The organism is Paraburkholderia ultramafica (assembly GCF_902859915.1).
GTDB classification, from domain to species: Bacteria; Pseudomonadota; Gammaproteobacteria; order Burkholderiales; family Burkholderiaceae; genus Paraburkholderia; species Paraburkholderia ultramafica.
The window spans coordinates 1-230,380 of record NZ_CADIKK010000007.1 but is presented as its reverse complement, the minus strand read 5'-3'; the positions used below and the strand labels follow the sequence as shown (position 1 = coordinate 230,380).

Below are 230,380 nucleotides of genomic sequence, written 5' to 3'. Positions count from 1 at the left end.
AAGCGCCCGACGGCGCAGCCGCGCTCGCCGCTTGCGGCGCGCCGGCGCCCGCGGCACCCGGCGTCGCGGCAGCGGCGTCGGCGAGCCGCTGGCGATTCTGTTCGACCAGTTTGTCGAGCGGCAGATACAGCACGTTGTTGCCGTTCTTGCTGTCCACAAACACCTTGGTCGTATTCGAATAGATCTGCTGCATGGTTTCCATGTACATGCGCGTGCGAATCACAGCGGGCGCTTTCGAGTACTGTGCGAAGACCTGCTTGAAGCGGTCGGCCTCGCCTTGCGCCTGCGCCACCGTCTTCTCGCTATAGGTTTTCGCCTCTTCGATCTGACGCGCCACGTCGGCTTGCGCACGCGGCAGCAGATCCGCCGCATAGGCCTGCGCATCACGCTTCGCGCGTTCGTTTTCCTGATGCACTTTGGCGGCGTCGTCGAACGCGGCTTGCACCTGGTCGGGCACCTGCACGCTCTGAATCGTCACACCGGTCACGGCGAGGCCGGACTCGTATTGATCGAGGGATTGCTGGATCGCCGCCATCAGTTGCTGGCGCATTGTTTCGCGATCCTGATCGAGGATCTCGTTCGTGCTGGGCGCGCCGACAATGCCGCGCACCGCCGCCTGCGCGGCGTGCATCACGCTCTGATCGGGATCGACGCTGCGAAACAGATAATCGGTGGGTTTGCGCACCTGGAACTGCACCGCGAAGCGCACTTCGACGATGTCACCGTCGTGCGTGAGCATCGACGCGTCCTTCACATTCGCGAGACGCACCACGTTGTTGCGGCCGATCTCGACCTGGCGGATCTGGCCGATATTGACGAACTCATGTGCTTCGAACGGATACGGCAAACGCCAGTGCACACCTTGCCCTGCCGTGTAGCGATACTTGCCGAACTGCATCACGACCGCAGCCTGGCCATCCTGCACGACGAACACGCCGCTGCCGAGATAGATCGCAATCAGCACGCCGATCACGATGCCCACGCCGATGCGCGCACCACGTCCATTGTCCGGACGGCCACCGCCCGCACCGCCGCCCTTGCGTCCGAAGATGCGGCTCAAGCGGCGGTTGAAATCACGCCACATCTCGTCGAGATCGGGCGGACCTTCACCGTCCCTGGTCGGACGCTTGGGATCGTTCGGCCGTTGCCGGTCGCCATTGCCGTCGCCCCGGCCCCAGCGCGGATCGTTCAGTGAAAGCAAGGCTCGCATGCGCAGCCAGATACTCCGCTCGTTGTAATCGTTCACCTGTGTTCGTTCACCAGAGTAGACAGCGGGTCAGTGCAATTGGAACGGGTCAGTGCCCGAGTTCTGGAACCTTGCGGTCGTCGCGCGGTGCTGCCGACCGGCCTTCTTCCGACTGATCGATCAGCGTGTCGGCAAGAGGTACGGAAGTAGCGATTTCAGCGATGGCAGCGCGCAACGTATCCAGCCCTTGCCCGGTGCGCGCGCTCAAAAAGACGCGCGAAATATTACCATACTCATCCCGCTCAACCGCGTCGCCACGGGCCGCCAACTCCGGCACCGCGTCGATCTTGTTGAACACCAGCACCTGCCGGATCGTGTCCGCGCCGATCGCTTGCAATACCTCGTTCACCTGATCGATCTGATCGAGGCGCACCGCGCTCGACGCATCGACCACATGCAGCAGCAGGTCGGCGTGGATGGTTTCTTCGAGCGTGGCGCGAAACGCCGCCACCAGTTGGTGAGGCAACTCGCGGATGAAGCCGACCGTATCGGACACCACCACCTGCCCCGCTTCGTCGCCGAGATAGACGCGCCGCGAGGTCGTGTCCAGCGTCGCGAACAACTGGTCGGCGGCATACGCCTGAGCTTTCGTGAGCGCGTTGAAAAGCGTGGACTTGCCCGCGTTCGTATAGCCGACCAGCGACACCGACATCGTCTGGTTGCGGCTGCGCGCGCGGCGCTGCGTGCCGTGCTGGCGACGCAGTTTTTCAAGCCGTATCTTGAGCGCCTTGATGCGTTCGCCGATCAAACGGCGGTCGGTTTCGAGCTGCGTTTCGCCGGGACCGCGCAAGCCGATACCGCCCTTCTGACGTTCAAGGTGGGTCCACGCGCGAATCAGCCGGGTCGACAGATACTGCAACTGCGCGAGCTCCACCTGCAGCTTGCCTTCGTGGCTGCGGGCGCGTTGCGCAAAAATATCGAGAATGAGACTGGTGCGATCGACCACGCGCCGATTAAGCGCCTGCTCCAGATTGCGCTGCTGCGCAGGTGCCAGCGCATGATTGAAAATCACGAGTTCGATGTCGTTCGCCTCACACGCAAGACGCAATTCTTCGGCCTTGCCGCTGCCGACGAACATCTTCGCGTCGGGGCTGGACCGGCGCCCGGTGAGGGTGACTAAGGGATTCGCGCCCGCGCTTTGCGCGAGCAGGCTGAGTTCTTCGAGACTGGCTTCGAAATCGATCTTTCCGAAGTCGATGCCGACAAGCGCTGCATTGATCAAATTGGAGGGTATCAAAATGAGGCGGCCGGGAGTAATCGCCAACGGGCGACGCTACGCCGGCCGCGACGGGGGTTAGGACTGTTCGGAATCCGGGTGGAAATTCACCGGACGGGCTGGCACGACCGTCGAGATTGCGTGCTTGTAGACCATCTGGGTGACCGTATTCCGGAGCAACACGACGTACTGGTCGAACGATTCGATGTTCCCTTGAAGCTTGATGCCGTTGACCAGGTAGATCGACACCGGCACGTGCTCTTTACGCAGTGCGTTCAAAAACGGGTCTTGTAACAATTGCCCTTTGTTGCTCATAGCAAACTCCGTATTTTTTTGCAGGTTGACTGAATTGACGACGAAGAAAAAGAGATCCGCCGTCAACCGCTACACTATAGCCGATTTTCGTTTTTGCGCGAGGGCTCGGGCCACGCGCCCAAACCCAGCACTCACGCGGGTTTCAGCCTTTGTCCGCGTAAGGGTTCGTCGATGATCTGAACTCTATTCGCAATGGAGTCCCAGTCAGCTTGAAAGTTTCCCGGAAGCGGTTTTCGAGGTAGCGCTTGTACGTTTCGGTGATCGCATCGAGTGCGTTGCCGTGAATCACGATGATCGGCGGATTCTGTCCGCCCTGGTGCGCGTAACGCAGCTTCGGACGCACCGGACCGCGTCGGCGCGGCTGCTGGAATTCGACCGCATCGATCAGCGCACGTGTGAGCTTCGGCGTCGGCAGCTTGGCCATCGCGGCGCTGTACGCGTCGTCGACCGAACGCATCAGCGGACCAATGCCGGTTTTTTCCGCAGCGGAAATGAAATGGAACTTGGCGAAGTCGAGAAATTTTAGTTTGCGCTCGAGGTCCGCCTTGGTGCGCTCGCGTACATGCGGATCGAGACCGTCCCACTTGTTCACGCCCACCACCAGCGCGCGGCCCTGCTCCACCACGAAGCCGGCAATGTGCGCGTCCTGCTCCGAGATGTCCTGGCGCGCGTCGAGCAGCAGGATCACGACGTTCGCGTCCGAGATCGATTGCAGCGTCTTCACCACCGAGAATTTCTCGATCGCTTCGAACACCTTGCCGCGGCGGCGCAGGCCGGCCGTGTCGATCAGTGTGTACGGCTTGCCCCCGCGCTCGAAGTCGACGTAGATCGAATCGCGCGTGGTACCCGGCATGTCGAACGCGATCACGCGCTCTTCGCCCACCAGCGCGTTGATCAGCGTCGACTTGCCGACATTCGGCCGGCCGACGATCGCGATTTTCACGCCGCGCGCTGCTTTCTCGTCTTCGCTTTCTTCCGGTTGGCCGGCATACGCGACGCCGAGCGCCTCGTTGATCATTTCAGTGACGCCGTCGCCGTGCGCCGCGGAAATCGCGCGCGGGTCGCCGAGACCGAGTTCGTAGAAGTCGGCGGCGACGGTGGTGTACTTCATGCCCTCCGCCTTGTTGACGACGAGGAAGATCGGCCGGCCGACCTTGCGCAGGTAGTCGGCGATCGACTTGTCCTGCGGTGCGAGACCGTTGCGGCCGTCGACGATGAACACGACGATGTCCGACTCCTCGACCGCCTGGCGGGTTTGACGCGCCATCTCGTGCAGGATGCCGTCTTTCGCAACCGGCTCGAAACCGCCGGTATCGACGACCAGGTACGGCCGCTCGCCGGTGCGTCCTTCGCCGTAGTGGCGATCGCGTGTGAGACCGGGCAGGTCGGCAACCAGCGCATCACGCGAGCGCGTGAGGCGGTTGAACAGCGTGGATTTCCCCACATTGGGGCGCCCGACGAGGGCAATAACGGGTTTCATCAGATGTTGTTCACGGTGAAACGCGGGATCGAAATCGACCGCCCGCGTCGCGACGCCATGCGGCCGCCACACGGCAGCGCTTGACGAAAATTATCACGAATTCGGCCAGCCCCGGATGTGCTGTCAATATGCGCACCCGGGCGGACGGGGGGTTGGCTGTATGGGCAGCGCCAATGGGCCGCCAGATTCAGTCTTTCTTGCCCGGCGGCTCGCACGCCCGTTCGAGGGCGATGATTTGCGATGCCGCCGAAGGTGGCGCCGTAAGCAGCCACCGATGGCCACGTGGGCCACACGCGCCAATTCTGATCCGACTCGCCGGACCAGCCAGTCCGGCGGAATTCTTCTACTTACTTTGCGATACAGCAAAAATTCAAACCAGACTCGACAGAAGCGCACACGGCCGGCAAAGCCGGCCTGCGCGCGTGACGGCGATCAGCCTGCGCGTCAGCGCGGGCGATAGCCGAACAGGCCGCCGTCGCGCGTCTGCACCACCAGCGTTTCGCCGGCCAGCACCGGCGCCGCGCTAATCGCGCTGCCGTCGGTCTTCACGCGTGCGACCAGCGTGCCGTCGGCGGCCGACAGGAAGTGCACGTAACCCTGAAAGTCGCCCAGCACCGCGGCGCGGCCCAGCAGGAACGGGACGCTGAGCTCGCGATTCTTCAGCGCGTCGTTCTTCCACAGCACCGAACCGCTGTTGGCGTCGAACGCCGACACCACCGACCAGTCGTCGGCCGCCACCACGGTGCGGTCATCCTGCGCCAGACCGCTCGTGCTCGAGAACGCGTGTGCCCACTGCGCACGGCCCGAGTTCGCGTCGAAACAGCCAATCTGGCCCTGGAACGTCACTGCGCAGGTTTGCGAACCGACCAGCGTGGGCGGACCGGTCACGTCGTTGATGCGCTCCACTTCCGTCACGCCCTTCGGATACGACACCGGCGTCTGCCAGTAGTTGTCGCCCGTTTGCAGGTTGATCGCGGCAAACGAGCCGCCCGGGAAGCCAGCCAGCACGGCCGCGTCGCCCGCGAACGTCATGCCCGACGACACCCGCAGATTGAGCGGCACAGCGCGGTTGCGGTAGTTCCACTTCTGCTCGCCGGTTTGCGCGTTGAACGCGACGATCTGACCGTCGACCGTACGCACCACCACGAGGCCGTTGCCGACCAGTGGCGGCGAAATGATTTCGCCCGGCGCCTTGGCGGTCCACAACTGCTTGCCGTCCGCGCCGAGCACGTAGACGTCGCCCTTCAGGCCGCCGACCGCGGTGAGCGTGCCGTCGCTGCCGACGCCCGCCGACAGGTCGTCGCTCAGCTTGACGCGCCAGATGTCCTTACCGGTTTGCGCGTCGATCTTCGCAACCGAGCCGTTCGCGCCAGCCGCGACCACCGCATTGCCGACCGCGACCGGCGAGAACAGGTAACGGCCCGCCTTGCCCACGCTCGCCGTCCAGGCCTGCTGCACGTCGAGCACGGGTTTGAACTCGGTGAGCGGCGTCGGCACACGGCGCTCGTCTTTCGTGGATGAGCAAGCCGCCATGGTGAGGACGGTCATCGCACAGATAACGGGCACGGCGTATCGTTTCAGCAGATTCATCGGTGGACGAAGCATTCAGGAAATTAATTAAAGGAGACGGGTTGATCGCTGCACGCGGCGATCAGCCACCCAGCGCGTCCAGCTTGAATTGAATCAACTGGCGTGCCGAGCTGTCGTTTTTCGACAGTGAGTCGAGCGCGAGCCTGTAGGCGGTGCGCGCATCGTCGCGCTTGCCTTGAGCGGCGAGCAGGTCGCCGCGGCGGTTCGCCACGATGCCCTTGAACGCGTCGGATTGCGGTTCGGCGAGCAACGCGAGACCCTGGTCGTAAGCCTTGTCGTCGAGCAGCAGCGAGGCCATGCGCAGCTTGGCGATCTGCTTGAACTCGTCGTCCTTCGCATGATCGATGGCCCATTGCAACTGGGCCTTCGCGGCCGGTTCGTCGCCTGCGGCATAGAGCGCCCTGGCGGCTCCCAGCGCGGTCATCTGCGCATACGCAGTGCGGCTGAACTTGTCTTCCATGTCGGTGGCGACGCGCGTGATTTTGGCCTTGTCGCCCGATGCCACGGCTTGCTGCACCTGGTCATACAGCACGGCGGCTTCCGCCGCCTGGCGCCGCTGCCAGAAATTCCAGCCGTTCCAGCCGGCTGCCGCAATCAATGCCACCAGCACGATCCATGTGGTTGCATTGCCCCACTGCGCCCACCATGTCTTCAGACTTTCAATCGATTCTTGTTCGTCGTGGTAACTCATTGCCCGGCGCTTTCCTCTTTCTTGATACCTGTGCGTGTCGAGCCAACCGGCCCGACGACATCGCGATCAGTCGTCGCCGTCTTCGGCGGTTGCAACCATCGCATTGATTAGAAATTCGGTCAAGTCTTCGGCGGGCACGTTATGTTGCTCGCTTTTACCGCCGTCAGAACTTGTATCGCGCAGCGGTTTCACACCGACCGTGCCGTTGGCGATTTCGTCTTCGCCGAGCACCACCGCGAAAGCCGCGCCGCTCGCGTCGGCACGCTTCATCTGCGATTTGAAGCTGGCCGTCTGACCGTCGGCGCTGCAATGCAGGATCACGTCGAGGCCCGTATCACGCAGACGTTCCGCGATGATGAAGGCCTGTTCGCGCGCCGCGTCGCCCTGGTGGACCACGTACACGTCGCAGCCTTCGGCTTCGGGCACGAGCTGCTCTTCCTTGAGCAATTCGAGAATCCGCTCGACGCCCATCGCCCAGCCGCATGCGGCCGTCGGCTTGCCGCCGAGCTGCTCGATCAGCGGATCGTAACGGCCGCCCGCCGCAACGGTGCCCTGCGCGCCGAGCTTGTCGGTCACCCACTCGAACACGGTCAGATTGTAATAATCGAGACCGCGCACGAGACGCGGATTGATCGTGAACGGGATGTTGTTCGCCTTCAGGATGCGCTGCAAACCTTCGAAGTGCGCGCGCGATTCGTCGCCGAGAAAATCGATCAGCTTCGGCGCGTTCTGCGCGACTTCCTGCATCGCCGGATTCTTCGTATCCAGCACGCGCAGCGGGTTCGTGTAGAGACGGCGCTTCGCCTCTTCGTCGAGCACGTCCATGTGCTTTTCGAGGTACGCGATCAGTTTGACGCGATGCGCCGCACGCTCTTGCGCGAGACCCAGCGAATTGATTTCGAGCTTGATGCCCATCAGGCCGAGGTCGTCCCACAGCCGCTGGCACATCATGATGATTTCAGCATCGGCGTCCGGGCCCGCAAAGCCCAGCGCTTCCACGCCGACCTGATGGAACTGGCGATAACGGCCACGCTGCGGACGCTCATGACGGAACATCGGACCGATGTACCAGAGGCGCTTCGGGCCGTCGTACAGCATGTTGTGTTCGATCGCCGCGCGCACCACCGCCGCCGTATTTTCGGGGCGCATCGTCAGATTTTCACCGTTCAATGCGTCGGTGAAGCTGTACATCTCTTTCTCGACGATGTCAGTCACTTCACCGATACCGCGCTTGAACAGCAGCGTATGTTCGACGATCGGCGTACGAATATTCTGGTATCCGTACGAACGCAGCATCGACTTGACGGTGGTTTCGAAAAATTCCCAGAGCCCGGCTTCCTGCGGAAGGATGTCATTCATGCCCTTCACGCCGGAGAGCTTTTCGAGCTTTTTCTTCTGTTCAGTCATCTGTCTTCGATAGCCGATGTTTAGTTGAGCGCTTCGGCGCGGCCATAGCGGCGCTCGACGTAGTCACTCACGATTTGCTGGAATTCTTGCGCGATGTTCTCGCCGCGCAGCGTCTTGACCTTCTCGCCGTCGATGAACACCGGCGCGGCCGGGTTCTCGCCCGAGCCCGGCAGGCTGATGCCGATGTTGGCCTGCTTCGACTCGCCCGGGCCGTTGACGATGCAGCCCATCACCGCGACGTGCATCTTCTCGACGCCAGGATACTGGTCGCGCCACACCGGCATCTGCGTGCGCAGATAGGTCTGGATTTGCGACGCCAATTCCTGGAACAGCGTGCTGGTAGTGCGGCCGCAACCCGGGCACGCGATCACCATCGGCGTGAACGAGCGCAGACCCATGGTCTGCAGGATTTCCTGGCCGACGATCACCTCGCCGGTGCGCGAAGCACCCGGTTCCGGCGTGAGCGAGATGCGGATCGTGTCGCCGATGCCCTGTTGCAGCAGAACGGACAATGCCGCGGTCGACGCGACGATCCCCTTCGAACCCATGCCCGCTTCGGTCAAACCGAGATGCAGCGCGAATTCGCAACGGCGCGCGAGTTCGCGGTACACGGCGATCAGATCCTGCACACCGCTGACCTTGCACGACAGAATGATCTTGTCGCGCGCGAGACCGAGTTCGACCGCCCGTTCCGCCGAGCCGATCGCCGACTGGATCAACGCTTCGTACATCACGCTTTGCGCTTCCCACGGCGTGGAGCGCACGGCGTTTTCGTCCATCATCTTCGCGAGCAGGTCCTGATCGAGACTGCCCCAGTTGACGCCGATACGCACCGGCTTGTCGTACTTCACCGCGGCTTCGATCATCTGCGCGAACTGCGTGTCACGCTTCGCGCCGTGGCCGACGTTGCCCGGATTGATCCGGTACTTGGACAGCGATTCCGCGCACGCGGGGTAGTCGCGCAACAGCAAATGGCCGTTGTAGTGGAAATCGCCGACCAGCGGCACCGACACGCCCATGCGGTCGAGCTGCTCGCGTACGGCCGGCACGGCCGCAGCAGCTTCCGGCGTGTTCACCGTAATGCGCACCAGTTCCGAACCGGCTTGCGCCAGTTCCTTGATCTGGATGGCGGTGCCGATCGCGTCCGCCGTGTCCGTGTTGGTCATCGACTGCACGCGCACCGGCGCGTCGCCGCCGATGGTGACGAGCTGGCCGCCCCACCGGACGTCGACCGCGTGCGACTTGCGCCGCGCAGCCTGCCCGCCGAACACCGGCTCGTTAGAAACGATCTTGCTACTGGATTGGGATTGAGCTTCGGATTGCATCGAAAAACCCATTTACGCCGCATGCGCTACACAAAAACCGTAGCGCCTGAATTGAAAAAGCGCCGCGGACCGGTTGGCCGCGGCGCATACCGTATCTGTCAAGGCAACGCAAAGCGCGCCACGTTACCTTTGGCTGCCGAATATTTCGCCGGATCGACCGGCTGGCCATCGAGTGTCAGCGACTCGAGACCGGCCCGGTTGCCGACCGTGATCTTGAACGGCGCCTCACCCGTCACTTCCTTCGTATCGCCGGCGTGCACGAGGCCGGAGAACACTTCCTTGCCATCTTTGCCGCGCACGCTGAACCAGCTGTCTTGCGTCACGCGCAGTGCGACGATTGCCTCACCTGCGGCAGGCGCCACCGCTGCCGCCGATGCGCCAGCAACGACAGCGGCCGGCGCGTTCGCGGCGGGCGCAGCAGCCTGCGGCTGCGAGCCGGCCTTCGGAGCGGCCGCCGTTGCCGTGGCCGCGGGTGCCGGCGACGGCGCCGTACCCGTGGCCAGCGGCGCGGGCATCGGCGTAGCCGACGCGGCGTTCTCCGCTGCGGCCGGCGCTTCCGGCGCCGACGCGCCCTCATCGGCGGTTGCACCCGCCGACGGCGCTTGCGCCACCGCGCCCGATGCGCCAGTCGCGCTATCCGCGGCACCGTTCGCGCTCGCTTTCAGACGCGCGAGCCACGCGGTCGAATCGCCGCCATTGGTGTGCCACATAGCAAGCGCAATCACCGCGACGACAACCGCCGCAACGCCCCACAGCCACGAGCGGCTCTTCTGCCCGCTGCCGCCAAGCGTCAGCGACACCCGGCCACGCGGCAAGTCCTTGCCCGAGGACGCCGGCATCGACAGGTCCGGCGCCGGCACACCCTTCTCGCGGCGCAACGCCTGCGTGAACGGGGTGGGATCGGCGCCGAGCATCTTCGCGTAGCTGCGCACCACGCCGAGCGCGAAAGTCGTGTCCGGCAGGTGGCTGATGTCCCCGGACTCGAGCGCGCGCAATTTGGCGACGGACACCTTCAGACGCGCCGACACGTCTTCGATCGACCAGCCTTTCGATTCACGCAATTGGGTCAAGCGCGCGCCAACCGCCGTCAGCGAATCCAGTGCCTGCTGCACAACAGGCTGCACTACCGCCCGTGCGACCGGCGCCGGATGGCCTTCGTTTGTGTCTGTGTCGTGCGGCTGCGGGTGCTGCGGCTCACTCATCCCAAATCCTTTCGCGTCGATTCTTTTTCATTCGTGCAACCCGGACGGGCTAAAACCTCGCGCCCGAATCGCAGACCGTTTATAACAAAATGCGCGGCGTTGTGTGCCGCTTCCGATCGCTTCTGCAAACTTTCTTTTCAATCGACGACGGCATGAAGGACGTTCGCGCGTTCATCGAGCTTTCCGCCGAACGCCGACGCCCTGCCATACCGCGCGATTACACGGCGCGAACCTCGATAACCTTCGCTGCCTTCCCGGTGCGCTCAGCAAGGCGCGTGCGGTCCTGCACCGCACCGGCCAACTGACCGCAGGCAGCGTCGATATCATCGCCGCGTGTTTTGCGCACCGTGGTGACGACGCCCGCGTCCATCAACACTTGTGCAAACCGCTTGATCTGTTCCGGCTTCGAGCGGATGAGGCCCGATTCGGGGAACGGATTGAACGGAATCAGATTGAACTTGCACGGCACGTCGCGCGTGACGGCGAGCAATTCGCGCGCTTGCGCTTCGCTGTCGTTCACACCGTCGAGCATGCAGTATTCAAACGTAATGAAATCGCGCGGCGCGACTTTCAGATAGCGCTGGCAAGCCGCCATCAATTCGCGCAGCGGGTACTTCTTGTTCAGCGGCACCAGCATGTCGCGCAGCGGATCGCCAGGCGCATGCAGCGAGACCGCGAGCGCCACCGGCAGATCGGCGCCGAGCCGGTCCATCATCGGCACCACACCCGAGGTGGACAGCGTGACGCGCCGGCGCGACAAGCCGTACGCGTTGTCGTCGAGCATCAGGCGCATGGCCGGCACGACCGCGTCGTAATTGAGCAGCGGCTCGCCCATGCCCATCATCACGACGTTCGTGACCACCCGCTCGCCCTTGCCGTCGCCACCCGTGGCGCGGCCGCCGGCTATGCCGCGCGACGCACGCAACGCAAACTCGGCCATGCGCAACTGGCCGATGATTTCGCCGGTGGTGAGGTTGCGGGAGAAGCCCTGTTTGCCGGTCGAACAGAAACGGCAGTTGACCGCACAGCCGGCCTGCGACGACACGCACAGCGTGCCGCGCGTTTCCTCGGGGATATACACGGTTTCAACCGCGTTGCTGTTGCCGACGTCGATCAGCCACTTGCGTGTGCCGTCGGCCGAAATATGGTCGCTGACGATGCCGGGCATCGAGATCGTGGCGCGCCCCTTGAGCTTTTCGCGCAAGGACTTCGCGAGATCGGTCATGCCGTCGAAGTCGGCAGCGTTGTACTGGTGAATCCAGCGCTGCAATTGCCTGGCGCGAAACGGCTTCTCGCCCAGGCTGTCGCAGTAGGCGACAAGCCCTTGGGCGTCGAGGTCGAGAAGGTTGACGGTGGGACTGCTCGTCATATCGAATCCTGCCATTTCAGTGCGAGACTACGTTCATGCAGCAACCTGCATGAACGCAATGCCGTTCGCGCCCATTTCTGCTGCTTTACCTTACTACTTTGCCGGGCGATTCGTGCGACTAATCAGATCGGCTACACGAATCGCGCGGGGCAAAGCTCGCTTAGCGCGAGTAGACGTTCACTTGCGGGAAGAAGAACGCAATTTCAACCGCAGCCGTTTCAGCCGCGTCCGAACCGTGCACCGCGTTAGCGTCGATGCTGTCGGCGAAGTCGGCGCGAATCGTGCCCTTTTCTGCCTTCTTCGGGTCCGTTGCGCCCATCAGGTCACGGTGCTTCAGGATCGCGTTTTCGCCTTCCAGCGCTTGCACGACCACCGGGCCCGAGATCATGAATTCGACCAGGTCCTTGAAGAACGGACGTGCAGCGTGCACGGCGTAGAACTTTTCCGCATCGGCGCGCGACAGGTGAACCATGCGCGATGCCACGATCTTCAGACCAGCGTTTTCGAAACGGGTGTAGATCTGGCCGATCACGTTCTTGGCCACTGCGTCCGGCTTGATAATGGACAGGGTGCGTTCGATCGCCATAAAAACTCCAAAAAATTAAGAGGTTACAGATTCAAATGAATCCGCAATTGTAGCATGTTCCCGTGTATCATTGTGATTGAACCCTTACAGCACTGAAAGACTCCCGGCAGGAGTTCCGAAATACTGGTAGCGTAGGCTCTGTGGGCATTTTCAAGGTATTGAAACTCCCCGCTTCCGCGCTCATCTTAGGGATGAACACTTTGCGCCTGGCGGCAACCCGTTGCCGGCCGGCGCTGCAAGCCGCGGTACCACCATCACGAAACACGCTTCTGAGGTAAGGAGAGACCATGAACGAACATCCGTATAGCTTTGGCCGCAATGGCGCCGTCAGCACGGCCGAAACGCGTAACCGCGTGCTACGGAACACCTACTGGCTGCTGGCGCTGTCCATGATTCCGACCGTGCTCGGCGCGTGGGTGGGCCTCGCCACCGGCTTCTCGCTGTTCGCCGCCACCAGCCCGGCGATGAGCATGCTGGCGTTCTTCGCGATCGCCTTCGGCTTTATGTTCGCCATCCAGAAAACCAAAGACAGTTCGGTCGGCGTATTCGTGCTGCTCGGCTTCACGTTCTTCATGGGCCTGATGCTGTCGCGCATCCTGAGCTTCGTGCTCGGTTTTTCGAACGGCCCGTCGCTGATCATGCTCGCCTTCGGTGGCACTGGTGTGATCTTCGCGGCGATGGCAACCATCGCCACGGTCAGCAAGCGCGACTTTTCCGGCCTCGGCAAGTGGCTGTTCATGGGCGTGATCGTGCTGCTGCTGGCTTCGGTCGCCAACGTGTTCCTGCAATTGTCGGCGCTGATGCTGACGGTCTCGGTGATGGCGATCGTGATCTTCTCGGCCTACATGCTGTTCGACGTCCAGCGCGTCGTGAACGGCGGCGAGACGAACTACATCACGGCGACGCTCGCGATCTACCTGGATCTGTACAACGTGTTTGTCAACCTGCTTGCGCTGCTGGGCATCTTCGGCGGCAATCGCAACTAAGTCCGACCCGGGGGCGCGGCGTTCTCGAAACGCCCCGCCTTCAAGAAAGGAGCCCGTAACGAGCAATCGTTATGGGCTTTTCTCTTTGTGCAGCCACATGCTTGGCTTGGCGCGCACCAGTCGCGCCCGCGATCAACTGAGCATCACACGCTTAGCCACGCAAATCCCTCATCCTGCGAAGCGACCACCACTTCGGCAGGCGCCGCGCCCAGCACACCGGCCATCGCGGCCTGTGCCAGCTCCGGCAGGTTGTTCTGCTGACTCAGATGCGCCGCAACCAGATGGCGCAGTCGCGAACGGTCGAGCGAAGCCAGAATTTCAGCCGCCGCGTCGTTGTTCAGATGCCCATGATTGCCGCCGATGCGCGCCTTCAACGACGGCGGATAGCGGCTGCCGGCCAGCATCCGCACATCGTGATTGCATTCGAGCACCAGCGCGTCGCAGCCGCTCAGCACCGCGCTGATATGCGGCGTGGAGGTGCCGACATCGGTCAGCACGCCGAGCCGGCTCGCGCCATTCGAGAACACGTACTGCAGCGGCTCGCGGGCGTCGTGAGGAACAGTGTAAGGGAGGATGCTGAGGTCGCCGATCGCCACCGCTTCGTCGCCCCACAGCACCTGCAGGTCGACATCGGCTGCGTCGGCGCCCACCGCGCGGGCGGTGCCCCAACTCATGTACAACGGAATCGACCACTTGCGCGCCAGCGTCAGCGCGCTGCCGATGTGATCGCCATGCTCATGCGTGATCAGAATAGCGTCGAGACCTGCGACGCTCGCGCCGATCCGCGTCAGACGCCGCTCGACTTCCTTCGCCGAAAAGCCGCAGTCGAGCAGCACGCGCGTGGTGGTCGCGCCGCTTTGCGCTTCCACCAGCATCGCATTGCCTTCACTGCCGCTGCCGAGACTCGCGAACCGCACGGTCCGCCTAGTTCAGTTGCGCGTGTAGCAGCGTGACGATGCGCTGCGCGTCGGACGACGTGTCGATCTGCCCGTTCGCGTCGAGCACCGCCACCTGCGTCACGGCGTCACCCTTCGCGCGCACATTGACGAGGAATTCCTGACCCGGCTTCTTCGACGAATTGCCGCTGTAGAACAGCTTGCCGAACAGCCCTTCGCGCTTCAGTTCCTGCATCGAGTCCGCGTAACGCACGTAGTAGATGCCCTTCGCGCGATCGCGGTTGTCGACCGTGAAATTGGTGCGGTCGAGCGCAAGGCCCACGCGCAGCCATGCCCGGTCGAACGATTCCTGCAAGTCGAGCGTCGACGCGCCCGCGCTCTGGTCGAGCGTCGCCGGCGCGGCTGCCGAGCGCGCGTCGGTCAGCAGTTGCTTCGATTGCGTTTCGGTCAGGCCGAACTTCTCCATCAGCTTGGCGAGGAACAGCGCTTCGAGCGCCGGATCGCGCGGACGCTCTTCCCAGCGCGACGACGTCTTGTCCTGCCCCGTCAGCATTTCTTCCATCGCGCTGTGCGTGATCGAGATGTCGGTGGTGTCGCCCGCGCCGCGCGAAACCAGCGTGCGGAAGCTGTCGCGCGTGCCCGACGAATACGCGAAGTCGATCACCTTGCCCACCGTGCGGCGGAACCAGTCGTCCGGAATATTCGCGCGGTTTTCAGCCCAGTCGGTGGTCATGATGCCGGTCGCCGGCGCGTCCGTTTTCAGAACGAAACCGTTTTCCTGCCAGAACTCCTGCAACTGCGGCCACAGTTGTTCCGGCGAGCGGCCGTCGACCACCAGCCAGCGGCGATCGCCGTCGCGCTCGATGTGCATGCCGAGCGGGTCTTGCGCATTCGGCTTGCCTTCGGTCGCGTTGCCGGCCGCCGTGACGTTGCGCGCGGTCGCGCCGCCCAACGCCAGATTGGCCGGCGGTGCGACGTAGCGCTGATCGGTCGGCGTGGTGCTCAGATCGCCCGGAACGGCGAGCGGCGGTGCGCTGCCCGCGCCCTTGTAGTTGACGCGGTCGGAAGCGAACCAGTCGTTCAGCGTGTCACAGCCGGCGAGCGTCGTCAGGGCAAGCGCCAGCGCCGCCATGCGGGTTGCGTGGAGGGAAAGTGCGGAACGTTTCATGAGGTCCTTCGTGATGCTGGAACGCGGTGCCTGGTTCTGTGTGCCGGGAACGTGGGCTGGATCGACGTCGGTTAAGGGAGTGCCGGTGGCAGTCTTTCGTTGGCGCTGCTGGGTGCCGCGGTCGATCCGCTTAGTCCAGCAGGCCTGCTTCGCGCAGCGCGCCGCGCACCACTTCGTGGTATTGCGGGTCGAGCGGCGTAAGCGGCAGGCGGATTCCGCCCTGCACACGACCCAGTTGCTGCAATGCCCATTTGGCCGGAATCGGATTCGATTCGATGAACAGGTTCTTATGCAGCGACAGGAGTTTCAGATGAATCGCGCGCGCGGTCTTTGCATCCGCCGCCAGCGCGGCCTTGCACAGCTCGCTCATCGCGCGCGGCGCGACGTTGGCGGTAACCGAAATGTTGCCGTGGCCGCCGAGCAGCATCAGCGCGATCGCAGTGGGATCGTCGCCGCTGTAGATGCCGAAGTGCGCGGGCGCGGACTTGATCAGATGCGCGGCGCGGTCGATGTTGCCGGTCGCTTCTTTCACACCGATGATGCCCGGCACCTGCGCGCAGCGCAGAATGGTTTCGTTGCTCATGTCGGCAACGGTGCGGCCCGGCACGTTGTACAGGATCACTGGCAGATCGACGGTTTCGGCGATCTTCGCGAAGTGGCGATAGATGCCTTCCTGAGTCGGCTTGTTGTAGTACGGCACGACCTGCAGCGACGCGTTCGCGCCGACATCTTTCGCCTGTTGCGTGAGTTCGATCGCCTCGGTGGTGGAGTTGCCGCCCGAACCCGCGATCACCGGAATCCGGCCCGCCGTGTGCTCGACCGCGGTCTTGACCATCAGCACGTGCTCTTCGACCGACAGCGTGGCCGACTCGCCGCTCGTGCCGACCACGACGAGGCCGTCCGTGCCTTCAGCGACGTGCCAGTCGATCAGTTTGCGAAACGCCGGCAGATCGAGACTGCCGTCTTCGAACATCGGGGTGATGATGGCAGGAATGCTGCCGCGAATCTGAACGCCGTCGTTGCTGGTGCTGCGATTGCCGCTTTGGTTGCCGTTAGTCATGAAACGCCATGAATTTGATCAGGTAAACCGCGATTGTAGCGGATTAGCCAGCCAACTCGTAACAAGGCGGGGGTGCCGCCTGCGCGGGGTCGTCTGAGCGCTCCGCCTCCAGAATTGCGCAGATCCGCTGGACGTAAGCCGGGCGCGGCTGCGCGAGAAAACCGTCCTGAAACGCGACGACCCGGAGCTGGCCCCGCACCCGGTCGAGAAGCTCGCCGGGCGCCAGCAGAAACGCCGGATTAGAGGGCTTGCCGACGCTTTCGTTTCCTTGCGCGAAGGTCTCGTAAACCAGTACGCCGCCGGGTGCGAGCGAGTGCAGCAGCTGCGGAAACAGCGGGCGGTGCAAATAGTTCGTCACCACGACGGCGGCGAATTTCGCATCGCCGGATAGCGGCCACGCGGCGCCTTCGAGATCGGCCGCAAGCGGGGCGATGAGCGGCTCGTCGCGCAGCGTGCCGAGCGCGGCTGCATCGCGGTCGATCGCGGTCACCGGGTGCCCCAGCGACGCGAAGAAACGCGCATGCCGCCCCGCCCCCGACGCGACGTCGAGGACCGCGCCGCCGGCCGCGACCAGATGTGCCCAATGGCGCACCCAGCGCGACGGCTCACCCAATCCATGGAGGGCGGCAGGCGTGCTCATCGCTTCGGCGTCGCCGCTCAGTTGTACGACAGGCCCATGGCCTCGCGGACGTCGCGCATCGTTTCCGTGGCGAACTTGCGGGCCTTGTCGCAGCCGTCGGCGACGATCGCGCGCAGCAGCGACGGATCGTCCATGTACTTCTGCGCGCGCTCGAGCATTGGCTGCTGTTCGCGCAGGATGCCTTCGATCACCGGCTGCTTGCAGTCGAGGCAACCAATGCCCGCCGAGCGGCAACCCTTCTGCACCCACTCGTGGGTGGCTTCGTCGGTGTAGACCTGGTGCAGCTGCCACACCGGGCACTTGTCCGGATCGCCCGGATCGGTGCGGCGCACGCGGGCCGGATCGGTCGGCATGGTGCGGACTTTCTTCGTGATGGTTGCCGCGTCTTCACGCAGGCCGATCGTGTTGCCGTACGACTTCGACATCTTCTGGCCGTCGAGACCCGGCATGCGCGACGCTTCGGTCAGCATCGCCTGCGGCTCGACCAGAATGATCTTGCGCGAACCTTCGAGGTAGCCGAACAGACGCTCGCGATCGCTCATCGACAGGCTCTGCGATTCCTGCAACATCGCGCGCGCCTGCTCGAGCGCTTCATCGTCGCCTTCCTGCTGATAGGCGTTGCGCAGCTCGTGATACAGCTTGGAGCGCTTGCCGCCAAGCTTCTTCGCGGCTTCGTTGGCCTTCTCTTCGAAGCCCGGTTCGCGGCCATACAGGTAGTTGAAACGGCGCGCGATTTCACGCGTCATTTCGACGTGCGGCACCTGGTCTTCACCGACCGGCACGAGCGAGCCGCGATACAGCAGAATGTCCGCCGCCATCAGCACCGGGTAGCCGAGAAAGCCGTAGGTGGACAGGTCCTTGTCCTTCAGCTTTTCCTGCTGCTCCTTGTAGGTCGGCACGCGCTCGAGCCAGCCGAGCGGCGTGCTCATGCCGAGCAGCAGCGCCAGTTCCGCATGCTCGGGCACCTTGCTCTGGATGAACAGCGTCGCCTGCGCCGGATCGATGCCGGACGCGAGCCAGTCGATCAGCACGTCCCACACGTTCTTTTCGATCACTTCGGGCGTTTCGTAGTGCGTCGTCAGCGCGTGCCAGTCGACCACGCAGAAGAAGCACGGGTATTCGGACTGCAGCCGCACCCAGTTTTTCAGCACGCCGTGATAGTGGCCGAGGTGCAGCGACCCGGTGGGCCGCATGCCGGAGAAGATACGGTCTGGGAACATGATTATTTAGAAAAGCGAAACAAGTGGAGTCAGGATTGCGGTAATCGCACCGTAGCCGAGCGTGACGAGCGGATTCAGCCAGTAGCGCGACAGCGTGCCGGTCATGACCAGCGCCATCACGATGAAAAAGCCGTACGGTTCGAGACGCGACAGCGCAATCGATTGCCGCGGCGGCAGCAGCGCCATCAACACGCGGCCGCCGTCGAGCGGCGGCAACGGAAACAGATTCAGCACGCCGAGCACTAGGTTCACGCCGACGCCCGCGCCCGCCATGCGCGTGAAGAACGGTTCGTCGACATTGAGCACCGCCAGCGCGACGCCGAACACCCCCCAGATCAGCGCCTGGACGAAATTGCACGCGGGGCCCGCCGCCGCGACCCAGAGGCTGCCCCAGCGCGGATTGCGCAGGTTGCCGAAGGCGACCGGCACCGGCTTCGCATAACCGAACATGAACGCGCCGCTGGTGGCGAAGTACAGCAGCAACGGAATCGCGATCGTGCCGAGCGGATCGATGTGCCGCATCGGATTGATCGAAACGCGGCCGAGCACGTAAGCGGTGTTGTCGCCGAGCCAGCGCGCGACGTAGCCATGCGCGGCTTCGTGCAGCGTGATCGCGAAAATGACCGGCAACGCGTATACCGCAATGGTTTGTATCAGGGAAGAATCCATAACTCACTATTGTAACAACGCGATTGCGTGCGTCTGTCCGCTTTCGCTCATGCCGTCTCTTCGAGACCGAAAGGCGCGAGAGAACCGCGCCCTGCCCGCACCAGCACCGGCTCCGCGCCGGTCAGATCGATCACGGTCGACGGCTCGCATACGCAGGCGCCGCCGTCGATCACCAGATCCAGTTGCTTCTCCAGCCGCTCGCGGATTTCTTCCGGGTCGTTCAGCGGCCGGCTTTCGCCCGGCATGATCAGCGTCGAGCCGAGCAGCGGCTGGCCGAGTTCCTCGAGAATCGCCAGCGTGATCGCGTGATCCGGCACCCGCAGACCGATGGTCTTGCGCGACGGATGCGACAGGCGCCGCGGCACTTCCCTGGTGGCCTGCAACACGAAAACATACGGGCCCGGCGTCACCGATTTGATCAATCGATACTGCCGGTTGTCCACCATCGCGAAGTTCGCCAGTTCCGACAGATCGCGCACCAGCAACGACAGCAGCTGCTTGTCGTCGAGGCCGCGAATCCGCCGCAGGCGTTCGGCCGCGTCCTTGTCGTCGAGCTGGCAGGCGAGCGCATAGCTCGAGTCCGTGGGCAGCGCGACCACGCCGCCGTCCTTGATGATCTGCACGGCCTGCTTGACGAGGCGCGGCTGCGGGTTGTCAGGATGAAGCCGAAAGTATTGGGACATGGTGACTAACGATGGCTATCAGTGAGCGGCGAGTGAGCGGCGAATGAGCCGCGAATGAACGGCGGGCGAACTGCGATTGAACAGCGGATGGCCGGCGGCCGGAAGATCGGACGCGAACATGCGCCGCGCCCGGCCCGCTTTCGCGCGTGACGTGCCGTCATGGCACGGCGCGCGATCACAGCCAGCGTTCCCAGACGGGCTTGAGATCGGAGGGCAGCTGCGGTAGCGTGCCGAGGTCGATGCGGCCTTCGCCGGCTGCGTGGAAGTCGGACCCGCGCGATGCCTCGAAACCGAAACGGCGCGCCACATCCGCGTATTCGCGGTATTGATCGGGTGTGTGGCTGCCGGTCACCACTTCGATCGCCTTGCCGCCGAGATCGATGAACTCAGCGAAAAACGCGTCGAACTCGACCGGCGAGTACGCGTAACGGCCCGGATGCGCGATGATCGCCTCACCGCCGGCGGCCTGAATCCAGCCGACCGCGTCGGCCAGTTTGGCCCAGCGGTGCGCTACATAGCCCGGTTTGCCGTCGCCGAGATAGCGATTGAACACGTCTTGTGTGGAACTGGCGTAGCCGTTCTCGACCATGAAGCGCGCGAAATGCGTACGCGAAATCATGTCCGGGTTCGACACGTACTTGAGCGCGCCCTGATACGCGTCCGGCATGCCGAGCGTCGCCAGTTGCTCGCCGATCGCTTCGGCGCGCGCGGCGCGGCCGTCACGGGTGCGCGCGAGACCGTCGATCAGGATCGAACTGGCAGGATCGATGCCGAGCCCGACGATGTGCACGGTGCGCGAAGCCCACGTCACCGAAATTTCGACGCCGCCCACGTAGCCCATGCCGAGCGCCTCGGCGGCGCTGCGCGCCTCCTGCTGACCGCCCACTTCGTCGTGGTCGGTGAGCGCCCATAACGTCACGCCGCCCGCATGCGCGCGGCGCGCGACGTCGGCCGGCGCGAACTGGCCGTCGGAAACGGTGGAGTGACAGTGAAGATCGGCGTTCATCGTAGTCTTGAAAAGGTTCTGCGACCATTTTACTGCAACGCAGTACGCGGCCGCAGAGCTATCTCACGCCAGCGGCCTCATCCTTCCCGATATGTGAAGCGTTCAGGCGCAAAACCCCTCGATCAACGCAGCCACCTGCTCCGGTTGGTCGTGGTGCACCATGTGCCCCGCTTCGTCGATGATCTTCTCGCGCCAGTTCGGGAACGCCTGAAAACGCGCCTTGAATTCGTCGAGCGGAATTTCGCCGGCGATCTGCGCGAGCGTCGGCGAGTTGGCAGCCTCGACGTGCAGCACTTTCGCGCTCGTCTTGCGCCACACCGCCATCACTTCGTCGAGGCGGTACAGCGACGGGCCGCGCAGCTTGTGCGCCGGATCGGCGAGCAGCATGAAGCGCCCTTCGCCGTCCGGCTTCGACCAGTGCTGTGCGAGAAACTGCGCGCGCTGCGGATCGAGGCGCGGATTGGTCTTGATCAGGCGGGCGGCGACGTCGTCGAGCGACGCGTAGCGCTTCAGTTGCGGCGGATCGCGCAACTCGTCGAGCCAGTTGCGCAGGCGTTTGGGTGCCTGCGCCGAGTGCGACGGCGCGAGACCGAAGCCCTCCAGATCGACCACCCGCCGCACCCGCTCCGCCCGTACGCCCGCATACAGGCAGGCGATGTTCGCACCCATGCTGTGACCGACCAGATTCACCTCGCCGGTCGGCGCGTAGTGATCGAGCAGCGCGTCGAGATCGGCCAGATAGTCCTGAATCCAGTAGTTGCCGCCGCCGCGCTCGGCCACCGGCCAGTCCGACAGACCGAAGCCGCGCATGTCCGGCGCGATCACCTGCCAGTCGCCGGCCAACGCATCGACCACGAACTGGAACGACGCGGCCACGTCCATCCAGCCGTGCAGCATGAACAGCATGGACGCATCGGGGTTGCCCCAACGCCGCACGTGCAGGCGGATGCCACGCACGGCAACAAACTCAGACCGGGAAGTATTCATGAACGGCACGCTCAAAAAAAGAATGGTCGTTCGATTATAGGGATAGCTGGGCGATACGGGGGCGGATTATCGAAAAAGCGCTCAGCCGTTCGCAGCCGGCGGGACCGGCGGCTGCGCGTCGAGATTCGCCAGCGCAGCGAGTTCCGCCTCGTCGAAACCGGCGTCGCGGCGCGCCTCGAAATTGAACGGACCACGTAATTTCGGTGCGTGATACTGATCGGCGAGGCGCGTGTAAGTCTCGTGCGGGTCGAGGCCGCTCGCGTCGCACAAATGGCGGAACCAGCGATTGCCGATCAGCACATGGCCGATTTCATCGCGCAGGATAACGTCCAGAATCGCCGCGGACGCGTGGTCGCCCGCCTGTTGCAGGCGCGCGCGGATCGGCGGCGAAGCGTCGAGGCCGCGTGCTTCGAGCGTGCGCGGCACCAGCGCCATGCGCGCCAGCACGTCGCCGCGGGTGCGCTCGCACATGTCCCACAGGCCGTCGTGCGCCGGGAAATCGCCGTACGCATGGCCGTATTGCGCGAGGCGCGCGGCCAGCAGCGAGAAGTGATAGGCCTCTTCGGCGGCGACTTTGAGCCAATCGGTGTAGAACGTGGCGGGCATGCCGGCGAAGCGCCAGACGGCGTCAAGCGCAAGATTGATCGCGTTGAATTCGATGTGCGCGAGCGCGTGCAACAGGACCGCACGGCCTTGCGACGACTGCATGCTGCGCCGCTTCAACTGGCGCGGATCGACCAGTTCGGGTTGCGCCGGACGGCCTGGCAGGTCGTGAGGTTCATCGAGTTCGCGGTCGGCTAAACAGGTGGCGCTGCCGTCGAGCACGGCGGCGTAAAGCGTGCGGGCCGCGGCGGCCTTGGTGGCCGGATCGCTTTCGCACAGTGCGGCGAGCGCCGCGGTTCGCGCACAATCGGGCTGGTCTTTGGGATTCGGTAAGGACGTTGCGGGTAAAGCGGACGGAGCGGCGGACATCATGGCAAGCGGATCGGCAAATGAAGCGGCAAAGTACGGTGCAAAAGGCGCGCTGGCAAACGCGGCAAAAGAAAAGCCCCGCGGCGGGACCAGCAGCATAGCAATGGGGCCGCCAGCTCGAATGACTGCCCGGCGAACTTTCCAGCGGCCGCGCGAGGCGGCCCAACCACACAAGCGTTTACAATACTCGATTCGACCATCCAGCGCGCTCATTGCGCCGGCGACGCGGGACACTCCGGCCAGGCGCGTGTCGGGCGGCTCGCCGCCCCAACCAGCGTGCGCCGCGACCGATCAAGAGGAGACACTGTGACGATCTACAAGCTTGGCGAAGCCGCCCCGACCATCCATGAAAGCGTGTTCGTCGCGGATTCGGCGAACATCATCGGCAATGTGACGCTCGAGGAAAACGCGAGCGTCTGGTTCGGCGCCACGATCCGCGGCGACAACGAGGCGATCACCATCGGCGCCGGCAGCAATGTGCAGGAAAACGCGGTGCTGCACACCGACCCCGGCTTCCCACTGACGATCGAGCCCAATGTGACGATCGGCCACCAGGTCATGCTGCACGGCTGCACGATCAAGGAGGGCTCGCTGATCGGAATTCAGGCCGTGGTCTTGAATGGCGCGGTGATCGGCCGCAACTGTCTGGTCGGAGCGGGCGCCATCGTCACCGAAGGCAAGGTGTTTCCCGACAATTCGCTGATTCTCGGCGCGCCCGCCAAGGTGGTGCGCGAACTGACCGAGACGGATATCGCCAACATGCAGCGCGGCACGGCAAGCTATGCCGAGCGTCGCGAATATTTCAAGGCGCAGCTCGTACGCATCGGCTAACAGCCGGCGCGCGCGGCGCGCACGGCGCGGCATCACGCTGCGTCATTCCACCGAGGAAAAGTTGTGAGCGACCAGTTGCAAAAATTCATGTTCAGCGCGGCGCCGGTGCGCGGCGAGATCGTTTCGCTGCGCAATACGTGGCAGGAAGTGCTGACGCGCCGTGATTATCCGGCGCCCGTGCGGACGATTCTGGGCGAAATGATGGCCGCGTGCGCGCTGCTGTCGGCGAACCTGAAGTTCAACGGCACGCTCGTCATGCAGATTTTCGGCGACGGGCCGATCAAGATGCTGGTGGTCCAGTGCAGCTCCGACCTGTCGATGCGCGCCACCGCCAAGCTGTCCTGCGACGCGGGCATGACGATCGACGACGCGACCTCGATGGTCGAGCTGTTGAACGCCAGCGGCCACGGCCGCTGCGTGATCACGCTCGACCCGGCCGACAAGCAGCCCGGCCAGCAGCCGTATCAAAGTATCGTGCCGCTGTCGGGCGTGAATGGTCCGCTCAAGTCGATGGCCGAAGTGCTTGAGCACTACATGCACCACTCGGAGCAGCTCGACACGCGCCTCTGGCTCGCGGCGAACACCGAGCGCGCGGTCGGCATGCTGCTGCAGAAGCTGCCGGGCGACGGCGGCATCGTCCCGCATCCGGGCGAGCTGGACGCGGATACGTGGGAGCGCGTCTGCACGCTGGGCGGCACCCTGTCGCAAGACGAGTTGCTGAAGGAAGAACCGGAAACGGTTTTCCGCCGCCTGTTCTGGCAGGAAAACGTCCAGCATTTCGAACCGGCCACCGCGCGTTTCGAGTGCACGTGCTCGCGTGAAAAAGTCGGCGGAATGCTGAAGATGCTGGGCCGCGAAGAAGTGGACGGGGTGGTCGAAGAACGCGGTCACGTCGAGATCCATTGCGAATTCTGCAATCAACGGTACGAATTCGATCCGGTCGACGTAGCGCAACTTTTTGTCGCCAGCGCACTCTCACAAGGCGTGACGCCGGCCGCTGACCAGCGGCATTGAAACGGCTGGACAGCGCGGGGCCGATGCAAGCTCCATCCCCGCGCAGCCGCGCTTCATTTCACTCGCACGACGGCAGTTACTACCGCGCTGCCCATTGCCCTCTTTCCGGCTCGGGCGGCGCGGCATCTTTGATCACATTGCGTTGAATCATTGGCGATGCACGCTGCGCATGGTTTGCTTAGGCGTCCGACCGATGGAGATCGAACATGAACTACCCTGTTTCGTTGATGCGTGATGCGCGCACGTTCGTTGTCCTGGCTATCGTCGTGAGCAGCGCAGTACTGACTGGCTGCGCGATGAACCCGCCGGGACCATCGCAGATTTTGAGCCGCCTGCCAGAGGATCAGTCAGGCGCGGTCAATCCCGCCCCGCCGCTTACGCCTGAAGAGCGCGCGCGCTATGACGCGATCGACCGTCAGGTCCTGTTCGAGCAGGATCAGTCGATTGCCGCCGAGAACGCTGCACAGGCATGGTCACGTTACTACTCGCCGCCCGTCAGAGTCTTTGGTGGCTATTCCACCGGTGGCTGGGGACGTGGTTGGGGGACGGGTATCGGCGTCGGTTTCGGCCCGACCTGGGGCTGGTAGGCCAGAGAGAGGATGCAGCTCAAGACGCGCCTTTTCTGCATCCTTCGAATCGAGTCAACGCCAACCGGCAAAGCTCAATGCGTCGTCTTGTTGTCCTTCGCAGCCTTACCGCCGTGCTTGCGATCCGGCTTCGCACGCGACTCCGGATTCGGCACCACATGCAGCGGCGCGGCCGACACCTCACCGCGCGTCGAGGTGGTCACCGAAGGCGCGTTCGCCGTCGGCAACGGTGCATTCGGCGACACGAACTGCACGAACACTTCAGCGTCCTTGACCATGCCCATTTCGTAGCGCGCCCTCTCCTCGACCGCGGCGGTGCCGTTCTGCAAGTCCTGCACTTCGCCCTGAATACGCTCGTTGCGCAACTTCGAATCGGCGTTCTTCTGCACTTGCTGCGCCAGTTGCTGCTGCAACTCGTGCACGCGCAACCAGCCACCATGGCCCCACCAGAGCGGGTACTGGATCAACGCCAGCAGAACGATCAGGACAGCAGTGACAAGCCGCATGAAGTAAGCGCAATAAATACGCGCCGCCCTGCGCTATACGCAGGGCGGCGAGGTCAATCAGAAACGAATGAGAACCGGCTCATCGGTCAGCGCCAGCAACATGGCCACAAATGGCCTTAGCGCAGATTGTAGAACGCCGACTTGCCCGGGTAGCTGGCGATATCACCGAGATCTTCTTCGATGCGCAGCAACTGGTTGTACTTCGAGATGCGGTCCGAACGCGACAGCGAACCCGTCTTGATCTGACCGGCGTTCAGGCCGACCGCGATATCCGCAATCGTCGAGTCTTCGGTTTCGCCCGAACGGTGCGAGATCACAGCCGTGTAGCCAGCGCGCTTGGCCATTTCGATTGCCGCGAAGGTTTCCGTCAGCGTGCCGATCTGGTTGATCTTGATCAGGATCGAGTTCGCGATGCCCTTCTCGATGCCTTCCTTCAGGATGCGCGTGTTGGTGACGAACAGGTCGTCGCCGACCAGCTGGACCTTCTTGCCGAGCTTGTCGGTCAGCGTCTTCCAGCCTGCCCAGTCGCTTTCGTGCATGCCATCTTCGATCGACACGATCGGAAACTTGTCGGCGAGGTTCGCCAGGTAGTCCGCGAATTCCGTCGACGACAGTTGCAGACCTTCGCCCGCCAGCTGGTACTTGCCGTCGTGGTAGAACTCGCTGGCCGCGCAGTCGAGCGCGAGCAGCACGTCTTCACCGGCGCGGTAGCCTGCTTTCTCGATTGCTTGCAGGATGGTCGACAGGCATTCGTCGTTGCTGCCGAAGTTCGGCGCGAAGCCGCCTTCGTCGCCCACTGCCGTGCTCATGCCGCGATCCGACAGGATCTTCTTCAGCGCGTGGAACACTTCGGCGCCGCAGCGCAGCGCTTCGCGGAAGGTCGGCTGGCTGACTGGCACGATCATGAATTCCTGGATGTCCAGGCTGTTGTTCGCATGCGCGCCGCCGTTGACGATGTTCATCATCGGCACCGGCAGTTGCATGGCGCCCGAGCCGCCGAAGTAGCGGTACAGCGGCAGGCCGGCTTCTTCAGCGGCAGCCTTCGCGACGGCCATCGACACGGCCAGCATCGCGTTCGCGCCAAGGCGCGACTTGTTGTCGGTGCCGTCGAGTTCCAGCAGGGTCTTGTCGAGGAAGGCCTGCTCGGAAGCGTCGAGGCCCATGATCGCTTCGGAGATCTCAGTATTGATGTGCTCGACAGCTTTCAGCACACCCTTGCCGCCGTAACGGCCGGTTTCGCCATCGCGCAGTTCGATTGCTTCACGCGAACCCGTCGACGCGCCCGACGGCACCGCCGCGCGGCCCATCGTGCCCGACTCGAGCAGCACGTCGCATTCGACGGTGGGGTTGCCTCGCGAATCGAGAATCTCTCGACCGATGATATCTACGATAGCACTCATGGTTTCCTCAAGAAATGACGTTGAATTCTTTACCGTGACACTGTACCCGGCGTGTCGATCCGGAGTTAGCGCTTTAGCGTTTATTCCGGTCTCATGCAGAGCACCGGCCTCCGCGACAGACAACTTGCGCGCCGATACGTTCGACGACCATTGCGTGCATTCGCCGCGCGCCGATGATTGTGTCCATTATGCAAGCCATTCGTGACACGCGGCGAACGCCTGACTCAGTTGAAATTGCTCTCGAGGAACGGCGCGCGCTTGACGGCCTGGTCTAGCGTCAACAGCGTCTCGAGCAGATCGGCCATGCGGTTGAGCGGCACGGCATTCGGGCCGTCCGATTTGGCCTGCGCCGGATTCGGATGCGTTTCCATGAAAAGGCCGGCGACACCCACCGCCACCGCGGCACGCGCCAGCACCGGCACGAATTCGCGCTGACCGCCCGAGCTCGTGCCCTGGCCGCCCGGCAACTGCACCGAGTGCGTGGCGTCGAACACGACCGGCGCGTTGGTTTCGCGCATGATCGCGAGCGAACGCATGTCCGACACGAGATTGTTATAGCCGAACGACACGCCGCGTTCGCACGCCATGAAGCGATCTTCCGACAGACCCGCTTCACGCGCCGCGTCGCGCGCCTTGTCGATCACGTTCTTCATGTCGTGCGGTGCGAGAAACTGGCCCTTCTTGATGTTGACCGGTTTGCCCGAACGCGCGCACGCATGAATGAAATCGGTTTGACGGCACAGGAAAGCGGGCGTTTGCAGCACGTCGACCACCGACGCGACCTGCTCGATCTCGTGCTCGGCGTGAACGTCGGTCAGCACCGGCAGACCGAGCTGACGCTTCACTTCCGACAGGATGCGCAAGCCTTCGTCCATGCCCAGACCGCGGAACGACTTGCCGCTGCTGCGATTGGCCTTGTCGTACGACGATTTGTAGATGAACGGAATGTTCAGCTTCGCGCAGATTTCCTTCAGGCGGCCGGCCGTGTCGATCGTCATCTGTTCGGATTCGACGACACAGGTGCCTGCGATCAGGAAAAACGGCTTGTCGAGCCCGATTTCGAAATCGCCCAGTTTCATGCTTTCTCCCCGACTTCGCTCGTCGCACGCGACTGCTGATGCGCGAGCGCCGCTTCGACGAACGACTTGAACAGCGGATGGCCGTCACGCGGCGTGGACGTGAATTCCGGGTGGAACTGCACGCCGACGAACCACGGGTGCATGCTGCGCGGCAATTCCATCATTTCCGGCAGATCTTCACTCGGGGTACGGGCGCTGATGATAAGGCCGCCGGCTTCGAGCTGGGGCACGAAGCGGTTATTGACCTCATAACGGTGGCGATGGCGCTCGTTCACATCCTTGCCGTAGATCTCTTCGGCCATCGTGCCGGGCTTGATCGGGCAACGTTGCGAACCGAGGCGCATCGTGCCGCCCAGATCCGATTCTTCCGTACGCTTTTCGACGCGGCCTTCGCGGTCGTACCACTCGGTGATCAGCGCGACCACGCGGTTTTCGGTTTCCTGATCGAACTCGGTGCTGTTCGCGTCCTTCAGGCCCACTACGTCGCGGGCGAATTCGATCACGGCCAGCTGCATGCCGAGGCAGATGCCCAGGTACGGCACCTTCGCTTCACGCGCATAGCGGATCGCGGCAATCTTGCCTTCGGTGCCGCGCCGGCCGAAGCCGCCCGGCACGAGCACGGCATCGAGATGCCGCAGGCTGTCGACGCCGTGCGTCTCGACTTCTTCCGAATCGATGTATTCGATGTTGACGCGGGTGGCCGTATGCATCGACGCATGGCGCAGCGCTTCGATCAGCGACTTGTACGACTCGGTCAGATCGACATACTTGCCGACCATGCCGATCGTCACTTCGTGCTTCGGATGCTGGAGCTTCTCGACGAGGTCGGACCACATCGACAGATCGGCGGGCTTCGGCGTGAGCTTGAGCTCTTCGCAGATGATCGCGTCCAGGTCCTGGTCGTGCAGCATCTGCGGAATCTTGTAGATGCTGTCCACGTCCCACACCGAGATCACGGCGTCTTCGGGCACGTTGGAGAACATCGAGATCTTCGCGCGCTCGTCGTCCGGAATGCGGCGGTCGGCACGGCACAGCAGCACATGCGGCGAGATGCCGATTTCGCGCAGCTTCTGCACGCTGTGCTGCGTCGGCTTGGTTTTGAGTTCGCCGGCGGTGGCGACCCAGGGCACCAGCGTCAGGTGCACGAAGCACGCGCTGTTGCGGCCCATGCGCAGGCTCATCTGACGCGCGGCCTCGAGGAACGGCAGCGATTCGATGTCGCCGACGGTACCACCCACTTCGACGATCGCGACATCCGGCTCGCCGCACGTCGCAGAGGCTGCGCCGCGTTCGATAAACGCCTGGATTTCGTTCGTGATGTGCGGGATGACCTGCACCGTCTTGCCGAGATAATCGCCGCGGCGTTCCTTGCGGATTACCGATTCGTAAATCTGGCCCGTGGTGAAGTTATTGGCCTTGCGCATCTTCGTGCTGATGAAGCGCTCATAGTGGCCGAGGTCGAGGTCAGTCTCTGCTCCATCTTCCGTCACGAACACTTCGCCGTGTTGGAACGGGCTCATCGTGCCGGGGTCGACGTTGATGTATGGATCGAGCTTGAGGAGGGTGACTTTAAGACCGCGCGATTCGAGGATCGCGGCGAGGGAAGCGGCGGCAATACCCTTGCCGAGGGAAGATACTACGCCGCCGGTGACGAAAACATATTTGGTCATCGCTGGATGCTCGCGGGAAAAACGGATTATACCGTAAAGCAGGGTCTCGACCCAGCAAAATCCGAGCGGCAACTGCACGCGCGCATGCCACGGCGGCGGCAATCACCGCGCGGCGCTCTGCCCGATGCACCGCCGCCCAGCGCGGCGTTAAGCGCGCCGCTCCAGCTCGCGCAACATCCGCTGCACCGCGCGCGCGGTTTCGAGCGGCTTTTCCATCGGATAAAGATGGCTGCCCTCGATCCATTCCAGATGCCCGCCGGTTGCGCGGCGGGTGGCGTCGAGACCAGCCTGGCGGATTTCCTTCGAGCGCGTGCCGGCGATGAACCCGACCGGCACCGGTGCGCCACGCGCGAGCCGGGCGCCGAGCGTGTGCGGCAAGGTCCGGTAGATCTGATACTCGGTGCGGCGGTCGAAGGCCAGCGAGCGAGCGCCGTCGGGCGAAGTCTGCGGTATGCCGAAGTCGATGTAGTCGGACAGCATGCGCTCGTCCCAGCGCGCGAACGCCGGCTTCGAATGAAAGTGGCGCCACGCTTCGTCGCGGCTCGCCCAGTGAGTGCGACGCGTGCGCGTGGCGGCCGCGGGCGACAGACGCTCGTCGAGCCCGGTCCATTGCGACACGCGCAGCATGCTGCTGCGCCAGCCGGCGATCACCGGCGAATCGAGCATCACCACGCCCCTCACCCACTGCGGCTTCTTCAGCGCGGCCATCAGCGACAGATAACCGCCGAGCGAATGCCCCACCAGCCACACCGGCTGCTCGTACGAGCGGCCGATGTCGTCGAGCAACTGCTCGACCAGATGCGGCCAGTCCTGCGTTACCGGGAAGCACGCGTCGTGACCGATCCGCTCGATGGAGCGCAGTTCATAGTCGTCGGCGAGTTCGGCGAAGATCGTCCGGTAGGTCGACGCCGGGAAGCCGTTCGCGTGCGAGAAATGAATGATGTTTTTCAACTGCGGCTATCTCCGTTCTGTTTTTGCGTGCGGGCTTTCGCGTGCATTTTTTCGTGAGCGCTGCCTGTATGCCCTCGTGCAGCGACTGTGGCCCGGCGACGCATTTCTTCTAACTGTGCGGCCGGCGGTTCATCGATCCAGCCATCAGCGATCCATCCAGTAGCGCCGCTGCGTTTCGCGATAGCGTTCGAGCGTCAGCGCCGCGCCTTGCGTATCCGGGCTCGCCTCGACGCGCATCGCGCCGTCCGTATCGCTGCGTCCGAGCTCAATATGGCGCGCGTTGTAGCGCTCGAACACCCCCGCATCCGGATGATGAAAGCGGTTGCGATAGCCTACCTGAAATAACGCGATGGACGGATCGATAGAGTCGAGGAACGGCTCGGTCGACGAGCTCTTGCTGCCGTGATGCGGCACGACCAGCACCTGCGCGCGCAACGCGCCGCGATCGCGCGCGAGCAGCACGCGTTCGGTGGGTGCCTCGATGTCCGCGGTCAGCAACGCGGCGACGCGCGGCGGTGCCGTTTGAATGCGTCCCGCAGCGAGGCTCGCGGCGGTTGGCAACGTGCTGACCCGCAACACGCAGCAATGCGCATTCGATTTGCCTTGCAGCGGTCCGGCATCCGGCCACAGCATCGCAAACTCGACGCCGTCCCACTGCCAACGCTGCCCCGCCGCGCATGGCAGCGTAGCCGCGCCGTGTTGCCTCGCGCTCGACCACAGCGCGTTGTCCGGCGCCAGCGCGGCCAGCATCTGATGAACTTCGATCGCTTCGAACACGGCGGGCGCACCGCCCGAATGATCGGAATCGGCATGACTGACAATCAGCGTGTCGAGCGCCGTCACGCCATGCGCCTGTAAGAACGGCACGACCACCCGCTCGCCCGCATGGGTCGATTCCGGTCCCGGCCCGGCATCGAACAGCAATGCGTGATGCGCCGTTTCGACCAGCACCGACGTGCCTTGACCGACATCCAGCGCCGTCAGACGGAAACTGCCGGACGGCGGCCCGGGCGAGGCCGGCATCAGGAGCGGCAACCACGTGAGCGGCGCGGCCCAGCGCAGCGGCCAGCCACGCGGCGCGAGACACCAGAACACGCCGAGCGCCGCCGCTGCCAGCGCCCACGCATCCGGTTGCGGCAGCCACCAGAGCGCCCAGCCAGGCCCGGATAACCTGTGCAAGCCCGCGGCAAGCAGATCGAGCAACGCATGCGCGGTGTGGAATGCCCAGGCATCGAACGGCGCGGGCAATGCGACGCCTGCCAGCACGGCCGGCGTGACCAGCAGGCTCACCCATGGAATCGCGAACGCATTCGCCAGCGGACCGATCAGTGGAATCTGCGCGAACCAGTAGACGGTCAGTGGCGCGAGCGCGAGCGTCACCGCGATCTGCACGTGGGCGGCGCTATGCAGTCGTTCGCCGAATGAGCGCATGCGCCGACCTGGAGCGGCGCGCAGACCCGGAAATTTGCCCGGTGCGTTGCCACCCTTGCTCTTGCTCTCGCCCCCACTGTTACCGTTACCGTTGCCCTCGCCCTCTCCGTTGCCGTCGCTGTTGCCGTCGCTGTCGTCATCGTCATCGCCGGGTTGCCGCCGATCCCGCAATCGGGGCCGCCCCGACACCGCGAACAGAATCGCCGCCACCGCGCAGAACGACAGCCAGAACCCCGCCGACACCACCGCCCACGGATCGATCAGCAGCACGAGTCCCAGCGCCCACGCCAGCACCGCCGAGCGCGCGAGATTGCGCCCGCTGACAAACGCCAGCGCGACGACACCCGCCATCCACAGCGCGCGTTGCGCCGGCACATTGAAGCCGGCCAGCGTGGCATGCAGCGCGGCGAACCCGGCGCCGCCCGTCACCGCGACGATTTGCGCAGGCAGCCGCAGCGGCCAGTTGCGGCCGATCCACGCGGAACGCCGCCACACCGCGCCCGCGAGCCAGCCGGCCAGGCCCGCGACGAAGCCGATATGCAAGCCCGAAATCGCCACCAGATGACTCGTGCCGGTGCCGCGCATCAGCAGCCAGTCGGCAGCGCTGACTTCGTCCTGCGCGCCGATGGCCAACGCCACGACGATCCCGCGATGCGGAGCATCGGCGAGCACCGCATCGATCCGTGCGCGCAGCGCGGCGCGCCAGCGGTCCACGATTACGCTCAGGCCGCGCGCCCGTCCCGGCAAGCGCACGGCGTGGGCAGGCGCACTCACGTAGCCGGTCGCCCGCACGTTGCGCGCCAGCAGGTTCGCTTCGGCATCGCGCACGCCGAAGTTCGCGTTGCCATGCGGCCGTTTGAGCCGCACGGTCAGGCGCCAGCGCTCGCCCGGTTCGAGCGGCGGCGCCGGGGCGTCGTCGGCGATCCACGAAAGTTGAATCACGCACGGGAAATTGGCGACGGGCGCGGCAACCGGCGCGGCAACCGGCGCGTCGGCCGCATCAACTTCGAACAGGAAACGCGTGCCGTTTTCGTCCCGTGACGGCAAGCCCTTGATGCTGCCGACGACATCGAGATCACGGCCTTCCCACGCGTGCGGCAAGCTCGCCGCGAGGCGCATTTCCGCGCGCACCGCCGCATAGCCGAAGCCCACGCACACCGCTGCGCACCACACCGCACTCCAGCCGGCGAACAACCGCAAACGCGGCTTGATCCGTAACTGGCTGAGGCCCGTCCCACCACGCAACCCCCAAACCGCCACAACAACCGCCGCCAACCCAAGCGCCACCAATCCGCACCACCCGACCCACTCCGGCAACGCCGCCTGACTTTGCAGCCAGATCACGCCCAACGCAAACCCGCACCACCCTGCCCGCATTCGCCCTCCGTCCAGCAAGCGCCGAACCACGCAACACCCGGCAAACAGGCGTCAGCAAGCCCGCCGGGCGTGGGTTTCGCCCGGCGCGAACCACTCAGACCAACGAGATCGATTATGCAGAGGAAAGGGCGAGTCGCGGCAGCGCGGCGAGCGCGTTAGCCGTTGTGCCTAGGGCGGTCGCGTCGGCGCTCATGCCGCGCAACTGCGCGAGGCCCGCGCCGATGCCCGGAATCTGCTCCGGCGAGTTGCGCTGCCTGTACATCCACGCAGGCGCGATGTCCGGCGCATCGGTTTCGACGACCAGCGCGTCGAACGGCAACTGCTCGGCAAGACGGCGGATTTGCCGCGCACGCTCGAACGTCAGATTGCCGCCAAAGCCGAGGTGCATGCCCTGGTCGATATAAGCCTGGGCTTGCTGGAAACTGCCGTTGAACGCGTGCGCGATGCCGCGATGGATCTGATGCCGCCGCAGTCCTTTGAGCACCTGATCCTGCGATTTGCGCACGTGGCAAATCACCGGCAGGTCGAATTCGCGCGCGAGTTGCAGTTGACCGTTGTAGAAGAACTGCTGGCGCGCATCGTCGAGGCCGTCGACGAAATAGTCGAGCCCGATCTCGCCAACGCCGACAAACCGCGGATCGCCGAGACTCGCCTCGATCTCCATGCGCAGCAAGTCGAGATCACGCTCGTCGGCGCCCGGCGTGAACAGCGGATGAATGCCGAGCGCATACGCGCCGCCGTCGACCCGATGCGCGAGCTCACGCACCGCCGTGAAATTCTGGCGGCCGATCGCCGGAATCACGATCCGCCCGACGCCCGCGCTGCGCGCCGCCGCCGCGACCGCGTCGCGGTCGGCGTCGAATTCCGAAGCGTCGAGATGACAGTGCGTATCGATCCACATGACGAATCTCGCGAGGCTAGCGGCGCGGCGTCGAGCCGCGTCGGCCGGCCATCAGACCGGCACCGGCGGCTCTTCGTGCAGCACGCCGTCGCGCAGCCGCATGATGCGGTCGCAGCGGCCGGCCAGTTCCGGATCGTGCGTGACGATCACGAAGCTCGTGTCCATCGTTTGCGACAGTTCGAGCATCAGGTTGAATACCGTGTCGGCGGTGCCGCCGTCGAGATTGCCGGTCGGCTCGTCGGCCAGCACGCAGGCGGGCTTCGTGACCAGCGCCCGCGCGATCGCCACGCGCTGACGCTCGCCGCCCGACAACTCGCCCGGCCGATGTTTCGCGCGATGCCCCATGCCGACCCGCTCCAGCACCAGGAGCGCTTCACGGCGCGCGGCTTCGGTCGTCATGCGGCGAATCCGCAACGGCATCGCGACGTTGTCGAGCGCGGTGAACTCCGGCAGCAGATGGTGAAACTGATACACGAAACCCAGCGCGCGATTGCGCAGGTCGTTGCGTTCACGCTCGGAGAGCTGCGTGAACGGCTTGCCCAGCACCGACACATGCCCGGCGCTCGGATCGTCGAGGCCGCCGAGCACGTGCAACAGCGTGCTCTTGCCGGAGCCCGACGCGCCGACGATCGCCAGTTTCTCGCCGCGCCGCACGCTCAGTTGTGTGCTGTTGAGCACCGGCACATTCAGACCGCCTTGCACGAACGATTTGGAAATGCCGGTTGCTTCGAGCACGTACGGATGCTGCTCGGTGTCCTGAGTGGCCATGGATAAATTAGCGGAACGGTCATTCATAACGCAGCGCCTCCGCGGGACGGACTTTCGCACCACGCCAGCTCGGGTAAAGGGTCGCCACCGCCGACATCAGGAACGCGATGACGCCGATCCGCGCGACGTCGCCCGGAACCAGCTCGGACGGCAGTTCGCTGATGAAGTACACCGACGGCGGCAGGAACTGCACGCCGAGCAGATGCTCGATCATCGGCACGAGCCACGGAATGCTCCACGCGATCAGACAGCCGAGCGCGACGCCGGTCGCGGTGCCGATAAAGCCGATCGTCACGCCCTGCACGACGAAGATCTTCATGATCGAGCCGGGCTGCGCGCCGAGCGTGCGCAGAATCGCGATGTCGGCCTGCTTGTTGGTCACCGTCATCACCAGCGACGACACCAGATTGAACGCGGCCACCGCGATGATCAGCGTGAGGATGATGAACATCATGCGTTTTTCGATCTGCACCGCGGAGAACCAGGTCTTGTTCTGCTGCGTCCAGTCGCGGATATACAGGTCGCCCGACAGGCTGCGCGCGAGCTGATGCGCGACTTCCGGCGCGCGCTGCATGTCGGTCAGGCGCAGCCGTACGCCGGTCGGCGCGGGCAGCCGGAACAGCGCCTGCGCGTCCTTGATGTTGATCAGCGCGAGCGTGCTGTCGTACTCGTAATGTCCCGACTCGAAGATGCCCACCACCGTGAACTGCTTCAGGCGCGGCAGCATGCCGGCGGGCGTGATCGTGCCTTCGGGCGCGACCAGCGTGATCTTGTCGTTGAGCTGCACGCCGAGATTGGTGGCGAGGTCCGCGCCGAGCACGATGCCGAAGTCGCCCGGCACGAGGTCGGTCAGCTTGCCGCCTTTCATTTCCTTGCCGATGTCGGACACTTCCGGTTCGAGCGTCGGTTCGACGCCGCGCAGCGCGACGCCGCTCACCGCGTCCTGGCGCGTGAGCAGCGCCTGCGCTTCGACATAGGGCGCCGCGCCGATCACTTCCTTGTTCTGGCGGGCTTCCTTCGCGGTCAGTTGCCAGTCGGGCATCGACCCGGTCGGCGAAAAGATTTCGACGTGCGCGAGCACCGACAGCATCCGGTCGCGCACCTCTTTCTGAAAACCGTTCATCACGGACAGCACGACGATCAGCGCCGCGACGCCGAGCGCGATGCCCGACATCGACACCAGCGCGATGAACGAAATGAAGCCGTTACCGGTCGTGCGTTTGCCGGCGCGCGTGTAGCGCCAGCCAATCTGCCATTCGTAGGGAAATTTCAAGCGAATCCTTTTCTGCGTTCTTCGGCTTTGTGCTGTGCACGAAAAGCGTCCAGCACCTGCCGTGCGGCCCGAGCGTCGTGATCGTTGGTGTCGCGGCGACGCGGATGGTTCCGGTGCCGCGCCGTGTTGCAGCAAGGCGTGCGCCACTTCGATCCGCCATGCGCTGGAACAGCGCCGCCGCCGATCAAGCGCGAAGTTTGCCATACAATGCCGGCGGCTCGCGCAAAGGCCGTATGGACCGGGCCGGCGGCGCCGCTAACGCAGGTTATACCGCCCGCGCAACTCGTTGATAATCGCTGCGGCGGCGCTGCTCGCCACATCGCGCACATCCGCGTCCTTGCGGTCGCGGTGCAGATGGGTGATGTCCCAGTTGCAACCGTCCTCATCCTCGACGGTCTCGTGAAAACCGGTCGGAATCCAGCCGGCCGTGGCCGGGTTCGCATCGAGCGCCTTCACGACCAGTTCGAGCAGTTCCCGCTCGGTTTTGAGTTCACGCGACATGCCGGCCTCCATGGTGATGTGCGCGGTGCCGCCGCGCGCGGCTGCTGCAACGTCCGGACGGCGCGCGGCCAACCGATGGGCCAGGCGCCGCCGCGGTTCGTCGAGCGGGAAGCTGATGGTCGGAATACTCGCACTCTTTGCCCTACAATGCGCAGCATCATGCTCGCCAACCGTCTCCATCTGCTCCTGCCCTTCGCGCTGCCCGCCGCAGCGGACGCCTCCACCGCCCTCCACGACATCCAGAGTCCGGCCCTCGACCGGCTGATCGCGCGCGCGACGCTGGTCGAACGGGTGATCGGCGAGGATTTTCAGCGCACTCTGCCGCACGAGCGCTGGGTGGCCCGGCAGTTCGGCGCGCTGCCGAGCGGCGCGGCGGCCGCCGACGAAGCGCCGCTCGCCCCATACATGCTGCGCGCCGACGGCGGCGAACCCGGCAACGCGACGTGGGCCTGCGTGCAGCCAGTCCACGTGCGTATCGCGCACGATCATCTGGTGCTGATCGATCCCGCGTCGCTCGAACTGTCCGACGACGAAGCCCGCGCGCTGCTTGCGGTCGCCCGCCCGCTGATCGAGGAACTCGGCGTGCGCATCGAGGCACCGAGGCCCACGCGCTGGTATCTGTCGAGCGACGGCTTCGGCACGCTGGCGGGCGCGTCGCCGTTGCGCGCGAGCGGCCGCAACATTGAAATCTGGCTGCCGCATGAAGCGCATTCCGGCGAGCGTTCGCGCGCGTGGATGAAGCTGCAGAACGAAGTGCAGATGGCCTGGTTCGAACATCCGGTCAATGAAGCGCGCGAGGCGCGCGGCCTGCCGGCCGTCAACTCGATCTGGTTTCACGCGCAAGGCGCGGCGCAGCCGGTGCGCAGCCCGTTCGCGCGCGTGTTTTCCGACGCCGCCGCGACGCGTGGGCTCGCGATGACCGCCGGCGTCGAGACTGGCGCGCCGCCGGCATCGTTCGGCGCGCTGTCCAGCGGTGCTGGCGGTGCCGGCGGAAATTCAACCGCGGCGGCACGTGCCAACCCGAACAGCGCCACCAACAGCACGCTGGTCGAACTCGACCCGTTCTCCGCACCCTATATCGAACAGGACTGGGCACGCTGGAACGACGCGTTCGCGGCCGTGCAAACGGACTGGTTCGAGCCCGCGCTGGCGGCGCTGCAATCCGGCCAGTTCGGCGAACTCGGCCTGACCCTTTGCGGCGACACCGGCTTGGTCACACTCACGGTCACGCGCGGCGACCTGCGCAAATTCTGGCGACGGCGCGTGCTCGCCTCGCTCTTCATCGAATGATTTATCGAATGACCCACGGCCTTTCCGAATGACTCGAATCGTTACCCGCGCCTGCTCTCCTGTCGACGCCGAAGTCCTCACCCGCCACGGCCTGCATCCGGTGCTCGCGCGTCTGTATGCGGCACGCGGCGTGTGCCTGCCCGATGAAATCGAAACCGGCCTCGCGCGGCTCGTGCCGCCCGCCGCGCTGAAGGGCTGCGAAGACGCCGCCGTGCTGCTCGCCGATGCGATCCAGCACCAGCGCCGCATGCTGGTGGTCGCCGACTACGACTGCGACGGCGCCACCGCCTGCGCGGTCGCGGTGCGCGGCCTGCGCATGTTCGGCGGCCAGATCGACTACCTGGTGCCGAACCGCTTCGAGTACGGCTACGGGCTGACGCCTGAAATCGTCGCGCTGGCCGCGCGCAGCGCGTCGGGCAAGCCGGATCTGCTGATCACGGTCGACAACGGCATCGCCAGCGTCGACGGCGTGGCGGCGGCCAACGCACTCGGCATCGACGTGCTGGTCACCGACCACCATTTGCCGGGCGACGAGCTGCCCGCCGCGCGCGCGATCGTCAATCCGAATCAGCCGGGCTGCACGTTCCCGAGCAAGTGCATCGCGGGGGTCGGCGTGATGTTTTACGTGCTGCTCGCGTTGCGCGCGGAGTTGCGCCGCCGCAGCGCGTTCGGCGACGCGTTGCCCGAACCGCGTCTCGACGGCCTGCTCGATCTGGTCGCGCTCGGCACGGTCGCCGACGTGGTCAAGCTCGACGGCAATAATCGCGTGCTGGTCGCGCAAGGCTTGCAGCGCATCCGCAAAGGCCGGCTGCAGCCGGGCATCGCCGCCCTCTTTCGCGCCGCCGCGCGCAACGCCCGCAGCGCCTCGGGCTTCGACCTCGGCTTCGCGCTCGGGCCCCGCCTGAACGCGGCGGGACGACTGTCGGACATGTCGCTCGGGATCGAATGCCTGACCACCGACGACGTCGGCCGCGCGTGGGATCTCGCGCAGCAGCTCGACACGATGAACCGCGAGCGCCGCGAGATCGAAGCCGGCATGCAGCAACAGGCGCTCGACGACCTGTCGGCGATCGACCCCGCAGGCGCGACCACCATCACGCTGTTCAATCCGGGCTGGCATCAAGGCGTGATTGGCATTGTCGCCGGGCGGCTGAAGGAGAAATTCCACCGGCCCTCGTTCACCTTCGCGCTCGCCGACGACAGCGGCCAAACCGTCAAAGGCTCGGGCCGCTCGATTGCCGGCTTCCATCTGCGCGACGCGCTCGACCTGATCTCGAAGCGTGAGCCGAACCTGATCGTCAAGTTCGGCGGCCACGCGATGGCCGCGGGCCTGACGCTCGCCGCCGCCGACGTGGCGCGCTTCACCGCCGCGTTCGAAGCGGTCGGCCGCGAGTGGCTGTCCGAGGACGCGCTGTCGCGCACGGTGGAAACCGACGGCGAACTCGAGGACGCGTACTTCACGCCGCAATTCGTCGAGATGCTCGATGCCGCCGTGTGGGGCCAAGGCTTTCCGGCTCCGGTGTTTTCGGGCGAATTCGACATCGCGTCGCAGGCGCTGGTGAAGGACAAGCATCTGAAGCTGCAGCTCGTGCGCGGCCGCCAGCGCTTCAACGCGATCTGGTTCAATCACACCGACACGCTGCCCGCGCGCACCACCGTCGCTTACCGGCTGGCGAGCGACACGTGGAATGGCGTGTCGCGGGTGCAGTTGATCGTCGAACACGCGGCGAGCTGAAGTGTTGAGCGGATGTGGCACGCCGAGGTGCAAAGCTGAAGCGGTGTGCGGCAGCGGCGAGCCGATGTGGTAACCGGCAGCGGCGAGCCGTGCTGACGCACCGAAGCAATGACCCGTAGCGGCCAGCCGGAATGGCAACCCAGACGGCAATCAAAGCCGCGAACTGAAGCACCGGCCCAGCGCCCGCAATTCGTCGAAAATCTCCACAAAATCAACCCCCAACACGCGCCGGATCGCTGAAGAGCCTCCGGCGCGGCGCGCCGATCGGCTATAATTTCCCCTTTTTACGAAGCTATAAAAGATCGACATGGAAGCGGAACGTCTCAACGCGATCGAAGCCTCTCTGGCGGACCTGCGCACGCGCGCGGACTCGCTACGGGGGTATCTTTGACTACGACGACAAAGCACTGCGTCTAATCGAAGTCAACCGGGAACTCGAAGACCCGGACGTCTGGAACGACTCGAAGCACGCCCAGGCCCTCGGCCGGGAAAAGAAGCTGCTCGACGACACCGTCGGCAAGCTCACGTCGCTCGATAACGATCTGCGCGACGCGCAGGACCTGTTCGACATGGCCCGCGACGAAGACGACGAGGAAACCCTGCTCGCCTGCGAATCCGACGCGCAAGGCATTGAACAACGCGTCGCCGACATGGAATTCCGCCGGATGTTCGCGAACCCGGCCGATCCGAACAACGCGTTCCTGGACATCCAGGCCGGCGCCGGCGGCACCGAGGCGTGCGACTGGGCGTCGATGCTGCTGCGCCAGTATCTGCGCTACTGCGAACGCAAGGGCTTCAAGACCGAAGTGCTGGAGCAGACCGACGGCGACGTCGCGGGCATCAAGAACGCGACGATCAAGATCGAAGGCGAATACGCGTACGGCTTCCTGCGCACCGAAACCGGCGTGCACCGCCTCGTGCGCAAATCGCCGTTCGACTCGTCGGGCGGCCGTCATACGTCGTTCTCGTCGGTGTTCGTGTACCCGGAAATCGACGACTCGATCGAAGTGGACATCAACCCGGCCGATCTGCGCATCGACACGTACCGCGCGTCCGGCGCGGGCGGTCAGCACATCAACAAGACCGACTCCGCGGTGCGTATCACGCACATGCCGTCGGGCATCGTCGTGCAGTGCCAGAACGACCGCTCGCAGCACCGCAACCGCGCCGAAGCGATGGCCATGTTGAAGTCGCGCCTGTACGAAGCGGAAATCCGCAAGCGCCAGGAAGAGCAGGACAAGCTCGAAGCCGGCAAGACCGATGTGGGCTGGGGTCATCAGATCCGCTCGTACGTGCTGGACAACAGCCGTATCAAGGATCTGCGCACCAACGTCGAAATCAGCAACACCAAGAGCGTGCTCGACGGCGACCTCGATCCGTTCATCAGCGCAAGCCTGAAGCAGGGCGTGTAGGCACGATTCGAGCGCAACCCGAGCGCAACCGGCGCGGCACACCAGGCCGCGCCGCATCTTTTTACCGCCTGAGGTTTTTACACTGACTGGCCTCCCGTATCCGGAGCACTCCGATGCGGGCCACCGAATACCAAATCATCATGACCGAATCGACCCAGCCTAATGCGGCCCAGCCAAATGTCGTGCCCGAGGTGGACGACAACAAGATCATCGCCGAGCGCCGCGAAAAGCTGCGCGAGTTGCGTGAGCAAGGCGTCGCCTACCCGAACGATTTCCGTCCCACGCACCACGCCGAAGATCTGCAGGCGCAGTACGAGCATGCCGACAAGGAAGCACTCGACGCGAATCCGCTCGAAGTCGCCCTCGCCGGCCGCATGATGCTCAAGCGTGTGATGGGCAAGGCGAGCTTCGCGACCGTGCGCGACGGTTCGGGTCAGATCCAGTTCTTCATCACGCCGGCCGATGTCGGCCAGCAAACGTACGACGCGTTCAAGAAGTGGGACATGGGCGACATCGTCGCGGCGCGCGGCGTGCTGTTCCGCACCAACAAGGGCGAGCTGTCGGTGCGTTGCACCGAACTGCGTCTGCTGTCGAAGTCGCTGCGTCCGCTGCCGGACAAGTTCCATGGTCTGTCGGACCAGGAAATGAAGTATCGCCAGCGCTACGTCGATCTGATCGTCACGCCGGAAACGCGCAAGACTTTCGTCGCGCGCACCAAGGCCATTTCGTCGATCCGCAAGTTCATGGCCGACGCCGACTTCATGGAAGTCGAAACGCCGATGCTGCACCCGATTCCGGGTGGCGCGGCGGCCAAGCCGTTCACCACGCATCACAACGCGCTCGACATGCAGATGTTCCTGCGTATCGCGCCGGAGCTGTATCTGAAGCGGCTGGTGGTCGGCGGCTTCGAGCGTGTGTTCGAGATCAACCGTAACTTCCGCAATGAGGGCGTGTCCGTGCGTCACAATCCGGAATTCACGATGATCGAGTTCTACGCGGCGTACACCGACTACAAGTGGCTGATGGATTTCACCGAGCAGCTGATCCGCCAGGCCGCGATCGACGCATTGGGCACCGCCACGATCACCTATCAGGGCCGCGGGCTGGATCTGGCCAAGCCGTTCCATCGGCTGACGATCACCCAGGCGATCCAGAAGTACGCGCCGCAATACACGCACGAACAACTGGCCGACAGCACGTTTCTGCGCACCGAGCTGCAGAAGTTCGGCGTCGATGCATCGCAGCCGAAGTTCCACAATGCGGGCGTGGGTTCGCTGCAACTGGCGCTGTTCGAAGAGACCGCCGAGTCGCAATTGTGGGAGCCGACCTACATCATCGACTACCCGATCGAAGTGTCGCCGCTCGCGCGCGCGTCGGACAAGGTCGCCGGCATCACCGAGCGTTTCGAGCTGTTCATCACCGGCCGTGAAATCGCCAACGGCTTCTCGGAACTGAACGATCCGGAAGACCAGGCCGCCCGCTTCAAGAAGCAGGTCGACCAGAAAGAAGCCGGCGACGAGGAAGCGATGTTCTACGACGCGGACTACATTCGCGCGCTCGAATATGGCATGCCGCCGGCTGGCGGTTGCGGCATCGGCATCGACCGCCTGGTGATGATGCTCACCGACAGCCCGAGTATCCGCGACGTGATTCTGTTCCCGCATCTGCGCCGCGAAGACTGATCGTTACGCGGTTTGCATGAATGAAAACGCCCGGCATCTCTGAAGCCGGGCGTTTTTCTTGCGGAGTGTGCAAGACGCATTTGCGTCGGCTGACGGTTTGTAACCATCGGTAAAAGCTGCATAAAAGCGGCGAGGCTCCTGCGTGAAGCAACCGTTTTGAACATCGCGCAGAGCAAGGCGCCCCGCCCGCCTTGGCGCGGCAGGGCCGCGACGCGTGCCGGCGACCGGTTACAAATTGAAACGCCGCCAGGATCGAATTGCCGGACACTCAGTCTCAATAAAGTCGACTCTGCCAGAAAGAGACGGAGGCCAACATGGACAATCCAGCTAACGATCCCCAGCCCACGCAGCAACGTCGTCTTCATCCGCTCGTCGCGACGGCGGCCGGTGCAATCATCATCGCGAGTCTCGTCGCCACCGCGGCCATCACAGGCCTGTTCCCGAAGGCGTCGAGCAACGGCGCGCAGACCGATCAGACTCAGGCCGCGCAAGTGACGACGCAACCGGGCGTGGTCGATTCGGCCGCGCCGGTCGTCAGTGGCTCGGTGCAACAGCAGCCAGTCACGCAACAGCAGGCGCAACAACAGGCGCAACCCCAGGCGCCGCAGCAGGCTCGGCAACCCGCGCCGCCCGCGCCCGCTCCCACCCCGGCGCAGCGGCCACAGTATGCGCAGCAGCAACAGGCGCAAGCCGCGCCGCAATATGCCCAACAGCCGCCGTCACAACCGGCCTATTGCTCGTCTTGCGGTACGGTCGTCGCGATTTCGGCGGTGCATCAGGAAGGTCATGGCACCGGGATCGGCGCGGTCGGCGGTGCGGTGGCCGGGGGCGTGGTCGGCAATCAGTTCGGCGCCGGCAACGGCCGTACCGCGATGACGCTTCTCGGCGCGCTCGGCGGCGGCCTCGCCGGCAACTCGGTCGAAAAGCACATCCGCAGCACGACGTCGTATTCGGTGCGGGTGCGGATGGAAAACGGCAAGACGCGCTACTTCACGTACCACGAAGCGCCGCCGTTCCAGCAAGGCCAGCACGTGCGGGTCGAAAACGGCACGCTGGTCGCAAGCTAGGCCTGGGCAGAGGCAAACGCCAAGGCCAACGCAGCCCGGCTTTTCCGCGGGCGTTAAAAAAGGCGATTCCGATGGAATCGCCTTTTTCTATGCCGCGACGCAGCCGAAGCGGAACAGTTCACGCACCGGCAACCGACAATCCCGCGACGCGCTCAGTAATCCGCGTCTTCAATCCATGCAGCCTGAATCGCCTCGAGGATCTTTTCGTTCGAGCGGTTAGGATCGTCGTCGAATCCTTCCAGCTCGGTGACCCAGCGGTGCAAGTCGGTGAAGCGCACCTGCTGCGGATCGATGCCCTGGTGCTTGTCAGTCAGGGCCATCGCGATGTCTTGCGTATCGGTCCACTTCATGGCTGCATCCTCCTGTTAGTGGTTTTCCTTCGCGTGATTGATCGAGTAACGCGGAATTTCGACGACCAGATCCTGCTCAGCCGGCACCCTCGCCTGGCACGACAGACGCGAGGCCGGCTCGAGCCCCCAAGCCTTGTCCAACAGATCGTCCTCGTCGTCCTCGGATGGCGTCAAGGCGGCGAAACCCTCACGCACGATCACGTGACAGGTCGTGCACGCGCAGGACTTCTCGCACGCATGCTCGATTTCGATACCGTGCTCGAGCAGGTTGTCGCAGATGCTCTTGCCGGGCACGGCGTCGATCACCGCGCCTTCCGGGCACAGTTCGACGTGGGGCAGCACAACGATTTGAGGCATACATTTTCCGTTTGGGTCTGAGGCACGGCGGCCGCCTGCAGGCTCCGCACCATTTTACTGGCGCCACGCGGACTTTTTAAGTCCGCGTGGCGCGCTTGGATTCCGGGCGGGCTCGACGGCCCGCGACGCTCAGATCTCGTCGAGCTTGCGGCCGGCGAGCGCGCGGCGAATGCCCTTGTTCATGCGGCGGGCGGCGAATTCGTCGGTGCCTTCGGCGAGCGTTCTGGTCGCGGCTTCGATCACGTCGGCGTCGTCGCTTTGCGCGACGTTGCGCAATGCGTCGAGCAACGCGTCGAGCGCCGCGCGCTCGCTGTCGTCGAGCAATTCGGCATCGGCGGCGAGCGCCGCGTCGGTCGCTTCAACGAGACGCCGCGCTTCGACCTGCGCCTCGCGCAGCGCACGGGCGCGCATGTCGACTTCGGCGGTCGAGAAACTGTCTTCGAGCATCCGCGCGATGTCGTCGTCGGCGAGACCGTACGACGGCTTGACCACCACCGACGCTTCCACGCCCGAGCCCTGTTCACGCGCGAACACGGACAGCAGGCCGTCCGCGTCCACCTGATAGGTCACGCGAATCCGCGCCGCGCCGGCCGCCATCGGCGGAATGCCGCGCAGCTCGAAACGCGCGAGCGAGCGGCAATCACTAACCAGTTCGCGCTCGCCTTGCACCACGTGAATCGCCATCGCCGTCTGGCCGTCCTTGAAGGTCGTGAAATCCTGCGCGCGCGCGACCGGAATCGTCGAGTTGCGCGGGATGATCTTCTCGGTGAGCCCACCCATCGTCTCGACGCCGAGCGACAGCGGAATCACGTCGAGCAGCAGCCAGTCGTCGCCGTCCGCGCCACGGTTGCCCGCGAGCAGATCGGCCTGGATCGCCGCGCCGAGCGCGACGACCTGATCCGGGTCGAGGTTGATCAGCGGCGGCTGGCCGAAGAACGACTCGACCGCGCGGCGGATCACCGGCATGCGCGTCGCGCCGCCGACCAGCACCACGCCCTTGATCTCTTTGGTCGTGACCTTGGCGTCGCGCAGCGCTTTTTTCGTGGGCCCAAGCGTGCGCTGGACCAGCGTCTGAGTGATCGCCTCGAAAGTGGCCTCAGTGATCGTCAGATCGAGCCTGGTGCCGTTCGAGAGCGTCGCCGCGAGGGTAGCCTCAGCCGCGCCCGACAACGCCTCCTTGGTCACGCGTACGCTGTCGAGCAGCAGGCGAACGTCTTCCGGTGCGAGCGTGTGCGGCGCGATGCCCGCCTGTTCCAGTACATGGCGATACAGCGCGTGGTCGAAATCGTCGCCGCCGAGCGCGGAATCGCCGCCGGCCGCGAGCACTTCGAACACGCCCTTGGTGAGCTTCAGCATCGACAGGTCGAAGGTGCCGCCGCCGAGGTCGTACACCGCGTACAGTCCCTCGGAACCGTTGTCGAGACCGTAGGCGATCGCGGCCGCGGTCGGCTCGTTCAGCAGGCGCAGCACGTTCAGGCCGGCCAGCCGCGCGGCGTCCTTGGTCGCCTGGCGCTGCGCTTCGTCGAAGTAAGCGGGCACCGTGATGACCGCGCCGACCAGCTCGTCGCCGAGCGTGTCTTCGGCGCGCTGGCGCAGCGTCGCGAGAATTTCGGCCGACACCTCGACCGGGCTCTTCACGCCGTCGACGGTGCGGATCTGCACCATGCCGGGGGCCTCGACGAAATCGTATGGCGCGTTTTCGGCGCCCTCCACTTCCGCCTTGCCGCGACCCATGAAACGCTTGACCGAGACGATCGTGTTGCGCGGATCGCTCGCCGCTTCGGCCTTGGCCGTGCGGCCGATGCGGCGGCCGCCCTTTTCCAGGTAGCGCACCACCGACGGCAGCAGCGCGTGGCCGTCCGCGTCGGGCAGCACGTCCGGCACGCCGCTGCGCACCGCGGCGACGAGGGAGTTGGTGGTGCCGAGATCGATACCGACCGCCAGACGCCGCTGGTGAGGCGCCGGCGCCATGCCGGGTTCGGAGATTTGCAGTAAGGCCATCTGGATCTTCTCGGGGCCGCTTTGCCCCGTCCTGAAATTTTCGCGTTGCTGGATGTAATGCTACGGCTGCTGTCTGCCGTCTGCTACGTTTGCGCAGGTGCGGACCACACACCGCGCGACCCCACTAGTTCTCGAGCCGCTCGATCTGCGCGCCGATTTCCGACGCCACCCGCTCGATGAACATCAACTGCCGCACCGCCTCGCCCGCCGCCTGATTCGCGCCGCTGTCGAGCGATGCGCCGAGCTTGTCGAAACGCGTGCGCTCTTCGTCGCGCAGTTCGTCGAGCAGGGCGTCGAGCGCGTCGACGTTCTTCGCCGCGGCCGCGTCTTCGATGCTTTCGCGCCATTCCATCTGCTGCATCAGGAACGCCGGCTCCATCGCCGTGTTGTTCTGCGCGCCGACGTCGATGCCGCGCAGCGACAGCAGATAGGTGGCGCGCTTCAACGGATCGCGCAGCGTCCGATACGCCTCGTTGGTGCGCGTCGCCCACTGCATCGCGATGCGCTTTTGCGCGTCGCCGGCCGCCGCGAAGCGGTCCGGATGCACTTGCGCCTGCACGGTGCGGTAGGCGTGATCGAGCGTCTCCGCGTCGAGCGCGAATTGCGCCGGCAGATCGAACAGGTCGAAGTGGCTGTCGTTCAGCGAGACCATCGGATAGAAGGAGTCCGTTCAGGAAAGCGCACCGGAGTGCAGTCTAAAAATGCGGCTCGAAAGCGCGGTGCAGCTTGAAGAGCCGATAGAGCGGCGAATGCGCGGATCAAACGATCAAACTAAAAAGGCGGCCCGCGCCGCCTTTGATCCGCCACACGCGGAAATCGTCGAATTTACACGCGGAACGACTCGCCGCAACCGCATTCGTCCTTCACGTTCGGGTTGTTGAACTTGAAGCCTTCGTTCAACCCTTCGCGTGCGAAGTCGAGTTCGGTGCCGTCGATATAGGCGAGGCTCTTCGGGTCCACAATGATCTTCACGCCGTTGCATTCGAACACTTCGTCTTCGGGCGCGAGTTCATCCACGTATTCGAGCTTGTAGGCCAAGCCGGAGCAACCGGTGGTACGCACGCCGACGCGCAGTCCGACGCCTTTACCGCGACGGGTCAGATACTTCTGAACGTGCTGTGCTGCCTTTTCGGTCAACGTAATTGCCATAGCGTTTCTCATTGCGCAGTGCGTCTGCGGCGCATGGATGTCGATCATCCATGTGGCCGCTTACGCGCTGCTACCCTGCCTGCATCAAATATCGCTCATGCTGGACGGCGCGTTGAACCTGCACCGTCCGCTTCCCTTCACTCACCCGCCGCTCAGGCGTGCTGCTGGTCGCCTTCGACGACCGCTTCACCGTGGCGTTGCTTGTAGTCGGCGACCGCTGCCTTGATCGCGTCTTCCGCGAGGATCGAGCAGTGGATCTTCACCGGCGGCAACGCCAGTTCTTCGGCGATCTGCGTGTTCTTGATCGACATTGCCTGGTCGAGCGTCTTGCCCTTCACCCATTCGGTGACGAGCGAGCTCGACGCGATTGCCGAACCGCAGCCATACGTCTTGAACTTCGCGTCTTCGATGATGCCGTCCGCGCCCACGCGAATCTGCAGCTTCATCACGTCGCCGCAGGCCGGCGCGCCGACCATGCCGGTGCCGACCGCATCGTCGTCCTTCGCGAAGGAACCGACGTTGCGCGGGTTTTCGTAGTGGTCCAGAACCTTGTCGCTATAAGCCATGATTACACTCCTTGATCCGTTTCAACCTGCAATTTGCAATTCGATGAATTCGACGTCGTCCATCCGGCGCGTCAGTGCGCTGCCCACTGGATGGTCGAAATATCGATCCCGTCCTGGTGCATTTCCCACAGCGGCGACAACTCGCGCAGCTTCGAAATCTTGCTCGTCAGCAGGTTGATCACGTAGTCGACGTCCTGCTCGGTCGTGAAGCGGCCCACCGTGAAGCGGATCGAGCTGTGCGCCAGCTCGTCGTTACGGCCCAGTGCGCGCAGCACGTACGACGGTTCCAGCGAAGCCGACGTGCAAGCCGAGCCCGACGACACCGCTACGTCCTTTACCGCCATGATCAGCGATTCGCCTTCGACGAAATTGAAGCTGATGTTCAGGTTGTGCGGCACACGCTGTTCCATGTCACCGTTCACATACACTTCTTCGATATCCGACAGGCCGTTCAGCAGACGGTCGCGCAGCATGCGGATGCGTTCGTTTTCCGTCGCCATTTCTTCGTGTGCGATACGGAACGCCTCGCCCATGCCGACGATCTGGTGCGTGGCCAGCGTGCCCGAGCGCATGCCGCGCTCGTGACCGCCGCCGTGCATCTGCGCTTCGATACGGATACGCGGCTTGCGACGCACGTACAACGCGCCGATGCCCTTCGGGCCGTAGGTCTTGTGCGCCGAGAATGACATCAGGTCGACCTTCAGCTTTTGCAGGTCGATCTCGACCTTGCCGGTGGCTTGCGCCGCGTCGACGTGGAAAATGATGCCCTTTTCACGGGTGATCTCGCCGATCGCCTCGATGTCCTGGATCACGCCGATCTCGTTGTTCACCGACATCACCGACACCAGAATCGTGTCCGGGCGCAGCGCGGCCTTGAACGTGTCGAGATCGATCAGGCCGTCGTCCTTGACGTCCAGATAGGTGACGTCGAAACCTTCGCGCTCGAGTTCGCGGCAGGTGTCGAGCACGGCCTTGTGCTCGGTCTTCACCGTGACGATGTGCTTGCCCTTGCTCTTGTAGAAGTGCGCGGCGCCCTTGAGCGCGAGGTTGTCCGACTCCGTTGCACCCGAGGTCCAGATGATTTCGCGCGGGTCCGCATTCACCAGTGCGGCGACGTTCTCACGCGCTTCTTCGACCGCGCGCTCCGCGGCCCAGCCATAGGAGTGGCTGCGCGATGCGGGGTTGCCGAACTGCTCGCGCAGATACGGAATCATCTTGTCCACCACGCGCGGATCGATCGGCGTCGTAGCGCTGTAGTCCATGTAAATGGGCAGATGGAGAGAGTCGTTGTTCATCAATTGCTCCGGGGACGTCATATGCTCTGGCTTGTGGGTTCTTGATCAGGCTGCGGTGAGTGCTCGATACCGCGCCTCAGGAACCGGCCATGTTGAAAACGGAATTGGGCCCTTTCGGCGCGACGCGCACAGGTTCGACCGCCGGCGCTTCGTTGCGCCTGTCGCGCAGCACCGCCGGCGCGCCTTCGCGCGAACGCTGCTGATCGACCAGATCCTTCAGGGAGACCGAATCGAGGTACTCGACCATTTTCTGGTTCAGCGTCGACCATAGTTCATGCGTCATGCAGTGACCGTCGTGCTGTTTGGTGCCCTCGCACGAGCCTTTGCCGCCGCACTGGGTGGCGTCGAGCGGCTCGTCGACCGCGATGATGATGTCGGCCACCGTGACGTCTTCGGCACGGCGGGCCAGATTGTAGCCGCCGCCCGGTCCGCGCACGGACTCGACGATTTCGTGACGACGCAGCTTGCCAAACAGCTGCTCGAGGTACGACAGGGAGATATGTTGGCGCTGGCTGATACCCGCAAGCGTCACCGGGCCCTGCTCCTGGCGCAGCGCCAGGTCAATCATCGCCGTGACGGCGAAACGGCCTTTTGTGGTGAGTCTCATATGGTGTGGGAACCGCAATTCTCGACAAGTTCGGTCAAGTATAAATACATGAGCAAATTAGTCAAGTATCCCTATCGCCATTTGGGTCATTTACTTAATTACCGGATACGCCTGGTCGCGTTGCCGCTGGAACTATGCGAGCAATTGGGGACGCAATGCGGCGATCAGACCGCGGCAGGCTGCTTCGCACTGATCCAGCACCTGCTCGAAACCTTCCGCGCCGCCGAAGTACGGATCAGCGACTTCGCGGGTGCCGCCCCAACGGCTGTCCGCTTCCGGTACAAATTCCATCAGCAGCCGGATCTTGTCGCGCTGCCCGGGCGGGCAGATCTGGCGAAGCGCGGCAACGTTCTTGTCGTCCATCGCGATCAGCAGGTCGAAGCGCTCGAAGTCAGCCGCGGCGATCTGGCGGCCGCGCAAAGCGGCCAGTTTATAACCGCGCTGCCCGGCCGCATGCTGCGCGCGCTCGTCGGGCGGCGCGCCGATGTGCCAGTCGCCCGTGCCGGCGGAATCGATCAGAATGCGCTCAGCGAGCCTCGCCTCATCGACCAGATGACGCATCACGCCTTCCGCGGTCGGCGAACGGCAGATGTTCCCGAGGCACACGAAGCAGACGGATACGGTTTTCATCAGAAGTTTCGGGCGCTTCAGCGCGCAACGCGTGGGGAACTGACGGCTAGCAAACGGTGCCGCGATTATACAAAGCTGGGCGGAATCTCGCCGGAGGTCGTTGCTGCGTGCTAAGCATGACTACCGGCCCCGTGGGGTGTTCGATGCGTGGCCATCGCGCCCCGGCAGTGCGGCGTCTCTCAGCCCTGCGCTTAAGATGCGTCGGCGTGCGGCATTGCCGTAGCCGCGCGCATGGGCTTAGCCGGCAGCGCGGAAGCGGCGTCGACCATACCATACGAGACGGCGCGCGCGAGTTCGGCGGTCAGCTGACCGGCATCGAGCGGGGTCTGCGAGGCGCGTGAAGCGGCATTGCCGCAAATCTGCAGATAAGCAACCACTACGAGCAGCACAACAATGGCAAGGGGCCAGTACACCGATATTGTCTTTTTCATGATGTCGTTTTTCCGATTAGGGGCAGATGAGCTTGTAACCCACTATGCCCAGTGCAAATGCTATAGGAATTCACAATCAGGAAAAACCACCGGTACGAGATACAGCGTTGCTCCAAATGGAACAGTCAATGATGTTTATGTCGCGCGGCACTCCACGCCTGGCACGAAAAAGAAATCCTTACAAACATATACAAAAGCTTGCGTGACGGATGGCGATAATAGCGGTCTTACAAAAGTAATCCTCTCGCACTGGTCCACCAACATGAAACGTCTTGCACCACTCGCCGGCGTCATCGTCGCCGCCCTGCTTGGCGGCTGCGCGGTCTATCCGGACGGCACGCCGATGTACAGCAACGGTTATGGCGGTGCTTACAGCGGCTATGACGGTTATGACGGCTACGCCACCGGCGTGCCGGTCGTGCCGCAAACCAATGTGTACATGGGGTATGGCAATTACTCGGGTCCGGGCTACTACGGGGGACCGGGACGCTATTACGGGCCAGGCCCTGGCTATCGGGGCTACCCCGACCGGGACCGGCCGAATAACGGCAACCATGGGGACCATGACAACCACGGCGACAATGGCGGCCGGCATGGCCAGCCGAACGGCGGGCCGCCGCCTCAGGGCGCGGCCGGCGGGCCGCGCGGACCCAGCGGATCGAATGCGCCGCGGCCCGGCGCGGGAGGCCCGCCGCCGTCATCGCCGCAGCAGCAGGCGGGCAATGGCGGCGGGCGCGGCAATGGTAACGGTGGCGAGCACATGAGAAGCGCTCCCGCCCGTCAACCTGGGCAGATGACTGAGCATTAAGCCGTGCGCTAATCGGCTAGCCGCCTGTTTCGCGCGCGCACTTCTTCACTTGGGCACCAGACCACCGCGCCCGCCAATTGCCTGAGCCGCTCCGCCCTCGAGGCGGCTCGGAAGCCTTGTCCACGCTACTGCGCAATGCCGGCTTGCCGGCTCGCCTGGCAAGCCGGCCGCCTGGCACAACATGCGTTCGATGCCGCCTGCTCAGCCGATATGGCTGCGCTGTGCGGCATACAACTCCCTGAACGTGCGGCCGACCGGGGCCGGCATATCGCGCGTATTGGTCCAGCCTGCTCCGCCCAACGGCAATTTGGCGATCGAACGCTTTCGGCCGCCCATCCGCTCCAGCACGCGCACGGCCAGCTTGGTAAAAAGCGCATAGGCGTCCGGATGCAGCGCCAGAAAACCCCATACGGCCAACCCGACGCGCTCCTTCCAGGGCCGCAGACGCCGTTCCACCTGTTTCTCGCGCAGCTTGCGCAACAGATCGGATAGCGGAATTCCCACCGGGCAAACGCTGTTGCACTCGCCGCACAAGGTCGCGGCCTGCGGCAAATCCAATGCCTTGTCGATCCCAACGTAGCTCGGCGTCAACACCGAACCCATCGGCCCCGGATACACCCACCCGTACGCGTGGCCGCCCACCTTCTGATAAACCGGGCAATGATTCATGCACGCGCCGCAGCGGATGCACCTGAGCATCTCCTGAAAATGGCCGCCGATCAGCCCCGTGCGCCCGCCGTCGACCAGCACCACATACATATGCTCGGGACCGTCCTGATCGCCTTCGCCGCGCGGCCCGGTCAGCACGGAAAAATAGTTCGACGTGCTTTGCCCGGTCGCCGAGCGCGGCAGCAGACGCATCGCCGTCGCGAGGTCTTCCAGCGTCGGCAGCACCTTCTCGATGCCGGTCACGGCAACATGCACGCGCGGCATCACCGTGCACATGCCTTCGTTGCCCTCGTTCGTGACAAGGACCACCGAGCCGGTTTCCGCGACCACGAAATTGCCGCCGGTCACGCCCATGTCCGCGTTCATGAAGTGCGGACGCAGCATTTCGCGCGCCTCGCGCGTCATGTCGGCAATCTCGGTCAGACGCGGCCGGCCATGCGTCCTGGCGAACAGCTCGGCAATCTCGTCCTTATCTTTATGGACGACCGGCGCGATGATGTGACTCGGCGGCTCGTTGTCGTTGATCTGCAGAATGTATTCGCCCAGATCGGTTTCGATCGATTGCACGCCCATCTGCCCGAGCACTTCGTTCAGGCGCATTTCCTCGGTGACCATCGACTTGGTCTTGATCACCTTCTTCACGTCGTGCCGCCGCGCGATGTCGGCGACCAGCCGCGCGGCCTCCTGGGTCGTCTCGGCGAACAGCACCGTCACGCCGCGCCGGGTCGCTTCGCGCTCGAAGCTTTCCAGCCACACGTCGAGATTCTCCAGCGCGCGATTGCGGCGCTCCTTGAGCGCGGCGCGGGTCGCGGGGAAATCGATCGCGGTCATCGCGGTGGCGCGGGCCGACACGAACTTGGTGGACAGCTTGGTCAGGTTCTGCTGCAAACGCTGGTCGGCGAGTTTCTGACCAGCGCGCGCCTTGAACTGCATCGATTGGATTTGCATGGCGGCCTTATGCGGAATCGAATCGCAACGCGCGGCACAGAACGCGCGCAACGACATGCGTGAAATGAATGGCGCGAGGTGGCGCGCGGCAAACGGGCAAACGGCGGACGAACGGCGTGCCGGCAAGACGTGCCGACCCAACGTGCCGGCGCCTTTACACGTCGCCGGCCAGCACCTGCGCGATGTGCAGCACCCGCGTCGTCGAATCTCCGGTACGCCGCAGACGGCCTTCGATATTGAGCATGCAGCCGAGGTCGCCGAGCACCACCGTGCCGGCGCCGCTTGCACAGATATTCGCGCACTTCTCGTCGACGATCGCCGTCGAGATATCGCCGTACTTCAGCGCGAACGTGCCGCCGAAACCGCAACAATGCTCGCAATCCTTCATCTCCGTCACCGCCACGCCCACTTGCGCCAGCAACGTGCGCGGCTGGGTCTTCACGCCGAGTTCGCGCAGCCCCGAGCAGGAGTCGTGGTACGTCACCCGACCCGCGAATTCGCCCGGCTGCAATTGCACCTTGGCCACGTTGACGAGGAAATCGGTCAGCTCGAAGACCTTCGCCCGCAGCCGGCCGAAGCGGTTCATCAGTTCGGGATCGTCGGCGAACAGGTCGCCGTAGTGCGTGCGGATCATGCCGCCGCACGACCCCGACGGCACCACCACGTAATCGAACTGTTCGAACTCGCGCAGGGTTTTCTCGGCCAGATCGCGCGCGATGCGTCGTTCCCCCGAGTTGTATGCGGGCTGCCCGCAACAGGTTTGCGCGGGTGGTACCACCACCTCGAAACCGGCGCCTTCGATCAGCTTGATGACCGAAAAACCGATCTCGGGACGCATCAGGTCGATCAGGCAGGTGACGAACAATCCGACTCGCATGAGCCCTCCTTCGGGAAAACGTCCCTGATTATCCGCTGTTTGGCGCACAATACCAACGGCCGGAAGGCATAGGACGAACGCTTCGTTAAATTGGAGCAGCGCTTCGAACCGCGTTCGCTTTTTTCACCATACGAGATACAATCAATTTCCGCTGTTGACGCGTCAACCGATTCCTCCCATGAGCGATACGAACCCGGATCCCAAAACTTCGATCCAGGTGATCGAACGCATGATGCGCCTGCTCGATGCACTCGCGGCGCATAGCGACCCGGTCAGCCTGAAAGAACTCGCCATCCGCACGGAGCTGCACCCGTCCACCGCGCACCGCATCCTGAACGACATGGTGATGTGCCGGCTGGTCGACCGCTCGGATCCCGGCACTTATCGTCTCGGCATGCGCCTGCTCGAACTGGGCAATCTGGTGAAGGCGCGCCTGTCGGTGCGCGACGCGGCGCTTACGCCGATGCGCGAACTGCACCGTCAGACCGGCCAGACAGTGAACCTGTCGGTGCGTCAGGGCGACGAGATCGTCTATATCGAACGCGCTTATTCCGAACGCTCCGGCATGCAGGTGGTGCGAGCCATCGGCGGGCGGGCCCCGCTGCATCTGACTTCGGTGGGCAAGCTGTTCCTCGCCGCCGACGAATCGACCCGGGTGCGAGCCTACGCCACGCGCACCGGTTTGTCAGGGCACACGCAGAACAGCATCACTGACCTGACCAAGCTGGAGCGCGAACTGTCGCACGTGCGCCAGCAAGCTTGCGCGCGCGATAACGAGGAACTGGAACTCGGCGTGCGCTGCATCGCTGCCGGCATCTACGACGACACCGGCAAGCTGGTCGCCGGCCTGTCGCTGTCGGCGCCGGCGGATCGCTTGCAGGATTCCTGGCTCGGGCAGCTCAGTCAGACGGCGCTGATGATTTCCGAATCGCTCGGGTATCGGCCGCAAGCGCCGCACGACCATTCGCGCAATCATCACGCATAAGACGGCGGCCGCTTCTTCTGCGGCGCGATGAAAAAAAAGCCTCGCAACTGCGAGGCTTTTTTATGTCAATGGCAGCCGGTCTGGAAAACCGACCGCCGAAACAAAACACTTCAGGTACCCGGACCGCCGGCATCCGCGCTGGTAATACGCGGCTGATCACCGCCGTTATCCAGCCAAGTGCGCAGGCGCGTGGCATCCGCGAAACGCGAGTACTTACCCGACGAATCGAGCAGCACCAAGATCATCGGACGGCCATGGATGGTCGCCTGCATCACGAGGCACTCGCCCGCTTCGTTGATAAAGCCGGTCTTTTGCAGACCGATGTCCCACGTCGGATTACGCACCAGCGCATTGGTGCTGTTGTACGCCAACGAGCGCTTGCCGGTGTACACCTCGTAGCTGTGATCGGTCGAGAACTTGCGGATCACCGGATACTGATACGCCGCGTTGACCATCTTCACGAGGTCGCGCGCGCTCGACACGTTCTGGCTCGTCAAACCCGTCGGGTTTTCGAAATGCGTGTCGGTCATGCCAAGTTGCCTGGCCTTCGCGTTCATCGCGGCGAGGAACGCCGGACGGCCGCCCGGGAAATACCGCGACAGCGACGCGGCGGCACGATTTTCCGAGGCCATCAGCGCGATGTGCAGCATGTCTTCACGCGAGAGCACCGAGCCCACCGACAGGCGCGAGCCGGTGTTCTTCTCGTAATCGCGGTCTTCGTCGGTGACTTCGATCTGGTCGGTCATCGGCTCTTTCGAATCGAGCACCACCATCGCCGTCATCAGCTTGGTGATCGACGCGATCGGCACCACGGCGCGCGAGTTCTTGTCGAACAGCGACTCGCCGGAGTTCTGGTCGATCACGTAGGCCACGCTCGAGCGCAGCATCAACGCGTCCGGCGTTTCGTGCAGGCCAAAAGCCTGGCCGACGGTCGGTTGACGCGGCTCATACGCGACGCGGCGCATCACCGAGTGGTGACGGCCGTTCGCCGTGAAGCTCACGCGCTTGCGCTTGACGCTACCGCGCGGCGCATCGTCGTCCGCAGCGGCCTCGGTCTTCGCGGCCGCGCCTTTGACGGCTTTCGCCGGCTTGCTCGACACCTTGGCGGTGGCGGCAGCCTCGCCCGGCTTCTTCGCGGTTTTTGCGTGTTTGGAGGTTTTTGCAGTTGCGGCAGGCGTGGCGGCAAAAGTGCTGACAGGCGTGGCGAACGCCGCTGCGACGACCAGAGAGACGGCCACCGACAGAGCGGTGCTGCGGGCCGCGCCGTGGATCACTTTTAGCGACGAAAACATGTTGGTTTTCATGGGTGTTCGGTAGGAGCGGCGAGAGTTTTCCGCAAGTGTAGTAAAACAACGAAAAATTAGCAATTTGAAGCACTTATAAGCGCTCCTTAAACCGGCTTGTAAGCTCCGATCGCAAAAACACAAATAAGTGCCGCGCGTCGATCGAAAAAAACGATCGTCAGCGCGCTGCGCCTCGCTATTGCCGCCATCCGCCCGGAACCGAGGGCGATTCTTGCAGCATAACGGCAATTTCGAGACAACCTTGATTCGGGGAAATACGGTTGGAGCACCGGAAGGTGCAGCGCCGCCAGTGCAACAGGACATCGTCGGCGCCTCGCGGCCAGGCTGTTAAACACCTGCTGGAAACCGCCAACGCGCGTTCGACCGGCTCAGAGCATTAACGTTCCTTGACAGTTTCCGGTTTACATCGAATCGGCAATTGCTCATTTTTTTGAGATGCGGGACATTACCATTGTGCGCTCCGCACCGCGATGCCATCGGTAAAAATACCCCACCAAATCAGCGCTCGGTGCCACTTTATACCGCACCAGCACGGTGCAACAGTTAAATTGCCCACAGTCACATGAATGTAATGCCTACTGCATAAGGTATTGTTTTATCAGCATTTTCTTAATATTGTGCGACGCACAAAAAGCACTTGACATTCGTTGCGACCGTCCTAAAATGGGAACTATTGCTGCGATGCACAATACATCGCGGTCCGGGGAGACGATCCACTGCGTCTCGCCACTCACCCAATGCGGTCCGCACAGACAGACCGCAATCCAGGAGCGTAAACCATGACTCTGCTGACCCCTGAGCAATTCGCCGCAGCCCAGAAAGCCAACCTTGAAACGCTGTTCGGCCTGACGACCAAAGCATTTGAAGGCGTCGAAAAGCTGGTTGAACTGAATCTGCAAGTCGTGAAGTCGAGTCTCGCGGAAAGCCAGGAAAATGCCCAACGCGCGTTGTCGGTGAAAGACGCGCAGGAATTGCTGGCGCTGCAAGCGAGCCTTGCACAGCCGGTGGCTGAAAAGGCGCTGTCGTACGGCCGCCACGTGTATGAAATCGTTTCGGCAACGCAAGGTGAATTCACCCGCGTCGCGGAAGCCCAGTTCGAAGAGCAAAACCGCAAGGTGCAGTCGCTCGTCGAAAACGTCGCGAAGAACGCACCGGCCGGCTCGGAAACCGCTGTCGCCGTGATGAAGTCGGCTATCACCGCCGCCAACACCACGTACGAAACGGTCCACAAGGCGACCAAGCAAGCCGTCGAAATCGCTGAAAGCAACTTCAATGCAGCCGCTACGGCCGCATCGAAGGCAGCTTCGCAAGCCGCCGCGCAAGCATCGCGCTCGGCCAAGAAGGCAGTCTAAACTTCACGCAGCGCTTTCAGGCATCACCAGACGCCGGCACAGCCCACCCGCTGTGCCGGCGTTATCGCAAGCAACAGCGTCGTGCCGTTGCCGCTCACACGGTTTCATTGGCCGCACGCTCCGATACGTTGAACAGCGTATCGTTTGCCCGGCGCAAGGCCGGGATTTTTTTTTGCCGGTCACCTGATACGTTGTGAGCACGCGTGTGCCGCCGTGCCGTCGTTGCACGGCAAACGCCCCGGCCTGCTGCGTGGTGAAAGAGAAAGCGAACAAGAAAACGGCGCGCCCTTTACAGGACGCGCCGTTTTTTCTTTGCTTCTTCGAACCCGCCTGGATGCAGGCAGGCCGAACGGCGTTACTTCTTTTTCTGCGGCGGCAAGTCGGTGCAGACGCCTTCATACAACTCGGCGGCCATCCCGATCGATTCGCCGAGCGTCGGATGCGGGTGAATCGTCTTACCGATATCCGTCGCATCAGCGCCCATTTCGATCGCGAGACAGATTTCGCTGATCAGGTCGCCCGCATTCAGGCCGACGATCCCGCCGCCGATCACGCGATGCGTTTCCTCATCGAACAGCAGCTTCGTGAAGCCTTCGTCGCGGCCGTTGGCAATCGCGCGGCCCGAAGCGGCCCACGGGAACACCGCTTTGCCGTACTTGACGCCATCGGCCTTCAACTGGTCTTCCGTCTGGCCGGCCCACGCCACTTCCGGATCGGTGTAGGCGACCGACGGAATCTGCAGCGCGTCGAAGTACGCCTTCTCGCCATGCGCGACTTCGGCGGCGACGTGAGCTTCGTGCACCGCCTTGTGCGCGAGCATCGGCTGACCGACGATATCGCCGATCGCAAAGATGTGCGGCACGTTGGTGCGCATCTGCTTGTCGACATCGATGAAGCCGCGATCCGTCACCGCGACGCCGGCCTTGTCCGCGCCGATCCTCTTGCCGTTCGGCGAACGGCCGACGGCAACCAGCACGAGGTCATAGCGTTGCGCTTCGGGCGGAGCCTGCTCGCCTTCGAACGACACATAGATGCCGTCGTCTTTCGCCTCGGCCGCGGTGGTCTTGGTCTTCAGCATGACGTTCGCGAAACGCTTGCTGTTGTACTTCTCCCACACCTTGACCAGATCGCGGTCCGCGCCGGCCATCAGGACGTCGAGCATTTCGACCACGTCGATCTGCGCGCCGAGCGTCGCATACACCGTCGCCATTTCCAGCCCGATGATGCCGCCGCCGATCACCAGCATGCGCTGCGGAATCTGACGCAGTTCGAGCGCGCCGGTCGAATCGACCACCCGCGGATCTTCCGGAATGAACGGCAGCTTCACCGCTTCCGAACCCGCGGCGATGATCGCCTGCTTGAATTTGACGACCTTCTTGCCGCCTTCGGTCTGCACTTCCATGTGATGCGGATCGACGAACGCGCCAGTGCCCGTCACCACTTCGACCTTGCGCATCCTGGCCATGCCGGCGAGACCGCCGGTCAGCTTGTTGACGACGCCCGACTTGAAGTCGCGCAGCTTGTCGAGATCGATCTGCGGCTTCGCGAACGTGATGCCGTGCGCGCCGAGCTCCTCGGCTTCGTCGATCACGAGCGCGGTGTGCAACAGCGCTTTCGACGGAATACAGCCGACGTTCAGACACACGCCGCCGAGCGTTGCATAACGTTCGACCAGCACCGTCTTCATGCCGAGGTCGGCCGAGCGGAACGCGGCCGAATAGCCACCGGGGCCCGAGCCGAGCACGAGCATGTCGCACTCGATATCCGCGCTGCCGGCAAAGCTGCCGGCTTGCGGAGCGGGCGCCGCGGCAGGAGCGGCAGCGGCCGGCGCCGGCGCTTGCTCGGGTTGTTTGGCTGCGGCCTTCGCGGGCGCCGCATCCGCCGACGCTTCGACGAGCGCGATCACCGTGCCTTGCGAAACCTTGTCGCCGGCTTTGATGCGAACTTCCTTGACGGTGCCGGCGGTATCGCTCGGCACTTCCATGGAGGCCTTGTCGGACTCGAGCGTCAACAGCGACTGTTCTTTTTCGATCGCATCGCCCGGTTTGATGTTGACTTCGATGACATCGACGTCCTTGAAGTCACCGATATCCGGCACTTTTACTTCGACGAGACTCATAGTGTCCCCTTCTCTTATTAATCGGTGATGAGTTGCGCACACAGCGCAAACCGGCAGACGCGGATAACCTGAGTCACCCGCGCCCCGGCAAAAACCTCACCAACCGATTAAAGAATCACACGCCGGAAATCGGCAAGAATCGCACCCAGGAAAGCATTGAAGCGCGCCGCTTCCGCCCCGTCGATCACGCGATGGTCATACGACAGCGACAGCGGCAGCATCAGGCGCGGCACGAACTGCTTGCCGTCCCACACCGGCTTCATCGCACCGCGCGACAGGCCGAGAATGGCGACTTCAGGCGCGTTGATGATCGGCGTGAAGTTGGTGCCGCCAATCCCGCCCAGCGACGAAATCGAGAAGCAGCCGCCCTGCATCTGATCCGGCTTCAGCTTGCCGTCGCGCGCGGCCTTCGACAGATCGCTCATTTCCTTCGCGATCTCGACCAGACCCTTCTTGTCCGCGTCGCGAATCACCGGAACCACCAGACCGTTCGGCGTATCGGCGGCAAAGCCCACGTGGTAGTACTGCTTGAACACGAGGTTGTCGCCATCGAGGCTCGCGTTGAACGTCGGGAATTTCTTCAGAGCCGACACCACGGCCTTGATCACGAACGCCAGCATCGTGATCTTCACGCCGGCCTTTTCGTTTTCCTTGTTCAACTGCACGCGCAGCGCTTCGAGTTCGGTGATGTCCGCTTCGTCGTTGTTCGTGACGTGCGGAATCATGACCCAGTTGCGATGCAGATTCGCGCCCGAAATCTTCTTGATGCGCGACAGCGGCTTCGGATCGATCGGACCGAACCTGGTGAAGTCGATCTTCGGCCACGGCAGCAGGTTCAGCTCGCCGCCACCTGCGGCCGCCGGTGCCGCCGCGCCTGCGGGCGCAGCACGCTGGCCGGTCATCACGCCCTTGATGAAGGCGGTCACGTCGGCTTGCGTAATGCGGTTCTTCGGACCCGTGCCCTGCACTTGCGACACGTCGACGCCGAGTTCGCGCGCGAACTTGCGCACGGACGGCGACGCATGGCTCGCGCGGCGCGTGCCACCCTCGCCGGCCGGAATCAGCGGCGCTTGCGCGAGCGCTGACGGCGCGACCGGTGCGGGCGACGGCGTGGCCGGCGCGTCGGACGGCTTTTCGGCCGATGCCTGTTTCGCAGCCGGTGCGGGAGCCGGGGCGGCCGCGCCGCCTTCGGCTTCCACCACCACGATCACCGAACCTTCCGAGACCGTATCGCCGACCTTGACCTTCACTTCCTTGACCACGCCGGCGGCCGAGCTCGGCACGTCCATGGTCGCCTTGTCGGATTCGAGCGTCACCAGCGACTGCTCTTTCTCGACGCGATCGCCAACCTTCACCGCGACTTCGATCACGGGAATGTCTTTGTAGTCGCCGATATCCGGCACTTTGACTTGTTGCAGACCGGCGCCGCTCGCAGCAGGCGCGGGTGCCGCGGCCGGTGCGGGCGCGGCACCCGGTGCAGGCGCAGCCGCCGGAGCGGCTGCAGGCGCCGCAGCGGCCGCGCCGCCTGCAGCGCCGTCCAGCACGACGATCAGCGAACCTTCGGATACATTGTCGCCGACCTTGACCTTCACTTCCTTGACGACGCCGGCGGCCGAGCTCGGCACGTCCATGGTCGCCTTGTCGGATTCCAGCGTAACGAGCGATTGCTCTTTCTCGACGGTATCACCCGCCTTCACCAGCACCTCGATCACAGGGATGTCCTTGTAATCGCCGATGTCCGGCACCTTGACTTCGATCGCTTGACTCATTGTTAGTGTCTCCTGGGCCGCGCATGCGACCGGCCTCCGTCGATCAGAGGCGGGCGCGCACGCCGTGGCACACGGGGAATGATGCCTTAGACGGTCATCGGGTTGGGTTTGGCGGGATCAAGGTTGTACTTCTTGAGCGCCTCGGCGACGACCTTGCGTTCGATCGTGCCTTCGTCTGCCAGTGCATTCAACGCGGCAACCGTGACCCAGTAGCGGTCGACTTCGAAGAAGTGGCGCAGCTTTTCGCGCGTGTCCGAACGGCCGTAGCCGTCCGTGCCCAGCACGACGAACTTCTGCGGCACGAACGCGCGGATCTGCTCGGTCAGCGCACGTACATAGTCGGTCGACGCGATGACCGGACCTTGTGCGTCCTTGAGCAGCTTCTCGACGTGCGAGAGCTTCTTCTCTTCGGTCGGATGCAGCAGGTTCCAGCGCTGCACTTCGTGGCCTTCGCGCGCGAGTTCGGTGAAACTCGGCACGCTCCACAGGTCGGCTGCGACGCCCCAGTCGTTCTTCAGCAGATCGGCGGCGGCAATCACTTCGTTGAAGATCGTTCCCGCACCCATCAGCTGAACACGCGGCGCCTTCTTGTCGGCTTCAGCTTTGCGGAACGCGTACATGCCCTTGATGATGTCGGCCGCTACAGCATCGCCCTGCGGAATCGCCGGGTGCTCGTAGTTCTCGTTCATCACCGTGATGTAGTAGTACACGTCTTCCTGCTCAGCCACCATGCGGCGCAGGCCATCCTGCATGATGACCGCGAGTTCGTAGCCGAACGTCGGGTCGTAGCTGATGCAGTTCGGCACCGAAGCGGCCCACAGCAGCGAGTGGCCGTCTTCGTGTTGCAGACCTTCGCCGTTCAGCGTCGTGCGGCCCGCGGTGCCGCCCAGCAGGAAGCCGCGCGAACGCATGTCGCCCGCCGCCCATGCGAGGTCGCCGATACGCTGGAAGCCGAACATCGAATAGAAGATGTAGAACGGGATCATGATCTCGCCGTGCGTCGAGTACGACGTCGCGGCGGCGATCCAGTCGGCCATACCGCCGGCTTCGTTGATGCCTTCCTGAAGGATCTGACCGGTTTCCGACTCACGGTAGAACATCAGCTGGTCGGAATCTTCCGGCACGTACTTCTGGCCTTCCTGATTCCAGATACCGATCTGCCGGAACAGGCCTTCCATGCCGAAGGTACGCGACTCGTCCGGCACGATCGGCACGACGCGCTTGCCGAGCGCCTTGTCCTTCAGCAGGATGTTCAGGATCCGCACGAACGCCATCGTCGTGGAGATCTCGCGGCCTTCGCCCGTGCCCTTCAACAGCGGCTCGAATGCCGACAGTTCCGGCACCGGCAGCGACTCCGCCTTCTGGCGACGGGCCGGCAGATAACCGCCGAGGTCCTGACGGCGGGCGCGCATGTACTCGAGTTCCTTCGAACCTTCTTCGAACTTGAGGTACGGCACGTGGACAAGGTCGTCGTCGGCGATCGGCAGACGGAACTGGTCGCGGAAGTTCTTCAGCTGCTCCACCTGCATCTTCTTCTGCTGGTGGGTGATGTTCATGGCCTGGCCGGCTTCGCCCATGCCGTAGCCCTTGATCGTCTTTGCGAGAATGACGGTCGGCTGGCCTTTCGAATTCGATGCTTGCTGGAACGCTGCGTAGATCTTGTGCGGATCGTGGCCGCCGCGATTCAGATTCCAGATGTCATCGTCGGACCATTCGGCGACCAGCGCCTTCAGTTCCGGCGTATTGAAGAAGTGCTCGCGCACATAGGCGCCCGACTCCGACTTGTATGTCTGGTATTCGCCGTCGACGACTTCCATCATCCGGCGCATCAGCGCACCCGACTTGTCGCGTTGGAACAGCGCATCCCAACGGCTGCCCCAGATCACCTTGATCACGTTCCAGCCCGCGCCGCGGAATTCGCTTTCCAGTTCCTGGATGATCTTGCCGTTGCCGCGCACCGGACCGTCGAGACGCTGCAGGTTGCAGTTGATCACGAACACGAGGTTGTCGAGGCGTTCGCGGCCAGCCATGCCGATCGCGCCGAGCGATTCCGGCTCGTCCGTTTCACCGTCGCCGAGGAAGGCCCAGACCTTGCGGCCGTCGGTCTTCGCGATGCCGCGCGCCTGAAGGTACTTCATGAAGCGCGCCTGGTAGATCGCCATGATCGGGCCGAGGCCCATCGACACGGTCGGGAACTGCCAGAAGTCCGGCATCAGCCACGGGTGCGGGTACGACGAAATGCCCTCGCCGCCCACTTCCTGGCGGAAGTTGTCGAGCTGGTTTTCGCTCAGGCGGCCGAGCAGGAACGCGCGCGAGTAGACGCCCGGCGACGAGTGGCCCTGCACGAACACGAGATCGCCGCCATGTTCGGCCGACGGCGCATGCCAGAAGTGGTTGTAGCCGACGTCGTACAGCGTGGCCGCCGAAGCGAACGACGCGATGTGTCCACCGACGTTGGTTTCCTTGCCGGCGCGCAGCACCATCGCAATGGCGTTCCAGCGCGTGTACGAGCGGATACGGTGTTCGATGTCCTGGTCGCCGGGGATTTTCGCCTGGCGCGCGACCGGAATCGTGTTGATGTACGGGGTGTTGGCCGAGAACGGCAGATGTTCGCCGTGCACGCGCGCGAATTCGATCTGTTTCTCGATCAGGTAGTGGGCGCGATCGGGGCCCACAGCAGAAATCACGCCATCCAGCGCTTCAAGCCATTCGCCGGTTTCCTGGGGATCGTCGTCTTTTTCGGCGGCGACATATTTCATGACTTCGTCGGGTACAGCGGACATGCTCGTCTCCTGGATATAGAGGAACGCTCTTTGAACAGACGACGCGGACGAAGCACGACCGCGGCAGCTCCGGCCGATTGTAATAAGGGTCCCGACGTCCACGCAACAAAATTTTCAAATGACGAGATCACTTCTCATAATGCGGAAAATTGCTGCGACGCAACCTGATTTGACTGCCGATCGACGGATACGTCGGCTAGTTTGCGCCGATTAACTGCACTTTCCGTGCTTTTTTGCGCCTTTTGTAAGAGACTCGCTGCGCTACAATGCCACGCATGTTGACCGAACGGCTTTTCGCTCGCTCGGCGCGCACCGCCGGTTCGCCAGGCGATTCGACGCCGTCCTCCCGCTGGCACCATGGACCATGGTGGTCGAACTCCTATTTGCTGACGCCGCTGCTGTCGATCCTGGTGTTCCTGGTCGTCATGAGCCTGATTCTGTGGAGTCTGAACCGGCGCGAACAGCAGCAGCAGGAAGACACGCTTTACCGCAACGTCGCGTGGGCGCAGCAGCAGATCCGTCTGTCGATGACCGGCGCGCAGGAACAGATTCAGGCGCTCGCGCGCGATCTGACCGCCGGCCACGCCGATCCGCATTCGTTCCAGGTGTCCACCACGGACATCATGCAGGCGCATCCCGAGATCCTCTACATGAACTGGTACACCAGCGCGCAGCAGCCGCGCTGGCCCAATACCGCGCTGCCCGTGTTCGGCCAGCGGCTCGCGCGGCCGAACGACGCGCAGATGGACGAAGCCGTCAAGGCCGCCTTCGCCGAGGCGCGCAATACGCGCCGCCAGGTGTATTCGCCGCTGATCTACGACGACCTCGGCAACGGCTACATCACGCTGCAAACGCCGGTGTTCCGCGATCGCGAGTTCCTCGGCGCGATCGCCGCGGTGTTCTCGGTCGAAGGCATCCTGAAGCGCGACATCCCGCCTGAGCTGTCGGCCAAATACAAGATCTCGATCATCGACGTGAACAACCGCGAGTTGACCACCACGTCGACCCGCCCGCGCCTGCCGCGCGACATGTTCTTCGACCTGCCGCTCGATCCGCCTGGCCAGGGCATCTCGGTGCGCGTGTACGCATTCCCGCAGATGACCAACTTCACCAACAACACGCTGGTGTGGCTGGTGGCCGGCCTGTCGTGCTTCGTGCTGTGGAGCCTGTGGAGTCTGTGGAAACACACGCGGCAGCGCTTCGAAGCGCAGCAGGCGCTGTACGCGGAGGCGTTCTTCCGCCGCGCGATGGAAAACTCGGTGTTGATCGGCATGCGCGTGCTCGACATGCACGGCCGCATCACCCATGTGAATCCGGCGTTCTGCCGGATGACCGGCTGGGACGAGAGCGATCTGGTCGGCAAGAACGCGCCGTTTGCCTACTGGCCGCGCGACGCCTATCCCGAGATGCAGCGCCAGCTCGACATGACGCTGCGCGGCAAGGCGCCGTCGTCGGGATTCGAATTGCGGGTACGCCGCAAGGACGGCTCGTCGTTCCACGCGCGCCTCTACGTGTCGCCGCTGATCGACAGCTCGGGCCGCCAGACCGGCTGGATGTCGTCGATGACCGACATCACCGAACCGAAGCGCGCGCGCGAGGAACTCGCCGCCGCCCACGAACGCTTCACCACCGTGCTCGAAAGCCTCGACGCCGCGGTGTCCGTGCTGGCCGCCGACGAAGCCGAGCTGCTGTTCGCCAACCGCTACTACCGGCACCTGTTCGGCATCCGCCCCGACGGCCATCTGGAATTGGCGGGCGGCGGGTTCGATAGCGCACAGGCGTCGTCCGATTCGATCGATATGGTGGATGCTTACGCCGGCCTGCCCGCCGCCGCGTTGACCGAAAGCACCGCCGATGCGCAGGAAATCTACGTGCAAAGTATCCAGAAGTGGTTCGAAGTGCGCCGTCAGTACATCCAGTGGGTGGACGGCCACCTCGCGCAGATGCAGATCGCGACCGACATCACCACCCGCAAGCGGGCGCAGGAACTCGCGCGCCAGCAGGACGAAAAGCTGCAGTTCACCAGCCGTCTGATGACAATGGGCGAGATGGCCTCGTCGCTCGCGCACGAACTCAATCAGCCGCTTGCCGCGATCAACAACTATTGCTCCGGAACCGTCGCACTGGTCAAATCCGGCCGGACCACGCCCGATAATCTGCTACCGGTGCTCGAAAAAACCGCCCAGCAGGCGGTGCGGGCCGGCATGATCATCAAGCGCATCCGCGAGTTCGTGAAGCGCAGCGAGCCGAAGCGGCAAGCCACGCGCGTCGCCGACATCGTCGCGGACGCGGTGGGTCTCGCCGAGATCGAAGCGAGGAAGCGCCGCATTCGCATCGTCACCGATCTGCGCTCGCGCCTGCCGGTGATCTACGTCGACCCGGTGCTGATCGAGCAGGTGCTGGTCAACCTGCTGAAGAACGGCGCCGAGGCGATGGCCGAAGCGCGCCCGAATGCAGTCGATCCGGTGATCCGCGTGGTCGTGCGGCTGGAGAGCGGGTTTGTCTGCATCAGCGTCGTCGACCAGGGTCCGGGCGTCGACGAAGCGACAGCCGAGCGGCTGTTCGAACCGTTTTACAGCACCAAGTCCGATGGTATGGGCATGGGGCTGAACATTTGCCGTTCGATTATCGAATCGCACCGCGGCCGTCTGTGGGTGGTCAACAACGTCGAGTCCGACGGCCACATCACAGGCGCCACGTTCCATTGCAGTCTGCCTATTGGAGAGCCTGACGGCCCGAGCAACGGCGGGTCAGAGGCGCCGACACCACAAACCGTTACGGGAGAGCTATGAACAGCCCAGTCACCACACAGGAAACTGTCTTTGTCGTCGACGACGACGAGGCCGTGCGAGATTCGCTGCGCTGGCTGCTGGAGGCGAACGGCTACCGCGTGCAATGCTTCTCCAGCGCCGAGCAGTTCATCGACGCATGGCAGCCGCATCAGCACCCGGGCCAGATCGCCTGCCTGATCCTCGATGTGCGGATGTCCGGCATGAGCGGGCTCGAGTTGCAGGAACGCCTGATCGCCGACAACGCTTCACTGCCGATCATCTTCGTGACGGGTCACGGCGACGTGCCGATGGCGGTCTCGACGATGAAAAAAGGCGCGATGGATTTCATCGAAAAGCCGTTCGATGAAGCCGAGTTGCGCAAGCTGGTCGAGCGCATGCTCGACAAGGCGCGCAGCGAAAGCACCAGCGTGCAGCAGCAGCGCGCCGCCGCCGAGCGTCTGGGCAAGCTGACCGCGCGCGAGCATCAGGTGCTCGAACGCATCATCGCTGGCCGCCTGAACAAGCAGATCGCCGACGACCTCGGCATCAGCATCAAGACGGTCGAAGCGCACCGCGCGAACATCATGGAAAAGCTCAACGTCAATACGGTCGCCGATCTGCTGCGACTGGCGCTGTCGAACAAGCCGCAAGCCGCGCAATAAGTACTGCGGCCGGTATTTTCCGCTAGAAGCTATCGAGTCTTGAACGGCCGGACTCCAGAAGAGTCCGGCCCACGGCGACGGCCTGCGCGCCGAGCCGTCCGCCGTGCTCACTGCGGGCGTCGCTGCAACCTTTGCATTGTCTTCACGCTCGCGGGCGGCCTACGGCGAAGCGGTCCGCGGCCGTTCAGCGCGCCTTGGGCCCGCCACACCAAGCCGGCACAGCCCGCGCGGCATTGATGCGTGCAGCCATTCACCCGTCTGGAATCCGTACATGGCGCGCCAGGCCAGGCCGGTATAATGTCGCACTTTGCAGTTGCGCCTATCTCCAATTCGCGCCGCGCGCTTTTCACGTGCCGACCCGTTCCCGTTGAAAAGCGCCATCGCGCGACGCGCATTCAAGCGCCCGCGCCCTGCCCCGCTTTCCAAACTGCCTATCTCGACCCGACCATGACTGCCAAACTGATCGACGGCCTAGCCCTTTCCAAGACCTTGCGCGCCGACGTCGCCGCGCGCGCCGCCGCCCTCACCGCCCGCGGCCATCAGCCGGGCCTCGCGGTGGTGCTGGTCGGCGACAATCCGGCCAGCGAAGTGTATGTGCGCAACAAGGTCAAGGCGTGTCAGGACAACGGCCTCGGCTCATCGTTCGACCGCTATCCGGCCGACCTGCCGGAAGCCGACCTGCTCGCGCGCATCGACGAGCTGAACCGTGATCCGCGCATCCACGGCATTCTGGTGCAACTGCCGCTGCCCAAACATATCGATAGCCACAAGGTGATCGAGGCGATCGCGCCGGAAAAGGACGTCGACGGCTTTCACCTCGCCAATGCCGGCGCGCTGATGACCGGCCGGCCGCTGTTCCGTCCGTGCACGCCGTACGGCGTGATGAAGATGCTCGCCGCGTACGAGGTGCCGCTGCAAGGCGCGAACGCGGTGGTGATCGGCCGCTCGAACATCGTCGGCAAGCCGATGGCGCTGCTGCTGCTCGAAGCCGGCGCGACCGTGACGATCTGCCATAGCAAGACGCGCGATCTGGCTACTCACACACGCAACGCCGACGTGGTGGTCGCCGCCACCGGCTTGCGCAACATCCTGACCGCGGACATGGTGAGGCCGGGCGCGGCGGTGATCGACGTCGGCATGAATCGCGACGAAGCCGGCAAGCTGTGCGGCGACGTCGATTTCGCGGGCGTCAAGGAAGTGGCCGGCTACATCACGCCGGTGCCGGGCGGCGTCGGCCCGATGACCATCACGATGCTGCTCGTCAACACGATCGAAGCCGCCGAGCGCGAAGCGGCCGCGCAAGCGTAATTGCGGTTAGCGGTTAGCGGTTAGCGGTTAGCGGTTAGCGGTTAGCGGTTAGCGGTTAGCGGTTAGCGGTTAGCGGTTAGCGGTTAGCGGTTAGCGGTTAGCGGTTAGCGGTTAGCCGACGCCCCTTCGCATCGGCGCGTGCGCAGCACGCTCCCGCCATCTCAACGCATCGCCTGATCGCGCGCCGCGATACCCGTCGCAAGCGGCCTGTGCTGAGGCACGAGCCGCGCCCGGCACCACGTCAGCACCGGCCGCTCCACGAAGTGCCACGACAACGCGGCACACACGAGGATCAACGGCACGGCGACCAGCAGCGACGTCACGTGGCTCAATTGCGGCGCGAGATTCGCGACACATTGCTGCACCATGAACCCGTACAGGTAGATGCCGTACGAGTAATCGTGACGCGGCACGAAGCGCCGCAATAGCGGCGTCGTCCCCACCCACAGCACGCCGTACACGAAGGCCAGATAGAACAGCGGCTGCGCCCCCGCTGTATCGCGAAAGACCAGAAACACCATCGCGAACGCCAGCGCCGTCAGGCCGTTGATGTCGATCCGTTCACGCCAGCCGTACAGCAGCATCCCCAGCATGAAAAACGGCTCCGGCCAGAACGAATAGCCGTAGGCTGTATCGCTGAAATCGCGCACGCCGAGTTGCAGATGCGGCAGATGCACGCGCAACAGAAACGCGGCGCTACCGAGCGCCGCCGCCAGCATCACGCCGCGCGAGCTGGACAGCAGTCCCAGCATGCCGGTCACGAGCACGATCAGATAGCAGCGCACTTCGAGCGGCAGCGTCCAAAGCGGCGCGCAGATGTCGACCGGAAGGCGGTTGTGCTCGAACACGCCCGGCAGCGTCCAGCGGGTTTTGAGCACGATAGTCGAGAAGTTGTCGAGATTGGCCCAGGTCATGCCAGAGTCGAAATACTCGCGCAGCGGCAGCGTCGTGAAGAGCGGCCCGATGATGAACACCGTCACCACCGAGCCCACCGCCACCGCCGGCCACAGCCGCGCAATCCGCAACGCGACGAAGCGCGCCCCCGAGCGTTGCCGGTCGAAGCTGGCGGTCACCAGCATGCCGCTCAGCAGAAAAAAGGCGTAGACGCCGAACGCGCCGAAACCGTCGAAGCCGAGCGCGTTCTGCACCCAGTCGGTGGTGCCGTCCGGTGCCTGCAGCAGATACGAATGGCCATACACGACCGCAACGGCGGCCAGCAGCCGCACGAGGTCGAAGTTGTTGCCGTTGCGCGATAGAGCGTGCGAAAGCGGGTTCATCGACACCTCTGACAGAAAACGCCGCCAACTGATAGCGACACGCCAGATTGCGGCACGGCAGCAATCCAGACCGTGCGCTTTCGCACAAAAGACGTAGCGGGTGCCGCGCCGCACGCCGCACGGCCGGGCCCGCCCTGCACGCGCAATCCGCACACAGGGTCGCGACATCTGATAATTTGTCTGCCGACGGATTGGAATCGGCGCGTCCCGCCCCAATAATGTCCCGTATCGTGTGCTATCGGGCGACATCGCGTGCGCCCCTCGATCCACCGATTACCCGTTCACCCGCGTCAGACAGGAAGCCTCATGTCCACTACTGCCTCGAATCACGACAATCCGCTCCTCGATTTCTCCGACCTGCCGCGCTTTGGCGAGATTCGCCCCGAACACGTCACGCCCGCCCTCGATGTGCTGCTCGCCGACGCGGCCGCCGCCGTCGAGCGCGCCGCCCTGCCGATCACCCCCGCGTCGTGGGCCGACGTGGTCGAGCCGGTCGAGCGCGCCACTGAACCGCTGTCGCGCGCGTGGAGCGTGGTCGGCCATCTGAACGCCGTCGCCGATACGCCCGAACTGCGCGCCGTGTACGGCGAAAATCTGCCGCGCGTCACCGAATTCTGGTCGAGCGTCGGCCAGAATCTCGCGCTGTACGAAAAGTACAAGGCGCTGAACGCAAGCAGCGATTTCGCGTCGCTGACCGGCGAGCGCAAGAAGATCCTCGGCAATGCGCTGCGCGATTTCCGTCTGTCCGGAGCCGAATTGCCGGAAGACCAGAAGCCGCATTTCGCCGAATTGCAGGAGCGCCAGGCGGGGCTGTCGAAAGCATTCTCAGATCATGTGCTCGACGCGACCAACGCGTACGCGTACGTCGTCGAAGCCGGCGATGAAGCGCAACTGGCTGGCCTGCCCGAAGACGTGATCGAAGCCGCGAAGGAAGCGGCCGCACGCGATAGCAAGACCGGCTACAAATTCACGCTGCACTTCCCGTCATATTTCCCGGTGATGCAGTACGCGGAAAATCGTCCGATGCGCGAAGCGATGTACCGCGCGTACGTGACGCGCGCATCCGAGCTCGGCCCGCAATACGGCAACGGCCGCGCCGAGTGGGACAACACGTCGGTGCTCGCCGACCAGTTGAAGCTGCGCGCCGAAGAAGCGCAGATGCTCGGCTACAACAACTTCGCCGAAGTCTCGCTCGCGCCGAAGATGGCCGAGTCGCCCGCACAGGTCATGAGCTTCCTCGAAGACCTCGCGACGCGCGCGCGTCCGCACGCGGAACAGGACTGGAAGGAGCTGCGCGAATTCGCCGCGAACGAACTCGGCATGAGCGACCTGCAACTGTGGGACATGACATTTGCCGCTGAACGTCTGCGTCAGCAGCGCTATTCGTTCTCCGAGAACGAGGTCAAACAGTACTTCCCCGAAGACGCCGTGTTCAAGGGGCTCTTCAAGGTCACCGAAACGCTGTTCGGCGTGCGTATCCGTCGCGACGAAGCGGCCGTGTGGCATCCGGACGTGCGTTTTTTCCGCGTCGAGAATCAGGACGGCGGTCTGGTCGCGCAGTTCTACCTCGACCTGTATGCGCGCGAAGGCAAACGCGGCGGCGCCTGGATGGATGATGCGCGTGGCCGTCACAAGCACACGCACGGCGGCGTGCAAACGCCGGTCGCGTATCTGACCTGCAACTTCTCGGCGCCGGTCGGCGGCAAGCCCGCCTGCTTCACGCACGACGAAGTCATTACGCTGTTCCACGAGTTCGGCCACGGCCTGCATCACATGCTCACGCGTGTCGATGAACTGGGCGTGTCGGGCATCAACGGCGTCGAGTGGGACGCGGTCGAACTGCCGTCGCAATTCATGGAGAACTTCTGCTGGGAGTGGGACGTGCTGAGCGACATGACCTCGCACGTCGAAACGGCCCAGCCGCTGCCGCGCGATCTGTTCGACAAGATGCTGGCCGCGAAGAACTTCCAGAGTGGTCTGGGCACGCTGCGCCAGATCGTGTTCTCGATGTTCGACATGCAGCTGCATACCGGCTTCGACGCGAGCGGCACGAAGAACGCCACCGAACTCGCAAGCGAGATCAACGAACGTTTCCATGTGGTGCCGCAAGCGTCGTTCTCGCGTTGGCCGAACACGTTCAGCCATATTTTCGCGGGCGGTTATGCGGCGGGTTACTACAGCTACAAGTGGGCTGAAGTGCTGTCCGCCGATGCGTACGCCGCATTCGAAGAAGCGGCGCAAGCCGCGAGCGGCAGCGTGCTCGATCAGGCGACCGGCCTGCGTTATCGCAAGGAGATTCTGGAAGTGGGCGGCAGCCGTCCGGCGATGGAATCGTTCAAGGCTTTCCGGGGCCGCGAGCCGAATATCGACGCGTTGTTGCGCCATAGCGGCATGACGCCGGGCGCGGCGCATTGATCGGTTCAAGCGCATTGCTCGGCGCGTTGCTTCGCGCCGCCGATGTCGATACAAAGCCGGCGACCTGTGTAAGCAGGCGCCGGCTTTTTTCATGCGCGCGCCACGCCGCTGCGTGGCGGCGTCTAACCGCGATGCAGTTTGAAGTCCACCTGCGAGGGACGGCCTTCGAGCGATAGCGCCGCGCGCGCAGCCGGCGCACGGCTCACCACCTTGCCACGGCTCACCACCGCGAGCCGCGCGGCGCGCAGACGGATTGCTTCGACCGGATCGCGCGCGTCGAGCAGCACGAGACTGGCCGCGCATCCCGGCGCGATGCCATAGCCTTCGAGCCCGAGAATGCGCGCGGCGTTCACCGTGACCGCGTCGAAACACGCGTGCATCCCGTCGACGCCTGTCATCTGCGCGACGTGCAAGCCCATGTGCGCGACTTCGAGCATGTCGCCCGAACCGAGGCTGTACCACGGGTCCATCACGCAATCGTGGCCGAACGCGACGTTGATGCCGGCCGCCATCATCTCCGGCACGCGCGTCATGCCACGCCGTTTCGGGTAGGTGTCGCTGCGGCCCTGCAGCGTGATGTTGATCAACGGGTTCGCGATCGCGGCGACGCCCGACTCGCGCATCAGCGGCAGCAGCTTGCTGACGTAGTAGTTGTCCATCGAATGCATCGACGTCAGATGCGAGCCGGTGACGCGCCCCTGCATACCGAGCCGCTGCGTTTCGGCGGCGAGCGTTTCGATGTGGCGCGACATCGGATCGTCGGACTCGTCGCAGTGCATATCGACGCGCAAGCCCTGCTCCGCCGCGTACTCGCATAGCATGCGCACAGACTGCGCGCCGTCGGCCATCGTGCGTTCGAAATGCGGAATGCCGCCGACCACGTCGACACCCAGCGCGATCGCCCGCTTGAGGTTCTCGAACGCGCCGGCGCTGCGCAACACGCCGTCTTGCGGAAACGCCACCAGTTGCAGGTCGAGATACGGCGCGACCCGGCGCTTCACTTCGACCAGCGCCTCGACGGCGAGCAGGCGCGGATCGCACACGTCCACATGGCTGCGGATCGCCAGCAAGCCACGCGCGACCGCCCAGTCGCAATACTGCAACGCGCGCTCGATGAGCGCCGCCTGAGTCAGATCCGGCTTCAGCTCGCCCCACAGCGCAATGCCCTCGAGCAGCGTGCCGGACGCGTTCACACGCGGCAAACCATATGACAGCGTCGCGTCCATGTGGAAATGTGGATCGACGAACGGCGGCGTGACAAGCGAGCCCGCCGCATCGATTTCTTCGCCCGCGCTCGCGGCCAGGTTCGGCTCGACGGCGACGATGCGGCCCGCGTCGATGCCGATGTCGACCGGCTGCCGGTGCCGCGGTGTAGCGCCCGGCGGCAGCATCGCGCGACGGATGATCAGATCCATGTATGGCTCCCTTTGACCGCTTGTGACTGGTTACGATTCTATCGACGCCAGAAAGGTTGTGCCCGCGATTTATCAGGCTGCCCGTACTGGCGCGCGGCGCGTCATCCGTACCGGCAGCGCGCTGCGCCGTGCGCCTATACTCGGCGTTCAAGACGGTCGATGCCGGGGCGTTCCGGGCGAGCCGTCATGCGTTCACGGAGCAGGCACATGAAAACGATTGGCGTGATTGGCGGGATGAGCTGGGAATCATCCGCCGAATACTACAAACTCCTCAATCGCCATGCGAAGGCGCGCCTCGGCGGTCACCACAACGCGCGCAGTCTGATGCTCACCGTCGACTTCGCGCCGATCGAAGCGAACCAGCGCGCGGGGGACTGGAGCGCGCTCGGCCGGCAGATGGCCGATGCCGCGCGCCAGCTCGAACGCGGCGGCGCCGAGCTGGTGATGCTCGCGACCAACACGATGCATCGCGTGTACGAATCGATCGAGCAGGCGATCGCGGTGCCGTTCCTGCATATCGCCGATCCGACCGGCGCCGCGCTGCGAGCCGCCGGCATCGAGCGGGTTGGCTTGCTCGGTACGCGCTATACGATGGAGCAGACGTTTTACACGGGCCGCTTACGCGAGCGCTACGGCCTGGAGCCGCTAGTCCCCGATGAAGCCGAACGCGCGGACGTGCATCGTATCATTTACGACGAGCTGTGCCACGGCAACGTGAATGACGCGTCGCGCGCGGTCTATCAACGCGTGATCGAATCGTTGGCCGCGCGTGGCGCGCAGGCGGTGATTCTCGGCTGCACTGAAATCACGTTGCTGATCAAGCCGGAAGATTCCGCGCTGCCGGTGTTCGACACGACCGCGCTGCATGCGCAAGCGGCGGTGGAATGGGCGATTGAATCGAAGGAGTGAGGGTTGATGCGCGTGTGGTTGATCGCACGCGCGATGCGAACATTATGCTGAAAATTAAAAAGCCCGCATGGCTTGCGCCAGCGGGCTTTCAACAAAACCTGGTTGCGGGGACAGGATTTGAACCTGTGACCTTCGGGTTATGAGCCCGACGAGCTGCCAGACTGCTCCACCCCGCGTCAGAGAAAAAAGAGTATATCTGGATATACGCAGAACGTCAAACAATCGTGCGAGTTATTCCTCAAACGACGGAGCGCACGAATGCACTCACTCGCAAAACCCGTCAAAGATCCTGGACCGTCGCGCCTTCCACCTTGCCATCGATGATGTCCGCGCCATACTGGCTCGCGCTGCGTTTGGCCACGCCGAAATCGGAGATCGTGGCGGGCAGCACGAGACGAAACACGCGGCTCGCCTTCGAGCCGCTGATCGCACCCGGACGGCACACGCGCACCGCGACGTCGTAACCTTCGGCGTGACGCTTGTGACCGTCGAATTTGTCGAACGCCCGCGAAAACACCAGCGGATGCACTTCGAAGTCCTTATAAAGGGCGGGGTAAGCTTCGGCCATGATGACTCTCCGACTCGCAAGCGCGCGAATGTGCGTGTGGTCCCACTATACGCCGCGATATCGTGGAATCGCGCTTTTATTTTCGCTGCTGCACGGGGGCAATTCTCACCGCCCCCGCTCCCGCGCGATAAGATGCGGGACTACCGGAATCGCCCGCGGAATCAACCGCATCATCAGCCGCGCGATGAGTCGAACGACTGTCCCTCCGAAGACGCACGGCAAGCCGGGGCGCTCGAGCAAAACGAGGGGTCGAGGCCCCCACGAAATCTTGCCAAGCAAGAATGTGAGAATGTCATGAAAATCGCCACGTGGAACGTCAACTCCCTTAAAGTCCGCCAGCAACACGTGATCGACTGGCTCGCAACCACCGGCACCGACGTGCTGTGTCTGCAGGAACTGAAGCTGCCCGACGAGAAATTCCCGCGCGCCGAACTCGCGGACAAAGGCTACCGGAGCTGGTATGCCGGTCAGAAAACCTATAACGGCGTCGGCATTCTGGTGCGCGACGGCTTGAGCGTCGACGAAAGCAGCATCGTGCGCAACATTCCGGGCTTCGAAGATCCGCAGCAGCGCGTGATCGCGGCGACCATCGACGGCGTGCGCGTCATCTCCGCCTACTTCCCGAACGGCCAGGCGCCGGGCACCGACAAGTTCGCGTACAAACTGCGCTGGCTCACCGCGCTGCACGACTGGATTGCGAGCGAGATGGCGCTGCATCCGAAGCTCGCGCTGCTCGGCGACTACAACATCGCACCGGATGATCGCGACGTGCACGATCCGAAAGCATGGGAAGGCCAGAACCTGGTGTCGCCCGAAGAACGCGCCGCGTTCGTGCGGCTGATCGAACTTGGCTTGCTCGATGCGTTCCGCCAGTTCGAGCAGCCGGAGAAAATCTACTCGTGGTGGGACTACCGGATGATGGCGTTTCGCCGTAATGCGGGGCTGCGCATCGACCACATCCTGCTGTCGAAGGCGCTGGCTGATATCTGCTCGTCGTGCGACATCGACAAGGTGCCGCGCAAATGGGAACAGCCCTCGGACCACGCGCCGGTCGTCGCGCAGCTCGGTTGAGCCTGCAATTCAATGATGGTGCGAGGCGCGGATAACGCCTCGCACCACGCGTTCGTTGTGCTGTCCTATGCCACCGCCCTAACCTGCGCGGAACCGCTCAACACGCTCCACAAAAACTCGAACACCATCGCGTCATGTTCGGCCTGCTCCAGCTCATCGGAGCCGCCGTGCCCGCCTTCCGTGTTCTCCCGATACCAGACCTTGTCCGCGCCCAGCGACTGCATGCGCGCGGCCATCTTGCGCGCGTGGCCGGGATGCACGCGATCGTCGGCGGTCGACGTGGTGAACAGCACGGGCGGATACGCGACGCCCGCCGACACGCGGTGATACGGCGAGTAAGCGGCCAGAGCGCTCGCTTCGTCGGGTTCGTCAGGATCGCCGTATTCGTCGATCCATGAGGCGCCCGCGTGCAGCAGGTGATAGCGGCTCATATCGAGCAAGGGCACCTCGCACACCACGGCGCCGAACAACTCGGGACGCTGCACCATGCAGGCCGCCACCAGCAAGCCGCCGTTGCTGCCGCCCTGAATGCCGAGTTGCGCGGCGCTCGTCACGCCGGTGCTGACGAGCGCTTGCGCTACCGCGATGAAATCGTCGAACGCGCGCTGGCGCTGCTCGCCCTGCGCCGCCGTGTGCCAACGCGTGCCGAACTCGCCGCCGCCGCGAATATGCGCGACCACATACACGCCGCCGCGCTCCAGCCAGCCGATGCCCTGCCCGGTCAGATAGCTCGGCAGCAACGGAATCGCGAAGCCGCCGTAGCCGCTCAGCAGACAGGGGTGCGGGGGTTGCTGTGGCCCGTGCTGTGACGCATGCGGTTGCCCCTGTTCCTGCGCCTCCTGTGCCTCCTGTGCCTCCTGTGCCTCCTGTGCCTCCTGTGCCTCCTGTGCCTCCTGTGCCTCCTGCGCCTCCTGCGCGGATGATTGCGCGGCTCGCGGCCCAACCACCGTATATGGCACCCGCGTGCCATCCGCCGACACAGCATGCCCACGCGTGACGACGAAGCGCGTTGCGTCGAACTGGGTCGGCCAGCGGTCGATCAATTCCCACTCGCTCAAGTTCTCGCGCGCGAGGTCGGCAAGCCAGTACGCCGGCGGTTGCAGATAATCATCGGTATCGACGAACACTTCGTCGTCGAGCGTCGGCTCGACCGGCGACACGTCGGTCTGCGCTTCCCCATGCGACGGGAACAGACGCGGCTGCCAATGCCATGCCTGATCCGTGCCTTGCGACGGCGTCCACAACAAGGTCGTGTTCTGCACGTCGTCGAGGTACGAGACGATCAGGTGGTTGCGCGTATGCGTCCACTCGCATGCCGAGGTCAGCGGTGTCGGCGTGAACAGCGGCACCACCTCGCGTTCACCGCGCAGAAAAGCGCTTTCGCGGATCGCCAGCAACGCGCCGCCCGGATGACGCACGCCATCGCAGTCCCAGTCGAGACGCGGTTCGAGCAGCAGCCAGCCCTGCCAGCCGCCCACCGCGACGTGCGCCGGCACGTCGTACTGGCGCCACGCGTCGACGGCGCCAGCGGCGCTATCGAGGTAATACGTGTGCGAGTCGAAAAAATCGACGCTGCTCACGACCGTATGCCGCCGCTCCACCGGATCGTAGTGCGCCTCGACGCCGATATCGCCGAACCCGCCCCTGAAGACCACCGGCGCGTCGGCCAGCGCGGTGCCGCGCGTCCAGCGCCGCACGTCGCGCGGATAGCCGGAGCGCGTCAGCGTCTTGCGGCCGTTGTCCCAGCCGACGTACAGCGTGTCCCGATCGATCCACGACGCCGTGTGCTTGCCGGCCTTCGCGATCACGAAGCCGTCGTCGACGAAACGCTGCGCGTCGAGATCGAACTCGCGCACCACCTGCGCATCCGAACCGCCCGGCGACATCGTGATCAGCGCGCGATCGCCATCCGGATAAAGAATGTCGAGCTCGACGCATACCCACGGCGTGCCTTCGGCCGCGCCGAGCGCGTCGAAGTCGAGCAGGTTCTGCCAGACCGGCGCGCCGCTGCGCCATGCCGCCCACGTCGTGCGCCGCCAGATGCCTTTCGGATTGCGCTCGTCCTGCCACAGATCGTAGGCCCAGTCCTTCCAGCGATCGGGAATCACCGGACGCTCGCGCGGCAAATACGCATCGGCGAGCCGCTGCCTCAGCGATTCGAAAGGCGCACCGCTGCACCACGCGGCGCGGGTGCGGGCGTTTTGCTGTTCGACCCACGCGAGCGCGTCAGGGTCGTCGAGCGCTTCGAGCGACAGAAAGGGATCGGGGGAAAGCGGCCAGGAGAAAGGAGCAGGAGAAGCGGGCATCGTCGGCTGTCGAATGAAAACAGCGTTGATTATGCCTTGTATGAGCCCGGCGCCCGTTTGACGGGCCACAGGCCGGAGCAGCATGCGCGCCGCCCCAGCCTGCGACCACACCGCCATCAGGGCTCGAGATTGAGTTCCTGAATCTTGCGCGTAATCGTATTGCGGCCAATGCCGAGACGCTCGGCCGCTTCGACCTTGCGTCCGCGCGTGAAGTCCAGCGCCTCGCGAATCACCGCCGCTTCGAAACGGCGTGCGAGTTCGTCCATCACGTCCGCCGCGTTTTCGCGCAACATCCGCGCGACTTCGGTGCGCAAGCCGCCTTCCCACGCACTCACCGTGGTCGCGACCGGCACGCCGGCGGCGCCAGCCGGATGAGCCGCGGCGCTCGCGCCGTTGCCCGGCGCGCTGCCGGCGAGGCCCTCGCCACCCGCGCCGCCCAGCGCAGCGCCGCTGGCGAGATCGCTCACGCCCGCTTGCGCGGGACCGAGGTCGGGCGGCAAGTCCTTGATCTCGATGGTCTGCGCGGGCGCCATCACCGTGAGCCAGTTGGCGAGGTTCTCCAACTGACGCACGTTACCCGGAAACGGCAGCGACGCGAGATACGCGAGCGCCTCTTCCGACACGCGCTTCGATTCGACGCCGAGATCGCGCGCGCTCTTTTGCAGGAAGTGCCGCGTGAGCAGCGGGATGTCTTCGCTGCGCTCGCGCAACGCCGGCAAGCGCAAGCGGATCACATTGAGGCGGTGATACAGGTCCTCGCGGAACAGACCCTGACGCACGCGCGATTCGAGATTCTGGTGCGTCGCCGCGATCACGCGCACATTGGCGCGCAACGGATTGTGACCGCCGACGCGATAGAACTGCCCGTCCGACAGCACGCGCAACAGGCGGGTCTGAAGATCGAACGGCATATCGCCGATTTCGTCGAGAAACAGCGTGCCGTTCTCGGCCTGCTCGAATCGCCCCTGGCGCATTGCCTGCGCGCCGGTGAACGCGCCGCGCTCGTGGCCGAACAGTTCGGATTCCAACAGATCTTTCGGAATCGCGGCGGTGTTCAGCGCGATGAAGGGACCGTTCGCGCGTGGGCTATGTCGGTGCAACGCGCGCGCGACCAGTTCCTTCCCGGTGCCTGATTCGCCGGTAATGAGCACGGTAGCCGCCGAATGTGACAGCCGGCCGATCGCGCGGAACATGTCCTGCATCGCCGGCGCCTGGCCGAGCATTTCGGGGGCTTCGGCGACGCGATCGTCCCACGTCTGCTCGCCGCGCATGCTTTCGTCCACCGCGCGGCGGATCAGTTCGACCGCCTTGTCGACGTCGAATGGTTTGGCGAGATACTCGAACGCCCCGCCCTGGAATGCGGCGACCGCGCTATCCAGATCCGAGAACGCCGTCATGATAATGACGGGCAAGCCCGGCACCTTGTCGCGCACGGTTTGCAGCAATTCGAGGCCGGAGCCCCCCGGCATCCTGATGTCGGACACCAGCACCTGCGGGCTGTCGTGATCGAGCGCGGCCGAGGCCTCACGGACATTCGCGAAGCTGCGAGTCGCGAAGTTTTCGCGGGCGAGCGCTTTTTCGAGCACCCAGCGAATCGATTGATCGTCGTCTACTATCCAGATCGGCTTCATATGGGTCGGTCAGAAGTCTTGAGAGTGTCCCAAACCTGTCGCTTCGCGCCAGTCCCCCCGGGAGTGATCCCCCAAGGGGACTTCCTTCGGGGCGGAAAACCTGGGGCGGCCCGGCGTTTTCTCACGAGGCATGTGGTGTTAGCAGTCGAGCGGCAGCAGAATCTGAAACTCGGTGTGGCCCGGCCGGCTTTCCACTTCGATCAGACCATCGTGCTGTTGCACGAAGGTCTGCGCGAGCGTCAGACCGAGACCGCTGCCGTCCTCGCGTCCCGACACGAGCGGATAGAAAATGCGGTCACGGATGTCCTCGGGAATGCCTGGGCCGTTGTCAGTGATATGCAAGTCCAGTGCCAGCTTACATAAGCGTTTCGAGATCGTGATCTTGCGCGCGATGCGGGTGCGCAATTCGATCCTCGCATCACCTTGCGAAATACGTTCGCGCAGTGCCTGGGCCGCATTGCGCACGATGTTCAGCAGCGCCTGGATCAGTTGCTCCTTGTCGCCGCGCAGATCCGGCACGCTCACGTCGTAATCGCGCTCGATCGTGAGGCCGCGCGGAAACTCCGCGAGAATCACCTGGCGCACCCGCTCGCACACCTCGTGAATGTTCACGTCGCCGACGATATGCGGATGACGGTGCGGCTCGAGCAAGCGGTCGACCAGCGTTTGCAGCCGGTCCGACTCCTTGATGATGACCTGCGTGTACTCGCGCAACTCGTCGCGCTGACGCTCGCCGAGTTCGAACTCGAGCAGTTGCGCCGCGCCGCGAATCCCGCCGAGCGGATTCTTGATCTCATGCGCGAGATTGCGGATCAGTTGCTTGTTGACCGCGGTGAGGTCGTTGATGCGTTCCTCGCGGTCGGTGCGCAAGTGCCGCTCGTTCTCGAACAGTTCGAGCAGCACGTAGTCTTGCGCGCTCTCCAGAAAGCCGACGATCGCATGCACATGCAGCGGCTCGTGGCCGGGACGCTCGAGCACGGCGTCCAGATGGGTCGCGTGAAAACGGTGCGCGGCGATCGCGGTAATGGTCGCGACCAGTTCGTCCGCATTCGCGAAGATGTCCGGCCACGTCATCTGCGTCAGTTGCCGGCGCGACATCTCCAGCATCGACTCCGCCGACGGGTTGGCGAACGCGACGCGCAGCGAGCGCTTGTCGAGCACCAGCACGACCGTCGGCAACGTCTCGAAGCCCGGCAGCAAACCGGAACTCACGAGCTGCGCATCGTCCGACAGCGACTGCTCGTGTCCTTTTCTTGCCTTGATCAGATTCTTGAGAACCATCTTGCAGTCTGGCCGATAGGAGATGGTGATAAATCAGGTGTGGCGCTTTTTTGTGTTGCTCATTACCCGAGCATCGCCAGCGTGGCGAAGGTTGCACCCGGCCTAACAAAAAAGGGACGGCGCCGCCGTCCCTTCGTGACCGATCGCGAGCGTCGGGCAAAACGCTTCGCCGGGTGAAGGGCGAAGCGTCATTGCCGCTTACAGCGAGTAGTACATTTCGAATTCGATCGGGTGCACCGACTGACGATAGCGTTGCAGCTCGCCCGTCTTCAGTTCGATGTACGCGTCGAGCATCGAATCCGTGAACACGCCACCGCGCGTCAGGAATTCGCGGTCCGCGTCCAGCGCGTCCAGCGCCTGGTCGAGGCCGGCGCACACGGTCGGGATCTTTGCATCCTCTTCCGGCGGCAGGTCGTACAGGTTCTTGTCGGCGGCTTCGCCCGGGTGAATCTTGTTCTGCACGCCGTCCAGACCCGCCATCATCAGCGCGGAGAAGCACAGGTACGGATTCGCCATCGGATCCGGGAAGCGCGTTTCGATACGGCGGCCCTTCGGGTTCGACACGTGCGGAATGCGGATCGATGCCGAACGGTTGCGCGCCGAGTAAGCCAGCTTGACCGGTGCTTCGAAGTGCGGCACGAGACGCTTGTACGAGTTCGTCGACGGGTTCGTGATCGCGTTCAGCGCGCGAGCATGCTTGATGATGCCGCCGATGTAGAACAGCGCGAATTCCGACAGACCTGCGTAGCCGTTGCCTGCGAACAGGTTGGTGCCGTCCTTCCAGATCGACTGGTGAACGTGCATGCCCGAACCGTTATCGCCGACGATCGGCTTCGGCATGAAGGTTGCCGTCTTGCCGTACGTGTGCGCGACGTTGTGGATGATGTACTTCATCTGCTGCAGCCAGTCGGCGCGTTGCACCAGCGTCGAGAACTTCGTGCCGATTTCGTTCTGGCCTTGACCCGCGACTTCGTGGTGGTGCACTTCGACCGGGATGCCGATCTGTTCGAGCAACAGGCACATTTCCGAACGGATGTCCTGGAACGTGTCGACCGGAGCGACCGGGAAGTAGCCGCCCTTCGTGCCCGGACGGTGACCGGTGTTGCCGCCTTCGAATTCCTTCGCCGACGACCACGGTGCTTCTTCCGAACCGATCTTGATGAAGCAGCCCGACTGGTCCGTGTTCCACTGGACCGAATCGAAAATGAAGAATTCCGGTTCCGGACCGAAGAAGGCGGTGTCGCCCAGACCCGTGCTCTTCAGGTACGCTTCGGCGCGCTTTGCCAGCGAACGCGGGTCGCGCTCGTAGCCCTTGCCGTCAGCCGGTTCGACGACGTCACAGGTCAGCACGAGGGTCGATTCTTCGTAGAACGGGTCGATGAAGGCCGTGTTCGCGTCCGGGATCAGCAACATATCCGATGCTTCGATGCCCTTCCAGCCGGCAATCGACGAACCGTCAAACGCATGGCCGCTTTCGAACTTGTCTTCATCGAATGCCGACACCGGCACCGAAACGTGTTGCTCCTTGCCGCGCGTGTCGGTGAAACGGAAGTCGACAAACTTGACGTCTTCGTCTTTGACGAGTTGCACGACGTCGGCCACGGATTTACTCATAACCTTTTCTCCTGATTAACGAATTCGGCGGGTTCAGCCGCCGCCCAATCTAGCTGGTCCGTCCCGGCACGTCCACCCTCAATCGTTGAGAACGAACAGAAATTCTTGTCGGAACAAATCGATCGGCACCAACAAAGCAGCTTCTGTGCCATATATGCGCCAAGCCGGCGCAAAAGGATACTGTGCGCGCCTTTGCGGGGAATCGGCGCACCGCACGGCAGGCAGCCCTCAAATCGACGGGTTCACTGACGCACCAAAGTTGTGCGACCGTCAAAACAAAAACCACGTACATCTTTATTTTGGTGCATTTGCGGGAAAATGCACCACATTTGCGCGCGCAGGCTGCGACAGCGGGCATGGCAAGCTTGGCCCAAGCCCGGCCGACAGGCGGCGCGTGCGCCGCGCACGCCGCGCGCTAGAATGATTATTTGGTCCGAAGGAGATTGGCGTCATGAGCACGCTCGAACAGCTGTACGCCCAGGCGGATGCCCGCCGCACCGAGAACCAACTGCCCTACGCGGGTGCGGTATCGCCCGCCGAGGCGTTCGAACTGCTGCAACTCGATCCGCGCACGCGTCTGATCGACGTGCGCACCCGTGCCGAACTCGATTGGGTCGGCCGGCCGGTCATCGGCGATGGACAATACGCACATGTGGAATGGACGCGCTATCCAGGCGCGGTGCCGAATCAGGAATTCCTCGCGCAATTGAATCAGGTCGCAACGCACGATACGCCGGTGCTGTTCCTGTGCCGCAGCGCCGCGCGCTCGAAGCTCGCCGCGATCGCCGCCACCCAGGCCGGCTTCACGAAGGCATACGACCTGCTGGAAGGCTTCGAAGGCGACAAGGACGGCCAGGGGCATCGGAAGATGGTGTCGGGCTGGTGCTTTCGCGGGTTGCCGTGGATCGGCGCGTGAATGCGATGGGGGGAAGCCTGATTGCGGCGTGAGAGCGGCTCGCCGCCGCTGCTTATATATGTGGAAGCCGCGGTGGATGCCGCGGCTTCAGGCTTCCCGCGCAATCAAAAGCATATCGTCGGCGCTCAATGCGACAGACCGATGATGGGTGAATGCCGCAATCAGGATTGACTGGCCGCGAACGCGGCCGGACTGGGGCACAGGAACAGGAGCAGGAATAGGCACAGGCGCGGCGGGGAACGCCCGAACTGAACAACTGAACGCCGCACGCCGCGCGTCAGCCGCGCGGCTTCGCCGCCGCGGGCGACTCGGGCTCGACGATATCGCCGCCCAACAGGTGCACGCCCTCGCGCAGCTTCACGAACGCAGCCGCCACCGCTTCCGGCTCGCCCTTCACGCCCAGATCGATGTGATGCCGCGCATACACGCCGCCGCGTTCCGCATCGCCGACGCTCGGCAAACTGAAAACCCGCACGCCCGGAAAATCGCGTTCGATTTTTTCCATCAGCGGCGTCACGCGCGATTCCGGCAGCTCGAACACCAGCAATGACTTCTCCGCATGCGGCATCGCGTGATGCAGATGCGCGTATTGCGTATCCAGCACCCACTCGATCATCGGCCACGCCATCACCGGGAAGCCCGGCACGAAATGATGCTGCCTGATCGAGAAGCCGGGGATCTTGTTGTAGCCGTTCGGAATGATCGACGCGCCCTGCGGATACGTGCCCATATTCAGACGATGCCGGTTTTCCGGCGAGTCCAGATCGAGCGGTGCTGCCGCGTTCCCCGGATACATATCGCGGATGCGCTCCTGAATCAGCTTCGCGGCCTCCGGATGCAGCTCCAGCGGCACGCCGAGCGCGGCCGCTGCGCATTGGCGCGTGTGGTCGTCCGGCGTGGCGCCGATGCCGCCCGTGGAGAACACGATGTCGCCCGACGCGAACGTGCGCCGCAGCGTCGCGGTGATGCGCGCCGGATCGTCGCCGATGTACTCCGCCCAGCCGAGCGACAGCCCGCGCGCGCCCAGCAACTCGATGACCTTCGGCAGATGCTTGTCGATACGCCTGCCCGACAGGATTTCATCGCCGATGATGATGACGCCAAATGTCATTGCCGCCTCTTTCGCTTAATCAATATGGGTCAATAAGGAACCGGCGCCGTGTGTCGCACGCCGCCGTGCTCTTCCGCGCGCATGCGTTGCAGCGCGCGCAAACAGTAGTAGCCGAACCACAGCGCCGAAAACACGAGGATGAACGCATAGATCCAGATCGTCACCGCGGTGATCACCGGGAACAGTACGATCAGCCACACCGACGACGCCCACAGCAAAGTGGGCAGCGAACCCAGCAAGCCGCTCGCGGTGCCGATCAACAGCAGCGGCAGCCGGAAACGGCGCACCAGCGCGCGCCGCTCGTCGCGCGTCGCATGCAGCGCGAGCGCGTCGTAGCTCATCACGCGATAGGTCAGCCAGCCCCACAGCAGCGGCGGAATCAGCGCGAAGAACGGCGGCACCAGCCACAGCGGCAACGTGACGATCAGCAGCGCCAGACAAATCAGCGTGGTCCACAACGCCTGGCCGAGGCTACCGTACCACGTTCCGCCGCGGCGCATTTCGAGACCCGGGAACTGGCGCGCGGACAGGTAGTGGATCACCGCGGGCATCGACAGTGTGGCGATCAACAGCAATACCGTGACGACGATCAGCGGAATCGCCATCGCAATCACGATGAACGGCGCGATCGCCGCATGCAGCGCCGAAAAACCAAGCCAGTCGAACAGATGATAAAGCGTGACCGTAAACGACCAGCTATCGAGCCAGAGCCGGGTCGTACCGATCAGCGTCTGCCAGGAAAACCACAGAATCACGCCCCACCCGACCGTCGCCGCCAGAAACGGTTTGAAGGTCAGCCAGAGCATGCGCGGGTGGAACGCGCTGGCGAGCGCGCGCCCAAACGAGCGCAACAGATCATTCATGCGAGCCGGTGCCGGTCAACGAAGCGATGGAATAAAGGAAAACGCGCAGCGAACCGGCCACGAGGCCTGGAGCGTGCGCGCAAACGTGAACAGGATAAACCACGCGACGCGCCGCCGGGGAAACCGGCGGCGTGGGAGAAAAGAGGCTCAAACGGCGGCGGCGTCGTTGCTTTCGCCGGGTTCGGCGCGGCGCTTCGGCGACAGGCGTGCGGCAATGCGCATGAACGCGAGCCAGTGCTGCGCCCAGAATCCGTCGCCATAGCGGCGGCCTTCGAGTTGATCGCCGATGCCGGTCGGCTCCATCTCGCGGCTCCAGGACACGCTGCGAAACAGCATGTCCCACCACGGAAACAGCACGCCGAAGTTGCAACCGTATTTCAGTCCTTCGTGGCCGAAACTGATTGCATGGTGACGGCGATGGAAAGTCGGGCTGACCAGCAGCCGCTCGCCGAGCCAGCCGAAGTACAGACGGATGTTCGCGTGCTGCACGCTCTGCGCGAGGTTCGTGATCGCGACCAGCACGACGAACTGCGACGGCGGCACGCCGATCACCAGCGCGATCGTCGCGAAGAACGACGCCTGCAGCAGAACGTCGAGCAGATGGTTGCGGTCGTCGGACCACAGCGACATCTGCCGCTGGCTGTGATGCACCGCGTGCAACTCCCACCACACGCCGATCCGGTGTTCCCAGCGGTGATACCAGTAGCCGGCGAAATCGAGCACCAGCAGATACATCACGAACGTGACGAGCGGCTGCGTGGTGACGCCGGGCCACAGATTGTCGAATTCGATATTCGCGATGTCGTGCAGCCGCAGCCACGCCTGCACGTTGTCGAAGAACGGCTGCAGCGCGAAGAAAAAGAACAGGTTGAGAATGCCGAGTTTGGCGATCCACGTGTAAAGCACGTCGACGCGCACCGCCTTGCGGTTCTTCCATTGCTCCACCGGACGCAACGCCTCGAGCGGGCGCAGGATCGCGTACATCGCCAGCACCTCGAGCACGCCCACGATCACCCAGTACAGGCTGTCGTAGGTATCCTCGTCGTAGTCCATCAAGTTGAAGCGGAACAGCAGCGGCTGCACCACGTCGACGTACAGCAATGTCTGCACGGCGGAAACGAAGCTGTCGAGCGAAGAAAAAATCAGATGGAACATGGTGCTGGCCTGGTTACGTCATTTGTCATGGCTCGCCTGGGTGCAGCATTGATGCAGCACGAATACACCACTAAGCGCCGTTCGGCGCCGTGACCGGCGCGCGATTGAAGAAATAGATGCCGTGCGGCGAACGGCCGACGGCGATCGTCTGGATCAGCTTGCGCGTGTTCAGGTCGATGATGCCGACGTGCTTCGCGAAGCGGAACGTCACCCACAGATAGCGTTTGTCGGCGGAAAGTTCCATGTCGTCCGGCCCCGGCATCAAACCGGTGATGTCGCCGACGTTGGTGAGCGTGTCTTCGTCGATGATGCTGATGGTGCTCGCCACGCGGTTCGACACCGCGACGTGCCTGCCGTCGGCCAGCGAGCGGAAGTTGTGCGCGCCGTTACCGGTGTGGATGGTCTTGACGATCTTCTGGTTGCGCCAGTCGACCACCGCGACGTAGTCCGCGCCGGTCATGCCGACCAGCAGGTATTTTTCACCCGGCGTCATCCACAGGCCCGCCGGCACCTTGCCGACCTTCATTTTCCACTTCACGGTTTGCGTGGCCAGATCGATCGCGGCCAGCTCGCCCGAAACCTGCAGCGTGACGAACACCGTCTTGCTGTCGGTCGTGAACGCCATGTGGCTTGGCATGACCGCGAGCGGCAGGCGCGACGCCAGCGTCATCTGGTTCTTCTGGCCGTCGTAGTGATAGATGTCGAGGCGGTCCAGACGCAGACCGGTGGTGACGAGCCACTTGCGGTCGGGCGAAAAACCGATCTGATACGGGTCCTCGATGTTCTCCACCCAGCGCTGCACCTGGCCCGACTTCGGGTCGACGAACATCAGATTGTTCGACACCGAGTTGGCGACGATCAGCGATGAATTGTCCGGCGTGGCCATCAGGTGATGCGGTTCCTTGCCCGTCGGCACCGTGCCGACGACCTGGCGGCTGGTCTCGTCGATCAGGCTCAGCGTGGCTTCGCCGGAATTGAGCACGATCACGTTATTGGCGTGAGCCGCCGGAGAAAAAAAGCCTGCGGCGGCGACCAGCGCCGCGCTTGCGGCGAACGTGGCAGTCCAGCCGGGAAGAAAAAATTTACGCATGAAAACTCACTTCGGAGAACAACCGTCATTGTAGAACGTTTGCCGGCGCCAGCGGTTGACGTAGGTCGACGCGCAGCGCGCTGGAAATGAAGCGGCACGATGAATCGCAACGGCGTTGAGGGCGACTTGTGCAGGCGCACCAAGCGGCGCTTTTCAGGCACGGAGACAGCGAATAATAGGCTCAATATAAGTCGTAACCTATGCCGTTCGGCCAAACATTAAAATACTCGCAAAACCGGATAAATATCGACAAGAGCGAATCAGACGATTCCGCATTTTATTTATCAACCAGGAAATTTTATTCACACTATTTCAGATAAATTTGCTTTCCCGTTCATTTAAGATTTCGCTGATATCTGCACTACGCCATTGGATCGGATAATCCAACGCTCATCGCCCTGACGTGCAGTACCGTGGACTAAGAAGCGTGGCGTGGGCGTTTCGGCCGTGCAAAAGGCATAACAGCGCGAGTGCAGAAGGACCTCGGCCAGTTTTGTCTTTTATATTTCTAGCGATTTATCAGGGCGGTGAAACCCGACCAGTCGCTTTTAGTCACGCGCCGCGCGTCCACGCGCACAATAACGTGGAGGTTCTGACACAATGAATAAAAGTATTTCAATGGTTTGGTGCGCAGCTGCGCATACGTCGCCGGCTGCATCGGAGAGAGCAAGCTTTAAGGTGAATCGCGCGGCGGCGCGCAAGCAAGCCATCGCGCAGGCCGTGTTGACCGCGGCGGCTTTCGCAGGTGGAGCGTCGGCAGCCGCCGCGGGCGTCGGCTCGATTGAATCAGGCTGGGCAGCCGACGCATCAGGCGACTATTCGATTGCGATAGGCCAGCAAGCCAGTGCGCAAGGCGACGGCGCGGCCGCAATAGGCCTCAAGGCCAGCGCGCAAGGGGACAGCGCCACCGCAGTCGGCGTGAACACCAATGCGCCGGGCAATGGCGCGATTGCGGCGGGTGCGAATGCCAGCGCGCTCGGCGAAGGCTCAACCGCAGCAGGCCTGAACGCCAGCGCGCTGAGCGACCGCGCAACCGCGCTCGGGTTGAACGCCAACGCGCAGGGCATCGATTCCACCGCGACCGGCGCGGGCACGACGGCGGCGGACCCGGCTGCGTCCGCGTTCGGCGCGGACGCGACTGCGATCGGCACGGCGTCGACCGCCGTGGGCTACGGCGCGCAAACCCGTGGCAACGCGGCCTTCGCTGGCGGCAAGTCGGCGCTGGCGGCGGCTGACTACAGCGTCGCGATCGGCAGTGAGGCCACCGCCAGCGGCGTGGGTGGGATCGCGCTCGGCAACAACGCGAACGCCAGCGCCGCCGATAGCGTCGCGTTGGGCGCGAATTCCACCACCGCCGCGGACCTGACTCAACACGCTTATGCTCCGGCCGGGTCGGGCGCCACCTTGATCGCGGCGCCCGACCCGACAGGCGAAGTCTCGCTCGGCTCGACAAACAATGAGCGCCGCCTGACGAACGTCGCTGCGGGCGCGGCGCCGACCGACGCCGTCAACGTCAGCCAGTTGAGCGCGGTCGACGGCAAGGTCGATGCGATTACCCGAAGCGGTACGCAGCACTACTTCAAAGCCGATGGCATTGCCGACGGCTCCGACGACGCCGTCGCGAGCGGTGCGCATGCGCTCGCGGCAGGCGTCGGCGCAAGCGCGACTGGCGCTGGTGCGACCGCAGCCGGCGCTGGCGCGCGTGCCAGCGGAACCGGTTCGGCAGCGCTCGGGGCGGGTGCCGTGGCGGGCGCGGCGAACGCCACGTCGATCGGCGCGAGTGCCGTGGCCGATGCGGCGAATGCCACGTCGATCGGCGCGTCGGCAGCGGCCAACGGCTCGAGCGCGACTGCGATCGGTGCGTACTCCGCCGTGACCGGCGACGGTAGCGTCGCGCTCGGTTACATGGCGTCGGCCAGTGCGGACAATGCCGTCGCGCTCGGCCGGAACTCGATAGCCGACCGAGCGAACACGGTGTCGGTGGGCTCGGCCGGACAGAAACGCCAACTCACGAACGTGGCAGCCGGCACCGAAGCCACCGACGCCGTCAACCTGAGCCAATTGCAAGCGGTGAGCGCAAACGCGTCGCGTTACTTCAAGGCGAATGGCCTGAACGACGGCAGCGACGACGCATCGGCTGCCGGCAGCAACGCGGTCGCCATCGGCAGTTCGGCGCTCGGCTCGGGCCAGGCCAGCGTCGCCGCCGGCTCAGGTTCGCTGGCGCGAGGCGATTTCAGCACGGCCGTCGGCGGGCAAGCCGTGGCTCAAAGCGATGGTTCCACCGCGCTCGGCTACAACGCCAGCGCCGCTACCGCTAATTCAGTGGCACTCGGCTACAACGCGAATGCCGCTGCGGCCAACTCGGTCGCACTCGGCTATAGCTCGAAGTCCATCGCTGCGAACTCTGTTGCACTCGGCTATAACTCGAGCTCCGTCGCTGCGAACTCTGTCGCACTCGGCTATAACTCGAGCTCCGTCGCCGCCAACTCCGTCGCACTCGGCCAAGGCTCGATCGCCAATCGTGCGGGCACCGTCTCGGTCGGCTCCGCTGGCAACGAACGCCAGATCGCAAACGTCGCCGCAGGCATCGCCGATACCGACGCGGTCAACGTCGCCCAGTTGAAAGCGGTGAGCGACCAGGGCGCGGCCACCGCCGCGAAGCTCGACGGCGCTGTCATGTACGACCGGAACGCCGACGGCAGCGTCAATCGGAACAGCTTCACGCTCGGCGGCGACGCAGTGAGCGGTGGCACCGTCATCCACAACGTCGCCGACGGCGTGGACGCATCCGACGCGGTCAATCTCGGCCAGTTGAACGCGGCCGTCAACGGCGCGGTCGGCAACGCCGTCGTCAACGCGGCGAACCCGGCCATCGGCGTGGAAGGCAATCGGGATACCGAAGGCGCGGTGTCGTCGGGCTCGCACTCGGTCGCGGCTGGTGCGAACGCGCAGGCCACGGGCACCAACGCGGCGGCCATCGGGGCAAATGCCATTGCCGGCGGCAGCAATGCCACAGCGCTCGGCGCGGCAGCGAACGCGAGCGCCGACAATTCGGTTGCGTTGGGCCAGGGCTCAGTTGCGGACCGGGCGAATACGGTATCGGTGGGCGCAGCGGGTCAGGAACGCCAGATCACCAACGTCGCAGCCGGCGCGCAAGGCACTGACGCGGTCAACGTCAATCAGTTGCAGCAGAGCATGGGCGGCGCGGTCAGCCAGGCGAACCGCCATACCGACGATCAGGTCCGCTCGGCCCGTCGCGATGGCTACGGCGGCACGGCGTCCGCGTTGGCGATGGCGGGCTTGCCGCAGGCGGTTCTACCGGGTCGCGGCATGGTCGCGATGGCTGGCGGCACTTATGGCGGCCAGTCGGCGTTGGCTATCGGCGTGTCGCAGTTGTCGGATAAGGGCAAGTGGGCTTACAAGCTGCAAGGGACCACTGACTCGCGCGGCCAGTTCGGCGCGTCGATCGGCGCCGGGGTGCACTGGTAGGCCAAAGCCACGGGACGGGTTGGCTTTTGGGCCAGCCACAGTGATGGCTTACTTGTGTGCTGGGAGCGAGCGCGGGTCGGAAAAAGGCCCGCGCCATTTGCGCGTAACGTCGTTGTCACGACCCGTGGCGTCGCGCACTGCGTGTTTCGCGCAAAGGCATGGTCTCGTGAAACCGCTTCGAAAGTGGCAGCGGAAGTGGCAGCCGAGGTCGCCGGAGTGTAGTACGCACCAGTACGCACCAGTACGCACCAGCACGCACCAGCAGCGCCCCGCTCCATCGCCGCTCACCGCTGCATCGACTCCCACACCTTATGCAAGCGCTTCACCGAAACCGGCATCGGCGTACGCAACTCCTGCGCGAACAGCGAGATTCGCAACTCCTCCAGCAGCCAGCGAAACTCCGACAAACGCGGGTCCAGCACGCCGCCACGTTGCGCCACCGCACGCTGATAGTTCTGCAACAGCGGCTGAAACTCGGCGAACTGCCGCGCATCGCGCGCGGGGTCCGCCTTCAGCTTGTCGACGCGCAGCGCCATCCCTTTCAGATAGCGCGGAAAGTGGGCCAGCTGAGCGTACGGCGTATCGACCACGAAACGCTTGCCGATCAAGCCATCAAGCTGATTCTGCAGGTCGGCATGCGCAGCCGCGAACGACTTCGCCTGCACCAGCTTCTTCGTCACGCTCGCGTATTCGCCAAGAATCTGCCCCACCAGCCGGGCGATTTCCTGAGCCAGCAGCGTCAGGCGGCTGCGTCCTTCGTCGCGTCGCGTATGGAAGCTGACGTCGTCATCCGGCAGCGGATCCTGCAGACAGGCGCGATCGAGCGCGGTGTCGATCAGCTGATCGCGCAATTCTTCCTGGGTGCCGCGCGGCATGAACTGCATTGCCATTTCGCGCAGGCCCGGCAGATTCTTCTCCAGATACTTGATCGGCTCCTTCAACTGCAACGCGAAGAGCCGGCGCAATCCCGCGCGATGAATCCGCGCGGCTTCATCCGGCGAGTCGAACACTTCGACATCGCAATGCGTGCCGCGATCCACCAGCGCCGGATAGCCGAACAGCGTCTGGCCGCCCCGGCGAATCTCGAGCAGCTCGGGCAGCTTGCCGAAATTCCACGTGGTCAGTTTTTCATATAGCGCCGTGCCCGCCGCGCGACCTTGCGACGTAGTTTGCGGACCAGCCACGCCCGCGCCCTTGCCTCGCTGCGCAGCACCGCCGCTTGCCGCACCGGATGCGCCAGCGCCTTGCGAAGGCGTCGCGACGCCGCCGCCCCCCGCATCCGCCAACGCCGCGCCCGCCGCGCTCGACGCGATCTTCTGGAAATGCTGCTGCGCCTGGCCGCCGAGTTCGGCACGCAGTTGCGACAGATTGCGGCCCATCGCGAGTTGCCGCCCGTGCTCGTCGACGACCTTGAAGTTCATGAACAGATGCGGCGGCAAGGTCTCGAGCTTGAAGTCCGACTGCTTCATCGCGACCTGGGTCTGCTCGCGAACATCGGCGATCAGCGACTCCAGCAAACCGCCCGCCCCAAACCGCACACCACTGTGCCGGTCGACAAACCCCACCGCGTACTCCGGCAACGGCACGCAATGACGCCGCAACTTCTGCGGCAACGACTTGAGCAGCAGTTGCGACTTCTCTTTCAGCATGCCGGGCACGAGCCACTCGCCGCGGCGCGCGTCGACCTGATTCAGCGCATACAGCGGCACGGCGAGCGTGACGCCGTCGCGCGGCGCACCCGGCTCGAAGTGATAGCTGAGCGCCATCTCGACGCCGGCCATCGTCATCCGTTTCGGGAACAGATCGGTCGTCACGCCGGCGGCTTCGTGCCGCATCAGATCGTCGCGCGACAGATACAGCAGGCGCAGCTTGTCCTCCGGCTGGCCGCTCTTTTTCACCTCGTCGCGATACCAGCGCTCGAACGACGCGCCGGTGTAGATGCCGTTCGGCAACGCCTGATCGTAGAAGGCAAAAATCAGTTCGTCGTCGACCAGCACGTCCTGGCGGCGCGACTTGTGCTCCAGTTGCTCGATATCGGCGAGCAGTTTGCGGTTGTGCGCGAAGAACGCGAGCTTCGTATCGAACTCGCCTTCGACCAGCGCGCCGCGAATGAACAACTCTCTCGCGCGCGCCGGATCCTGTTTGCCGAAGCTCACGCGCCGCCGGTGATAGATCGGCAGACCGTACAGCATCGCCCGCTCGAACGCGGACACCTGCGCCGCGCGCTTCTCCCAATGCGGCTCGGAGAGCGACTTCTTCAGCAGATGCGCGCCGATTTTCTCGACCCACTCCGGCTCGATCTTCGCGATGCAGCGCGCGTACAGACGGCTCGTCTCGACCAGTTCGGCGGCCATCACCCACTTGCCCGCCTTCTTCACCAGCGCCGAGCCCGGCCACAAATAGAATTTGATGCCGCGCGCGCCGAGGTGATACGGTTCGTCGTCGGCTTTGAGGCCGATGTTGCCGAGCAGGCCGGTCAACAGCGCGAGATGGATCTGCTCGAAGGTCGCTTCCGCTTCGTTCAGACGCCAGCCGTGCTCGCGCACCACCGTCAGCAACTGGGAGTGCACGTCGCGCCATTCGCGCAGCCGCAGTTGCGACAGGAAGTTCTTGCGGCACTCCTCGTGCAACTGCTTGTTCGACTTCTTGTGCGCGATCGCTTCTTCGAACCAGTTCCAGATTTTCAGCCACTGCAAAAATTCCGAACGCTCGTCGGCGAAGCGGCGATGCGCCTGGTCGGCCTGCTCCTGCGCTTCGATCGGCCGGTCGCGCGGATCCTGCACGGACAACGCGCTCGCGATGATCAGCACTTCCTTCAATGCCTGCTGATCGCGCGCGGCCAGAATCATCCGGCCGACGCGCGGATCGAGCGGCAAGCGCGCGAGTTCGCGGCCGAGCGGCGTGAGCTGGTTGTCGTCGTCGACGGCGCCGAGTTCGTTGAGCAGTTGATAGCCGTCGGCGATTGCGCGGCCCGGCGGCGGCTCGATGAACGGGAAGGTTTCGATCGCCGTCAGATGCAGTGACTTCATCCGCAGAATCACCGACGCCAGCGACGAACGCAGAATCTCCGGATCGGTGAAGCGCGCACGGCCCTGGAAATCGCTGTCCTCGTACAGACGAATACACACGCCGTCGGCGACCCGGCCGCAGCGCCCGGCCCGTTGATTCGCAGCGGCCTGCGAAATCGACTCGACCTGCAACTGCTCGACCTTGTTGCGATACGAGTAGCGCTTCACGCGCGCGAGCCCGGTATCGACCACGTAGCGAATGCCAGGCACCGTCAGCGAGGTTTCGGCGACGTTGGTCGCCAGCACGATGCGGCGCGCGTTCGAGGTGCGGAACACGCGCTCCTGTTCGGCCGCGGACAGTCGCGCGAACAGCGGCAGGATTTCCGTATGCGGCGGATGGTGCTTGCGCAGCGCCTCGGCGGCATCGCGAATCTCGCGCTCGCCCGGCAGGAACACCAGCACGTCGCCGGGGCCTTCGCGGCACAGTTCGTCGACGGCGTCGACGATGGCTTCCATCAGATCGCGATCGGTTTCGCGCTGGGTCTTCGGGCGTTCCCGCGACGAAGCCGAGGCCGACGACGAAGCACCCGCTGTGCCTTGTGCCGCCTTCACCGCCGGACTGTCCTCGACGACCGGCCGGTAGCGCACCTCGACCGGATAGAGACGCCCGCTCACCTCGATCACCGGCGCGGGCTTGTCCTCGCTGCCGAAGTGGCGCGCGAAGCGGTCGGCGTCGATGGTCGCCGAGGTCACGATCAGCTTCAGATCGGGACGCTTGACGAGAATTTCCTTCAGATAGCCGAGCAGGAAATCGATGTTCAGGCTGCGCTCGTGCGCTTCGTCGATGATCAGCGTGTCGTACGCTTTGAGCAGCGGATCGGTCTGCGTTTCGGCGAGCAGGATACCGTCGGTCATCAGCTTGACCGATGCGCCGGGCGACAGGTTATCGGTGAAACGCACCTTGTAGCCGACCACTTCGCCGAACGGCGTGCCGAGTTCTTCGGCGATGCGGCGCCCCGTCGCCGACGCGGCGATCCGGCGCGGCTGCGTGTGGCCGATCAGGCCCGCGCCACCGGCGCCGAGACCGCGCCCCGACGCGAGGCAGATTTTCGGCAACTGGGTGGTCTTGCCGGAGCCGGTTTCGCCCGACACGATCACGACCTGATTCTCCGCGATCGCCTTGGCGATCTCGTCGCGGCGGCCGGAGACCGGCAGCGCTTCGGGGAAGGTGATCGGCGGAATCGGGTTCGGTTCGACAACGCGCGGGGCACGCGGGGCACGCGGTTCACGGCGGCTCGCATTGCGTTCACTGCCGCTCGCTTGCGGCAATTTTTGAGCAGGCCCGCCAGATTCGCGACGCGGCGCGCCGCCTTGCGCCGACGCCTGCGCGCCTTCCACCGCGCGACGCGGTTCGCGCGCCGCATGCGGCGTGTTGGGCTCGGTGTCCTGCGCAGGACGGCGCTTCGCGTCGCCGGCGTTCATCTGATCGGCGGCCGGCGCCGGATTCTCGTTCGCCGCAGCGGGACTTTTGGGTACATTCGACATGGGGGCGCATTATAATCCCCGGCATGAATTCCCAAACCGACCTCGTCCCCGCGCCCGCGAGCGTTCCGGCCCCCGCCGGAACAACGGAAAACCTCGCACAGCATGCGCAATTCGTCGACTGGATGCGTTCAGTCGCCCCTTACATCCATGCGTTCCGGAACAAGACGTTCGTCGTCGGGTTCGGCGGCGAGGTGGTGCATCAGGGGCTCCTGAATGCGCTGGTGTCCGACATCGCGCTGCTGCAGGCCATGGGCATCCAGATCGTGCTGGTGCATGGCTCGCGACCGCAGGTCGAAGAGCAGATGAGTTTGCACGGCGTGGAATCCGAGTTTTCACACGGTATGCGTATCACCGACGCGCGCGCGCTCGAGTCCGCGAAAGAAGCGGCCGGCGAAGTGCGTCTGGACATCGAGGCCGCGATCAGCCAGGGCTTGCCGAACACGCCGATGGCGCACGCGCACATCAGCGTGGTGTCGGGCAACTTCGTGACGGCACGGCCGGTCGGCATTCTCGACGGCGTCGATTTCGCCCACACCGGCGTGGTGCGCAAGATCGACGCGGATTCGATCCGCCATTCGCTCGCCAGCCGCAAGCTGGTGCTGCTGTCGCCGCTTGGCTTCTCGCCCACCGGCGAGGCGTTCAACCTGTCGATGGAAGACGTGGCCTCGGCCGCGGCCATCGCGCTGCGCGCCGACAAGATCGTGTTCCTGACCGAAACGCCGGGCCTGATGGAAGCCGGCGAAAACGGCCCTGAACTGCTGCGGGAGCTGTCGCTCGACGACGCGTACAAGCTGCACGAAAGCGGTGAAGTGACCGGCGACGCGGGCTTCTATCTGAAGCACTCGATCCGTGCGTGCCGCGGCGGCGTCGCGCGGGCGCACATCATCCCCTACGCGCTCGACGGCAGCCTGCTGCTCGAACTGTTCCTGCACGACGGCGTCGGCACGATGATCTCGTACGAGAACCTCGAAAGCCTGCGCGAAGCGACGCCGGACGACGTCGGCGGCATTCTCTCGCTGATCGAGCCGCTCGAATCGGACGGCACGCTGGTGCGGCGCGGGCGCCACCAGATCGAACGCGACATCGACCATTTCTCGGTGATCGAGCACGATGGCGTGCTGTTCGGCTGCGCGGCGCTGTATCCGTATCCGCAAGAGCGCATCGGCGAAATGGCGTGCCTGACGGTCGCGCCCGAAGCGCAAGGCACCGGCGACGGCGAACGCCTGCTCAAGCGCATCGAGCAGCGCGCGCGAGCGCGCGGCCTCACGCGCATTTTCGTGCTCACCACGCGCACCGAACACTGGTTCCTGAAGCGCGGCTTCGTCAAGGTCACGGTCGACGACCTGCCGGAAGACCGCCGCAGACTCTATAACTGGCAGCGCAAGTCGCTCGTGCTGATGAAACAGCTCTGAGCGTCGCCATATAAAAGCGACTGCCCGCCCAACATCGATACAGCAACTATTTTTATGGGACCGGAGTAAGTGCTAAAGCACTAACTCCGGTCGACAAAGGAGAAGCACAGCATGACTCGTATGGTTCAATGCGCGAAGCTCGGCAAGGAAGCCGAAGGCCTCGATTTCCCGCCGCTGCCTGGCGAACTCGGCAAGCGGATCTACGAAAGCATTTCGAAGGAAGCCTGGCAGGCCTGGTTGAAGCAGCAGACCATGCTGATCAACGAAAACCGCCTGAACATGGCCGATCCGCGCGCACGCCAATACCTGATGAAGCAGACCGAAAAGTTCTTCTTCGGCGAAGGCGCCGATACCGCGCAGGGTTACGTGCCGCCGTCGGCCTGAGACAGCGCTTTAGCCGCTCTTCCACCGCACCAGCCGTACCGACAAAATCCGCGCCGCAAGCGCGGATTTTTTTCGCCTCTTTTTTCGTTTTCCCCAACCCTAACGGCGGCCGCGAAACGCTCCAAACGGTTCATTTCCGGCCGTTTTCAGGGCGCGTTTACGGACCGCCCCAATACTCCGCAATCCCCCGCCCGGCAAGGGATTGGGCGTCTTCGTCGAGCCCGGCCAGGATCCGCTACGGCGCGCTCGCGATCGGTTTCAATATTTCGGTGTCGCTGTTCGGCGGGACGACGCCGCTGATGACCGCATGGCTGGTCGACCGTACCGGCAATCTGATGATGCCCGCGTATTACCTGATGGGTGCGTCGCTGATCGGCATCGTGTCGGTGCTCGCGCTGACCGAAACCGCCCGCAAGCCGCTGCTCGGCTCGGGCCCGTGCGTGGCCACGCGTGCCGAGGCACATGCGGTGCTGCGCGGCGAGCGTGAAGCGGCAGAGATGGATGAAGGTTACGCGGCAGCCGCGACGGCGAGTGCATGATGACGTGAATGAGCACGTGCACAAGCTCGTACATCAGCGCGGATCGCGCGGCGGCTAGCTGCGTGTGGTTAGCGCGATAGTTGAGCGCGAGTCGTTCGGAAACGGGCCGGCAAAGAAATTTGCCGGCCCGTTTTTTTACGTCAGCAGCGAATCGAAAGTCGCACTCGCCCGCGCGCCTTCGACGATCAACATGCCCGCACAAATCGGCAGCTTGAAACGCCGTGGCCCCGCGCTGCCGGGATTGATGAACAGCACGCCGTCGCGCTCGCTGATCGACGGCTTGTGCGAGTGGCCGCTCACCACCACGCCGACGCCGTCACCGCGAGGATCGGCGCCCAGCTCGGCGATATCATGCACGACGCGGATCGTCACCTGCTGCACCGTCAGTGTCGCGTGGGTCGGCAGTGACGCGGCCCAGTCGCCGGTGTCGTTGTTGCCGCGCACCGCCGTGACCGGCGCGATCCGCAGCAGCGCGTCGAGCACCGCCTGATTGCAGATGTCGCCCGCGTGGATGATCGCGTCGCAGCCGGCGAGATATTGCAGCGCTTCGGGACGCACGAGATTGTGCGTGTCGGAGATGAGTCCGATACGGGTCGCCGGGGAGCGTGAGCTGCGCGAAGTCATGCTGTCCAGTATCGGCCAAACGGCCTCACTCCGTTTGCTGCCCGGCGAGCTCGCGCGAAGCTCAACCACACACCGTATCGCGGCAGCATGGTCGCGAGCATGGCGAAGAACGCGGCGAAAGAACCGCGGCCTGTCACCATGCCGCGCATCAGCAACGCGACGAAGTCCGCGCCGTGCGCGCGCTGCGCCGATACCGCAAGCACGATGCCGAGCAACGGAAACACCGACAGCAGCCCGCTCCAGGCGGCGCCCATCGACGCGGACAGTGTCGTCACCGCGACCGTCAGCGCGGCGAGAAAGGCTGGCACCAGTGCGAGCTTGAGCGTCAGCAGCATGCTTACGCTTCCAGCGCGTGTTCGATGCGCCGGTCCGGCACCAGCCACCACGCCGCGGCGAGCGTATAGAGCACCGCCGAGGCCCACGGCGCGATAGAGGCGAGCCCGATGCCCGCGAGGTAGATCGCGACGGAGACCTTGCCTTTGAAGTCGTTGCCGACCGCCTTGGCGATGGCCGACTCTTTACCGTGTTCGCGGATCAGCAAGCGGGTCAGGATGAAATACGCGATCGCCGCCATAAACAGCACGACGCCGTACATCGCGGTCGGCCAGGAGGCCAGATGGTTTTGGCCGACCCAATGCGTGACGGCGGGCAGCAGCGACAGCCAGAACAGCAGATGGAGGTTGGCCCACAGCACCGCGCCGTTGACCTTCTGCACAGCATGGAACATGTGGTGATGATTGTTCCAGTAGATGCCGACGTAGATGAAGCTCAGCACGTACGCGCAGAACACCGGGAGCATCGGACGCAGCGCGGCGAGATCGAAGCCCTCCGGCACCTTCAGTTCGAGCACCATGATCGTGATGATGATGGCGATCACGCCATCGCTGAAGGCTTCGACACGTCCCTTGCCCATCGGCGGGTTTCCTGATGATGAATGCGGTTGGGCGCACAGCCCGCCCGCGTCCCGCAGACGACCCGCGCCGCTGCCGATTATCCGCGATGCCGCGACGCTTTGTCGATGCGCGTGCTCGACCGGTTGGAGCGCGGGTGCGGAGAACTGGCGGATCGGCGCGAACCGGCTGCGCTAACCGGCGGCGCTAACCGGCGGCGCTAACCGGCGCGACGTGCGTCGTTCAACTCGACGCGCCGCCGGGATAATAAACAGCGAGCCACACACTCGGCTCCCCGTCGCTTGTCCACGCGACCCGATGCCGGCAATGCGCTTCGATCAGCACATGGTCGCCGGGCTTCATCGGATGCGGCTGCGCATTGCCTTCGAACTCGAGCGTCGCCGCGCCGCTCAGCAACACGACCCATTCGGCGCGCGGACTGTCGTACCAGAAGCCCGGCGGGCTTGCCTGCCCGGTCGACACGATTCGCTCGATCGTCACACCGGCTTGCTCGACGAGCGCGTCGACCTGCTCGCCGGCGTCGGCGCCAGCGTCCGCAGACACGACGGGGTCGAACAGATTGCCGGTGGTGAGCGCGCGTTTCATCGTCCGTGCCGTGTCTGTGTCCAGGCTGTCTCTCTCTACGCGCCCAGCGCTCACTTCATCGGCTTGAGCCCATCGAGCAAGGTCGGCACCAGTTCGCTGATCGTGGGATGAACGTGCATCGCGTACTGCAAGGTCGGATACGGCGCCCCCGACGTCATGATGTCGATGAACGTGTGAATCGCTTCATCGCCTTCGATGCCGTGAATCGCCGCGCCGAGGATCTTCTTGCTCTGCGCGTCGACCATCACCTTCATGAAGCCGTCGGTCTCGCCGCGTTCGCGGGCGCGGCCCACGCGCGACATCGGCATGGTCGAGATCAGCGCTTCGCGGCCGGTCTTGCGCACCTCGCTCTCCGACATCCCGACACGCGCGAGCGGCGGATCGACGAACACCGCGTACGCCATGATCCGCGTGTCGACGCTGCGCGCGCCGCCGTCGACCAGATTGGCCGCGACGATCTGGAAATCGTCATAGGACGTATGCGTGAACGCGCCGCGCCCGTTGACGTCGCCGATCGCCCAGATGCCCGGCACCCGGGTGCGCAACTGGCCGTCGACCGGAATCGTGCCGTGCTTGTCTAGCGCGAGGCCGGCGGCGGCGAGGCCAAGATCGTCGGTATTTGGCTCGCGGCCGGTCGCCAACAGCAGGTGCGATGCCTCCAGTGCGGGCATGTTCTGCTCGAAGCCGATGCACACTTCGTTCGCGTGATGCGGATGCGGCTCGACCCGCGAAGGCTGCACGCCGAAGCGGAACTCGACGCCCTCACGGGCGAGCACCTTGCGCACCGAGTCCGCGAAATCGGCATCCTCGCGGGTGAGCACGCGCTCGCCGCGCACCAGCACGGTCACACGGCTGCCGAAGCGTCGAAACACCTGCGCGAATTCGAGCGCGATATAACTGCTGCCGACGATCACCAGATGGCTCGGCAACTCGGTCAATTCGAGCAGATTGGAATTGGTGTAGTAGCGAATCCGCTCGAGACCTTCGAGCGGCGGCACGATCGCGCGCGTGCCGGTGTTGATGAAGATTTCGTCGGCGCTGAGTTCGTTCAGCAGCTGGCTGTCCGGCCCGCTGATCGCGAGCGTATGCGCGCCGGTGAAGCGCGCGTGGCCGTTGAACACGGTGACGTTCTCAGTGCTGCGCAGCCATTTCTCGACCCCGTCGCGCGACTGGCCGATGATCTTGTCCTTACGCGCCTTGACGGCCGCGAGATCGACGCTGATCGAGCCGCTCACCTGCACGCCCAGTTCCGCGGCATGGCGCGCCACGTGCGCCGTGCGGGCACTGGCCACATACGACTTGGTCGGCGTGCAGCCGACGTTCACGCAGGTTCCGCCAAAGGCCGCGCGTTCGATCACCGCGGTTTGACGGCCACTTTGGGCGAGACGTACCGCCAGCGGCGAACCGCCTTGTCCCGTACCGATCACAACTGCGTCGAAGTGCTGTGGCATGGCTACTCTCCCGAGGCTGGGGTGCAGGTCGTAGCATCTTACCCTCAGTGCCTCGCGGCGCCGTGCCCTGTTGCTGATTGCTGCGAATTTCCTCCAGCTGCGCTCAGGCGTGGCAATGCACCGCGCAGATCAATTCGCGCGAGCGTTGCAGCGCGGCCTGCGCGCCGCGAGCCGCGACGACCCAGCCGACCTGGCCGAGATTGAAGTCCTGCGACACCATCACCTGCATGAGGGCGACCATCGGCAGGACGACCGACGGCCGGTAAAGCTGGTTCCTGATCAAAGCTGGCATGACAACTCCCATCGCCTGGCGCCACTTCGGCACCAGGCTCAATTTACCTTCCGATGGGAGAAGTCTACGGAGAGCGCGGTCGCGGATAAATACTGCAAATGCGAAGGCACTTGTTTAGCAATCTGAACAATCGAATCCTCAGGCCTGCTGCGGCTGGCGGGTGGATTGCCGGATTCGCCCGTCTGGCGGGCGCGTTCACGTGAGTTAGTGCGGGTTCGTGCGAGCAACAGCGTGCATGCCGGCGACCGCGGCCGCCGGCTCGCTCACGGCGCGCCGGCCATGCTCAACTGCGCGTCGCACAGACTGCGGGCATACGCGCTCGCGCCAACCGGCCGGCTGTACAGATACCCCTGCTGCTTGTCGCAATCGATCGACCGCAAGAACGCCGCCTGTTCGGCGGTCTCCACGCCTTCCGCGGTGACGTTCATGCCGAGCGAATGCGCCATCGCCACCACCGCCTGCGTAATCGCAATCGAATCGCGATGATCCGGCAAGCCCGCGACGAACGAACGGTCGATTTTCAGGTTGTGCAACGGGAAGCGCTTCAGATACGACAGCGACGAATAGCCGGTGCCGAAGTCGTCGACCGAAATACGCACGCCCATCGCGCTCAGCGCGCTCAACATGGGCAGCACGGTGTCGCTGTCGCTCATCAGCAGCCGTTCGGTGATCTCCAGTTCGAGCGCTGCGGGTTCGAGCCCCGACTCCGACAGACAGCGCTCGATGCGCGCCAGCAAGCCGTCGTTGAATTGCCGCGGCGACAGGTTCACCGCGACGATCAGCTCCGGCGCCAGCGTGCGCCGCCATTGCGCGACCTGCGCGCAGGCCCGCGCCAGCACCCAGTCGCCGATCTCGACGATCAGGCCGGCATCTTCGGCCACCGGAATGAATTCGCCCGGCGAAACGTTGCCCAGCTCGGCGTTGTACCAGCGCAGCAGCGCCTCCGCGCCGATCGTGCGGCCATCCTGGCTGTCGACGATCGGCTGGTACACGAGGCTCAGTTCGTCGGCGGCGAGCGCGCGCCGCAACGATTGCTCGATCGTGAAGCGGCGTTGCAGATGCTGATTCAGCTCGGCGGTGAAGAACTGGAAGTTGTTGCGGCCGCGCTGCTTGGCGTGGTACATCGCCGAGTCGGCGTTGCGCATCAGCGTAGCGACGTCCTGGCCGTCTTCGGGAAACAGGCTGATACCGATCGACGCCCCCAGGTAGTACTCGTTGCCCGCTACCGCGAACGGCACCGCAATCAGGTCGAGGATCCGGCGCGCGAGCCCGATCAGATGCGCGGTGTTTTCATACGCGCTGACCACGATCACGAACTCGTCGCCGCCCACCCGCGCGAGCGTGTCGTTGCGCTCGACGCACGCCGACAGCCGTTCCGCCACGCTGCATAGCAACGCGTCGCCGGCCTCGTGACCGGCGGTATCGTTGACCTTCTTGAAGCCGTCCAGATCGACGAACAGCACGGCGACGCTCGCCAGTTCGCCCGCGCCCGCCGCCGCGGCCGGCTCGAACAGACCGCGCATCCGTTCGGTCAGATAGGCGCGGTTGTACAGGCCGGTGAGCGAGTCGCGGGTGGCAAGGAACTTGAGTTGCCGTTGCGCCTCGCGCACCGGGCCGATGTCGGTGAACGAGATCAGCACCGAATCCGGTTCGCTGTCGCCCGGCCGGATGATCGGCACGACGTTCTCCGTAATCCACACGACCTCGCCGCCGGTCAGTTCCACGCCGAGCGTGACGCCGAGCATCGGTTTGCCGGTTGCCAGCACCAGCGCGGTCGGGCGGTCGGCAGCGGTGACGACCGAGCCGTCTTCTTGATACGCGCGCAGCATCACGGTCTGAATATTGCGGCCGATGATCTGCGGAGTCGCGCGCAGCATGCGCTGCGCGCTCGGATTGCAGGCCAGCACGACGCCGGTGCGCGACTGCACGACAATGCCCTCGCTCAGATGATCGACCACCAGCCGGTGATGCTCTTCGCTGCGCGCGAGACGCTGCGCCATCACATCCTGGTGGACTGCGAGACCGACGCTGCCGCCGATGTCGCGCAGGATTGCCTCCTCCTCGGGACGCGGCCGGCGCGCCGTCCGGTAATAGACCGCGAACGCGCCGAGCACCGTGCCGGCGTCGTTTTCGAACGGCACCGACCAGCACGCGCGCAAGCCGAGCGGCAACGCGAGATGCCGGTAATCCGTCCACAGTGGATCGGTTTCGATATCTTCGACGACGACGAGGCGCCGCTCGTGCATCGCGGTGCCGCACGACCCCGCTTGCGGACCGATCGCGACGCCGTCGATCGCGGCGCTGAAATGCGCCGGCAGCGACGGCGCGCCGCCGACTCTGGCGTGCACGCCGTCGGCGTCCAGCAGCAGGATCGAACAGGACGCGCCTTCGCCTAGCAGCGCTTGCGCGCGGCGGCAGATTTCATCGAGTAATTCCGGCAGCGGGGTGTTGCGGGTAATCAGCCGCAACACGCTACGCTCCGACGCCAGCACCTCTTCGGCCAGATCCGGCCGGTAGCGGGTGCCCTCTGGCGCTGCTCCCATCGCGCCATCTGATGTCGCTTCGCAAGTCATTTATGCGCCCCCCAACCCAACATCGGCAGGTTAGTGTACGCGGCACACCGGGGTTTACGCGAACCCGGTGCAGAATATTCTGAATGGATGGATGGCGTGCGGACTGAAGCGGATCGTGTTGGGAGGCGGTGTGAGCCGCGCGTGCGCGCACGCACGCAGAAGCGGTTGCGCGCGTACCTGCTGATGGGGTTGCGGGCGCCGCTGAGTTCGCTAGTGCCAGTGTGGCCGCGGCGCGACGCGCTTCAGCGCCGGCTGGCGCCCGCCGCGGCCGCGACGGTTTGGCGACTGCGGCGGGCTTAGGCGTTTCAGCCGCCTCCACTGTTTCCGCCGCCGGGCGGGCGGCCTGCGCCTCCGCCGCCACCTTGTGAGGGACCGCCCAGTGGACGGTTACCACCGCCGCCTTCCGGGCCGCCGCCTGACGGGCGCCCGCCTCCACCGCCTTGATGACCGCCGGGTGGCCGTCCACTCGCATTCCCCGGTTGCTGACCGCCGGGTGGCCGTCCACCCACATTCCCCGGTTGCGGCCCACCCGGTGGGCGCCCACCCGCATTCCCCGGTTGCTGGCCACCCGGTGGCCGTCCACCCGTATTCCCCGCCGGGTGTGCCCGCCCGGACGCGCGCCCGGATGCCCCGGCTGCTCCGGCTGCCCCGGCTGCTGGCTGCCCGGCGGCCGCCAGCCTGGCGGCTGTCCAGCCCCGGGCCGAGGCGGTGGCGGCGGCGCATGGTGCGCCCAGCGCGATTGCTGGTTGTATCAGGGCCGGCCGCGATAATAGTTGCCCCAGTAATCGGCGATCGAAATCCCAGGATCGGCAGGCCTATCGCAGTGCCGTAATTCATCAGCGGCACATTGCTGCCCTGATAGGGAGAACTGAGCAGCGACGCATACACCCAGCCGCGCAGATTCGGTCCCGCGACATCGCACCACTGAAATGGCGCACTTGCACGGCGCATGCCTGAAAGCGTCCCGTCAACGGGTTGCTCGGCGCTTGCGAAGATGCGCTCCCCGCGCGCGAAGCAAGATTTGGTAACGACCCACCCGAAGTCACACGTTTTTCGGGCATCTGCGTTCCGGTCACTCGGCCGATCATCCCCTGCATGAAAAACCCATGCACCGCCGGGACCGCCATGAAAATCTTCCGCCCGTTTCTTTTCGCCGGTCTGATGCTCGCACATCTGCCCGCCCACGCCACCAGCTTCGACTGTCACAGGGGACGCTCGCTTACCGAGCAGATGATCTGCAACGATTCCGCGCTCTCGAAGCTCGACGACACGCTGGGCCAACTGTACTGGAAAGCGCGGCGGCGAATCATCAACCGGCGCGCGTTTCTCGACGACAGCGACAGCAAGTGGGCATGGCGGGAAGCGAATTGCCATAACGCGGCGTGTCTGGGAACCTGGTATGCGACGCGGATCGATGAATTGCGGCGGCTGATCGAAAGCATGCAAACGGGGACGCCGCTTGCCCCCTCACCCGCACCGCTTGTCCCGGTTGACCCGGCTGACCCGGATAGTCGGCCCAAACGCTCGATGGCGGCGGCGCATGCGAGCGCAACGGCGGTGCTCGAATGCACGGCCGCGAATCCCGGGCCGGTAGTGAATGAGCAGTGTTCGAACGTGATCGGACAAACCGGCAACCCGTGGAAATACAAGCCGCACGGCAGCGACTGGTTCTGCGGCGTTGCCATGGTGGGGCCGCCGCAAACGCAGGCGAACGCCGCGCAGTGAGGTGAGGTGTTTCACATGCGTGCGTGCGTGTGCCGCGTGCATGCCTGTGACGCTACCTGAAGCATTCAGCGGCTGCCGTCGAAGCAACAGCAGCCGCCGGCGCAGAGATCTACCGCTTATCGGCCGCTCCAGAACCGGCGCTGAACTTCCATCACCTCGGCCTCCACGTCGGCGACCGGCCCGATCACCTCGACCGGCTTCTGGCAGTGATCGAAGACATAGCGGCAATCCACGCTCATGGTCGGATTCTGCGCATGATCTCCGGTCGCCTCGAGCAAACGCTTCTCGGTCATGCCGAACACGACCCGGCCGATGTTGGCCCAGTACATCGTGCCGGCGCACATGCAGCACGGCTCGACCGACGTATACAACGTGCAGCTCCACAAATACTCCGGCGTGAAGTTCAACGCCGCCACGCGCGCCAGCACCGACTCCGCGTGATTCACCGTATCGACGTTGCCCTGCTCCATCAACACGGTTTCCTGGTCCGGCCCGACCAGCACCGCGCCGAATGGATGATGCCCCAGCAGCGTCGCCCGCTCGGCGACCCGGCTCGCATGCCGCAGATGCCGCAAGATCTGCTCGTGCGTGGGCGTCAATCCCTGCGGCGGATAGCTCACCGCCACCGCGGCGGCCTCGTTCGAAACAGTCAGACTCACGGGCAATCTCCTGTCGACCAGAGTTGGCGCTTTAGCGCGTTACTCTGGTCCCATGCAAAGCTGTCGACCAGAGTTGGCGCTCTTTATTTAGCGCCTTACTCTGGTCCCATGCACTTGTGCGGTCGACCAGAGTTCGCGCTTTAGCTGTCGACCCGAGTTCGCGCTTCAGCGCGTTACTCTGGTCCCATGCAAAGCACTTACCCCGGTCCTATGCACGACAATTGCATTGATAATAGTTAGGCAACCAAATCAATTGATTACTTCGGCAACGCACCATCCACGCCCTGCACGAACCAGTTCAACCGCAACAGTTCCGCATCGCTCAGCGACTTTCCGGCGGCGACCTTCACCGTGCCCGATTGATCCGCGATCGGACCAGCAAACGGATTGAACCTGCCCGCGATGATGTCGTCGCGCTTCTGGCTGAGCGCCTTTTGCGCGGCCGGCGATACCGCGCTGGTGTTGATGTCGGCGAGGTCGATCGCGTTCTCTTTCAGCCCCCACCAGACCGGCGTGTTGTTCCACGTGTTCGACATCACCTGCTCGACCAGATGCGTGTAATACACTCCCCAGTTGCTCACGCACGCGCCGAGTTGCGCGTTCGGCCCGAACTTCTTCATGTCGGAGTCCCAACCGAACGCATGCACCTTTTTCTGCTCGGCGGTCTGCATCGTTGCCGTCGAATCGGTGTTCTGGATCAGCACGTCGGCGCCCTGGCCGATCAGCGTTTCGGCGGCCTGCTTTTCGCGGCCCGGATCGAACCAGCTGTTGATCCACACCACCTTCACGCGCGCGTTCGGATTGACCGAGCGCGCGCCCATCGTGAACGCGTTGATGTTGCGCACCACCTCCGGCACCGGCACCGAGCCGACAAAACCCAGCGTGTTCGACCTGGTCGTATAGCCCGCGACCAGGCCAGCCAGGTAGGCGCTCTGATAGGTGCGCACGTCATAGGTGGCGAAGTTGCCCGCTTTCTTGAAGCCGGTCGCATGTTCGAACACGGTGTCCGGGAAGTCCTTCGCGACCTTCAGCTCGAAATCCTGGAAGCCGAAGCTCGACCCCACCACGATCTTGTTGCCCTTGGCCGCCAGATCGCGAAACACGCGCTCCGAATCCGCCGACTCCGGCACGTTCTCGACCCGCGTCACCTTGATCTTGTCGCCGAACTTCGCCTCGACCGCCTTCACGCCCTGCTCGTGTGCATAGGTCCAGCCGGCGTCGCCCGCATTACCGAGATAGACGAAGGCGATGCCGACCGGCTGCGGGCTTGCCGCTGCCGCCGACCCGGCGCTGAACGCGACGGTCGCGGCAACGCTTGCGCCGAGTGCGGCGGCCAGCACAGTACGGACGGTTTTGATCCGCAATGAATGGTTCAGCGCTCGCGCCAGCTTTGTTTTCATGGATTCTCCGAAGATGGTTGACCGTGCCTGCCACAGCGCCCGGGACTCCCCAGGCGAGGCTCCAGCATAGGGGGCCATATTCGAAGGCCAATATCAGCGGAAAAATTATTTTTCGTTATCCCGCCCATAACGAAAGCCGTATTGTGGTGCCCAGCACGGTGCCCGGCGGACATGTTCGATAACTTCGAACGAGTGCATCGGGAAAGTGGTACGGCAAGCCCGCCGCACAGGCGCACTATCCATAACACCAACCCGCAACACTCTTTCGGAGAAACAACATGACTCGCTTCCAGAATAACTCGGTCCTCGTCACCGGTGGCAGCAGCGGCATCGGCTTCGCGGCAGCCAAGGCATTCGCCGATGAAGGCGCTCGCGTCGTCATCACCGGGCGCGACGCCGATGCGCTCGAAACCGCCAGAAGCGCGCTCGGCGCCAACGCGGTCGCGGTGCGCAACGACGCCGGCTCGATCGCGTCGGCTCGCGAACTGGCCGCCGCGCTCAGCGCCGCAGGCATCCGCCTCGACGCCGTGTTCGTGAACGCGGGTACCGCGAAATTCGCGCCGTTCCCCGAGGTCGACGAAGCCCTCTGGGACGCGACCTTCAACACCAACGTCAAAGGCGCGTACTTCCAGATCCAGGCGCTGCTGCCGTTGCTGAACAAGGGCGCGTCGATCGTCATCAACGGCTCGATCAATGCGCATATCGGCATGCCGGCGTCGTCGGTATATGCGGCGAGCAAGGCGGCGCTGATTTCGCTGGCGAAGACGCTGTCGGCGGAATTGCTGCCGCAAGGCGTGCGGGTCAATGTGGTGAGCCCCGGCCCGGTGCAAACGCCGCTGTACGGCAAGCTCGGCCTCGACGCCGCCGCGCTCGAAGCGACCTCCGCGCAGATTCTCGGCCAGGTGCCGGTCGGCCGCTTCGGCAAGCCGGAGGAGATCGCCTCGACCGTGCTGCATCTCGCCGCGCCGGAATCGGCGTTCATCGTCGGCACGGAAATCATCGCCGATGGCGGCATGAGCCAGCTTTAAAAACACACGCGGGCGAGCGGCCCTGCGGCTTTGGCCCGTGCAGTGTCGACGACCGGCCGCGTGACAGACAGCGGCCCGGTTCGTCAGCCGACTCACCCCAACCCATCATCGCCGCCCCCGACACACCGGGTCTCCGTGACAGGCGACCCGGCGGGAGCCTTTTTTACCGACGAGACAATCATGCGTCTGAAACTGTCTTCCGTTCTGCTGGCCGCGGCGCTGTCGATGTCGCTCGCGACCCTCGCGCCGGCTGCGCATAGCGCCGGCAGTACAACGAACGCCAACGGTGCGCCCGTCGTCCTCGCGCCGAACGCCCCCGCGCTGGCCGCGGCGGTCGCGAAAATCCACGAAGGCAAGATCGACGTGAACGGTGTGCGCTACCACTATCTGCTGGCGATCGGACACGGCACACCGATCGTGCTGCTGCATGGCTGGGCGTCGACCTCGTTCATGTGGCGCTGCGTGATGCCGCAACTGGTCGCGCGCGGCTACACCGTGCTCGCGCCGGATCTGCGCGGCCTCGGCGACACCGCGAAACCGGCCGCCGGCTACGAGAAGGCCAACATCGCCGAAGACATTCACGCACTGGTCGCGCAATTGCATCTCGGCTCCGAGGTCAACGTGGTCGGTCACGACATGGGCGGCATGGTCGCTTACGCGTATGCCGCGCAGCATCCGGACGACGTGCGCTCGGTCGCGATTCTCGATGTGCCGTTGCCCGGCATCGAGCCGTGGGATCAGATCGTGCAGATGCCGCGCACGTGGCACTTCCGCTTTTACGCGGTGCAGGACCTGCCGGAAATGTTGATCGCGGGCCGCGAACTGGCGTACCTGAAGTGGTTCCACAATTCGGAAGCGGTCAACTCGCGGGCTTTCACGAATGAGGTCGAAGAGACCTACACGCGCGAATATGCGATGCCTGGCGCGTTGCGCGCGGGCTTCGAGTACTACCGCGCATTCCCTGCGGACGCGCGGCAGAACCAGGCGTTCGCGCAGCACAAGCTGACCATGCCGGTGCTCGGGATCGGCGGAGCGGGCAGCCTGGGGCCGATCGTCGGCGAGGAACTGCGCCATGTCGCGCTTGATGTGCAGTCGGTGCAGATTGATGGCGCGGGTCATTGGGTCGCCGAAGAGCAGCCGGAAACTGTCACCGATGCGTTGCTGAAGTTCCTGCCGCCGCCGCGGTAGGGGCCATGTGTTGTGGGGCGTCGCCGGTTTCCGTGCGATGCGAAGACGTGCTGTGGCGTGTCGTGATGTGCATGCCCCATGCGTGCTCTGCGGCGCGTGCTCGCGTGCCACGCCGCGCGATGCCGCACCGCGCGCTGAAAATCACGGTCAGTGACTGTTCGGCGGCGGATTCTCGTGGTCCTGCTCAGGCCCCTCATCATCGCCGAACAATTCCGCGCACAGCCCCTCACCAAGCTCACTCAACCGCGCGGTCCCTGTGCCCTCCTCGTTGAAGGTGGTGACTACCAAACCGCCGTCGACCAGCGCCGTCAACTGGCGCCGCAAGCCGCTCATCGGCACGCCCGCCTGCTTCGACAGCCTGGCGAGCGACCACACGCCGCCCGGCGTCTGCCGATGCGCGCGCCAGAGTTGCGCGAGCACGGCGGCCAGCGCCGGGTCGATGTCATCGTCATCCATTCGTGTCTCCTCGTTCTGTCACGCCATCTGCTTGACCAGTTCGCCCAGCGTCTTCAGCGCCGCTTCGCTCTGCGCCGTCCACGGATAGCTGTAGTTGAGCCGGATGAAGTGGCGAAAATCGTCGCGCATCGAAAACATCATGCCGGGCCCGACCGTGATGCTGCGCGCGAGCGCCGCCTGGTAGAGCCGCATCGAATCGACGCTTTCGGGCAACTCCACCCACAGCACATAGCCGCCTTGCGGCGTCGACATGCGCGTGCCGACCGGGAAAAACCGCTGCACCAGCGCCGTCATGATCCTCGCCTGCTGCCGGTACAGCTTGCGCACATGCCGCAGATGACGGTCGTAGCCATCTTGCCGCAAGTAATCGGCGACGGCGACCTGCGGCACCGAAGGTGTGGTCAGCGTGTTGAGAAACTTCAGCTTCTCGACCTGCGCGCGGTAGCGTCCCGGCAGCGCCCAGCCGATCCGGTACGACGCCGTCAGGCTCTTCGAAAACGACGCGCAGTGCAGCACCAGTCCCTTGCGGTCGAAGGTCTTCAACGTCGACGGCCGCGTGTCGCCGAAATACAGCTCCTGGTAGACGTCATTTTCGATCGCCGGAATCTCGTGCTTGGCGAGCAGTTCGACCAGTTGCCGCTTGCGCGCGTCGGGCATCTGGAAGCCGAGCGGATTCTGGAAGTTCGGCATCACCATGCAGGCGGCGATTTTCTGTGTGGCGATCACCTGCGCCAGCGCGTCGATGTCGATGCCGTCGACCGGATGCGTCGCCACTTCGATCGCGCGCATGCCCAGCCGCTCGATCGCGTGCAGCATCGCGTAGTAGGTCGGCGATTCGACCGCCACCGTATCGCCGGGCTTGGCGACCGCCTGCAAGCTCAGATTGATCGCCTCGGTTGCGCCGAGCGTAATGACGATCTCGCCGGGATCGACCGGCATGCCGTTTTCTGCATAGCGTCGCGCGATCTGCCGGATCAGTTCCGGATTGCCTGGCGGCAGGTCGTCGATCAGGTTCCAGCTCGCGTGACGGCGCGCGATCGCGTTCGCGTACTGGTTGATGCGCCGCCACGGGAACAGCGACGGGTCGGGATACGGCGAACCGAACGGCACTGCATCGTGCGCGCGGATGCTGCGCAGCGTCGACAGCACCAGTCGGCTCACATCCACCTCGGCGGCCACCGGCGCCACCTCGCGCGCGGCGGCGCGGCCCGGCCGCGGCGCGTCCGGCGCGAGCGCCTGCGCGGCGGCATCGCGCACGAAGTAGCCGGACTGCGGACGGGTCTCGACTATCCCCCGGCTTTCCAGCAATGCATACGCATGCAGCACCGTCTTGATGCTGACGCCGTGCTGCTGGCTCGCCTGCCGCACCGACGGAATCCGCTCGCCCGCCGCGAACACGCCGCGGCGCACGGCTTCGGTCATCTCATCGGCGAGCTTTTCGTACAGTTTCAAGGCTTGGGTCAAGGCAAAAGCGTGGCTCGGAGCGCCAGTTTATGACAGAAATCAGGCAACTGTATTCCTCCGCTTTCCAATTTTCTGTATGCAGCGTGCTTTTTGGAACACAGTAGGCTTGCAGGTATCGGCTTAAAAGCCTCGTCGAGGCTCGTCAGACCTTATCCAGCGGCAAGATCATGAAGAAATCCGAAGCTCGCATCGAACCCTACAAGCACCCGGCCGCCGGCTGGGGCGCGCTGAAGTACGTCGCCATCAACCTGCTCAAGGAAAAGGTGACGGGCGGCAACTACCGCACGCTGCTCAAACAGAATCAGCCCGACGGCTTCGACTGTCCCGGCTGCGCGTGGCCGGATCGCGAGCACGCATCCACGTTCGAGTTCTGCGAAAACGGCGTCAAGGCCGTGGCCGCCGAGGCGACCAGCAAACGCGTGACGCCCGCCTTTTTCGAGCAGCATACGGTTCAAGAGCTGATGTCCCAAACGGATTTCGAGCTCGAGCAGCACGGCCGCCTGACCGACCCGCTCGTCTACGACGCGCTGTGCGACCGTTACGTGCCGATCGGCTGGGACGCAGCATTCGATCTGATCGCGAGCCACCTGAAGCGCCTAGACGATCCGGACCGCGCCGCGTTCTACACGTCGGGCCGCGCCAGCAACGAAGCCGCGTTCCTGTATCAGCTGTTCGTGCGCATGTACGGTACCAACAACTTCCCCGACTGCTCGAACATGTGCCACGAAGCGACCAGCCGCGGCTTGCCGCATACGGTCGGCATCGGCAAGGGCACGGTGACGCTCGACGACTTCGAGCACGCCGACACGCTGCTGATCTTCGGCCAGAACCCGGCCACCAACCATCCGCGCATGCTCGGCGAACTGCGCGAGTGCGCGAAGCGCGGCGCGACCATCGTGTCGATCAATCCGCTGAAGGAGCGCGGCCTCGAACGCTTCGCGAGCCCGCAGCATCCGGTGGAAATGCTGACGATGGGCAGCACGAAGATCAGCTCCGTGTTCATCCGGCCGAAGGTCGGCGGCGACTTCGCGCTGATCAAGGGCGTCGCCAAGCGCGTGATCGAGCTCGACGACGAAGCGCTCGCCTCCGGTCTCGAACGCGTGCTGGACGTCGGCTTCATCGCCGGGCACACCGTGGGCTTCGACGCGTTCGCCGACGATTTGCGCGCCGAGAGCTGGGACACCATCGTCGCCGAAGCGGGCGTGCCGTTCGACGACGTGCTGAAGCTCGCCGACATCTACGTGAAGGGACGCGCGGTGATTTCGACGTGGGGCATGGGCCTCACGCAGCACAAGAATTCGGTGCCGACGGTGCAACTGCTGTCGAACCTGATGATGATGCGCGGCAATATCGGCCGGCGCGGCGCGGGGCTGTGCCCGGTACGCGGACACTCGAACGTGCAAGGCGACCGTACGGTCGGCATCGAGGAACAACCGACTCAGGCGTTTCTCGACCGGCTCGGCGAGGTCTACGATTTCGAGCCGCCGCGCGAGCACGGGCTCGACGTGGTCAACACGATTCAGGCGATGCTCGACGGCAAGGTGAAGGTGTTCATCGGCCTGGGCGGCAACTTTTCGATCGCGACGCCGGACACGCCGCGCACGTGGGAAGCGATGCGCTCGTGCGAACTGACCGTGCACATCACGACCAAGCTGAACCGCAGCCACCTCGTGCATGGACGCGATGCGTTGATCCTGCCGACGCTCGGGCGCACCGAGATCGACTTGCAGAACGGGGTCGCGCAAGGGGTGAGCGTCGAGGACTCGATGAGCATGGTGCACATCTCGTACGGCATGAACAAACCGGCGTCGGAGAATCTGCTGTCGGAGATTGCGATCGTCGCGCGGATCGCGCATGCGACGCTCGGCAGCGGCAAAGTGGACTGGCTCGCGCAGGCGGCGGACTATGCGTTGATCCGCGATGGCATTGCGAAGGTGATCGACGGTTTCAACGATTACAACGAGCGCCTGAAAAACCCTGGCGGTTTTCACCTGGGCGTGGCGTCGCGCGAGCGCATCTGGAAAACGCCGAGCGGCAAAGCGCAGTTCATCGTGCACGCAATCGACCTGGCCACACCGATTCACGAAGCGCGCAAGCAGCACGGCGAGCGTCTGATGACGTTGATGACGACGCGCTCGCATGATCAGTACAACACGACGATTTACGGTCTCGACGACCGTTATCGCGGCGTGTATGGACAACGGCGCGTGCTGTTCGCGAACAAGGACGACCTGGCGATGCTGGGTTTCGTCGCGGGACAGCGGGTGGATATCACGAGCGTGTGGGCCGATGGAATCGAGCGGCACGCTGACGGGTTCCTGCTGGTGGAGTACGACATTCCACGCGGGTGTCTCGGCGCTTATTATCCGGAGACGAATCCGCTGGTGCCGCTGTCTTCGGTGGCCGATGGCGCGGGGACGCCGACTTCGAAGTCGATTCCGGTGCTGTTGACGGCGTCGGTCGGTTCGGCAATCGAGGCGGTGGCGGCTTGAGCGCCACAGCCTGCGCTTGAGCGTAGCCGGACGACGCGTGGCGCAAGCCCGTCAGGCCAGCTTCTTCGTCAGATCGCGATGCGTCAGATACAGGCGCAAGTCGAATTCGATCTGATGGTAGCCCGGCTGCATGAACTCGCAGAGACGGTAGAACGCCTTGTTGTGATCGCTCTCTTTCAGGTGCGCGAGTTCGTGCACCACGATCATCTTCAGAAACTCCGGCGCCGCGGATTTGAATAGCGACGCAATGCAAATTTCCTTCTTCGCCTTCAGCTTGCCGCCCTGCACGCGCGAAATGCTCGTGTGCAGTCCCAACGCGTGGCGCACGACGTCGAGTTTGCTGTCGTAGGTCACCTTGTCGATCTGCTCCGCGCTGCGCAGATGTTCGCGTTTCAGGTCGGCGCAGTACGCGTAGAGCGCGCGGTCTGTCTGCACGTCGTGCGTGTTCGGATAACGCGCGGCGAGATAGCCGCCTAGCTGTTCTTCGGCGATGAGTTTCCTGACCTTCTCCTGTAACGAGGGTGGATAGCCGGTCAGGTATTTCAGGTGAGACATGTGATGATTTGCCTGTGTTCGCGCAAGCGCCGCATAAAGGAATCAGACGGCGGTTACACGACTGACTTCCGTAGCCTGCGCCGCGAGACGCAGGCTACCGGGAAAACCTGACCGAAGTTCTCAAGGCCTGATGCGCCGGTTCTCGGCCTGGCCGTGCTCGATATAGTGAACGACAGGGTCGACGCCAGCCGCCGCGACATCTGGGTTGGCTTCGAGATACTCCGCGCGATCAAAACCCAGAGCAACCAGTTCCGGCGGAATCGCGACCGTTGGCGGCTGGCCGGGCCGCATCGGACGTCCTTCGAAGCGGCCATAGTAGACGTAGTGTTGCAACGCATCTCCGCCGGAAGCCTTGACGTCCGGGTTCGCATCCAGATAGGCATGTGCGTCGAACTCCAGCGGCGTCAGCGACGATGGCATCCCGGTCAGGTCGTGATAGCACAAGCATCCCTGCGAGAAGAAATGACAGACGAGCGCTTTGCGGCTGACATGCTCGGGATTTTTCATCTTGCTGCCGCCATGCAGAAGGTTCGCGTGCCAGAGCAGCACGTCGCCCTTCTTCGGCAGGAAATAATGCGCTTCCAGCGCATGGTCGGTGATGATCTTCTGGATCGCCGGCTCGTAAATGTCGTGATACGCCGAGTAGCCACAGCCGAACGGCATCCCCAGCGCGTCGGACATCACGTAGGGCAGCTTATGACTGCCCGGGTGATAGACCAGCGGTCCGGAGTCCGGATGAATGTCTTCGAATGCGATCCAGTTGGCGACCAGATACCCGTTGGGATAGGTGGACATGTGGATCGAGTCGGAGTGCTGCAGTTGCTCGCTGCTCTTGTGGCCGCCGATAGTCTGAAACGGCGCGGCCTTCGCGCCCAGCAGCAGGCTGACCAGTTCGCTCATTTTTTGATCGAACAGCATCGCCCGGACTTCGTCGACCGAGAAGTGCGGATTGAGCGTGCGGCCAGGCAGCGTATCGCCATCGAACAGCGGCTCGGCTGGAGGCCTCAATACGCCCGTCTCGATCGCCTTCTCGTAGGCGTTCCACATTTCATCAAGCTGCTTCTCGGCGAAAAATCCTTCGAGAATGAGGTAGCCGTCGTCAACCCACTTTCGACACCATTCGGCCTGCTGCGCGGTGATCTCGCCGTCGCGCAAACGCTTCTCGATCTGCTGCTTTGCGTCTTGACGATCGAGCCAGGGCTGCGGACCACTAGCCGGAAAGGCTTCGTATTTGAATACTTGTGTCTTGGGGTCAATCGGCGTTTCTGCGACCACGGGATGGTCGTAAAACCGTTCACGGTTTGAGGCCAGGTCTCGGTTATTCATTTGCGTGACTTTGGGACATTTGGGCTATCAGGAAAATCCACGCGGGGCCAATGCGAGCTGTCCTGCGTCGATCACTCGGGCGCGCGGCCTTCGGCGCGTCCGTAACGGATGTAGTGTTCGGCTCCCGAGGTGAAATGCCTGTTCGCAACCGCATCAGCAACGTCGGGATTGTGCTCGAGGTAACCTGCTTCGTTGAAATTCAGAAGACGCGTCGCATAGAGAAGGATCGACGGGCCCGCCGGATGATCCTGATCGTCTATTCCAACGATCACCGTCATGCCGAGTTCTTTGAGAACAGTCAACAGGCTTTCTTTGGTGATCCAGTAACTGTGCGGCGCCGTGCCACCGATAAACTTCTTGTTTTCAATGGCCCCAAGATAGTTCATCCGATGTGTCGTAATTGGCCGGCCGCGGAATTCGGAAAGGGTCGACTCGGCGTCCATGTGCGTCTGCATATTTGCATTCGTTCGCGCAACATCGGAGTCGAAGTAGTGAGTCCAGATGCAGATCGAATCGGACGCGTGCGCCATATCCTCGAGCAACGCTACCGGATCGGTCATGTGGTACAGCACGCCACTCGCGAGAATGAGGTCGAACTGTTGATCGCGTTTCTGGAGGAGTTTGCGGAAGTCGCCAAACATGAACTCGGCATTGAACTTCAACGCATTCTGAACCAGCAGACACTTCAGGAAGGCCTTCGAGTTCGCCTCGACCGCAAGAACCCGGGACGCGCCGCCTTGCGACAGCATATAAGTGTGACCGCCTTCCATCGGTCCGAGCTCGAGTATGCTCTTGCCGGCAAATCCGCCGCACGCCCGTTCGAGCCACTGAATGCGGCCATCCTCGAAATGGGGAGCCGCGCCCAATCCGTAGTTGGGCACGTTCGAAAACCACGTGTCCTTGAATAGATCGAACGCGAGGGAGTGGCTAGGCTCCTCCGTTGTGTACAAATCGAGTTCCGTTCCTTTCAATTTGTTACTCCCAAAGTCGCGAGTGCGGTAATTATGGCATGCTGGGAAGGCTGCGTTGAGTTTAAGGAGCTTGATGCTCAGATTAGCGTCGCGATGGATTGGCGGCGCTCAAGAGCGGGTGGAGCTGCAAGGCATTACTCGCGCAGTGCCGCAGACATGTGTCGCATTGTCACAACAAGAAGCTTCGGCTTCGTTCGATTCCATGCCTGTCGTTCTTCGAGCCGAACTATTAGGCAGACAAGCCTGGTCTCTGGCGAATGGGGGGTAGCTGGTGGAGGCCCGTATGCGATCGCTGGCCGGTGGCGGGCCTGGATGAGCCGCAAGGCGTGTCGTTTTGCGCTGGGACCGCTGGTGCCGGGGACCGGACTCGAACCGGCAAGCTGTGAAGCGGCGGATTTTAAGTCCGCTATGTTTACCAATTTCATCACCCCGGCAGGGGTCGCAATCGCGCGTGGACGCGAATTCTACCATTGCCCGGCGGGCGCACCAAACCGGCGCATCGTCTCGGCAATGCCCGCCGCAATTCCACCGCCATCCTCCCACCCGCACTGACGCATCGATCAAAACCGGAGTCATCCGGCAGTCACAAAGCTTCCCGATAATCCGTTCACGAAAACGTTTACAGCCAGAGCGGAAACCCATGATCCCGACGATCAAAGATGTCGCCGCCCACGCGGGCTTTTCCATTGCCACGGTCTCGCGCGCGATCAATGCGCCGCACACCGTGAACCCGATCACGCTCGACAAGGTGCGTCAATCCATCGACGCGCTGAACTTCCGTCCCAGCCCGCTCGGCCGGCAGTTGCGCGGCGAGCGCACGCGTCTGATCGGCGTGATCCTGCCGACGCTCGCCAATCCGGTGTTCGCCGAATGCCTGCAAGGCATCGACGAACTCGCGGCGGCGCAAGGCTACCGGCTCATGCTGATGACCACCCAGTACGACGCGGAGCGTGAACGCCACGCGATCGAAACGCTGCGCGAACAGCGCGTCGAAGGGCTGATCCTGACTGTCACCGATGCCGACACGCATCCGCTGCTCGACGAGCTCGACCGCGCCGGGTTGCTCTACGTGCTGATGCACAACGACACGGTGCGCCGACCGTCGGTGTCGGTCGACAACCGGCTCGCCGCGTACGACGGCGTGCGCTCGCTGATCGCGCACGGCCATCGCCGCATCCTGATGCTGGCCGGCACGCTGGCTGCGTCGGACCGCGCCCGCCAGCGTCATCTCGGCTACGCGCAGGCGATGCAGCAAGCCGGTCTGACGCCCGCGCCGGCGCTCGAAGTTGATTTCAACGCGGATGAACTGTCGCCGTCAGTGCTCGCGCATCTGACCAGCGGGCTGAATCGCCCGACCGCCCTCTTCTGCAGCAACGACCTGCTGGCGATGGTCGTGATGCGCGGCCTGCGCCGCGCGCGTCTGCGGGTTCCGCACGACATGTCGATCCTCGGCTTCGACGGCCTCGCGATGGGCGAGCTGCTGTCGCCGCCGCTCGCCAGCATCTGCGCGCCGAATCGCGAGATCGGCTGTGCGGCCTGGCGGCGCTTGCTGGCGCGCGTCACCGGCAACGACGACGCAGCCGGCAACCCATCGCTCGCGCTGACCTTGCCGCACAGCTTGCGCGAAGGCGCGACCATCGCGGCGATTTCGAGCCGTACTGAAACTTCGGCGCCGTATGTTTCAGCGGGCACCGCGCTGCCGCTGGCCTGACACGCCCCATGAACCTGGGCTATTGCATGAACAGCGCATGACCCGCATGAGTTGCACGAACCGCTTGCGCATCCCGCATGCACCCGTGGCCCTCATGCAACGCTGCGCCACCCGGCCTCGCACGCCCCCTTGATTGGCCCACCTCGAACCACCCGCTCTCTTCCTCTCCAGGAGACCCCCAGTGATCCGCTCATCCTCACGCTTCGCTTCGTCGCTCAAACCGCTGTGGCGCCGGCTCGCACACGTCACCGCGACGGCGCTCCCGGCCGGCATGATCGTCGCCGGCGCCGCGCTGGCCGCCATCGCGCCGCAAGCGGCCCACGCCGACGAAACCGCAATCTGCTACAACTGCCCGCCCGAATGGGCCGACTGGGCGAGCCAGATCAAGGCGATCCAGCAGAAGACCGGCATCCGTGTGCCGTTCGACAACAAGAATTCCGGCCAATCGATCGCACAACTGATGGCCGAGCAGAAGAGCCCGGTCGCCGACGTGGTGTATCTCGGCGTTTCGTCGGCCTTCCAGGCGAAGGACAAGGGGTTGATCCAGCCGTACAAACCCGCGCATTGGGACGACATCCCCGCCAACATGAAGGATCCGCAAGGCTACTGGTTCACGATCCACTCGGGCACGCTGGGCTTTTTCGTCAACAAGGACGCCCTCGAAGGCAAGCCGGTACCGCGCTCGTGGGCCGACCTGCTCAAGCCTGAATACAAAGGCATGATCGGCTACCTCGATCCGTCGAGCGCATTCGTCGGCTATGCGGGCGCGGTCGCGGTGAACCAGGCGCTCGGCGGCACGCTCGATAACTTCGAGCCGGGCCTCGACTGGTTTCGCAAGCTGAAGGCCAATGCGCCGATCGTGCCGAAGCAGACCGCGTATGCGCGCGTGATGTCCGGTGAGATTCCGATCTTGCTCGACTACGATTTCGACGCCTACCGCGCGAAATACAAGGATCACGCGAACGTCGAGTTCGTGATTCCCAGGGAAGGCACGATCTCGGTGCCGTACGTGATGAGCCTCGTGAAAGGCGCGCCGCACGAAGCGAACGGCAGGAAGGTGCTCGACTTCGTGTTGTCCGACGAAGGCCAGAAGCTGTGGGCCGACGCCTATCTGCGTCCGGTGCGTGCGAATGCGATGAGCGCGGAAACCGCTGCGAAATTCCTGCCGGCCAGCGACTATGCACGCGCCAAACCGGTCGACTTCGGCAAGATGGCAGAGAAGCAGTCGAGCTTCGGCGAGCGCTATCTACAGGTGATGCATTGAACGACATCACGTTCCCGCTGCGCTGGCGCATCGCGTTGATCGCGCCGGCGCTGGCGGTATTCATCGCGTTCTGGCTGTTGCCGATGGGCGCGCTCGCGCAGTTGAGCGGCGACGGCCACGCGTTCGCCACCTATCGCGCGATGCTGACGAATCCGCGCTACCTGTCGAGCCTCGGCGCGACCGTCGTGCTGTCCGCGGCGGTCACGGCGGCGACGCTGGTGTTGTCGGTGATCGCCGGACTGCTGCTCGCACGCCGCGAGTTTGCGTTCAAGCGCACGCTGCTCGCACTGCTGACGTTCCCGCTCGCGTTTCCCGGCGTGGTGGTCGGCTTCATGGTCATCATGCTGGCGGGACGCCAGGGGCTGATCGGCGCGCTGTCGCTGAAACTCACCGGCGAGCGCTGGGTGTTCGCGTATTCGATGAGCGGCCTGTTTCTCGGCTACCTGTACTTCTCGATTCCACGCGTGATCGTCACCGTGATGGCGTCGGCGACCAAGCTCGACGCGTCGCTCGAAGAAGCCGCGCGCTCGCTTGGCGCATCGCCGTGGCGCATCACGCGCGACATCGTGCTGCCCGCGCTGTCGCCGGGACTGATCGCGGCGGGCGCGGTGTGCTTCGCCACGGCGATGGGCGCATTCGGCACCGCCTTCACGCTCGCCACCGACATCGACGTGCTGCCGATGACGATCTACACCGAGTTCACCCTCAACGCGAACATGGTGACGGCCGCGGGGCTGTCGATCGTGCTCGGCCTCGTCACGTGGGCCGTGCTGGCGTTCGCGCGCAGCGTGAGCGGCGCGGCGGTGGCGGCCAGCGCATGAGCGGCGTTTCCAAACCCGGCGTGTCCGGACCCGACCGCAAAACCTCGATGAATTCCATCACTGCCCCTTTGCAGCCCGCGGCCAAACCGCGTTCGCGGCTGCGCTGGCCGGACGCGAGAAGCTGGCTCGCCGCCGCTCAATGGCTCGTCACGCTGCTGCTGTGCGCGTTTCTGATCGTGCCGGTCGTCATGTCGATCATGGCCGGTCTGACGGTCAACTACTTCAAGGGTCTCTCCAGCGGACTGACGCTGCGCTGGCTCGCCGAAGTGTGGACGCAGTATCACGGCTCGGTGTTCCTGTCGCTCGAAGTGGCGGCCGCGACCTTGCTCATCACGCTGCTGACCGGCGTGCCCGCAGGCTACATGCTCGCGCGCAGCAAGACGCGACTGTCGCGCATCATCGAAGAGTTCCTCGTGCTGCCGATCGCGCTGCCCGGTCTCGCGTCCGCGCTCGCGCTGCTGGTGGTCTACGGCGGCTTCACGGCGTTCCGGATGAGCGTCGCGTTCATCGTCGTCGGGCATGTGGTGTTCACGCTGCCCTTCATGGTGCGCGCGGTCGCCGCGGTGTGCGCGAGCAGCGATCTGCGCACGCTCGAAGAAGGCGCGGCGAGTCTCGGCGCGAGCTTCGTCACACGCTTCGTGACGATCGTGCTGCCGAACGCGAGGCCGGGCATCGTCGCCGGCGCGCTGGCGGTGCTGACGCTGTCGATCGGCGAATTCAACCTCACGTGGATGCTGCACACGCCCGACACGAAGACGCTGCCGGTCGGCCTCGCCGACACCTACGCGTCGTTGCGCATCGAAATCGGCAGCGCGTACACGATCCTGTTCTTCATCATGACGATGCCCTTGCTCGTCGCGATGCAGTGGCTCGGCGTCGATGCGACCGGCCAGCGCAGCGCGGCGCAACCACGCGGAGCCGCTTCTTCAGCAAAGTCCGCTTCGAAATCCATCAACACGCGATGAAACCCGACTCCGTTCCCATCACGCTCACGCAATGCGCGAAGACGTTTCGCGGCACCCGCGTGCTCGAACCGCTCGATCTGACGATCGCCGCGGGCGAGACACTGGTGTTGCTCGGCCCGTCCGGCTGCGGCAAGACCACGACCCTGCGGATGATCGCGGGACTCGAAACGCCGGACGCCGGTGGGCGCATCGCGTTCGGCGACGACGACGTCACCGCGCTGCCGATCGAAAAGCGCCAGGTCGGCATGGTGTTCCAGAGCTACGCGCTGTTTCCCAATCTGAGCGTACGCGGCAACATCGGTTATGGCTTGAAGATCAAACGCGTGCCGGCCGACAGCGCACGGCAACGCATCGACGAACTGCTCGGCATGATGCGTCTCGCCGCGCACGCCGACAAACCCATCGATCAGCTCTCCGGCGGCCAGCGCCAGCGGGTGGCACTGGCTCGCGCACTCGCGGTGCGGCCGCGCGTGCTGCTGCTCGACGAACCGCTCACGGCGCTCGATGCGCGTTTGCGCGACACATTGCGCAGCGAGATGAATGCGCTGCTGCGCGAGCTGGGCATCACGACCATCTACGTGACGCACGATCAGGCCGAGGCGATGGAACTGGGCGACCGCGTCGTCGTGATGAGCGCGGGACGCATCGAGCAGATCGGCGCGCCGCGCGACATCTACTATCGGCCGGCGAACCGCACGGTCGCGCAGTTCATCGGCACGATCAACCGGCTCGCGGGCGAACGGCGCGACGGCATGCTGACGACGACCGGCGGCGCCGTGCCGTTGCCGTCGAACCCCGCGCATGCAAGCCATGCGCACGAGCTTTTCTTCCGCCCCGAAGACGCTTGGCTGGCCGACCCGGCGACCGCGCAGTTGCGCGGCCGCATCGAAAGCACTGCGTTTCTCGGCGAACGCACGCGTCTGACGATCGGCGGCGCCGCACCGGACACGTTGCTGATCGACGTCGCGGGGCGGGTCGAACTGGCGCGCGGCACGCCGGTCGGCATCTCGATCGCGCAGGACGCGCTGATTGCGCTATCGTAATGACGCCGCGCCGCGTCTTGGCGCGCAATAAAAAGGACATCCCCATGCTGCTGGCTCAAATTAGCGACCTGCATATCAAGCGGCCCGGCGCGCTCGCTTACCGCCGCGTCGACACCGGTGCGTATCTGGAGCGCTGCGTCGCCGCGCTCAATGCACTCGAACCGCGTCCCGACGCGGTGATCATCACCGGCGACCTCGTCGACCAGGGCGACCCTGAACAGTACGAGCATCTGAAGACCCTGCTCGCGCCGCTCGCGATCCCGTACTTCCTGATGGTCGGCAATCACGATGAACGCGCCGCGTTGCGCGCGGCGTTTCCCGAGCGCGCGGAATTGCGCAGCGGCGGAGAGTTCGTGCAATACGCGCTCGATGTCGGACCGCTGCGCGTGATCGCTCTCGATTCGATGGTGCCGGGCGAAAGCGCCGGCAATCTGTGCGACGCGCGGTTCGCGTGGCTCGCGACACAACTCGATGCAGCCCAAGGCAAGCCGACGGTGGTGGCGCTGCATCATCCGCCGTTCGTCTGCGGGATCGCCCATATGGATGAACTGCGGCTCGACCCCGCCGCGGCCGACAAGCTCGCGGCGTTGATCGCGCGTTATCCGAATGTGGAGCGGGTGATCTGCGGGCATGTGCATCGGCCGATGTTCGTGCGCTTTGGCGGCACGATCGCGTCGGCGGTGTCGTCGCCCGCGCACCAGGTCGGACTCGATCTGCGCGACGACGCGCCGTCGGCGTTCGTCATGGAGCCGCCCGCGTATGCGCTGCATCGCTACGATCCGGCCACCGGCATCGTCACGCACCACGCGTATGTGGAGGCCGCCGACGGGCCTTATCCGTTCTACGAGTCCGAAGGCGAATTGATCGACTGAGCGTGCCCGCTCACGCGTTGATGAAGGTTTCGCGCACGCGCCGGGACAACCTGAAATACGGTATCCCGAGCGCGGCGGCAATCACGGCCTGAACAAAACCGTCGGCCGGGATCGCGATCCCGATGCCGATCGCGCGGCTCATGGTGTCGCCGAACAGATACGCGCCGGCGCGCATCACGACGACCGCGAACAGCCACACTTGCACCTGCGCCGGAAAGCGCGCCGCCCTGCGCCATACGAGCAGCGCGAGCCACCCTGCCCCTGCCACGATGAACCCGCCGATCAGCGCGTCGAGCCCCGTGAGCACAATCACGATGCGATACCAGCGGTGCGTTTCATGACGGATGAACACATCCAGCAGTTCCCATTCGAGCATCAGCTTGAGCGGATCGCGCACCGAGATGGCGGTCATAAGCGTCCACGCCGCGAGGCCGATCAACGCGAGGAGCAGCCAGCCGCCGATCAGTCGCGGTACGGGTTTCATGGTCGGGGTCATCAAGTGGGTCGTGTGAGCGGGCGTGTCAGCGGTTCGGCCGGGCGCGCCGATTTTACGAACTAAAGCCGAACGACTATCTCAATTTGGCAGCGCGGGGCTAGCAGTGGCCGCGCTTTTCGCGAAGTTCGTGACCGTCAGCACGATCCGCCCCGCTCCGGTATGATCGGCACGCTTGAGGACCGCGCATGGGCCGGTCCGTCGACCCGCCGCTCCCATGTCAACTTCCGACACTTCCACTCCCGCTTCCGCCGACCGGTCGTTGCGCGGTCTGCTATTTCTGCTCGCCACCATCGCTGGCGTCTCGGTCGCGAACATCTATTTCAACCAGCCGCTGCTCGCCAACTTCCGCCAGTCGTTTCCTGGCAGCGCGTCGTGGGTCGGCGTGGTGCCGGCCGTCACGCAGCTCGGCTACGCCGCCGGCATGCTGCTGCTGGCGCCGCTCGGCGACCGCTTCGACCGGCGCCGTCTGATCCTGCTGCAGATCGTCGGCATGTGCGTCGCGCTCGTCGTGGCGGCGGCGGCGCCGACGCTGTCGGTGTTGATCGTCGCGAGTCTGGCGATCGGTGTGCTCGCCACCATCGCGCAGCAGGCGGTGCCGTTCGCGGCCGAACTCGCGCCGCCTTCCGGGCGCGGCCACGCGGTCGGCATGGTGATGAGCGGTTTGCTGCTGGGGATTCTGCTGGCGCGGACCGCGTCAGGCGTGATCGCCGAATATTTCGGCTGGCGCGCGGTGTTCGGCGCGTCGGTCGTCGCGTTGCTGGCGCTGGCGGTGGTGATCATCCTGCGTTTGCCGAACAGCCAGCCGACCTCGAAGCTGCCGTACGGCAAGCTGCTGCTATCGATGTGGCATCTGGTGGTCGAGCATCGTGCGCTGCGGGAAGCGTCGCTGACCGGCGCGGCGCTGTTCGCCGCGTTCAGCATCTTCTGGTCGGTGCTGGCGTTGCTGCTGGCGGGCGCGCCGTTTCATCTCGGGCCGCAGGCGGCCGGGCTGTTCGGCATCGTCGGCGCGGCGGGGGCGCTGGCCGCGCCGCTCGCCGGCAAGTTTGCCGACCGCCGCGGACCGCGCGCGATCATCACCGTCTCGATCGTGCTGGTGGCGCTTGCATTCGTCGTGTTCGGCGCGTCGGCGAAGAGCATTGCCGGGCTGGTGGTCGGCGTGATCGTGCTCGACATCGGCGTGCAGGCCGCGCAGATTTCCAATCAATCGCGCATTTACGCGCTGAAGCCCGACGCACGCAGCCGCGTGAATACGGTGTACATGGTCGCGTATTTCATCGGCGGAGCACTCGGCTCGGGGGTCGGCGCGGCGGTCTGGCCGGCTTTGGGATGGCTCGGCGTCAGCGTGGCCGGGATCGTGTTCGCGGGACTGGCGGCGTGGAACCATCTGCGGCTGCCGGCCCGCGCGGCGCATTGAGGCCACGCTCGGTTCGCCATCCGTTCGCGCTCGCTTCGCGCTAACGCCTCATCGCCGCGGAGCGCTCATCCGCCGCTTCGCGCAGACGCATACTCGTGCAGCGCATCGATCACCCGGTCGAATTCGAACGACTTGTCGTAAAAGTGGCGCACGCCATACTGTTCGCAGCGCTCCCGATACGCGGGCAACGCATGGTTGGTCAGCACCGCCGCAAACATCGAGTCGATCAGCCCTTCGCGCTGCAAGTAGGCCAGCACGGGCGCGCCCGAGCCCTGCTTCAACTGCAGGTCGACGATCACCGCATCGAAGGCTTCATCGTTGAGCAGCGCGATCGCCTGATCGGCGCAATCCGCGTAGGCGGCTACCCGCAGCAAACCGGACGCGTCGATCGCTTCCACCAGGCTGCGGCGGATCAGCGGCGAATCCTCGATCAGCAACACGCGCAACGGCGCGTGACGGGCTCGCTCGGCAACGGTGTTCGCTTCGCTGTTCATCCGGGTATCTCGATCATCCGTTATTCGATCAAGCCGTTCTTGATCGCGTAATAAGTCAGATCGGCATTGTTCGCCAACCGCATCTTCTCCAGCACGCGCGCCCGGTAAGTACTCACCGTCTTCACGGACAGATGCAGTTCCTCCGCGATCTCGGTGGGAAGCCGCCCCGCCGCGAGCTTGCAGAAGATCTGGAATTCGCGCTCGGACAGCGCTTCATGCGGCCGTCCCGCGGCCGGCTTGTCGAGATTGTCGGCGAGCGTATCGGCCACCGCCTCCGACAGATAACGATGTCCGCGCGCCACCGCGCGAATCGCCCGCACGATTTCATCGGGCTCGCAGTCCTTGTTCAGATAACCGTTCGCGCCCGCGCGCAGCAGGTTGATCGCGTATTGACTCTCCGGGTAGCCCGACAGAATCAGCACGCCCTGTTCGGGACGCATCTGCTTGATCACGCGCAGCGTGTCGATGCCGTTCTTGTCCGGCATCGCGATGTCGAGCAGCACCACGTCGAACGCCTGCTCGCGCACGAGGCTGATCGTTTCGTCGCCGGTCGCGGCTTCGGCGGCGACGCACATATCCGGCTCGTCGGCGACGAACTGTCTGAAGCCACCTCGGACGATCGCATGGTCGTCAGCTATCAACACTCGAATCATCGGCTTGGTGTCCGTGCGATGGAATCGCTCCAAAGCGGACATTGTAATGACCTCCAGCATGGTCTTGGCCGGAACGCCGGAACGCCGGAACGCCGGAACGCCGGAACGCCGGAAGGCCGGAAAGCGGATGGCGCCTGACCGGCGCGGGAAACCTCCAGACCCGCCCGCGCTTGCCGCGCCGCCCGCCTGGACTTCGTTATTCGCGGCCCTGCAGCAGATCCGCCATATCGTCGGCATGCTCTTCTTCGACCGCGAGAATGTCTTCGAACAAACGGCGCGTCGTCACGTCCTTCTCGCCGAGATAGCGGATGATCTCGCGGTACGTGTCGATCGCAATGCGCTCGGCGATCAGATTCTCCTTGATCATCTCGGTCAGACTGCCGCCTTCCTTGTATTCCGAATGCGAGCGCGTCTTCAGGCCGTCCGGCGCGAAATCCGGCGCGCCGCCCAGTTGCACGATGCGCTCGGCGATGCTGTCGGCGTGGCCCTGCTCTTGCGACGCATGCACCGCGAACTCCGCTGCCACGGCCTCGGAGTTGATGCCCTTGGCCATGAAATGATGCCGCTTGTAACGCAGCGTGCAGACGATTTCGGTGGCCAGCGCATCGTTGAGCAGCTTCAGCACCGTCTCGCGGTCCGCGCCATAGGTTTGCGTGACCGGACCATCCGACATGTGCTTGCGCGCGTCCTCGCGGATCTTCTTGATGTCCATCACGAACGGATCGCTGGATTGAGATGCCGCGCCGTGGGCGCCAGTTTGCTTCGCCATTGAGTTTCTCCTTTATCCGGTATGGGGGAATTGCGCATCCCGCACGGTGCGCGCCTGATGCGCCGGTAGAGAGAATGACTACGCGTCTAACGCGCTCGGGTTCGCGCGTCTAGGTTCGGAACACGCCGAGCAGCAGCGTAACCACGAACACGACGAGAAAAATGTAGAACAGGATCTTCGCGATTTCGGCCGCGCCCGCCGCGATGCCGGTAAAGCCGAACACGGCGGCAATGATCGCGATCACGAAAAAGACGACGGCATAGTGAAGCATGGCGATTCTCCTTGCGGTTGGTATCGGCTTGAAGCGCAGCGCTCCCCGCTGCCGGGATGCGGCGCGCAACCGGTGCGCCGGGCGGCGCTAATCGATGATTTTTTTCGTCACCACGAAGCCCAGCACGAGGAACACCACGCACAGAACGACGAACACGACGAACAGGAACTTCGCAAGCGCCGCCGCGCCGGCCGCGATGCCGGTAAAGCCGAGAAGGCCAGCGATCACCGCGATGACGGCGAACAACAATGCCCACTTCAACGTGATGGCTTCCTCCGGAAACGATGACTGAACCACCAGGTCCATCCTATCGAGCGGCGGCGCTGCGCGCATTCCGACGCACGCCGGTTTTCGTGTGAGAATCCGCTTACATTGGATTACGGCCGTGTTACGCAGCGGATGGTCGCCGGAGGCGACGGACGGTTACACTGATGCCCCAGCCGAGGAGCCGAATGTGCCAAATGTGCAGAACGGGTCGAGCGCGCGGAACCCGGCGGCGCCAGTCGCCGCAGCGCGGCTGAGCGACTGGATGCGCAAGCGCAGCTGGGCGATTGCGATGACGGTGGCGATCGTCATTACTGTGGGCGGCCTGGTGATTCTCGAAACGGCGCGCCAGCGCATTGCCGCCGAATACGAAACCGCGCTCGAAGCGCGCGACGTCACCGTGCAGCTGAGCACCCTCGCGAGTCAGCTAGCGCGTCTGAGCGCACAGGAAAACCATTTTCTTCTGACGAAGGAAGACGCGTCCGCCCACGCTTTTTGCGCGAGCGCTGCGAGCATTCGCCAGAGCACCCGGCAATTGGACCGCTTCTACCGCGGCGGCCGGGCGGACAGCGCCGAACTCGCGAGCTTCACGCAGATTCTCGCGCTGATCGAAGCGCGCATCGGCGCCGGCGCCGCCGCGATGCAACGCGCGGCGCCACAGCCGCTCGATCTCAGCGCATGCGGCAGCGCGAGCGACGTCAATCCGGCCGATGCGTCGCTGATCGACAGCACGCTCACGCTGCTGCGCGACAACGAGGAGCGCCGCGCGCAGCACGCGCTCGCCGCGAGCCGCGCCGATCAGCGTATCTCGACGCTGTGCGCAGCGGGCCTGTCGGCGCTGAACATCGTGCTGTTCATTCTGCTGTTCCGCAACCTCGGCATTCAGATCGATCGACAGGCGCGCGTGCAGCGTCAGATGATCACGCAGCAGGAAGAACTCGACCAGCTCGTCAACGAACGCACCCGCCAGCTCGAAGCGCTCGGCTGGCACCTGCAGGCGGTCAGCGAAAACGAAAAGACGCAGCTCGCGCGCGAACTGCACGACGAGCTCGGCGCGATCCTGACCGCGAGCAAGATGGACGTGGCGTGGGCCAGCCGCAAGCTGAAGGACAGCGCGCCCGACATCGCCGACAAACTCAAACGCGCGCTCGCCACTCTCGACCAGGGCATCGCGCTGAAGCGCCGCATCATCGAAGACATGCGGCCCACCGTGCTGGCGAACTTCGGGCTCGTCACCGCGCTGCGCACGCTCGCCGACGAAGCCGCGCAGCGCAATAACTGGACGCTCGAACTGCACCTGCCCGCCGACGATATCCAGCTCGACGAGCAAACGGAGATTGCGCTGTTCCGCGTCGCGCAGGAGTCGCTGACGAATGCCGCGAAGTACGCGCGAGCGTCGAAGCTGTCGATCGCGTTGCAGGTCGGCGACGGCCAGGTGGCACTGCAAATCGCCGACAACGGCGTCGGCATCACGCCGGCCGATCTGAAGCGCACGCATACGCATGGGCTGCTCGGCATGCGCCAGCGGGTCGCCGCGCATGGCGGACGCTTCGAGATCCGGCGCGGCGTGCCGAACGGCACCGAGATCGACGTGGTGATGCCGAGCGTCAGCACCGCGACGCCGTCGGTCGATCTGCCGCCGGCATCGCCGTCGCGAACGCCGGTCTAGCAAGGCCGCGCGGCATCTTGCAGTCATCGTTGTAGGAGTGCGCCGACGCAAACACCGGAGCACGCCTACAACAAAATCGCAGCGCAACCGACAGCGCCGCCCCCGCCCTTTTTTTAACATGCAGTCAGACCGGACCGACTGGCGTAAGCCCCGGTCGGGCGACAAACGCGTGCCGTTCAACACGGTCGCGTCAACCGACGCATTCTCGACAGGGAGAACTTTCATGACTCGACTGATCGCTTTGCTTCTCATTGCCGGGGCGGCTGCCGCGCTCGCCGGTTGCAACACGATGGCGGGCGCTGGTGAGGATATTTCGAAGGGCGGCAACGCCCTCACGAACTCGGCGGAAAAGGCCAAGTAACTTGTGCACGAGTAGGTGAAGGGCCGGTGCCTCGCGGCGCCTGGCCATTCGGGTATTCGACAGCCCGTCGCGGGGAATCGCGGCGGGCTTTTTTTGCGGGCGTTCTGTGGCGGTTCCGTGGGCTTGGGTAGGCATCCCTGACAAAACCATCAACAGCACCCGCACCAATCGATGCACCGACCGCTACGGTGGCAGCATCGAGAACCGCATGCGCAATCCAGGCACAGCCCAGCCACGATTCAAACGAACCTCAAGCAAGCGCCTTCTTCCTGTAATCGAACCAGAAAGACAACCCCACGCTCGCCAGAATCACGATGGTCGCGATCACCGTCGAACGCGTGACCGGCTCGCCGAGCAGCAGCGCGCCAAGCGCGACCGCGACCACCGGATTCACGTACATGCAGCTGCTGGCAATGATCGGGCTGGTGTGGCGGATCAGAAAACCGTACGCGACGTACGCGGCCATCGTGCCGACCAGCATCAGGTAGACGAACGCCAGCACCGGCGGAAAATGCACCTCGAGCATCCGCTCGCCGGAGGCCCACGCGACCAGCGTCGACATCGCGCCGCCCAGCCCGATCTGCAGCGCGGTCGAAAGAAACAGATCCGACGGCAGCTTCAGACGCCCGGCCAGATGCGCGCCGCCCGCCCAGAACAGCGCGCCGCACAGGATCGCCAGACTGCCGCCCGCCGACCCCGGCGCGCTGTCGCCGTGACTCAGAATCGCGATGCCGACCAGACCCAGGCCGACCGCGAACCACTCGCCCCGGCCGATCTTGCGCCCGGCGACGGCCGCGATCACCGTCGCGAACAGCGGCACGGTCGCCACCATCACGGCCGCGGTGCCGGTGCCGACGGTGCGCATCCCGTAGGCCAGCATGCCGCTCGACAAGCCCACCAGCATCGTGCCGACGAGCCCGGCATGGCAAATCTCGGCGAAGCTCGGCCAGAGCGGCTTGCGGCGCACCGCGAAAACGAACAGCCCGATGCCGGCAAACAGGTTGCGCAGCCCGGAGAGCAGCAGCGGCGGGAACGACCCGAGGGCGACGTGCACGGCGAGATACGTCGAGCCCCACACGAGATAGACGACGGCGAGCGCGAGCGCGATCTGGCCGTTGTGCGATTGCGGCAGGCGGATCGGGAAACCGCGCGGGAAACCAAGCGAAAAAAGACTGGGGCGTTGCTGCGACATGCGTTCAACCCGCCGCTGCCGCTCGAGGTGCTGCGCCCCCGCTGAAGACCCGGTGGCGGGATGGCGGACGCCGCATCGGCGATGCGGTCTGACGGGCGAGGCTGGCGGACATGTCGGCGGAACGGAAGGACGATAGATGGCCAATGGGGCCACAACGCCGCGGCGCACGCAACAAATCGGGCCACGACGAACACGCGCCAAAGCTTCGGCGCGCATCGCATTATGCAGTAAGCGCCCACCGCGTCGAGCGAAAGAATCGTAACTTTTCGGCGTACTTGCAACAGAAAAGCCGGGGACGTATCCCCGGCTTCTTTCATCGCACCCGACACCGGCCCGCTCGCGCTACGCGACCGGCATCGGCGGCATCGGTGGCATCGCTCAGTTGGCCATCGCCCCCGACGCTTCATGCTTCATGCCGGCCCCCTCACCCTTTTTCATCTTGTCGTGCTTCATCGTGTCCTTCTTCATCGTGTCCTTCGACATGCTGTCTTTGGACATCGCATCTTTCGACATCGAATCGTTGGACATCGCGCCGCTTGCCTGGGCGAACGCGGCGCCGCCGCTGGTCAGCAGGGCGACGGCCATTGCTGCGATTGCGAACTTTTTCATGGGATGACTCCGTGTGTTGTGGATGAATCAGAACCGGCTCGAGCCGGCGGTTTTCCGAAGCTGCTGCCGCCCAGGGTCGCGCGCGGGCTTGCACGTGAGCTTGCCCATGCTCGACCCGCGCGCGTCAGGAGCCTCCGAACCAGTTGTAGCCCTGGTCGACCCAATAGCCGCCCGGGAACGTGTTGGTGACGAACATCTCGACGATGTGCTTCGGATTCTTGTAGCCGAGCTTGGTCGGCATGCGCAGCTTCATCGGGAAGCCGTATTTCGCGGGCAGACGCTCGCCGTCGTACGAGAACGTGAGCAGCGTTTGCGGATGCAGCGCGGTCGGCATGTCGATGCTTTCGTAGTAGTCGTCGGCGCATTTGAAGCCGACGTACTTCGCGCTGGTGTCCGCGCCGATGCGCCGCAGAAAATCGCCGAACGGCGTGCCGCCCCAGCGGCCGATCGCACTCCACCCTTCGACGCAGATGTGCCGCGTAATCTGCTCGGCATGCGGCAGCGCGTACAACTCGGGCAGCGTCCAGACCCGCTGGCCGGTGACGAGGCCGCTCACCTTGAGCTTGTAGTCGGCGCCGTCCACGACGGGCACGTCGTCAATGCCGTAGTACGCGTTGAACGGAAACGGCCGGGTGAGTTGCGCTTCGGTGTAGGTCGGCGCGAGTTGCTTCGGGTCGAACAGCGCGGCTTGCGCGCGGTCGTTCAGACGCGACACCGCGATCAAAAATCTGTTCACCGAATCGTTGTCGGTCAGCGAGCAGCCGGTCAGCATCGACAGACCGCCGAGCGTCAGAAGCCGTTTGCCGAACAGCCGCCGCGACGGCATCGCGAGCTCGCGCCGCGCGTCGATCAGGATCGATTCGCGGTCGAGCGTGGGGCGGCCCGGTCGGGCGGGTTTTCCAATGGGCGTGTTCATGATTCGATATCCATAACGTTTGCGCAGACGTGGTTCACCGGCCGCGCAGCATGGCCAGCAGCGAGCGCGGCACGAGCGCCACCATCGCCACGTGCACGGCAAGGAACGCGGCCAGCAGCGACATCGCGGCAAAGTGGACAACGCGTGCGTTGTCGTAGCCGCCCATCAGTTCGCGCAGCAGCGGAAACTGCACCGATTTCCAGATCGCGAGCCCCGAGAGCACCAGCACGATCAGATCGCAGATCACGAACAGGTAGGCGAACTTCTGCACCGCGTTGTAGACGCGCAGATCGGCGTGCGAAAGCTTGCCGGTCAACGCGGCGATAAAGTCGCGCAACACGGCGCGCGGCGACACCGGCAGGAACTTGCGCACGAAGCGCCCGCTCGCGAGATTCAGCGCGAGGTACACGAGGCCGTTGAAGACCAGCAGCCACATCGCCGCAAAATGCCATTGCAGCGCGCCGCCGAGCCAGCCGCCGAGCGTGATGGACGGCGCAAAGCGGAACGCCGGAAAGATCGGCGACGCGTCGTAGATGCGCCAGCCCGACAGCATCATCACGATGGCGGCGAGCGCGTTGAGCCAATGCGTGATGCGCACCCACAGCGGATGAACCACGCCGGTGTTCGGCGCGGCCGGCGTTGCGCGGTCACGGACTGCATGAGGCGTTGCCATGAGGCTCTCCTGGAGATGAGGGCGCGGCTGACCGCGTGTCGATTGGGTGTCGATCACGTGTCGATCACGGTCAGCGGCATGCGGCCAGTTCGGCCACTTGCAGCACGTCGCCGGTCGCAGCGTTTTCGACGAAGGCGACCACGCCGAACCGGTCGGCGGGCGCAGCGGCGTTGGCGTCGGGATTGGCGTCGTCGACGCGGATATCGCTGCGGATCTGCGCGCTGCCCGCGACGAGCGGCACCGGGCCGATCCACTGCCGCACGACTCTCTCGTGATGCAGCGTCGCGCCGCTGTTTTCGCCGGCGCCGACGTGCGAGCTCAGCGAGTTTTCATAGACCGCGAGATAGGCGTTCAACGCGCCCGCGCCTGGCGCGGCCTTGCTGGTGAATTGCGCATCGACGTTGAACGACCCTTGCGCGTGCGGCGTCAGTTGCAGCGCAACGTTCGCTTGCGCCGGTTCGGCCACGACCTTGCCGATGCGGCTCTGGAAGCTGTCGCGTTGCGACCAGCTGCGCAGCTCGCGGCCCGCGACGAAAATTTCCGGCGTGTAGATGGTGTGGCCGCCGGCGAGATCGGTCAGCGTCTGCTGCCGTTCGGTGAAGCGATGCTGTGAGAAGCGGTCGGTCCAGCCGAGGCCGTTCCAGTAGTCCACATGCAGCGCCAACGGCACGATGCTTTGCGTCGCGCCGCTGTCCTTCCATTGACTCAGCCAGTTGTCGGCGGGCGGGCAGCTATTGCAGCCTTCGCTGCTGTAAAGCTCCACCAGCGCCACACGATGTGCCGGGCTGCGCGCGTTGCACAGCGTGCCGGCCGCGCTCGCAATACCGCTGGCGACGAAAGCGCCCAGCGCCATGCCGAGAGCGAGGGCTCGAGTGAAACGCCGATGGTCTCGGCGGGTACGCGCGGTTTGCATGACGTGCTCCCATCAGGATCTGCACGTTTGTCGAACCGCACGGCCGGTTATGACAGCCCGTTTCTAATTTTTTTGCTCGACGTCCGAAGGGCGGCTCGTAAAGTCAATCGTAGCTCACGATAACCGTCACGCGCGTATCCGTTTCGGCATGCTTCGGCGACAGCGACAACACCCCGCCATCACGGCCAACCTGGTAGTGTCCGCTGCGGGCCACGGCAACCTGTCCGCGGCTATCGGCAAAACGCGCCGCCACGAGATCGCGCGCTGTGCGGCGCACCATCGCCTTGCCAGACAGCAGCCTTTGCTATCGACCTCACAGACCCATTAACGATATTTTTACGATAGGCTTGAACGCATCACGTACGACAAGACGCTGCACGTTGCATCATGTGAACGGCGCGTCACAAATTGGTAAAGAACACGCTCGATCACGTGCTAACATTCACCTTTCTATCGCGCCGCATTCAGCTTTCAAACGGCGCCCACCCCACCTTCGTCCGACACCTGCCGGCTACCTCGATGCGCTTTCCGATTTCCCGCGCCCTCACCCGTTTGCGCCCCCGCCGCGCAACCGGCTGCGCGCGCGTGGACTTCGCGCCGCATCGGGCCGGCCAGCCGTCCCGAACGCTCCCGCTTCCCGCCGCCCGGCGCCCGATCTAACGCTGTCCGCTCCATAGCCTGGGCCGCGTCGTCGGGCTCCGGGCCGATCTCATCCGCACGCAGCCCCCTTACATGCAGATCGAACTGGAGTACCCGTCGTGAAAAAAACGAAACCCTGTTACCTGACTGAACTCGACGTCGCCCGTCTCGAGAAGCACGCGTCCTCGCCCGGCGCCGACGCGAAGCTGCAAGACATGCTCGACGACGTCCTCGAGCGCGCGGTGATCGTCGACTCGCGCGAGATTCCGGCCAACATCGTCACGATGAATTCGCAAGCCACGCTAATCGACGAAGCGAGCGGCGAGCACATGACCTGGACCGTGGTCTATCCGCCCAACGCGGACTTCGCGCAAGGCCGCCTCAACGTGTTCTCGCCGGCCGGCCTCGCGCTGCTGGGTGCGAGGCGCGGCGACCGGATCCGCTTCACGCCGCCAAGCGGCACGCAGAAGGTGCTGAAGCTCGAAAAGATCCTGTATCAACCCGAAGCCGCCGACGATTTCTCGCTGTAAATCGCCCACGCGAGCGGCGCAAAACCATTGCGCCGCATCCCGCCCGGCCACCCTGTCAGAACAGGAACAGGGCATTGCAGCCCGCAGCCCGATGCGTCGCCAGTCGTAAGACTCATCAAGACCGGTTGCCAAGCAGCGGGTGGGCGGTGTATCGTGTGCGCTGCTAACGCGGGGGTCCTGCGTCGCACGGGGGTTGGAGGTCCGTGCCGCGCGGGTGAGAAATACCCTTTGAACCTGATCTGGATAATGCCAGCGCAGGGAAGCGTACGGATTTCGCACTCCAGCTCCATCGCCTCACCTCTCGCGATTTCCGACTACTTCCATCTCGTCTCCTGCTTAGCGGCCCCACATTGCTTTGCATGGAGACACGCATGAACGCCAATCCGAAGTTCCTTTCCGCCGACGCCCATGTCGACGAAGCCGCTGTTGCGCCGCTGCCGAATTCCCGCAAGGTCTACGTGACCGGCTCGCGTGCCGATATCCGCGTGCCGATGCGCGAAATCTCGCAGGCCGACACGCCTGACAGCTTCGGTGGCGAAAAGAATCCGCCGGTCTATGTCTACGATACGTCGGGCCCGTACTCCGATCCGCAAGCCAGGATCGACATCCGCGCCGGTCTGCCGGCGCTGCGTCAGGCCTGGATCGAAGAGCGCGGCGACACCGAAGCGCTGAGCGGCCTGTCGAGCGATTTCAGCCGCGAGCGCGCCGCCGACACGGCGACCGCCGAGCTGCGCTTCCAGGGCCTGCATCGCACGCCGCGCCGCGCGATCGCCGGCAAGAACGTCTCGCAGATGCACTACGCGAAGCAAGGCATCATCACGCCGGAAATGGAGTACATCGCGATTCGCGAGAACCAGCGCCGCGCCGAGTATCTGGAGAGCCTGAGGACGAGCGGCCCGAACGGCGAAAAGCTCGCTGCGATGATGGGCCGCCAGCATCCGGGCCAGGCGTTCGGCGCGAGCGCATTCGGTCCGAACGGCCTCAGCGAAATCACGCCGGAATTCGTGCGCGAGGAAGTGGCGCGCGGCCGCGCGATCATCCCGAACAACATCAATCACCCGGAAAGCGAACCGATGATCATCGGCCGCAACTTCCTCGTGAAGGTGAACGCGAACATCGGCAACTCGGCGGTGACCTCGTCCATCGGCGAGGAAGTCGACAAGATGACGTGGGCGATCCGCTGGGGCGGCGACACGGTGATGGATCTGTCGACCGGCAAGCACATTCACGAAACGCGCGAGTGGATCATCCGCAACAGCCCGGTGCCGATCGGCACGGTGCCGATCTATCAGGCGCTCGAAAAGGTCAACGGCCGCGCCGAAGATCTGACGTGGGAAATCTTCCGCGACACGCTGATCGAGCAGGCCGAGCAAGGCGTCGACTACTTCACGATTCATGCGGGCGTGCGTCTGCAATACGTGCCGCTCACCGCGAAGCGCATGACCGGCATCGTCTCGCGCGGCGGCTCGATCATGGCGAAGTGGTGTCTCGCGCATCACAAGGAAAGCTTCCTGTACGAGCACTTCGAAGACATCTGCGAAATCATGAAGGCATATGACGTGGCCTTCTCGCTCGGCGACGGGCTGCGTCCCGGCTCGATCTACGACGCGAACGACGAAGCGCAGCTCGGCGAACTGAAGACGCTCGGCGAACTCACGCAGATCGCGTGGAAGCACGACGTGCAGACGATGATCGAAGGCCCCGGCCACGTGCCGATGCAGTTGATCAAGGAGAACATGGACCTGCAACTGCAATGGTGCGACGAAGCGCCGTTCTACACGCTCGGACCGCTCACCACCGACATCGCGCCGGGCTACGACCACATCACGTCGGGCATCGGCGCGGCGATGATCGGCTGGTTCGGCACCGCGATGCTGTGCTACGTGACGCCGAAGGAACACCTCGGCTTGCCGAACAAGGACGACGTCAAGACCGGCATCATCACCTACAAGCTCGCCGCGCACGCCGCCGATCTGGCGAAGGGCCATCCGGGCGCGCAGGTGCGTGACAACGCGTTGTCGAAGGCGCGCTTCGAATTCCGCTGGGAAGACCAGTTCAATCTCGGGCTCGACCCGGACAAGGCGCGCGAATTCCACGACGAAACGCTGCCGAAGGATTCGGCCAAGGTCGCGCATTTCTGCTCGATGTGCGGCCCGCACTTCTGCTCGATGAAGATCACCCAGGACGTTCGTGAATTCGCCGCGCAGCAAGGCGTCACCGACGACGAAGCGCTGAAGAAAGGCATGGAAGTGAAGTCGATCGAGTTCATGAAGCAAGGCGCCGAGATTTATCAGCGGCAGTAAGGTACGAGTCGCGCAACGGGCGCCGGATTGACAGTGCCCGCTCCGCCTCGACATCGCATCGCATCGCATCGCATCGCATCGCAGCATCGAAGCCCGCCACTGGCGGGCTTTTGCGTTTCTCCGGTATCGGGCATGCCGCATGCTTGAGATGGGAAACATTTGATTACGAAGCCGACAGTCCGCTGACAAGCTCATACATCTGGATACGGGCCGCGCGGCTAACATCAAATGCAAGGACGGGGTGTTCTGTCCCGCGGTTTTCTGTCCCATCACGACAGCCACTTCCAATTACACCAACTGGAGTCACCATCATGAAATCGATTCGTCAAATCGGTACGCTCGCAGCCATCGTTGCCATCGTCACGAGTCTCTCAGCGTGTGACGGCATGAGCCCGCGGACACGCGATACGGCAATCGGCGCGGGCGTGGGCGGCGCCGCGGGCGCGGTGATCGGCGGCAGTGCGCTGTCGACGCTCGGCGGTGCGGCGGTAGGCGGCGTCATCGGCAATCAGGTCGGCAAGTAACTGACGCGCAAACGGCGCGAGTCGACGCAAACAGGCGAGACGTGAGTCGCACGCGGGTTGAGTTGCGGATTCAACCTGCGGCTCTCTGAATACGAATACCTTCTTGACGACGCTCAAAGCGAGTCGCCCAGGCTTCAACTCAGCTTCAAAAGACGCGGTGCCATGACGTGAAATAAGCCGTTACGGTTTTGCAGCCGTGTTCGCGCTGTGGCGGCCTAAGCTGAAGTAGTTACGCCGTCGATGGCGGCGTACGGTTCAACCAGGAGCGCGTCATGAAGTCCCGCGTCATCAACAATTTTCGCGCGACGGGCCCATGGCCGACGCGCGGCTTTTCACGTTTATCCCAAACAGGCGTCGCGCTCGGCGGGGCCGTCTGCGTTCTGACGTTGTCCGGCTGCTATTACCCATACGGTTACTATCCGTCCGGCTATTACCCTGCTTCTTACTATTCAACCGTCCCGTCGACGGCCGCCCAGCAGGACGTCCCGGTTGGCCAGGCCGGTTCGGCCGATGCGCAGCAACAGCAGCAGGCGCGGGTGCAGCAGGATCCGCCACCCACCTATGCGGTGGCGGCCCCGCCCGTCTATGTGGCGCCGGCTTATCCCGCCTACTATCCGCCGGTCTACCCCGCCTACTATCCGCCGGCCTATTACGGGTATCCGGGCTACTATGGACCGTCGGTGGCGATCGGCATCGGCGGCTATTGGGGCGGCGGCTGGGGACACCACCACTGGCACTGAATCTCGCGGGCTGGCTTCAATGCCACTCGCCTCACTGCAAGACGGGCACACGCCGGTAAAAATTCACCGACCTGCCCGTCCCATTCGTATCTCGCGCCGCGCACCGATTTGCCTTACGCCAGACGCAGAGACAAGACCCAAATTTTCGCCATCCGGCTTCCTGCGCCGTAGTTTCCCTTCTTGACGTGCTCGCGCGGGGTTCTATGCTTGGGAAAGCCACATACAGCACCCGTTTAAATAAGCATCGCGGTCCATCCCATACGTTCCGCCGTCGCTCATCCGTCCTGCCGGAGCGACGCGCCAGTCACACGTGGACCCGCGTCGATTCGAACAAAACCAAGGAGACGTGATGTTTCACCAACTACTCACCCCAGTCGGCAATTCGCTGTTCCCCTCGTTTCTCGTCGCCGCGCTGCCGATCATCGTCGTGCTGCTTCTGCTCGGCTGGGCGCGTCGGCCAGCCTGGCAGGCGTCGCTCGCGGGACTGATCGTCGGCCTGGTCGTGGCGATCTTCATCTGGCAGTTCCCCGTCGGACTCGCGCTCAACTCGGTGTTCGCCGGCGTGGTGTTCGCGTGCTGGCCAGTCATGTGGATCGTGTTCACGGCGATCCTGCTTTACAACATCTCACAACGCTCGGGCCGCTTCGCGGCCTTTCGCATGTGGATGATCGACAACCTGCCCAACGACCGGCGGGTCGTGCTGGTGGTGGTCGGTTTTTCGTTCGGCGCGCTGCTCGAAGGGATTTCCGGCTTCGGCACGCCGGTCGCCATCACCAGTTCGCTGCTGATCCTGCTCGGCTTTCCCACGCTTGAAGCGCTCACCTTCACGCTGATCTTCAATACGGCGCCGGTCGCGTTCGGCGCGCTCGGCGTGCCGATCACCGTGCTCGGCGCGGTGACGCACCTGCCGTCCGACGTGCTCGCCAAGATGGTCGGCCGCCAGTTGCCGTTCTTCGCCTTCCTGCTGCCCTTCTACGTGATCGGCGTGTATGCGGGCTTTCGCAACATGCTGCGCGTGTGGCCGGTCCTGCTGGTGTCGGGCGCGAGCTTCGCGCTGACACAGTTCGTCTCGTCGAACTTCGTGAACTACAGCCTGACCGACGTGCTGTCGTCGATGGTGTCGCTGATTCTGACGATCGCGTTCCTGCGCGTCTGGAAACCGGCCGCCGATCCGAGGTTCGCGGTCAATGTCGACCGCGTCGGCGAAGTGCGCGGCAAGATCGGCGGCGGCCAGGGCTGGTATCCGTGGATCATCGTGTCGGTGGTGGTGATCGTCTGGACGATCGCGAGGGTCTTCACGATCGGCGACGTCAAGGTGCCGTGGCCGGGGCTCGACAAGGCCGTGTTCATCACGCTGTACAACACGCCTTACGCCGCGATCTGGGACTTCCAGCCGCTCGCCACCGGCACCGCGATTCTGGTCGCGGCGCTCATCACGACTGTCGTGGTGGGCCTGAGCGCGCGCGAATTCGGCAAGGCGATCGCCGACACGTGGGTGCAGACGCGCATCGCCATCCTGACGGTGGCGACCATCGTCGGCCTCGCATATCTGATGAACTACTCGGGGCTCAACTATACGCTTGGCCTCGGCGTCGCATCGGTGGGACCATTCTTTCCGCTGGTGTCGGCGTTCCTCGGCTGGGTCGCGGTGTTCCTGTCCGGCAGCGATACGTCGGGCAACGCGCTGTTCGGCAATCTGCAGGTGGTGGCGGCCAATCAGTTGAATCTCAGCCCGGTGTTGATGGCGGCGACCAACTCGTCGGGCGGCGTGATGGGCAAGATGATTTCGCCACAGAACATCTCGACCGGGGTGGCGACCACCGACCTCAAAGGCAAGGAAGGTGTGGTGTTCGCGAAGACCTTCAAGCATTCGATCCTGTTGACGGTGTTGCTGGGCTTGCTGGTTTGGGCGCAGCAGAACTTCCTGCAGTGGACGATTCCGCACTGACGCGTGCTGCACGCGGGTTCTGCCTGGCGGATTGCTGGGCGCGCCGCGCCGCCGCAAAATAATTCACGCTTTTCAGGCGCGCCCCAACCCCGCGAAGGCCTCCTCCAACCCATCGGACCCGCCATATCGCAATTTTTCTCACATCAGTGTGAGAATTGCTCGTTTTGCGCACGCCGCGGCAGCGCTTACGATGAGAAGCTTCGGACGCCTCGATCTCCTGAATCTTGCCGTTTCATTCCAGCCTGAAACGTTTCGTGCGATTGCGCTGCTACGATGCGCAGGCGTCTCGACTCAACCGCGCGCGGCGCCACCCCAATGAAACCTCAAAACCTGTTGCAATTGCTGATTCTCGCCGCCCTGTGGGGCGCGTCGTTTCTGTTTATCCGTGTCGGCGTGACCGACTTCGGTGTCGCCCCGCTGATGGCGCTGCGTGTCGGCATCGGCGCGGCGTTTCTGCTGATCGTGCTGGTCGCGCGGCGGCCGCTGCGGCAGTCGGCGACGATCCTGCGCACGCGCGCCTTTCCGCTGCTGGTGGTCGGCATTCTGAATTCGGCGGCACCGTTCTGCCTGTTTGCCTACGCTGAATTGACGCTGTCGGCGGGCGTCACCTCGGTGATCAATGCGTCCACGCCGCTATGGGGTGCGCTGGTCGGCTTTCTGTGGCTGCGCGACCGCCTGAGCGCGCCGCGCACGCTCGGTCTCGTGATCGGCTTTCTCGGCGTATTGATGCTGGTGTGGGATCAGATCGCCGCACCGAACGGCTCGGCCGCAACCCCGCTGAGCACTGCGCTCGCGGCCGGCGCGGCGCTTGGCGCGACGCTGTTGTACGGCATCGCCGCCAACTACACCAAGCGCCACCTGACCGGCGTCGATGCGCTGAGCGTCGCCGCCGGCACGATGACCGGCGCGACCATCGTGCTGCTGCCGCTCGCCGTGATCTACTGGCCGGCCGCGCCGATCTCGCTGCACGCGTGGGCCGCGGTGATCGCGCTGGGCGTCGCATGCACCGGCGTCGCGTACATGCTGTTCTTCCACCTGATTGCGGTGGCCGGCCCGGCGCGCGCGATTACCGTGACCTTCGTGATTCCGATCTTCGGCATTCTGTGGGGCGCGCTGTTTCTCGGCGAAGGCGTGTCGCCCGGCATGCTGGAAGGCTGCGCTGTGATTCTGGTCGGCACCGCGCTCGCCACCGGCGTGATCAAGCGTCTGCCGTGGATCGGCACGCGCCGGGCCGATACCTGAAGACCGTTTCGCGCGACGCCTCCCGGCGTCGCCGCTGTGCGTCCTCTTCCGTATTTTTTGGCCATGCGGCCGCTTTGCCCGCTGCGGCTAGTCGCTGCGAATCCCCAGTACCCCAAAAATTGCCCGCACTTCGTCGGCGTGCGGGCGAAACCGTCGCCCTGCGCGGACACGCGACGCGGCCACCGAGGCCGCGCGCGACGGGCTGCGATCGCTTCCGTCGCGGCGCAACGCAACACAACACAACGCGACGCGACTCAACGCATAAAGCCCGAACATAAAAAAAGCCGCCCGGGACGTATCCCGCGCGGCTCTTCAAACAGCGGCTTTGCCTGCTAACTGCCCAGGCTTCGCTCAGTGCAACTGATCGACCATCAGACTCATGATCTGCCTGGCCTGCGGGCTCTCGTCGATCGTGCCCTTGTCGTCGACCACGGCCACACGCGTCTGGTTAGGCGTCACCGCGCGCACGTTCACGCGATACTGCCTGGCGACCTTTTCCTTCTTGCCGTGGAAAACCTGGCTCCAGAAGCCCTGCTCGGCCGCCGTCGTATCCTTCGGATCGACGTAGCGCACGAAGTACAGGCCCCGGCTCAGATCGCGGTCGTCGACGGTGAAGTTGCTGCGGTCGAGCGCGAGGCCCACGCGCAACCATGCCCGGTCATACGGCTCGCCGAGCGTGAGTTCCGTCGACGAGAGCCGCTCCGCGGCATTCGCCGAGTCCGCATCCGGCATCGGCTGCTGGGCCGACAGCGCGACGTTCTGCGCCGCCGTGGCGGCTGCCGCCGATTTCGCACCCGCGCTCGCCGCGTTCGGCGCCGCCTGCGTGCCGGCCGGCGAAAGATCGGCGGTTTGCGTGCCCCCGGCCTTGCGCGAATCGGCCAGCGCCAGCGCCGCCATCAGGCGCTTCAGATATTCCTGTTCGAGGGCCGGATCGTTCGGCTTGGCTTCCCACTTGCTCGAATCGTTGTTCGTGCCGGTGAGCGCCTCGCGCATACCCTTCTGGCTGATGAACACGTAGGTGCCGCCGTTCGGTGCCGCTTCGAGACGCGTGCGGTACTTGTTGCGCTCCGAGGTCACGTAGCTGTTGCCCATTGCCTTGGACAGCGTATTGCGGATCAGGCCCTCGTTGATCTGTGCGTGCGACTCGTTCCAGTCGGTTTCCATCACACCCTTGTCGCGCTGGTCGACCACCAGCAGGAAGCCCTGTTCCTGCCAGAAGCGGCGGATCTGCTCCCACGCCTGGGCGGGCGCCTTGTTGTCGATTACCAGCCAGCTTTCCGTGCCGTCGCGCTGGATGTGCATGCCATTGACCGGCGGCACCACCGCCACGGAATTGCTGTTCGACGGCGCTTGCGCCTGAACCTGCTTGAGCGTGGACAACGAGGTTTCGCCGCCTTGCGGGGGCAACGAACGCTGATCGGCCGTCTCGTCGATCATGTTCGGCGGTACGGCAAGTGACACCTGCTTTGATCTGGAGTCGCTCTTGTAGTCGATTTTGGTCGGCGACGAGGTGCCGCAGCCGGCGACCAGCCCGCCCGCCATCAGCATTACTGCAAACCGCTTGGTAAGACGAAGATCAGTCATGTTCGGGGAATCCTTCCGCTACGCCACGGCAAGTTTCCGTGGATCAACCCAACATTTTACCGGTCCCGGCGAGCCCTGTGCAAAAACTGGGGTTTGCCCGCGCATTGAGCAACGAGCGGCACGCGCAAAACGCGCCGCGGCGGTCCCGATGAGAAGCCCGGAAGCTTGTCTTACGGCAAATCTTCGCAAGAGAAAAACGCGTCGGCCCGCGCCGGAAAAACCCGCTTTCCGCTGCGCATTTAACACTTGCAAACATTTCCGCATTGTTTGTAGGACCAACCCTACAAATTCGTCAGAGCTTTGTTTTAAAAAGAATTTTCCGAACACCGGTCACGCCAATTTTGAGATCAGATGAAACCGTGACAGCGCGCCAGCTAACGATCGAAAAACCCGGGTGTTACCGTGATTTCAACATCTCAATAAAGCCGGAACATTCCAGAGCGCGAGGCCGACCACCATGCCGAAATCCCGTTTTTCCACACCCCTCGTCACCTCCGCACTCGCGCTTGCCGTGTCATGCGCGAGCGCCAGCGCGCATGCCGAGCTGGGTGGCGCGATGCCGAGCGAGGCGAGTTCGGCCGCGGCCGCGCCGCGCATGCTGCTGAACGGCGCGCTGCGGGTGCGCACGTTGACCGATGCCGGCAACACGACCATCAACGAGTACGCGACGAGCACCGGCCAGATCATCGGCTACGCATGGGAGGGCCCGACCATGCCGGATCTGCACGCGCTGCTCGGTAAGTACGCCGACTCCTACCGCACGGGCGCCGCCACGTCGGCGGCGGACGCCAATCTGCACAGTTCGCGGATCGCGCGGCCGGATGTGATCGTCGAATCCGGCGGCCCGATGCGCGGCTATGTGGGGCGCGCGTGGCTGCCCGCGGCGCTGCCGCCCGGCGTCAGCGCGGACGATCTGCAGTAACGCAGACGAGCCCTCAAGACAACCTCTCGACGATCTACACCCCGCCATGAAATCCTCCTCTCGACTCCATGCCCTGCTCCTCGTCTGCGCGGCCCTGGCCGGTTGTGGCGGCGGAGGCGGCGGCAGCACGCCGGCCGGCTCATCGCAGACGGGCGCGGCCAGCAGTCCGGGCGCAGCCAGCGCACCGGCAGCCGCCACGCCGTCCGGCGCGTCCACCCCCAGTGGGACCGTCAATGTGCCGCAGTCGAACACGCCGAATGTCCAGCCGGTCTCGGTCGCCATGGCGCCCGGATTGACGCGCAACATGTTGACAACCAGCGTCACCGTCTGCCAGTCCGGCACCAGCAACTGCGCGACCATCGACGATATCCAGGTAGACACCGGCTCGAACGGCTTGCGGATTCTCGCCTCCGCGCTGCCGGCGAGTCTTGCGCTGCCAGCGGTGCCGTCGGGCAGCGGGGTCACGGGCGAATGCGCGGTGTTCGGCAGCGGCTACGCGTGGGGCGCGGTGCGTCGCGCGGACGTACGCATGGCCGGCCAGCTGGCCGAGTCGCTCCCGATCCATCTGATCGCCGACCCGACGCTTGCCAAAGTACCCGCCGAGTGCGGCAGCTCCGGCCCGGCGATGCTGACGGTCGCGGGTCTGCGCGCCAACGGCATTCTCGGCGTCGGCCTGTTCACGACCGACTGCGGCGGCGGCTGCGCCAGCGCCGCACTGCCGCGCTGGTACTACAGTTGCGACGCCAGCGGCGCCTGCGTGGCGAGCGCGCAGGCGCTCGCGCAGCAAGTGGCCAATCCGGTCAGCCGCTTCGCGCTCGACAACAACGGTGTGGTAATCGACCTGCCGGCCATCGCCGATGCCGGCGCGACCAGCGTGTCGGGCTCGCTGATCTTCGGCATCGGCACCCAGGCGAACAATACGCTCGGCGGCGCCAGCGTCGTCAAGGCGAATGCGGTGAACGGCTACGTGGTCACGAACGTAGCCGGCCAGACGTATGCGCAAAGTTATATGGACAGCGGCTCGAACGGGCTCTTCTTCCGCAATGCCCAGTTTCCGCGGTGCGGCTTCTGGTATTGCCCGAGTTCGACGCAAACGACCACCGCCGCGATCGTCGGCGCGGATGGCGTGTCGAGCACGGTATCGTTCTCGATCGGTAATTCGAATTCGCTGTTCGCCTCGCCGAATAGCGCGTTCAACAATCTTGCCGGCATTGCCGCCCGCGGCTTCGGCTGGGGCTTGCCGTTCTTCTTCGGACGGCGCGTCTACACGGCGATCGCGTCGCGCGATACGTCCGCCGGGCAGGGTCCTTACTATGCGTTCTGAAGCGCGTTCTGAAAGCGCTCCGAACGCGGGGTGCCGCGACCGTGCTGGTACGGTGTCAGTCCACGCGGAAAATTCCCAAATTCGTCGAGCAGGCAAATTTGATATCGGGCGGCTGTGATAATTCAAGGCTTCGGCTAACTTCTCTTTTCAGGATAGTTAGTCATGCCAATCTTGAAAGCGCCCGATGGAAGCATCCACCTTTTCGCTCGACCACTTCGAGCAGCTCGTCTATACACGGCAGCACGTCAAAGCCTCGGTCCAGCTGATAGCCGCGCTGGCGCTCCTTCAACAGAAGCGCGGCAAGCTCGACGAGAGCTTCCTCGCATCGGGCATGATCGATCTGCCGGCGGCCGAGCAGCGCCTGCGCTTCTGCACACGCCTCGCGAGCGCGGCCTCGACGCTCTTCGCCGATCCGCAATTCGAGCTGCCGCCCGCCTGCTTCAACCTGTTTCTGACGCTGCATGAATGGACCGGCCTGGTGTTCTCCACCACCGCGTTCGGCAACGCGGACCACGTCGCTCGCCATCTGAATCCGCGCGGTCCGGAGAACGCGGAGTTTCTGGCCGGCGACCGTTTCGTCGAAAAGCTTTGCACGCTCTATGCGACCGAGTCCGAACTGGAACTCGACTTCGCCGCGCTGTGGGCATATGACAAAACGCTCGCCGCCAGCCTCGCTCTCGTCCTGCTGGCACCGACATTCAAAGGTTCGGCGAATGCGCACCTCAAACGCGAAGCGCTGATCGAATGGCTGCCCGGCAAATTGCGGCAGATCGACGACCTCGACGACCTGCCGACCGCGTTGCTGCATAACGCCTACATGTTCTGCAGTTACGCGGATACGCCGCGGCGCCATGAGATCAAGCGTGACATCAACGTGCTCGTGAGGCGCAAGCTGGCGCAACTGGGGCTGACCGATCTGCCGGCGCCGCAGCCGGTTCCCGCGAAGCGCGGGCGCCGTACGCGGCGCGGCAAGAAACCGCTGATGATGGTCGTGCTGGAGTGGTTCAGCGGCGCCCATTCGATTTACCGCACGCACTCGCACACGCTCGAAGCCGCACGCGAGCATTTCGAGGTGGTGGGCTTCGGTTTTGGCTACGCGGTCGACGACGTCGGTCGAGCGGTGTTCGATCGATTCATCGAACTGGAGGAGCCGGACTATATCGGCGAATGCCTGGCGACGATTCGCGATTTCGCCGCGGCCGAACAGCCGGATGTGCTGTATATGCCGAGCGTCGGCATGTTCGTGCTGACGGTGTTCATGTCGAACCTGCGCGTGGCGCCGCTGCAGATCGCCGGGCTCGGCCACCCGGCCACCACGCATTCCGACAAGATCGATTGCGTGAGCGTCGAGGAAGACTATGTCGGCAACCCCGCCTGCTTCAGCGAGCGGCTGATGAAGCTGCCGAAGCACGGTCAGCCGTACCGGCCGTCGGTGGCGCTGCCGCAGATCGTCGCGCGGATTGCGCCGCCGCGCGAGCGGCTGGAGATCGTGATCACGGCAAGCGCGATGAAGCTCAATCCCGGCTTCCTCGAGGCGTGCCGTGAGATCGCCGCGCGCGCGGCGACGCCGATCGAGTTTCACTTCATGAGCGGCGTGCCGTCCGGCCTGCCACTCGACCGGATGCGCGCCGTGATCGGCAACGCGCTGCCAGGGGCGCTCGTGCATGGCTTTCACGCTTACGCGGACTATCTGGCGCGCGTCAATCAAGCGGATCTGTTTCTCAGTCCGTTTCCGTTCGGCAATACCAACGGTATCGTCGATGCACTCACGCTGGGTTTGCCCGGCGTCTGCAAACGCGGGCCGGAAGTGTTCGAGCGGATCGACGGCGCGTTGTTTGAGCGCGTGGATATGCCGGCGTGGACCGTGACGGACAGCGTCGAGGACTACGTCGCCGCCGCCGTGCGGATGATCGATGCTCACGCCGAGCGCACGGCGTTGCGCCAGCGGTTGATCGATACGCGGGCGGTCGAGCGGTGTTTCGAGGGGCGGCCTCAGGCGTTCGGTGAATGTGTGTTGGAGTTGGTGCGGGAAAGGAAAAGTGAGCCGGTGGCGGCGATGGTGCCGTGCGGCTTATCTCGGTGCCACTGAGCGCATGCGACCCGCAGGCTCATCTGCCAGCACGCTCGCCAGCACGGCAAAGCGCGGACAATGCACGTTACTCGACAATTGCGGCATTGCCGCTGTTGCGTCACCCGGCGGCTTCGCTGGCGGCTTCATCAGGCGGCGCCGCGAGCCTGGCCGGCGCCAGCCAGCGGAACACGTTCAGCGTCTCGCCGTCGAACGTGCACTCGGCGGCCGCCGGCACCTTGACCGTCTTCGGTTTAACCGGTTTCTGCAACGACGCATCGGCTTCCGATGCCCCTGTCGATACAGCCGAGGCCGACGACACCGCCGCAGCCGCACCACCCCCCGCGGCCACGGACATCGCCCCCGCAGCCCCGCGCGGCGCGGACGCCGCCGGCGCAGCCGAAGCCGGCGTGGCGGCCGCCACCTCCGAAGCCGTCATCACATGCTCGATCGATCCTTCGACCACCACCCGCGAACCGCGGATGGCGGCGGCCCGATTGGCGACCCTCAGCGTATCCGACGACGTTTCGGCCAGCTTGCTTCGCATCAACTGCTCGCATGCGCCCGAGTTCCTGGAGACGGAGACGGCCGTGCAGGCCGCCAGCAGCGCGGCCGCGGTCGTGACGCAGGCGATAGAGAGAATCCGAATCTTCATTGATGTTCCGTTTTTCAAGCCGTCGGCAATTGTAGCTTACGGACCTGTCGATCGACACCGGACCCGCACGCCCGCTGGGTCACGCAATGGGTTGGTTCACCGCGTGCCGCGACGTGCGCGACGGGGCGACCGCTTGACCGCGGCGGCTCGTGCCGGCATGGTGTTGACCGGCCGCCCGGCCATCGACGCGTCGCCGCACTTCCGGCTGGACCTGCCAATGGGCGCGGCGCCGTTTTCCCAACGCTGTATCGACCGGCTTTCCCGCATGTTCAGCCTCGCCCTGCTCGCAATCGCGGCTTACGCCGCCACCAATATCGACAACCTGTTCGTGCTGCTCGCGTTCCTTGGGGAAGCGCGGACCGGGCGCCGTCGGGTAATCGCCGGGCAGTATGCGGGCTCGCTCATCCTGATCGCGGGATCGCTTCTGCTCGCGGCATTGCTGACGCATTTGCCGGCCGGTTATGCCGGTTTGCTCGGCATTCTGCCGATCGGCGTGGGCTTGAGCAAGGCGTGGGAGCGCTTTGGTCCCGGCAATGCGCAACAACAGGAAGCCGCGCGGAACGGGGCAAGTGCCGCCGCCGGCACCCCCGCATCGACCGATCCGGCCTGCATGACCGGCGCGGCCCCGGCAAGCCGCGGCTCATCCAGCTGGACCGTGGCGGGCGTGGCGATTGCCAACGGCTCGGACAATCTCGCCGTCTATGTGCCACTGTATGCCAGTCATTCGCACGGCGAGAACGCGTTCATCTCGCTAGTGTTCGTCGTCATGATCGGGCTGTGGTGCGCCGCGGCGGTGTGGCTCGTCGAGCATCCGTTGCTGGGCGCGCCGATCCGGCGCTACGGCACCGCGCTGCTGCCGCTGATCCTGCTGGCGATCGGCGTGTCGGTGATCGTACAGAACGATACGTTGCGGATCGTGTTCGGGATCTGAGCGATGGAGAGCGTTGGTGCGCGAGCGCGCCGATGGCGTCGCCGAGCCGGGCGTGCGGCGATCGCTTCACTCGAGGTAGTCCGGGGTTCGATATCCGGACGACGGTCATCCGTCGGCAGAGCCTGACCTGAAACGGCGCGGTCCATGCGGGATGCGCTGCTGCCCAGCACGAGATGCGGCACGACCGGCGTCTGCGCGAACCCTCAGTTCGACGGCGTCGGCATCGACATCGGCATCGGCGTCTGCGGCTGCACGTAGGTGCGCACGCCGGCAAGCGGCGCGCCATAGCCGCCCGCAGTGGCGTGATTCGGCAAACCGTTGACCAGTTGCGCTCGCGGATCGGTCGGATTCAGATTGAGTTCACCCGCCTGCTGGTTGCCGTGCGTCGGATATTCGCTGCCGAGGGCCGCATGCGGCATCAGACGCGTGCTGTTTTGCGGCGCGTTCATGTCGTTCTGCGCGCTCAGACCCTGCGCGTCCGCGTGCGCGGCGAACCCGCACGCGGTTGCGCAGAGCAGGACCCGCACGACCCTCGACGCCCTCGATATTCGTTTCATACCTGCCTCCGGCAAAGTGAAATGAATGGGATCATGTCGGCGATTTCAAACCACGCGCAGCGCACGCCGATCACTTCAGTGATACGCGCTAACTTGCCATTCGGATTCGGTCACTGGTGTGATCGAAGCGGCACCGCAAATTCAACGAGGCCCGTCAGCGGCTACGTGACGGAAGACTACGTGATCGCCCATGCGCGAGCGGCTGGCTTCGAACTGGTGGGCAAGAGCGAAGTGAACGGCAATTCGCGCGACACGAAAAACTACCCAAACGGCGTGTGGTCGCTACCGCCAAGCTACGCAGGCGGCGACGTCGACCACGCCAGATATGCGGCGATCGGCGAGTCGGACCGCATGACCTTGCGCTTCGTGAAGCCCGTCCATTGATCGAAGCGGCGCTTGACGCCGCTTCGATAATATGTTCCTATTGCGCCCTATGTACCGCGCCCAGACCACCCTATCACTACTACTAGCCCGCTCTACCGGGCTAGGTCTGCTGCTGCGCGCTTCCATCTGATACACCGAAGCATCGCTTGATTCCCCAGTAACTGACCCAGCCCCGGTTTCCGACCGGCGGCCCTGTATCGCGTTTTCGTCGTCCGGTCGACTACCAGCCTGCTGGTCTCACCCTCGGATGATGAAAATGTTGAAAAGCCCCGCTACCAAATACCGTTCGTTCAAGCCCATCAATTTGACGGACCGCCAGTGGCCGTCGCGCACCATCACGCGCGCGCCGATCTGGATGAGCACCGACCTGCGCGACGGCAATCAGGCACTGTTCGAGCCGATGAACGCCGAGCGCAAGATGCGCATGTTCAAGACGCTGGTGCAGATCGGTTTCAAGGAAATCGAAGTCGCGTTTCCGTCCGCGTCGCAAACCGACTTCAATTTCGTGCGTGAGCTGATCGAAGGCGGCCATATCCCCGACGACGTCACGATCGAAGTGTTGACGCAAGCCCGCGACGACCTGATCGAACGCACTTTCGAATCGTTGCGTGGCGCGCCGCGCGCGATCGTCCATCTTTACAACGCGACCGCGCCGGAATTCCGCAAGATCGTCTTCGGTCTGGAAAAGAGCGGGGTCAAGGAACTCGCGCAAAAAGCCGCCCGCACGATGAAGCGTCTCGCCGACGCCACGCCCGAAACGCACTTCACGCTGCAGTACAGCCCGGAAGTGTTCAGCGGCACCGAACTCGACTTCGCGAAGGAAGTGTGCGACGCCGTGTTCGATATCTGGGAACCGACGCCCGAACACAAGGCAATCGTCAACCTGCCGGCCACCGTCGAAATGGCCACGCCGAACGTCTACGCGGACCAGATCGAATGGATGCACCGCAATCTCGCGCGCCGCGATTCGCTGATCGTCTCGGTCCATCCGCATAACGACCGCGGCACGGCGGTGGCCGCGGCGGAACTCGCGGTGATGGCCGGCGCGGATCGCGTCGAAGGCTGCCTGTTCGGCAATGGCGAGCGCACCGGCAACGTGGATCTGGTCACGCTCGCGTTGAACCTGTACACGCAGGGCGTCGACCCCGAACTCGACTTCTCGAACATCAACGAAGTCGCGCGCACCGCCGAGGAATGCACGCAGTTGCCGGTGCATCCGCGCCATCCGTATGTCGGCGATCTGGTGTTCACTGCGTTCTCCGGCTCGCACCAGGACGCGATCAAAAAGGGCTTTGCCGTGCAGAAGCCGGACGCGATCTGGGAAGTGCCGTATATGCCGATTGATCCGAGCGATCTCGGCCGCACCTACGATTCGGTGATTCGCGTGAACAGCCAGTCGGGTAAAGGCGGCATCGCCTATCTGCTCGAGCAGAGCTACGGCGTCGTGTTGCCGCGCCGTCTGCAAGTCGACTTCAGCTCGGCCGTGCAGCGCCATACCGACGACAGCGGCCAGGAAGTGACGCCCGCGCAGATCTGGGAATTGTTCCAGCAGGAATACGTGCGGAGCGTCGAACCGGTTCGTTACCTTGGCCATAGCCTGTCCGAGCGTGACGGACGCGAACATATCAAGCTCACGGTCGAAATCGACGGCATGCCGCGCGTGCTGCGCGGTGAAGGCAATGGTCCACTCGACGCGTTGATGCACGCAATCGGCGCGCCGGTGCGGATTCAGCACTATGAGGAACGCGCGTTGACGCAAGGCGCGGATGCGCGCGCGGTGGCGGTCGCCGAAATGGCCGGCGCCGATGTGGCCGGCAGCGCCTTCGGCGTCGGCATCGATGCCAATCTGGTGACGGCTTCGATTCGCGCGGTGATCAGCGGCGTCAATCGCGCTTACACTCGCGCCAATGCGGATGCGAAGGAACGCTTTTTCGATGCCGCGTTGAACGACGCAACTGAGGATGTAGCGGTCTGAGGCTCCAGTCTGCTTTGACTGTTTAGCGTGTTGGAGGGGGGGCGTTTCGACGCCCCCTCTTCTTTTTTGTGCGCCGCCCGCCCGGATGCGGGCGATACAGGCAAGCATGCTTCAGACCCGCAGGTGACGCTTACTGGAACACGTCCCTGCCGAAATACTTCAGCGAAATCTTCTCGTACGTGCCGTCTTTCCTGATGTCGGCAAGCGCCTTGTTGATCGCCGCGCGCAACTTCGGGCTGCCCTTGCGGATCAGCACCGCGGACTTGTCGCTGCTGTCCGGCGACGTATCGACGGCGACGACCTTCACCTTCGTATCCGGCGCGCGCTTCACGAGGTCGAGGAACGACAGCGAGTCGTTGACGGTCGCATCGACCCGGCCCGCGGTCAGCAGATCGATCGATTCGTTGAAACCCTTCGCCGGGATCACTTGCGCGCCGTGCGCCGCCGCGATCTTGCCGACGTTGCTGCTCAGCGTATTGGCCGACTTTCTGCCCTTCAGGTCGTCGAACGACCTGATCGACGTGTTGTTCGACGCGACGATCAGCACTGCGTGCGACGTGATGTACGGATCGGAGTAGTCGTATTTGAGTTTGCGCGCGTCGGTGACGGCCACTTCATTGATCACCGCGTCGTAGCGGTTCACATCGAGACCGGCGATCAAACCTTCCCATTTGCTTTCGGTGAATTGCGGCTTGACGCCAAGCCGCTGCGCGATTGCCGTACCGAGTTCCACATCGAAGCCGGTCAACTTGCCCGCTTCGTCGTGATACGTGAACGGCGCGTAAGTGCCTTCGGTGCCGATCCTGAGCACGCCTGCGGATCTGATTTGCGCGAGTTCGTCGACGGCAAATACCGGGCTCACCGCCACCGCCTGCCACAGCGCGATCAGCACAATGGAACGAATCGCTTTCATCACCGGGCTCCGTCAGGTTTGCTACAGCGGCGGCCGGGTCTGGCGTTCGGCTGTTCCCACCGGCGCGCGCGTCCGGCAGACTCGGCGGACTGTAGCAAACCGTCTGTCTTTTTTCAAAGCCCCTTGCGCGAAAACGGCCTAGCGCTCCACCGGATGCGGCTCCTTACGCTTGTTGGCGACCCGGATCGCATCGAAGTAAGCCGAATTAGGCGGCCGCTTCAGATAACGTCCCGCGCCGCGCGCCGCGCGCAATTCGCCATCGGTCCATGCGAGCGCGCCGCGCGTGAGCGTATGCATCGCGACGCCCTGCACCGTCATCCCTTCGAAAACGTTGAAGTCGACTTTCTGGTGATGCGTCTTCACCGAAATCGTCTTGCTCGCGTTCGGGTCCCACACCACGAGGTCGGCGTCCGCGCCGACCCGCACCGCGCCTTTACGCGGATACAGGTTGAAAATCTGCGCGGCGTTGGTCGACGTGATGCGCACGAACTCGTTCGGCGTGAGACGCCCTGAGTTCACGCCGTGATGCCAGAGCACCGCCATCCGGTCCTCGACACCGCCGCAGCCGTTCGGGATCTTCGTGAAGTCCTCGCGGCCCATCGCCTTCTGCGACGCGCAGAACACACAGTGATCGGTCGCCGTGGTGTGCAACTGGCCCGCCTGCAAACCACGCCACAATGCCTCGCGATGCTCGGCCGTGCGAAACGGCGGGCTCATCACGTGCGCGGCCGCGCGGGTCCAGTCAGGATCGCGGTACACCGCTTCGTCGATCACGAGGTGCCCCGGCAACACTTCGCCGAACACCCGCAAGCCCTCGCTGCGCGCACGCGCGATCGCATCGACCGCGTCTTTCGCGGATACGTGCACGATGTACACCGGCACGCCCAGCACCTGCGCGATGCGGATCGCGCGATTGGCCGCTTCGCCCTCCACTTCAGGCGGCCGCGACAACGGATGCGCCTCCGGACCCGTGAAGCCTTTGGCCAGCAACTGGCGCTGCAACTGGAACACCAGCTCGCCGTTTTCCGCATGCACGGTGGGCAGCGCGCCGAGTTCGAGCGAGCGCGAGAAGCTGTTCACGAGTACTTCGTCGTCGGCCATGATCGCGTTCTTGTAGGCCATGAAGTGCTTGAAGCTCGACACGCCATGTTCATGCACCAGCGTGCCCATGTCGCGATAGACCGACTCGTCCCACCACGTCACCGCAACGTGAAAGCCGTAATCCGCCGACGCCTTCTCCGCCCAGCCGCGCCATTCGTTGAACGCTTCCATCAGCGCCTGCTTCGGACCCGGAATCACGAAGTCGATGATGCTGGTCGTGCCGCCCGATAAACCCGCGGCCGTGCCCGTATAGAAATCGTCGCTCGCCGTGGTGCCCATGAACGGCAATTCCATGTGCGTGTGCGGATCGATGCCGCCGGGCATCACATACTGCCCGCCCGCATCGACGATCGTGGCGCCCGCCGGCGCCTCCAGGCCCGCGCCGATCTGCAGGATCGTGCCGCCGTCCTGCGGGTCCGCACACAACACGTCCGCACGATACGTGTTCTCCGCGTCGATAATCGTGCCGCCGCGAATCAGGGTCGTCATGTTGCCGCCTCCTTTTGGACTGCTGGTTTTGATGCTTCGTACTGCATCCGCGTGCTTCTTCGACTCATGCGCCTGCCACGCGCGCACTCGGTCCCTTGCTCAGTTTCATCCACCCGCTGTATACGATCGACGCCAACGCGAGTCCGACAAACCACGCATAGGTATAGAGCGTATTGAAGAACGCCGGCACGTTCGGAAACGACGCCGGAAACGCGGTGTGCAAAAAGCCCGGCAGATTCGGCAGCACGCCGACGATCAATGCGACTACCGCGCCGATGTTCCAGCCGCCGGTGTAGCTGTACTCGCCCTGCTCGTCGAACAGTTCGCGCGTGTCGAGCCGTGTGCCGCGAATCAGGAAGTAGTCAACCATCAGGATGCCGGCCACCGGACCCAGCAACGCAGAGTACCCGACCAGCCAGGTGAAGATATAACCTTGCGTGGTGGCGAGAATCTTCCACGGCATCATCACGATCGCGATGGTCGCGGTAATCATGCCGCCGACGCGATACGAAATACCCTTCGGCCACAGGCTCGAAAAGTCGTAGGCCGGGCCGACGAGATTCGCCGCGAGATTGCACGACATCGTGTCGAGCGTCAGGATGATCAGCGCGACGCCGACGCCGATGCCGGTCATGCGGCTGGTCAGGTCGATCGGATCCCAGATCGCCTTGCCGTAGATCACCACGGTCGCCGACGTGACCACCACCGAAATCACCGAGAGCAAGGCCATCGGCACCGGCAGGCCGATCGTCTGGCCGATGATCTGGTCGCGCTGCGTTTTGGCGAAGCGCGTGAAGTCGGGGATATTCAACGCGAGCGTCGCCCAGAAGCCGACCATCGCCGTGAGGCTCGGCCAGAAAGTCACCCAGAACATGCCTTCTTTCTTGCCGCCCGGCACGAACTGCGACGGCGCCGACAGCATCGAGCCTAGGCCGCCCGCCTTCGAGGTCGCCCACCACACGAGCGCGACGCACATCACGATCTTGATCGGCGCGGACCAGCTTTCGAGCCGCCGGATCGATTCGGTGCCGTGCACGATGAAGTAGATCTGCAGCGCCCAGAACACGAGGAAACACGCAAGCTGCGCGAGCGAGATGTCGAGAAACGGCAACGCCTCGCCGTGCAGCGCATTGCCGGTGAGAATGTTCAGCAGCGTATAGATCGCGCTGCCGCCGAGCCAGGTCTGAATCCCATACCAGCCGCACGCGACGATCGCCCGCAGCAAGGCCGGCAGTTTCGCGCCGCGCGTGCCGAACGACGAGCGCACCAGCACCGCATACGGAATGCCGTGCTTCGCGCCCGCGTGGCCGATCAGCAGCATCGGCACCAGCACGATCAGGTTGCCGAGCAGCACGGTGAGGACCGCCTGCCACGGCGACATGCCCTGTTCCGTCAAACCGGCGGCGAGCATGTACGACGCGATATTCATCACCATTCCCACCCACAGCGCGGCGAAGTGATACCACCGCCAGGTGCGCTGCGCGGGACCGGTCGGCGCAAGGTCGTCGTTGTAAAGACCGCTGCCCTGCGCGCCGGCCGCGAACTGCGGATCGACGGAATGCGCTGTCTGCTTCATCGAAAGATCTCCACTGGATCGTTGAGGCCCGTGCGGTTTCTGATGGCGCGTCGGGCCTTTGGGGAAAGACAGGTTCAGTACAGGCGCTGCGTTGCTACCGGTGGTTCATCTGTCAGGCCGCCTTTGCCGCATGCGCATGTGCATGCGCGTGTGCCGCGGTGTCCGCCGTCTCTGCCGTTGCGCTCTGCGCCGTCTCCGCCCGCGCCGGGTTGTTCGGATGCGTGGTCCAGTTCGCGTACTCGCCGCTATCCACACGTTCCATCGTGATGCACTGCTCGACCGGGCACACGTGCATGCAGAGATTGCAGCCGACACATTCGGAGTCCATCACTTCAAAATGCCGGACGCCATCTTTTTCTTTCGTGATCGCCTGGTGAGCGGTGTCTTCGCAGGCGATATGGCACAAGCCGCACTGGATGCACTTGTCCTGATCGATGCGCGCCTTGATGTCGTATTTGAGGTTCAGGTACTTCCAGTCGGTGACGTTGGGCACGGCACGGCCGCGAATCTCGTCGAGCGTCGCGTAGCCTTTTTCGTCCATCCAGTTCGAGAGGCCGTCGGCGAGATCGGAAACGATACGGAATCCGTAGTGCATCGCGGCCGTGCAGACCTGCACGCTGCCCGCGCCGAGCACGATGAACTCGGCGGCGTCGCGCCATGTCGAGATGCCGCCGATGCCGGAGATCGGCAGGTTCGGCGTCTCCACATCGCGTGCGATTTCCGCGACCATGTTCAGCGCGATCGGCTTCACCGCGGGACCGCAGTAGCCGCCGTGCGTGCCTTTGCCGTCGACCATCGGCAACGGCGACATCGCGTCGAGATCGACCGCGACGATCGAGTTGATCGTGTTGATCAGCGACACGCCGTCCGCGCCGCCTTGATAGGCCGCTCGCGAACCCAGACGGATGTCGCTGATGTTCGGCGTGAGCTTGACGAGGCACGGCAGCTTCGTGCCTTCCTTGACCCAGCGCGTGACCATTTCGATGTACTCGGGCACCTGGCCAACCGCCGCGCCCATGCCGCGCTCGCTCATCCCATGCGGGCAGCCGAAATTCAGTTCGACCGCGTCGGCGCCGGTATCCTCGACGAGCGGCAGGATCCACTTCCAGTCGCGCTCATTGCACGGCACCATCAACGACACGATCATCGCGCGCTCGGGCCAGTCGCGTTTGACCTGCGCGATCTCGCGCAGGTTGACGTCGAGCGGACGGTCGGTGATCAGTTCGATGTTGTTCAGGCCTGCGATGCGCTGGCCATTCCATTGCACGGCGCCGTAGCGCGAGCTGACGTTCACCACATGCGGGTCGAGGCCCAGCGTCTTCCACACCACACCGCCCCAGCCTGCTTCGAACGCGCGGTTGACGTTGCAGGCTTTGTCGGTCGGCGGCGCGGAGGCGAGCCAGAAAGGGTTCGGCGAAGTGATGCCGGCAATCGTACAGCGCAGATCGGCCATGTTCGGCTCCTTGGGGACTGCTGATTTTGTCGGGTTGCTGAGGCTTGATTCGGGCGGTTCGATGCGAATCGACGTGGCGCTACGCGGCCTTGACGGCCGTGCGGGCGAACTGCGCGTCGATCGCGGTGGCGGCCACCTTGCCGTCCTGCACCGCTTGCACCGTCAGGTCGATGCCGCCGGTGGCCGCGCAATCGCCGCCGGCCCACACACCGGGCAGCGAGGTTTGCCCGTGCGCATCGACTTCGATACGGCTGCCGTCCAGCGTCAGCAACTCACGTTCGATGCCAACCGCCACCAGCGTTTGCCCGATCGCCTTGAGCACCATGTCGGCTTCGACCACGAAGCGCTCCTGACTGCCATCGCGCGACGTGCGCTCGAATTCGACGCCCGTGACCACACCGCCCCCGCCGAGCAAACGCAGCGGCGCTGCATGCGTGACGAGCGTGACGCCGCAGGTCTGCGCGAAATCGCGCTCGGCCGATGTGGCGCTCATCGACTCGACGCCGCGCCGGTACACCATCGTCACCGACGTCGCGCCGAGCTTGCGGCTTTGCACGGCGGCGTCCACCGCGGTATTGCCGCCGCCGATCACGACGACGCGGCGGCCCACCGGCACCGTGCCGAAGTCGTTCGCGCTGCGGATCTGTTCGATGAAGTCCACCGCGTTCATCACGCCGCCCAGATCCTCGCCGTCCATCGCGAGCGCCCGCACGCCGGTAAGGCCGATCGCGAGGAACACCGCGTCGTGCCGCTCGCGCAACGCGGCGAGTTCGATATCGCGCCCGAGCGCTACGCCATGCTCGATCCCGATACCGCCGACCGAGCACAGCCACGCCACTTCACGCTGCGCAAAATCGTCGACGGTCTTGTAGGCGGCGATGCCGTATTCGTTCAGGCCGCCGGCCTTCTCATGCGCGTCGTAGATCGTCACGCGATGACCCGCGAGCGCCAGCCGATGCGCGCACGCCAGCCCCGCCGGTCCCGCGCCGACCACGGCGACATGCCGCCCGGTTTCGGCGGCCCGTTTGAACAGCGGCTCGCCGCGCGCCATCGCCCAATCGGTCGCATGCCGTTGCAATGCGCCGATCGCCACCGGCTTCGCGTCCTGATGGTTACGCACGCACGCGCCCTCGCACAGAATCTCGGTCGGACAGACGCGCGCGCACATCCCGCCCATCGGGTTGGCCGACAGAATATCCACGGCCGCGCCTTTCAGATTGCCGTTGCTTATCTTGCGAATGAAGCTGGGAATGTCGATTTGCGTCGGGCACGCATTCACGCACGGCGCGTCGTAACAGTAGTGACAGCGGCTCGCCGCCGCGGCCGCCGCGCTCGCGTCGAGCAAGGGCGCGATGTCGGAGAACTCGCATGAGAGCTGCTCGGGCGACAGGCGCTGGGCCGCAATGTCACCGGTTTGCTTGATGGCCATACACGTTCCTTCTTCGATGTGAGGACGTAGCCGTACCTGCCGGCTGCGCTGAAGCGGAGCCGGGACGGCATGTTTTATGGGCACTACGGTTAAGGCAAGTAAAAAAACGACCGCTACGGCGTTATGAAACCGGCTCGCACGCTCGCTCCAGCATCGCGTGCAGCAGCACGTTGGCGCCCGCTTCGATCCACTCGAAGGTGGCGTCCTCGATCTCGTTGTGACTAATCCCGTCGACGCACGGCACGAACACCATCGAGGTCGGCGCGACTTGCGAGAGATAACACGCGTCGTGCCCCGCCCCGGACACCATGTTGCGATGCGAATAGCCGAAGCGTTCGGCGGCCGCGCGCACGGACTTCACACAGGCTTCGTCGAACGCGACCGGCGCGTAGTAAAAGATCTGCTCGAGTTCGGTATCCAGACCGATGCCGTTCGCGATCTCGGCCACGCCCTTGCGCAACGCGGCATCCATCTTCGCGAGCACCGCGTCGTCGGGATGACGGAAATCGACGGTGAAGAACACGCGGCCCGGAATCACGTTGCGCGAGTTCGGATAGACCTGCATCATGCCGACCGTCGCGCAGCCGAAGGGCGCGTTGTCGAGGCCGATGCGGTTGACCAGATCGATCACGCGCGCGGCGCCGAGCAACGCGTCGCGACGGCGCGGCATTGGCGTCGGACCCGCGTGCGCTTCCTGCCCGGTCAGCGTGATTTCGTACCAGCGCTGACCTTGCGCATCGGTCACGACGCCGATGGTTTTCTGCTCGGCTTCGAGAATCGGCCCTTGTTCGATGTGCAATTCGAACGCTGCATGCAGCGGCCGGCCGCCGCACGGCAGAGCGCCCGCATAGCCGATGCGCTTGAGTTCCTCGCCGATCGTCTTGCCGTCCACGTCCTTGCGTGACAGACCGTAGTCCAGCGTGAACACGCCGGCGAACACGCCCGATGCGACCATCGCCGGCGCGAAGCGCGAGCCTTCCTCGTTGGTCCAGATCACCACCTCGACCGGGTGCTCGGTTTCGATGCCGTGATCGTTCAGACTCCGAATCACTTCGAGACCGCCCAGCACGCCGTAGATGCCGTCGAAGCGGCCGCCGGTCGGCTGCGAGTCCGCGTGCGAACCGGTCATCACCGGCAGCGCATCAGGGTTGCGCCCGGCGCGGCGCATGAACACATTGCCCATCTTATCGACACTGACCGTGCAGCCGGCTTGCTTCGCCCAACTGACGATCAGATCGCGCCCCTGCTTGTCGAGGTCGGTGAGCGCCAGGCGGCAGACGCCGCCTTTGGGCGTGGCGCCGATCTTCGCCATCGTCATCAGGCTGTCCCACAGCCGCTGGCCGTCGACCTTGATCGATGTTGCGGGGGCTGCAGCGTTCTTCAGCGCTTCGGATACCGCGTTCATTCGTCTCGCTCCTTTCGGTGAACCGACATGAAACTGGTGCATCGGCGGCGGGTTTTGGGGCGTGGCCGCACGGCGGCGGTGCACGTTCGATGCGCCCGATCACCTCTTGTACAGAGGGCAAACCCTGAGGCACCGCCCGCTCTCTCAATCCTGTCCAGTTGGACAGGTTGTAGACGATTAAGCCCGCCAAATCAACACCTTTCGTACGCAGGGAAACATAGCGAGAAGCGTGCCATTGCATTGCAGCACGGCTGTGCCGCGAGCAACGAATGCGCATGTGGACGCCGCGTCAAGCGGCTAGAATGAAGCGCGACGCGGCGCCGATGCCGCCGAAGGCGAACATGAGAGACGACGACGTGGCAGCCGAGATCAGGGAAAACGACGATACACGCACGCCTTTGCGGCGACGCAAGGCGCACATTCGTGAGTCGAATGAAGCGCATCTGCTGGCGTGCGCCGAGGCGGTTTTCGCCGAACGGGGACTCGACGGCACCAGCACCGCGATGATCGCGGAGCGTGCAGGCTTACCGAAAGCCAACGTGCATTACTACTTCCCGACCAAGCTCGCGCTGTACCGGCGCGTGCTCGAAGACCTGTTCGAAGACTGGCACAAGGCAGCCGATACGTTCGAATGCAGCGACGACCCGGTCGAAGCGATCGGCGGCTATGTTCGCGCGAAAATGGAATTGTCGCGCCGCCGGCCGCTCGGCTCGAAGGTGTGGGCGAGCGAGATCATCCACGGCGCGGAGCACATGGAAGACATTCTCACCGGACGCGTGAAGCCGTGGCTCGACAGCCGGGTGAAAGTGATCGACGACTGGATTGCGCGCGGCCTCCTCGCACCGGTCGATGCGCAGACGCTGATGTACATGATCTGGGCGACCACCCAGCACTACGCCGACTTCGACGCGCAGATTCGCGCGCTCAAGGGCAAGCGCGCGTTGACGCAGAAAGCGTTCGAAGCCACCACCGAAGAAGTCGTGCAACTGGTGATCCGCGCGTGCGGAGCGGTATCGCCGTCGCAGCGCGAAGACGGGGCTGATCCTTCAAGGTGACACATGGACGAAGGCCCCGCGAATCCTGATGATTCGCGGGGCCTTCATTTGCAGCACCTTTCGGGGTAGCGAGCTTCGCAAGCGTGGTGTTTCAGTAAGTCTCCAGATGCAGCCGCCCTTCCCTCTTCAACTTCGCCCACAGTGCTTCCCAATCCAGTTGATGCTGCTCGCCGATCTCCTTGAGCGCTTGCAGCACGCCGTCTTCCATACCCTTCAAACCGCACACATAGATGTACGTGCTGTCGTCCTTGAGCATCTGCGCGACATCGACCGCGCGTTCGCGCATCGCGTCCTGCACGTAGCGCTTCGCTTGCCCCGGCGTGCGCGAGAACGCGAAGTTCGTGTCCATGAAATCCTTCGGCAGATTCATCAGCGGTCCGAAGTACGGTAGTTCTTCCTTGGTCCGCGCGCCGAAGAACAGCATCAGCTTGCCGGTCGCGCCTTTCAGCCGGCGCCGCCGCCGATACTCGGTCATTGCGCGCATCGGTGCGGAGCCGGTGCCCGTGCAGATCATCAGCAGATGCGAGTTCGGATGGTTCGGCATCAGGAAGGTCGCGCCGAATGGGCCGATCACGGTGACCACGTCGCCCTTCTTCAGATCGCACAGGTAGTTCGAGCACACACCGTCGAGCGCGTCGCCGTGTTGCTGAGAAACCCGCTTGACCGTCAGCGACACGTTGTTATAGCCGGGCCGCTCGCCGTCGCGCGGGCTCGCCACCGAATACTGGCGCGCGTGATGCGTGCGGCCGTCGGCGCCAGCTCCTGGCGGCAGAATGCCGATCGACTGGCCTTCCAGCACCGGAAACGGCATCGAACCGAAATCGAGCACGATGTGATGAATGTCGCTGTCGGTCGTGCAGTCCGTGAGCCGGTAGTTGCCGACCACCGTCGCGGTGATCGGCGCCTTGTGCGTGTAGAGATTCACGTACGGCTTCGCGGCCGACCACGGCGGCACGACCGAACCGCGCACGGTATCCACTTCGATGCCGCTCGCCTCCGCGGGCGTATCGCCCGATGCGCCCGCGCCCGACGACTCGTCCACGGCGGGCACCGCCATGGTGTTCTGCTCCGGCAACACGTCCCACGTGAACTGCTCTGCGATCGAATACGCATCGGCCTTCAGCACCGTGCGCCAGTTGTCGATCGCGCCGGTCGGACACGGCGGCACGCACGCCATGCAGCCATTGCAGACATCCGCCTTGACCACATAGTTGTTGTCGTCGTGCGTGATCGCATCGATCGGACAAGTCTCTTCGCAGGTATTGCAGCGAATGCAGATTTCCGGATCGATCAGATGCTGCCTGAGAACTTCGATCGATACTGGGCCGTTCATGACTTCCTCCACCAGGGTGTGCAGCGACAAGCGTGCTGCGCGTCTCTCGTGCGATCAGTTAAAGCGCACGTATTCGAAATCGATCGGCTGGCGGTTGATGCCCATCGCCGGCGGCGCAATCCAGTTCGCGAACTTGCCGGCTTCCGTGACGCGGCCCATCAGCGACGCAACGTAACCGCGGTCTTCAGGCGTTGCGAGCCACTTCGCTTCGTTGGCGGCCCATTCGGTTTCGCTGACCACGCGGCCATCGGGCGACACGCGGGTGCCCGCGAACGTGCCGATCTGACGATTGAACGCCTTGTTCGGCACCGTCATGCGGAAATCGATGCCGGCCTTTTCGAGCACCTTGTTCCAGCGCCCCACACCTGCCATCGAGTCCTTGATGTAATCGTCGCGCAGCACTTCGTTCATCGCGTTGAGCATCGGCACTTCGCGCTCGACCAGCTTGCCGTCCTGCACGTCGAGCAGCTTGTAGCTCTGGCCGTTCAACTGATGATCGTCGTCGCGCTTGCCCTCTTCATAGCGGCCTTTCAAACCGGAGCTATAGAACGTGGCCGCATTCGACGAATGATCGGCGCCGAACAGGTCGATGGTCACCGAGTAGTGGAAGTTCAGATAGCGCTGGATGGTCGGCAGATCGATCACGCCGGCCGCGCGAATCTTCGCGACGTCGTCGGTGCCCAGTTGGTTCATCACCTGGGCGGTGCGCTGGATCACGCGCGACACGCCCGATTCGCCGACGAACATGTGATGCGCTTCCTCGGTCAGCATGAACTTCGTGGTGCGCGCGAGCGGGTCGAAGCCCGACTCGGCGAGCGCCGACAACTGGAACTTGCCGTCGCGATCGGTGAAGTACGTGAACATGTAGAACGCGAGCCAGTCCGGCGTTTTCTCGTTGAACGCGCCGAGAATGCGGGGATTGTCGTCGTCGCCCGAGCGACGGCCGAGCAATGCTTCGGCTTCCTCACGGCCGTCGCGGCCGAAGTAGCGATGCAGCAGATACACCATCGCCCACAGGTGGCGGCCTTCTTCGACGTTGACCTGGAACAGGTTGCGCAGGTCGTACAGGGAAGGCGCGGTCAGACCGAGGTGACGCTGCTGCTCGACCGACGCCGGTTCCGTGTCACCTTGCGTGACGATGATGCGGCGCAGGTTGGCACGATGCTCGCCTGGCACGTCCTGCCATGCCGCTTCGCCCTTGTGTTCGCCGAAGTGGATCTTGCGGTCCTGCTCGCCGGGCGTCAGGAAAATGCCCCAGCGGTAATCCGGCATCTTCACGTGATCGAAGTGCGCCCAGCCGCCCGCGTCGACGCTCACCGCCGTGCGCAGATAGACGTCGTAGCCATGCGAGCCTTCCGGGCCCATATCACCCCACCACGACAGAAAATTCGGCTGCCATTGTTCGAGCGCACGTTGCAAGGTGCGGTCGTCGGCAAGGTTGACGTTGTTCGGAATCTTTTCGCTGTAGTTGATCGTTGACATGGTCGGTTCCTTGTTCGGAAGCTGCAGTGATGACGATGAGAGGCGCGTATCGGGCAGGTGGCGCTGCGTCAGGTTCGTCAGGTCGCGTTGCTTGCATGAAGTGCGCTCTGCAGGTTGCTGGGGTGCAGGCGCACGTTCAGGCGAGCATCAAACGCGCGAGACATCGAATTGCGCCTTGCTGCCCTTGCCGTACACCTTGAGCGCACCCTTCTCGCCCACTGCGTTCGGCCGGTTGAAAATCCAGTTCTGCCAGGCGGTGAGACGGCCGAAGATGCGCGTCTCCATCGTTTCCGGGCCGTTGAAGCGCAGATTCGCTTCGAGGCCGGTCAATGCGTCCGGCGACATCGCCGCGCGTTCTTCGAGCGCGATGCGAATTTCGTCGGCCCAGTCGATATCGTCGGGCGATGCGGTCACGAGGCCAAGGTGTTCGGCCTCGACCGGCTTCACCGGCTGGCCGATCCGCGAGCGCGCGGCGTCGAGCGGCTCGGCTTCCTCATAGAAGCGCCGGGCGAGCCGCGACTGATGCGTGACCAGCGGATAAAGACCGAAGTTGACTTCGGACAGCGTGATGGCCGGCTCTTCCTCTTCATTGCTCGGCAACGCGGCCATGTAGGTTCGATCAGCGGCGAACGCGAGTTCCGCGAAAGTGCCGGCAAAGCACGAACCGGGCTCGATCAGCGCGAACAACGAACGCGACGACACATCGATGCGCGCGAGCGTGCGGCGCAACAGGCCGATGGTCTCGCGCACGAACCAGTGGTCCTTGTGCTGCAGCAGCGTGGCGTCGGCGGCAAGCAGATTGCGCGCATCACCTTCGGTTTTGAAGACCCAGGTGCCGACTTCGAGTTCGTTGGTGCGCATCGACAGGATCGCGTCGTCGAGTTCGCGAGCGAATTGCAGCGGCCACCAGTTCACACCGGCTGCGATGATTGCGTCGATACTCGTGGGCGGTTCGCTTTGCGGCGATTTGGCCGTGAACGTCGCGATGCGCTTCGCGCGGTCGATCGTGACGTCGAGTGTTTGATAGGTCAGGCCGTCGGCGCGATCGGTGCGTTCGATACGCGTGAGCACCACGCCCTGTGCGTTTGCCGGGCGGTCGCTGTGCGCGGCGAGTTCGAGCGCGCGCGCCTGGATCGCCTGATCGAACTGGTTCGGCTTCACGACTTCATCGACGAGACGCCACGCCTTCGCGCGTTCACCGCGCACGCCTTCGACCACCGTGCAGAAGATGTCGGCGCGATCGTGGCGCACCTTGCGCTTGTCCGTGACGCGCGTCAGGCCGCCGGTGCCCGGCAGCACGCCCAGCAGCGGCACTTCCGGCAGCGACACCGACGACGAGCGGTCGTCCACCAGATAGATCTCGTCGCAAGCGAGCGCGAGTTCGTAGCCGCCGCCGGCGCAGGCGCCGTTCACCGCGGCGAGAAACTTCAGACCGGAATGACGCGACGAGTCTTCCAGACCGTTGCGCGTTTCGTTGGTGAACTTGCAGAAGTTGACCTTCCACGCATGCGTGGACAGACCCAGCATGAAGATGTTGGCGCCCGAGCAGAACACGCGGTCCTTCAGGCTCGTCAGCACCACGGTTTTGACTTCAGGATGCTCGAAGCGGATGCGCTGGATGGCGTCGTGCAGTTCGATGTCGACACCGAGGTCGTATGAATTGAGCTTCAGCTTGTAGCCGTCGCGGATGCCGCCGTCTTCGGCGATATCGATCCCGAGCGTCGCAACGGGACCGTTGAAGCTCAGCTTCCAATGCTTGTACTGCGAAGGATCGGTGCGGTATTCGACCGGCGCAACGGCGGTTTCTGCTGTGGACATGGGGCGTCTCCTGTGTCGATCGGAGTTAGCGCTTTAGCGCTTACTCCGATCCCATGCAAAGATAGTTGTGACTGGACGATGCAAAACTCGTTTTTTGAACAATAGTGCATCGTCAACTCCATGTAAAGCACTTTAGTGCATATTTGCTAGTAAACCCTGGCGCTCCAGTGCACGTCAGCTCACCCGGGCGTCGTCCGGCGATTCCGCGGCCAGTCTTGCAGCAAGGCGGTCGCGCAGTTGCAGATAGGCGTCGGCGAGGGTTTTCTCGCTGGTGTCGAAGGTCATGTCGGCACGCCCGTACAACTCGCCACGTCCTGCGAGGATGCGCTTCAGGTCGTCCATCGCCTCCTTGTTGCCCGACATCGGCCGCAGGTCGCCTTGCGCGATGACGCGGCGCATATGCTCTTCCGGCGTGGCCTGCAACCACACGGTGAAGCAATGCGACAGCAGCGCGTTGAAGGTGCCCGACTCGGACACCAGGCCACCCGGCGACGCAATCACCGCACGCTCGTGTTCGTGAATCACCGCTTCGAGCGCGCGGTGCTCATAGCGCCGGTAAGCGCTCGCTCCATACAGCGAGTGAATCTCCGACGGCGGGCAGCCGGCCAGTTGCTCGATCACGCGCGTCAGTTCGATGAACGGCACCTTGCGCTCCTGCGCCAGCATCCGCCCGAGGGTCGATTTGCCGGCGCCGCGCAGACCGATCAGCGCAATCCGGTCCTTGCGATGCGGGTCGCGCGGCGCTTGTGCGAACATCTCGGCAAGCGCCACGCGCGCGCGCTGCAACGCCGCCTGATCGCGGCCGTGCAGCAGTTCGCGGATCAGCAGCCATTCGGCGGAGGCGGTGGTTTCGTCGCCGATCACTTCGGCGAGCGCACAATTCAAGGTGGCCGCGAGTTGCCGCAGCACCAGCACCGACGCATTGCCGACGCCCGACTCCAGATTCGCCAGATGCCGCTCCGACAAGCCGGTTTCGGTGGCGAGCGTCTTGCGGGTCATGCCGCGGCGCGCGCGCAGCAGCCGCACGCGCTCGCCCATCGCGGTCAGAAACGGATCGCGCTCCTCGCGCTCGCTGCCGCGCTCGGCCCGCTCGGCGCGGTTCGCATCGTCGTCGGCGGGCTCGCCCAGCGGTGCGGGAGAGTACTTTTGATTCATGTTTTACCACCTCGTGACTGCGTTACATGTACTATAGTGCTTGACACACACTGGACGAACAGTTAATTTTCGCCAAATATTGATCCAATAACAAACGCTGTCGAGCTCTTTCGGCAGCGCTATGGAGACGGCGCGGTAACACGCATGAATTAAGGTGCCTTTGGGCATCTCAGGCGAGTGAGCGCACCAATCTGGAGGTCGCATGTCCCCACATGAATTCCAGCGCCTGATTGCGGGCGTCACTGAGCAACTCGCCGGCCGGCCGCTCGACGGCCAGCTCGCGGCCTGGCTGAACGACACCTACCCGGCCGATAGCGCGACGTTCCGCGATCTCGCGAACGCGTGCCGCAGCGGCGTCGCCGAAGGCTGGCTGTGCAACCGCGCAGGCGGCGGCATTCGCTACGGCCGCATCTTCAAGCCATTGCCCGAGACCCACGGCTTTTCCGTCGACGTCGTCGACATGCGCGACATTGCCGGTCCGCATCACGTTCATCCGCATGGCGAAATCGACCTGATCATGCCGCTCACGGAAGGCGCGACGTTCGACGGCCATCCGGCCGGCTGGTGTGTGTACGGCCCCGGCTCCGCGCATCGTCCGACCGTCGCGAACGGCCAGGCGCTGGTGCTGTATCTGTTGCCGCAAGGCGCGATCGAATTCACTTCCGCTTGAGAAAACCATGACCGAACTCTTGAAGAACCATGTGGCCGGCCAGTGGATCGCCGGCAGCGGCGCAGGCGTGACGCTGACCGATCCGGTGACGGGCGCAGCGCTCGTGCGCGTCTCGAGCGCGGGTCTCGACCTCGCGCAGGCCTTCAGCTTTGCGCGCGACGCGGCGGGCGCCGCGCTGCGCGCGCTGACCTATGCGCAGCGCGCCGCCCGCCTCGCCGAGATCGTCAAGCTGCTGCAAGCGAAGCGCGACGACTACTACGCGATCGCTACCTCGAACTCGGGCACCACGCGCAACGACTCGGCGGTCGATATCGACGGCGGCATGTTTACTTTGTCGTACTACGCGAAACTCGGTGCGTCGCTCGGCGACGTGCATGCGCTGCGCGACGGCGATAGTGTCGCGCTAGGCAAGGATCAATCGTTCAGCGTGCAGCACGTGCTGACCCCGACGCGCGGCGTCGCGCTCTTCATCAATGCCTTCAACTTTCCGTCCTGGGGTCTGTGGGAGAAAGCGGCGCCCGCGTTGCTATCGGGCGTGCCGGTCATCGTCAAACCCGCCACGGCCACCGCATGGCTCACACAGCGCATGGTCGCCGATGTGGTCGATGCAGGCATTCTGCCGCCTGGCGCGCTCTCGGTGATCTGCGGCAGCTCCGCGGGTCTGCTCGATCAGATTCAGGCGTTCGATGTCGTGTCGTTCACCGGCTCGGCTGAAACCGCCGCCACGCTGCGCGAGCATCCGGCTTTCGTACAGTGCGGCGCGCGTCTGAACGTCGAAGCCGACAGCCTGAACAGCGCGATTCTGTGCGCCGATGCCATGCCCGATACGCCCGCCTTCGACTTGTTCATCAAGGAAGTGGTGCGCGAAATGACGGTCAAGTCCGGGCAGAAATGCACGGCGATCCGCCGTGGGTTCGTGCCGGAAGCGGCGCTCGAAGCCGTGCTCGACGCACTCAAAGCAAAGCTCGCGAAAATCAGCGTCGGCAATCCGCGCAACGAAGCCGTGCGGATGGGCTCGCTCGTGAGCCGCGAGCAATACGAGAACGTGCTGGCCGGCATCGCCGCGTTGCGTGAGGAAGCAGTGCTCGCGTACGACGGCTCGGCTGCGCCGCTGATCGACGCGGACCCGGCGATTGCGGCTTGCGTCGCGCCGCATCTGTTCGTGGTCAACGACCCGGACAGCGCGACGCTGCTGCACGACGTCGAAGTATTCGGACCGGTGGCGAGTATTGCACCGTATCGCGTCGGCGCGAACGGCAATGGCTTGCCCGAAGCGCACGCGGTCGCGCTGGCACGGCGCGGCCACGGCTCGCTCGTCGCGTCGATCTATTCGAACGACGATGCGCATCTCGGCCGGCTGGCGCTGGAACTCGCCGATTCGCACGGACGCGTGCATGCGATCTCGCCATCGGTCCAGCAGAGTCAAACCGGTCACGGCAATGTGATGCCGATGTCGCTGCATGGCGGCCCCGGCCGCGCGGGCGGCGGTGAAGAACTCGGCGGCTTGCGCGCGCTCGGCTTCTATCACCGGCGCTGCGCCGTTCAGGCGCCAGGCGCGGCCATCGACACACTCATGCAAACGACTCACTTGCCCACGGTCTAGCGGCACGAGGCGAGCTGCACGCATCGCGCGGATCACGAGCACAGAACAGCCGGACCGCCCCCACCGATGGAGGAGACATATGGAAGCCCTGCTGGAAACAGCTGCAAGTCAAACCGCCGCGACGGTCGCGCCGCCACCCCCGCTATTCAATTTCGCCGCGTACCTGTTTCGGCTGAATGAGACGCGCGCCGGCAAGATCGCCTATATCGACGACGCCGGCACCACCACTTACGGCGAACTCGAAGAACGCGCGCGGCGCTTCGCGACCGCACTGCGCACACTCGGCGTGCATCCCGAGGAGCGCGTGCTGCTCGTGATGCTCGATACCGTCGCGCTGCCGATCGCTTTTCTCGGCGCACTGTATGCGGGCGTCGTGCCGGTGGTCGCGAACACGCTGCTCACCGCCGCCGACTATGTGTACATGCTCACCCATAGCCATGCGCGTGCCGTGATCGCTTCGGGTCCGTTACTGCCGAGCGTCACGCAGGCGCTGGATACGGCCGAACATGACGGTTGCCAGTTGATCGTGTCACAGCCCGTGTCACAGCCCGTGTCACAACCCGCCTCACAGCCGCTCGACGGCGAGCCGCTGCCCGCACTCCGGCTCGAAGCGCTGATCGACGCCGCCACGCCCGCCGTCAAAGGCTGCGCGAGCGGTTGCGACGACATCGCGTTCTGGCTGTATTCGTCGGGCTCGACCGGCAAGCCGAAAGGCACGGTCCACACGCATGCGAATCTGTACTGGACCGGCGAGCTGTACGCGAAGGCGGTGTTGGGGATCGTCGAAAGCGACGTAGTGTTTTCGGCAGCCAAGCTGTTCTTTGCGTACGGTCTCGGCAATGCGCTGACGTTCCCGCTTTCGGTCGGCGCCACCGCCGTGCTGATGGCGGAGCGCCCTACCGCCGACGCGATTTTCGCGCGCCTCGTCCAGCATCGCCCCACCATTTTCTACGGCGTGCCCACGCTGTACGCGAGCATGCTGGTGTCGCCCAACCTGCCCGCGCGCGACGCTGTCGCGATGCGTGTCTGCGCGTCGGCGGGCGAAGCATTGCCGCGTGAAATCGGCGAGCGCTTCACCGCGCACTTCGGCGCCGAAATTCTCGACGGCATCGGCTCGACCGAAATGCTGCATATCTTCCTGTCGAATCGCTCGGGCGCGGTCGAATACGGCACGACCGGCCGCCCCGTGCCGGGCTACGAAGTGGAACTGCGCGACGAAGCCGGTCATCCGGTGCCGGATGGCGAAATCGGCGACCTGTATATCAAGGGGCCGAGTGCGGCGCTGATGTACTGGGGCAATCGCGAGAAGTCGCGCGCGACGTTCCTCGGCGAATGGATTCGCAGCGGCGACAAGTATCGCCGGCTGCCGAACGGCTGCTATGTCTATGCGGGCCGCAGCGACGACATGCTGAAAGTCAGCGGCCAGTATGTGTCGCCGGTCGAAGTGGAGATGGTGCTGGTGCAACACGACGCGGTGCTCGAAGCGGCGGTGGTCGGCGTCGATCACGGCGGCCTGGTGAAGACTCGCGCGTTCGTCGTCTTGAAGCGCGACTTCGCGCCGTCTGAGATACTCGCGGATGAGTTGAAGGCCTTCGTCAAGGAACGGCTCGCGCCGCATAAGTATCCGCGCGATATCGTGTTCGTCGACGATTTGCCGAAAACCGCCACCGGCAAGATTCAACGCTTCAAACTGCGCGAACAGTCATAAGGTGATCCATGCAGAACCCCGCCCTCGCCGCCGCTGCCGCCACCACGGCCAGCGGCTTCGCTGAACTGCCCGCTACGGCATCGCACGGGCCGTTGCGCATCGAATATCGCTGGCTCAACGAAACGGCGTCCGACGCGCCGCTCGCCGTATTCCTGCACGAAGGGCTCGGCTCGATCGCGATGTGGCGCGACTGGCCGCAAGCGTTGTGCGAGCGGCTCGGCATGCGTGGCCTCGTGTATTCGCGGCCCGGCTACGGACTGTCGACGCCGCGTGAGCACGGCGTGAAATGGCCGGTCGATTTCATGACGGCCCAGGCGCGCGACATTCTCCCCGCTTTGCTCGATGCACTCGAGATCGACATGCGGGAACGCCAGCGCATGTGGGTGATCGGCCATAGCGACGGCGGCTCGATCGCGCTGCTGTACGCGGCACTGTATCCGGACGCGCTGGCGGGCGCTGTGGTCATTGCACCGCATGTGTTCGTCGAAGACATCTCGGTGGAGAGCATCGCCCAGACGAAGCAGCTCTACGAAACCACGGATCTGCGCAGCAAGCTCAGCCGCTATCACGCCGACGTCGATTCCGCGTTCTATGGCTGGAACGACATCTGGCTGAATCCGGCGTTCAGGCAGTGGACCATTAGCGCGGAACTGGCGTCCATCCGCCAGCCGCTGGTCGCGATACAAGGCCATGACGACAACTACGGCACGATGGCGCAGATTGATACGATCGCCGCCCGCGTGCCGCATGCGAAGCTCGTCAAGCTCGATGCCTGCGGACATTCGCCGCATCGCGATGCACCGGATAAGTTGAACGATGCGATTGCGGCGTTTGTTTCGGCGCAGCGTTAGTCCCTCACCCTTTCTTCACAAAAATTACACAGGTCAGCGATTATGCTGCCACATCGCTGACCTCGGCACACCGATGCCCTGGCGCCCCTGCCCCGTGCCGGAGACATTGTCATGTCCGTTGAGTCGAAGCCCAGTCCTGCTTTGCCGCGCAAACGTTTGACAAGCGCATTGATCGCCGCGTCGCTGTGCACATCGCTCGGCGCATGCGGCAACGACGACAACGCAGCGGACACCAGCACGCTCAGCTCCACCCATAGTCCTGCCGACCACGGCAACACGCTCGCGGTTCTGCCAGCGAATCCGTCGTTGGCCACGCCCGCGCCGGCCGCGCTCACGGTTCAAACGCCCGCGCTGCCCGCCTCGGGCGCCGACGCAACGCTGTCCGCCGCCGCGCCGGCGCCGCTCGCCACCCCCGTCATCCACACCGTGGATTGAGTTCCGCGCCGCACACGACGCGCGGCTCGTGTGCGCGCGCCATGTGCATCGTTCGTCAACTGAAGATCGAAAGCCAAAACCATGACTTCAAGAAATCGCCGTGATTTTCTGCGCTCCGCCGCGCAAGCCGCCGGTTCCGCCACCGCGTTGAGCATGTTGCCGCTGGGCATTCGCAACGCGCTCGCCATTCCGGCGAACAACCGCACCGGTTCGATCCGCGACGTCGAACACATCGTCGTGCTGATGCAGGAGAACCGCTCGTTCGACCACTACTTCGGCACGCTCAAAGGCGTCCGCGGTTTTGGCGACACCCGCGCGATCAATCTGCCGAACGGCAAGCCGGTGTGGTATCAACCGCTCGCGGCGGATGCCGGCTACGTGCTGCCGTTCCGCCCGAGCGCACCCAACCTGGGCCTGCAATTCCTGCAGGATCTCGCGCACGACTGGGGCAGCACGCACGCGGCATGGCACGGCGGCCGCAACGATCAATGGGTGCCGGCCAAGAGCGCGACGACGATGGCCTACCTGATGCGTGACGACATTCCGTTTCACTATCAGCTCGCCGACGCGTTCACGATCTGCGACGCGTACCACTGCTCGCTGATGGGCCCGACGGACCCGAACCGCTACTACATGTGGAGCGGCTGGGTCGGCAACGACGGCAGCGGCGGCGGCCCGGTGATCGACAACTCCGAACTCGGCTACGGCTGGTCCACCTATCCTGAAGTGCTGCAGAACGCGGGCATCTCGTGGAAGATCTATCAGGACGTCGGCACCGGTCTCGACGCGAACGGCTCGTGGGGCTGGACGCAGAACCCGTACATCGGCAACTACGGCGACAACTCGCTGCTCTACTTCAACCAGTACCGTAATGCGCAGCCTGGCAACCCGCTGTACGACAACGCGCGCACGGGCACCAACGCGGCCAAAGGCGACGGCTACTTCGACATTCTGAAGCGCGACGTGCAGAACAACACGCTGCCGCAAGTTTCATGGATCGTCGCGCCCGAAGCGTATTCCGAACATCCGAACTGGCCGTCGAACTACGGCGCGTGGTACATCGATCAGGTCTTGCAGATTCTCACGTCGAATCCCGAGGTGTGGAGCAAGACGGTGCTGCTGATCAATTACGACGAGAACGACGGCTTCTTCGATCACATCGCGCCGCCGTTCGCGCCGTCGTCGAATGCCAGCGGTCTGTCCACCGTCGACACCAGCAACGAAATCTATCCGGGCGATTCGAAAACGGCCGCGGCCCCGTACGGGCTCGGTCCGCGTGTGCCGATGCTGGTGGTCTCGCCGTGGTCGAAAGGCGGCTATGTGTGCTCGGAACTGTTCGACCATACGTCGGTGATCCGCTTCATCGAAAAGCGTTTCGGCCAGCGGCACAACCTCGGCGAATCGAACATCACGCCGTGGCGTCGCGCGGTCTGCGGCGATCTGATGTCGGCGTTCAACTTCAGCAGTCCGAACGACACGTTGCCGACGCTGCCGGGCACGAGCGCGTACGTGCCCGCCGATCAGAACCGTCATCCGGATTACGTGCCGCTGCCGCCGGCCGTGCAGGCGGTGCCGAAGCAGGAGCCCGGCGTGCGCCCCGCGCGCGCGTTGCCGTACGAACTGTTCGTACGCGTGCACGGCGAAGGGTCGGCCAACCAGCTGACGATGCGCTTCGTCAACACGGGCCGCACCGGCGCGGTGTTCCTCGTCTATGCGGCGAACAGTCCCGACGCGCCGCGCACCTATACGGTCGAAGCCGGCAAGCGGTTGCAGGATCAGTTGCCGTTGAATGCGGACGGCACCTACGATTTCACCGTGTACGGCCCGAACGGGTTTCTGCGTCGCTTCGCGGGCAAGCCGGTCGCCCGCAACTGGTGGCACGGCTCGGACGTCGCGCGGCCTGACATCGCCGAGGGCTACGACGTATCGAACGGCAATCTGCAACTGCGGCTGGAAAACGTGGGCAGCGCGCGTTGCCAGTTCACGATCGTCAACGCGTACGACGCGAACAACGTGATCCGCCTTTCGGTGCGCGGCGGCGATACCGAACAGCTCTACCTCGATCTGCGCAACGCATATGGCTGGTACGACCTGGCGATCACGGTCGATACCGACGCATCGTTCGTGCGGCGCTTCGCCGGACACGTGGAGACCGGCAAGAGCAGCATGAGCGATCCGGCCTTGGGTCGTTGAGCTTCTGTCGCACGTCGGGGCAGAATAGTGGCGCTGCGCGATGTCAAGGCGGTTCGCGCAGCGCCTGCCTGTTGTTGGAAGCCGTTCGTTACGCAGCGCTCGCCGTGCACGATCCTTGTCGTCAAGACGCGTTGCGCGCGCCGCTTATGACTCGAAGTCGAGGCCGCCGATCAACGCCACGGGTTCGCCCTGCGTATGCGATAGAAAATCCAGTTCGCGCGCGTGGGTCCACGCGGTCAGCTTGCGCGGCAGCGCGGCGAGATAGTTGGCGAAACGTGTCTGCCCTTGCGCGCCCATCAGCCTTTCGATCTCATCGCCGTCCCAGGTCAGATACAGATTCAACGGATGCGCGTAGTGGCCCAGCTCCGCGAGCGGCGCTGCATGAATCCGCACGCGGGTGGGATGCCCAGGGCCGCCGTACGACAGCACTTCGGTATGCACGGTGGTGGCGAAACAGGCGGCAAGCGCCTTGGCAATACGCGGCGCAAACTGTTCATCGAAACGGGCGGCACTCTCCGGACGCATCTATGTCTCCGACGTTATGCGCAATCATCGGAGCATCGTAGCATGCGTCCGGGCCGCGTCACGCAACCTTCAGCACCACCCTGAAACGAGCTGCGCCACTCATCATCCGGTCATACGCTTCGGCCGCACGCTCGAGCGGAAACTCCTCAATCATCGGCTTGACGCCGGAGAGTGCGCTGAACGCAAGCGTATCCTGAGAGTCAGCGGAAGTTCCTGACGGCCAACCCTGAATCGAATTGCGTCCCATGATGAACTGGGCGATTGGAACTTCAACGGGCTCTTCTGATAACCCGACCATGATCATCTTCCCGTTTAACCCCAACCCGCCAACTGCCGCGCTCATGGCCTTGCCACTCGTGACCGTCGCGAGTATTACCTTCGCACCGCCCAGCCTGGTCAGTTCCTCCGGGATACTCTGTGTTGTGCTGTCGATGTAGTGGTGAGCCCCGAGTTCTTTCGCCAGTGATGCCTTGTCTTGTCCGCGGGCGATCGCAACGGTATTGAAGCCCATCTTCCGGGCGAACTGCACGCCCAGGTGTCCGAGGCCGCCGATACCAAGAACCGCAACCACGTCGCCTGCGCGGGCGCCACTATTCCTCAACGCGTTGAATGTCGTAATTCCAGCGCACAGTAACGGTGCTGCATCCGCATCAGACAGGTCATCCGGGATGCTGGCCAGCGCTTCTACCGGGGCAACGATGAACTCTGCATAACCACCGTCGTAGCTGATGCCTGGCACCTGCGCTTTTTCACAAAGAACAAAATCGCCCTGGCGGCAACGCGCGCACCGGCCGCAATGACCTCCATGCCAACCGACGCCAACCCGCCGCCCGGCGCTCCATCCCTCCACGCCAGTTCCGACGGCATCGATAATGCCGGCTATTTCATGGCCCGGAACCCGCGGATATTGCAGACCCGGCCAGAGCCCCTCTTTGGTCAACGAATCACTGTGGCAAATTCCACACGCCTGAACCTTGATGCGAACCTGACCCTCGCCCGGTTGAGGAACGTCCAGCTCGACGAGCTTCAATGGGCCTCCCGCTGCTTGCACTTGTACAGCCTTCATCCTGGACATGGACTTCACCTCGCTGGTCGCCGATGTGGTCGGCATTCCGGGGGCCGGCCTGGATTCACCGTCCCACCGCGTTAAATGAACGCGTTCGGAGAGTTTAGCGCAAGGCTTTCACTTTTTTCGCCGTCTGAAAAGCACGCCGAATCCAATCGCGACAAACAAGGCCACCATCAGACTGGCGCTCATGCCGATCGGGTTGCGGGAGTCACTCGGACTGGAAGCAGCAGAAGCGACAGCAGGCGCGGAAGCCTGCATCGCTACCGGCTGCGGGAGCGCTACGCCGGCGGCACTGCCTTGGCGAACGAGAGACGCCTCCGAGGTTGGGGAGGCCTGCAATGCGACAGAGGGAACTGCATCCGAAGGAGGCCCTACTGGAGCCATGTCAGTAGACGAGGCCATTGCCGGAGCCCGTGCAGGGGTAGCGACGGCTTTGACAGACTTGGCCATCGCCGCCCACCGGGCAAATACGCCGTCGATGCAGTGGACGTCGGTGCAGGCGCTGCGCGCTTGCCTCCACCGGGCGAGTTGTTCGGGCGAGAGCTTCCCGCTGCGCAGCAGAGCCTGCTGTTGCGCGAAGATATCGTCGTACTCATTGTTCAGGATGGCGTGGTCGCATATGACGCGCTCAGCCAGTTGTCGTGTGGTTGCACATTGAATATCGCTCGCCCATGCTCCGGTTGAGCCAAAAGCTACTACTGACAGCAGCAAGACCCAATGTCGACCTGGATGCATCGGTCCTCCTTGAATGTGATTGCCGTGATTAACCGCGCTCGCTTGTGAGCGAACTCCAAAATTGTGCCTGTCGTACTCGAGGGACACCTGGCGGCTACGCCGCATCAGGCGTGCCAGTGCAATCGCGAGAAAGGTCTGGCTTAACCACCACGATTGAAAACAGGGGCCGCCCGGTTCAACCAGGCAACCAATATGAGGGGCAACGTGATGGCGGTCATGCAGCCAGGCGGTGTTCGTAATAGGGGCGGTCCCTGTCGTCAAGTATTCCGTACAACGCCGCCAGGTCGCCCGAATCGGGATTCAACCACGCGTCAATGTTTTCAGGCTTGATCGGAATGATGCAACGGTCATGGCCAGCGGCAGCAACCTCGGGTGGTGGCTCATCGGTTATTGCCGCAAATGACAGCAGGTCAGACTCACCCGGCGCGGACCAGCGTGACCACAGGCAAGCTACCAGCATGTCGTGGGGCGGATTCGGGTTGAACTCGAGGACCACATTCTCGTCCTTCACGCCTGGTGCAAGGTCGCGGCCTTCCATCTTCGCTCTGCTGACATTCTCATAGAAGGTGCTGACAACAAGAATGCCGTGTGAATAGCCGAATAGCGGCTGCCAAAAGCCCTGCAAGTTGTCACGTCTGGCGTTGTAGGTCCCCGGATATTTCACGTCGTACGACGCTGGTTTGCCAGCAATGCGGCATTGGTATCGCATTGGCCTAACGACCCGTTTTCCGTTTTCCATCACCATGACTGGCGCGTAGTGCCCCGGGAAAATGCGCGAATCGCGTGCATCAGGAACGGCACGCTGGATGTCTTCAAGCTTGCCAAGGGTCCAGGCGATTTTATCCGTCGCGATTCGCTGACTTTCGGCGGCTGCCCTGGTGACCTTCGCCTGAAGCGTGCGTTGCGCGTCTGCCAGCCTCTTACGTTGCTTGAACAGGTCTTGCTCCAGCTTCGAAGCCTGCTCCCGGTTGAACTTGTCGATGGAGGCTTTGATTTCGCGCTCGGCGTCAGTTTGCGGTTCGGCGAACGCGTCCTCCATTGCTTTCGGCACTTTCGCCTTGCTGGCGCCTTCGGCGCGCTCGAAGAACAACCGCGCGAATTCGCTGATGTCCATGATGGCGCCGAAGGTGCGCACGAATCTTCGGTAGTCAGCCAGAATTTGAGCCGAGTAGCACATGAATGCCTCCGTTTCGTCTTCCCATGATACGCATCCTCTGGAACGACGCGAGCGCGATGACCATGCGGAATCGACGGATGTCCGCGTGAACTTTGGGCAGCTTCATGCTGCCAAACAACATAGGGCGACTCGGACAATTGGCTATGGCAAGCGTACTGCTGGTAGACGATGATGTGGAGGCGTTGGCCGCGTGGGGCGCCAGTTGCGCCGCCGACGGCTTTGAAGTCAGAAGTGCGACCGACGGCCGGTCAGCATTGGCAATGTTCATTGAAGCCCCTGTCGATATAGTGGTCGCGGATTGGCGCATGCCACTCATGTCAGGGAGCGAACTCTGTCACCGTTTGCGCACTCTCCCTGGGTTGGCCGACGTTGTCTTTATTCTGGTTTCCGGCGAACCCAGTCCCCCTGCCTTCGTCAGCTATGACGGCTTCCTTCGTAAGCCAGTAGAGGGGCCATTTTTACTGACTACAATGCGGCGGCTGCTGGCAGAGCATGTAACCCATCGAGAGCAACAGCGCGGCAAGACAACATAGTCGATAAGCCGCCTCTTTGCGCACACACGGAGAACCCGAACGTACTTGCTGCCAGAAGGAAACGGCTACCGCATGCACAATGCCGAGTCAGCAAAAATTTCTGCTTGCAGTAATCAAGCCGCCAAGCAGATGGGACATGTCGACAAGTCGCTGTGCGACCAGGTGTCGAACCTCTCCTTCGCATTGCCACGTGCCATACACCGCGAGTAGCGATGCGCCCAAGGCTTCCTTGCGCTGTCGTTCAAACAAGGACGGCCAGATAATCACGTTGACGTTGCCAGTTTCATCCTCAAGCGTTAAAAAAAGCACACCCTTGGCCGTTCCCGGGCGCTGCCGCACCGTCACCAGTCCACAACCGCGGGCAAGGCGCCCGTCACGATAGGTGCGCAACGTTGATGCTGGCATTAACCGGTTTGCGAGCAGTTCCGGCCGCAGCAGCTCAAGCGGATGCCGGCCTAGCGTCAGGCCAACAGAACGGTAGTCAGCGACGATCTCGTGCGCCTGCGACGGTGCGCCCAGCTCAGGCGTCTCATCCTGAACCGCGGCGACGGCGAGCATGTCCTTATCAGGTACCGCAGCGACCGACTGCCAAAGCGCCTCGCGCCGGTTTCCCGCGAGCGACGCCAACGCGTTGGCGCCGGCTAGAACATGAAGGTCTTTCCGGTCCAGCTGCGCCCGGCGAGCAAGGTCGCTGACGCTCCCGAAAGTCCGAACTGCCCGCGCATTTTCAATCCGCTCCGCAGCGCCATCTTTCATGCCGCGAAGCAGCGACAGACCGAGACGAACAGCGGGTCGAGCCGCGCCGGCGTAGTGCTCAAGTGATGAGTCCCATCCGCTGATGGCCACATCGACTGGTAGCACTTTCACACCATGTCTCTGTGCATCCTGCACCAGTTGCGATGGTGAATAAAAACCCATCGGCTGGCTGTTGAGCATGGCAGCCAGGAAGGCCTCGGGTTCATGACACTTCAACCAGCTGCTGGCATACACGAGCAAGGCGAAACTGGCAGCATGACTTTCGGGAAAGCCGTATTCACCAAAGCCTTTGATCTGTTCAAAAATACCTTCGGCGAAGGCCTGGTCGTAGCCGCGTTCCTGCAAGCCATTTACGATGCGGTCATAGTATTTCTCAAGACCACCTTTGCGCTTCCAGGCCGCCATCGCTCTCCTCAACGCATCGGCCTCGCCCGGAGTAAACCCTGCCGCCGCAATCGCAATCTGCATCACTTGTTCCTGAAAAATCGGCACGCCAAGGGTTCGCCCAAGAGCTGTCTTCAGTGCGTCACCTGGATACGTCACGGGCTCAAATCCTTGCCGGCGCTGCAGGTAGGGATGAACAGCACCGCCCTGAATTGGCCCTGGCCGCACGATGGCGACTTCGATGACGAGGTCATAAAATGTGCGCGGCTGCATCCGCGGCAGCATGCTCATTTGCGCCCGGGATTCAATCTGGAAGACGCCGACGGTATCCGCCGCCGAAATCATTGTGTATGTCGCCGGATCTTCTGCGGGGATGTCTTGCATTTCGAAACGTCCGCCACGCTGCTCCGACACCAGGTCGAGCGTACGACGGATGGCGGAGAGCATGCCGAGTGCGAGGACATCTATCTTCAGCAATCCCAATGACTCAAGGTCATCTTTGTCCCACTCGATAACGGAACGGTCTGCCATCGCAGCGTTCTCCACTGGGACGAGCCTCGTGAGCTTGCCGCGACTGATGACAAAGCCGCCCGAGTGTTGCGAAAGGTGCCGAGGGAAACCGAGCAGTTGGGACGCAAGTCTTGCCCACGCCTGAATAAGTGGTTTCTCCGGGTCAAGTCCTGACTCCGCAAAGCGTTTGAGCAGGTCCTGGCTGGTATCAAACCAGTGGTGTGACCTGGCGACCGCATCCACAATCTGCGGGTCGACGCCAAGCGCCTTGCCAGTTTCACGCAACGCACCTCGCGGCCGATACGTAGAGACTGCCGCGGCAATCGCCGCCCGGTCGCGGCCGTACTTGCGATAGATGTATTGAATGACTTCTTCACGCCGCTGATGCTCGAAGTCGACGTCGATATCGGGTGGCTCGCCGCGCTCCTTCGAGATAAATCGCTCGAACAGCATGTTGCCTCGAGCCGGGTCCACCTCCGTCACCCCAAGGCAGTAACAGACAGCGGAGTTAGCGGCGGAGCCACGCCCCTGACACAGGATGTGCTGGCTGCGCGCGAAGCGCACGATGTCATAGACCGTCAGAAAGTACGGCTCGTACTGCAGGTCAGCTATCAGTTCGAGTTCGTGTTCAATCTGCTCCTGAACATTGTGCGGGATGCCCGAAGGAAATCGCCGTTGCGCTCCGATGTAGGTCTCCTGCCGGAGGTAAGCGGCCGGGGTAAAGCCCGCAGGCACCAGTTCGTCGGGATACTCGTAGCGGAGTTCATCGAGCGAAAATGTGCAGCGTCTCGCAATGTCGATGGTCGCGGCAAGCGCATCATCAGGGTAGAGATTCGCAAGCCGCAACCTGGAGCGCAAGTGCTGCTCTGCGTTAGGCGCGAGGTCGTAACCGCACTCGTGGACAGGCCTCCCTGCCCGGATGGCGGTCATGGTGTCCTGCAGCGGCTTGCGCGAACGCACATGCATGACGACGTTGCCCAGTGCAACGACAGGCACATCCTGATTGCGAGCGACGAATTCGACTGAGCCGCGATGAATGTCATCCATCGCGCGCTGATGCAGTACCAGACCGACCCACGCCCGGCGGGTGAAGGTATCGTCGAGCCACTCGAGCTGTGCGTGAAGCGCCGCCTCCTGCGCTGGGAAGTCGGGGAGGAGAATGGCGAGGCAGTCTGGCATCCCGAGCAGGTGGCGATACGCTTTCTCCGGCCGGGACAGGTCTTGAGGCGTGAGCCGGTATTCACCCTTCGGAGCGCGCGTGCGCGCCAGGCTGATGAGCTCAGACAGGTTGCCGTATCCCTCGCGGTTCTTCGCGAGCAGGATAAGTCCAAACGCTGGGGAGCCGTCGGCGTTCACCAGCCTGAAGTACGAGCCGACGATGAACGGCAGCTGCGCCGCCTTCGCGGCGACATGCGCGCGGACCACGCCGGCAAGTGAACACTCATCGGTTATCGCAAGCGCCGAGTAGCCCAGTTGAGCGGCGCGCTCAGCCAGCTCTTCCGCATGGGAGGCGCCGTGCAGAAAAGTGAAATTTGAAAAGCAGAATAGCTCCGCGTAGTCCGGCAGCGTGGAAAAGGTAGAGTCCATGGCGCGTCATCCGAACAGACCGTGGAGGAACCATCTCTGGTCTGCTTCCGCGTCCCGGCTGCTGACGCGCTCGCGATATATCCAGAAGCAGCTCTGGTCTTCACCCTGTGCGACGAAATAGTCGCGCGTCACCAGCTCGCCGTCGAACCAGCCGGCCTCGATGCGTTCGCCGGGCGACACCATCCGCAATGGCGAGCCGTAGAACGGCCGGTGTTTGCGCATCAGAAGCCGCACCGGCTTCTCCAGTAGCCATGTCGGTCGCGGCAATCCCTCTGGCAGCACTATGCTTTTCGATGCGCTCGCAACCGGCACCCATCGATTGGCAATCTCAGGACGATAGTCGGCGGTTGGCGCGGGTCTGAGTACGTTTTCTTCACCGAGTCGCGCGACCAGCAACTCGATAAGACGAGCATGGTCCTCGGGCGTCCCACCGGGCTGCGGAAACAGGGAGTCCGAAGCGGGTGTCGCCGGCTGGACGTTTGACGCATCAAGCCGCAGAGCGATGACGGGCGCACTCAGCGCTATCCGCCCAAGACGCTCCTTGATGAGCCGTACCAGATGCTCCTCGCGCCATGTCGGCTCGCCCAGCGCGATTTCGACTGGCGTCGGCTCGATGGCCTGCCTTCCGCGCTCGTGCTCCAGCAAAAGGGTCGCGCCCGTCAGCGCCAGTTGCTTCGCGCACAGCCAGCCACATAGCTGGACGATGAGACGGTGCGCACCGAAGAGCGCCGCCTCTGCATGTTCGATGCGCTCCGGCATTTCGACGCGGGCAGAAAAAGTCGGCGGCGGCTCGAGCCAGTCGAAAAGCTCTGGCGACGTGCCGAATGCGCGGTCGAGGGAATCGAGCAGATGCTCACCACATCGACGCTGCAAACCGGCGCGAGGGAGCCTCCGGATGTCGGCAATCGTTTCGCAGCCAAGTCCCGTGAACCAGTCTGCAAACTGCCGCACTTCCGGTACGGATAGCAGGGGCAACGCAGATAGCTGTCGTTCGAGCGAATCGAGCTTGAGTACGCGCCGGTTCCGGTTTCTCGCGAGCAGCCATGCGCCCTGGCCTGTGGGGGCGGCACTGATGCGTGCGGTGAGTCCAATCGCTTCGAGGATTGCTTTGGCCTGCCGGCAGATTGCAAGCAGTCCGCCAAAAAGACGCAGGCTGGCGCCAATGTCAGCAACCACGACGGCCTCATCAAGCACGGCGACCTCGGGCGAGAACTGCATGAGCGCCACAGCCACTTCGCGTTGTGCCGCGTATTCTCGCGAGGGGTCGCGCTCGTACATTTCAACCTCAGGCGCCAGTGTCAGCACACCGCCGCGCTTCATGCCGACCCGCACACCCGCAGACCTCGCCACGCCATCCGCTATCAGCACCTTGTCCCGGTCGAGGACCACGCTGCCATGCGCGGGCTCAGGCAACCACCCTGGCCGGAAGACCTCGAGCTGCAACCGGGGCAAGTGGACGGCGAGAAATACGCGCATGGTGCGAAAACAGGACGGGTGTTGGTTGAAGAGGAATGGACAGAGGTTCTGCGCGTGCCGGACCTCGTCGCTTGGCAATGTCGACGGTCAGACCCTCCCGTTCCGGCCGCAGCGCCAGCCGCAAAACGGCGGGAGATGCATCCTGTGCCGCAGCCAGCGGGCGGACCATAAAGAAAAGCGTCTCCGACGACTGCGCGGCCAGGTGCAGCCGTCGCAGTGAAGACGTCTGGACATACTGCGACCAGAACAGCAATGCGCCGCAGCTTCCGGCGCGCAGAATCTGTTCCGCCGACCACAAGGCATCCGCCGTCCTGGAGGCACGAATCTGCAACAGTTGTTCCGGAGACAGGCCGATGTACTCGAGGCCGAGCCCGTTTGGGACATGCGGCGGCTGGACCATCGCAACTGGCCGCTTGCCCAGCGCGCTGAGCGCGGGACGAAGCAGCCGCATCTCTCCCACGCCGGCCTGCTGGACCAGCAGGTCGATCAGCGCGCCGACGGGCCAGCCGCCGCCCGGCAGTTCAGCCGACAGCGCGGGATACCCGGTTTCCACGACCCGTCCTCGACTGTGCGCGAGTTGGGACGCCCGCCACAGGGACGGGTGTATTTCCTCAGCGCGAACGGCGGCGGTAGACATAGGCAGCTCAAAAAACCTGTATATTTATACAGTATCGTACACTCAATTTCGAGATAGTGAACTGACACTTTTATCGGAGGCGGCGCATGGATGCACGCGTTCGCAAGGTCGGGCATCCGATGCCCGAGATGGCAGCATTCGTTGCAAAACTGCGCTCAGCGTTCGGAGACGAAGCCATTGACGATGCGCTCAGGCGTGGAAAAGCTGGCGAGCCCGTCTTTTACGCGTGCGAAAATGGCCACGCTGTTGGGACAGCAAGTCCGACGAGCGGGAGCGCGTGGCGTGCCAACGCTGACATACGGGACCGGCAATATTGCCCCGGCTGTGACGGCAGCTGCGTCGGACAGGGCGTTAGTTGCAAGGAGTGGCTGAAACGAACAGCCGGCAAGGAGAATTCGTGACAAGAATTGGATTGGCGTTGATGGTGGCCACGCTCGCGCCAGGCGCGTTCGCATCGGGTGGCTACACGGAAGTCTGGAATCCGCCAGAGGCACGTGCGGCACGTGCGCCTGCGCCCCGGCACGTCAGAGCTACGCCGAAGCTCGCGAGTCATCGACATGTGATCCCGCATCCGGTGAAAGTTCACGCGCGGCGCGCGCCAACAGCTACGCCCAATCTCGTGGCGAGGCAACGTCACATTGAAGAAGCTGTTCCGGCGAGCGAGCCAGACCTGTCAGACATTCCACGAAAGATAACACCCGAAGGCAATGTGCTTCGCGTTACGGCTCGCGGAGCGACTGCAAAGGTTGCTCGCTGATGGAGTCGCAGTCCTACCAGGGCTACCGCGTTTGGGGACACGCCATCCTGCAGCAAGAGGACATTCTCCAACCTGAGCGCTACGCGGCAAGCGGCACCATCACGATGGGCGGCAAGCTAATTGAAGCACCGGGCATCCGGTTCGTATCGAGGGTCGGCGTGTGCTCGTGGTCATTGGTGTTCAGGTTTTTTTTCGGCGGGACGGCCCGCGTCCTGCGCGAGTTCCGCACGCAACGCCTTGCGGATCACCTTGCCGGTCGCCGTCAACGGCAGGCTGTCGACGAAGCGGATCTCGCGCGGATATTCGTGCGCGGCGAGGCGCGTTTTGACATGCTGCTGAATCTCGCGCACCAGCGCTTCGTCGCCGACGAAGCCGGGGTTCAGCACCACGAACGCCATCACGATTTCGGTGCGCTCGGCGTCCGGTGCGCCGATCACGGCCGCCATCGAGACCGCGGGATGACGCAGCAACGAATCTTCGATCGACGCCGGTCCGATCCGGTAACCGGCACTCGTGATCACGTCGTCGCCACGGCCGACGAAGCGGATAAAGCCCTCCGCGTCGCGCGTGCCGAGGTCGCCGGTCAGCAGAAACTTGCCGCGAAATTTTCCGCGCGTCGCCGGCTCGTTGCGCCAGTAGCCGAGGAACATTACCGGATCGGGCGCGGCCACCGCGATATCGCCGATTGCGCCCGGCGGCAGTTCGTTACCGTGCGCGTCGATGATCTCAACCTGATGCCCCGGCACCGCGCGGCCGATCGCGCCGAAGCGCGGCTCGAACAGCGCCGCGCACGACGACACCACGACGTTGCATTCGGTCTGTCCATAGAACTCGTTGATCGTCACACCCAGCGCTTTGCGGCCCCAACCGATCAGTTCCTCGCCGAGCGATTCGCCGCCGCTCGCCACCGAGCGCAACGCGAGGTTCCAGCGCTCGGGCCGCTCGACGCCGCGCATCATCTTCAGCGCGGTCGGCGGCAGGAACGTATGCGAGACCGCGTGCCGCGCCATCAGATCGAACGCGGCCTGCCCGTCGAATTTCGCAAAGCGGCGCGCGAGCACGGCGACGCCGTGATGCCACGACGGCAGCAGCACGTCGAACAGGCCGCCGATCCACGCCCAGTCCGCCGGCGTCCACATCAGCGTCGCGTGCGCGGGAAAGCCCTGCTGCGAGATCTCGACACCGGGCAGATGGCCGGGCAAGACGCGATGCCCGTGCAACGCGCCCTTCGGTTTGCCGGTCGTGCCCGACGTGTAGATGATGACTGCGGGATCGTCCGCGCTGGTGTCCACCGGCGTGAACTCGGCGGATGCGCGCTTGAGCGCCTCCCAGAAGGAACGCACGGGTGCTGGCGCGTCCCCGTGGTGCTGGTCGAGATCGACGCTGAAGACGTTGCGCAGCTCCGGCAACGCGGCGCGGATCTCGTCGATCTTCTGCACACCTGCGTGATCGGTGATCAGCGCGACGGCGCCGCTATCGCCGAGGCGATGTTCGATCGCGTCGATGCCGAATAGCGCGAACAGCGGCACGGCCACCATGCCCGCCTTGTAGGCGGCGAGATGCGCGATCGCCGTTTCGATCGATTGCGACAGGAAAATGCCGATGCGGTCGCCGCGTTGCGCGCCGCACGCCTGCAATGCGTTCGCGAAACGGTCGGACAGCGTCTTCAATTCGTCGAACGTGTAGCGCGTGGCGTGGCCGTCGGGGTCTTCGTAGATCAGCGCGAGACGGCCTGAACCGTCGGCCCATTTATCGCATACGTCGACGCCGATGTTGTAGCGCGCCGGAACGCGCCATCCGAAGTTCGCCGTCAGCGAGTCGTAGGTCTGGCCTTCGAGGTTCATTGTGTCTCCTTCGTGTCGCTGTCTGGTTTGCGCGGGGCTGCGTTGCGTCGGGTTGCACGTTGCGCCTGGTGGGCAATTTTCCGCGGGCTTTTCGCCTACGCTGCGGTCTGGTCCCGCAAACCGGTCGGCGGCTGATAGCGCGGGAACCCGTCGTATTCGATCGTACGCTCCGCTTCCGGCAACGGCCACGAATGACGCGCGTTAGGCACGCCGCCGTCGACGCGGATCACCGTGCCGTTGATGAACGCCGACGCCTCGGATAGCAGGAACACGGCCGCGCTGGCCAGTTCCGATTCGGTGCCGAAGCGTTGCAGCGGGACTTTGTGTTTCAACGTGCGCAGCAGCGCCTGGTAATCTTCGTTGTAGCTGTCCATGCCGGCCGACGCGATCCAGCCTGGCGCGACCGCGTTGACCCGCACGCCTGCGTGGCCCCACTCGCATGCCGCCGTTTCCGTGAAGTTCCATACGCCTGCCCGGGCCGCGCCCGAGTGGCCCATGCCTGGCATGCCGCCCCAGATGTCGGCGAGCATGTTCACGATCGTGCCGCCGTGATGCTGCATCCATTGGGTGTAGCACTCGCGGGACATCAGAAAGGTGCCGTGCAGGTTGTTGCGCACGACCGCGTCCCAGCCGTTCAACGAGATCTTCTCCAGCCTGGCCGGAAATTGGCCGCCGGCGCAATTGAAGAGGCCGTCGATGCGGCCCAGCTCCGTGATGATCGAGGCGATCGTTTCGCGGACCTGCTGTTCGTTGCGGATGTCGCACGAGTAGGTTCTGTGGCCACTGGCGGGGTGTTGGTGGTCCGCTGTCAACTCGGCTTCAACGGCTTTCAGTTTGTCTTCGCTGCGGCCGATCAGCGCCAGGATCGCCCCTAACGACGCGAGTTCGTGTGCCGTGCAACGGCCTAGTCCGCTGCCAGCGCCGGTGACAACGATCACCTGGCCGGTGAACAGGCCTTCCCGAAAGACAGAACGGTAGCCATTCGAGGAGGCTGTCGGTGGCGATGAGGTGTACTGCGAAGCTGTAGGCATCCGAGGTGTCTCCGTCACTTGCTGCTGCGCTGTGGTTTTTGAGTTTAGCTCAAGTGAACCGCCGGATTCGGCACATCTGCGCCCCCGTTTCAGGCCCAACTTACCGCTCACCTCAACGTTTCGCGACAACAAGTGTGCGATTACAGCTGAACGATTTCCCGATTCATGGCGTCCCGTCGATGGCGCATTTCACGGACTACTTCCGGTTCGCGATGTTCACGAAGACCGATCAGATCTGGATCGATACCGACATGTTGCTGCTGCGGGATTTCGACCTCGACGCACCGGGCGACCTGATCGGCAAGGAGACGTCCACCAGCATCTGTACGGCACTGCTGCCCTTACCCTGCCCGATTCTTCCGCTGCGCCCTGCTGCTGCGCCAACGAAGCACCAGCCCGACTAACGCCGCGAACGCGGCGGTCGCCGCATAGCCCGCGCGGCGAATCGCATCTTCGCTCGGCATACGTGAGATCAACAACGCAACCGCGACGAGTGCAAGCACTGCGAGCAGTCCGATGACCCATTTCATCTGATGTCTCCACCACCCCGGTTGCGAAGCAAAACGCCGCGCGATGCCAAAGCATAGCGACGCGCGGAGTGCAAAAGGAATCGTTGCCTTTCCCTATTCCGCACGAAACGCCTGACGGCTTGCGCGCAGCCGCACTGCACTGCACCGCGCCGCGCTGGGAGACATCCAGGCGCGATGCATTTAATACCTGCTCACGTTCACCACCGCAAATCAGGCCACCACGCCTCGCCCCGTTCCATGCGCCTGCTGCAAAACGAACTCGATAAAAGTCGCGGCAGCGCGCGTGTGATGCCGGTTCGGCATATAGAGCATGTACATGTGCGTGCCGAAGATGCTCAGGCGCCATTCATCGAGCGCAGTCACCACATCGCCGCGTTTCAGATCGTCCTGCACCACGTAGTCGGGCACCAGCCCCACGCCCAAACCGGCGAGCACCGCCTGGCGCAAAAACAGAAAGTTCTCGGAGATGATCGCCGGCTCCAGCAACACTTCGTGCCGCTCGTCACGCAGATAAGCGGCAACGCGCAACTGCCTGCCGACCACGGCCGCCGTAATGAGCGGCGCGGTGCGCAGATCGTCGAGCTGCGCGGGCATGCCATGCGTTGCGGCAAAAGCCGGCGACGCGCACGCGACGTAACTCACCGGCCCCATGTCGCGCGCGACCAGATTTTGCGGCGGCTCCGACATCACCCGCACCGCGATATCGACTTCATCGCGCATCAGGTCCTCGACACGGTTTTCGAACATCACATCCAGCACGATGCCGGGATATAGCCGCTTGAACGCGATCAGCCAGCCGGACATCACGAGCTGGCCGTAGCCGCTCGGCACACTGAGCCGCACGCGACCCTGCAAGCTTTGCCCGAGCGTCGTGACCGACTCGCGCGCGGCGAGCAGCGCGTTCTGGATCGTGCGGCCATGTTCGTAGAGCTGCAAACCGATTTCGGTCGGCTCGACCCGCCGCGTGGTGCGTCTGACCAGTTGCAGCCCGATCGAACGCTCCAGCTGGTTCAGGTGGTAGCTCACGTTCGCGCGGCTCATTTTCAGCCGGCGCGCGGCTTCGCTCAGGTTGCCGGCGTCCAGGATGTCCACCAGCAAGGTCAGGGAATTGACGTCCATGACAACGCCTTTGTCAAAATAACTTTGACAGTCTGTCAATCGTCCATGTGATTGTCAACAAACCTTGACCGATTCACAATCAGGACAATTCGCCAGACCCGGCATGCCCCGCCTGCCCCCATTACAGTCAGGAGACGACACCATGATCCTCAACCCTTCGGCCGACGTAGTCACGCGTGAATTGCGCGGCAAGGTGCTGCTGGTGACCATCGACCATGCGCCGGTGAACGCGCTGTCCGCCGACGTGCGGCGCGGCCTGCTCGCCGCGATCGAAGCCGCGGACGCCGACAAGGCCGTCGAAGCCGTGCTGATCGTCGGCGCGGGGCGCAACTTCATCGCCGGGGCGGATATTCGCGAGTTCGGCAAGGCGCCGGTGCCGCCGTCGCTGCCGGACGTGTGCAACCGCATCGAAGCTTGCACCAAGCCGGTCGTCGCCGCGATTCATGGCGCCGCGCTCGGCGGCGGTCTGGAAGTGGCGCTCGCGGCGCACTACCGGATCGCGGTCGACGGCGCGAAGCTCGGCTTGCCCGAAGTGCAACTCGGCCTGCTGCCGGGCGCGGGCGGCACGCAGCGTACACCACGTCTGATCGGCGCACCCGCCGCGCTCGATCTGATCCTCAGCGGCCGGCACGCCGGCGCGAAAGAAGCACTCGCGCTGGGTCTCATCGACCGGCTCGGCAGCAGCGGCGACATCCTCGCCGAAGGGCTCGCCTACGCGCACGAACTGCTGGCCGCGCACGCGCCGGTGCGCCGCACGCGCGACGCCGCGGCGCTCGGCGATCGCGCCGCGAGCCTCGCCGCCGTCGCGACGGCGCGCGCGGACACCGCGAAGAAGTCGCGCGGCCTGTTCTCGCCGCTGAAAATCGTCGAGGCGGTCGAGGCCGCGATCGAACAGCCTTTCGACGAAGGCCTGCGACTCGAACGCAAGCTGTTCCTGCAATGTATCGAGAGCCCGCAGCGCGCCGGCCTGATTCACGCATTCTTTGCCGAGCGTGAAGTGCTGAAGGCGCCTGAAACGCGCCACGCCAAGCCGCGCGCGCTCGACAAGATCGGCGTGGTGGGCGGCGGCACGATGGGCGCGGGCATCGCGGTCGCGGTGCTCGACGCGGGCCTGCCGGTGACGATGATCGAACGCGACGACGCGTCGCTCGCACGCGGCCGCGCGCACATCGAAAAAGTCTACGACGGCCTGATCGCCAAAGGCCGTCTGAGCGCGGAGAAGAAAGCCGACATCATGACGCGCTGGACCGGCAGCACGTCGTACGATGCGCTCGCCGATGCCGACCTCGTGATCGAGGCCGTGTTCGAAGACCTCGCGGTGAAGCAGGCCGTATTCGCCGAACTCGATCGCGTCTGCCAAGCGGGCGCCGTGCTCGCGACCAACACGTCGTATCTCGACATCGACGCGATCGCGGCCAGCATCTCGCGTCCCGCCGACGTGATCGGCCTGCACTTCTTCTCGCCCGCCAACATCATGAAGCTGCTGGAAGTGGTGGTGCCGAAGCAGGTCAGCGCCGATGTGGTGGCCACCGCGTTCGAGCTCGCGAAGAAGCTGCGCAAGACGCCGGTGCGCGCGGGCGTGTGCGACGGCTTCATCGGCAACCGCGTGCTCGCCGTGTATCGCAGCGCCGCGGACGCGATGATGGAAGACGGCGCGTCGCCGTATCAGATCGACGCTGCGGTGCGGGCCTTCGGCTTCCCGATGGGGCCGTTCCAGGTGGTCGACCTCGCGGGCGGCGACATCGGCTGGGCCACCCGCAAGCGGCGCGCGGCCACCCGCAATCCCGCCGCACGCTACGTGCAGATCGCCGACCGTCTGTGCGAGCGCGGCTGGTTCGGCCAGAAAACCGGCCGCGGCTTTTATCTGTACCCCGAAGGTTCGCGCAGCGGCTCGCCCGATCCGGAAGTCGAGGCGATCATCGACGCCGAGCGTGCCCGCGCCGGCATCACGCCGCGCAGCTTCACCGACGAAGAGATCGTACGCCGCTACATGGCCGCGATGATCAACGAAGGCGCCAACGTCGTGCACGAAGGCATCGCGCTGCGGCCGCTGGACGTCGACGTGACCTTCCTGTACGGCTATGGCTTTCCGCGTTACCGCGGCGGCCCGATGAAATACGCGGACATGGTCGGCCTGCCGAAGATTCTTGCCGACATCCGCGAGTTCGCCAAAGAAGATCCGCTGTTCTGGCAAGCGTCGCCGCTGCTGGTCGACCTCGTGGAACGCGGCGCCGATTTCGCGAGCCTGAACCAGACGGCCTGAGACGGCCTGTCATTCGACGCATGCCGGCCGGTGGCACACTAGTCGCGCCGGTCCGCTCACTATCTACGGAAGAACCCGCTATGGATCTGAACTTCACCCCTGAAGAGGAAGCTTTCCGCGCCGACGTGCAGGCCTTCCTGCGCGCCAGGCTCCCGCAACGCCTCTCCGATAAGGTGCATGGCGGGCGCCGCCTCACGCGCGACGACATGGCCGAGTGGCACGCGATTCTGCATGCGCAGGGCTGGCTCGCCAATCACTGGCCGAAAGAGTACGGCGGGCCAGGCTGGAACGCGGTGCAGAAGTTCATCTTCGAGAACGAATGCGCGTTGGCCGGCGCGCCGCGCGTGGTGCCGTTCGGCGTCAACATGCTCGGCCCGGTGCTGATCAGATATGGCAGCGAAGCGCAAAAGCACTATTGGCTGCCGCGCATTCTCGACGGCTCCGACTGGTGGTGCCAGGGCTATTCGGAGCCGGGCGCGGGCTCCGATCTCGCGTCGGTGAAAACCACCGCGGTACGCGGCTCGGATGCGCAAGGCGAGCACTACATCGTCAACGGCCAGAAGACGTGGACCACGCTCGGCCACTACGCGAACATGATCTTCTGCCTCGTGCGCACCGCCACCGATGTACGCAAGCAGGAAGGCATCAGCTTCCTGCTGATCGACATGGATACACCGGGTGTCGAAGTGCGCCCCATCATCACGCTCGACGGCGAGCACGAAGTCAACGAAGTGTTTTTCACCGACGTGCGCGTGCCGGTTGTGAATCTCGTGGGCGAAGAGAACAAGGGCTGGACCTACGCGAAATATCTGCTCACGTATGAGCGCACCAATATCGCGGGTGTCGGCTTCTCGGTGGCGGCGTTCAACCGGCTGCGCAAGATCGCCGCGAAACAGCTGCGCAATGGCAAGCCTTTGGCGGACGACCCGGCGTTCGCGGCGCGCATGGCGCGCGTCGAGATCGACCTGGAGAACATGAAGACCACCAATCTGCGTGTGATCGCGGCGGTGGCGGGCGGCGGCGTGCCCGGCGCCGAAAGTTCGATGCTGAAGATTCGCGGCACCGAGATTCGCCAGGAAATCTCGTCGCTCACGCGCCGCGCGATGGGCGCGTACGCCCAGCCGTTCGTCGGGGAAGCGCTGCACGATGGTTTCGGCGGCACGCCGGTCGGCCCCGACGAAGCCGCAAGCGCCGCTGCGCTTTACTTCAACAATCGCAAGCTGTCGATCTTCGGCGGTTCGAACGAAATCCAGAAGAACATCATTTCCAAAATGATCCTGGGACTGTAAGAGGCGCACGTCATGAATTTCCAGCACACCGAAGACCGCCGCATGCTGGCGGATACGCTCAACCGTTTTGTCAGCGAACAATACGGCTTCGAGACGCGCGACCGGATCGCACTCTCGGCGCACGGATTCAGCACTGAACTGTGGGGCCGTTTTGCGGAGCTCGGCATTATCGGCGCATTGTTCGATGAAGCGCACGGCGGGTTCGGAGGCGGCGGCTTCGATATCGCCGTCGTGTTCGAAAGCCTGGGCCGCGGCCTCGTGGTCGAGCCGTTCCTCGATACGCTGATCGTCGGCCGGGCCATCGCCCGAAGCGGCAACGACGCGCAGCAAGCCGTCCTCGGCGAATTGATCGACGGCTCGCGGATCGTTGCGCTCGCGCATGGCGAGCCGGACAGCCACTACGAGCTGGCCCGCGTGACGACGCGCGCGCAGCGCAGCGGCAACACGTGGCAACTGAACGGCGCGAAGGCCGTGGTTCAGCACGGCGAGCACGCGTCCCTCTTGCTGGTGTCGGCGCGCACGAGCGGCGCCGATCACGCGCAAGAAGGCATCACGCTCTTTCTCGTGCCTCGGGATGCAGCGGGCGTCAGCGTGCGCGGCTATCGCAAGATCGATGGCGGACGCGCGGCTGAAGTCACGTTCGACAATGTCACGCTCGGCGACGACGCTGTGCTCGGCGCAGCCGGAGAAGGCTTCGCAACCCTCGAATACGCGATCGGCTGCGGCGTGCTTGCGCTGTGCTCGGAAGCGGTCGGCGCGATGGATGTCGCGAAGGACCACACGCTTGAATATTTGCGCACGCGCAAGCAGTTCGGCGTGCCGATCGGCAGCTTCCAGGCGTTGCAGCATCGGATGGCCGATCTGCTGCTCGAAATCGAACAGGCGCGCTCCGCGGTGATCAATGCGGCCGCGGCGCTCGACGCTGAGCGCAAGGTGCGCGAGCGCGCGGTGTCGGCGGCGAAATACAGCATCGGCAGGATCGGTGCGCGGGTCGCGGAGGAATGTATTCAACTGCATGGCGGGATCGGCATGACGTGGGAGCTGCCGCTCGCTCACTATGCAAAGCGCCTCGTGATGATCGATCATCAGCTCGGCGACGAGGATCATCACCTGGAGAGGTTTGTGGCGCTCGGGGCCGCGTAAAGGCTGCATCGGAGACGCATGAGGGCTCGCGTGGTACGCGGGCCTTTTTGCCGTCACGGCGCCGGAAAAAAACCAACCCGGTATTCTGTTAGATTATTGCGCGGAGCCGGCGTCACGGACGCCGTCCTCCCGCATCCGGAACAAGCATCGCAGCCGCAGGAACGCGCAGGAGCCGAAGTCTGAACCGCCAGCGGAGGAAACATGGATTTCCTGAAGACGCTTCTCGAGCATCAGCCGTTGATGACGTTGTTCCTCACCATCGCCATCGGCTATTTCATCGGCGAAATCAACCTCAAAGGATTTTCGCTCGGCGTCGGCGCGGTGCTGTTCGTCGCGCTGGCCGCCGGCTGGTTCGCGCCGAAATCCGCACCCGCGCCGATGGTCGGCACGCTCGGCCTTTCGCTGTTCCTCTACACCGTCGGGGTTCAATACGGCACGCAGTTTTTCCTCGGACTGACCAGCGCCAGCGGCCGGCGCGCCAACCTGCTCGCGTTGATCGGCGTGCTGTGCGCGGGCGCGATGAGCGTCGCGATCCAGAAGATCTTGCAGCTCAATCCGGGCTACGCGCTCGGCCTCTTTGCCGGTGCGGGCACCAGCACCGCGGCGCTGCAGGCGGCCATCGCCACGCTCGGCAACGACGATGCGGCAGTCGGCTATTCGGTATCCTATCCATTCGGCGTGGCCGGTCCGATCCTGTTGCTCTACCTGGCTTTTCTGATCCGTCCGCAGAAGATTGCGACGGCCACGAACGCCGGCCTCGAAATGCTCGAAATCGCGCTGCGCAATTCGGAGTTCAGCGGCAAGACGCTCGCCGAAGCGCTCACCGCCCTGCCCGCCAACGTGCAGATCGTCGCCGTACGCAGTGCCCATCACAATGCACCGGCGTCGCCCGAACTCGTGCTGACGGAGAACGACGTCGTGCTCGCGGTCAGTCCAGATGGCGCGGCACTTGCCGAGACCCGCAAGCGTCTCGGCGAGGCGGCGCCCGGACGTGTGCTGCGCGATCGGCGCGATCTCGACTATCTGCGCGTGTTCGCGTCGCGGGCGAACGTGGTGGGCCGTCAGCTAGGCGAGCTCGCGCTGCCGGACGGGTCGATCGTCGCGCACGTGCGGCGCGGCGACGCCGACATCATGCCTAACCCCGAACTCGTGCTCGAGTACGGCGATCGGGTCGGCCTGCTGACGCAGCGCGCGGCGTTTCCGGCGCTGCGCGCCTTCTTCGGCGATTCGATCAAGGGCACCGCCGAATTCAGCTATATCTCGGTCGGCCTCGGCATGGCGCTCGGCTTTCTGGTCGGCGCGATCCAGCTCCCGCTGCCGGGTATCGGCCAGCTCGCGCTCGGCTTGTGCGGTGTCCTGATCGTGGCGCTCGTGCTCGGCAAACTGCGCCGCATCGGCGGCATCCACTGGACCATACCGCTGCCCGCGAACCTCGTGATGCGCAATCTCGGACTGACGATTTTCCTCGCGCAGGTGGGCATGTCGTCGGGGCCGCGCTTCGCCGCGACAGTGTCGCAAACCGGCCTGCTGATGCTCGGCCTCGGCGCGCTCGTGGTACTCGCGCTGGTCGTGCCGATTCTGATTCTGGGGCTGCTCGTGTACCGGCTGCCGTTCGATGAAGTGGCGGGCATCGTCACCGGTGCGTGCGGCAATCCGGCGATCCTCGCGTTTGCCAACAAGCTCACGCCGACCGAGAAGCCCGACATCGGCTACGCGATGATCTTCCCGGCCATGACGATCGTGAAGATACTGTTTGTGGATATTCTTCCGGCGCTGTGGTGAGCGGTTAGTAAATGGGCAAGTGGGAAAAAGAAAAAGGCCTTACAAGCATTGCTTGTGGCAGTCTTGCCGAACAGGGACGTTGGCGACTCACTGCAAGCGACATATAGTGTTGGAGAACGCCGGGCAGGCTTGGGGAATTGATGGGAATCGCTCGAACGGGCGCTTCGACGAAGCCAGAAATATCTGCCTCCGATCGGTGCTGGATCCGGTGTCTCTCACGTGCAGACCCCGCGACAGGATCATCATGACCTTCGAAATGCGACGCGCACGCTATGTCGGGTATGGGTTCCTTGTTCCCGTTATCGCATTCGCGCATACGGGTCAAGGCGACATATCCGGTGGTTTGCTTGCAGGGTTCGAACATCCGATCTCCGGCCTGGATCATGTCGTCGCGATGGTTGCCGTCGGATTGTGGGGCGCGCAGTTGGGGCGTCCTGCGGTTTGGGTGCTGCCGGTGTATTTTCTCACTTACGCGATTCGGGGAGCGTGACGCATGCGTGCGCTGCGCCGACTGGTCCGACAAGCGGCTTGCGGTCTGATTGGGCTGACGTTTTTTGCGTCAGCCGAAGCACACGCCGTGTATCAAGGCGCGGGCGACTTTTACGCCGGGCTGTTGCATCCGCTGACGTCCCCCGAACATGTACTGCCCATGCTGGCGCTCGGCGCCTTGGCAGGGCAGAACGGCCTGAAGCGATGCGAGTTCGTGCTTTGGGCGTTTCCGGCAGCCATGGCGGCCGGCGCGTGCGCAGCCCTTTCCGTTCCAGATTTACACGGAATTCTCTTGTTCAACGTTGCCTCGGCGGTCGTGCTGGGGACCCTCTTGGCGGCTGCATTCAGGCTTCCGTCATGGCTGATTCTGATTTTAGCGGCCGTGTTTGGACTGACCCACGGATACGCAAACGGGTCAGTCATCATGGGTCAAATCCGCCCAGCCGTTTTCATAGCGGGCATGGCGTTCGCGAGCTTCATCCTGGTGGCCTACACGGTTGCCGCGACTTCTTTCTTGCTGCGGCTGCGGCCCACCTGGATCGCCATTGCTGTGCGCGTCGCGGGTAGCTGGGTCGCGGCAATCGGCCTTCTCATACTCAGTCTCAGCCAACGGGCTTTGCTACTGTCATGAGCGCTCGAGCGGTTATCTCCATGCCCGTCAATATCCTCTAGAGTGCGAGCACTGGCAGTCCGGTCGTTCGTTCATAAATCCACAATGTTGCGAAAACCGTGATGGCTGCCGATCCGCCGTATAGCGTAGCCAGGTGAAACCAACGACTTGAGCGATAGATATAGAGAATTGGCAATAGCAGCAAGACCAGCGAGATCTGCCCCATCTCCACACCAATATTGAAGCCGGCAAGGGCTGCCGCCAGACCGGATGTAGGGAGGGCCATGCCGGACAGCACGCTTGCAAAACCGAAGCCATGGATCAAGCCAAAAGCAAACCCGGCCAGCCAGCGGCGCATCCGCACCAGCGGAACAATATTGTTGAGAGCGGAAAGCAGAATCGTCACAGCAATAGCGACTTCCACCCACCTCGACGGCAACGCCACGACGTGCAGCGTGGCAAGAGACAGTGTAATTGCATGCGCCGCCGTGAACGCGGTGACGAGCTTCAACACATCGATCGCCACGGCGCGCGGAGAGTTGGCAGGGTGCCATTTATTCCCGTGCAACACGCAAGCTGCCGGCAACAGCAGCGACAGGAGGAATAGAGCGTGATCGACGCCGCGCCAGATGTGCCAGATGCCCTCCCCGACGAACTCGATGAAGGTGCGCCCGAACCCCTTCCCGCGTACGTCCAGGATCTCAGTCGGATGACCAGGTCCAAGAATGGCCGTGGTGGTCGCGCCGTTGCTCACGACGTGCACGAGGCCTTTGTGCAGTGTGTCCACGTCGGCAAATAAACGGTAATCGATGCCGAGCCGGGTCGGTCGAACTGGACAGTCCGCATTGAATTCCAGCACCGCGTATGCGCCGTCGCTGTGGTGGTCGATCAGCATGTCGCCTGGATGAATCACGCACGCTCGTCCGTCACCCGTAAGCTTGATCCGCGTGAAGGCATACGACTTGATGTCTGCTTCGCGGATGCGGACCTCGCCCCACGTCAGCATGCCGTCCCCGTCGGCATCGAGAATGAGCGGATTGTCCAGGTCACGAAGTGCGATATCCCATCGGCCCGCAATCGTTTTGTCGCTGACTGTAAGCGTCAAGTAACTGTCGCTGGGCTTGTGCGCATGCACCGCGGCGGCCCAGCACAACATGAGCAGAGCAAGCCACGCGGACGCTCGCCGTTTCATGCGGACGCGCCGCTGCGCGCCGGCTGTTTCGCGAAGCGGGCCCCAAAGACAAGGCTTGCCAGCCGCGCTTCGAGTCTCATCAAGGCCGGATCGCGCAATCGTGCGGTCTTTAGCCACATCATCGCGGGAGCAGCACGGGCAGGCTGTCGGGCGGCGACCGCCGCCTCCATCAAGATCCGGCAATCCGCTACCTCCTTTTGCACCTGCCAATCGGCCTCGGCCAGGCTGAGCGCTTTTTCCGGGTCGTTAAGGAGTTTCAGATTGAAAATGGCTTCCTCGCGCAGGTGCACGCGATCACCCCGCTCGGCCGACGCCGCGAACCGGCTTCCCAAGTCTTCGACATGACGCGCCAAATCCTCATTCAGCCCCGCCTGTTTCTCTGCGAGCGCCAGGCGAAGGAGCAGGTTGTCGTTGCGGATGTCGCCCGCTAACAGGGTGAGGACCTCCCTCGGCCGGTTCCGGTCGAGCAGAAAATCGGCCCAGGCTGCTTTAAGGTACGCGTCGCGCGGATTGATCGCCAGCGCACTGCGAAAGAACTGCTCGGCGGCTTCCTGCCTGCCCATCCAGACCGCCGTCTCGGCTTGACTTACCAGCAGCCAGTGGTAGAGCGAATCTGTCGGCGGTATCTGCGCGGCAAGACGTTGCATAAGGAGGTACGCCTGCTCCGGCATGCCGCTGACCGCCGCTACATTGGCGAGGCATATCCCTGCGATGACGGTATTCATCAATATGAGCCGGCCGCAACTCTGCCTGGCCTCCAGGTAGCGGCCTTGAACTTGCAGGATATTCGCACGGATCAGCCAGGCATCCACGTTGTCCGGCTGGACCCGAATCGCGTGGTCGAGATCGTCGAGTGCACTGGCAAAGAAATGATTGCTTTGCCGAACGCTGGCGCGCAACACCAATGCGCGCGGTGGCGGGTTTGGCTGCCGGAGCCACGGTTCGATTGCGGCCTCAGCCTGGCCCAGGTCGCGCGGGTCTTGATCGCGCCGAAAACGCTCCAGGTGGCGCTTCGCCAGTTCGGCCGCAAGGTCGAAGTTGTGGCTGCCAGCAGCCAGGGCTGCGTGCATGCTGGCGATGGTCGAATTCAGGGCGTCGTGCGCACGGGGCGGGAGCGTTTCCAGCACCTGTGAGTCCTGTTGCGGCCGCACGGGCGCGGCGTCCGCCAACGCAAACGCCAACCCAACGAAGAGACACGATCCGCACAGAACGCGTCGCAAGCTCGTATCCTTTCTAATGACCGGGTCCGGTCCGGACGATAGGTCCGTAGCACCGGCGGCCGATCTTCCTGGGCGCGATGCCGGCTGTTGCGTAAGGAGCGCCGCAAGGTTCAACCCCGCGCCGCACCATGATCCGATGTGAATCACTAAAGTCGTCGCGCTTGCTCGGTCATCAATTCATCGCACCGGGGATCGGCGTGGTCAGATAAGGAAAGGCACCGTCGAACACGCTGTCGTCGATTGCTGCGCCATCCGTCAGCGGAGCCGCACCGGCTGGAGCGTCGGACGGCGAGCAGCCGAAGATCGCAGGATTGTTGAATGTACACAGCACGCCGATCACCACCCTAAGTTCGGCCGTGACAACGTCGTCCCCGGGCCGCCGCCCGTTCGGAAAGCCCGCGTTGTCGCCGGCCAGGACACCCAGATTATTCTGACTGCCTTTGGGTGTGGGCGGAATGGACGTATTCAGACGCAACATTTCGGATGGCGTAACCGTTGCTAGCTGATTGACGCCCTGAAATCCTGTCAGGAACGTGAAAACCAGATCGAGACGCGGGAAGTTGGTAGGTGCTTTGACCCCGGGGAAAAGGCTTTCGATCAGCGCCGGAAGCGTCGGATTCGTCACATACTCCGCAAACTGCCCATCGTTCGTCGGCTTCGAATTGTTGAATCTGTCCTTGTCCTTCAAGCCGATCACGAGTTCGTTGACGAGTGGCATCCCGAGCCGGGAAACTTGCGTCCAGCCCCCCTTTGATTTTTCCGGCGTGTCCTTACCGCTACCTGGATTTAAAGCAAGCAGCCTCTCCTGGCGAATGCTCGACGTCGTCCAGCCACCGATGACCCGGTTGCCGCGCTCGCCAATCAGACAATGGGTCGGCACCTCGAGTGCGATCGAGGTGATGTTCTTGTCGGCCAGATCGTTCGGGTTACCGTTTGTGGGACCCAGAGGATTGAGGTTGAGCAAGTCGAACGTCTTGCCGAGCGCCACCGCAAACGACTCCTTTCGCTGGCCCACAAAAACGCGACCTGGAGCTCTGCACCCGGGAATGTTGATCGTGTAAACATATTGCCGCGCGTAGCTGGCATAACCACTTACGCTGCCAAACGTCTTGGTCCCGATAAAGTCCGTTGGTTTGGTAAACGTCGTAATACCGCCTGGGCCCGTGACCACTTCCTCAGAATCTTCGTGAAAGGCACCACGCGATACTTTAAGCGTGTACGTTTCATTGACGTTTAGCTTCGATGAATCGCCTGCTGAAACCAGACCCGCTTGCACGAGAGGAATTGCCACCTGCTTGCCGCCGACGTTCAGCGCGACATTGTTCACTGTATTGGTGAAGCGAAATTGAAACGTCAGGTGTGATCTACCATCGCCGACATTGTCGATGTGAATTTCGTACAACGCATCAGGGTCGAGTGCAAAGTAATTCGGGCCGCCGTAGGCGTCCTCCAAAGGCGAGTAGTTGGCGATCAGCGTCACATAGCCGCGTCGGTTCGGCTCGTAGCTGTTGAACATGTAGAAGTCGGTGCCATCCACCTTTGGCATCGTCGTAATCAGCGGCGCCTCACGATGGCTCGATGCGTAAGCACCGCTCACGACGGCGCACAACAGAATTGCTGCGGCGAGCAGCTGCATCGACGCGAAGTAGACCCGCCGATGTTTAAATTTCGAAGAAAACATGGCAGCTCCTCAAAGATACGACGCAGCAACACCAGCTCCCCGCAGCGGGGACACTGTCAATATAGGAAAGATTCACTGTGGCGATGTGGATTTCGCTTAGGTACAAACCCCGCACGCGCAATGGCGCGGAGTGTTTAGCGAACGGTATAAAGCTTAAGTAAAAGATCACTTATTGCAAGAGCATGTCATTCATATCTACGCATTGATTCCAAGGATAACGGGATAGTTCCGAGTGGCTCCGCCGATACCTGGCGCGCGTTGGCCCGCCCAACCTCATGCGTTGCCGGCTATTGCCATCATGCTGGCGCCATGAGAACCTCGCGGTGAGGTGCCGTCGGAGTGGTCATCACGCTCACCGCCGCCGCATGGAGTCTGACGCATGCCGTCAGGCCAAATCGTCGTGACAGAACCAGCGCCCGGAGTTAGCTTCAAATCCTCCGTCTGGAACACCGGCGGTCTCAACGATGCGCTGGACCTCAACTATGAATGAATGGCGGGTAGACATCTGGGACCGGGCGTTGATGGTTTGACGGGTCGATCGACCGCTTCACGCCCTGAGATGGTTAGTCAAGGTTTTTCAGAGGGAAGTTGGTTTCCAGCATGCCGGTCCGTAAGGAACAAGACAGGCCACTACCGTAGCCATTCACTGGCTGCCTCTACAGTCTTGTCGAGCTCGACTGAAGGGCAACGGTCTGAGCAACCTGGCACTGGTGAAAGCCACGAACGCGCCCAGACTACCGTTCCTGTCAGGCTCACACGGCACCAACTGGATTCTCGCGGGATGACGTCGCCTGTCCCGAGATGGAGTTATTTCGCTGCTAGCACTTCTGGGTTCGGCTCTGTCGCGGTAAGCGTATTGGCATAGCCAGATGCAACATGGTCAGGACTATTTATTTTACTAACGAGTAAAATTGCTCAGCAGGCGTCTGGTTGATGGCGCTGCTTTTCATTTGCCCTTTCACGATCATGTGCATAGTCTCGATGCCGCCGAGAATGATGCGGGCGCAACGAAAGTTCTTGGAGCCCATCATCGGCCTGGTGCGGCGTTTGATGGCCCGGTGGTCCTGCTCCACAATATTGTTCAGATACTTGTTCTGACGAATCTTGATCGGTTTCTCACGTTCAGCGTTGAGCGCCAGCAGCGCGGCCAGATTCGACCCACTTTTATCTATCGTCACGGTCTCCGGCTCGCCATTCTGGCCGATTGCCTTTTCGAAGTAGCGTCGGGCCGCCGTCTTGTCGCGATGGGCCCGCAGCAGGAAATCCACCGTGTTGCCTGCCTTGTCCACAGCACGGTACAGATACCGCCATTCACCCTTGACCCTGATATAGGTTTCGTCCATCCTCCAGCTCTTGCCGACTGCCCGTTTGCACCGCCGGAACGCTTTTTCCAAGGCAGGCAACAGCTTGAGCGCCCATCGGTGAACGGTTCAATGATCGACCGCAATCCCGCGCTCAAGCATCATTTGATAACTTCCATTGTGTGTCTCCGTGTCTGCTATGCCGCCTGGCGCATCAGCGAACCATCGCGCGTGATGAGCGTCGCTGACCCGCACGCCGCTCGGGAAGATGATGCTCGCGACCCGCGACAATCCCGAGCGGGTCGAGTTCATCGGATTCAGCCCCGCCCTCATCCGCGGCATGGCCTCGGCGCTATCCGCAGGCTTTGCAGGTATCGCCGGCGCCCTCTATGCGCTCGGCTTTCAAGTCGTCACGATGGATTCGCTCGCCCTGTCGCAAAGCACGGCTGGGCTGCTTCACGCATTCATCGGCGGCTATGCTTCATTCTTCGGTCCCGTGGTAGGGGCGGCGCTTATTACCGTGGCGTCGGTATCTCTTGCGTCGCTCACACACGCCTGGCCGCTGTACCTCGGTGTCTGCTTTGTCCTCGTTGTCATGTTCATGCGCAAAGGGCTCATTCATGCCCCGGACAGCCTGGCGCAGTATGCCAGGTCGTATTACGCAAAGCATGGCGCCCGGATGTTGGCCGCGCATGTCCTCCTGCTTTGCTCGAGCGGACTCCTGAGCGCCGCCGGCTTTGTGGCAATCATCGAGATGATCGGTGCGCTTTCCGAAAACATGGGCACGCCCGTGACGCTGTTCAAGGCATTCAGTCTTCAGATCGTCGCCGATCCACACTGTTCTGCGCATTGGATCGCGGCGGTCTTCATCCTCCTGTGTGGCTTCTCCGGAATGCGAGTTGCCCGGCGCAGGCCCTCCCTCCGGCCATAGCGCTCTCGAGACGATATGAACTTAACGATTTCATAGATATATTAAGCATACCTACGTTATAAAAACGATTAAATCTGGAGATCTTCATGAGACGTAGTTCGGTTTTCGCGCTTGGGCTTTGCATCGGTTCGACTGGGATAGGCGTCGTGCACGCTCAGTCCTCGGTGACACTCTACGGCGTCGTCGACAGCGGCATTCTGTACAAGACGCACTCCGGGAGCGGCGGCAGTTCGTGGCGGGTCGTTTCAGGGGGCGAGTACACGAGCCGCTTCGGCTTTACCGGGTCCGAGGATCTTGGAGGAGGATGGCAGGCGACGTTCTCGTTGGAAATCGGCTTTCGCGTCAACAACGGAACGTTCATCAACGGCGGGCTGGCGAGCTCCGCCTCGACCGTCCTGTTCGATCGTGGCGCAACCGTCGGCCTTAAAAGCCAGCAGTTCGGCGCATTGCTCCTCGGGAAAAACCAGTCGCCGCTGCTCAAGACGCTTGCCGACCTGGACGTCACCGGCTATTCGAATTTCGGTTCGTTGAACAACCTCCTCTACCAGAACCTCACCGGCTACTCAGGATGGCAATACTCATGGGTCGACAACTCGGTCGAGTATCAGATTCCCGACGTCTACGGCCTACATGGGTCGGCCATGTACAGCTTCGGCGGAACTGCCGGCGATTTCCAGGCCAAGCGCGCCCTGTCAGCCGGGTTGACATGGCGCGTCGGCGACCTGCTTGTCGGTGGCGCGTACTTCTCCGGCAACGATCCGACTGGCGTGACGAACGAAAAGGTCGCGCAATCCTATACGGTCGGCGCAAACTATAAGCTTGCGCAGTTCCGCTTCGCTCTCAACTTCGCCAATTTCAAGGATGACGCCAAGGGAACGAGCGTCAACTTTTATACCGGCGAAGTCAGCTACCATCTCAGCCCGGCCCTGGAATTTTCGGCGGTCTGCATCCGCCTGGACGATCGAACCAGAGGCTCGATGAGTGGAACCCTCTACAGGATTGGTTCCGACTATTCTTTGTCGAAGCGGACCGTGCTATATGCCGACGTTGGCTATGTGAAGAACAACTCGCTCGGCACGCTTGGTATCCAGAATTCGATGCCCGTTGGCGTCGTGGGCAAGAATCAGTTCGGAATGATCCTCGGGATGCGCCACATGTTCTAGACCAAAAGCTAGTAAAAAAGCGAAAATTCCTTGCCCGCATTGGCTTTGACGAGGTTTGTTCGGTGCTCTGTCTACCCTCGTGTATACCAACCGCCATTTAAAACGCAAAAGGCCCGCGCGGATAGCTCCGGCGGGCCTTTCCAACTTTATCGACCAGCGCTATCGACAGTCGCCCAGCGATGCCCAACCTTCGGCCAGAATCGCGCCGATGGCGATCAATGAGAAAAGAGTGGCCGCGAGGACATAGACAGGCCATGCGGCCATAGGTGGCCGGTTGGGTCTGCGCACATCGGTCATCATGCTGCGTGAGGTTTCGGCCGCGCAGCGTCGCACCGTTGATCGATGTTGGCGCGTACAACCGGATTGGCGAGCAACTGGTGAGCATCAAGCACGCCGTAGCGCGAACGAAGCGCCTTTTCGACTGCCTGCCAGTCGGCGTACTTTCCGCTGTCGGCAAGGCTGTACGCTGCGCGTCGTACGGCCTCGCGCCGCCCCGCTCCCAACACATCCCGGTTCGTCATGGTTTACCTCTGACGTAAGGGTGTCGCTTACATCATAGGTCGCATGGCGAGGCGTGCCGGTACGTTATCAATTGCTACCAATCGCGCCCCCGTCACCCTGGTGGTGTGTGGGCGACCGATCAGGCAGCGCGAGGCGGCCCAGGGTGAAGCATGCGCCTTACCGGTACTCGTCAATCTCGATGGTGCCGCCCATTGCTTCGATCATCGCGCGAATGTCGTCAGGCACATCGGGCACGCGGTCGCCGGTCTCGTTTACCCAATAGCACCACAGCGCCACCTTTGCCCCTTGCGCCTGCGTCAGCTCGCGCAAATCGGCGCGCGGCAAACCAAGGCGGCCAGTGAGGTATTTCAGGTGCGGGCCAAGGTGGTTGCTGTGCACCGCTGCTTTGCTCTCGACGGCCCACAGGCCGAGTTTGCCGAGGCGTGGGCTCGGCTTGCCTGAGGGGAGTCGGAAGGACTGCCCTTTGGTGATTTCGCGATCAGGCTGCATATCGAAGTAGGCGGACCAAAACTCCGGAGAAACGGACTCACCGGAAATGATGAACGTCGCATGTGCGAGCGCATGAGTAGTGCTAGTGGGTTTCTCGTCAGGGCGCATAGTCGTGAATGTTGTCGTCTAGCATTTGACCGTTAAACTCGATGCTGCCGTCATCGTGAAAAATCACATTGTCGGCGGGGCCTAGCCCGTTAGCCGGCTTGAACACGTGGAGCATGTCGCTAAACGTGTTCTGATCGTATCCAAGCATTTTGGCCGCAAAGCGCGGATTGTTGGTGCTGGCCGCCAGCTCGTCAACGTCGCCGCTCACCGCGTCCGGTGTGTACTCGAACGGCTGCGCATCGCCAAGCAACGTCGACGCGTCTGCAGCATCATCGAAAGCGCCGCCGATGGTTGCTATCGAGGCGCGGGCTGCGATCAGCTTTGCTTGCTGTGTGGCCGGATCATAGGAGCCCGATAGTACGGGTTCACCAGGCGGGTAGAGAATGCTTCTGGCAAACGCCCGCATCTGCTCGCGTGTTTCACCGTCGTCGTACGCAACGAATGCCGACCCGATGGACGCCAATAGCCCAGTATTGCCAGCGCCGCCTGAACGCGGCTTCTCGGCAACCAGCACCACGCTTTCGCCGCGAATCATGGATTGCAGCGTTTGAACAACCTCGAGGTCGGTTCCCCGTTGGGATAGGCGACTGTGCCAGTGGAAGTTGTCACCGAGGAATGTCCGCACGCGCTGGACGAGCCCAGCATCACGGGCCCAGACATCAGCGTACGCGCGTTACGCAAATTTTTTACCTTCGTCGACTGCTTGTTTTTGTTCAGCGGTTAGAAAGATGCGCCCGCCTTCGTACGTATCCTTGCTGTACATCATCCACCGGTGCCACGAATCCGTTTTAAGCTCCGTACCGCTCATTGATTGACCCCGTCATTTGTGACGGGGTAAACCTAGCAGATCATCGTGGGCATATGTTATTGGGATATGGTCGTCATGCTTTGGGTGGCTCGAGCGTCATTTCGGGGCGACGCACCGCGCCGTATTCAGACCTCGAAACGACAACCGGCCCTAACGGGCCGGCTGCGCTGCTCATCTGGCGCGTCCAGATACGCGAGTGCTCAAGCTCAAATCATCGCGCCGTGACGTGACTCAACCCTACGTTGCCAACAATGCGTGGGGCGCCGCTCGTGTCGACACCAGACTGACTGACCGTTAGCCCCTGATCGGTGGCCACTCGTACATCGATGCCGATCTTGCCCTTCGCATCCATCTGCACCGGGACCGGCCCATTGAGGCGCAGCGCGACAGGCATAACCGACGGCGCCGCTGTTTCGGCGCGCCAGCGACCGCTGGGGCCAACCGTTTCCGCAGCACCACGGGCCGGCATTGTCTGCGCCGTGCCCCCCGTCGCAATCTGATGCACCGCTGCGCTTATGCGCGTGCGCGCACGCGGGCGCACGCGGGCGCACGCGGGGCGTCAGAATTCGACTGCGGCCTTGCGGACGTGACCGCTACGCCTTGCTGGGCTTGGTTCTCAACTCCGCAATCGCCTTTGCGGAGTTGATTTGACTGCGGACTTGACGGCTGCGGAGTTGAATTCGAGCTGAGATCGCCTTGATCGTTGCCGAACTGGAGGTAATGGACCGTAGCCGGCTTTACGTCAGTAGCGGCTGGCTTCACTTCGTCCGGATGGTTTGCACCGTGGGTATCCCAAATCCAGCCCCACGCATTTCCTTGTCTTACTGCCCGGATTTTTGCGCCAGACTTCACCTCGGCTGATTTCGCTGCTTCCACAAGCCGCCAACTCACTCGCTCTGCCTGCGCGGCCGCTTTCATCTCCTTTGTGCTCATGAAGGGCCGCAGCCATTCGTAGATCATGGAGCGCGCGCGGTCGAATTTCGACGCCTGTTCCGCCGCATCCTCCTGGCTGTCTTCATCCGCTTCGATCTCGCGCAAAATCTCCTGTGCAGAAGCATTCAGCGGTTCGCCCCATACAATGCGGCTCGAAGTCAGGTCGCCCGAATCGATCACATCGACGGAATATTCGAAGCCGCCAACGTCGCCAGTGATGTTCGCCTTGCTTTTTGCGAACACCCGTCGCCCCCTCGTTTCGTCCTTACCGGCAATCAGGATCACACGCGCCGAAGCACCGAACGCCTGCGAGCCGATGAGGCGGTCGTTTGTGGCTGCGCCCTTGGATCCCTTGGAAAAGTGCGTGATGCCCAGCAGCGCGCAGCTGTGCGCGGCTGCGAGATCGAGCAACGGCTGGAGTGAGGTCCGCACGTCGCCGGCCTTGTGGCTGTCACCTCAGACAGCGCTGATTATCGGATCGACAATCAGCAGTCTCGCGCCGCCACATGAGACCGTCGCAGCCAGCGCAATGGCGATCGTCGTCTTGCCGCATCCAGCCGGACCCGCGAACGCTGTAAATTTCCCGGCGGGCAGGTATCCCGGCCACAGCCAGTAAATCGGCTCGGGCACGATGTCACATGCTCGTGTCAGCACGACAGACGGGCCAGAGCGCTTGCGGGGCGCCGTAGGGGCCTGCGCTGCGTCGGGTAAGGGCGTGGCCTCCGGCACGTCGCCGGGGGGCGTAGCGGCCTCTATGCACGCGCGCATGGCATCCAGCCCGTCGAGCGCAGCTAGGTCGTTAAAGTCCGTAGCGCCGTCCGGGCGGCCTGAGCCAAAGCCGGGTATTGCCAGTAGCCCGCCGACAGCGTGCGCGGCTTCTCTGGCCTTCGTCAGCCCTGGATTGCCAGCCGTTTCACCGCCTTCGACCACTGACGTTTCCGTCATGGTTTGCTCACCGTCAACCCCTGACATTTCTGTCAGTTATCCTGAATCTTTGACCACTGGCAAATTTGATAGGGGTCCGACTTCGTAAATCTTCATGTTGCGATGCAGCTTGCCCGTTGCACGAATGAACCCGCGCTGTTCAAGCCATGCCAACGCAGCGCGCACGGTGCGCTTATCGTGCGACGTATGGTCGGCAAGAAAGGCGACGCTCGCGAAAAGCGGCACGCCTTCGCTTTTCCATGCGAGAGCGACCAGAACAGCGCGAGCCTGCGGGTCCGGGATTTCCTCACGATGCAGACACATCGCCCATTTCATCAATGGCCCGCTCACGATGCCGCCCCGTTCCGTTTGCCCCGCATCCTGCGCGCCGCGCGGATAGTCGGCGCGGACAACGAATACTCGGCAATCGCGCGGGCACGGCCCGGCGTGCGAACCGGCGTCGAGACAATCGACCAGCCGAGTGTTTGAAGCTCAAAAACATAGGCGGCCAAGCGCCAGCCGCGCTCCGGACCAAATGACGGCTGCGTCAGGCGTTCGCCGCGCAGCAGACGCGACAAAACCTCAGCCGCGAACGTGCCCGTGCTCGGCCAAGTCGCGCACAACGGCGGCGGCGGCAGAAGTTCGAGTTGTTCTGGCATGGCCGCCTCACACCGATTCCGGCTCAGGTTGAGGCGTAGGTTGGCTTTCGGAATGCCAGCCAGTCGGATTTTCAAGCCAGCGTTGCACATCGCGCACGCGCCAGGCGACGGCATGGACGCCAATTTTGACGGGCTCGGGGAACTCGCCAAGCCTCATTTTTTTTGTAAAGGCCGGGAACGCTGAGGCCCGTCACTTTTTGCACTTCACGACGGCGCATAAGCGCCAGACCATCGCACCAGCCCTGTTCCATCACATTCTCCCGCGCTCTATGGAGAGCTACAGGACAAGTCTGGATTCAATCAGCGAGTGAGGAAAAGACAGGAAGTCCGACTTCGTGTCATTGACGTTTGCGGCTCAGGATGGTTGCGAGTGGCACGGCGTAATAGCGGTCGGCGAGCGCGCGCAATCGCGCGGTGTCACGGGTTTCAAGCTTGGCGTAGTGGTCGTCGCCGAACACCGTCTGGTAGCGTTGCAGCGTGCGCGGCTCTTTACCGCACAACGCGCCTAGCTCTATCAGCGCGCGTTGCTGCGTCCAGCCCTGCCGTCTGAGGATAATGAGCGCGGCAACGGTCGCGGCCTGCACGCGCAGTTTTTCGTCGTCGGACGCTTCAGGGCGATGTGAGGGATTGCTGGCGGCGAGATTCAGCGCTTGCAGCCGTTCGCGGTCGTTCGTTGCGCGCGCAAGCGCTTCGTCGCAGGACTCGGCATACCGGCGCAACGGTCCGACGCGGGGCCGCCAGTGATGATTTGAGAAAACATGCGGCGCAGCAGCCAAACGCCCTCGTCTGCATCGCCGTCGCGGGCGCGCGCCGCCGCTCCCGCGTCGTCAAGCGCGGCGTCGTCGGGCCATTCGTTATCGTTGTCACCCATACGTTCTCCACAGAGAGAACCGCAGTGCATCGGCGTCGGACCGGACGGCGAGTTGAAACTTTTCCGGACCGAAACCGGACCGAACGCGCCGGAAATGAAAAAGGGCTTACGACGTAGCGCCGTAAGCCCTTGATTTCTTTGGTCGGGGCGAGAGGATTTGAACCTCCGACCACCTGCACCCCATGCAGGTACGCTACCAGGCTGCGCTACGCCCCGAACAGCACAAAATTATAACAGACACTTCATTCGATTAGAACCGCTCCGTGCGAACAAAGCGAACTAATGATTCAACAAATCGATCACGTGCAGCAATTCCTTGCGTAACTGCTCGACGTCCACCGCGGCGGTAGTAGCAGCAGACTCCTGCACGGCTTCTGCGCCCTCACCTTCCTCGCCCGGTCCAGCCGGCGCACCATGCACGCCGCCGCCATGCGAATCGAGCCGGTTGCGGGCGCCATTGATCGTGAACCCCTGCTCATACAGCAACTCACGAATCCGCCGGATCAACAGCACCTCATGATGCTGGTAGTACCGGCGATTGCCGCGCCGCTTGACCGGCCTCAACTGCGTGAACTCCTGCTCCCAGTAACGCAACACATGCGGCTTCACACCGCATAGTTCGCTGACCTCACCAATCGTGAAGTAGCGCTTCGCCGGAATCGGAGGCAAGACGACTTTTTCGATCGTCGCTGTCATCGTCAGTTAGCCGTCGTAGTGGGTTGCGCAGGAACGCGCCAGTCGATCAGCGCTCGAAGCTCGCTTCAGCGCCGTTCTCAACCAGCGCTTTCAGCTTTTGACTTGCATGGAACGTCACAACCCGACGCGCAGCGATTGGAATCGCCTCGCCGGTCTTCGGGTTTCTGCCGGGACGCTGGGGCTTGTCACGCAACTGAAAGTTGCCGAACCCCGACAGCTTCACGCTGTCGCCACTCTCCAGCGCATCGCGGATCACCTCGAAGAACGCTTCGACCATGTCTTTCGCTTCCCGCTTGTTGAGCCCGACATTGTCGAACAGCAACTCGGCAAGTTCCGCCTTGGTGAGCGTCGGCGTTTCAGCGGAAACGACGGCGGGTGATGTCGGAATATCGCGAATCATGGCGCTGCGTTGCGCCGTAAGAAGGGCTTCGAAATCACTCGAGTTCATTTCATTCATATCTATCAAATGGCGCGCCAGGCAAAAAACAAAGGATGCGGAAACTGCCGTGCAATTGTTAAATGCCGGTTATCCGCGCAACCGTGCGCCATATACTCGAGCCAGACGTTCCACCAGAGTTTGAATGGCCAGATCGACCGTTTCATCCTGAAGGGTTCCGCCAGTATCTTGCAAGGTCACACGGAACGCAAGGCTTTTCTCATGAGCGGCCAGACCACCGGAAGTGTTTGATTTTGGACGGAATTCGTCAAAAAGTGCAACCTTCTGAACGCTCTTGCAGGCCGCTTCGGACTGGGCCTTCTGGAGCTCGTCCAGCAGTGCCTGGACCTCGATTTTCTGATCGACGACCACTGCGATATCGCGACGCACCGGCGGGAATTTAGATACTTCCGCCGGAGTCGGCAATACGCACTGCATTAATGCTTCCGCCTCGATTTCAAACAGACTCGGCGCATGCGGCAAATCATATTTCTGCATCCAGCGCGGATGCAGTTCGCCAATCCAGCCCACTGCGCGGCCATTCACTTCGACACGCGCGCTACGTCCCGGATGCAGCGCCGGATGTTCCGCCTTCACGAAACGCGCCACCGCCGGCGCCAGCACGGCTTCCAGATCGCCCTTCATGTCGAAGTAGTCGACCGTGCGCGTCGGTGCGCCCCACTGCTCGTCGAGCGCGGGACCATACGCGAGCGCGCCGATCATCCTCGGCTGCGCGAAACCTTCGACCGTCAGCTCGCCGGCCTTGATCGACGGATCGTGCAGGAACACGCGGCCGGCTTCGAACACGCGCACGCGGTCTGCCGCGCGGCGATTCAGATTCGTACGCAACACGTTGATCAGGCTGCCGAACAGCGTGGTGCGCATCACCGACAACTGGCTCGCAATCGGATTGAGCAGGCGCACCGGCTTGTCGTTGCCGGCGAAGTCCTGCTCCCACTCGGCGTCGACGAAACTGAAGTTCACCGTTTCCGCGTAATCGCGCGCGGCGAGCGCGTGACGGATCACGTGGATCGAGCGCTGCGTCTCGTTGGTCGCGCGCATTTCGCTGGTCGCGACAGGCGGATGCGCCGGGATCTTCTCGAAGCCGTAGATGCGCGCGACTTCTTCGATCAGGTCTTCTTCGATTTCAATATCGAAGCGATACGACGGCGGCATCACCGCGAACGTGTCGCCATCACGCTCGAACGTGAGACCGAGGCGTGTGAAGATTTGTGCAATTTCGTCCGCGTCGATCTTGATGCCGATGATGCGCTTGGCACGCGACACACGCATCTTCACGGGCTCGCGCTTCGGCACGTTGACGATCTGATCGTCGACTGGACCTGCCTCGCCGCCACAAATATCGAGGATCAGTTGCGTGATACGTTCGATATGGTCGACGGTGGTCGCATAGTCGACGCCGCGCTCGAAGCGATGGCCGGCATCGGTCGAGAAGTTGTACTTGCGCGAGCGGCCACGAATGCTATCGGGCCACCAGAACGCGGCTTCGAGATAGATGTGAGTGGTGTCGAGCGTGACGGCCGTGCTGTCGCCGCCCATGATGCCCGCGAGACTTTCGATGTGCTGCTCGTCGGCGATCACGCCAACGGTTTCATCGACCTCGACGGTGTTGCCGTTCAGCAGCTTGAGCGTTTCGCCCTTGCGGCCCCAACGCACGTCCATGCCGCCGTGGATCTTGTCGAGATCGAACACGTGCGACGGACGGCCCAGTTCGAGCATCACATAGTTCGAGATGTCGACGAGCGCGGAGATGCTGCGCTGGCCCGAACGCTCGAGCCGCTCGACCATCCACTGCGGCGACTTCGCGCGCGCGTTCACGCCGCGGATCACGCGGCCCGAGAAGCGGCCGCACAGGTCCGGTGCCGAGATTTTGACCGGCAGCGTTTCGTTGAGCTTGACATCGACCGGCCTGATTTGCAGCGGGCGCAACGGCGCGCCGGTGATCGCCGAGGTCTCGCGCGCCACGCCGAACACCGACAGGCAGTCCGCCTTGTTCGGCGTCAGCTTGATTTCGAAAACGGTGTCGTCGAGGTTGAGCGTCTCGCGGATGTCCTGGCCGATCGGCGTAGCTTCCGGCAGGATCATCAGGCCGCTATGATCTTCCGAGAGCTTCAGCTCGCGTGCGGAGCACAGCATGCCCTGGCTTTCCACGCCGCGCAGCTTCGAGAGCTTGATCGCGAACGGCGCGCCGCCCTCTTCGGCCGGCGGCAGTTGCGCGCCTACCAGCGCGACCGGCACCTTGATGCCCGGCGCCACGTTCGGCGCACCGCACACGATGGTCAGCGTCGCGCCCGTGCCGGCGTCGACCTGACACACGTTGAGCTTGTCCGCGTCCGGGTGCTTGACGACTTCCAGCACCTGGCCGACGACGATCTTCGAGGTCGGCGGCGCGGCCGGCCGCAGGTCTTCGACTTCAAGACCGGCCATCGTCAACGCGTGCGACAGTTCGTCGGTCGTCAGTTGCGGATCGACAAAGGTTCTCAGCCAGGATTCCGGGAATTGCATGGTTCTGTGTACGTTCTGATCAGGTTAGGTCCACGTCCGGCAGTGGTTTCGCGTGACTCGGTATTTGGCCGAATAACCGGGCACTGCCGGGGACGCTGCGGGCGGCATGCACTGCATGCCGCGCTCTATGCTTGTCGCGTTCGTACGCGCCGGTTCACGCGAATTGACGCAGGAAACGCAGGTCGTTTTCGAAGAACAGACGCAGGTCTTGCACGCCGTAACGCAACATCGTGAGCCGCTCGAGGCCGCTGCCGAAAGCAAAACCGATGTAGCGCTCCGGGTCGAGGCCCATGTTGCGGATCACCGTGGGGTGAACCTGGCCCGAGCCCGAAATTTCGAGCCACTTGCCGGCGTTCTTGCCCGTTTCGAACAGCATGTCGATCTCGGCCGACGGTTCGGTGAACGGAAAATACGACGGACGGAAGCGCACGAGAATGTCGTCACGCTCGAAGAATTTCTTCAGGAAGTCGGTGTAGACACCCTTCAGGTCCGCAAAGCTGATGTTCTCGTCGATCCACAGGCCTTCGACCTGGTTGAACATCGGCGAATGCGTCGCGTCACTGTCCACGCGGTACGTGCGGCCCGGCACGATCACCTTGATCGGCGGCGTATTGGTGCGCGCGTAACGCACCTGCATCGGGCTCGTGTGCGTGCGCAACAGCAACTGGCGGCCGTCGGCATCCTTGCCGTCGACGTAGAAGGTGTCCTGCATCGAACGCGCCGGATGGTTTTCCGGGCTGTTCAACGAGGTGAAGTTGTACCAGTCGGTTTCGATCTCGGGGCCATCGGCCACGTCGAATCCGATCGTACGGAAAATCTGTTCGACGCGCTCCCAGGTGCGCATCACCGGGTGCAGGCTGCCTGCGCCGGTGCCGCGGCCGGGCAGCGTGACGTCGATGGCTTCAGCGGCGAGGCGCTGATTCAGCAACGCGTCGGCCAGCGCCTGACGGCGGGCCGTCAACGCGGCTTCAACTTGTTGCTTGACGAGGTTGATCCGTGCGCCTTCGGTCTTGCGCGTTTCGGGATCGAGTTTGCCAAGGCCCTTCAACAGCTCGGTCAGCGCACCCGATTTACCGAGAAAGCGCGCTTTCTCGTTCTCGAGGGTGGTGACGTCGGAGGCTTCTGCGAAGGCTTTTTGCGCGTCGGCGACAATCTGGTCCAGATCCATTGATCCCATCATTTCAACGTCAGTGTTCAATCGAAGCAAAACTGGTTCTACCAACAAAAACGGGGCTCGGTGAGGAGCCCCGTTTTTGCTGCAACGTCACCGAGACTACCGGATGTTCGCTGCAACGAACCACGCAGTTTTAATTGCCAGAAGCGCAATCAGGCTGCAACGGCGGCTTTCACCTGCTGAACGATCGCAGCAAAAGCAGCCTTGTCGAACACAGCCATGTCGGCCAGCACCTTGCGGTCGAGTTCGATCGAAGCCTTCTTCAGGCCGTTGATGAACACGCTGTACGTCATGTCGTGCTGACGCACCGCCGCGTTGATACGCGTGATCCACAATGCACGGAACACACGCTTCTTGTTGCGGCGATCGCGGTAGGCGTATTGGCCTGCGCGCATGACCGCCTGCTTGGCGATGCGATAGACGTTATTGCGACGGCCGCGGTAACCCTTGGCCAGCTTGATGATCTTCTTGTGACGGGCCCGTGCGGTAACCCCACGTTTTACTCGAGGCATGTTTCGCTCCTATGAGTTTCGGTTAAGGGTTAAGCGAACGGCAGCATTGCGCGCACGGAGTTCAGATCGGAATCGTGAACTGCCGTCGAACCGCGCAAATGGCGTTTGTTCTTGGTGGTCTTCTTGGTAAGAATGTGGCGCTTGAAGGCCTGACCGCGCTTGACGGTACCGCCCGGACGCACCACGAAGCGCTTTGCAGCACTCTTCTTGGTCTTCATCTTCGGCATGACAACTCCATTATTAGATGGATATGGGTGTGCGGTCGGCCAGATGGCCATAATCCGCCCTTCGAAACCCATTCCACTTGGTATGCAGACCGCCGATACTGCCAGCGGCCGCTTTTCAGGAAGCGGCGCGCATGTGCATGCACGCCGTTCCGAAACCTGCCGATACCGCACCGGACACCCGGCACAGCACCATTTCAAACTTTCGCCACCAGAGCACGCACCACTTGGCGCGCCGCCGCTCCAGCCGCTTACTTCTTTTTCTTCGGAGCGAGCACCATGATCATCTGGCGCCCTTCCATTTTCGGCATCTGCTCGACCTGACCGACTTCGTCGAGGTCCGTGCGCAGGCGTTCGAGCATGCGCATACCGATTTCCTGGTGAGCCATTTCGCGGCCACGGAAACGTAACGTGATTTTCGTCTTGTCGCCGTCTTCGAGGAAGCGGACGAGGTTGCGCAGCTTGACGTTGTAGTCACCGTCGTCGGTACCCGGGCGGAATTTGACTTCCTTGACCTGGATGACCTTCTGCTTGAGCTTCGCCTCGTGTTGCTTCTTCGCTTCCTGGTACTTGAACTTGCCGTAGTCCATCAAACGGCAAACCGGCGGGACCGCTTGCGGAGCGATTTCGACCAGATCCACGTCTTGCTGTTCCGACATGCGGAACGCATCAGCGAGTTTCACGATGCCGAGCGGTTCGTTCTCGACGCCGACCAGACGCACCTCGGGTGCCGTAATTTCACCGTTGATGCGGTGCGCAGACTTATCAGTAGCGATGTTACGTTTCCTCTAACAATTAAAAAAAAACGAGCCGGGCTGCCAAGTGGCTCAGTTGAACGACTGCACGTCCTGGCGCAGACGCTCAATGAAAGTATCGAGGGGCATCCCACCCAGATCGACACCACCACGGGCACGCACGGCTACCGTTTGGGCTTCACGCTCTTTGTCGCCGACCACAAGCAGGTACGGCACCTTCTCCAGCGTATGCTCGCGTATTTTATAGCTAATCTTCTCGTTGCGCAAATCGGCCTCAACTCTAACCCCTTGTTTTTGCAACGATTGGGCTAGCGACTGTGCATATTCGGCCTGACTTTCCGCAATATTCATCACGACAACCTGCATCGGCGCAAGCCACGACGGCATTGCACCAGCATGGTGCTCGATCAGAATACCGAGAAAACGCTCCATCGATCCGACGATTGCCCGGTGGAGCATGATCGGGCGGCGGCGGCTGTTGTCCTCGGCGACATATTCGGCGCCCAGGCGCTCCGGCAGCACCATATCGAGCTGCAACGTGCCGCATTGCCACGAGCGGCCGAGCGCGTCCTTGATGTGGTACTCGACCTTCGGGCCGTAGAACGCCCCCTCGCCCTGCAACTCTGTCCACGTCACGCCGCATGCCGTCAGCGCCTCGCGCAGACCCTGCTCCGCGCGATCCCACGTTTCGTCCGTGCCGGCACGCGCGTCCGGGCGCAGCGACAGCTTGATCTCGACATTGTCGAAGCCGAAGTCCTTGTAGACGCTCATCGCCAGCGTGTTGAACGCGATCGATTCGCTGATGAACTGGTCTTCGGTACAGAAAATGTGCGCGTCGTCCTGCACGAAACCACGCACGCGCATCAGACCATGCAGCGCGCCCGACGATTCATTGCGGTGGCACGAGCCGAACTCCGCGTAACGCAGCGGTAGATCGCGATACGAGCGCAAACCGTGGTTGAACACCTGCACGTGACCCGGGCAGTTCATCGGCTTGATCGCGTAGTCGCGTTTTTCCGATTCCGTCGTGAACATGTTTTCACGATAGTTCTGCCAGTGGCCCGACGCTTCCCACAGCGAACGGTCCATAATCATCGGCGTCTTGATTTCGAGGTAGCCGGCGTCGTTCACGCGACGGCGCATGTACTGCTCGACCTGCTGCCACAGCGTCCAGCCGCGCGGATGCCAGAACACCATGCCCGGCGACTCGTCCTGCATGTGGAACAGGTCGAGCTGCTTGCCGAGCTTGCGGTGGTCGCGCTTTTCCGCCTCTTCGAGCATGTGCAGATACGCCTCCTGGTCTTCCTTCCTGGTCCAGGCCGTACCGTAGATGCGCTGCAATTGTTCGTTCTTCGAATCGCCGCGCCAGTAGGCGCCCGCCACCTTCATCAGCTTGAAGACTTTCAGCTTGCCGGTGGACGGCACGTGCGGACCGCGGCACAGATCGGTGAAGCCGCCGTGCGAGTACAGCTTGATCTCGTCGGTCGACGGGATCGATTCGATGATCTCGGCCTTGTACTTCTCGCCGATGCTCTTGAAGTAGCCCACCGCTTCGTCGCGCGACACCACGCGGCGCGAGACCGGCTCGTCTTTCTTCGCGAGTTCCTGCATGCGCTTTTCGATCTTTTCGAGATCTTCCGGCGTGAAGGGACGGTTGTACGCGAAGTCGTAGTAGAAGCCGCTGTCGATCACCGGACCGATCGTGACTTGCGCTTCCGGGTACAGATCCTTCACCGCGTACGCAAGCAAGTGCGCCGCGGAGTGACGGATGATATCGAGACCGTCTGCATCTTTTTCGGTGACGATGGCAAGCGCCACGTCGCGATCGATCAGCGCGGACGTATCGACCAGCTCACCGTCGATCTTGCCGCCGAGCGCGGCCTTCGCGAGGCCGGGGCCGATCGAGGCGGCCACTTCGGCGACGGTCACCGGATGCTCGTACTGTCGAACAGAACCGTCAGGCAGACGTATCGAAACCATTGCGTTCTCCGTGGTGCCGACCGGCGGCGGCACATACAACAAGGTCAAAAAGCCAAAAAAAATGCGGCCCCGCTTTCGAGGGGCCGCATTCACATTTCCTGCAAACTACATTGGCGAAATGGGTCCTCGACTAGCGTCGCTCCGAAGTGGTTTCGGTCAACGTTCGCGGTGTCATAACCGTATTCGCCTTTTGCGCCGAAGGCGCTTACTGCAGTTTGCGAAACCCCGGCAAACCGGAATTTCTCTTTCGTTGGTAGGCTCGATTGGACTCGAACCAACGACCCCCACCATGTCAAGGTGGTGCTCTAACCAGCTGAGCTACGAGCCTGAAGAAACGAGATTATATGGAGCCCCACACCACTTGGCAAGTACTTTTATGCAGCGACTTTAAATTTCTGCTCATGCTTCTGAGCGCGTCCTGCAGATGGACGGCAAATGCACGGCGGGTGCGCCGCGCACACGCGCCACATCGCGCGCGTCAGTTCTTGCGTGAAGCGCGCACCACGCCCGTCACTTCGCCGAGCAGCGTGCACGCGCGCTGAATCTGCGCGGCATTCGACACCTCGACGGTAAATTGCATGAACGCGGCATTGCGGCGCGTCTGCGTCTTCACGCCGATCACATTCATTTTTTCACGCGCGAACACTTCGGAAATATCGCGCAGCAAACCCTGCCGGTCCGTCGCCTCGATGCTGAGATCGACGGGATAGACGGATTGGCCGCGACCGCTCATCACATCCGCCGACCACGCAGTCTGCAACACGCGCTCCGGCGCGCGGTCGGCCATCCGCTGGAATGTCGGGCAATCGCTGCGGTGAATCGACATGCCCTTGCCGCGCGTGACAAAGCCGCAGATATCGTCAGGCGGCGCCGGCCGGCAGCAGCGCGCGAGCTGCGTGAGCAACGCGTCGACACCGACTACCAGCACCCCCGTGGACGCCCCGCGCGCCACGCTCGCGCCGCTACTGCGCTTTTCGAATTGCGCGGGCGCTTCGACCACGGGCTCCGGCGGCGGCGCATCGTGCAGCGCCTGCTCGACGAGCCGCAGACTGAACTCCTCTTTGCCGACCACGGAGAACAGATCGTCGGTGGTCTTGAAACCAAGCTTGGCGGCCAGCTGATCGAGATTGACCGACGTCTTGCCCTCGCGCTGCAAGGTCTTTTCGACCATCGCGCGGCCGCTCGCGATGTGCTCCTGCACCTCGACCGCGTTGAACCACGCGCGCACTTTCTGCCGCGCGCGCGGACTCTGCAGATAGCCGAGCTGCGGGTTGAGCCAGTCGCGCGACGGACCGCCCTCCTTCACCGCGACGATCTCGACCGTCTGGCCGTTCTGCAATGGCGTGTTGAGCGGCACCATCGCACCGTCGACGCGCGCGCCACGGCAGCGATGCCCCAGTTCGCTATGCAGGTGATAAGCGAAATCGACAGGCGTCGCGCCGTGCGGCAACGGAATCACGCGCGCTTGCGGCGTCAGCACGTAGATGTGGTCGTCGTCGAGCGTGGCCTGGCGCAATTGCTCCCACGGCTGCGCCGCGCGCTGCTCGCCATGCTCGCCCTCGGTGACTTCATCTTTCCACGCGAGCAGTTGACGCAGCCACGCGATCTTCTCGTCGTACTTCTCGTTGGCGCTGAACTGGCCGCCGTAGCCACGCGTGCCCGCCTCTTTATAGCGCCAATGCGCGGCCACGCCGTACTCGGCGAACTGATGCATTTCCTGCGTGCGGATCTGCACTTCGAACGCGCGGCCGTCGTCGCCGATCACGACCGTGTGCAGCGATTTATAGCCGTTCGGCTTCGGCCGCGAGATGTAGTCGTCGAACTCTCTCGGCACCGGTTGCCACAGGTTGTGCACGATGCCGAGCACGGTGTAGCAGTCCTTGATGTCCGGCACGATCACGCGAAACGCGCGCACGTCGTACAGCTCGGCAAAGTCCAGTTCCTTGCCGCGCATCTTGCGCCAGATGCTGTAGATGTGTTTCGGCCGGCCGCTGACTTCCGCGCGAATCTGCGCCGCGGCCAGCTCCTGTTGCAGACGTTCGATGGCCTGCGCGACATAGCTTTCGCGCTCGACGCGTTTCTCGTCGAGCAGCTTCGCGATTCGCTTGTAAGTGTCCGGCTCCTCGAAGCGGAACGCGAGATCCTCGAGTTCCCACTTCAATTGCCAGATGCCCAGACGGTTGGCGAGCGGCGCATAAATATCGAGCGTCTCGCGCGCCACGTCCGGTGAAGGGGTGACTTTCGCCGCCGCGTAATAACGCAGCGATTGCAGGCGCGACGCGAGACGGATCAGCACCACGCGAATGTCTTGCGCGAAGGCGAGCAGCATCTTGCGCAGCGCCTCGACCTGCGCGCGGCGCGCGGCCTGAGCGTCGCGCCCGGCCTCGGGTATCGCGTTCTGCGCGGCACGCAAGCTCACTGTGCCAAGGCGCAGCAACTTGCGCACGTCGCCGACCAGTTGCGCGACTTCTTCGCCGAAATTGTCGGCGATCACGCGCTCCGGGTCGCGCAAATGCGGGGTCAGCGCAAACAGCGCCGCCGCCAGCACCGCCGGCGGATCGACATTGAGCTTGCGCATGATCGACGCCGTGCCCGCCGCGTGATCCGCCAGCAACTCGCCCGATGACAGCCGCACCTCGCCCGCATGCTCGCGCACGAACGCCATCGCTTCGTCGAAAGAAGGAATGGGGTGAGGCGTGCTCGTGACGATTTCGGTATTCATGGTGCGACGGCCCACCGGGCCAGACGAATCAACAGGATTTCAACAACAGTGACTGAGCGGTGCCTAGCTGCGCTGTGCCGCGACCACGACGATTTCGACGAGGCACTTCGGGTTGGCGAGCTTGCTTTCGACGGTAGCGCGCGGCGGCGTCGCGCCTTGTGCGACCCACTCGTCCCACACGGCGTTCATGCCGGCGAAGTGCTCCATATCCGCGATGTAGATCTGCACCGACAGCAGATGCGATTTGTCGCTGTTCGCTTCAGCCAGCAGCCGGTCGATGTGGCCGAGCACTTCGCGCGTCTGCCCCGTGATGTCCTGATCCGTTTCTTCGGCGATCTGGCCCGCGAGATACACGGTGCCGTTGTGCACGGCGATTTCCGAGAGGCGCTTGCCGACGTGGTGACGAATGACTGCCATGAAGAATCCTGAGATGGGTTGAAAATTGTTCAGATGCGTTCCGCATGACGCCCATCAAAGACGCCGCGCGGAACTTCACATTATGACGCGTTGGCGGCCGCTCCGATAAAGAACTGTCTCGCAACGTCGATCTGATCGGCCGCGAGAAACGCCGGCGCATGCCCGACGCCGGCGATTTCCACGCTCGCTACGGCGCGTCCGGTTTCGACCATCTTCGCGACGGTTTCACGCGACAGCAGATCGGATTGCTCGCCGCGCACCACCAGCACCGGCCCCTGGAACGACGCGAGCGAATGCCACAGTGCAGCCTCGCCGAGCTTCGTCGCTTCTTCGGTGACCGCGGCAAACGGCAGCGCGATGCGCGGGTCGTAGCGCAACGACCATCCGCCGTCCTGTTCGTGCAGCAGCGGCGTATTGATTTCGCGCCATTCGTCCGGCGTGAGCGGACCGAAAGTTTGCGCGAGCAAAGCGGCGTAATCGATGCCCTGCTGCAGCGTTTCGAAGCGCGCGGGCTTGCCGAGGTAATCGCCGATGCGCTGCACGGCGCCCGGCTCCAGATGCGGGCCAACGTCGTTCAGCAGCAGCTTGCGGATCGGCGTTTCCGGCAAGCCGGCGAGCCCTAGCCCGATCAGACCGCCCATCGAGGTGCCGAACCAGTCGATCGTTTCGACATCCAGGCGCGCGATCAGCGTGACCATGTCGGCGACGTATTGCGGAATGCCATAGAAGTTGGGGTTCGCGAGCCACGATGACAAGCCCCGCCCCACCACATCCGGACAGACCACGCGGTAGGTTCCGGCGAATTCCGCCGCGACGCGGTCGAAATCGCGCCCCGAGCGCGTCAGGCCGTGCACGCACAGCAGCACGCGCGGATTGTCCGGGTCGCCCCATTCGGTGTACGCGACGCGGTGCAAGCCGGCGGCGCTCGCGCACTGCACATAACGTTGGAGCGGCACGGGCCGCTCGGCGGGGGAAGCGGAGATCGATTCGGTCATCTGGGTTCCTTGCGAAAGCGCTGCGGATCTGGCTCGGGTACAGCAGGGATCGATAAGCGTCCAGTCTTCAAACGATTGTAAACCGCTTTGCCGCGGGCCAAGGATCGTCCGGACGACCTGGGACAGCCGCTGACACATCAGTGCGCGGCACAAGACGGAACGGGCGAGACTCGCGTCTCGCCCGCCTGGGAAATCACCTTGTTGCCGCCGGCCGATCGGGAATCAGGCAACCGGTCAGCAACCCGCGTGAGCGTCAGCTCACTGCGCTCACATCAAGCGGCGCACCGGTCTTCGTCTTGATTTCGTCGACACTCACGCCCGGCGCCAGTTCGGTCACCTTCAGACCGTCTTCCGTCACCTCGATCACGCCGAGGTCGGTGATGATCTCATCGACCACACCCACGCCCGTCAGCGGCAGCGTGCATTCTTCGAGAATCTTGTGCTGATCGCCCTTCGCGACGTGCTCCATCAGCACGACCACGCGCCTGACGCCCGCCACCAGATCCATCGCGCCGCCCATGCCCTTGATCATCTTGCCGGGGATCATCCAGTTGGCCAGATCGCCCTTCTTGCTGATCTGCATCGCGCCGAGAATCGCCAGATTGATGTGGCCGCCGCGAATCATCGCGAACGAATCCGCCGACGAAAAAATCGACGAGCCCGGCAGCGTGGTCACGGTCTGCTTGCCGGCGTTGATCAGGTCGGCGTCGACTTCCTCTTCGGTCGGCGACGGGCCGATACCGAGCAAGCCGTTTTCCGACTGCAGCCACACTTCGACGCCCTCCGGCACATGGTTGGCCACCAGCGTCGGCAGACCGATGCCGAGGTTCACGTAAAAACCGTCCTGCAATTCCTTCGCCGCGCGCGCGGCCATTTGGTCACGAGTCCATGCCATGATCAGTCTCCTTTCGCGCGGACGACGCGTTGTTCGATGCGTTTTTCCGGATGCGCATTCAGCACGATGCGCTGCACGAAGACGCCTGGGGTATGGATCGCGTCCGGATCGAGTTCGCCCACTTCGACGATCTCTTCGACTTCCGCGACGGTGATCTTGCCGGCCATCGCGCACATCGGGTTGAAGTTGCGCGCGGTGCGGCGGTAGATCAGGTTGCCCGACTTGTCGGCCTTCCACGCCTTCACGAGCGCGACGTCGGCGGTCAGCGAATGTTCCAGCACGTAGTGGTTTTCACCGAACTGGCGGGTTTCCTTGCCCTCGGCGATCAGCGTGCCGTAGCCGGTGTTGGTGAAGAACGCCGGAATGCCCGAGCCGCCCGCGCGCAGCTTCTCGGCGAGCGTGCCTTGCGGCGTGAATTCGAGCTCGAGCTCGCCGGCCAGATACTGGCGTTCGAACTCCTTGTTTTCGCCGACGTACGACGAGATCATCTTCTTGACCTGGCGCGTTTCGAGCAGCATGCCGAGGCCGAACCCGTCGACACCCGCATTGTTGCTGATGCAGGTGATGCCCTGCACCTTCGAATCGCGCAGCGCCGCGATCAGCGCCTCCGGAATGCCGCACAACCCGAAGCCGCCGACGGCAAACGTCTGCCCGTCCTTGACGATGTCTTTCAGCGCCTCGGCGGCGCCTGGATAGACCTTGTTCATCAGTATGTCCCTTCCTTTATGGAAATCCGAAACCGGATCGCCGGCCGCCGGAAACGCCGGCGCCGGTTCGTTGCGGCTGGTACGACGTTCTGCGGGCCAGGCCCGACACGTCATTCTAGTCATCCCCGGCAGGCTGTGCGCCCAGCTTGATCTGTGCTGTGCGCCGACGCCCGCCGCGAACAGCTTCGCCGCATTGTCATGTGCCCGAAAGAGTACGCTGCGCACGCCATGCGGCACAATACGCAAAACTACATAAGTACTTGCCGCCGACCCATGCCCGCGCTGGATTACCGAACCGCGTTTCACCTTGCCCCGATCGGACTCGTGCTGTCGCGCGAACGCACTATTGAAGACTGTAATGACGAGCTGGCTGCGATTTTCGGCTGCACGCGCGAGTCGCTGCTCGGCCAGTCGTTTCAGGTGCTGTATCCGTCGACGGACGAATTCGAGCGGATCGGCGCGCGGATTCCGCCGATCATGACCGCCCTGGGCAGCTACGCGGACGACCGCATCATGAAGCGCGCCAACGGCGAACTGTTCTGGTGCCATGTGACGGGCCGCGCGCAGCAACGCACCGACCCCCACGCGGCGGGCGTCTGGACCTTCGAGGATTTGAGCGCGACCCGGCGCGTGGCGGTGGAGCTCACGCCGCGCGAACGCGAAATCGCCGCGCAACTGGTGACGGGCAAGACCAGCAAGCAGATCGGCCGGGTGCTGGAGATCAGCCCGCGCACGGTCGATGTCTACCGGGCGCGGCTGATGCGTAAATACGAGACGGGGAATGCGACTGAGCTTCTACAGCGGCTGCTCGGGAATTGACGGACGGACATTGAAACCCGGCCGTCGTGGCCCGGGTATGGACGGACGGCGCTCAGGCCGCTAATCGGCCATTAAGCCGCCATTAAGCCGCCACTAAGCCGCCTTGACGAGCGCGGCACGCTCGATGGTCGCGCGCAGCAGATCGGGCACTGGCACCGACTTGCCGGCCGCGTAATCGATCCACACGCAGCGCGCGGCGCCCCGCGCATACACGGTGTTCGGGTCGTCGGCACGCACCAGTTCGAAGCCGGTGTCGAAGCTGCTGCGCCCGGGTGTAGCCACCGACATCCGGCCGATCACGTCGCCGGGATAGTGCAACTGCTTGAGAAACTCCATCGACGCATTGACGATCACCGGCCCCTGCCCATCCGCGTTGCTGCCGGCAAGACCCAGTTGCTCGAACCAGGAAATCCGCACCTGCTCCATGTAGCGGAAATAGACCGTGTTGTTCACATGGCCGAACGCGTCCATGTCGCCCCAGCGGATCGGCATCGACATCTCGAAAACTGCGTGAAAATCGCTCATCGTACTTCCGTTCTTCGTACTTCTTCAAAGTGTTGAAACCAGCTCAAGGCGGCAAGGCCGGCGCGCGGGCCGGCCCGCAACCACCGTGCAAGATAACGCGGGCTCTCCCGCAACGGAAGAGCCCGCGCGCGTAAAACACTTTCTGCGAACTTGCGCTAATCCGGCGCGCTCACGAGAGCCCGAAGCCGTCGTCGGCGGCGATCACCGAGCCGTTGATGAACTGCGATTCGTCGGCCGCCAGCAACAGCAACAGCCCGTCCAGATCTTCCGGCTTGCCGACGCGATGACGCGGCAGCATCGACACCAGCTTCTGCCCCTGCTCGGTCGACCAGTGATGATGGTTGATCTCGGTGTCGATATAGCCCGGGCAGATCGCGTTCACGTTGATGCCGTGCTTGCCCCATTCCAGCGCCATCGCCTTCGTCATATGGACGACGGCCGCCTTGCTCATCGAATACAGGCCGATCTGCGGCAGAACGCGCAAGCCCGCCATCGACGCGATATTGATGATCCGGTACGACGGCTTCTGCGCATTGTTGCCGCGCATGATCATGCGCTTGGCGACTTCCTGGGCGACGAAGAAGGCGCCGCGCGTGTTCGTATCGAACACGTATTCGAAGTCGGCCGGCGTGACCTCGGTGAGCTTCTGCGTGGTCGACACGCCCGAGTTGTTCACCAGAATGTCGATCGTGCCGGCCTCGGTCTCCGCATGCGCGACCGCCGACTTGATGCTCTGATAATCGGTCACGTCGAGCGAAACGACGTGCGCCGCGCCGCCGGACGCCTCGATCTCCGCGCGCAGTTCCTTCAGACGCTCGGTGCGCCGGCTGGCCAGCACGACCTTGGCGCCCGCCTGCGACAATACCTGAGCAAAGCGCTTTCCCAACCCGCTCGAAGCGCCGGTAATCAGCGCGACCTTGCCTTCCAGATTGATCGAACGGCCCATTGTCGTTCCTTGTTCGGTTGTAATGACAACTGCGGTTGACGGGTGCGGTAAGACCGTCGCTGCGGGTCGATACCGTATCACACAAATAGAACGATCGTGCTAATCTATGCTCCTCTGGTTGCAGTGCGGGGATCGATCGCCCACAATACCAACCCGAAAAAAGCATTCTAACGGTAAGAGGAGCATCAATGACCCCCGCAAGTCTCATTGAGCAGTACGGCCCGCGCGAGTCGATGGAATACGACGTCGTGATCGTCGGCGGTGGCCCGGCTGGCCTGTCCGCAGCGATCCGCCTGAAGCAGCTGGCGGCTGAAAAAGGCGTCGAAATTGGCGTGTGCGTACTGGAAAAAGGCTCGGAGATCGGGGCTCATATCCTGTCGGGCGCGGTGATGGATCCGCGCGCGCTCACCGAACTGATCCCGGACTGGAAGGAAAAAGGCGCGCCGCTCACGGTGGACGTGACCGAAGACAGGTTCCTCTTCCTGACGGAAACCGGCTCGAAGAGCGTGCCGACCTGGGCGCTGCCGGACAACTTCAAGAACCACGGCAACTATGTGATCAGCCTCGCGAACGTCACGCGCTGGCTGGGTCAGCAGGCTGAGGCGCTGGGCGTCGAGATTTTCCCGGGCTTTCCCGCCGCCGAGGTGCTGTACAACGATGACGGATCCGTGAAAGGTGTCGCGACCGGCAATCTCGGCATCGGCAAGGACGGCGAGCCGACCGAGAACTTCCAGCTCGGCATGGAGCTGCACGCGAAGTACACGCTGTTCTGCGAAGGCGCGCGCGGCCACCTCGGCCGTCAGCTGAACGATAGATTCCGGCTGCGCGAAGGCGTCGATCCGCAGGTCTACGGCATCGGCATCAAGGAACTGTGGGAAATCGATCCGGCGAAGCACAGGCCGGGGCTGGTGATGCACACCGCCGGCTGGCCGCTGGAGAACGATACCTACGGCGGCTCGTTCCTCTATCACATGGACAACAACCAGGTGGTGGTGGGCTTCGTGGTCGG

The 230,380-nt window shown here is 63.6% G+C and carries 199 protein-coding genes, 4 tRNA genes, 4 pseudogenes and 1 riboswitch; of the genes and pseudogenes, 67 read left to right on the top strand and 140 right to left on the bottom strand.

Going from position 1 to position 230,380, the window contains the following annotated elements:
* The 11 genes from hflK to ndk form a co-directional block, all read right to left on the bottom strand.
* On the bottom strand, positions 1–1,246 hold a 1,246-nt coding region (hflK, locus tag HV744_RS10255; RefSeq protein WP_175149395.1), incomplete at its 3' end, for an FtsH protease activity modulator HflK.
* A 49-nt stretch (positions 1,247–1,295) separates the two neighbouring features.
* A complete protein-coding gene (gene hflX, locus HV744_RS10250) occupies positions 1,296–2,510 on the bottom strand; it encodes a GTPase HflX (protein WP_175149394.1) in 1,215 nt (404 codons plus the stop codon).
* A gap of 30 nt (positions 2,511–2,540) precedes the next feature.
* On the bottom strand, positions 2,541–2,777 hold the full coding sequence (gene hfq, locus HV744_RS10245; protein ID WP_006051315.1) for an RNA chaperone Hfq: 237 nt from the start codon (positions 2,775–2,777) through the stop codon (positions 2,541–2,543).
* 142 nt (positions 2,778–2,919) lie between these two features.
* Positions 2,920–4,257 (bottom strand): ribosome biogenesis GTPase Der, encoded by a 1,338-nt coding sequence (gene der, locus HV744_RS10240; protein WP_175149393.1) that lies wholly within the window; start codon positions 4,255–4,257, stop codon positions 2,920–2,922.
* A gap of 444 nt (positions 4,258–4,701) precedes the next feature.
* Entirely contained in the window at positions 4,702–5,847 is a 1,146-nt protein-coding gene (gene bamB / locus HV744_RS10235) for an outer membrane protein assembly factor BamB (protein WP_175149392.1), read from the bottom strand.
* Positions 5,848–5,908: 61 nt separating this feature from the next.
* A complete protein-coding gene (locus tag HV744_RS10230) occupies positions 5,909–6,538 on the bottom strand; it encodes a YfgM family protein (RefSeq protein WP_175149391.1) in 630 nt (209 codons plus the stop codon).
* A 66-nt stretch (positions 6,539–6,604) separates the two neighbouring features.
* A complete protein-coding gene (gene hisS, locus HV744_RS10225) occupies positions 6,605–7,945 on the bottom strand; it encodes a histidine--tRNA ligase (protein WP_175149390.1) in 1,341 nt (446 codons plus the stop codon).
* Positions 7,946–7,965: 20 nt separating this feature from the next.
* Complete coding sequence (gene ispG, locus HV744_RS10220; RefSeq protein ID WP_175149389.1) at positions 7,966–9,282, bottom strand: flavodoxin-dependent (E)-4-hydroxy-3-methylbut-2-enyl-diphosphate synthase; 1,317 nt, start codon at positions 9,280–9,282, stop codon at positions 7,966–7,968.
* An 86-nt stretch (positions 9,283–9,368) separates the two neighbouring features.
* Positions 9,369–10,472 carry a helix-turn-helix domain-containing protein gene (locus HV744_RS10215; RefSeq protein ID WP_175149388.1) on the bottom strand — a complete coding sequence of 368 codons (1,104 nt, stop codon included), beginning with the start codon at positions 10,470–10,472 and terminating at the stop codon, positions 9,369–9,371.
* 217 nt (positions 10,473–10,689) lie between these two features.
* A complete protein-coding gene (rlmN, locus tag HV744_RS10210) occupies positions 10,690–11,841 on the bottom strand; it encodes a dual-specificity RNA methyltransferase RlmN (RefSeq protein WP_175149387.1) in 1,152 nt (383 codons plus the stop codon).
* A 160-nt stretch (positions 11,842–12,001) separates the two neighbouring features.
* A complete protein-coding gene (ndk, locus tag HV744_RS10205; RefSeq protein ID WP_042322811.1) occupies positions 12,002–12,427 on the bottom strand; it encodes a nucleoside-diphosphate kinase in 426 nt (141 codons plus the stop codon).
* A gap of 287 nt (positions 12,428–12,714) precedes the next feature.
* On the opposite strand from ndk, the gene HV744_RS10200 reads away from it, so the two are divergent.
* The gene (locus tag HV744_RS10200) at positions 12,715–13,413 is read left to right on the top strand and encodes a Bax inhibitor-1/YccA family protein (protein ID WP_175149386.1); all 699 of its coding nucleotides are present in this window, start codon (positions 12,715–12,717) and stop codon (positions 13,411–13,413) included.
* A 143-nt stretch (positions 13,414–13,556) separates the two neighbouring features.
* Here HV744_RS10200 and HV744_RS10195 read toward each other — a convergent pair whose 3' ends face one another.
* The 10 genes from HV744_RS10195 to HV744_RS10150 form a co-directional block, all read right to left on the bottom strand.
* Positions 13,557–14,330: an MBL fold metallo-hydrolase gene (locus tag HV744_RS10195; RefSeq protein ID WP_175149385.1), complete on the bottom strand. Its 774-nt coding sequence runs from the start codon at positions 14,328–14,330 to the stop codon at positions 13,557–13,559.
* Positions 14,331–14,337: 7 nt separating this feature from the next.
* Positions 14,338–15,477 carry an outer membrane protein assembly factor BamC gene (bamC, locus tag HV744_RS10190; RefSeq protein ID WP_175149384.1) on the bottom strand — a complete coding sequence of 380 codons (1,140 nt, stop codon included), beginning with the start codon at positions 15,475–15,477 and terminating at the stop codon, positions 14,338–14,340.
* 130 nt (positions 15,478–15,607) lie between these two features.
* Complete coding sequence (gene dapA / locus HV744_RS10185; protein ID WP_175149383.1) at positions 15,608–16,537, bottom strand: 4-hydroxy-tetrahydrodipicolinate synthase; 930 nt, start codon at positions 16,535–16,537, stop codon at positions 15,608–15,610.
* Between the two features lie 43 nt (positions 16,538–16,580).
* Complete coding sequence (locus tag HV744_RS10180) at positions 16,581–17,177, bottom strand: class I SAM-dependent methyltransferase (protein ID WP_175149382.1); 597 nt, start codon at positions 17,175–17,177, stop codon at positions 16,581–16,583.
* Positions 17,178–17,194: 17 nt separating this feature from the next.
* Positions 17,195–18,397: a tryptophan--tRNA ligase gene (locus HV744_RS10175; RefSeq protein WP_175149381.1), complete on the bottom strand. Its 1,203-nt coding sequence runs from the start codon at positions 18,395–18,397 to the stop codon at positions 17,195–17,197.
* Between the two features lie 6 nt (positions 18,398–18,403).
* Complete coding sequence (locus HV744_RS10170) at positions 18,404–19,066, bottom strand: site-2 protease family protein (protein ID WP_175149380.1); 663 nt, start codon at positions 19,064–19,066, stop codon at positions 18,404–18,406.
* Between the two features lie 47 nt (positions 19,067–19,113).
* Positions 19,114–19,749, bottom strand: a complete 636-nt coding sequence (locus tag HV744_RS10165) for an L-threonylcarbamoyladenylate synthase (protein WP_175149379.1) — start codon at positions 19,747–19,749, stop codon at positions 19,114–19,116.
* Between the two features lie 175 nt (positions 19,750–19,924).
* Positions 19,925–20,755, bottom strand: coding sequence for a 3',5'-nucleoside bisphosphate phosphatase (locus HV744_RS10160; protein ID WP_175149378.1), 831 nt, complete (start codon positions 20,753–20,755; stop codon positions 19,925–19,927).
* A gap of 102 nt (positions 20,756–20,857) precedes the next feature.
* Positions 20,858–21,742 (bottom strand): alpha/beta fold hydrolase, encoded by an 885-nt coding sequence (locus tag HV744_RS10155; protein ID WP_175149377.1) that lies wholly within the window; start codon positions 21,740–21,742, stop codon positions 20,858–20,860.
* Positions 21,743–21,823: 81 nt separating this feature from the next.
* The gene (locus HV744_RS10150) at positions 21,824–22,717 is read right to left on the bottom strand and encodes a ferritin-like domain-containing protein (protein ID WP_175149376.1); all 894 of its coding nucleotides are present in this window, start codon (positions 22,715–22,717) and stop codon (positions 21,824–21,826) included.
* 303 nt (positions 22,718–23,020) lie between these two features.
* Between HV744_RS10150 and HV744_RS10145 the strand changes: the two genes are divergently transcribed.
* The 3 genes from HV744_RS10145 (at position 23,021) to HV744_RS10135 (ending at position 25,146) form a co-directional block, all read left to right on the top strand.
* Positions 23,021–23,545, top strand: a complete 525-nt coding sequence (locus HV744_RS10145; protein ID WP_175149375.1) for a gamma carbonic anhydrase family protein — start codon at positions 23,021–23,023, stop codon at positions 23,543–23,545.
* Between the two features lie 63 nt (positions 23,546–23,608).
* Positions 23,609–24,559 (top strand): Hsp33 family molecular chaperone HslO, encoded by a 951-nt coding sequence (hslO, locus tag HV744_RS10140; protein WP_175149374.1) that lies wholly within the window; start codon positions 23,609–23,611, stop codon positions 24,557–24,559.
* A 206-nt stretch (positions 24,560–24,765) separates the two neighbouring features.
* The gene (locus tag HV744_RS10135; RefSeq protein ID WP_175149373.1) at positions 24,766–25,146 is read left to right on the top strand and encodes a hypothetical protein; all 381 of its coding nucleotides are present in this window, start codon (positions 24,766–24,768) and stop codon (positions 25,144–25,146) included.
* Between the two features lie 74 nt (positions 25,147–25,220).
* Here the strand turns inward: HV744_RS10135 and ftsB are convergent, their stop codons facing one another.
* From ftsB to HV744_RS10085, 10 genes are all read right to left on the bottom strand, one after another.
* Positions 25,221–25,652, bottom strand: coding sequence for a cell division protein FtsB (gene ftsB, locus HV744_RS10130; RefSeq protein WP_175149372.1), 432 nt, complete (start codon positions 25,650–25,652; stop codon positions 25,221–25,223).
* A gap of 116 nt (positions 25,653–25,768) precedes the next feature.
* Positions 25,769–27,052, bottom strand: a complete 1,284-nt coding sequence (gene eno, locus HV744_RS10125; protein ID WP_012433549.1) for a phosphopyruvate hydratase — start codon at positions 27,050–27,052, stop codon at positions 25,769–25,771.
* A 224-nt stretch (positions 27,053–27,276) separates the two neighbouring features.
* Positions 27,277–28,131, bottom strand: coding sequence for a 3-deoxy-8-phosphooctulonate synthase (gene kdsA / locus HV744_RS10120; protein WP_175149371.1), 855 nt, complete (start codon positions 28,129–28,131; stop codon positions 27,277–27,279).
* Positions 28,128–29,801 (bottom strand): CTP synthase, encoded by a 1,674-nt coding sequence (pyrG, locus tag HV744_RS10115; protein ID WP_175149370.1) that lies wholly within the window; start codon positions 29,799–29,801, stop codon positions 28,128–28,130. The genes kdsA and pyrG overlap by 4 nt, the downstream gene beginning before the upstream one ends.
* A 147-nt stretch (positions 29,802–29,948) precedes the next feature.
* Positions 29,949–30,752 carry an alpha/beta fold hydrolase gene (locus HV744_RS10110; RefSeq protein WP_175149369.1) on the bottom strand — a complete coding sequence of 268 codons (804 nt, stop codon included), beginning with the start codon at positions 30,750–30,752 and terminating at the stop codon, positions 29,949–29,951.
* Positions 30,753–30,896: 144 nt separating this feature from the next.
* Positions 30,897–33,560: a DNA internalization-related competence protein ComEC/Rec2 gene (locus tag HV744_RS10105; RefSeq protein ID WP_175149368.1), complete on the bottom strand. Its 2,664-nt coding sequence runs from the start codon at positions 33,558–33,560 to the stop codon at positions 30,897–30,899.
* Positions 33,561–33,672: 112 nt separating this feature from the next.
* Positions 33,673–34,461, bottom strand: a complete 789-nt coding sequence (locus tag HV744_RS10100; protein WP_175149367.1) for a TatD family hydrolase — start codon at positions 34,459–34,461, stop codon at positions 33,673–33,675.
* 51 nt (positions 34,462–34,512) lie between these two features.
* Positions 34,513–35,256: a lipoprotein-releasing ABC transporter ATP-binding protein LolD gene (gene lolD / locus HV744_RS10095; RefSeq protein WP_175149366.1), complete on the bottom strand. Its 744-nt coding sequence runs from the start codon at positions 35,254–35,256 to the stop codon at positions 34,513–34,515.
* Positions 35,249–36,502 carry a lipoprotein-releasing ABC transporter permease subunit gene (locus HV744_RS10090; protein ID WP_175149365.1) on the bottom strand — a complete coding sequence of 418 codons (1,254 nt, stop codon included), beginning with the start codon at positions 36,500–36,502 and terminating at the stop codon, positions 35,249–35,251. Before HV744_RS10090 ends, lolD begins: the two co-directional genes overlap by 8 nt.
* Before the next feature lie 255 nt (positions 36,503–36,757).
* The gene (locus HV744_RS10085; protein WP_175149364.1) at positions 36,758–37,183 is read right to left on the bottom strand and encodes a hypothetical protein; all 426 of its coding nucleotides are present in this window, start codon (positions 37,181–37,183) and stop codon (positions 36,758–36,760) included.
* On the opposite strand from HV744_RS10085, the gene HV744_RS10080 reads away from it, so the two are divergent.
* The 5 genes from HV744_RS10080 (at position 37,151) to HV744_RS10060 (ending at position 44,189) form a co-directional block, all read left to right on the top strand.
* Complete coding sequence (locus tag HV744_RS10080) at positions 37,151–38,293, top strand: regulator (protein WP_175149363.1); 1,143 nt, start codon at positions 37,151–37,153, stop codon at positions 38,291–38,293. The two genes, HV744_RS10085 and HV744_RS10080, sit on opposite strands and share 33 nt — an antisense overlap.
* A 28-nt stretch (positions 38,294–38,321) precedes the next feature.
* On the top strand, positions 38,322–40,028 hold the full coding sequence (recJ, locus tag HV744_RS10075) for a single-stranded-DNA-specific exonuclease RecJ (protein ID WP_175149362.1): 1,707 nt from the start codon (positions 38,322–38,324) through the stop codon (positions 40,026–40,028).
* Between the two features lie 307 nt (positions 40,029–40,335).
* A protein-coding gene (gene prfB, locus HV744_RS10070) for a peptide chain release factor 2 (RefSeq protein ID WP_175149361.1) occupies positions 40,336–41,440 on the top strand; the annotation gives its coding sequence in 2 pieces (ribosomal slippage) (positions 40,336–40,416 and positions 40,418–41,440; 1,104 coding nt in all).
* 140 nt (positions 41,441–41,580) lie between these two features.
* The gene (gene lysS / locus HV744_RS10065) at positions 41,581–43,122 is read left to right on the top strand and encodes a lysine--tRNA ligase (RefSeq protein WP_175149402.1); all 1,542 of its coding nucleotides are present in this window, start codon (positions 41,581–41,583) and stop codon (positions 43,120–43,122) included.
* A 314-nt stretch (positions 43,123–43,436) separates the two neighbouring features.
* Entirely contained in the window at positions 43,437–44,189 is a 753-nt protein-coding gene (locus HV744_RS10060) for a glycine zipper 2TM domain-containing protein (protein ID WP_175149360.1), read from the top strand.
* Positions 44,190–44,341: 152 nt separating this feature from the next.
* On the opposite strand, the gene iscX is transcribed toward HV744_RS10060, so the two are convergent.
* The 10 genes from iscX to HV744_RS10010 all read right to left on the bottom strand — a co-directional run bounded on the left by iscX (position 44,342) and on the right by HV744_RS10010 (position 51,575).
* Positions 44,342–44,539 (bottom strand): Fe-S cluster assembly protein IscX, encoded by a 198-nt coding sequence (iscX, locus tag HV744_RS10055; RefSeq protein ID WP_028199498.1) that lies wholly within the window; start codon positions 44,537–44,539, stop codon positions 44,342–44,344.
* Positions 44,540–44,554: 15 nt separating this feature from the next.
* Entirely contained in the window at positions 44,555–44,896 is a 342-nt protein-coding gene (gene fdx / locus HV744_RS10050) for an ISC system 2Fe-2S type ferredoxin (RefSeq protein WP_175149359.1), read from the bottom strand.
* Positions 44,897–45,025: 129 nt separating this feature from the next.
* Complete coding sequence (hscA, locus tag HV744_RS10045) at positions 45,026–46,897, bottom strand: Fe-S protein assembly chaperone HscA (protein WP_175149358.1); 1,872 nt, start codon at positions 46,895–46,897, stop codon at positions 45,026–45,028.
* Positions 46,898–47,021: 124 nt separating this feature from the next.
* Positions 47,022–47,549: a Fe-S protein assembly co-chaperone HscB gene (gene hscB, locus HV744_RS10040; RefSeq protein WP_175149357.1), complete on the bottom strand. Its 528-nt coding sequence runs from the start codon at positions 47,547–47,549 to the stop codon at positions 47,022–47,024.
* Between the two features lie 173 nt (positions 47,550–47,722).
* Positions 47,723–48,046: an iron-sulfur cluster assembly protein IscA gene (iscA, locus tag HV744_RS10035; protein WP_027799651.1), complete on the bottom strand. Its 324-nt coding sequence runs from the start codon at positions 48,044–48,046 to the stop codon at positions 47,723–47,725.
* 152 nt (positions 48,047–48,198) lie between these two features.
* Positions 48,199–48,612 (bottom strand): Fe-S cluster assembly scaffold IscU, encoded by a 414-nt coding sequence (iscU, locus tag HV744_RS10030; protein WP_175149356.1) that lies wholly within the window; start codon positions 48,610–48,612, stop codon positions 48,199–48,201.
* A gap of 71 nt (positions 48,613–48,683) precedes the next feature.
* Positions 48,684–49,907 carry an IscS subfamily cysteine desulfurase gene (locus tag HV744_RS10025; RefSeq protein WP_175149355.1) on the bottom strand — a complete coding sequence of 408 codons (1,224 nt, stop codon included), beginning with the start codon at positions 49,905–49,907 and terminating at the stop codon, positions 48,684–48,686.
* Positions 49,908–49,983: 76 nt separating this feature from the next.
* On the bottom strand, positions 49,984–50,514 hold the full coding sequence (gene iscR / locus HV744_RS10020; RefSeq protein WP_094783140.1) for a Fe-S cluster assembly transcriptional regulator IscR: 531 nt from the start codon (positions 50,512–50,514) through the stop codon (positions 49,984–49,986).
* Between the two features lie 132 nt (positions 50,515–50,646).
* On the bottom strand, positions 50,647–51,144 hold the full coding sequence (locus HV744_RS10015; protein ID WP_175149354.1) for a low molecular weight protein-tyrosine-phosphatase: 498 nt from the start codon (positions 51,142–51,144) through the stop codon (positions 50,647–50,649).
* A gap of 191 nt (positions 51,145–51,335) precedes the next feature.
* Positions 51,336–51,575, bottom strand: coding sequence for a hypothetical protein (locus HV744_RS10010; protein WP_175149353.1), 240 nt, complete (start codon positions 51,573–51,575; stop codon positions 51,336–51,338).
* 262 nt (positions 51,576–51,837) lie between these two features.
* Here HV744_RS10010 and HV744_RS10005 point away from each other — a divergent pair, with 262 nt between their 5' ends.
* Positions 51,838–52,383 carry a hypothetical protein gene (locus HV744_RS10005; RefSeq protein WP_175149352.1) on the top strand — a complete coding sequence of 182 codons (546 nt, stop codon included), beginning with the start codon at positions 51,838–51,840 and terminating at the stop codon, positions 52,381–52,383.
* 201 nt (positions 52,384–52,584) lie between these two features.
* Here the strand turns inward: HV744_RS10005 and HV744_RS10000 are convergent, their stop codons facing one another.
* Positions 52,585–54,000 (bottom strand): lactate utilization protein B, encoded by a 1,416-nt coding sequence (locus tag HV744_RS10000; protein ID WP_175149351.1) that lies wholly within the window; start codon positions 53,998–54,000, stop codon positions 52,585–52,587.
* Positions 54,001–54,154: 154 nt separating this feature from the next.
* Positions 54,155–54,877 (bottom strand): (Fe-S)-binding protein, encoded by a 723-nt coding sequence (locus HV744_RS09995; RefSeq protein ID WP_175149350.1) that lies wholly within the window; start codon positions 54,875–54,877, stop codon positions 54,155–54,157.
* Between the two features lie 178 nt (positions 54,878–55,055).
* On the opposite strand from HV744_RS09995, the gene HV744_RS09990 reads away from it, so the two are divergent.
* Positions 55,056–55,862, top strand: a complete 807-nt coding sequence (locus HV744_RS09990; protein ID WP_175149349.1) for an IclR family transcriptional regulator — start codon at positions 55,056–55,058, stop codon at positions 55,860–55,862.
* Between the two features lie 110 nt (positions 55,863–55,972).
* Here HV744_RS09990 and pbpG read toward each other — a convergent pair whose 3' ends face one another.
* Positions 55,973–57,166, bottom strand: a complete 1,194-nt coding sequence (pbpG, locus tag HV744_RS09985) for a D-alanyl-D-alanine endopeptidase (RefSeq protein WP_175149348.1) — start codon at positions 57,164–57,166, stop codon at positions 55,973–55,975.
* A gap of 779 nt (positions 57,167–57,945) precedes the next feature.
* Here pbpG and HV744_RS09980 point away from each other — a divergent pair.
* Positions 57,946–58,518 carry a phasin family protein gene (locus tag HV744_RS09980; protein WP_175149347.1) on the top strand — a complete coding sequence of 191 codons (573 nt, stop codon included), beginning with the start codon at positions 57,946–57,948 and terminating at the stop codon, positions 58,516–58,518.
* Between the two features lie 355 nt (positions 58,519–58,873).
* Here HV744_RS09980 and lpdA read toward each other — a convergent pair whose 3' ends face one another.
* The 3 genes from lpdA to aceE all read right to left on the bottom strand — a co-directional run bounded on the left by lpdA (position 58,874) and on the right by aceE (position 65,189).
* Positions 58,874–60,637: a dihydrolipoyl dehydrogenase gene (gene lpdA, locus HV744_RS09975; protein WP_175149346.1), complete on the bottom strand. Its 1,764-nt coding sequence runs from the start codon at positions 60,635–60,637 to the stop codon at positions 58,874–58,876.
* Between the two features lie 107 nt (positions 60,638–60,744).
* Positions 60,745–62,406 carry a dihydrolipoyllysine-residue acetyltransferase gene (aceF, locus tag HV744_RS09970; protein WP_175149345.1) on the bottom strand — a complete coding sequence of 554 codons (1,662 nt, stop codon included), beginning with the start codon at positions 62,404–62,406 and terminating at the stop codon, positions 60,745–60,747.
* A gap of 86 nt (positions 62,407–62,492) precedes the next feature.
* A complete protein-coding gene (aceE, locus tag HV744_RS09965; protein ID WP_175149344.1) occupies positions 62,493–65,189 on the bottom strand; it encodes a pyruvate dehydrogenase (acetyl-transferring), homodimeric type in 2,697 nt (898 codons plus the stop codon).
* Between the two features lie 275 nt (positions 65,190–65,464).
* Between aceE and fixL the strand changes: the two genes are divergently transcribed.
* The 3 genes from fixL to folD all read left to right on the top strand — a co-directional run bounded on the left by fixL (position 65,465) and on the right by folD (position 69,930).
* On the top strand, positions 65,465–67,981 hold the full coding sequence (fixL, locus tag HV744_RS09960) for an oxygen sensor histidine kinase FixL (protein WP_217469104.1): 2,517 nt from the start codon (positions 65,465–65,467) through the stop codon (positions 67,979–67,981).
* On the top strand, positions 67,978–68,622 hold the full coding sequence (gene fixJ / locus HV744_RS09955) for an oxygen response regulator transcription factor FixJ (protein ID WP_042322743.1): 645 nt from the start codon (positions 67,978–67,980) through the stop codon (positions 68,620–68,622). The genes fixL and fixJ overlap by 4 nt, the downstream gene beginning before the upstream one ends.
* Before the next feature lie 447 nt (positions 68,623–69,069).
* Positions 69,070–69,930 carry a bifunctional methylenetetrahydrofolate dehydrogenase/methenyltetrahydrofolate cyclohydrolase FolD gene (gene folD / locus HV744_RS09950; protein ID WP_175149342.1) on the top strand — a complete coding sequence of 287 codons (861 nt, stop codon included), beginning with the start codon at positions 69,070–69,072 and terminating at the stop codon, positions 69,928–69,930.
* 161 nt (positions 69,931–70,091) lie between these two features.
* On the opposite strand, the gene HV744_RS09945 is transcribed toward folD, so the two are convergent.
* Positions 70,092–71,207 (bottom strand): acyltransferase family protein, encoded by a 1,116-nt coding sequence (locus HV744_RS09945; RefSeq protein WP_175149341.1) that lies wholly within the window; start codon positions 71,205–71,207, stop codon positions 70,092–70,094.
* Between the two features lie 306 nt (positions 71,208–71,513).
* Here HV744_RS09945 and HV744_RS09940 point away from each other — a divergent pair, with 306 nt between their 5' ends.
* Positions 71,514–73,622: a M3 family metallopeptidase gene (locus HV744_RS09940; RefSeq protein ID WP_175149340.1), complete on the top strand. Its 2,109-nt coding sequence runs from the start codon at positions 71,514–71,516 to the stop codon at positions 73,620–73,622.
* 122 nt (positions 73,623–73,744) lie between these two features.
* Here the strand turns inward: HV744_RS09940 and HV744_RS09935 are convergent, their stop codons facing one another.
* Positions 73,745–75,037, bottom strand: coding sequence for an amidohydrolase family protein (locus tag HV744_RS09935; protein ID WP_175149339.1), 1,293 nt, complete (start codon positions 75,035–75,037; stop codon positions 73,745–73,747).
* Between the two features lie 207 nt (positions 75,038–75,244).
* Between HV744_RS09935 and HV744_RS09930 the strand changes: the two genes are divergently transcribed.
* Positions 75,245–75,946: an aspartate/glutamate racemase family protein gene (locus HV744_RS09930; RefSeq protein ID WP_175149338.1), complete on the top strand. Its 702-nt coding sequence runs from the start codon at positions 75,245–75,247 to the stop codon at positions 75,944–75,946.
* A 99-nt stretch (positions 75,947–76,045) separates the two neighbouring features.
* Here the strand turns inward: HV744_RS09930 and HV744_RS09925 are convergent.
* Positions 76,046–76,122: transfer RNA gene (locus tag HV744_RS09925), tRNA-Met, on the bottom strand.
* Positions 76,123–76,226: 104 nt separating this feature from the next.
* Complete coding sequence (locus HV744_RS09920) at positions 76,227–76,514, bottom strand: hypothetical protein (protein WP_175149337.1); 288 nt, start codon at positions 76,512–76,514, stop codon at positions 76,227–76,229.
* 294 nt (positions 76,515–76,808) lie between these two features.
* Between HV744_RS09920 and xth the strand changes: the two genes are divergently transcribed.
* On the top strand, positions 76,809–77,585 hold the full coding sequence (gene xth / locus HV744_RS09915; protein ID WP_175149336.1) for an exodeoxyribonuclease III: 777 nt from the start codon (positions 76,809–76,811) through the stop codon (positions 77,583–77,585).
* A 65-nt stretch (positions 77,586–77,650) separates the two neighbouring features.
* On the opposite strand, the gene HV744_RS09910 is transcribed toward xth, so the two are convergent.
* The 4 genes from HV744_RS09910 to glnA form a co-directional block, all read right to left on the bottom strand.
* A complete protein-coding gene (locus HV744_RS09910) occupies positions 77,651–79,891 on the bottom strand; it encodes a prolyl oligopeptidase family serine peptidase (protein WP_175149335.1) in 2,241 nt (746 codons plus the stop codon).
* 116 nt (positions 79,892–80,007) lie between these two features.
* Positions 80,008–81,522, bottom strand: coding sequence for a nitrogen regulation protein NR(I) (ntrC, locus tag HV744_RS09905; protein ID WP_175149334.1), 1,515 nt, complete (start codon positions 81,520–81,522; stop codon positions 80,008–80,010).
* A gap of 138 nt (positions 81,523–81,660) precedes the next feature.
* Positions 81,661–82,803 (bottom strand): nitrogen regulation protein NR(II), encoded by a 1,143-nt coding sequence (gene glnL / locus HV744_RS09900; RefSeq protein WP_175149333.1) that lies wholly within the window; start codon positions 82,801–82,803, stop codon positions 81,661–81,663.
* Between the two features lie 198 nt (positions 82,804–83,001).
* Entirely contained in the window at positions 83,002–84,417 is a 1,416-nt protein-coding gene (gene glnA / locus HV744_RS09895; RefSeq protein ID WP_175149332.1) for a type I glutamate--ammonia ligase, read from the bottom strand.
* 451 nt (positions 84,418–84,868) lie between these two features.
* On the opposite strand from glnA, the gene HV744_RS09890 reads away from it, so the two are divergent.
* Positions 84,869–85,333 (top strand): rhodanese-like domain-containing protein, encoded by a 465-nt coding sequence (locus HV744_RS09890; RefSeq protein ID WP_175149331.1) that lies wholly within the window; start codon positions 84,869–84,871, stop codon positions 85,331–85,333.
* A 277-nt stretch (positions 85,334–85,610) separates the two neighbouring features.
* On the opposite strand, the gene HV744_RS09885 is transcribed toward HV744_RS09890, so the two are convergent.
* From HV744_RS09885 to HV744_RS09870, 4 genes are all read right to left on the bottom strand, one after another.
* Positions 85,611–86,444 (bottom strand): competence/damage-inducible protein A, encoded by an 834-nt coding sequence (locus HV744_RS09885; protein ID WP_175149330.1) that lies wholly within the window; start codon positions 86,442–86,444, stop codon positions 85,611–85,613.
* A gap of 29 nt (positions 86,445–86,473) precedes the next feature.
* A complete protein-coding gene (locus tag HV744_RS09880; RefSeq protein WP_175149329.1) occupies positions 86,474–87,307 on the bottom strand; it encodes an EI24 domain-containing protein in 834 nt (277 codons plus the stop codon).
* A gap of 147 nt (positions 87,308–87,454) precedes the next feature.
* Positions 87,455–88,462 (bottom strand): sterol desaturase family protein, encoded by a 1,008-nt coding sequence (locus HV744_RS09875; RefSeq protein WP_175149328.1) that lies wholly within the window; start codon positions 88,460–88,462, stop codon positions 87,455–87,457.
* Between the two features lie 70 nt (positions 88,463–88,532).
* Positions 88,533–89,552 carry a YVTN family beta-propeller repeat protein gene (locus HV744_RS09870; protein ID WP_175149327.1) on the bottom strand — a complete coding sequence of 340 codons (1,020 nt, stop codon included), beginning with the start codon at positions 89,550–89,552 and terminating at the stop codon, positions 88,533–88,535.
* Positions 89,553–90,152: 600 nt separating this feature from the next.
* Here HV744_RS09870 and HV744_RS09865 point away from each other — a divergent pair.
* Positions 90,153–93,041, top strand: a complete 2,889-nt coding sequence (locus HV744_RS09865) for a YadA-like family protein (RefSeq protein WP_175149326.1) — start codon at positions 90,153–90,155, stop codon at positions 93,039–93,041.
* Positions 93,042–93,325: 284 nt separating this feature from the next.
* On the opposite strand, the gene hrpA is transcribed toward HV744_RS09865, so the two are convergent.
* Positions 93,326–97,594, bottom strand: a complete 4,269-nt coding sequence (gene hrpA / locus HV744_RS09860) for an ATP-dependent RNA helicase HrpA (RefSeq protein ID WP_175149325.1) — start codon at positions 97,592–97,594, stop codon at positions 93,326–93,328.
* Positions 97,595–97,617: 23 nt separating this feature from the next.
* On the opposite strand from hrpA, the gene argA reads away from it, so the two are divergent.
* The 3 genes and pseudogenes from argA to HV744_RS09845 all read left to right on the top strand — a co-directional run.
* Positions 97,618–99,006, top strand: a complete 1,389-nt coding sequence (gene argA, locus HV744_RS09855) for an amino-acid N-acetyltransferase (RefSeq protein ID WP_175149324.1) — start codon at positions 97,618–97,620, stop codon at positions 99,004–99,006.
* Between the two features lie 111 nt (positions 99,007–99,117).
* Positions 99,118–99,390 carry an oxidative damage protection protein gene (locus HV744_RS09850; protein ID WP_007181244.1) on the top strand — a complete coding sequence of 91 codons (273 nt, stop codon included), beginning with the start codon at positions 99,118–99,120 and terminating at the stop codon, positions 99,388–99,390.
* Positions 99,391–99,611: 221 nt separating this feature from the next.
* Positions 99,612–99,929, top strand: a pseudogene (locus tag HV744_RS09845) (MFS transporter); the annotation flags it as partial.
* A gap of 135 nt (positions 99,930–100,064) precedes the next feature.
* On the opposite strand, the gene HV744_RS09840 reads toward HV744_RS09845, so the two are convergent.
* From HV744_RS09840 to HV744_RS09810, 7 genes and pseudogenes are all read right to left on the bottom strand, one after another.
* A complete protein-coding gene (locus tag HV744_RS09840; RefSeq protein ID WP_175149323.1) occupies positions 100,065–100,553 on the bottom strand; it encodes a metallophosphoesterase family protein in 489 nt (162 codons plus the stop codon).
* A pseudogene (locus tag HV744_RS09835) lies at positions 100,550–100,849 on the bottom strand (hypothetical protein); the annotation flags it as partial. The gene HV744_RS09840 and the pseudogene HV744_RS09835, both read right to left, overlap by 4 nt.
* A 41-nt stretch (positions 100,850–100,890) precedes the next feature.
* Positions 100,891–101,466, bottom strand: a complete 576-nt coding sequence (locus HV744_RS09830; RefSeq protein WP_175149322.1) for a TMEM175 family protein — start codon at positions 101,464–101,466, stop codon at positions 100,891–100,893.
* A 220-nt stretch (positions 101,467–101,686) separates the two neighbouring features.
* Positions 101,687–102,049, bottom strand: coding sequence for a cupin domain-containing protein (locus HV744_RS09825; RefSeq protein ID WP_175149321.1), 363 nt, complete (start codon positions 102,047–102,049; stop codon positions 101,687–101,689).
* Between the two features lie 50 nt (positions 102,050–102,099).
* Positions 102,100–103,500 (bottom strand): FAD-containing oxidoreductase, encoded by a 1,401-nt coding sequence (locus HV744_RS09820; protein WP_175149320.1) that lies wholly within the window; start codon positions 103,498–103,500, stop codon positions 102,100–102,102.
* A 103-nt stretch (positions 103,501–103,603) separates the two neighbouring features.
* A complete protein-coding gene (locus tag HV744_RS09815; protein WP_115105230.1) occupies positions 103,604–103,792 on the bottom strand; it encodes a hypothetical protein in 189 nt (62 codons plus the stop codon).
* Between the two features lie 263 nt (positions 103,793–104,055).
* Positions 104,056–106,365, bottom strand: a complete 2,310-nt coding sequence (locus HV744_RS09810; protein ID WP_175149319.1) for a putative bifunctional diguanylate cyclase/phosphodiesterase — start codon at positions 106,363–106,365, stop codon at positions 104,056–104,058.
* A gap of 1,125 nt (positions 106,366–107,490) precedes the next feature.
* Here HV744_RS09810 and HV744_RS09805 point away from each other — a divergent pair.
* Positions 107,491–108,090 (top strand): lysozyme inhibitor LprI family protein, encoded by a 600-nt coding sequence (locus tag HV744_RS09805; protein WP_175149318.1) that lies wholly within the window; start codon positions 107,491–107,493, stop codon positions 108,088–108,090.
* Between the two features lie 116 nt (positions 108,091–108,206).
* Here the strand turns inward: HV744_RS09805 and HV744_RS09800 are convergent, their stop codons facing one another.
* Both HV744_RS09800 and HV744_RS09795 read right to left on the bottom strand, forming a co-directional pair.
* Entirely contained in the window at positions 108,207–108,749 is a 543-nt protein-coding gene (locus tag HV744_RS09800; RefSeq protein WP_175149317.1) for a nucleoside deaminase, read from the bottom strand.
* 257 nt (positions 108,750–109,006) lie between these two features.
* Positions 109,007–110,149 (bottom strand): BMP family ABC transporter substrate-binding protein, encoded by a 1,143-nt coding sequence (locus HV744_RS09795; RefSeq protein ID WP_175149316.1) that lies wholly within the window; start codon positions 110,147–110,149, stop codon positions 109,007–109,009.
* 278 nt (positions 110,150–110,427) lie between these two features.
* Between HV744_RS09795 and HV744_RS09790 the strand changes: the two genes are divergently transcribed.
* The gene (locus HV744_RS09790; protein ID WP_175149315.1) at positions 110,428–111,177 is read left to right on the top strand and encodes an SDR family oxidoreductase; all 750 of its coding nucleotides are present in this window, start codon (positions 110,428–110,430) and stop codon (positions 111,175–111,177) included.
* 180 nt (positions 111,178–111,357) lie between these two features.
* Positions 111,358–112,365, top strand: coding sequence for an alpha/beta fold hydrolase (locus HV744_RS09785; protein ID WP_175149314.1), 1,008 nt, complete (start codon positions 111,358–111,360; stop codon positions 112,363–112,365).
* A 147-nt stretch (positions 112,366–112,512) separates the two neighbouring features.
* Here the strand turns inward: HV744_RS09785 and HV744_RS09780 are convergent, their stop codons facing one another.
* Both HV744_RS09780 and HV744_RS09775 read right to left on the bottom strand, forming a co-directional pair.
* On the bottom strand, positions 112,513–112,821 hold the full coding sequence (locus tag HV744_RS09780) for a helix-turn-helix transcriptional regulator (RefSeq protein WP_175149313.1): 309 nt from the start codon (positions 112,819–112,821) through the stop codon (positions 112,513–112,515).
* Positions 112,822–112,839: 18 nt separating this feature from the next.
* On the bottom strand, positions 112,840–114,273 hold the full coding sequence (locus HV744_RS09775) for an aminotransferase-like domain-containing protein (RefSeq protein ID WP_175149312.1): 1,434 nt from the start codon (positions 114,271–114,273) through the stop codon (positions 112,840–112,842).
* Between the two features lie 179 nt (positions 114,274–114,452).
* Between HV744_RS09775 and HV744_RS09770 the strand changes: the two genes are divergently transcribed.
* On the top strand, positions 114,453–116,777 hold the full coding sequence (locus HV744_RS09770) for an FdhF/YdeP family oxidoreductase (RefSeq protein WP_175149311.1): 2,325 nt from the start codon (positions 114,453–114,455) through the stop codon (positions 116,775–116,777).
* A gap of 51 nt (positions 116,778–116,828) precedes the next feature.
* On the opposite strand, the gene HV744_RS09765 is transcribed toward HV744_RS09770, so the two are convergent.
* The 4 genes from HV744_RS09765 to HV744_RS09750 all read right to left on the bottom strand — a co-directional run bounded on the left by HV744_RS09765 (position 116,829) and on the right by HV744_RS09750 (position 120,063).
* Positions 116,829–117,332, bottom strand: a complete 504-nt coding sequence (locus tag HV744_RS09765) for a M48 metallopeptidase family protein (RefSeq protein WP_175149310.1) — start codon at positions 117,330–117,332, stop codon at positions 116,829–116,831.
* Between the two features lie 120 nt (positions 117,333–117,452).
* Entirely contained in the window at positions 117,453–118,658 is a 1,206-nt protein-coding gene (locus tag HV744_RS09760; RefSeq protein ID WP_175149309.1) for a phytanoyl-CoA dioxygenase family protein, read from the bottom strand.
* 71 nt (positions 118,659–118,729) lie between these two features.
* A complete protein-coding gene (locus HV744_RS09755; protein WP_281363635.1) occupies positions 118,730–119,539 on the bottom strand; it encodes a class I SAM-dependent methyltransferase in 810 nt (269 codons plus the stop codon).
* A gap of 439 nt (positions 119,540–119,978) precedes the next feature.
* Positions 119,979–120,063: transfer RNA gene (locus HV744_RS09750), tRNA-Leu, on the bottom strand.
* 206 nt (positions 120,064–120,269) lie between these two features.
* On the opposite strand from HV744_RS09750, the gene HV744_RS09745 reads away from it, so the two are divergent.
* The 6 genes from HV744_RS09745 to HV744_RS09720 all read left to right on the top strand — a co-directional run bounded on the left by HV744_RS09745 (position 120,270) and on the right by HV744_RS09720 (position 126,305).
* Positions 120,270–121,340, top strand: coding sequence for a LacI family DNA-binding transcriptional regulator (locus HV744_RS09745; RefSeq protein WP_175149307.1), 1,071 nt, complete (start codon positions 120,270–120,272; stop codon positions 121,338–121,340).
* 181 nt (positions 121,341–121,521) lie between these two features.
* Entirely contained in the window at positions 121,522–122,604 is a 1,083-nt protein-coding gene (locus tag HV744_RS09740) for an ABC transporter substrate-binding protein (protein WP_175149306.1), read from the top strand.
* On the top strand, positions 122,601–123,425 hold the full coding sequence (locus tag HV744_RS09735; RefSeq protein WP_175149305.1) for an ABC transporter permease: 825 nt from the start codon (positions 122,601–122,603) through the stop codon (positions 123,423–123,425). Before HV744_RS09740 ends, HV744_RS09735 begins: the two co-directional genes overlap by 4 nt.
* Before the next feature lie 47 nt (positions 123,426–123,472).
* Entirely contained in the window at positions 123,473–124,390 is a 918-nt protein-coding gene (locus HV744_RS09730; protein ID WP_246278995.1) for an ABC transporter permease, read from the top strand.
* On the top strand, positions 124,387–125,433 hold the full coding sequence (locus HV744_RS09725) for an ABC transporter ATP-binding protein (protein ID WP_175149303.1): 1,047 nt from the start codon (positions 124,387–124,389) through the stop codon (positions 125,431–125,433). The genes HV744_RS09730 and HV744_RS09725 overlap by 4 nt, the downstream gene beginning before the upstream one ends.
* Before the next feature lie 44 nt (positions 125,434–125,477).
* The gene (locus tag HV744_RS09720) at positions 125,478–126,305 is read left to right on the top strand and encodes a phosphodiesterase (protein ID WP_175149302.1); all 828 of its coding nucleotides are present in this window, start codon (positions 125,478–125,480) and stop codon (positions 126,303–126,305) included.
* Between the two features lie 10 nt (positions 126,306–126,315).
* On the opposite strand, the gene HV744_RS09715 is transcribed toward HV744_RS09720, so the two are convergent.
* Complete coding sequence (locus HV744_RS09715) at positions 126,316–126,789, bottom strand: DUF2569 domain-containing protein (RefSeq protein WP_246278994.1); 474 nt, start codon at positions 126,787–126,789, stop codon at positions 126,316–126,318.
* A 226-nt stretch (positions 126,790–127,015) separates the two neighbouring features.
* Between HV744_RS09715 and HV744_RS09710 the strand changes: the two genes are divergently transcribed.
* Complete coding sequence (locus HV744_RS09710) at positions 127,016–128,215, top strand: MFS transporter (RefSeq protein ID WP_175149300.1); 1,200 nt, start codon at positions 127,016–127,018, stop codon at positions 128,213–128,215.
* 65 nt (positions 128,216–128,280) lie between these two features.
* Here HV744_RS09710 and HV744_RS09705 read toward each other — a convergent pair whose 3' ends face one another.
* From HV744_RS09705 to HV744_RS09685, 5 genes are all read right to left on the bottom strand, one after another.
* Positions 128,281–128,709 (bottom strand): response regulator, encoded by a 429-nt coding sequence (locus HV744_RS09705; RefSeq protein ID WP_175149299.1) that lies wholly within the window; start codon positions 128,707–128,709, stop codon positions 128,281–128,283.
* Between the two features lie 20 nt (positions 128,710–128,729).
* Entirely contained in the window at positions 128,730–129,362 is a 633-nt protein-coding gene (locus HV744_RS09700; RefSeq protein WP_175149298.1) for a response regulator, read from the bottom strand.
* A gap of 196 nt (positions 129,363–129,558) precedes the next feature.
* Complete coding sequence (locus HV744_RS09695) at positions 129,559–130,131, bottom strand: ferritin-like domain-containing protein (protein WP_175149297.1); 573 nt, start codon at positions 130,129–130,131, stop codon at positions 129,559–129,561.
* Between the two features lie 109 nt (positions 130,132–130,240).
* Complete coding sequence (locus HV744_RS09690) at positions 130,241–130,402, bottom strand: DUF1328 domain-containing protein (protein ID WP_075643714.1); 162 nt, start codon at positions 130,400–130,402, stop codon at positions 130,241–130,243.
* An 87-nt stretch (positions 130,403–130,489) separates the two neighbouring features.
* Positions 130,490–130,699 (bottom strand): DUF1328 domain-containing protein, encoded by a 210-nt coding sequence (locus HV744_RS09685; RefSeq protein ID WP_246278993.1) that lies wholly within the window; start codon positions 130,697–130,699, stop codon positions 130,490–130,492.
* Positions 130,700–130,856: 157 nt separating this feature from the next.
* Here HV744_RS09685 and HV744_RS09680 point away from each other — a divergent pair, with 157 nt between their 5' ends.
* A complete protein-coding gene (locus HV744_RS09680) occupies positions 130,857–132,335 on the top strand; it encodes a sensor histidine kinase (protein ID WP_175149296.1) in 1,479 nt (492 codons plus the stop codon).
* A 223-nt stretch (positions 132,336–132,558) separates the two neighbouring features.
* On the top strand, positions 132,559–132,696 hold the full coding sequence (locus tag HV744_RS09675) for an entericidin A/B family lipoprotein (RefSeq protein ID WP_175149295.1): 138 nt from the start codon (positions 132,559–132,561) through the stop codon (positions 132,694–132,696).
* A 250-nt stretch (positions 132,697–132,946) separates the two neighbouring features.
* On the opposite strand, the gene HV744_RS09670 is transcribed toward HV744_RS09675, so the two are convergent.
* The 6 genes from HV744_RS09670 to HV744_RS09645 all read right to left on the bottom strand — a co-directional run bounded on the left by HV744_RS09670 (position 132,947) and on the right by HV744_RS09645 (position 137,279).
* Positions 132,947–133,888, bottom strand: coding sequence for an EamA family transporter (locus tag HV744_RS09670; RefSeq protein ID WP_175149294.1), 942 nt, complete (start codon positions 133,886–133,888; stop codon positions 132,947–132,949).
* 378 nt (positions 133,889–134,266) lie between these two features.
* Positions 134,267–134,497 carry a pentapeptide MXKDX repeat protein gene (locus HV744_RS09665; RefSeq protein ID WP_175149293.1) on the bottom strand — a complete coding sequence of 77 codons (231 nt, stop codon included), beginning with the start codon at positions 134,495–134,497 and terminating at the stop codon, positions 134,267–134,269.
* A gap of 124 nt (positions 134,498–134,621) precedes the next feature.
* Positions 134,622–135,413 (bottom strand): molybdopterin-dependent oxidoreductase, encoded by a 792-nt coding sequence (locus HV744_RS09660; RefSeq protein WP_175149292.1) that lies wholly within the window; start codon positions 135,411–135,413, stop codon positions 134,622–134,624.
* A 34-nt stretch (positions 135,414–135,447) separates the two neighbouring features.
* Positions 135,448–136,086 carry a cytochrome b/b6 domain-containing protein gene (locus tag HV744_RS09655; RefSeq protein ID WP_175149291.1) on the bottom strand — a complete coding sequence of 213 codons (639 nt, stop codon included), beginning with the start codon at positions 136,084–136,086 and terminating at the stop codon, positions 135,448–135,450.
* Between the two features lie 70 nt (positions 136,087–136,156).
* Complete coding sequence (locus tag HV744_RS09650) at positions 136,157–136,999, bottom strand: DUF1223 domain-containing protein (protein ID WP_175149290.1); 843 nt, start codon at positions 136,997–136,999, stop codon at positions 136,157–136,159.
* A 103-nt stretch (positions 137,000–137,102) separates the two neighbouring features.
* Positions 137,103–137,279 (bottom strand): hypothetical protein, encoded by a 177-nt coding sequence (locus tag HV744_RS09645; RefSeq protein ID WP_175149289.1) that lies wholly within the window; start codon positions 137,277–137,279, stop codon positions 137,103–137,105.
* A 478-nt stretch (positions 137,280–137,757) separates the two neighbouring features.
* Between HV744_RS09645 and HV744_RS09640 the strand changes: the two genes are divergently transcribed.
* The 6 genes from HV744_RS09640 (at position 137,758) to HV744_RS09615 (ending at position 144,925) form a co-directional block, all read left to right on the top strand.
* Positions 137,758–138,168 carry a GreA/GreB family elongation factor gene (locus HV744_RS09640; RefSeq protein WP_175149288.1) on the top strand — a complete coding sequence of 137 codons (411 nt, stop codon included), beginning with the start codon at positions 137,758–137,760 and terminating at the stop codon, positions 138,166–138,168.
* Between the two features lie 160 nt (positions 138,169–138,328).
* Positions 138,329–138,447, top strand: a riboswitch (TPP riboswitch).
* A gap of 92 nt (positions 138,448–138,539) precedes the next feature.
* Positions 138,540–140,471, top strand: coding sequence for a phosphomethylpyrimidine synthase ThiC (gene thiC, locus HV744_RS09635; protein ID WP_175149287.1), 1,932 nt, complete (start codon positions 138,540–138,542; stop codon positions 140,469–140,471).
* A gap of 311 nt (positions 140,472–140,782) precedes the next feature.
* A complete protein-coding gene (locus HV744_RS09630; RefSeq protein ID WP_175149286.1) occupies positions 140,783–140,995 on the top strand; it encodes a glycine zipper 2TM domain-containing protein in 213 nt (70 codons plus the stop codon).
* Between the two features lie 272 nt (positions 140,996–141,267).
* On the top strand, positions 141,268–141,735 hold the full coding sequence (locus tag HV744_RS09625; RefSeq protein ID WP_175149285.1) for a hypothetical protein: 468 nt from the start codon (positions 141,268–141,270) through the stop codon (positions 141,733–141,735).
* Positions 141,736–142,084: 349 nt separating this feature from the next.
* Positions 142,085–143,683 (top strand): L-lactate permease, encoded by a 1,599-nt coding sequence (locus HV744_RS09620; protein ID WP_175149284.1) that lies wholly within the window; start codon positions 142,085–142,087, stop codon positions 143,681–143,683.
* Positions 143,684–143,998: 315 nt separating this feature from the next.
* On the top strand, positions 143,999–144,925 hold the full coding sequence (locus HV744_RS09615; RefSeq protein WP_246278992.1) for a DMT family transporter: 927 nt from the start codon (positions 143,999–144,001) through the stop codon (positions 144,923–144,925).
* 351 nt (positions 144,926–145,276) lie between these two features.
* On the opposite strand, the gene bamC (HV744_RS09610) is transcribed toward HV744_RS09615, so the two are convergent.
* Positions 145,277–146,509 carry an outer membrane protein assembly factor BamC gene (gene bamC / locus HV744_RS09610; RefSeq protein ID WP_175149282.1) on the bottom strand — a complete coding sequence of 411 codons (1,233 nt, stop codon included), beginning with the start codon at positions 146,507–146,509 and terminating at the stop codon, positions 145,277–145,279.
* A 457-nt stretch (positions 146,510–146,966) separates the two neighbouring features.
* Here bamC (HV744_RS09610) and HV744_RS09605 point away from each other — a divergent pair, with 457 nt between their 5' ends.
* The 3 genes from HV744_RS09605 to HV744_RS09595 all read left to right on the top strand — a co-directional run bounded on the left by HV744_RS09605 (position 146,967) and on the right by HV744_RS09595 (position 150,844).
* Positions 146,967–147,431, top strand: a complete 465-nt coding sequence (locus tag HV744_RS09605; RefSeq protein ID WP_175149281.1) for a DUF2844 domain-containing protein — start codon at positions 146,967–146,969, stop codon at positions 147,429–147,431.
* A gap of 46 nt (positions 147,432–147,477) precedes the next feature.
* Positions 147,478–148,755 (top strand): DUF3443 domain-containing protein, encoded by a 1,278-nt coding sequence (locus tag HV744_RS09600; protein ID WP_175149280.1) that lies wholly within the window; start codon positions 147,478–147,480, stop codon positions 148,753–148,755.
* A 184-nt stretch (positions 148,756–148,939) separates the two neighbouring features.
* Complete coding sequence (locus HV744_RS09595; RefSeq protein ID WP_175149279.1) at positions 148,940–150,844, top strand: glycosyl transferase family 1; 1,905 nt, start codon at positions 148,940–148,942, stop codon at positions 150,842–150,844.
* A 100-nt stretch (positions 150,845–150,944) separates the two neighbouring features.
* Here HV744_RS09595 and HV744_RS09590 read toward each other — a convergent pair whose 3' ends face one another.
* Entirely contained in the window at positions 150,945–151,478 is a 534-nt protein-coding gene (locus HV744_RS09590; RefSeq protein ID WP_175149278.1) for a hypothetical protein, read from the bottom strand.
* A gap of 133 nt (positions 151,479–151,611) precedes the next feature.
* Between HV744_RS09590 and HV744_RS09585 the strand changes: the two genes are divergently transcribed.
* Positions 151,612–152,409, top strand: coding sequence for a cadmium resistance transporter (locus HV744_RS09585; protein WP_246278991.1), 798 nt, complete (start codon positions 151,612–151,614; stop codon positions 152,407–152,409).
* Between the two features lie 203 nt (positions 152,410–152,612).
* Here HV744_RS09585 and HV744_RS09580 read toward each other — a convergent pair whose 3' ends face one another.
* Complete coding sequence (locus tag HV744_RS09580) at positions 152,613–152,966, bottom strand: hypothetical protein (RefSeq protein ID WP_175149277.1); 354 nt, start codon at positions 152,964–152,966, stop codon at positions 152,613–152,615.
* Positions 152,967–153,122: 156 nt separating this feature from the next.
* Here HV744_RS09580 and HV744_RS09575 point away from each other — a divergent pair.
* Both HV744_RS09575 and leuA read left to right on the top strand, forming a co-directional pair.
* Positions 153,123–153,350 (top strand): annotated as a pseudogene (locus HV744_RS09575) (methyltransferase); the annotation flags it as partial.
* A gap of 256 nt (positions 153,351–153,606) precedes the next feature.
* Positions 153,607–155,325, top strand: coding sequence for a 2-isopropylmalate synthase (leuA, locus tag HV744_RS09570; RefSeq protein WP_175149276.1), 1,719 nt, complete (start codon positions 153,607–153,609; stop codon positions 155,323–155,325).
* 130 nt (positions 155,326–155,455) lie between these two features.
* Here leuA and HV744_RS09565 read toward each other — a convergent pair whose 3' ends face one another.
* The 6 genes from HV744_RS09565 to HV744_RS09540 form a co-directional block, all read right to left on the bottom strand.
* On the bottom strand, positions 155,456–156,238 hold the full coding sequence (locus HV744_RS09565) for an amino acid ABC transporter substrate-binding protein (RefSeq protein ID WP_175149275.1): 783 nt from the start codon (positions 156,236–156,238) through the stop codon (positions 155,456–155,458).
* A 138-nt stretch (positions 156,239–156,376) separates the two neighbouring features.
* Positions 156,377–157,828: a dihydropyrimidinase gene (hydA, locus tag HV744_RS09560; protein WP_175149274.1), complete on the bottom strand. Its 1,452-nt coding sequence runs from the start codon at positions 157,826–157,828 to the stop codon at positions 156,377–156,379.
* Between the two features lie 64 nt (positions 157,829–157,892).
* A complete protein-coding gene (locus tag HV744_RS09555) occupies positions 157,893–159,404 on the bottom strand; it encodes an NCS1 family nucleobase:cation symporter-1 (protein WP_175149273.1) in 1,512 nt (503 codons plus the stop codon).
* A gap of 112 nt (positions 159,405–159,516) precedes the next feature.
* Positions 159,517–160,857 (bottom strand): NAD-dependent dihydropyrimidine dehydrogenase subunit PreA, encoded by a 1,341-nt coding sequence (preA, locus tag HV744_RS09550; protein ID WP_175149272.1) that lies wholly within the window; start codon positions 160,855–160,857, stop codon positions 159,517–159,519.
* A 79-nt stretch (positions 160,858–160,936) separates the two neighbouring features.
* A complete protein-coding gene (locus HV744_RS09545; RefSeq protein WP_175149271.1) occupies positions 160,937–162,286 on the bottom strand; it encodes an NAD(P)-dependent oxidoreductase in 1,350 nt (449 codons plus the stop codon).
* Between the two features lie 121 nt (positions 162,287–162,407).
* Positions 162,408–163,691, bottom strand: a complete 1,284-nt coding sequence (locus tag HV744_RS09540; RefSeq protein ID WP_175149270.1) for a Zn-dependent hydrolase — start codon at positions 163,689–163,691, stop codon at positions 162,408–162,410.
* Positions 163,692–163,993: 302 nt separating this feature from the next.
* On the opposite strand from HV744_RS09540, the gene HV744_RS09535 reads away from it, so the two are divergent.
* Positions 163,994–164,746 (top strand): TetR/AcrR family transcriptional regulator, encoded by a 753-nt coding sequence (locus HV744_RS09535; RefSeq protein WP_175149269.1) that lies wholly within the window; start codon positions 163,994–163,996, stop codon positions 164,744–164,746.
* Positions 164,747–164,837: 91 nt separating this feature from the next.
* Here HV744_RS09535 and boxA read toward each other — a convergent pair whose 3' ends face one another.
* The 4 genes from boxA to HV744_RS09515 all read right to left on the bottom strand — a co-directional run bounded on the left by boxA (position 164,838) and on the right by HV744_RS09515 (position 170,534).
* Positions 164,838–166,079 carry a benzoyl-CoA 2,3-epoxidase subunit BoxA gene (gene boxA, locus HV744_RS09530; protein WP_175149268.1) on the bottom strand — a complete coding sequence of 414 codons (1,242 nt, stop codon included), beginning with the start codon at positions 166,077–166,079 and terminating at the stop codon, positions 164,838–164,840.
* Positions 166,080–166,133: 54 nt separating this feature from the next.
* Positions 166,134–167,561 (bottom strand): benzoyl-CoA 2,3-epoxidase subunit BoxB, encoded by a 1,428-nt coding sequence (gene boxB / locus HV744_RS09525; RefSeq protein WP_175149267.1) that lies wholly within the window; start codon positions 167,559–167,561, stop codon positions 166,134–166,136.
* A 147-nt stretch (positions 167,562–167,708) separates the two neighbouring features.
* Positions 167,709–169,379, bottom strand: coding sequence for a 2,3-epoxybenzoyl-CoA dihydrolase (gene boxC / locus HV744_RS09520; RefSeq protein WP_175149266.1), 1,671 nt, complete (start codon positions 169,377–169,379; stop codon positions 167,709–167,711).
* A gap of 174 nt (positions 169,380–169,553) precedes the next feature.
* On the bottom strand, positions 169,554–170,534 hold the full coding sequence (locus HV744_RS09515; RefSeq protein WP_175149265.1) for a helix-turn-helix transcriptional regulator: 981 nt from the start codon (positions 170,532–170,534) through the stop codon (positions 169,554–169,556).
* A gap of 202 nt (positions 170,535–170,736) precedes the next feature.
* Here HV744_RS09515 and HV744_RS09510 point away from each other — a divergent pair, with 202 nt between their 5' ends.
* The 6 genes from HV744_RS09510 (at position 170,737) to HV744_RS09485 (ending at position 177,994) form a co-directional block, all read left to right on the top strand.
* On the top strand, positions 170,737–171,204 hold the full coding sequence (locus HV744_RS09510; protein WP_175149264.1) for a DUF4863 family protein: 468 nt from the start codon (positions 170,737–170,739) through the stop codon (positions 171,202–171,204).
* A gap of 7 nt (positions 171,205–171,211) precedes the next feature.
* On the top strand, positions 171,212–172,807 hold the full coding sequence (locus HV744_RS09505) for a 3,4-dehydroadipyl-CoA semialdehyde dehydrogenase (protein WP_175149263.1): 1,596 nt from the start codon (positions 171,212–171,214) through the stop codon (positions 172,805–172,807).
* A gap of 79 nt (positions 172,808–172,886) precedes the next feature.
* On the top strand, positions 172,887–174,515 hold the full coding sequence (locus HV744_RS09500) for a benzoate-CoA ligase family protein (RefSeq protein WP_175149262.1): 1,629 nt from the start codon (positions 172,887–172,889) through the stop codon (positions 174,513–174,515).
* 8 nt (positions 174,516–174,523) lie between these two features.
* Positions 174,524–175,366 carry an alpha/beta fold hydrolase gene (locus HV744_RS09495; RefSeq protein WP_175149261.1) on the top strand — a complete coding sequence of 281 codons (843 nt, stop codon included), beginning with the start codon at positions 174,524–174,526 and terminating at the stop codon, positions 175,364–175,366.
* A gap of 111 nt (positions 175,367–175,477) precedes the next feature.
* On the top strand, positions 175,478–175,801 hold the full coding sequence (locus HV744_RS09490; protein ID WP_175149260.1) for a hypothetical protein: 324 nt from the start codon (positions 175,478–175,480) through the stop codon (positions 175,799–175,801).
* Between the two features lie 81 nt (positions 175,802–175,882).
* Positions 175,883–177,994 (top strand): phosphocholine-specific phospholipase C, encoded by a 2,112-nt coding sequence (locus HV744_RS09485; protein ID WP_175149259.1) that lies wholly within the window; start codon positions 175,883–175,885, stop codon positions 177,992–177,994.
* 144 nt (positions 177,995–178,138) lie between these two features.
* Here the strand turns inward: HV744_RS09485 and HV744_RS09480 are convergent, their stop codons facing one another.
* The 3 genes from HV744_RS09480 to HV744_RS09470 form a co-directional block, all read right to left on the bottom strand.
* Positions 178,139–178,519, bottom strand: a complete 381-nt coding sequence (locus HV744_RS09480; protein WP_175149258.1) for a DUF5594 family protein — start codon at positions 178,517–178,519, stop codon at positions 178,139–178,141.
* A 58-nt stretch (positions 178,520–178,577) separates the two neighbouring features.
* A complete protein-coding gene (locus tag HV744_RS09475; protein ID WP_175149257.1) occupies positions 178,578–179,594 on the bottom strand; it encodes an alcohol dehydrogenase in 1,017 nt (338 codons plus the stop codon).
* A gap of 943 nt (positions 179,595–180,537) precedes the next feature.
* The gene (locus HV744_RS09470; protein WP_175149256.1) at positions 180,538–181,500 is read right to left on the bottom strand and encodes an SOS response-associated peptidase family protein; all 963 of its coding nucleotides are present in this window, start codon (positions 181,498–181,500) and stop codon (positions 180,538–180,540) included.
* Between the two features lie 143 nt (positions 181,501–181,643).
* Between HV744_RS09470 and HV744_RS09465 the strand changes: the two genes are divergently transcribed.
* Positions 181,644–182,033, top strand: a complete 390-nt coding sequence (locus HV744_RS09465; protein WP_175149255.1) for a response regulator — start codon at positions 181,644–181,646, stop codon at positions 182,031–182,033.
* Positions 182,034–182,120: 87 nt separating this feature from the next.
* Here HV744_RS09465 and HV744_RS09460 read toward each other — a convergent pair whose 3' ends face one another.
* The 5 genes from HV744_RS09460 to HV744_RS09440 form a co-directional block, all read right to left on the bottom strand.
* Positions 182,121–185,270 (bottom strand): error-prone DNA polymerase, encoded by a 3,150-nt coding sequence (locus HV744_RS09460; RefSeq protein ID WP_175149254.1) that lies wholly within the window; start codon positions 185,268–185,270, stop codon positions 182,121–182,123.
* Between the two features lie 6 nt (positions 185,271–185,276).
* Complete coding sequence (locus tag HV744_RS09455; RefSeq protein WP_175149399.1) at positions 185,277–186,746, bottom strand: Y-family DNA polymerase; 1,470 nt, start codon at positions 186,744–186,746, stop codon at positions 185,277–185,279.
* Complete coding sequence (imuA, locus tag HV744_RS09450; protein ID WP_175149253.1) at positions 186,676–187,383, bottom strand: translesion DNA synthesis-associated protein ImuA; 708 nt, start codon at positions 187,381–187,383, stop codon at positions 186,676–186,678. The genes HV744_RS09455 and imuA overlap by 71 nt, the downstream gene beginning before the upstream one ends.
* A 927-nt stretch (positions 187,384–188,310) precedes the next feature.
* Positions 188,311–189,984 carry an acyl-CoA synthetase gene (locus HV744_RS09445; protein WP_175149252.1) on the bottom strand — a complete coding sequence of 558 codons (1,674 nt, stop codon included), beginning with the start codon at positions 189,982–189,984 and terminating at the stop codon, positions 188,311–188,313.
* Between the two features lie 95 nt (positions 189,985–190,079).
* Positions 190,080–191,015, bottom strand: a complete 936-nt coding sequence (locus HV744_RS09440) for an SDR family oxidoreductase (RefSeq protein ID WP_175149251.1) — start codon at positions 191,013–191,015, stop codon at positions 190,080–190,082.
* 179 nt (positions 191,016–191,194) lie between these two features.
* On the opposite strand from HV744_RS09440, the gene HV744_RS09435 reads away from it, so the two are divergent.
* Positions 191,195–191,419: a hypothetical protein gene (locus HV744_RS09435; RefSeq protein ID WP_246278989.1), complete on the top strand. Its 225-nt coding sequence runs from the start codon at positions 191,195–191,197 to the stop codon at positions 191,417–191,419.
* Between the two features lie 336 nt (positions 191,420–191,755).
* On the opposite strand, the gene HV744_RS09430 is transcribed toward HV744_RS09435, so the two are convergent.
* Positions 191,756–192,664 carry a LysR family transcriptional regulator gene (locus HV744_RS09430; RefSeq protein WP_175149250.1) on the bottom strand — a complete coding sequence of 303 codons (909 nt, stop codon included), beginning with the start codon at positions 192,662–192,664 and terminating at the stop codon, positions 191,756–191,758.
* 142 nt (positions 192,665–192,806) lie between these two features.
* On the opposite strand from HV744_RS09430, the gene HV744_RS09425 reads away from it, so the two are divergent.
* From HV744_RS09425 to HV744_RS09400, 6 genes are all read left to right on the top strand, one after another.
* On the top strand, positions 192,807–194,927 hold the full coding sequence (locus HV744_RS09425; RefSeq protein ID WP_175149249.1) for a 3-hydroxyacyl-CoA dehydrogenase NAD-binding domain-containing protein: 2,121 nt from the start codon (positions 192,807–192,809) through the stop codon (positions 194,925–194,927).
* Between the two features lie 80 nt (positions 194,928–195,007).
* Complete coding sequence (locus HV744_RS09420) at positions 195,008–196,216, top strand: acyl-CoA dehydrogenase family protein (RefSeq protein WP_175149248.1); 1,209 nt, start codon at positions 195,008–195,010, stop codon at positions 196,214–196,216.
* 12 nt (positions 196,217–196,228) lie between these two features.
* Entirely contained in the window at positions 196,229–197,359 is a 1,131-nt protein-coding gene (locus HV744_RS09415; RefSeq protein WP_175149247.1) for an acyl-CoA dehydrogenase family protein, read from the top strand.
* Between the two features lie 201 nt (positions 197,360–197,560).
* The gene (locus HV744_RS09410) at positions 197,561–199,141 is read left to right on the top strand and encodes an aspartate:alanine exchanger family transporter (RefSeq protein ID WP_175149246.1); all 1,581 of its coding nucleotides are present in this window, start codon (positions 197,561–197,563) and stop codon (positions 199,139–199,141) included.
* A gap of 244 nt (positions 199,142–199,385) precedes the next feature.
* Complete coding sequence (locus HV744_RS09405) at positions 199,386–199,631, top strand: HupE/UreJ family protein (protein WP_175149245.1); 246 nt, start codon at positions 199,386–199,388, stop codon at positions 199,629–199,631.
* A 3-nt stretch (positions 199,632–199,634) separates the two neighbouring features.
* Positions 199,635–200,261: a HupE/UreJ family protein gene (locus HV744_RS09400; protein ID WP_175149244.1), complete on the top strand. Its 627-nt coding sequence runs from the start codon at positions 199,635–199,637 to the stop codon at positions 200,259–200,261.
* Positions 200,262–200,298: 37 nt separating this feature from the next.
* On the opposite strand, the gene HV744_RS09395 is transcribed toward HV744_RS09400, so the two are convergent.
* The 4 genes and pseudogenes from HV744_RS09395 to HV744_RS09380 form a co-directional block, all read right to left on the bottom strand.
* Entirely contained in the window at positions 200,299–201,432 is a 1,134-nt protein-coding gene (locus HV744_RS09395; RefSeq protein ID WP_175149243.1) for a HupE/UreJ family protein, read from the bottom strand.
* Positions 201,429–202,559, bottom strand: a complete 1,131-nt coding sequence (locus HV744_RS09390; RefSeq protein ID WP_175149242.1) for a tetratricopeptide repeat protein — start codon at positions 202,557–202,559, stop codon at positions 201,429–201,431. The genes HV744_RS09395 and HV744_RS09390 overlap by 4 nt, the downstream gene beginning before the upstream one ends.
* 265 nt (positions 202,560–202,824) lie before the next feature.
* The gene (locus HV744_RS09385; protein WP_343056422.1) at positions 202,825–204,333 is read right to left on the bottom strand and encodes a DUF4331 domain-containing protein; all 1,509 of its coding nucleotides are present in this window, start codon (positions 204,331–204,333) and stop codon (positions 202,825–202,827) included.
* Between the two features lie 890 nt (positions 204,334–205,223).
* A pseudogene (locus HV744_RS09380) lies at positions 205,224–205,925 on the bottom strand (IS6 family transposase).
* Here HV744_RS09380 and HV744_RS09375 point away from each other — a divergent pair.
* Both HV744_RS09375 and HV744_RS09370 read left to right on the top strand, forming a co-directional pair.
* Positions 205,879–206,565 carry a branched-chain amino acid ABC transporter permease gene (locus HV744_RS09375; protein WP_281363634.1) on the top strand — a complete coding sequence of 229 codons (687 nt, stop codon included), beginning with the start codon at positions 205,879–205,881 and terminating at the stop codon, positions 206,563–206,565. The pseudogene HV744_RS09380 and the gene HV744_RS09375 sit on opposite strands and share 47 nt — an antisense overlap.
* Positions 206,566–206,651: 86 nt before the next feature.
* Complete coding sequence (locus HV744_RS09370) at positions 206,652–207,728, top strand: porin (RefSeq protein ID WP_175149240.1); 1,077 nt, start codon at positions 206,652–206,654, stop codon at positions 207,726–207,728.
* A gap of 296 nt (positions 207,729–208,024) precedes the next feature.
* Here HV744_RS09370 and HV744_RS09365 read toward each other — a convergent pair whose 3' ends face one another.
* The 25 genes from HV744_RS09365 to HV744_RS09250 form a co-directional block, all read right to left on the bottom strand.
* Positions 208,025–208,249: a hypothetical protein gene (locus HV744_RS09365; protein WP_175149239.1), complete on the bottom strand. Its 225-nt coding sequence runs from the start codon at positions 208,247–208,249 to the stop codon at positions 208,025–208,027.
* A 157-nt stretch (positions 208,250–208,406) separates the two neighbouring features.
* A complete protein-coding gene (locus tag HV744_RS09360; protein ID WP_175149238.1) occupies positions 208,407–208,847 on the bottom strand; it encodes a DUF4279 domain-containing protein in 441 nt (146 codons plus the stop codon).
* Positions 208,837–209,382, bottom strand: coding sequence for a hypothetical protein (locus tag HV744_RS37205; RefSeq protein WP_246278988.1), 546 nt, complete (start codon positions 209,380–209,382; stop codon positions 208,837–208,839). Before HV744_RS37205 ends, HV744_RS09360 begins: the two co-directional genes overlap by 11 nt.
* A 786-nt stretch (positions 209,383–210,168) precedes the next feature.
* Complete coding sequence (locus HV744_RS38425) at positions 210,169–211,020, bottom strand: AAA family ATPase (protein WP_425497681.1); 852 nt, start codon at positions 211,018–211,020, stop codon at positions 210,169–210,171.
* Positions 211,021–211,044: 24 nt separating this feature from the next.
* Positions 211,045–211,533, bottom strand: coding sequence for an AAA family ATPase (locus tag HV744_RS38420; RefSeq protein ID WP_425497680.1), 489 nt, complete (start codon positions 211,531–211,533; stop codon positions 211,045–211,047).
* Between the two features lie 36 nt (positions 211,534–211,569).
* The gene (locus tag HV744_RS09345; RefSeq protein WP_175149237.1) at positions 211,570–211,863 is read right to left on the bottom strand and encodes a helix-turn-helix domain-containing protein; all 294 of its coding nucleotides are present in this window, start codon (positions 211,861–211,863) and stop codon (positions 211,570–211,572) included.
* Positions 211,860–212,171, bottom strand: a complete 312-nt coding sequence (locus tag HV744_RS09340) for a hypothetical protein (protein ID WP_175149236.1) — start codon at positions 212,169–212,171, stop codon at positions 211,860–211,862. Before HV744_RS09340 ends, HV744_RS09345 begins: the two co-directional genes overlap by 4 nt.
* A 7-nt stretch (positions 212,172–212,178) precedes the next feature.
* Positions 212,179–212,328, bottom strand: a complete 150-nt coding sequence (locus HV744_RS38415) for a helix-turn-helix transcriptional regulator (protein WP_175149235.1) — start codon at positions 212,326–212,328, stop codon at positions 212,179–212,181.
* A gap of 181 nt (positions 212,329–212,509) precedes the next feature.
* Positions 212,510–212,755 carry a hypothetical protein gene (locus HV744_RS09330; protein ID WP_175149234.1) on the bottom strand — a complete coding sequence of 82 codons (246 nt, stop codon included), beginning with the start codon at positions 212,753–212,755 and terminating at the stop codon, positions 212,510–212,512.
* 59 nt (positions 212,756–212,814) lie between these two features.
* Positions 212,815–213,042 carry a hypothetical protein gene (locus tag HV744_RS09325; protein ID WP_175149233.1) on the bottom strand — a complete coding sequence of 76 codons (228 nt, stop codon included), beginning with the start codon at positions 213,040–213,042 and terminating at the stop codon, positions 212,815–212,817.
* A gap of 139 nt (positions 213,043–213,181) precedes the next feature.
* Positions 213,182–213,258, bottom strand: a tRNA-Pro gene (locus HV744_RS09320).
* Between the two features lie 63 nt (positions 213,259–213,321).
* Complete coding sequence (locus tag HV744_RS09315) at positions 213,322–213,738, bottom strand: MerR family transcriptional regulator (protein WP_175149232.1); 417 nt, start codon at positions 213,736–213,738, stop codon at positions 213,322–213,324.
* 46 nt (positions 213,739–213,784) lie between these two features.
* Positions 213,785–214,195, bottom strand: coding sequence for an integration host factor subunit alpha (locus tag HV744_RS09310; RefSeq protein WP_175149231.1), 411 nt, complete (start codon positions 214,193–214,195; stop codon positions 213,785–213,787).
* Positions 214,196–214,264: 69 nt separating this feature from the next.
* A complete protein-coding gene (gene pheT / locus HV744_RS09305; protein WP_175149230.1) occupies positions 214,265–216,700 on the bottom strand; it encodes a phenylalanine--tRNA ligase subunit beta in 2,436 nt (811 codons plus the stop codon).
* Positions 216,701–216,854: 154 nt separating this feature from the next.
* Positions 216,855–217,868, bottom strand: a complete 1,014-nt coding sequence (gene pheS, locus HV744_RS09300; RefSeq protein ID WP_007181117.1) for a phenylalanine--tRNA ligase subunit alpha — start codon at positions 217,866–217,868, stop codon at positions 216,855–216,857.
* A gap of 158 nt (positions 217,869–218,026) precedes the next feature.
* Positions 218,027–218,386 (bottom strand): 50S ribosomal protein L20, encoded by a 360-nt coding sequence (rplT, locus tag HV744_RS09295; RefSeq protein ID WP_006052502.1) that lies wholly within the window; start codon positions 218,384–218,386, stop codon positions 218,027–218,029.
* A gap of 29 nt (positions 218,387–218,415) precedes the next feature.
* Positions 218,416–218,613, bottom strand: a complete 198-nt coding sequence (gene rpmI / locus HV744_RS09290) for a 50S ribosomal protein L35 (RefSeq protein WP_006052501.1) — start codon at positions 218,611–218,613, stop codon at positions 218,416–218,418.
* Positions 218,614–218,861: 248 nt separating this feature from the next.
* Positions 218,862–219,386 carry a translation initiation factor IF-3 gene (gene infC / locus HV744_RS09285; RefSeq protein ID WP_075643713.1) on the bottom strand — a complete coding sequence of 175 codons (525 nt, stop codon included), beginning with the start codon at positions 219,384–219,386 and terminating at the stop codon, positions 218,862–218,864.
* Between the two features lie 51 nt (positions 219,387–219,437).
* The gene (thrS, locus tag HV744_RS09280; RefSeq protein WP_175149229.1) at positions 219,438–221,345 is read right to left on the bottom strand and encodes a threonine--tRNA ligase; all 1,908 of its coding nucleotides are present in this window, start codon (positions 221,343–221,345) and stop codon (positions 219,438–219,440) included.
* Between the two features lie 251 nt (positions 221,346–221,596).
* A tRNA-Val gene (locus HV744_RS09275) sits at positions 221,597–221,673 on the bottom strand.
* Between the two features lie 150 nt (positions 221,674–221,823).
* Entirely contained in the window at positions 221,824–224,067 is a 2,244-nt protein-coding gene (locus HV744_RS09270; RefSeq protein WP_175149228.1) for a RelA/SpoT family protein, read from the bottom strand.
* 63 nt (positions 224,068–224,130) lie between these two features.
* On the bottom strand, positions 224,131–224,484 hold the full coding sequence (locus HV744_RS09265; protein WP_175149227.1) for a RidA family protein: 354 nt from the start codon (positions 224,482–224,484) through the stop codon (positions 224,131–224,133).
* A gap of 80 nt (positions 224,485–224,564) precedes the next feature.
* Entirely contained in the window at positions 224,565–225,479 is a 915-nt protein-coding gene (locus tag HV744_RS09260; protein ID WP_175149226.1) for an alpha/beta fold hydrolase, read from the bottom strand.
* Between the two features lie 253 nt (positions 225,480–225,732).
* On the bottom strand, positions 225,733–226,374 hold the full coding sequence (locus HV744_RS09255) for a CoA transferase subunit B (RefSeq protein WP_175149225.1): 642 nt from the start codon (positions 226,372–226,374) through the stop codon (positions 225,733–225,735).
* Positions 226,375–226,376: 2 nt separating this feature from the next.
* The gene (locus HV744_RS09250) at positions 226,377–227,081 is read right to left on the bottom strand and encodes a CoA transferase subunit A (protein ID WP_175149224.1); all 705 of its coding nucleotides are present in this window, start codon (positions 227,079–227,081) and stop codon (positions 226,377–226,379) included.
* A gap of 273 nt (positions 227,082–227,354) precedes the next feature.
* Between HV744_RS09250 and HV744_RS09245 the strand changes: the two genes are divergently transcribed.
* A complete protein-coding gene (locus HV744_RS09245; RefSeq protein ID WP_175149396.1) occupies positions 227,355–227,900 on the top strand; it encodes a LuxR C-terminal-related transcriptional regulator in 546 nt (181 codons plus the stop codon).
* Positions 227,901–227,993: 93 nt separating this feature from the next.
* On the opposite strand, the gene HV744_RS09240 is transcribed toward HV744_RS09245, so the two are convergent.
* Both HV744_RS09240 and HV744_RS09235 read right to left on the bottom strand, forming a co-directional pair.
* Complete coding sequence (locus HV744_RS09240; protein ID WP_175149223.1) at positions 227,994–228,425, bottom strand: acyl-CoA thioesterase; 432 nt, start codon at positions 228,423–228,425, stop codon at positions 227,994–227,996.
* 169 nt (positions 228,426–228,594) lie between these two features.
* A complete protein-coding gene (locus HV744_RS09235; RefSeq protein WP_175149222.1) occupies positions 228,595–229,371 on the bottom strand; it encodes an SDR family oxidoreductase in 777 nt (258 codons plus the stop codon).
* Between the two features lie 188 nt (positions 229,372–229,559).
* Here HV744_RS09235 and HV744_RS09230 point away from each other — a divergent pair.
* Positions 229,560–230,380 (top strand): NAD(P)/FAD-dependent oxidoreductase (locus HV744_RS09230; RefSeq protein ID WP_175149221.1); only part of this gene is annotated, 821 nt, incomplete at its 3' end.

Bases quoted from the DNA above. Each gene is read 5' to 3' on its own strand.
- hfq (WP_006051315.1), bottom strand. From the start codon at position 2,777: ATGAGCAACAAAGGGCAATTGTTACAAGACCCGTTTTTGAACGCACTG.
- der (WP_175149393.1), bottom strand. From the start codon at position 4,257: ATGAAACCCGTTATTGCCCTCGTCGGGCGCCCCAATGTGGGGAAATCC.
- bamB (WP_175149392.1), bottom strand. From the start codon at position 5,847: ATGAATCTGCTGAAACGATACGCCGTGCCCGTTATCTGTGCGATGACC.
- HV744_RS10230 (WP_175149391.1), bottom strand. From the start codon at position 6,538: ATGAGTTACCACGACGAACAAGAATCGATTGAAAGTCTGAAGACATGG.
- hisS (WP_175149390.1), bottom strand. From the start codon at position 7,945: ATGACTGAACAGAAGAAAAAGCTCGAAAAGCTCTCCGGCGTGAAGGGC.
- ispG (WP_175149389.1), bottom strand. From the start codon at position 9,282: ATGGGTTTTTCGATGCAATCCGAAGCTCAATCCCAATCCAGTAGCAAG.
- HV744_RS10215 (WP_175149388.1), bottom strand. From the start codon at position 10,472: ATGAGTGAGCCGCAGCACCCGCAGCCGCACGACACAGACACAAACGAA.
- rlmN (WP_175149387.1), bottom strand. From the start codon at position 11,841: ATGACGAGCAGTCCCACCGTCAACCTTCTCGACCTCGACGCCCAAGGG.
- ndk (WP_042322811.1), bottom strand. From the start codon at position 12,427: ATGGCGATCGAACGCACCCTGTCCATTATCAAGCCGGACGCAGTGGCC.
- HV744_RS10200 (WP_175149386.1), top strand. From the start codon at position 12,715: ATGAACGAACATCCGTATAGCTTTGGCCGCAATGGCGCCGTCAGCACG.
- bamC (WP_175149384.1), bottom strand. From the start codon at position 15,477: ATGAAACGTTCCGCACTTTCCCTCCACGCAACCCGCATGGCGGCGCTG.
- dapA (WP_175149383.1), bottom strand. From the start codon at position 16,537: ATGACTAACGGCAACCAAAGCGGCAATCGCAGCACCAGCAACGACGGC.
- HV744_RS10180 (WP_175149382.1), bottom strand. From the start codon at position 17,177: ATGAGCACGCCTGCCGCCCTCCATGGATTGGGTGAGCCGTCGCGCTGG.
- HV744_RS10175 (WP_175149381.1), bottom strand. From the start codon at position 18,397: ATGTTCCCAGACCGTATCTTCTCCGGCATGCGGCCCACCGGGTCGCTG.
- HV744_RS10170 (WP_175149380.1), bottom strand. From the start codon at position 19,066: ATGGATTCTTCCCTGATACAAACCATTGCGGTATACGCGTTGCCGGTC.
- HV744_RS10165 (WP_175149379.1), bottom strand. From the start codon at position 19,749: ATGTCCCAATACTTTCGGCTTCATCCTGACAACCCGCAGCCGCGCCTC.
- HV744_RS10160 (WP_175149378.1), bottom strand. From the start codon at position 20,755: ATGAACGCCGATCTTCACTGTCACTCCACCGTTTCCGACGGCCAGTTC.
- HV744_RS10155 (WP_175149377.1), bottom strand. From the start codon at position 21,742: ATGAATACTTCCCGGTCTGAGTTTGTTGCCGTGCGTGGCATCCGCCTG.
- HV744_RS10150 (WP_175149376.1), bottom strand. From the start codon at position 22,717: ATGATGTCCGCCGCTCCGTCCGCTTTACCCGCAACGTCCTTACCGAAT.
- HV744_RS10135 (WP_175149373.1), top strand. From the start codon at position 24,766: ATGAACTACCCTGTTTCGTTGATGCGTGATGCGCGCACGTTCGTTGTC.
- ftsB (WP_175149372.1), bottom strand. From the start codon at position 25,652: ATGCGGCTTGTCACTGCTGTCCTGATCGTTCTGCTGGCGTTGATCCAG.
- eno (WP_012433549.1), bottom strand. From the start codon at position 27,052: ATGAGTGCTATCGTAGATATCATCGGTCGAGAGATTCTCGATTCGCGA.
- kdsA (WP_175149371.1), bottom strand. From the start codon at position 28,131: ATGAAACTGGGCGATTTCGAAATCGGGCTCGACAAGCCGTTTTTCCTG.
- pyrG (WP_175149370.1), bottom strand. From the start codon at position 29,801: ATGACCAAATATGTTTTCGTCACCGGCGGCGTAGTATCTTCCCTCGGC.
- HV744_RS10105 (WP_175149368.1), bottom strand. From the start codon at position 33,560: ATGCGGGCAGGGTGGTGCGGGTTTGCGTTGGGCGTGATCTGGCTGCAA.
- HV744_RS10100 (WP_175149367.1), bottom strand. From the start codon at position 34,461: ATGTGGATCGATACGCACTGTCATCTCGACGCTTCGGAATTCGACGCC.
- lolD (WP_175149366.1), bottom strand. From the start codon at position 35,256: ATGAATGACCGTTCCGCTAATTTATCCATGGCCACTCAGGACACCGAG.
- HV744_RS10080 (WP_175149363.1), top strand. From the start codon at position 37,151: ATGCGCAGCATCATGCTCGCCAACCGTCTCCATCTGCTCCTGCCCTTC.
- HV744_RS10085 (WP_175149364.1), bottom strand. From the start codon at position 37,183: ATGGAGACGGTTGGCGAGCATGATGCTGCGCATTGTAGGGCAAAGAGT.
- recJ (WP_175149362.1), top strand. From the start codon at position 38,322: ATGACTCGAATCGTTACCCGCGCCTGCTCTCCTGTCGACGCCGAAGTC.
- lysS (WP_175149402.1), top strand. From the start codon at position 41,581: ATGACCGAATCGACCCAGCCTAATGCGGCCCAGCCAAATGTCGTGCCC.
- HV744_RS10060 (WP_175149360.1), top strand. From the start codon at position 43,437: ATGGACAATCCAGCTAACGATCCCCAGCCCACGCAGCAACGTCGTCTT.
- iscX (WP_028199498.1), bottom strand. From the start codon at position 44,539: ATGAAGTGGACCGATACGCAAGACATCGCGATGGCCCTGACTGACAAG.
- fdx (WP_175149359.1), bottom strand. From the start codon at position 44,896: ATGCCTCAAATCGTTGTGCTGCCCCACGTCGAACTGTGCCCGGAAGGC.
- hscA (WP_175149358.1), bottom strand. From the start codon at position 46,897: ATGGCCTTACTGCAAATCTCCGAACCCGGCATGGCGCCGGCGCCTCAC.
- hscB (WP_175149357.1), bottom strand. From the start codon at position 47,549: ATGGTCTCGCTGAACGACAGCCACTTCGACCTGTTCGATCTGCCGGCG.
- iscA (WP_027799651.1), bottom strand. From the start codon at position 48,046: ATGGCAATTACGTTGACCGAAAAGGCAGCACAGCACGTTCAGAAGTAT.
- iscU (WP_175149356.1), bottom strand. From the start codon at position 48,612: ATGGCTTATAGCGACAAGGTTCTGGACCACTACGAAAACCCGCGCAAC.
- HV744_RS10025 (WP_175149355.1), bottom strand. From the start codon at position 49,907: ATGAACAACGACTCTCTCCATCTGCCCATTTACATGGACTACAGCGCT.
- iscR (WP_094783140.1), bottom strand. From the start codon at position 50,514: ATGAGACTCACCACAAAAGGCCGTTTCGCCGTCACGGCGATGATTGAC.
- HV744_RS10015 (WP_175149354.1), bottom strand. From the start codon at position 51,144: ATGAAAACCGTATCCGTCTGCTTCGTGTGCCTCGGGAACATCTGCCGT.
- HV744_RS10010 (WP_175149353.1), bottom strand. From the start codon at position 51,575: ATGAAAAAGACAATATCGGTGTACTGGCCCCTTGCCATTGTTGTGCTG.
- HV744_RS10005 (WP_175149352.1), top strand. From the start codon at position 51,838: ATGAAACGTCTTGCACCACTCGCCGGCGTCATCGTCGCCGCCCTGCTT.
- HV744_RS10000 (WP_175149351.1), bottom strand. From the start codon at position 54,000: ATGCAAATCCAATCGATGCAGTTCAAGGCGCGCGCTGGTCAGAAACTC.
- HV744_RS09995 (WP_175149350.1), bottom strand. From the start codon at position 54,877: ATGCGAGTCGGATTGTTCGTCACCTGCCTGATCGACCTGATGCGTCCC.
- HV744_RS09990 (WP_175149349.1), top strand. From the start codon at position 55,056: ATGAGCGATACGAACCCGGATCCCAAAACTTCGATCCAGGTGATCGAA.
- pbpG (WP_175149348.1), bottom strand. From the start codon at position 57,166: ATGAAAACCAACATGTTTTCGTCGCTAAAAGTGATCCACGGCGCGGCC.
- HV744_RS09980 (WP_175149347.1), top strand. From the start codon at position 57,946: ATGACTCTGCTGACCCCTGAGCAATTCGCCGCAGCCCAGAAAGCCAAC.
- lpdA (WP_175149346.1), bottom strand. From the start codon at position 60,637: ATGAGTCTCGTCGAAGTAAAAGTGCCGGATATCGGTGACTTCAAGGAC.
- aceF (WP_175149345.1), bottom strand. From the start codon at position 62,406: ATGAGTCAAGCGATCGAAGTCAAGGTGCCGGACATCGGCGATTACAAG.
- aceE (WP_175149344.1), bottom strand. From the start codon at position 65,189: ATGTCCGCTGTACCCGACGAAGTCATGAAATATGTCGCCGCCGAAAAA.
- fixL (WP_217469104.1), top strand. From the start codon at position 65,465: ATGTTGACCGAACGGCTTTTCGCTCGCTCGGCGCGCACCGCCGGTTCG.
- fixJ (WP_042322743.1), top strand. From the start codon at position 67,978: ATGAACAGCCCAGTCACCACACAGGAAACTGTCTTTGTCGTCGACGAC.
- folD (WP_175149342.1), top strand. From the start codon at position 69,070: ATGACTGCCAAACTGATCGACGGCCTAGCCCTTTCCAAGACCTTGCGC.
- HV744_RS09945 (WP_175149341.1), bottom strand. From the start codon at position 71,207: ATGAACCCGCTTTCGCACGCTCTATCGCGCAACGGCAACAACTTCGAC.
- HV744_RS09940 (WP_175149340.1), top strand. From the start codon at position 71,514: ATGTCCACTACTGCCTCGAATCACGACAATCCGCTCCTCGATTTCTCC.
- HV744_RS09935 (WP_175149339.1), bottom strand. From the start codon at position 75,037: ATGGATCTGATCATCCGTCGCGCGATGCTGCCGCCGGGCGCTACACCG.
- HV744_RS09930 (WP_175149338.1), top strand. From the start codon at position 75,245: ATGAAAACGATTGGCGTGATTGGCGGGATGAGCTGGGAATCATCCGCC.
- HV744_RS09920 (WP_175149337.1), bottom strand. From the start codon at position 76,514: ATGGCCGAAGCTTACCCCGCCCTTTATAAGGACTTCGAAGTGCATCCG.
- xth (WP_175149336.1), top strand. From the start codon at position 76,809: ATGAAAATCGCCACGTGGAACGTCAACTCCCTTAAAGTCCGCCAGCAA.
- HV744_RS09910 (WP_175149335.1), bottom strand. From the start codon at position 79,891: ATGCCCGCTTCTCCTGCTCCTTTCTCCTGGCCGCTTTCCCCCGATCCC.
- ntrC (WP_175149334.1), bottom strand. From the start codon at position 81,522: ATGAAGCCGATCTGGATAGTAGACGACGATCAATCGATTCGCTGGGTG.
- glnL (WP_175149333.1), bottom strand. From the start codon at position 82,803: ATGGTTCTCAAGAATCTGATCAAGGCAAGAAAAGGACACGAGCAGTCG.
- glnA (WP_175149332.1), bottom strand. From the start codon at position 84,417: ATGAGTAAATCCGTGGCCGACGTCGTGCAACTCGTCAAAGACGAAGAC.
- HV744_RS09890 (WP_175149331.1), top strand. From the start codon at position 84,869: ATGAGCACGCTCGAACAGCTGTACGCCCAGGCGGATGCCCGCCGCACC.
- HV744_RS09885 (WP_175149330.1), bottom strand. From the start codon at position 86,444: ATGACATTTGGCGTCATCATCATCGGCGATGAAATCCTGTCGGGCAGG.
- HV744_RS09880 (WP_175149329.1), bottom strand. From the start codon at position 87,307: ATGAATGATCTGTTGCGCTCGTTTGGGCGCGCGCTCGCCAGCGCGTTC.
- HV744_RS09875 (WP_175149328.1), bottom strand. From the start codon at position 88,462: ATGTTCCATCTGATTTTTTCTTCGCTCGACAGCTTCGTTTCCGCCGTG.
- HV744_RS09870 (WP_175149327.1), bottom strand. From the start codon at position 89,552: ATGCGTAAATTTTTTCTTCCCGGCTGGACTGCCACGTTCGCCGCAAGC.
- HV744_RS09865 (WP_175149326.1), top strand. From the start codon at position 90,153: ATGAATAAAAGTATTTCAATGGTTTGGTGCGCAGCTGCGCATACGTCG.
- hrpA (WP_175149325.1), bottom strand. From the start codon at position 97,594: ATGTCGAATGTACCCAAAAGTCCCGCTGCGGCGAACGAGAATCCGGCG.
- argA (WP_175149324.1), top strand. From the start codon at position 97,618: ATGAATTCCCAAACCGACCTCGTCCCCGCGCCCGCGAGCGTTCCGGCC.
- HV744_RS09850 (WP_007181244.1), top strand. From the start codon at position 99,118: ATGACTCGTATGGTTCAATGCGCGAAGCTCGGCAAGGAAGCCGAAGGC.
- HV744_RS09840 (WP_175149323.1), bottom strand. From the start codon at position 100,553: ATGACTTCGCGCAGCTCACGCTCCCCGGCGACCCGTATCGGACTCATC.
- HV744_RS09830 (WP_175149322.1), bottom strand. From the start codon at position 101,466: ATGGGCAAGGGACGTGTCGAAGCCTTCAGCGATGGCGTGATCGCCATC.
- HV744_RS09825 (WP_175149321.1), bottom strand. From the start codon at position 102,049: ATGAAACGCGCGCTCACCACCGGCAATCTGTTCGACCCCGTCGTGTCT.
- HV744_RS09820 (WP_175149320.1), bottom strand. From the start codon at position 103,500: ATGCCACAGCACTTCGACGCAGTTGTGATCGGTACGGGACAAGGCGGT.
- HV744_RS09815 (WP_115105230.1), bottom strand. From the start codon at position 103,792: ATGCCAGCTTTGATCAGGAACCAGCTTTACCGGCCGTCGGTCGTCCTG.
- HV744_RS09810 (WP_175149319.1), bottom strand. From the start codon at position 106,365: ATGACTTGCGAAGCGACATCAGATGGCGCGATGGGAGCAGCGCCAGAG.
- HV744_RS09805 (WP_175149318.1), top strand. From the start codon at position 107,491: ATGAAAATCTTCCGCCCGTTTCTTTTCGCCGGTCTGATGCTCGCACAT.
- HV744_RS09795 (WP_175149316.1), bottom strand. From the start codon at position 110,149: ATGAAAACAAAGCTGGCGCGAGCGCTGAACCATTCATTGCGGATCAAA.
- HV744_RS09790 (WP_175149315.1), top strand. From the start codon at position 110,428: ATGACTCGCTTCCAGAATAACTCGGTCCTCGTCACCGGTGGCAGCAGC.
- HV744_RS09785 (WP_175149314.1), top strand. From the start codon at position 111,358: ATGCGTCTGAAACTGTCTTCCGTTCTGCTGGCCGCGGCGCTGTCGATG.
- HV744_RS09780 (WP_175149313.1), bottom strand. From the start codon at position 112,821: ATGGATGACGATGACATCGACCCGGCGCTGGCCGCCGTGCTCGCGCAA.
- HV744_RS09770 (WP_175149311.1), top strand. From the start codon at position 114,453: ATGAAGAAATCCGAAGCTCGCATCGAACCCTACAAGCACCCGGCCGCC.
- HV744_RS09765 (WP_175149310.1), bottom strand. From the start codon at position 117,332: ATGTCTCACCTGAAATACCTGACCGGCTATCCACCCTCGTTACAGGAG.
- HV744_RS09760 (WP_175149309.1), bottom strand. From the start codon at position 118,658: ATGAATAACCGAGACCTGGCCTCAAACCGTGAACGGTTTTACGACCAT.
- HV744_RS09745 (WP_175149307.1), top strand. From the start codon at position 120,270: ATGATCCCGACGATCAAAGATGTCGCCGCCCACGCGGGCTTTTCCATT.
- HV744_RS09730 (WP_246278995.1), top strand. From the start codon at position 123,473: ATGAATTCCATCACTGCCCCTTTGCAGCCCGCGGCCAAACCGCGTTCG.
- HV744_RS09725 (WP_175149303.1), top strand. From the start codon at position 124,387: ATGAAACCCGACTCCGTTCCCATCACGCTCACGCAATGCGCGAAGACG.
- HV744_RS09720 (WP_175149302.1), top strand. From the start codon at position 125,478: ATGCTGCTGGCTCAAATTAGCGACCTGCATATCAAGCGGCCCGGCGCG.
- HV744_RS09715 (WP_246278994.1), bottom strand. From the start codon at position 126,789: ATGAAACCCGTACCGCGACTGATCGGCGGCTGGCTGCTCCTCGCGTTG.
- HV744_RS09710 (WP_175149300.1), top strand. From the start codon at position 127,016: ATGTCAACTTCCGACACTTCCACTCCCGCTTCCGCCGACCGGTCGTTG.
- HV744_RS09705 (WP_175149299.1), bottom strand. From the start codon at position 128,709: ATGAACAGCGAAGCGAACACCGTTGCCGAGCGAGCCCGTCACGCGCCG.
- HV744_RS09700 (WP_175149298.1), bottom strand. From the start codon at position 129,362: ATGATTCGAGTGTTGATAGCTGACGACCATGCGATCGTCCGAGGTGGC.
- HV744_RS09695 (WP_175149297.1), bottom strand. From the start codon at position 130,131: ATGGCGAAGCAAACTGGCGCCCACGGCGCGGCATCTCAATCCAGCGAT.
- HV744_RS09690 (WP_075643714.1), bottom strand. From the start codon at position 130,402: ATGCTTCACTATGCCGTCGTCTTTTTCGTGATCGCGATCATTGCCGCC.
- HV744_RS09675 (WP_175149295.1), top strand. From the start codon at position 132,559: ATGACTCGACTGATCGCTTTGCTTCTCATTGCCGGGGCGGCTGCCGCG.
- HV744_RS09670 (WP_175149294.1), bottom strand. From the start codon at position 133,888: ATGTCGCAGCAACGCCCCAGTCTTTTTTCGCTTGGTTTCCCGCGCGGT.
- HV744_RS09665 (WP_175149293.1), bottom strand. From the start codon at position 134,497: ATGAAAAAGTTCGCAATCGCAGCAATGGCCGTCGCCCTGCTGACCAGC.
- HV744_RS09660 (WP_175149292.1), bottom strand. From the start codon at position 135,413: ATGAACACGCCCATTGGAAAACCCGCCCGACCGGGCCGCCCCACGCTC.
- HV744_RS09655 (WP_175149291.1), bottom strand. From the start codon at position 136,086: ATGGCAACGCCTCATGCAGTCCGTGACCGCGCAACGCCGGCCGCGCCG.
- HV744_RS09650 (WP_175149290.1), bottom strand. From the start codon at position 136,999: ATGCAAACCGCGCGTACCCGCCGAGACCATCGGCGTTTCACTCGAGCC.
- HV744_RS09645 (WP_175149289.1), bottom strand. From the start codon at position 137,279: ATGGTGCGCCGCACAGCGCGCGATCTCGTGGCGGCGCGTTTTGCCGAT.
- thiC (WP_175149287.1), top strand. From the start codon at position 138,540: ATGAACGCCAATCCGAAGTTCCTTTCCGCCGACGCCCATGTCGACGAA.
- HV744_RS09630 (WP_175149286.1), top strand. From the start codon at position 140,783: ATGAAATCGATTCGTCAAATCGGTACGCTCGCAGCCATCGTTGCCATC.
- HV744_RS09625 (WP_175149285.1), top strand. From the start codon at position 141,268: ATGAAGTCCCGCGTCATCAACAATTTTCGCGCGACGGGCCCATGGCCG.
- HV744_RS09620 (WP_175149284.1), top strand. From the start codon at position 142,085: ATGTTTCACCAACTACTCACCCCAGTCGGCAATTCGCTGTTCCCCTCG.
- HV744_RS09615 (WP_246278992.1), top strand. From the start codon at position 143,999: ATGAAACCTCAAAACCTGTTGCAATTGCTGATTCTCGCCGCCCTGTGG.
- bamC (WP_175149282.1), bottom strand. From the start codon at position 146,509: ATGACTGATCTTCGTCTTACCAAGCGGTTTGCAGTAATGCTGATGGCG.
- HV744_RS09605 (WP_175149281.1), top strand. From the start codon at position 146,967: ATGCCGAAATCCCGTTTTTCCACACCCCTCGTCACCTCCGCACTCGCG.
- HV744_RS09600 (WP_175149280.1), top strand. From the start codon at position 147,478: ATGAAATCCTCCTCTCGACTCCATGCCCTGCTCCTCGTCTGCGCGGCC.
- HV744_RS09595 (WP_175149279.1), top strand. From the start codon at position 148,940: ATGGAAGCATCCACCTTTTCGCTCGACCACTTCGAGCAGCTCGTCTAT.
- HV744_RS09590 (WP_175149278.1), bottom strand. From the start codon at position 151,478: ATGAAGATTCGGATTCTCTCTATCGCCTGCGTCACGACCGCGGCCGCG.
- HV744_RS09580 (WP_175149277.1), bottom strand. From the start codon at position 152,966: ATGAAACGAATATCGAGGGCGTCGAGGGTCGTGCGGGTCCTGCTCTGC.
- leuA (WP_175149276.1), top strand. From the start codon at position 153,607: ATGTTGAAAAGCCCCGCTACCAAATACCGTTCGTTCAAGCCCATCAAT.
- HV744_RS09565 (WP_175149275.1), bottom strand. From the start codon at position 156,238: ATGAAAGCGATTCGTTCCATTGTGCTGATCGCGCTGTGGCAGGCGGTG.
- hydA (WP_175149274.1), bottom strand. From the start codon at position 157,828: ATGACGACCCTGATTCGCGGCGGCACGATTATCGACGCGGAGAACACG.
- HV744_RS09555 (WP_175149273.1), bottom strand. From the start codon at position 159,404: ATGAAGCAGACAGCGCATTCCGTCGATCCGCAGTTCGCGGCCGGCGCG.
- preA (WP_175149272.1), bottom strand. From the start codon at position 160,857: ATGGCCGATCTGCGCTGTACGATTGCCGGCATCACTTCGCCGAACCCT.
- HV744_RS09545 (WP_175149271.1), bottom strand. From the start codon at position 162,286: ATGGCCATCAAGCAAACCGGTGACATTGCGGCCCAGCGCCTGTCGCCC.
- HV744_RS09540 (WP_175149270.1), bottom strand. From the start codon at position 163,691: ATGAACGCGGTATCCGAAGCGCTGAAGAACGCTGCAGCCCCCGCAACA.
- HV744_RS09535 (WP_175149269.1), top strand. From the start codon at position 163,994: ATGAAGCGCGACGCGGCGCCGATGCCGCCGAAGGCGAACATGAGAGAC.
- boxA (WP_175149268.1), bottom strand. From the start codon at position 166,079: ATGAACGGCCCAGTATCGATCGAAGTTCTCAGGCAGCATCTGATCGAT.
- boxB (WP_175149267.1), bottom strand. From the start codon at position 167,561: ATGTCAACGATCAACTACAGCGAAAAGATTCCGAACAACGTCAACCTT.
- boxC (WP_175149266.1), bottom strand. From the start codon at position 169,379: ATGTCCACAGCAGAAACCGCCGTTGCGCCGGTCGAATACCGCACCGAT.
- HV744_RS09515 (WP_175149265.1), bottom strand. From the start codon at position 170,534: ATGAATCAAAAGTACTCTCCCGCACCGCTGGGCGAGCCCGCCGACGAC.
- HV744_RS09510 (WP_175149264.1), top strand. From the start codon at position 170,737: ATGTCCCCACATGAATTCCAGCGCCTGATTGCGGGCGTCACTGAGCAA.
- HV744_RS09505 (WP_175149263.1), top strand. From the start codon at position 171,212: ATGACCGAACTCTTGAAGAACCATGTGGCCGGCCAGTGGATCGCCGGC.
- HV744_RS09500 (WP_175149262.1), top strand. From the start codon at position 172,887: ATGGAAGCCCTGCTGGAAACAGCTGCAAGTCAAACCGCCGCGACGGTC.
- HV744_RS09495 (WP_175149261.1), top strand. From the start codon at position 174,524: ATGCAGAACCCCGCCCTCGCCGCCGCTGCCGCCACCACGGCCAGCGGC.
- HV744_RS09490 (WP_175149260.1), top strand. From the start codon at position 175,478: ATGTCCGTTGAGTCGAAGCCCAGTCCTGCTTTGCCGCGCAAACGTTTG.
- HV744_RS09485 (WP_175149259.1), top strand. From the start codon at position 175,883: ATGACTTCAAGAAATCGCCGTGATTTTCTGCGCTCCGCCGCGCAAGCC.
- HV744_RS09480 (WP_175149258.1), bottom strand. From the start codon at position 178,519: ATGCGTCCGGAGAGTGCCGCCCGTTTCGATGAACAGTTTGCGCCGCGT.
- HV744_RS09475 (WP_175149257.1), bottom strand. From the start codon at position 179,594: ATGTCCAGGATGAAGGCTGTACAAGTGCAAGCAGCGGGAGGCCCATTG.
- HV744_RS09470 (WP_175149256.1), bottom strand. From the start codon at position 181,500: ATGTGCTACTCGGCTCAAATTCTGGCTGACTACCGAAGATTCGTGCGC.
- HV744_RS09465 (WP_175149255.1), top strand. From the start codon at position 181,644: ATGGCAAGCGTACTGCTGGTAGACGATGATGTGGAGGCGTTGGCCGCG.
- HV744_RS09460 (WP_175149254.1), bottom strand. From the start codon at position 185,270: ATGGACTCTACCTTTTCCACGCTGCCGGACTACGCGGAGCTATTCTGC.
- HV744_RS09455 (WP_175149399.1), bottom strand. From the start codon at position 186,746: ATGCGCGTATTTCTCGCCGTCCACTTGCCCCGGTTGCAGCTCGAGGTC.
- imuA (WP_175149253.1), bottom strand. From the start codon at position 187,383: ATGTCTACCGCCGCCGTTCGCGCTGAGGAAATACACCCGTCCCTGTGG.
- HV744_RS09445 (WP_175149252.1), bottom strand. From the start codon at position 189,984: ATGAACCTCGAAGGCCAGACCTACGACTCGCTGACGGCGAACTTCGGA.
- HV744_RS09440 (WP_175149251.1), bottom strand. From the start codon at position 191,015: ATGCCTACAGCTTCGCAGTACACCTCATCGCCACCGACAGCCTCCTCG.
- HV744_RS09435 (WP_246278989.1), top strand. From the start codon at position 191,195: ATGGCGCATTTCACGGACTACTTCCGGTTCGCGATGTTCACGAAGACC.
- HV744_RS09430 (WP_175149250.1), bottom strand. From the start codon at position 192,664: ATGGACGTCAATTCCCTGACCTTGCTGGTGGACATCCTGGACGCCGGC.
- HV744_RS09425 (WP_175149249.1), top strand. From the start codon at position 192,807: ATGATCCTCAACCCTTCGGCCGACGTAGTCACGCGTGAATTGCGCGGC.
- HV744_RS09420 (WP_175149248.1), top strand. From the start codon at position 195,008: ATGGATCTGAACTTCACCCCTGAAGAGGAAGCTTTCCGCGCCGACGTG.
- HV744_RS09415 (WP_175149247.1), top strand. From the start codon at position 196,229: ATGAATTTCCAGCACACCGAAGACCGCCGCATGCTGGCGGATACGCTC.
- HV744_RS09410 (WP_175149246.1), top strand. From the start codon at position 197,561: ATGGATTTCCTGAAGACGCTTCTCGAGCATCAGCCGTTGATGACGTTG.
- HV744_RS09405 (WP_175149245.1), top strand. From the start codon at position 199,386: ATGACCTTCGAAATGCGACGCGCACGCTATGTCGGGTATGGGTTCCTT.
- HV744_RS09400 (WP_175149244.1), top strand. From the start codon at position 199,635: ATGCGTGCGCTGCGCCGACTGGTCCGACAAGCGGCTTGCGGTCTGATT.
- HV744_RS09395 (WP_175149243.1), bottom strand. From the start codon at position 201,432: ATGAAACGGCGAGCGTCCGCGTGGCTTGCTCTGCTCATGTTGTGCTGG.
- HV744_RS09385 (WP_343056422.1), bottom strand. From the start codon at position 204,333: ATGTTTTCTTCGAAATTTAAACATCGGCGGGTCTACTTCGCGTCGATG.
- HV744_RS09370 (WP_175149240.1), top strand. From the start codon at position 206,652: ATGAGACGTAGTTCGGTTTTCGCGCTTGGGCTTTGCATCGGTTCGACT.
- HV744_RS09365 (WP_175149239.1), bottom strand. From the start codon at position 208,249: ATGACGAACCGGGATGTGTTGGGAGCGGGGCGGCGCGAGGCCGTACGA.
- HV744_RS09360 (WP_175149238.1), bottom strand. From the start codon at position 208,847: ATGCGCCCTGACGAGAAACCCACTAGCACTACTCATGCGCTCGCACAT.
- HV744_RS37205 (WP_246278988.1), bottom strand. From the start codon at position 209,382: ATGATTCGCGGCGAAAGCGTGGTGCTGGTTGCCGAGAAGCCGCGTTCA.
- HV744_RS38420 (WP_425497680.1), bottom strand. From the start codon at position 211,533: ATGACGGAAACGTCAGTGGTCGAAGGCGGTGAAACGGCTGGCAATCCA.
- HV744_RS09340 (WP_175149236.1), bottom strand. From the start codon at position 212,171: ATGCCAGAACAACTCGAACTTCTGCCGCCGCCGCCGTTGTGCGCGACT.
- HV744_RS38415 (WP_175149235.1), bottom strand. From the start codon at position 212,328: ATGAGGCTTGGCGAGTTCCCCGAGCCCGTCAAAATTGGCGTCCATGCC.
- HV744_RS09325 (WP_175149233.1), bottom strand. From the start codon at position 213,042: ATGGGTGACAACGATAACGAATGGCCCGACGACGCCGCGCTTGACGAC.
- HV744_RS09315 (WP_175149232.1), bottom strand. From the start codon at position 213,738: ATGACAGCGACGATCGAAAAAGTCGTCTTGCCTCCGATTCCGGCGAAG.
- HV744_RS09310 (WP_175149231.1), bottom strand. From the start codon at position 214,195: ATGAATGAAATGAACTCGAGTGATTTCGAAGCCCTTCTTACGGCGCAA.
- pheT (WP_175149230.1), bottom strand. From the start codon at position 216,700: ATGCAATTCCCGGAATCCTGGCTGAGAACCTTTGTCGATCCGCAACTG.
- pheS (WP_007181117.1), bottom strand. From the start codon at position 217,868: ATGGATCTGGACCAGATTGTCGCCGACGCGCAAAAAGCCTTCGCAGAA.
- rplT (WP_006052502.1), bottom strand. From the start codon at position 218,386: ATGCCTCGAGTAAAACGTGGGGTTACCGCACGGGCCCGTCACAAGAAG.
- rpmI (WP_006052501.1), bottom strand. From the start codon at position 218,613: ATGCCGAAGATGAAGACCAAGAAGAGTGCTGCAAAGCGCTTCGTGGTG.
- thrS (WP_175149229.1), bottom strand. From the start codon at position 221,345: ATGGTTTCGATACGTCTGCCTGACGGTTCTGTTCGACAGTACGAGCAT.
- HV744_RS09270 (WP_175149228.1), bottom strand. From the start codon at position 224,067: ATGAATACCGAAATCGTCACGAGCACGCCTCACCCCATTCCTTCTTTC.
- HV744_RS09265 (WP_175149227.1), bottom strand. From the start codon at position 224,484: ATGGCAGTCATTCGTCACCACGTCGGCAAGCGCCTCTCGGAAATCGCC.
- HV744_RS09260 (WP_175149226.1), bottom strand. From the start codon at position 225,479: ATGACCGAATCGATCTCCGCTTCCCCCGCCGAGCGGCCCGTGCCGCTC.
- HV744_RS09255 (WP_175149225.1), bottom strand. From the start codon at position 226,374: ATGGCATGGACTCGTGACCAAATGGCCGCGCGCGCGGCGAAGGAATTG.
- HV744_RS09250 (WP_175149224.1), bottom strand. From the start codon at position 227,081: ATGAACAAGGTCTATCCAGGCGCCGCCGAGGCGCTGAAAGACATCGTC.
- HV744_RS09245 (WP_175149396.1), top strand. From the start codon at position 227,355: ATGCCCGCGCTGGATTACCGAACCGCGTTTCACCTTGCCCCGATCGGA.
- HV744_RS09240 (WP_175149223.1), bottom strand. From the start codon at position 228,425: ATGAGCGATTTTCACGCAGTTTTCGAGATGTCGATGCCGATCCGCTGG.
- HV744_RS09235 (WP_175149222.1), bottom strand. From the start codon at position 229,371: ATGGGCCGTTCGATCAATCTGGAAGGCAAGGTCGCGCTGATTACCGGC.